Here is a 224849-nt window from a genome sequence, read left to right as displayed (position 1 = left end):
TGGCGACCTATCTCGATGTCGTGCGGAGCAAAGCCAATGCCCGCTGATCTGCATCGGGCCTTCGTCGGCAAAGCGGCCATCGATGTCGGGGCGCTCGAAATGGTCGGCATCGGCAAGCGGTTTCCGGGCGTCGTGGCACTCGAAAATGTCGACCTGACGCTGGCTCCCGGCAAGGTGCATGCGCTGATGGGGGAAAACGGCGCCGGCAAATCGACGCTGATCAAGATCATGGCGGGCGTCCATGCCAAGGATGCCGGAACCATCCGGATGCAGGGCCGTGATGTCGAGATCGGGTCGCCGCGTGACAGCCTGAAGCAAGGCATCAAGGTCGTGTTTCAGGAAATCGCACTGATCCCGGAATTCACGGTGGCCGAAAACATTTTTCTGGAAGGCTACCCGACCGGCAAGACCGGCGCGATCGACTGGAAGAAGATCCGGACCGACGCCGCCGCATTGTTCCAGCGCATCGGCTTTGATGTCGATCCGGCAGCACGCACGGGCTCGCTGCCTGTCAGCCAGCAGCAGATGGTCGAGATTGCCCGTGCGCTGGCGCACGAGGCGCGTGTCGTCGTCATGGACGAGCCGACTTCATCGCTGACACCGAACGAGGTGGCCTTGCTGTTCACGGTCATTCGCCGGCTTGCCGCGCTCGGCATCGCTGTCGTCTATGTCAGCCACAAGCTCGGCGAGGTTTTCGAGATCGCCGACATGGTGACCGTGCTGCGCGACGGCCGGCATGTCTCCACCCGGCCCATCGGCGAGCACAGCAACGACACGCTGATCCAGGACATGATCGGTCGGCGCATCGACAATCTGTTCCCCCGCCAGCGCGGCCCGGCAGGCACGCGCGTTGCGCTGCGCGTCCAAGGTCTGTCGACGGCGCGCAAATTGAAGGATGTCAGCTTCGAGGCGCGCACCGGCGAGGTTCTGGGCTTCTTCGGTCTGATGGGCGCCGGGCGCACCGAGCTGGCAAAGGCGATCGTCGGCTACGATCCGATCACCGCCGGCACGATCACGGTCGACGGCCAGGTGCTGTCGCCGCATGACACCGCCTCGGGCGTCCGCCTGGGCATCGGCCTGTTGACGGAGGACCGCAAGAGCGAAGGTCTGATGGCTGATTTGCCCGTCTACCAGAACGCCAGCCTGGCTGCGCTGAAGCGCTTTGCCACGATGGGTTTCGTCGACGCCGCCAGGGAGCGCGCCGCCGTGCAGGACTATGTCGACCGCTTCCGGGTCAAGACGCCAAGCCTGTTCCAGCAGATCAAGCACCTGTCGGGCGGCAATCAGCAAAAGGTGCTGATCGCCCGCTGGCTCATGCGCGGACTGAAAGTCATCGTTGTCGACGAGCCGACGCGCGGCATCGATGTCGGCGCCAAGTCGGAGATATTTGCACTGCTCGACCGCCTCGCCGGTGAAAGCCTGGCGGTCGTGATGATGACGTCCGAAATGACCGAACTGCTCGGCTTGGCCGACCGTGTCGTGGTCATGGCCGAGGGCCGCATTGCAGCGACTTTTTCACGGGCAGACGCCACGCAGGAAAGGATTCTCGATGCCGCTATCGGTTGAGATGGCCCTGTTTGCGCACGCCGGAATTCCGGTCGAACCCATCGGGTTCGGCCGGTCATTCCGGGCGTGTCGGTTGTGTTTCCACGCCGCGGCACAGGCCGGCATGCCATGACCAGCGCCCCGATGTCTGCCCCTGTGCGGGCGCAACCGTCCTTGCTTGCGCGCCTGTTGCGGCGTCAGGAAATGGCGCTGCTGGTTTGCCTGATCCTGGTCATCGCCTTTTTTTCCGTGGCGGCAGAGAACTTCTTTTCCGTGCGCAATATCAGCAACGTGCTTGGCCAGGCGTCGCTGCCGCTGATTGCCGGCACGGGCTGCGCCATCGTCTTCATTTCCGGCGAAGTGGATATTTCGATCGGCGCGCTGCTGGCGACCATTGCGCTGCCGCTGATCGTCGTCATGAACGATACGCAATCGCTGGCCCTCGGTGTCTCGGCCGCCTTGATGTTCGGGCTGGCGATCGGGGTCGTCAACGGCTGGCTCACCGCCTATGCCGGCATCAACTCGCTGATTGTCACGCTGGGCATGATGTTCGTCATGCGCGGGGGCGTCTACCTCTACACCGGCCAGCGCGCCATCTCCGACGATGCCGCGCTGGACAGCTTCATCGCGCTGTCCGATGGACGGCTGTTCGGCGTCATTCCCTATGCGGCCGTGATCGCCATCATTTTGCTTTCGCTCTTCGCCTACATGATGCGCCATCGTCCTTTCGGGCGGCAGGTCTATGCCGTTGGCGGCAATCCGGAAGTCGCGCGCCTTGCCGGTTACGATGTGCGGCGGGTGAAGTTCCTGTGCATGATCATCAGCTCGTTGCTGGCCACCGTCGCCGGCATCATTTTGGCAGCCCGCGTCGGTTCGGCGCAGCACACGGCGGGGCTCAATTTCGAATTCCAGGTGGTCGCCGCGACCGTGCTTGGCGGGGTCAGTCTCGCCGGCGGCATCGGCAACCTGGGTGGCATGGCGCTCGGTGTGCTGATTCTGCAGTTCCTGTCCAATGGCCTGCGCGGGCTTGGGCTGCCGACCGAATGGCAACTGGTCATCACCGGCATGATCATCATCGCCGCAGTGGCTTTCGACGAAGCCAAGCGCCGGCGCGCAACAGGAGGCTGAAATGGCTCGACTCGAAGGAAAAACCGCCGTCATCACCGGTGCCGCCGACGGCATCGGCCATGCGATCGCGCAGGCGATGGCGCGCGAGGGTGCGCATGTCTTTCTGAGCGACATCAGCGACGCGCAGGGCGAGCGTTGCGCTGCGCAACTGCGCGCGGCAGGCCATCTTGCCGACTATCTGCATTGCGACGTGGCCAAGGCGGACGACATCGCCCGCCTGGTCGACACCGCCGTCCGTCAGACCGGGCATCTCGACGTGATGGTCAACAACGCCGCGATCGCCATCGGCGGCATGCCCGTCCACGAGATGACCGACGAACAATGGCAGCGCCTGATCGAGATCAACCTGACCAGCGTGTTTCGCGGCTGCAAGTGCGCGTTGCCGCACATGATCGCGCAAAAGTCGGGATCGATCATCAACATGGCCTCGGCCCAGGGCCATATCGGTCTCGATGGCTGGACCGCCTATGCCGGCGCCAAGGGTGCGGTGATGGCGATGACGCGCCAGATGGCGGTCGAATTCGGTCCGGTGAACATCCGCGTCAACTCGATCTCGCCGGGCACCATCGACACGCCGATGAATGACCGGCTGGCCCGGCAGATCGGCGGCAACCTCGCCAAGGCGTGGGTGAAGATGCATCCGCTCGGTCGTATCGGCAAGCCTTGCGAAGTGGCCGAGGCCGCCGTCTATCTCGCCTCCGACGCCGCCGGCTTTACGAGCGGCACCGACCTGCGCGTCGATGGCGGGCTGACCGCCGCGCCGCGCTACGTCCCGGAACTGCTTTGACGACATGAAAGAGACATGAAATGAACAAGGCCCTCGAAGGCATCCGCATCCTCGATTTCAGCCATCTGCTACAGGGGCCGTTTGCCACGCAACTGCTCGGGGACATGGGCGCCGACGTCATCAAGATCGAGCGCGCCGGTGCCGGCGACATGTTCCGTGGCATGACCTTTTTTGCCAAATGGGTGGGCGGCTCGGAAAGCCCGAATTTCCTGGCCTGGAACCGCAACAAGCGCTCGATCGCCCTGAATCTGAAGAGCCGCAAGGTGCACGCCATCATCATGGAGATGGCGCAGACCGCCGACGTGGTGGTGCAAAATTTCCGCCCCGGCGTGCTGGCCAGGCTCGGCTATGGCTACGAGGACTTCAAGGCCGTCAATCCGGGCATCATCTATTGCTCGGGTTCCGGCTATGGCGAGGAAGGCCCCTATGTCGAGCGCCCCGGCCAGGACATGCTGATCCAGGGGCTGTGCGGGCTGATTGCCAATACCGGCCGGGGCGACCAGGCGCCGGTTCCCGTTGGCGCCGGCCTGGCGGATCAGATCGGCGCCATGAACATGGTCTACGGCATCCTGTCGGCACTCTACTATCGCGAAAAGACCGGCAAGGGCCAGAAGATCGAGGTCAATCTGCTGGCCGGCCTGCTGGCGCATCTGAACCAGGAATATGTCGCCGTGCTCAACCTCGGCGAGGATTTCGTGCGGCCGAACTCCGGGATCGGCCATCCCGGCATGCAGGCGCCGTTCGGCATCTACGAAACCAGGGACGGTGGCTACATATCGATCGCGATGAGCCCGTTCAAGGCGCTCTACCAAGTGCTGCAAGCACCGCAGCTTGCGGTCTACGACGATCTCAAGACCCTTTTCGACCAGCGTGACGAGGTGTTCGGCAAGGTCAATGCCGAGACCAGAAAGTTCGCCACGCAGGATCTGCTGGCACGGCTGCTGGCCGTCGACATCTGGTGCGCCGAGGTGAAGGATATCCGCCGCGCGGCGGAAGATCCGCAGGTCATGCACATGGGCATGATCACCAGTTACGAGCATCCGCGCGGCGGCAAGGTCAGGGTGGTCGGGCCGGCGGTCAAAATGAGCGAGACGCCCGCAACCATCGAACGGCCGGCCCCGCTGGTCGGCCAGCATGGCCGCGAGATACTGGCCGAGCTCGGCCTGTCCAGCCAGGAGATTGCCGCTCTGGAGGCGTGCGGCGACATGACCGTGGACATGGCCTGACACCATGAGCGCCTGTCAAACCCTCACGGTCGAAACTTCGGGCCGCGTCGCGCTCGTCACCTTCCGGCGCGCCGACCAACTCAATGCCATGAACCGGCTGATGCAAAGCGAGATCACGCAGGCTTTCGAGGCGCTGTCCAGCGATGCGGGCGTCGGTGCGATCGTGGTCACCGGCGAAGGGCGCGGCTTTATGGCCGGTGCCGACATCAAGGAATACGCCGCGCAAACGGCGCCGGAATTCGACGCCTTCCAGGCAGCCGGAGCGCGCATGTACGCGGCCATCGAGAACAACCGCAAACCGGTGATCGCAGCGGTCAACGGCTTCGCGTTGGGCGGCGGCATGGAACTGGTGCTGTGCTGTGACATCGTGATCGCCAACCCATTCGCCAAGCTCGGTCTGCCGGAGATCAAGCTCGGGCTGATCCCTGGCGGTGGCGGCACACAACGCAGCGTCGCCAAGCTCGGGCGCAACCGCGCCAACCTCCTGCTGATGACCGGCGCCATTGTGCCGGCCTGCGAATTCATCGCTGCCGGCCTGGTCAACGAGGTCGTCGATGCCGAAAGGCTGATACCGCGCGCGCTGGAACTGGCCCGGATGATGGCCGCCGAGCCTGCCAGCGCGATCGAAGGCATGAAAGCGTTGACGGCGCATGCCGTGTCGGGAGATCTGGCCGGCGGCCTCGCCATGGAGCGCGATATCCTGGGCCGCCTCTACCGCAGCGAGACCGGCCAGCGGCGGATCGAGGCGTTCGCCGGAAAAAACGCAACACCAACGAAGAAGGAGCCACCATGAAGGACAGCGACAACTACCGCGGACTCGGCTGGGCGCATGGCGCGCTGACCGTCCAGCGGCTCGGCGCGATGCTTGCGCCCGTGACATTCGTGCTTGCGGATGGTCGGCAGATTTCGCCGCTGCACATCGCCCCCTGGTCGCACGAACCGCAGGCGCAAGCGCTGCCGGGCGTTCTGCGCAAGCTGCGCGGCGAATGGCCGTGCGTCCCCTTCGGCTATTCGGTGCCGGCCGACGGATGGCCCGGGGACTGGTCGCGCGTGATGCTTGCGCCGGAGCCTGACGAAGAAGTCCATGGCCATGGATCGAACCATGACTGGGATTGGCGCGCCAGCGAGCGCCAGTCATTGGCCCTGGCGCTTGCCTATCCCACCGCAAGCCCGGTCGAGCGCGTCGAACGGACGGTGGTGCCCGACCCGTCGGCGCCGGCCATCGACATTGAATTGAAAGTCATCGTCCGCCGTGCCTGCCGCCTGCCCATTGGCCTGCATCCTGTCTTCCGGCTGCCGGAAAAGACCGGTGCCGCCACGCTGGAACTCGGCCATTTCGATCATGGCCACACCTATCCACACGAGGTCGAGCCGGGCGCTGCCTTGTTTGCCGATGGCAAAACCTTCACCGATCTGGCCAGCGTTCCGGCACGCTCCGGCGGCATGCTGGACGCCTCACGCTTGCCACTGGCCGCCGTGACGGAGGAACTGCTGCAGGTCCATGGACTCGACGGCACGGTGGCGCTTGCCAACCATGCGGACGGCTACCGGGTCCGACTCTCGTGGCAAAAGGCGCATTTCCCAAGCCTTCTGCTCTGGTACTCCCATCGGGGCCGCAAGGCCGCGCCGTGGAATGGGCGCCATGTCGCCATCGGCATCGAACCGGTCTGCTCGCCCTTCGGCCTCGGCCTGGCGACCGCACTGGCCGACAATCCGCTCGCGCAATCCGGCATTGCGACGGCGCTGGAATTCTCGCCCGAAAGGCCGTTCGTGACCCGCTACCGGATCGAGGCATCCGCGCTGTGAAAGAGCGCGCAGCCATGCCGAACCGGCCTCGGCTCGACGGATGGCGACGGGCTGCCGGGCTGCCGCACGGGTGAAGGGACCTGCGATGGCAAAACCGTTGCTCGAAATGTCGGCCGCGAAAGTTTTCTTCGACGGCATCTTCACCAGCCCGCGCGTCGCGCACCCGGAGGGCGTGGCCGTCCACCGCGACGGATCCATCTGGTGCGGCACCGAAACCGGCGATTTGCTGCGGCTGGCCGCCGATGGTGCTTCGGTCGAGCGCATGGGTGGCACGCAAGGGTTTCTGCTCGGCATTGCCTTCGACGGTGCCGGGAACTGTTTTGCCTGCGATTGGAAGCACTCGGCGATCTTTCGCCGGGATGCCGGGACAGCGCAGATGGAACGCTTTGCTTCGGCGGGCATCCGCGTGCCGAATTACCCGGTCGTCGACGAGCTGAGGGGCTGGCTCTTCGTGTCGGACAGTGTCGGCCAAGACAACCGCTCCGGCATCTTCCGCTACGACCTGAAGACCGGCGACGGCGGCCTGTGGTGCCGCGAGGCCATGTCCTTTGCCAATGGCATGGCCATGGCGCCGGATGGCAACGGCCTGTATGTGGTGGAAAGCAATGCACCGTGCATCAGCTATGTGCCGATCCTCGCCGACGGTGCGCCCGGAGCCCGGCGGGTCGTCGTCGAGGGGGTGCACAACGTTCCGGACGGCGTGGCCTGCGCGCCCGACGGTTCGCTGTTCATTTCATGCTACGAGCCAAGCCGGATTTATCGCTGGCGCAAAGATCGGGGTCTCGAAGTGCTGATGGAGGATCCGACAGCGACCACGCTGGCGCATCCCACCAACATCGCCTTCAAGGGCGACAAACTCTACACGGCAAATCTTGGCCGCTGGCACATCACCGAGATCGATCTGGCCGCCCTTGCCAGCCCGGGCCGCTGACGGTCTGCGGCCCGTTCGGCCCGCCGGATTTGCCACCCCACATCCGCAGGGGGCCGCATCCGCAGGGGAATGGGGCCATGCGCCCGGTCGGCCTTCCCAAGACCCCAAGACGCCCCAAAGCGCCCCAAAGCGCCCCAAGACGCCCGGTGTCGTACCGGCGGCCTTGAACGCGGCGCACGACGGATCGGCCATCGGGCTGTCCGTTGCGTCGAACTACCCGGTCCGGTTCCAGCGGACGAGCGCGGCATGGCTGCAGATTTCCATTTCCAGAAGGGGCGCCGAGGCGCGGTTCATGGTGCGTGTTTCAGCGCCGGCGACAGCGCCTGGCCGCGCTCCGCCCAGGCTTGGTGGTACAGCGCGGTCAGCGCTCGGTGCAGCCGGCGCATGTCGGTCTGACCGCGCAGACAGCGGTTGATTTCGCCGCCGGCGGCTTCCACGAAGGCAACGATGCCGGCGAATCGCGGGCGCACCCAGGCGGCTTCGAGTGTCGTCAGCGTGGCGGCGAAGAAGTCGCGGGCCATGGCGTTGACGCTCCGGTCGCGCCAGGCAGCCAGGTTGCCGGGCTGGCCCCCGGCGCTGGCGTAGAGGCCGCGCTGCACTTTGGCACTGTGCAACCAGGCGAGAAAGGCGGCGGCCGCGCGCGGTGCCACGCTGTGGCTGGAGATCGCCATGCCGGCGCCGCCGAGCAGGGCGCCACACGATGGCTCGGCACCCGGCCCGGCCAGCGGCGCGAACCGCAGCCAGGGCCTGCGCTCTTGGCGCGCGTAGTTGGAGTAGCCAAAGGCCGCAGGGCAATAGACCATGCGCTCGCCGGCCAGCATCGCCTCGTACACGCGGATCGGGTTGTCGACCAGGCAGGACGGCTGCGCATGTTGCACGATCCAGTGCAGGTGCCGCATGACCTGTTCGGTCACATGGGCCGGCAGGAACTCGCCTTCGTTGCGGCCCAGCGGGTGCCCCAGGTTGGCGGCCAGCGTCAGAAAGGTGCAGGCGGCGTCGGTCGGTGTGCCGGCCCAGGACAGCGTCTGCCCGTTTGCGCGTGCGCGCTCGGCCAGCAGCAGCACATCGGCCCAGCGCCTGGGCGGCTCGGGCGCAAGATCGGCGAGCAGGTCTTCGCGGTAGCTGGCGACCTGGGCTGCGGCATCCGTGGGCAGCGCGAAGACCTTGCCGCGCCAGACATAGGCTTGGCCGGACGGGCCTGCGCCCTGTGCCGTCAGCCGCGACAGCACAGGGGCGGCGATCAGTTCACGGAGATCGCGAAAGCAGCCGGTCCGATCGGCCTGCCCGATGAAGGGATGGTCGATCACCAGCAGGTCGAAGCTGCGCGCCAGTTCCTCGTGTCGCGTCACCGATCAGATGTCGTAGGCTGCGCGCAGCCATCGGAGCGCAGCGCAAGGCGCATCGCGCAGCCCATACCGAGCTGTATTGGCAAGCGATGCAACGCCGCGATGCGCTTCGATGGCCAGCGCGGACCGACAGATGATCGGTGATGCGACACTAGATCGGCGCGGCGCCAAAGTCATGCAAGGAGCGCTGGCGCCATTCGATGCGCACATGGCCGCTCAGTTGCGCGTAACGGCTCGCGCAGGCCACGAGCGGGTCGTAGCCGCGTGGATGCGCCCAGGTCAGTCCCTTGAGCGTGATCGGTTCGGTCTTGTCGTTCACTGGGGAACCTTTGCCTTCGGCTACGGTATGGGCGCCTTCGGGCGGCCGCGCGGTGCCCACGGTCCGGGAACCGGGGGCGCCATGGCACAGGCGCTCAATCGGCCCGGATATCGTTGGCCTGCACGACCTGCCTCCAAGTCTCGTAGTACCCGTGGGTCATGCCCATCAGGCGCTCGGGCGTGCCGCCGCCCGGCTCGTCGCCGCGATCGGTGATCGTCTTGACCGTGACCGGATCGGCCATCGATTGGTTCAGCGCTGCGTTGGCCTTCCTGACGATCTCGGGGGACAGGCCGGGCGGGCCGTACAGGCCGATGAACGAGGTGACGATGAAATCCTTCAGGCCGAGTTCGTCCGCCGTCGGAACCTGCGCCAGCGCGGGCACGCGCCTGTCGCTGGTGACCATCAGCGCCCGCAACTGCCCTGACCGGACGAAGGGTGCGATGACCGACACCGCGTCGAACATCAGCTTCACGCGGCCAGCGATCAAGTCGTGCAGCGCCGGCGCGCTGCCCTTGTAGGCGATGTGGGTCATCGCCGGCCGGCCCATGCGCTCGCGCAGCAGTTCCATCGCCGCCTGCGTGAGACTGCCAGGCCCGGAGGAGGCGTAGTCGATGCCGTCCTGCGCCTTGACCCAGGCGAGCAACTCGCTGAAGTTCTTCGCACCCACGTCCGGATGCACTGCGAGCACCAGCGCCGACTGCAGCAGCAGGCCGATCGGCACCAGCCTGCGCGGGTCGACCATCGGTGTGTTGCGGTAGGTGTGGGGGTTCATGGTCATGTTGCCGCCGTTGCCCACCAGCAGGCGGTAGCCGTCGCTCGGGCCCTTGAGCACATGCTCGACGCTGATGTTGCCGCCGGCGCCCGGGCGGTTGTCGATCACGCAAGGCTGGCCCAGCGCGGCCTGCAAGCCGGGTATCTGCACCCGGATCGCAAAGTCGGTCTGACCGCCGGGCGGCGCGCCGACCACCAGCGTCACGGCCTTGCCGGGCCACGCGGCAGGGCCTTGCGCTGCCGCCACCCCTGGCGCCAGAGCGGTGGCAACGAAACCCAGGCCCGTGCCCAGCGCCTGGCGGCGCGAGCAGTCGGCAGCAGCTTTCATTGGTCGTCTCCCATTTTCATCAGAGTCAATCGATTATTGCTGGCAAGAATGGCACCGAGCCAGGGAATAACCCGAGGCAAACCAGGCCTGCAAGTGGCCATGGCGCTGCGCGCCACCGGCGGCGCATGCAACGGGCGCGACCCATGCCAGGGGTGCCGCACTGCGGGCTTTGCCAGGCTGCTGGTGTCACTCGCCTTCGGGGGCTATCAGCGCCAGCGTCAGCGGCAGCGGCAATGGGCCGGCGGAGTTCGGGCGCCAGTTCCTAGTGTCGCGTCACCGATCATCTGTCGGTCTGCGCTGGCCATCGAAGCGCAGCGCGGCGTTGCATCGCTTGCCAATACGCTCGGTATTGGCTGCGCGATGCGCCTTGCGCTGCGCTCCGATGGCTGCGCGCAGCCTACGACATCTGATCGGTGACGCGACACTAGGCGATTTGAAAAAGTACGCCGCGATCGTGAAGGAGGCGAACCTCCGCATCGAATGACCGGATTGCCGAAAAACGGCCGGGGCCACGAATCGGCCAACGACGGCGGGAGCGCAAAAAATGTGATCGCCTGTCGATACCATGCGTGGAGGTTCCAACTTGACGGCGAACTGGCATTTGCCAACAATTGCGCGAACGTTGCAACACAGTTGCAGCGTGCACCGCGCACGATCACCGACACACCAGCAAACTGAAAAATCATCGTTGACAACCCTATGGAATACCATCACCGCCCGCCGGCACATCCGGGTTTTTCCAGTTCCGTCGATTCGCGCCGCTACACGCACACTTTCCATGGCCACGGGACGCTGCCGCATGGTGTCAGCCGCTCGTCAGGCTCGGGCCATCCGTTCGGCAGCATTGCGAAGAACCAGGCGTTCAACGGTTTCCGGGCATGGCTAGTGTCGCGTCACCGATCAGATGTCGTAGGCTGCGCGCAGCCATCGGAGCGCAGCGCAAGGCGCATCGCGCGGCCCATACCGAGCGTATTGGCAAGCGATGCAACGCCGCGATGCGCTTCGATGGCCAGCGCAGACCGACAGATGATCGGTGACGCGACACTAGGTGTGATGTCCAACGCAGTGCCGGGCGGCGCTACCGTGGCCGTGATCTGCGAGTGCCCGGTCGCGGATTTCCACCGGATGATGGGCGGCATCCATCGCAACAGGTCGTCGCAGGCATGTCAATGACAGACATCGGTTGGTTCGACGCCGTGGTGTCCGATACCGCGCCGCTGGCGCGTGCGATCAAGCAGTTCACATTGCGGGTCCGACAGGGCGTCTACCCGCACTTTACGTCCGGCAGTCACCTGCTGGTGCGGATTGCGGATGGGTTTGGCGGCGGCGTCAATGCCTACTCGCTGCTGGACGCGCATGGCGGCGGCGCCACGGTGCGAATCGCGGTCAGGCATGAGCCGCAGTCGCGCGCAGGCTCGGCCTGGATGCATACCCTGCAACCGGGCGATGCGATCCGGATCAGCGCGCCGAGCAACCTGTTCGCGCTCGATCCGAGCGCGCGCCGGCATGTGTTCATCGCCGGCGGCATCGGAATTACGCCGTTCATGGCCCACCTCCAAGCCCTGCGCGCGCAGGATGCGACATGCCACTTGCACTACGCGTTCAGGAGCGCCGCAGACGCCGCGTTCTGCGCTGGTCTCGGTGCGCGCGGGAACGTCAGTTTGTATGACGCCGCGCGGGGGCAGCGTGTCGATTTGCGGCAACTGCTGGCCGCGCTCGATGACGCCGACCATCTGTATGTCTGCGGCCCGCGCCGGATGATCGACGAGATCGAGGCCGCAGGGGGGCGCTTGCGTGCCGAACGGCGGCTGCATGTAGAGCAGTTTGCGCAACCGGCGCCAGCGCCCAGCGCGGCGTTCACTGTGCGGCTCGTCCGCAGCGGTTGCGAGCTCGTGGTGGCCGAGGACGAATCGATCCTCGACGCCATCGAGCGGCGCAGTCCGGTGCAGGTGCAAAGCCTGTGCCGCGAAGGGTATTGCGGGACTTGCGAGACGCGCCTGCTGTCAGGCAGTGCCGAGCATCGCGATCAATACCTGAACGAAGATGAGCGGCGCGCGCAAGACCGGATCATGCTGTGCGTGTCACGGGCCGCATGTGCCACCCTGGAACTGGATTTGTAGCGCCGTCGTCCGGCGGCGACCTGCGGCGCAAGGCGGATTCCGTGTTTTTTCATCTTTGTGCTTAAGGTCCTGTCGGGTGGCGCTACGCACAGTGATGCGGTGGCGCTCGCGCAACCGCTCACCGAGCTTTCGCAAACGCTCGGTGCGTCCGTTCGCTCGGCTGGTTATGCCAAAGGTGCTGAAGGTAAAAGCTAACGAGAGTCCTGCTCGCTCCAGAAGAGTGCGGTAGTAAGGCAGGTTGTAGGTCTGCAGCAGAGTTGGCGGTTTGTCATCGGAAATAGCCGAAGAACACGTGCTGCTCGCCAAAGCGGCTGTTGTAGTCGTGGTGGATCGTCGCGCTGATACGACCCACCACCACGCCAGCTTCGTTGAATGCAACAAAGTGCTCGATGGCCGCCTCGGCAAACAGCGGGTTCTTTTTCGGCGACATCAGCTTGCGGATGTCGGCGCGCAGTGGCGGCACCCAGAGCGGATCGTGACGATAGAGCCGGAAAGGCAGGTCGATGTAAAGGTCGGTCGGGCGGCGGTCGGTGCCGGGAAGAACGTCGATCATGGGATGTTCTCCAACAAGCGGCGCATGTTGCGGTGGCGTGCCTCGAACAGCCGGTTCATGTATCGATTCACGAACAGCTTCTCAACCAGTCGGCCGCCGTAGGCCTCGTAGCTGACGAGGTCGGTGTACAGCGTGCCGCAAGGATCTGGTCTCACGATGTGCTCATGGCGCAAACGCTTCATTGGGCCGCGCAGCATCTGATCGACGAAGGCAGTGCCGGGGTGCACCTGCGCTATGCGTACCCGCCACTTGCACGGGATGCAATACAGCATCCAGTGCAAGAATTCGAACTCGCGGCCGACAGTGATCTTCAACTGAGTTGGGTCGACCTTGCCGATCGGGCGGATCGGCTCTGGGAAGATCAGCGGGAAGTTGGCGCCGTCCAAGCAGAAGTCGAGTACCTCGTCGGGGCTGCGGCCGTGGATCAGAACTGTCTTTTCCATCACTGCGGCCATCACGCGATCTCCTGCTCGACTGCTGTGCTCTGGTTGCTGAATTGGGCGATGTAGCGCGCCCAGTGTTCTGGCTCGAGCGCCTTGTCGAAGCTGCGCAGGCCCGCTAGTGTCGCGTCACCGATCATCTGTCGGTCTGCGCTGGCCATCGAAGCGCATCGCGGCGTTGCATCGCTTGCCAATACAGCTCGGTATGGGCAAGCGATGCGCCTTGCGCTGCGCTCCGATGGCTGCGCGCAGTCTACGACATCTGATCGGTGACGCGACACTGGGCTGGCGTCGCGGTTGACGCCACCAAGCGCCATCATCATCACCTCGGCCATACAAGCCGGCGAGGGTTTTGCCATTCCTCAGCCCGCAATCCCGCAGTTCACCGACAGAAACTGCTTCATCCGGGCCAGCGCCAGTTCCGGATTGGACAGCACACCGCAGGCGTCGGCCAGCTCGAACAGCTTCGCGTAATGGACCGGGCCACGGGCCGATGACAGCCCTGCGGCCATCGAGAAATGCGCTTGGTGGCCGTTGAGCCAGGCCAGAAACACCACGCCGGCTTTGTAGTGGCGGGTGGGTGCGCGGAAGATTTCGCGCGACAGGGCCACCGTGGGGTCCAGCAGTTGGCGAAATTCCCGGGGGCGTCCGGCGGCCAGTTGCGCCAGCGCTACGGCGGCCACCGGGGCGATCGGGTCGAAGATGCCCAGCAGGCCGTGGGAGTGGCCGGCCTCGTCGCCGGCCATCAGTTCGGCGTAGTTGAAGTCGTCGCCGGTGTACATCTTCACGCCCGGGGGCAGGCGGCGGCGCAGTTCCAGCTCCCATCGGGCGTCGAGCAGGGAGACCTTGATGCCTTCGACCTTGGCCGCATTGTCGGCAATCAGCCGGGCCACGGTCTCCAGCGCCGTGGCCAGATCGGCCGAACCCCAGTAGGCCGCCAGTGCCGGGTCGAACATCGGGCCGAGCCAATGCAGGATCACCGGCTGCGAGCAATCGTTCAGGATGCGGCCATACAGTGCGTGGTAGTCATCGGCGCCGTTGGCCGCCCGGGCCAGTGCGCGGCTGGCCATCAGGATGACCCGGCCGCCTTCGGCCTCGACCACGCCGAGTTGCTCGCGGTAGGCGGCCTCGACCTGGGCCAATGAGACCTGCGGCCCCGGGGCCAGTTGGTCGGTGCCGACCCCGCAGGCCAGTTCTCCGCCGACGGCGCGGGCATGGCCGATGCTGCGTTGGATCAGTTCACGCGCCACCGGCCAGTCCAGGCCCATGCCGCGCTGCGCGGTGTCCATGGCCTCGGCGACTTTGAAGCCGAGCCGGTAGAGGTGTTCACGGAAAGCCAGCGTGCTGTCCCAATCGATCACCGGCGCTGCATCCCAGGGGTCGACCGTGGCCCACGGGTCGACGACCACATGCGCAGCGGCGTAGACGCTGCGGTTGAACGGGCCGGGCCGGGCCGCTGGCGCGGGCGCAGGCGCGGGCGCTATGGGGCTGGCTTTGAGGGCGTAGGTCTTGACGGACCCGTCGATCTGCGGAAGACGGATGTGCATGGCGTTCTCCAGGGGCTGGGTCAAAGACGAGCAAGGATGTGGTCGGCGGCTTTTTCGGCCACCATGATGGTCGGCGCGTTGGTGTTGCAGGAGGGCACGAAGGGCATCACCGATGCATCGACGACGCGCAAGCCTTCGATGCCGATGAGCTTCAGGTCTGGCGCCACGACGCTGTGGGCGTCGCTTTCCGGGCCGATCCGGCAGGTTCCGACCGGGTGGTGGTCGGTCTTGGCATGGGCGCAGGCGTAGTCGTACAGGTCTTGGTCGCTTTGTCGCCGGGCGCCGGGCAGTACTTCGGTTTTGACATAGCGCCTGAGCGCCGGCTGCTGCATGATGTCGCGCGCCAGCCGCAGGCCCCCGATGGCCATTGCGCGGTCATGGCTGTCGGCCCAGTAGTTGGGGTCGATCAGTGGTGCGGCGCCAGGGTCGGCGCTGGCCAGCCGCACGCTGCCCCGGGATTGGGGGCGCAGATAGGCGCTGTTCAGGGTCACGCCGGAGTTCTGCATCCTGGCCATGCCGGCCTCGATCCCCGAGCCCAGGCCCAGGTGCAGTTGTATGTCGGGCGAGTGCGCCGGGTGGCTGCGGTCGGCGTACCAAAAGCCGCCGGTCTCGAACAGGCTCGATGCCACCGGCCCGCGCTTGAACAGCAGGTACTGCAAGCCGGCCCAGGCCGCGTGCTGCGGGCGCTCGTATTTGTCGTAGCTGTGATCGCCGGTGCATTCGGCGATCACGAACAGGTCCAGATGGTCTTGCAGGTTTGCGCCCACGCCGGGCAGGTCATGGGCCACGTCCAATCCCAGGCTGCGCAAATGCGCGCCCGGGCCTATGCCTGACAGCATCAGCAATTGGGGCGAGCCGATCGCGCCTGACGAGACGATCACCTCGCGGTGAGCCCGCAGGGTCGCCGGGCTGCGGCTTTTGCCTGTCACCAAGGTGACACCCGCTGCGCGGCGGCTTGCGCGCGGGCCTTCGAGCAGGACTTTCAGCACCCGGGTGTGCAGCTTGATCGTCAAATTCGGCCGCTGTTTGACCGGGTTCAGAAAGGCGGTCGCGCCCGATGAGCGGCGGGCGTTCAACTGCGTCAGTTGGTAGTAGCCCAGGCCATCCTGGGCGGCGCCGTTGAAATCGGCATTGAACGGGATGCCAAGCTCCTGCCCGGCCTGAAAAAAGGCTTCGCAAATGGGCAATGGGCTGACCGGGTTGGACACCCCGAGCGGGCCGCCATAGCTGTGGTGCTCGTTGGCAAAGCGCTGGTTGTTTTCCGAGCGTTTGAAATACGGCAGCACGTCGGCATAGCCCCAGCCGAGCGCGCCCGCGTCCCGCACCCAGGTCTCGTAATCTGCGGCGGCGCCACGGGTGTAGAGCTGGGCATTGATCGATGAGCCGCCTCCGATGACCTTGGCCTGGGTAAAGCGCAGCACCCGGCCTTGCAGGTGCTTTTGCGGCACCGTGCTCCAGCCCCAGGAGGCAATGCCCTTGGTCATCTTGGCAAAGCCGGCAGGCCAGTGGAACAGCGGGTGCCGGTCCGGCCCTCCGGCCTCGATGAGCAACACGCTGACCGACGGGTCAGCGCTCAGCCGGTTGGCCAGTACGCAACCGGCGGAGCCGCCGCCGGCGATGATGTAGTCGTAGTTTTCCATGCGTGATCAGCGTCGTCGATGTCATAAGCGTGCAATGGAGAGCGCGCCGTCCACCGACAGCGCGCTGCCGGTGGCAAAAGCCAACTGCCCGCTGGCCAGTGCCGACACCGCGCGCGCCACATCCTCGGGCTGCCCCCAGCGCTGCATGGGCACCAGCCCTTCGGCGATGCGCTGCCCGTATTGGGCGGCCACCGGCTGCGTCATCGGCGTTTGGATGATGCCGGGCCGGATCTCGAACACGGCGATGCCGGCCGCTGCCAGGCGCAGCGCAAACAGTTTGGTGAGCATGGGCAGCCCGGACTTGGACAGGCAATACTCTGCGCGTTCGATCGAGGCCAGTTCGGCGCTGACCGAGGACAGTGTCACTATCGTGCGCGGGCGTGCCGGATGCGCCGGCGTCGTTTGCAGCATGTGGCGCGCGACGGCCTGGGTCATGAAGAAGGTTCCGCGCAGGTTCACGCCCAGCACCTCGTCGAAGGCGCGGGGCTGCACATCGAGCAGATCGCCACGGCTCGGTGCGGCGATGCCGGCGTTGTTGACCAGCACCTCGACCGGCCCGCCCCAATCGGCGATGGCTTGCACCAGCGCCGGATGGGCCTCGACCCGGGCCAGGTCCGAAGGGAAAAAACGGGCCCGGCCAGCGCGCGACTCGATCGCGTGCAGGGTGTGCGCGGCGCCGGGGTCGGCGGTATCGGCAGGGTCGGCGAGATCGGTCATGGCGACGGCGAATCCATGGGCTGCCAGGTCGATGGCGATGGCGGCCCCGATGCCACGGCGGGCGCCGGTGACGATGGCCAAGGCAGGGCGCGTCACGACAGTTGCTCCCGAAGATGCCGGCCCACGCGCAGCGCCTGCGCGGCCACCGTCAGCGCCGGGTTGACGGCTGCCGAAGAAGGGAAAAAGCCCGCGTCCACCACGTACAGGTTGTCGTGGTCCCAGGCTTTGCACAGCGCATCGAGCGCCGAGGTGCGCTCATCGGCGCCGAAGCGGACGGTTCCGCATTGATGGGACACCACCTCGGTGCCAAAGCCCTTGGCCAACACCAGCGGATAGCCGGTGCCACGCAAAATCTCTTTGCATTGGCTCACCCAGCGCTGGTGCGCCTTCAGGTTGCTGCGCTTCCAGTGCAGGTTGATGGCGCCGTCCTGGCGCAGGGTGACCCGGCTGTCCGGGTCCGGCAGGTCTTCGCTTTGCGCGTACCAGTCCACGCTGTGCTGCGCCAGCAATGCGCGCAGCATCCGGGGCAGATGGCCCAGCGGCCCGCGCAACATCGGTTCGCGAATCTTGCCGAGCAGTTGCAAGCTGCCCAGCGGGTAGCCGTAGCTGGCGGAGCCGAAGTAAAAGTCGTGCAGCGCCAGCGTTTTCGGGAAACGGGTGCGGTTGCGCTTGAGCGGATGCAGCGCCATCAAGGCCGTGGTGTTGTGGGTCATGTAATGGCGCCCGACGACATCGCTGCTGTTGGCCAGACCCCCGGGATGCGCCCGGTTGGCCGAGCGCAGCAGCAGGGCCGCCGAATTGATCGCGCCGGCACTGAGCACGAACAGCTTGCCGCCAATGTGCTTGCGCACGCCATCTTCGAGCACCTGCGCGGCGACGATGCGCCTGCCGCCGGCATCGGTGAGCAAGCGCTCGACCAGCACCCCGGTGCGCAGTTCGACGTTCGGTTGCCGCAGGGCCGGACGGATCAGCTTGATCTCGGCGTCCCCTTTGGCATCGATCCGGCAGGGCAGGGCGTCGCAGTTGCTGCAACGCCGACAGCGGCCAGCGTCGCCCAGGTCGATCGCGCTGGGCATCGGAAAGGGCGACAGACCCTGGGCTTGCAGCCGGTCATGAATCGCCTGCATCACAGGCTCATGCGGCACCGGTGGGTGCGCATAAGCACAGCTCCTGGCCGGCTCGGTCGGGTCGATCCCCGCCTGGCCGCGCACACCGAACAGGCGCTCGGCCAGCGCGTACCAAGGCTCCAGATCGGCGTAGCGGATCGGCCAGGCGGGCGATTCGCCCTCCTCATGCTGCACGCGCTCGAAATCGCGCTCGCGCAAACGGAACATCGCCGTGCCATAGAACTTGGTCAGCCCGCCGACAAAGTAGAACATTCCCGGACGGAAGGCGCGGCCGTCGGCGTACCAGATGTCATCGGTCTTGTAGCGCTGCTTGACGAAGACCTCCTCCAGGTCCCAGTTGTGCGGCTCCCGGGGCAGAAACCGGCCGCGTTCGAGCACCAGCACCTTGGCGCCAGACCCGGCCAGTTGCAAGGCCACGCCGCCGCCGCCGACACCGGAGCCGATGATGACCACATCCGCCGGGTCTTGGTTCATGGTGGCCGGCATGGGTTCAGGCGATCCGCTCTTCGGACTGCGCGTCGAAACAGACCAGCCGGCGCAGGTCGATCAGGAAGTGGGCGCTCTGGAGCGCATCGAGCCGGACATCGGGCTCCAGGCGCACGGTGAACTCCTGCCCGCCAAGATCGAGCAGCGCCAGCGTATCGGCGCCGGTGGGCTCGATCACTTCCACCTGCGCTTGAACGCAGGCTTGCAGCGGGCCTGGCACCGCATCCGGCCCGACCAGCGTGACCGCCTCGGGGCGGATGCCGGCAATGATGGGCCGGCCGATGTAGCCAGACAGCGCGGGCGTCGCCAGCGCCGGCGGCACGGCGATGGCTGCGGCCCCTTGCGCGCCTTGGCCGAGCACGATGGACAGCCCGGTGCCGCTGGCCTGCAAATGCCCTTGCAGCAGATTCATCCGGGGAGCGCCCATGAAACCGGCGACAAAGGCGTTCGCGGGCTGGTGGTAGACCTCGGCCGGGGTTCCCAACTGCTGGAGCCGCCCGCCCTTCATCACCGCAATCCGCGTGGCCAGCGTCATGGCTTCGATCTGGTCATGCGTCACATAGACGATGGTGGCTTTCAGCCGCTGGTGCAGTTTCTTGATTTCGGTGCGCATGCCCACGCGCAACTGGGCGTCGAGATTCGACAGCGGCTCGTCGAACAGATACAACTGCGGCTCGCGCGCCAAGGCCCGGCCGATGGCCACCCGCTGGCGCTGCCCGCCGGAGAGCTGGCGCGGCTTGCGCTCCAGAAGATGCTCGATCTGCAGCATCCGGGCAACCGATTGGACGCGCTCCTGGCGCTGCTCCCTGGCCACCTTGCGCATCCGCAGCGGGAATTCGATGTTCCTGGCGACCGTCATGTTCGGGTACAGCGCATAGGACTGGAACACCATCGAGATGTTGCGGTCCGCCGGGCCCAGATGGGTGATGTCGCGCTGGTCCAGTTTCAGGCTGCCGCCGCTCGGCTCTTCCAGACCGGCAATGATGTTCATCAAGGTGCTCTTGCCGCAGCCCGAAGGGCCGATCAGCACCAGGAATTCACCGTCCTGCAGAGCGATCGAGATGTCATGAAGAATCTTGACCGGGCCGAAACTCTTGTGGATTTGGATCAAATCGAGCGCTGCCATGGGACTGCCTTCAACCTTTTACCGACCCGGCCATCAGGCCGCGAACGAAGTATTTGCCGGACAGCAAATACACCAGCAGCGTAGGAGCCGCAGCAATGAACGCGCCGGCGAAGTGGACGTTGTATTCCTTCACCCCGGTGCTGCTGTTGACCAGGTTGTTCAGCGCCACGGTCAGCGGGTAGGAACTGAAATCGCTGAACGAGGCGCCAAAGAGGAACTCGTTCCAGATGTTGGTGAACTGCCAGATCACCGTCACCACGATGATGGGCGCGCTGTTGGGCAGCAAAATGCGGCCGAAAACACTGAAGAAGCCGGCGCCGTCCATGCGCGCCGAGCGCACCAGTTCCTGGGGAAAGGCGGCGTAGTAGTTGCGGAAAAACAGCGTGGTAAAGCCGATGCCGTAGACCACGTTGACAAAGATCAGGCCCCGGATCGTCCCGGCAAGGCCCAGCATGCCCAGGGTTTTGGCCATCGGGATCAGCACGATCTGGAACGGGATGAACACCGAAAACAGCATCGCCGCAAACAGCAGATGCGCCCAGCGCCAGCGAAACTGGGTCAGGATGTAGCCGTTGATCGCGCCGATCAGCGTCGACAGCAGCACGGCAGGCAGGACCAGCAGGAAGGAGTTGACGAAATAGGGCTTCAGTCCCGTAGGTTGCACGCCGATCTGCGCCTGGCTCCAGGCCGAAAGCCAAGGCGCAATGGTCCAGTGGACCGGCCATGCCAGCAGGTCGCCGTCACGGATTTCGTCCAGCGGCTTGAGGGAGTTGACCAGCATCACGTAGACCGGCAGCAAAAAAACCAGCGCCAGCAGCACCAGCGCCAGGTACAGGGCGATGCGGCCCGGGCCGGGCGCGCCAGCGCGTCGGGGCGCCAAAGCGCGATCAGCCATTTTTCACCTTCTTCATTTCGCTGTAGAGGTACGGCAGCACCACCACCGCAAGCGCCAGCAGCATCAGCACCGAACTGGCCGCACCCACCGCCATTTCGTTGCGCGTGTACGTGTACTGGTACATGAAAACCGATGGCAGCCAGGTCGAGCGCCCCGGGCCGCCATTGGTCAATGCGATCACCAGGTCGTAGGACTTGATCGCCATATGCGCCAGGATCACGAAGGACGACACAAAGACCGGGCCCAACTGCGGGACGATGATGTGCAGATAGATCTGCCAGATCCTGGCGCCGTCGACCCGGGCCGCATTGACCTGCTCGGTGTCCACCCCGCGCAGACCGGCCAGGAACATGGCCATCACGAACCCGGCGGTTTGCCATACCGCAGCGATCACCACGCAGTAGATGGCCATCTGGCTGTCCTTGATCCAGCCGAAGGCAAAGCTCTCCCAGCCCAACCCATGGATGGAGCGCTCCAGCCCGACACCGGGGTCGAGCAGCCATTTCCAGGCCGTGCCCGTGACGATGAAGGACAGCGCCATCGGGTACAGGAAGATCGAGCGCAGCACGCCTTCGCAGCGGATCTTCTGGTCGATCAAAAGCGCCAAACCCAGACCCAACAGCAAAGAAAAGCCCAGGTACAGCGTCGCGAAGACGCCCAGGTTGGCAACCGCCACCCACCAGTTCTCCAGACCCGCCAAGCGCCGGTAGTTGGCCATGCCGACCAGTTCATTGCTCGGCATCATCGTCGAGTTCGTGAACGACAAATAGCAGGTGAACATCATGTAGCCGTAGACGCAGACCAGCACCAGCAAGGCGCTCGGACTGATCAACAGTTTGGGCAGCAGGCCGGCTTTCATCGCGATTTCTCCATGACCCGGTTTCTCATGACACGGTGCGCCGCCCGCGCCGCCCCGTGGAGGGGCCGGCGCCGCAGGTGGCCAAGGGGGTGTGGGTCAATGGTCAATCCTTGGCCGCCGCAGCCATTTCTGCGACCGCCTTCTTGTTGTCGATCTGGCCATTGAAGTGCCGCGTGATGACGTCATAAAAGGCGTTCTTGATCGACGCCGGCACCGCATAGCCATGGCCCATGGAGCCGAGCAGTTGGTTTTTGCTGCTCGCCTCGGCCAGGTCCTTCATGCCCTTTTTGCCGCAGGCATCGAAAGCGGTGTCGGGCACATCGGTGCGGGCCGGAACGGAGCCCTTGACGACGTTGAACGTCGACTGGAATGCCGGTTCCATGATGGCGCTGGCCAGCAAGGACTGGGCCGCGACCTTGTCGGCGCCGACCTTGAACATTGCAAACTGATCGGCGTTGAAGGTCACGCTCCCCTGCGTGCCGGGGGTGCGAAAGCACAGGAAATCCTTGCCGGGCAGTTTCTTGGCGGTGATGAATTCGCCCTTGGCCCAGTCGCCCATCAACTGAAAACCGGCCTTGCCGCTGATCACCATGCCGGAGGCCACATTCCAGTCACGGCCGGAAAAGTCCTTGTCGACCAGTTTGCGCAGTTGCGCCATGCGCTCGAAGACCTTCTCGGTGGTCGGCGAATTCAGCGCCTTGCCGTCGAGTTCGATCAAGGCCCGGCGATAGTAGTCGGCGCCACCGGTGGACAGCGCCACGCCGTCGAATACCGTGGCTTCCTGCCAGGGCTGGCCCCCGTGAGCGATGGCGATGAAGCCGGCTTTTTGCACCTGCTGCGCGGCGGCGATGAAGTCATCCCAAGTCCAGTGGCCGGGGTCGCTGGTGACGCCGGCCTTGGCCAGCACCTCCTTGTTCGCCCAGACCCAGTTGGTCGAGTGTATGTTCACGGGCACCGCAATCCACTTGCCGTTGAACTTCGAGAACTTTTGCAGCGCAGGCGGCACCACCTTGTCCCAGCCCTGTTTGGTGGCCAGTTCGTTGAGGTCGCTCAGAACCCCTTGCCGGCCCCAGTCGAGCAGGTCGAAGCCCATCATTTGCACGGCGGTGGGCGGGTTGCCGGCGGTCACGCGCGCGCGCACCACGGTCATCGCCGCCTCCCCGCCGCCGCCGGCCACCGGCATGTCGTTCCACTTGACGCCTTGCTTTTCCAGGTTGCCCTTGAGAACGTTCAGCGCGGCGGCTTCGCCGCCGGCGGTCCACCAGTGCAGCACCTCGACGCTTTGCTGCGCGGCCGCAGGCAGCGCGCAGGCGGCGGTGATGGCCAGTCCCAGAATGTGTTTTTTCATCAGAATCTCCTCAGTCGAAGGGTTGCAGGGCGGGGCAGGGGAAAGAAATCAGGCCGGGGGCAAATACCAGTCGGTGCGCGCACCAAGATGCAGGTGCACGGTCTTGGTTTCGGTGTAGTCCTCGGCGGCAAACCGTCCCAGTTCGCGGCCGATGCCGCTTTCGCGGTAGCCCCCGAAGGGGAGTTCCGCATGGCCTTCGAGAAAGGTGTTGACCCACACCGTGCCGGCCTCGATGCGGCGCGCCGCCGTGATGCAGGTATTGATGTCCTGGCTCCAGACGGCGGCCGACAGGCCGTACAGCGTGGAGTTGGCCAAGTCGACGGCCTCGTCGAGCGTGCCAAAGCGCAGCATCGACAGCACCGGGCCAAACACCTCTTGCCGGGCAATCGCCATGTCGCGGGTCACGCCGGTGAGCACCGTCGGTTCCATGTACAGGCCCGGGCGGTCCAGGCGCGCGCCGCCCAGCGCCACCGTCGCGCCCGCCTGGCGGGCGCCTTCGACATGCGCGAGGATGGTGTGCAGTTGCCGCTCCGTCGTGATGGCGCCGACCTGGGTGCGCTCGTCGAACGGGTCGCCAACCCGCACCTGCCGGGAGCGCGCGATGACCGCCTCCGCGAACTTGTCGGCCACGGCATCCTGCACTAGGATGCGGCTGCCGCTGTTGCAGCATTGGCCGGCATTGAAGAAGATGCCGTAGACCGCCGCATCGACCGCAGCCTCCCAATCGCAGTCGGCAAAGACGATCTGCGGGTTCTTGCCGCCGAGCTCCAGCGCGACCTTCTTGAGCGTGGCCGCAGACCGGGCAACGGCTTGCTTGCCGACGGCCGTCGAGCCGGTGAACGAGAGCATGTCGACATCCGGATGGCTGACCATCGCCTCGCCCACCACGGCGCCCTGGCCGACCAGGATATTCACCACGCCGGCCGGAATGCCGGCTTCGAGCAGGATCTCGCCCAGCATCACCGTGGTGCCGGAGGTCACCTCGGCAGGCTTGACCACGGCGGTGCAACCCGCGGCCAGCGCAAACGGCAGTTTCTGGCTGACGATCAGGAACGGGAAGTTCCAGGGGGTGATGATGCCCACCACGCCGATCGGCTCGCGCAGCACCAGCGCCAATGTCGCCGCGCCCAGCGTGTTGTAGCTGTCGCCGTGCAGGTTGCGGGCCAGGCTGGCCGCGTACTGCCACAGGTCTGCGGCGCCCTCGATCTCGGCCAGCGATTGGGCCAGCGGCTTGCCATTTTCCAGCGACTCCATGCGGGCCAGCGCATGCCTGCGCGCCAGGATGCCGTCGGCCACATGGCGCAAAATGCGCGCCCGTTCTGCCCCCTTGAGCAGCGGCCACGGGCCTTTGTCGAAAGCCTGCCGGGCGGCGCCGATGGCGCGCTGTGCGTCCGGCACGCCGGCCTCGGCATAGACCGCCACCAGTTGGCCGTGCGCCGGCGATCGGCGCTCGAGCCGGCGCGCGTCGGCGGCATCGCACCACTGGCCATCGATGAGCAGCCGGCCCTGGTAGGGCGGTGGATTCGTTTGCGGGTTCATCGCAGTACGCGGGTCGTATGGGGGGGTCATGGAATCAGTGGCCGCTGGTCAGCGGCCGGTGTAGTGCGGCGGGCGCTTGTCCCGAAAGCTGGACACACCCTCTTTCGCATCGTCGGTGAAAGCGGCCAATGCGCCGGCCATGGCCTCCATGCAAGCGGCGGCATCTTCATCTGCCGCCGCGTTGATCAGCTGCTTGGCCAGTTGCAGCGACACCGGCGCTTGTTCGCACATCTGCTGCGCCAACTGCTGCGCACGCTCCAGGGCGGCCCCTTTCGCTGCCGTCGTCGTCACCTCATGCAGCAAGCCGCAGCGCAGGGCGCCAGCGCTGTCCAGACGCTGCCCGCTCAAAGCCAGGTATTTGGCCGCGCTCGGCCCGATCAGGCGCACCAGGCGTTGCGTGCCCGACCAGCCAGGGCAGGTGGCGATGCGGGCCTCGGGCAGGGCGAATTGGGCAGCCTGGTCGGCAATCCGCAGGTCGCAGGCGATGGCCAATTCCAATCCGCCACCGAAGGCGTGCCCGTTCAGGGCGGCAATCACCGGCTGGCGCAGACGCGCCCACTGGTCGAACACCTGATGACCGCGGCGCACCCAGCGGCGCCACATGTCCAGGGGCTGGAGTGCGGCCCAGGCATGGATGTCGGCGCCGGCGCAAAACGCCCGCTCGCCGGCACCGGTGAGGATCACGACGCGCACATCGCGCTCGGCCTCCAGCCGGCGGGCCGCGTTCTCGAGCGCGTCGAGCATCACCGGCGTCAGCGTGTTGAGCTTGTCGGGACGGTTCAGGGTGACGGTTGCCAGCGCACCGTCGATGGCGGTCTGCACCCATTCATCGGCCACGGCGCACCCCGGCAGGTTTGAGCACCAGTCCCATCGGCGGGGGCTGAAAAATGGCCGCAGCCATCGGCCGCAAGTCGTCGGCAACCCGCAGGGGCGTCTCGGCCTGGTCGAGGACATCTTTTTGCAAGTCGATGCCGGGAGCGATTTCGGTGACCACCAGCGCCCCCTGCTGCAAAACCATGACGCAGCGCTCCGTGACATAGCTGACCTGCTGCTGGCGCTGCTGCCCCACCAAACCGCTGAAACTGATGTGCTCGGCGCTGTGGACGAACTTTTTGGTCTTGCCTTCTTGCAGGATGCTCAGTTTGCCGTCGCCGACTTCGAGCCGGGCGCCGGCAGTGAAAAAGCCGCAAAAGACAATCCGCCGGGCATGGGCGGTGATGTCGACGAAACCACCACAGCCGGCCGTCAGATACGGTTTGGCACCCAGCTTGGAGACATTCACACTGCCATTGGCGTCCACTTGCAGGAACGACAGCAGCGCCACATCGAAGCCGCCACCCTGGAAGTAGGTGAACTGCTGGGGCGATGCCACGATGGCGTCGGCGTTCGCTGCGCAGCCGAAGGCAAAGCCGAGCAGCGGCATCCCGCCGACGGCGCCCTGCTCGATGACCCAGGTCACGGCGCCGTGCAAGCCTTCTTCCAGCAGGATGCGCGGCACGTTGGCCGCAATGCCAAAGCCGAGGTTGACCGCGTTGCCAGCGCCCAATTCCATCGCCGCGCGCCGCGCGATGACCTTCTCGGCCCCCCAGGGCTGCGGCGCAAATTGCGCCAGCGGTTGAAAAATCTCGCCGCTGATCGCCGGGTCGTAGGGCGTCTGGGTGGTCTGCATCTGCTGCGGGTCCAGCACCAGATGGTCCACCAGTTGGCAGGGCACACGCACATCGTGCGGACGCAGCGTGCCATTCAAGACCTGGCGCTTGACCTGGGCAATCACGATGCCGCCGTTGTTGCGCGCGGCCAGCGCCTGCTCCAGCGCGCCCAGAAGGGCGCCTTCATGCTCGTAGGTCAGGTTGCCGCGCTCGTCGGCCGTGGTGGCGCGGATGATGGCCACGTCGGGAACGACGGCAGGAAAGTACAGCCAGTCGCGGCCATCGAAATGCTCTTTGCGCACCACTGGCCGGGCGGCGGCGCTGGCGTTCATCGCGCAGCCTTGCTGCGCGGGGTCGACGAAGGTGCCCAGGCCCACCTGCGTCAAGACGCCAGGGCGCTTGGCCGCCGCATCCCGGTGCATGTCGAACAAGATGCCGCTGGGGATGTTGTAGGCCTGAACCTGATCGTCCACGATCATGCGCCAGATCGCCGGCATCGGCAGGGACGACGGGCCACTGGGGTAAGAGCCCGCCAGAATGCGCTTGAGCAGGCCGGGCTTGGCAAGGTGGTCGATCCCCTCGATGCCATACATATCGCCAGCGGCAATCGGGTTGAGGGTCGTCAGACCCCGGGGCGAACCTTCGCTGTCGAAGCGCGCGCCGATGGCCTGCAGGACTTTGTCGGGGCAGCCCAGGCCACTGGACGCGCTGATGCTGAGCACATCGCCGTCACGGATGAGAGCGGCAGCCTGTGCTGGCGTAATGAGTTTGTTCACGTTGCGCAGTCTCGCGATTCAATCTGCCAAATAACCAAATCAACCCAACCACCCGGGGGCGCCAGGGAGGTCAAGGAATGCCAAGGAATGCCACGGGCAGGTCACGGGGCGATGGCGATGCGTTGCCCGGTCTTGCAGGACTGCAACACGGCCAGCGCCGCCGCCAGGGAACGGACACCATCTGCGCCGCTGGCTGCGGGCTGGCCTTGCCCGCGCAGCGCGGCACAAAACGCGGCGACGCCGCGCACATACAGGTTCTCGTGCTCGACGACCAGCGGGGTTTCGCCGTCGGCATTGCGCAGCACCAGTTCGCCCACCGGGCGCTGCGTCATCACATTGCGGCCGATGATCGAGCCGGTCGCGCCATGGATTTCGATGCCGGTCCCGGCATGTTTGACGGTGAAGGCATCATGAATTTGCGCCAGCACACCGTTGTCGAAACGCAAAACGGCCATCACCCCGTCTTCCAGGCCATGCCTGGCCAGCGACGCTGATTGCGCCAGGCCGACCGCATCGACAGGCTCGGCACCGAGCACGAAGCGCAAGGTGTCCACGTCGTGCACGGTGATGTCCAGAATCACCCCGCCGCCGGCCTCGGGCCTGTCCAGGCGCCAGCCCTGCAGATGCTCGGGCAGGTAGACCGCGTGGAACACGCGGGCGAACAAGGGCTTGCCAATGGCCCCTTGGGCCACCAGTTCCCGAATTTTGCGATGCGTTGCCGCGTTGCGCAGGTGGTGGTTGGTCGCCATCACCACGCCTGCGCCAGCGCAGGCCGCCACCATCTCGCGCGCATCAGCGAGCGTGAGCGCCAACGGCTTTTCGCACAGCACATGCTTGCCGGCGGCGGCGGCGGCAAGCACCTGCGCCTTGTGCAACTCATTGGTGGTGCTGATGTAGACGGCCTGAACCGCCGGGTTCTGCAACAACTCGTCCAGCGACCCGCAAGCCGACGCGATGGCGTTCTTCTCGGCATATTCCCGGCCGCGCCGGGCGTTGCTGCTCATCACGGCGACGACATCGTGGCCGGCTTGGGCGCGGATGGCTCCGAGCATATGTTCAGCGGCAATGGTGCTGGCCCCTATCAGCCCCCAGCCAATGGCCGGGCGGGGAGGGTTGGATGGTGGGTTGGACGGGGGCATGTGCTACCTTGTTGGAACGATCTAACGGCATCGCAAGCATTCATTGGAACGTTCCCATAGGCCGCCGTCAACAGCAAAATCCGAAAACCAGGGTAAACACCGATATGACACCGGCGCGACGGGCGGGCAGGCCGGTCATCCGGACTGCCTGAGCACCAGGGTCGGCTCTTGAATGAAGCGCTGCACCTTCAGGCCGGGTTCCTTGATACGGGCCAGCAGCAGCACTGCCGCTTCGGCCCCCATCTGCTCGGGTTTGATATCGACCGTGCTCAGCGGCGGGTTGGAATGGATCGTGTCCAGGATGTTGTCAAACCCGATGAGATCGAAGTCGACACCGGCGCGCAGGCCGGCGTCCCCCAATGCCGAAAGCGCGCCGAAGGCGGTCAGGTCGTTGTAACAAACGGCTGCTTTGACGCTCTTGCGGGCTTTGAGCAAGCGCACCATTGCGGCGTGCCCGCCCTCGCGCGTGGGCTGCGATGTCACGATCAAGTCCGGGTGGAACCTGATGCGGTGCGCAGTGAACGTCTCTTTGTAACCGTCCAGGCGCTGTTGCAGCACCGGCCCCGTGATTCCGCCCAGAAAGGCAATCCGTCTGTGCCCTTTGCCGATCAGGTGGTCCATGGCCTGGCGAACGCCCAGGCTGTTGTCGGCGCCGGCGAAGTCGTAGCTCGCGCCCCCTCCCAGCGTGCGCACCATCACCACCAGCGGGACGCCCCAGGACTTGACGCTCCGGGGCAGCGAGATCGGCGTTCCGAGCGCCGGACAGATGGCAATGCCGGCAATGCCTTGCTCCCTCAGGATGGTCAGCACCCGTTGCTGTCTTTCGAGGTCTTCATTGGTATGCGCCATGAAGACGGTGTAGCCGGCTTCGGCAAGCCGGCGCTCGAGTCCCACCAGAACTTCGGCAAAGAAGGGGTTGCGCAGGTCGCTGATGACAACCCCGATGGCGTTGGACGACTGCCGTCTGAGCTCTGCTGCGCGCCGGTTGTAGACATAGCCGATTTTGGCCGCCGCCTTGCGCACCCGGTCCGATGTCTCCGTCGGAATCAGGTCGCTGCCGCGCAATACCAGCGATACCGTTGACTTGGAGACATTGGCGACCGACGCGACGTCGAGAATGGTTGCGGCCCGAAAGCCTGGCGTTTTCTTGCTCATGGCCTGGGAGTGATTTCCTGCCTGGATGTGCCGGTTTTATGGCCGGTTTCGTTGGACCGTTCCAACAGTCTAGCCGGAGTCTAGCCGGGCTTGAACGTATTGAACACAGACATCACCCATGGTTCCAGATATGTTACACAAGGTCACGACCATTTTCGTGCGGTGACAGATTCCTTCTGGCCGGCCTGCTGGCCAGTGTCGCGTCACCGATCCTGTCTGTCTGCGCGGGCCATCGAAGCGCATCGCGGTGTTGCAGCGCTTGCCAATACGTTCGGTATTGGCAAGCGATGCGCCTTGCGCTGCGCTCCGGTGGCGGCGCGCAGCCTGCGACATCTGGCCGATGACGCGGCTCTAGTGGTAAACCACTATCGCTATTTTGGTAAGCCGTTTGATAATTGGTCTATCCAATTTTCAGCCATGGCACTCCAACTGATCCACCCACAGGCCGGCCAAGCCCTCGACAACGAGGATCGGCTCAACGACAGGTCGTACCTGCGCCTGGCAAGCAACATCCATCAATTGGTCAGACAGGGGGAATTTCTGCCTGGCCAGCGTTTGCCCTCCGAGCGCGCTCTGGCCGATCGGTTCGGCGTCAGCCGCACTGCGGTGCGGGAGGCCATCATTGCGCTGGAGCTCCAGGGCGTTGTCGAGGTGCGTGGCGGCTCGGGCATTTATGTGTGCCAGACGCAAGACGGCAGCGCGCGCCTGCCGGCGGCCCGGGAGGCCGGGCCGGGCCCGTTTGAACTGCTGCGCGCCCGCTGCCTGATCGAGTCCGAGATCGCGGCCGTGGCCGCCGTCTCGCGCAAGGATGCGGACCTCGACCGCATGTTTGCCGCGCTCAAGACCATGCGCGAGCAGATGCACGACAAGGCCGCCAACGAGGACGCGGATGTGCAGTTCCATCTGCACATCGCCGAGGCCTCGGGCAACAGTGTGCTGCGCCGCACCGTGCAGAGCCTGCGCGAGCAGGAGCGCGGCCCGCTGTGGACCCAGATCGAACAGCATTTCCACTCGCCCGGGCTGCGGCAAAAGTCGCAAGAGGATCACCAGCAGATCTTCGCGGCCATCGTCGCCGCCCAGGCCGATGCCGCCCGGCTCGCGATGCGTTCGCATCTGGAGCGGGTGATTTGCGAATTCGCCCAGAGCTGGCATTGAACGGGCGTCCAACCGGCACTCAAGCGGCGCAGGCAGCGCATCCGAAACCTCTGCAATAAATGTCACCAGGAGATATGAACGTGAAAAAAACCTTGCCCCGATGGGGCCGATCAGACCCATCGAACAGCTTGGGCCGTGCCAGCGCCGCACTGCCTGCCCGTGCCGCCGTTGCCCGCCGCGCGGGCAGGGCCGTGGGTCTCGTGGGTCTGGGCGCGCTGGCGGCCGCTTTGCTCGGCGGCGGCATTTCTGCCTTGGCCCAGACCCCGCCGGCGCCTGGCGTCAGTGCCCGCGTCGACGCGATCCGCAAGGCCGGCGTGCTGCGCGTGGGCGTGGTCAACAACCCGCCCTGGCTGGCGCAAAACACCAGCGGCGCAGGCGAGCCGTGGTCGGGGCCGTCCTGGACCCTGGGCAAGGAATTCGCCCGACTGCTGGGCGTGCAGATTCAGCCCGTCGTCGTGAGCCACGAGACCAAGGTGCCGGCGCTGGTGGCCAACCAGATGGACATCATGATCGGCCCCCTGAACGAGACCGCCGCGCGCGCCAAGGTCATCGATTTCGTCATCTTCTCGAACACCGGCGTGTGCCTGTTCGGCCGTGCCGACAACCCGCGCTTCACCGGCGTGCAAACCCTGGAGGACTTCAACCGGCCCGAGCTCACCATCGCCTATTTCTCGGGCGCGGGTGAAGAGCCCCTGGTGCGCCAGCACTTTGCCAAGGCGAAGTTGCGCGGCGTGGCCAATTCGGGCTCGGTGGCGCCGATCGAGGAGGTGCTGGCGGGCCGCTCGGACATGGCCCCGATCAACCGCATGCTCTGGCCCAGCATCAGCAAAAAACTCAAGGGCCTGGCCGTCTTCCCCAAGGAAAACGATTGCCAGGACAGCAAGATCTTCCAGATCGACACCGGCATGGGGGTGGCCAAGGAGCAGCCGGCCTACCTGGAGTGGCTGCGCGCCGTGGCCCGGCGCATGCAACCGGCCCTGACGGACGAAGAGCGCCGCGCCACGCAAAACCTGAAGTGACCCGGAGCACAGCATGCGCAACTGCGAAATCCATGGCGCGCGCGATCTGCGCATCGCCGACCGGCCTGCCGAGCCGTTGGCCGCGCACCAGGTGCGCGTGGGGGTCAAGGCGGTCGGTATCTGCGGCTCCGACCTGCACTACTACCAGCATGGCCGGGTCGGCGACTTTGTCATCCGCGCGCCGCTGACCCCGGGGCACGAGGCTTCCGGCCAGGTGCTGGAACTGGGCGCGCAGGTGCAGGGCCTGCAACCGGGCCAGCGGGTGGCGCTCAATCCATCGCGCAGTTGCGGTGTCTGCCGTTTCTGCCGCGCCGGCGCGGCCAACCATTGCGAAAACGTCCACTTCTTCGGCAGCGCCAGCAAATGGCCGCATATGCAGGGTGCGATGCGCGAGCAGGTGGTGCTCGATGCCGCGCAGTGCATTGCCGTGCCCGACGCGCTCTCCTACGAGGTCGCGGCTTTTGGCGAGCCGCTGGCGGTGGCGCTGCACGCGGTCAGGCAAGCCGGCTCGTTGCTGGGCAAGAGCGTGATGGTGGTCGGGGCCGGCCCGATCGGCGCTCTGGTGCTGATGGCCGCGCGCCTGGCCGGTGCCAGCGCGCTGATCGCGGCCGATATCGTCGACCAGCCCCTGGCTGTCTGCGCCCGGGTGGGGGCGACGATGAGCATCAACCTGAGCCGCGACGCTGCCGCGTTGCAGGCGCTGACCCAGGGCCGGGGCCAGGTCGATGTCTGTTTCGAGGTCTCGGGCAGCCATGCCGCATTGGCCAACTGCATCCGCGCGACACGCCCGTGCGGCACCGTGGTGCAGGTAGGCTCGCTCGGCGGCAGCAGCGAGGGCTGCCCATTCAACCAGATCATGGTCAAGAGCCTGCACTACATCGGCAGTTTCCGCTTTGTCGACGAGTACGCCTGGGCGGTGGATTACCTCAGCCGCGGCCTGCTCGATGTCGCGCCATTGCTGACGCAGGCGCTGCCGGTGGAGCGGGTGCACGAAGCCTTTGCGCTGGCGGCCGACCGGCACCAGGCCATGAAGGTCATGGTCACGTTCTGAACGCGGCCGTTTTGTCAATCCCTCACGCTGGCGGCCCACCATGGACCTGGATTTTTCTCCCATTGCCGAGAACTGGCGCTTTTTTGCGACGGGCCTGGGCGTCACGGTCGTGCTCAGTGTGATCAGCGCGGTCAGCAGCATCCTGGCCGGCCTGGTGATCACGCTGCTCAGGCTCTACGGCCCGCGGTGGCTGCGGCCGCTGCTGGTGTTCTACATCGACAGCATGCGCGCCATCCCGGTGCTGGTGGTGCTGGTGTGGATTTACTTTGCTTTTCCGATTCTCGTGGGCCTGAACTTTGCGCCGTTCTGGGCGGCGCTGGTGGCGCTGACGCTGCATATCGCCGCCTATGCCGCCGAGGTGATCCGCGCCGGCATCGAGTCCATCCGGCCGGGCCAGACCCGGGCCGCATTGGCGCTGGGCATGTCGCGCGCGCAGATCTTGCGCAAGGTGCTGCTGCCGCAGGCCACGATCCGCATGTTGCCGGCCTTTGGCTCGATCCTGACGATGGCGATCAAGGACACGGCCATCGCCTCCGTGATCGCGGTGCCGGAACTGATGCACAAGGCGGAGACCGTGGCCGGCCAGAGCTACCGCCCGGTGGAGGTGTCCAGTGCCGTGATGCTGGCGTATTTCCTGATCCTGTTTCCGGTCACCCGTGGCGTCGACCGGTTGTACCAGCGCCTGGCGCATCTGGGCCGCTCCTGAGGCCGCGCTGAGCACAGATGAGCCGAGCCGAGATGAGAGGAGGCAGAGCATGACATTCGACTGGTCCGTGATCTGGACACACCGGCAGGCCCTGCTCGAAGGCGCTGCGCTGACCATCGCCCTGACCGTGCTGACCATGCTGCTGGCCGTTCCCGGCGGCATCGTGCTGGCGCTGATGCGCCTGTCGGCGAACCGGCTGCTGCAGCGGATGTCGCTGTGTTTCGTCGAGTTCTTCCGCAACCTGCCGCTGATCCTGGTGATCTACTGGGCGTTCTACGTGATGCCCATGGCCACCGGCCTGCAAATGTCGCCGCTGGCGACCGCCTTGGTGGCGCTGGTGCTGAACATCTCGGCCTACAACGCCGAGACCTTCCGCGCCGGCATCAACTCGATCCGCAAGGGGCAGTTGGAGGCCGCGCTGGCCATGGGTATGTCGCGTCACCAGGCGCTGCGCAAGGTCGTGATCCCGCAGGCGACGCGGCGCATCCTGCCGGTGATTGCCAGCACCTGGGTCGCGCTGTTCAAGGACACCTCGCTGGTCTCGGTCATCGCCGTCGGTGAACTGGCCTACAGCGCCATGCAGATCCGCGCCCAGACCTTTCGCGTGCTGGAACTGCTCACCGCGATGGCGGCCATCTACTGGCTGATGGGCTACCCCCAGGCGAAACTGGTCGACTGGATCCATCGCCACTACGGAGTCAAGGAATGAACCACCAAAGCGCACGCAAGAATGCCGACCAGGCGGCGGTGCTGGTCTACGACAACCTGCGCAAGCTCTACGGCGACTTCGTCGCACTCGACGGCGTATCGCTGCAAGTCAACAAGGGCGAGGTGATGTGCCTGATCGGCCCCTCGGGTTCGGGCAAGTCCACCCTGCTGCGCTGCACCAATGCGCTGGAGACCATAGACGGCGGTTGCGTGCTGCTCGATGGCCAACCCCTGCCGAGCGACGAGCGCCGGATGCGCAAAGTGCGCCAGCGCATGGGCATGGTGTTCCAGAGCTTCGAGCTATTTCCGCATCGGTCGGCGCTGGACAACGTGGCCATGGGCCCGGTCACCGTGCTCGGCATGCCGCAGCAGCAGGCCCGGCAGCGCGCGCGGCGCCTGCTCGACAAGGTGGGCCTGGCCGACAAGGCCGACAGCTTTCCGGCCAACCTGTCGGGCGGCCAGCAGCAGCGCGTGGCGATTGCGCGCGCGCTGGCCATGGAGCCCGAGGTGATGCTGTTCGACGAGCCGACCTCCGCGCTCGACCCCGAGACGGTGGGCGAAGTCCTCGGCGTCATGCAGCAGCTTGCCCACGAGGGCATGACCATGATCGTCGTGACCCACGAGATGGGTTTTGCGCGCCGGGTTGCCGACTGGGTGGTGGTGTTCGAGTCCGGCGCCATCATCGAGCAGGGGCCGCCCGGCCAGATCTTCGATCACCCCACGGTGGAGCGCACCCGCGATTTTCTCGGCCACCTCGGCTGGAATGGTTGAATGCCGCGCCGTGTTTCCTTGTTTCCTTGTCTCTTTGGTTTCCTTCGTTTCCCTTGTTCCGCCCATTGCCCGCGCCATGAAAATCACCAACGCCCGCGTCATCGTCTGCTGCCCTGGCCGCAACTTCGTCACCCTCAAGATCGAGACCGACCAGGGCCTTGCGGGAATCGGCGACGCCACCCTCAACGGCCGCGAGCTGTCGGTCGCCAGCTACCTGAGCGAGCATGTGATCCCCTGCCTGATCGGGCGCGACGCCCACCAGATCGAGGACATCTGGCAGTACCTCTACAAGGGCGCTTACTGGCGCCGAGGCCCGGTCACGATGTCGGCCATCGCCGCCGTGGACACGGCGCTGTGGGACCTCAAGGCCAAGGCTGCGGGCCTGCCGCTGTACCAGTTGCTCGGCGGCAAGAGCCGCACCGGCGTCATGGTCTACGGCCATGCCAACGGCAGCGACATCGAGCAGACGGTCGACGAGGTGCTGCGCTATGTCGAGGCCGGCTACCAGGCGATTCGCGCGCAAAGCGGCGTGCCGGGCCTGGACAAGGTCTACGGCGTCGGCAAGGGCAGGCTGTTCTACGAGCCTGCCGACGCCGACCTGCCGTCCGAGCATGACTGGTCGAGCGAGAAATACCTGCGCCACACGCCCCGGCTGTTCGAGCGCATCCGCGAAAAGATCGGTTTCGAGCCACACCTGCTGCACGACGTGCACCACCGCCTCACGCCGATCGAAGCCGCGCGCCTGGGCAAGGCGCTCGAACCCTGCCAACTGTTCTGGATGGAAGACGCCACGCCGGCCGAGAACCAGCAGGCGTTTCGCCTGATCCGCCAGCACACCACCACACCGCTGGCCGTCGGCGAGGTCTTCAACACCATCTGGGACTGCAAGGAACTGATCGAAAACCAGCTGATCGACTACATCCGCAGCACCGTGGTTCATGCCGGCGGCATCACCCACCTGCGCCGCATCGCCGACCTGGCCGCGCTCTACCAGGTGCGCACCGGCTGCCATGGCGCCACCGACCTGTCGCCGGTGTGCATGGGCGCGGCGCTGCACTTCGACATCTGGGTGCCGAACTTCGGCATCCAGGAGTACATGCACCACACCGAGGAGACCGACGCCGTATTCCCGCACAGCTACCGCTTCGAGCGCGGCATGCTCTACCCCGGCGACAGCGCCGGCCACGGCGTGGAGATCGACGAGGCGCTGGCCGCCAAATACCCCTATCAGCGCGCCTACCTGCCGGTCAACCGCCAGCAGCATGACGGCACGCTGTGGAGTTGGTGAACTGGCCAGAACCGCCGCCATGCAAACCCTGTCACCTTGCACCCTGGCCCGGCTGCCGGCCTCGGTGGCGCGCCCCGGCTACGACCGCGACGCGCTCAAGACCGGCATCGTCCACCTGGGCCTGGGCGCCTTCCCGCGCGCCCATCTGGCGGCCGTCAACGAAGCCGCGCTGCACGCCAGCGGCGACCTGCGCTGGGGCATCGCCGGCGTGTCGCTGCGCAGCCCCGACACCCGCGACGCGCTGGCGCCCCAGGGCGGGCTCTACACCCTGGCGCTGCGGGACATCGACGACAGCGGCACCCCCCGCACGGCACTACAGGTCATAGGCTGCCTGCGCCAGTGCCTGGTCGCAGCCGAAGATCCGGCGGCGGTGATCGCGCTGATCGCCCACCCGGACACCCGCATCCTGAGCCTGACCGTCACCGAAAAAGGCTACTGCCACGACCCTGCCAGCGGCGCGCTGCAGGTGCAGCACCCACAGGTGCAGCACGACCTGGCCGCGCTCGACCGGCCCTGCAGCACCCTGGGCTTCATCGTCGCCGGCCTGCGCCAACGCCGCCGCCTGGGCCTGGCGCCGGTGACGCTGCTGTCGCTGGACAATCTGCCGTCCAACGGCCACTTGCTGCGCGCACTGGTGCTGGACTTCGCCGCCCGCATCGACCCTGCGCTGGCCGACTGGATCGCCGGGCGCTGCAGCTTCCCGTGTTCCATGGTCGATCGCATCGTGCCGCGCACCACCGATGACGACCGCGCCCTGGTGCGCGCGGCGCTGGGCGTCGAGGACGCCTGGCCGGTGGTCGGCGAGCGTTTTCTCGACTGGGTGCTGGAAGACCGATTCGTCGCCGGCCGGCCCGCCTGGGAGCGCAGCGGGGCGCGCTTGGCGCAGGCCGCCCAGCCGTTCGAGACGCTCAAGCTGCGCATGGTCAACGCCAGCCACTCGGCGCTGGCCTACCTGGGGCTGATGGCCGGGTTCCAGACCGTGGACCAAGCCATCGCGCAGCCGGCCCTGCGCCGCTACCTGGAGCGCCTGATGACCGAAGAAATCGCGCCGACGCTGCCCGCGCTTGCCGGCCTGGACCTGCACGCCTACCGCGAACGCCTGCTGGCGCGCTTTGCCAACCCCGCGCTGGCGCACCGCACGGCGCAAATCGCGCTGGACGGCTCGCAAAAACTGCCCCAGCGCCTGCTCGGCACGGTGCGCGACCGGCTGGCCGCAGGGGCCTCGATCGAACTGCTGGCACTGGCCGTGGCCGCCTGGCTGCACCACCTGCGCGGCCGCGACGAGCAGGGCCAGCCCTACCGCATCCACGACCCGCAGGCTGACGCGCTGGCGCAGCAGCATGCGCTGGCCGACGCAGCGGCAGCGTCGGATAGCGCCACCACCCCCGTCCACCAAGCCACATCAGCCTGGGTGCGCACATTCAGCGGCTTGGCACCGGTGTTCGGCACCGACCTGCAGCACAGCCAGCCCTTCGTGCACGCGGTGGCCGCACAGTTGCACGCGCTGCGCACCCGGGGCGTACTGCCCACGCTGGAGGGGTTGGCATGAGCGCCGCCCGGCCGTCCGAAGGCGCTCATACCGCAGCCGAAGGCGAAGGTGCGTCAACGGGCAGCAGCACCGCCGCACTCCCGCTCGATGTGGTCACGATCGGCGAATCAATGGCCCTGCTGGTCGCCGACAGCACGGCCGCCCTGGCCGAAGAGCAGCATTTCAGCAAGCGTCTGGCCGGCGCCGAGACCAATGTGGCGATCGGCCTGGCCCGCCTCGGCCTGCGCGTCGGCTGGATCAGCCGTCTCGGCGCCGACTCCTTCGGCCGCTTCGTGCAGCGCACGGTGGCCGGCGAGGGCGTCGATTGCTCGCGGGTCGTGATCGACCCCACGCGCTCCACCGGCTTCATGCTCAAGGCCCGCAGCCGCAGTGGCGAAGACCCCCAGGTCGAGTACTACCGCAAAGGCTCGGCCGCCAGCGCGATGCAGGTCGCACAACTCGACGAGACCTACCTGCTCTCGGCCCGCCACCTGCATATGACCGGCATCTTTGCCGCGCTCAGCCCCGCCACCCTCGGCTATTGCGAGCACAGCATGCAACTGGCGCGCTCGGCCGGACGCGGCCTGTCGTTCGACCCGAACCTGCGCCCGAGCCTGTGGGCCTCGCAGCAGCATATGCGCGCCAGCATCAACCGCCTGGCGCGCTCGGCGCGCTGGGTCCTGCCCGGCATTGCCGAGGGGCGGCTACTGACCGGGCTTGCCAGCCCCGAAGAAATTGCCGCTTACTACCTGCACCAGGGCGCCGAGGCGGTGGTGCTCAAGCTCGGCGCCGATGGCGCGTACTTCCGGACGCTGGACGGCCAAGCCGGCTACAGCGCCGGCTGCCCCGTCCCCCAAGTGGTCGACACGGTGGGCGCCGGTGACGGCTTCGCCGCCGGACTGATCAGCGCCCGCCTGGAGGGTCTGGCCTGGCCCTTGGCCCTGCAACGCGCCAACTGGGTCGGCGCACAGGCGATTCAGGTGCTGGGCGATATGGAGGGGCTGCCTTACCGGCACCAACTGCCTGCTACACATATGTGAACCCATGATTTGTCGCATGGCTTGCCAAGCACGCTCCTTGAAAACAGGGGCCATATCGAAATCGACCATCCGCTGGCGGACCATCGCGCAGGCACGGCGACGATGCGGACAAGGCGCCAACTCGCAGCAGCGATGGTCGGGAATGCGCTGGAGTACGACGACGTCATCGTCTACGCCTTTCTCGCAACAGACATCGCCAGGCATTTTTTATATGCCGACATTTCTGACCCGGCACGCCGGTCTCACCCCGCAGCAGGCATTGCTCTCGAACTCCGTTGCACCCATCGTGCTGGTGATTACCACACCATATTTTGGCTGGCTCTCCGAGCGCATGGGCAGAAAACCACTTCTTCTGGCCTGCTGCATCGGATTTGCGCGGCGCTCATACCCGGTGTTCAGAATCATTTTGAACGGGCCCTGGCTGCCTGCGATCATGGCGGTCCAGATCATCATGAACCTCTTCATTGCACGGCGTGCGTGAAACTGCGCATGAAGATCTGAACTGAATACAGCAATCATGAATAGAGATATATTGATATGGGGCGCTGGCGCCATTGGCGGCACGGTGGGCGCCTACCTGTGCAGGGCCGGACTCGATGTGACTTTCGTCGACATCGATGCGCAGCATGTTGCTGCCATACGGGATCGCAAGAAGGGCTTGAGCATCTCCGGTCCCATTGACAACTTTACCGTGCACGCGGATTCATTCTTGCCGGAAGAGCTTCGGGGTCAATGGAACCGGATATTCCTCTGCGTCAAGGCACACCATACGCAGCAAGCCTGCGAGGAGCTTCTTCCATATCTCGCTCCGGACGGTTTCGTCGTCTCGCTCCAAAATGGCCTGTGCGAGCGTACCATTGCCGAAATCGCAGGGCGCGAACGGACCATTGGCGCATTCATCAATTTCGGCGCCGACTGGATCGAAGCCGGCGCAATAATGTATGGCAACCGGGCAGCCGTGGTCGTCGGCGAATTGAAGGGCGAGGATACGATGCGCCTCCGGCAACTGCTGGCAGATCTGAAACTGTTCGAACCCAGGGCCGAAGCGACGAGCAATATTTGGGCCTTCCTTTGGGGGAAACTTGCCTACGGCTCTTTGCTGTTCGCGCAAGCACTGGGCCAGGATGGCATCGCAGATTGTCTTGAGCGGCCAGAGTTGCTGCCACTGTGGAGAAAGATGGTCGCTGAAGTACTGGCCGTGGCTGAAGCGGAAGGAGTTGCCCCGTCGGGCTTCAATGGATTCATGCCCGATGCTTTCGCGCCAGCCAAAGGCACGGTGGAGGCTTCCAAAAAATCCGTGGAAAAAATGGCGGCATTCAATCGCCCGAATGCCAAAACCCACTCGGGTATCTGGCGCGACCTTGCGGTCAGAAAGCGAAAAACAGAAGTGGACGCATTCATCGGGCAAGTCGTGGCCATCGGCAAGATCCACCAGATTCAGTGTCCGGTCCTGGAAAATCTCGTGGAAATGATTCACGAGATAGAAAATGGTCGACGCATCCAGTCCAATGCCAATCTGACAGAACTGTGGAGAAAAAATGCAAATTGATTTCAAAAATGAAACCGTTGCCGTGAGCGGCGCTGCCGTCGGTTTTGGCCGATCGATTGCGCTGCGATTTGCGGCACTGGGGGCCAGCGTTTACGCTTGCGATATTCACGATGAAGCAATGGCCGGGTTGCGCGCGCATGGCGTCGTCACTGACAGGGTGGATCTCTGCCACCGCGAGGAGGCGCGCGACTGGATAAAAACCGTGGAAGCGCACGCCGCAGGCGTCTTGTCAGTGCTGGTAAACAATGCCGGTGGCGTCGCCGGTCAGACCAACAAGCCCATCGAAACCGTTGCTGATCCGGATTGGGATCGTGTCATTGCGATCAATCTGGGTGCCACTTTTGCGTTGAGCCAAGCGGCGGCGGCCGGCATGAAAAACGCGCGGGCTGGTGCCATTGTCAATATCAGTTCCGGGGCTGGATTGCGGGCCTCATTGACGGGAGTGCAAGCGTACTGCGCAGCCAAGCACGGTATATTGGGCCTGACGCGCCAATTGGCGCATGAACTGGGGCCTTTCGGGGTTCGAGTCAACGCCGTGGCCCCCGGTTTCGCTCGTACCAACGACGCTTCGGAAGCCCAATGGGTCGCAATGGGCGCAGAGGGCCAGGCGGCCTTGCTGAATCGAATTCACCTTCGAAGGCTGGTCTGTGCCGACGATATTGCCGATGCAACCGTATTTCTTGCAAGCCGGTATTCCAGCATGATAACGGGACAGATCTTGTCCGTTGATGGCGGGTACTGAATAGAAAGCGAAACATGGATCATCAGAAAACCGGGAAAGAATCTCCGTGGGAGTGGTCCGAATCGACGTGGCGCGGTTTGGTCGGGCAAGTCCGTGCCGGCCGGCCTCTGAGGCCAGACAAATGGCCAGGAGATGCACCGTGCGCAATCGCGCTGTCCTTCGATAGCGATCATGAGTCCAATGAACTGCGCGATGGTGGACATTCCATTGGACGCCTGAGCTGGGGGCAATACGGAAATCGGGTCGGGATTCCGCGCATTGAACGATTGCTCAACCAGTATGGCGTCAGATCCTCGTTTTATGTTCCTGCCGTGGTCGCGCTCCTTTACCCGGAGGAGCAGCGCAGACTTTCAGGCGCCGGCCATGAGATTGGATTGCACGGCTGGATTCATGAAATCAACACGGCCCTTCCCGGGGATGTCGAGCGTGAACTGATGTTCCGCGCCGCAGAAACGATTGAAAGCGTTACTGGTGTGCGCCCGACAGGGATGCGGACACCTTCGTGGGACTTCAGCCCCCGGACATTGAAAATTGCCGTGGAATTGGGACTTGCCTATGACTCATCGCTGATGGCAGACGAGGACTGTTATGAACTGCTCCTGAATGGTGCGCCGAGTGGAGTGATCGAGCTTCCTGTCGAATGGATCAGGGATGACGCAGTTTATTTCATGATGAACCGCTTTCAGTCCCTGCGGCCATACACCCCGCCCAAGGATGTATTTGACATTTTTTTGAAGGAGCTCGATTACGCGATCAGCGATGGTGGAATTTTTCAACTGACAATGCACCCGCACATCATTTCTGCCCGCTCCCGTATTTGGATTCTGGAAGAAATCATCAAGCACGGCAAAATCCGGAACGCATGGTTTGCAACGCACGCCGAGATCGTTGCCTACGTGAAAGACCAATGTCCGGGTGCCGAAGGTTCCGGCTGATCGAAAGCGCGGCAACGCGCTGATGCTGCGGTGCCATCGGCCTTCGAGATGCCCAAGAAGAGCAGCACTCTCGCCCTGCTTCGCACTTTGGCCGGTAGCCCGTGCGGCGCGATCGAGCCGTCCCGGACGGTCGCCTTGACGGGATGACCGGGTTCGGTGGTGGTGGGCATGTCGGGATACCAGGATGGTGCGTGGACGGACTGCCCGTGCGCGCCCACACGGCGGGTTTCTATTTCAGGCTCTCCAGGCCATCGACGTAAGCGCAAATCGCACCTGGCGTGGTGAACCACATATCGCCCTTGTCGCGCCCTTGTGCAATGTGTTGCAGCGCGCGGCGCAGGTGGCGCAGGCGATACGGCTGGCCGACCAGATAGGGATGCAGGGCGATGCCCATTACCAGCGGTTGCTTGCGTGACTGTTCGAGCATCTCGTCGAAGTTGTCGATGATGAGTTGGGCAAAGTCCTTGCCGTCCATCTGGCGCGCCACGATCATCGGGATGTCGTTGACTTCCTGCGGATACGGAATCGACCACAGGGCTTGGCCGTTGCGGGTCTTCATGCGCGTCGGCTGGTCATCGTGGCACCAGTTCAGGGTGTAGCGATAGCCGCTTTCCAGCAGCAGATCCGGCGTGGCGAAGCTCTCCGAAATCCATGGCGACAGCCAGCCGGTCGGCGCCTGGCCGCTGTGCGTTTGCATTCGGCTGCGGCAGTGTTGCAGCAGCGCCCGTTCGGCGGCTTCGTCGAGCGTGCCTTGCTGATGGGCATTGCTGTGACCGTGGCCGATCAGTTCGTCGCCGCGCGCGACGAAGGCTGCGATCAGTTCGGGGCAGTGATCATAGAGCGCCGTGTTGGCCAACACGCCGACCGGCAAGCCGAGACTGTCAAACAGCTCCAGGCAGCGCCAGGCACCGACACGGTTGCCGTATTCGCGCCATGCGTAGTTGAGCACGTCAGGCTCCGGGCACACCGGCCCCAGGCGCGCGCCCAGCCCTTGGCCAAAGGCGAAATGCTCGATGTTGAAGCCGAGATAGACGGCCAGCCCGGCACCATGGGGCCAGCGGTAATGTGGGCGCTGTATGATCGCGCAGTAACCGAAGCGGCCATGAACGGGCAGGGCGTCGAACGCAGTCCGATGGATCGACGGCGCTGCGTTTTGCGGCTCGCTGTGCATCTCTTTTCTCTTTCTGCGGGGTGTTGGGTTCAGTGGAAATACTGAAAGAATGCCTCATGTCAGCCAATAATTATAGTCACCACGATGAGCATGTGTGTATGCTCAAACCACAAGTGCAATAAAAGCGATAAAATCCAGACAAATTTTCCGGCTTTGAATCCTGATGACAGAAAACCAGATTGAGCAAGACCTCATTGCCAAGCTACGCGAGCTTAAATACACCTATCGGTCGGAGATTTGTGATAGAGCCTCGCTGGAGGCAAACTTCCGCGAAAAATTTCAAAAACTGAATCGTGTTCAGTTGAGCGACAGCGAATTTGATCGACTGAAGGACGACCTGGTTACGGCAGATGTTTTCGCGGCATCCCGGCGCCTGCGTGAGCCCGACAACTTCGAGCGCGACGATGGCACGCCGCTGTTCTACACCTTGGTCAACACCAAGGACTGGTGCAAAAACACCTTCGAGGTAGTCAATCAGCTCCGCATGAACACCGACAACAGCCACCACCGCTATGATGTGATTCTGCTTATCAATGGCGTGCCGGTAGTGCAAATCGAGTTGAAAGCCCTGGGCATCAGCCCGCGCCGGGCCATGCAACAGATTGTCGATTACAAGAACGACCCAGGCAATGGCTACGGCAAAAGTCTGCTTTGTTTCCTGCAACTGTTCATCGTCAGCAATAGCACCAATACCGGGTACTTTGCCAACAACAACAGTCGCCACTTCAGCTTTAATGCCGACGAGCGCTTTTTACCGTTCTATCAATTTGCTGACAAAAATAACAAGAAAATCACCCATCTGGACCAGTTCGCTGAAACGTTTCTCGCCAAATGCACCTTGGGCCAGATGATCAGTCGCTATATGGTGCTGGTCGCCAGCGAACAGAAGTTGCTGATGATGCGCCCCTACCAGATCTATGCTGTCGAGGCCATTGTGGAATGCATCGACCAGAACAGTGGCAACGGTTACATCTGGCACACCACGGGCAGCGGTAAAACGCTCACCTCCTTCAAGGCATCCACCCTGCTCAAGGACAAGCGGGATATAGACAAATGCCTGTTCGTGGTGGACAGAAAAGACCTCGATCGGCAAACGCGCGAAGAATTCAACAAATTTCAGGAAGGCTGCGTCGAAGAAAACACCAACACCGGAACCCTGGTGCGGCGGCTGCTTTCCGATGACTATGCCGACAAGGTCATCGTCACCACCATTCAAAAACTTGGCTTGGCGCTGGATGACAGCAAAAACTACAAGGAACGGCTGGCACCGCTACGCAACAAGCGTGTCGTATTCATCTTCGACGAATGCCACCGCTCGCAATTCGGCGAGAACCATGAGGCCATCAAGGAATTTTTCCCCAAGGCTCAATTGTTCGGCTTTACCGGAACGCCCATCTTCCGCGACAACGCCATTTACCAGCAAGTTGAAGGCCAGCAGGCATCTTACAAAACCACGAAAGACATCTTTCAGCGGGAATTGCACGCATACACCATCACCCACGCCATCGCCGATTGCAACGTACTTTGCTTCCATATCGACCATTACAAGCCCCAAGGCAAGAACAAGCCCAAGCCGGGCGAGAGTGTGCAGAAAAAGAAAGTCATCGAAACCATTTTGAACAAACACGACGCTGCCACCGCCGGTCGCAAGTTCAATGCCATGTTGGCCACGGCTTCGATCAACGACGCCATTGAATATCATGCCCTGTTCAAAGACATTCAAGCCAAGAAGCAGGCCGCAGACGCCTATTTTCAGCCACTGAATATCGCTTGCGTGTTTTCGCCGCCGGCCGAAGGCAACAAAGACGTGCAGCAGATTCAGGAAGACCTGCCGCAAGAAAAAGCTGACAACGATGAAGCATCGGACCAGAAAAAAGCCGCGCTCAAGGTCATCATTGCAGATTACAACGCAGGCTTTGGCACCAACCACAGCATTGGCGAATTCGATCGTTACTATCAGGATGTGCAAAAGCGCATCAAGGACCAGCAATACCCCAACCAGGACTTGCCCCACAAGCAAAAGATTGACGTGACGATCGTGGTGGATATGCTGCTCACCGGTTTTGATTCCAAATACCTCAACACCCTCTATGTCGACAAGAATCTCAAGTACCATGGGCTGATTCAGGCGTTCTCACGCACCAACCGCATGCTGAACGATACCAAGCCATACGGCAATATCCTGGACTTTCGCCAGCAACGGGAGGCCGTCGATGAGGCTATCATCCTGTTCTCCGGCGAAAGCCTCGACCGCGCCAAAGAAATCTGGCTGGTAGATGCTGCCCCCACCGTGATTGGCAAACTCGATAGCGCTGTCACCGAGTTACAGAAATTTATGCAAAGCCAAGGACTTTCCTACGAGCCGGAGGATGTGAACAATCTCAAGGGCGACGCAGCGCATGTCCAGTTCATCAAGCTGTTCAAAGAAGTGCAGCGCTTAAAAACCCAGCTTGACCAATACACCGATCTGAGCGTCGAGCACAAACAAAGCATCGAAGCCCTGCTGCCCGAAGGCACCTTGCGCGCCTTCAAGGGCATGTATCTGGAAACCGCCCAGCGCCTGAAGAAAAAACAGGGCAGCGATGTGGCCAGTGACGAAGTGCGGCAACTCGATTTTGAGTTCGTGTTGTTTGCCTCTGCGATGATTGACTACGACTACATCATGGGCCTGATTGCCCGCTACTCGCAGCAAACACCGGATAAGCGCGAAATGTCCCGCCCCCAATTGATTGGTCTGATCCAGTCCGATGCCAAATTCATCGACGAGCGTGATGACATCGTTGCCTATATCGACACCCTGCAAGTGGGCAAGGGATTGAGTGAAGAAGACATTCGCCACGGTTTCGAGCGCTTCAAGGCAGAAAAGAGTGCGAGAGAATTGGTCGGGATTGCCGAGAAGAACGGATTGGACAGCACTGCCCTGCAAACCTTTGTGGAAGGCATTCTGCGCCGCATGATTTTCGATGGGGAACAATTGACTGACCTGCTGGCCTCGCTGGAGTTGGGTTGGAAAATCAGGCGGCAAAAAGAACTGGCGTTGATGGAAGACCTGATTCCGTTGTTGCACAAACGCGCTCAAGGGCGGGAGATTTCAGGGTTGGCGGCGTATGAGCAATAGACAATACATTGCCATGAATCCTGGCCTGTTATCTTGGGCACGCGAGCGTGCCGGACTGGATGAACTCGCCTTGGCGCGCCGCTTTCCAAAATTGACCGAATGGGAAGCAGGCAAGGCACAGCCGACACTGCGACAACTGGAAGATTTTGCCCACGCGGTGCATATTCCCATTGGCTACTTGTTCTTGCCCCAACCAGTGCAGGAAGCGCTGCCCATTCCTGATTTCCGCACCTTGGCTGACCACGCCATCACGCGCCCCAGCCCAAATCTGTTGGACATGCTTTACCTATGCCAACAACGGCAGGATTGGTATCGCGACCACGCACTCACTCATGCGTTGCCCGCCCTTGATTTCATTGGCAGTGCCAGCACCGGGGACGACCCGGCGACAGTCGCCCAAGCCCTGAGCAAAACCTTGCAACTTTCTCTGGCGCAGCGCCAGCAATTGTCCAACTGGAGTGAAACCCTGCGCCAATTCATGGTAAGTGCAGAAAAGGCCGGCGTGCTGGTGATGGCCAGCAGCATCGTTGGCAGCAACATTCACCGCAAGCTGGATGTGAGGGAGTTTCGCGGCTTCGCCTTGGTCGACAATCTGGCGCCGCTCATCTTTCTCAATGCGGCAGATAGCAAGGCCGCGCAAATGTTTACCCTGGCCCACGAAATGGCGCACCTGTGGCTGGGTGAAAGCGGTGTTTCTGACACTGAAGCGGGACGCCTGCCCGAACAGGCCATCGAGCGCTGGTGCAATGCCGTCGCTGCTGAATTGCTGATGCCAATGCGCGCCACCCGTGCAGCGTATCAACCCGAACTACCCTTGCCGGAAGAAATTCAGCGCTTGGCGCGGCAGTTCAAAGTCAGCACGTTGGTGGTCTTGCGCCGCTTGTTTGATGCCGGCTTCATCACCGAAGCCGTTCTCTGGCAAAACTACCACGAGCAATTGCAGCGAATCCAAGCGCTTGATGTGCGCAGAGGTGGCGGCGACTTCTACCGAACGCTGGCGGCGCGCACCGGCACACGCTTCGCCCGCGCAGTGCTCGCCAGCACGCTGGAAGGCCAGACATTGTTCCAGGACGCCTTTCGCATGTTGGGGATAAAAAAGAGCGCCACCTTCTACAAGGCGGCGCGCGAACTGGAGGTAATGACATGACCTACCTGCTCGATGCCAATGTCTTTATTCAGGCCAAAAATCTGCACTACGGGCTGGATTTTTGCCCTGCCTTCTGGAACTGGCTCATCGAGAAAAACGCCGCAGGCCAAGTGTTCAGTATTGACAAGGTAGCCGACGAAATTGCCGCAGGTGCCGACGAGTTGACCGACTGGATACGGCAACACAACGGCAAGCTGTTCCGCAAGACCAAACCACATATCGTTGACCAATTCGGCAAAGTCAGCGCCTGGGTTACAGGGCAAGGCTATGAACCGGCGGCCATCAGCACCTTCTTGCAAGTGGCAGATTTCTACCTGATCGCCCATGCATTGGCAGAAGCCCATGTGGTGATTACCCATGAAGTGCCCGCCAACTCCACCCGGCGCATCAAGATTCCCAATGTTTGCACAGGGCTTGGTCTGCATTTTATGACACCTTACGAAATGTTGCGCCGCGAGCAAGCGCGGTTTGTGCTGGGTGGTGTATGAGCAAGGATATGAACAAGGGCTTGGTGCCGAAACTGCGTTTTCCTGAGTTTCGGGATACAGGAAAGTGGAAGGAGAAAAAGCTGGGTGATTTTTCTCAAATTTTACGAGGAAGCTCTCCGCGACCTATTGATGAATATATGACTTCTGATTTTAATGGTTTGAATTGGCTAAAAATTGGTGATGTAGCTCAAGATTCTAAATATGTCGTGCTCACAAAAGAAAGAGTTTTGGCAACCGCATTAAGTAAAACCAGAGAGGTTAATCCTGGAGATTTAATCATGTCAAATTCAATGAGTTTTGGGCGACCTTATATTTTAAAAATAAAAACATGCATACATGATGGTTGGATTGCTGTTGCCAAAATTGATGAACAGGTAAGCAAGGATTATCTTTACTATTTAATTTGTCTCCAACCAGTCAGAAGTATTTTCTAAATAGTGCGGCCGGTAGTGGCGTTCAAAATTTAAATGCCGATATTATAAAGCAACTTCCAATTTTAATCACCAAGTATTCCGAACAACAAAAAATCGCTGACTGCCTTTCTTCCATCGACCAACTGATCGCAGCAGAAGCTCAAAAACTCGATACGCTCAAGGCCCATAAAAAAGGGCTGATGCAGCAGCTTTTCCCGGCTGAAGGCGAGACTTTGCCCAAGCTGCGCTTTCCTGAGTTTAAGGATGCAAGGGTGTGGGCGTCCTGCGATCTTGGCTCCAGAACGATCAAAGTCGGTAGTGGAATCACGCCGAATGGCGGCGATAAAAATTACATCAATGCAGGTAGGCCATTCATTCGTAGCCAGAACATTGATTGGGGTGAATTACTTTTGAATAATGTTGCATTTATTGATGATGAAACTCATGCTTCCTTTGTTTCCACAAAAATAAATGATTCTGACGTTTTTTTGAATATCACCGGAGCATCAATTGGAATAAGTGCCATTGCTGATTCAAGAGTCATCGGCGGCAATGTTAATCAGCATGTCTGCATTATTCGTCTCAAACAAAAAGAGTTGAACCCAACGTTTCTCAATCAGTACTTGCTATCACAATATGGCCAGCGGCAGATTGATAGTTTTCAAGCAGGAGGAAATAGGCAAGGGCTAAATTTTACCCAGGTGCGATCTTTTTCCATTCCGACTCCATCAAAAATGGAAGAGCAAATCAGAATTGCCGATTGCCTATCCAGTATCGACGAATTGATCAACGTGCAAAGTCAAAAATTCGAAGCTCTGAAAATTCATAAAAAGGGCCTGATGCAGCAATTATTTCCCACTGCTGAGGAGGCGATCGCATGAGTGCGACAACTTCGTTTCACAGTGATATAAAAAATACCCTTGAACAGGCGCGTCGCAAGGCATGCTTGGCGGTGAGCGCCGCAATGGTGGAAGTCTGCTGGCTCGTTGGCAAGCGAATTGTGCAAGAAGAACAGCAAGGCCAGCACAAAACCCAATACGGCAAGCGCCTGATTGAAGACCTTTCCCGAGCAAGATATTCTCTACTCAGCGTGTAGAGAATTGAGCCGAAGCAGTCTGCGTTTGATCTCTTGTAGTTTACCAAGCCACCGAATCCGCGCAATAACCCATGCGATAAACTACTTGGAAAATCCAAAATGCTTACCGATATCTTTGCCTACCGCTATTTAGACCAACCAATTTGGTCGAACTACACAGAAATAGAACAACGGTTACTCAATCAAGTGTTTGGTGTCGTTAAGGATGCCTTGCTTCCCTATTCACATGACGGCAATGTGAATGAACGTAAAAATAAATGGAAAATACTTCACGACAAATTGGCGCGCGAGTTAGGAGTTGCCGAGCTTTCCACTCGATATTATTCGGTAACTCAAAGGAACGCCTTTGGGCAAGAGTTTCCTGTCTCCGGTTTGTTTCCTTGGGATCACGTATGCGAGCAATTCGTCAATGCTAGTTATTCTAGACAGTGCGAGGCTGATCGCTTTATCAAGGAGCGAATCAGTTTTATCGAACTGGCGTTAAGACTCAGAGGCGATGATATTGCATCTGCCAACTCGCAGTTAGCTTCAGAAATACGCAAGGCGAAGATAACGGACGCTTGTAGGAGCGGAGGGCCCCTGGGCAATTCAGTGGATTTGATAGTGAATAATAACAAGGTGCTCAATTCAGCCTTTGAAACTCAGATAGACGAATTAAATGAACGCTTTCGCCGTGCAAAAGCACCTCTGACCTATCATAATGGCTTCATCCAACTCGCAATTGATCAACATATCGAGAAAGAAATCAGGAAACCGTTCTGGGATCTTGTGTCTGATCCCCTTTGGAGAAACGTTGACACCGATATGAAGGAAGCTCTTGACCGCAGGGATTCTAATGATAGGGATTCGGTGATTTTCGCCACGAAGGCTCTCGAAAGTGCGATTAAGATAATTTCGGACACCAAAGGATGGACTCGTGGCACGGAAAACGGTGCATTGCAGTATGTAGACAATCTTATAAGTAAGGCAAATGGTAGTTACTTGGCTACTTGGGAAGGTGATATGCTGAAAGACTACTTTCGGAAAGTCCGAAATCCAATTGCTCACGGTTCAGGTTCAGAGTCAATGCCAGAACTAACGCTATTCCAAACGGATTGGGCGATTGAAGCAGCGATGTCTTGGGTGCGGACGTTGATTAGAAGAATGTAATTTGTGATTACCACCTGCGTTTCATAAAAATTGATATTTTTGACAAACCACGGCGCTTTGATTCCAAATGCGGTTTATACTTCAAAAAATTCTGAACGGCTTTCTGAGCCGTTACCCTTTTAACCCCGAACTATTCCCGGAAGCATCCGGGGAAGCACAGGCATCATGACTGAACAAGATCAGAAACAACTGGGAAGTATTCTTTGGAATATTGCCGACCGACTGCGCGGCGCGATGAATGCGGATGACTTCCGTGACTACATGCTGTCCTTCCTCTTCTTGCGTTATTTGTCAGATAACTACGAAGCAGCCACCAGGAAAGAATTGGGGTGCGATTACCCTGCACTGGAAAGTGAAGACCGCCGCGCACCTTTGGCCGTTTGGTATGAACAAAATCCATCTGATACGGATGATTTTGAAAGGCAGATGCGCAGCAAAACGCATTATGTGATTCGACCAAAGTACCTCTGGGGCAGCATTGCGGAAATGGCCCGCACACAGGATAAGGACTTGCTGCGCACCCTGCAAGAAAGTTTCTCTTACATCGAGAATGAATCCTTTGCCAGCACCTTTGACGGTCTATTTTCAGAAATCAATCTGAGTTCGGAAAAATTGGGCAAAAGTTACACCGAACGCAACGCCAAGCTCTGTAGCATCATCCAGGAAATTGCCGATGGCCTGACGAAATTTTCCGTCGATAAAGACACGCTAGGTGATGCCTATGAATACCTCATCGGCCAGTTTGCCGCCGGTTCCGGCAAGAAGGCGGGTGAGTTTTACACGCCACAGCAGATTTCCAGCATTCTTTCCGCCATCGTCGCGCTCGACAGCCAGAATCCAGCCGCCGGTAAGAAAAAGCATCTGAATAGCGTGCTCGATTTTGCCTGCGGTTCTGGCGCACTATTGTTGAACGTGCGCAAGCAGCTTGGCCCCAATGGAATCGGCAGAATCTACGGGCAGGAAAAAAACATCACTACCTACAACCTGGCACGGATGAATATGTTGCTGCACGGGGTGAAGGATTCGGAGTTCGAGATTTTTCACGGTGACACCCTGATCAATGACTGGGACATGCTGCGTGAAAGTAACCCGGCCAAGATGCCGAGATTTGATGCCGTGGTAGCCAACCCGCCCTTCAGCTATCGTTGGGACCCCACCGGGGCGATGGGCGATGATGTGCGCTTCAAGAACCATGGCCTCGCGCCAAAATCTGCTGCCGACTTCGCTTTTCTGCTCCATGGTTTTCATTATCTGAAGCAGGAAGGCGTCATGGCCATCATCCTGCCGCACGGCGTGCTGTTCCGTGGCGGTGCAGAAGAACGCATACGCACCAAGCTGCTGAAAGACGGTCATATCGACACGGTGATTGGTTTGCCGGCAAACCTGTTTTTCTCCACCGGCATACCGGTGTGCATTCTGGTGCTGAAAAAATGCAAGAAGCCCGATGATGTGCTGTTCATCAACGCCGCCGAGCACTTCGAAAAAGGCAAGCGGCAAAATCGCTTGCTGCTTGAACATATCGACAAGATCATCGATACCTATCGGTTCCGCAACGAAGAAGAACGCTATGCACGCTGCGTGTCGATGGAGGAGATCGAGAAAAATGACTATAACCTGAATATCTCCCGCTACATCAGCACGGCACAAGCAGAGGAAGAGGTCGACCTCGCAGCCGTCAATGCCCGCTTAGTGGATATTGAAAAGGAAATCGAGAAGGCGAGAAATGAGCACAACGAATACCTTAAGGAGTTGGGGCTGCCGCTGCTTTCATGATGAGAGTTGCAAGGGTCTTGGCGCAAGGCACTTGGCCCGCTTGCGAGCGGCCCAAGCGCGGCGCACGGGCGATCCAGGTGCCGAGCGATATGAAACGAACGGGCCGCCTTGCCGGCACCCGTTGCCGGGATGACGATGATGCCGGGCCGGGTCATGCGTGCGCCCAATCGCAAGCGATCGACCGCGCTTGGGCTGGCTCGGGCGAACCGTGTGAGCCGTGTGAACCGTGTGAACCGGCCTGGATTCTGATGCCGTTTTTTCGGATCAGATGGCCGAAGTATTCGTGGTCGCGCAAGATGGCTTGTGCAAACTCGGGGGCGTCGAGATAAGCCCAGCCCAGGGTGAGCTTGTTCAAGCCGTCCTTGAACACCGGGTCTGCCGCCACGTTGCGCGCCACCGATCGCATCGTGTCGATCACCGGCGCCGGGGTGCCTCGGGGTGCGGCCAGGCCGCGCCAGGTGCTCGATGCCAGGTCGATCTTTCGTTCCTTGAAGGTCGGCACGTTGCCGAATGCGGCGATGCGTTCGTTGGCCATGATGCCGAGCATCTTGAGTTTGCCGGCTTGCACATGGGGGCCGACTTCCGCCGGGCTTACGTCCAGTGCGTCGATGTGCCCGCCGAGCAATGCCACGACGGCTGGCGCGGCGCCTGCGTAGGGGATGTGGTTGAATGCCACGCCCGCCTTGTCCTCCAGGCCGATGGCCGACAGGTGGTAGACGGAGCCGCTTCCGCCATTGCCGACCTTCATCGCGCCGGCCTGCGTTTTCGCGGCGATGAGGAATTCCTCCACTGTGTTCCATGGCGCGTCTGCGCGCACCGTGATGGCGGCCGGGTCGGCATTCAGGCGCGCGATCGGCTCGAATTTCGTGTGGTCAAACTTGGCAAGGCCGAGGTGGGGCAGTGTCGTCACCTCGGCGGTCAACATGCACAGTTTGTAGCCGTCGGGGCGGCTGCCCAGCACGTCGTTCATACCCACGATGCCGCTGGCGCCCGGCTTGTTGTTCACCACGAAGGACTGTTGGGGCAGGTGCTTCCTGGCGGCTTCGGCGAAGACGCGGGCCAATGCGTCGGTGCCGCCGCCGGCAGAGGCCGGCACGATGATCTCGATCGGGCGGCTCGGAAACCCGTCAGCCGACGCGCGGGCCATGACCCAAGGCAGGGCAGCCATGCCGAGCGATTGCAGGAGTTGTCGCCGGCGCCACACGGCGCGCTTGGCCCCAGCGGCTTTGGCGGATGCATCGGGGTCGCGTTTTCTTGCAGGCATGCTTTTGTCTCGATGGGTTGGATGTCGGGTCTGGCCGTTTCTCAGCCCGGTTGCCGGCTCGGTGGCGCCTATTGGCCTCAGCGCTGGCTGCGCGCGGTCGATCGGGTCACGATCAGCACCAGAGTGGCGCCGAGTGCCAGGCATGCCGCCAGGAAGAACATGGGCGCGATCGTGCTGCCGGTGCGGTCTTTGATCCATGGCACTGCGTTCTGGGCGATGAAGCCTCCCAGGTTGCCGACGGAGTTGATGGCGGCCAATCCGGCCGCTGCGCCGGCGCCTTTGAGAAAGCGCGTCGGCAGGCTCCAGAAAACCGGCACCCCCGAGAAGATGCCGGCCGCTGCCAGACACAGGAACATGAACTGCAGCGCCGGGGTTTGCAACAGCGCCGACAACAGCAGGCAAAGGGCCCCGAAGAATGCCGGTGCGACGATGTAGGGTGTCTTCGAGGCGGCATGCGCGGCCGCCCGGGGAACGGCGTACAGACCGATGGCCACCAGCACCCACGGGATCACATTGAGCAGCCCGTTGTTCGTGTTGCCGACGCCAAAGCCCTTGACCACCGTGGGCAGCCAATAGCTTGTATCTTTAAACCGGCCCAGCGCGGTAGAGTCTGAACGCCGTTGAGGCGGCCAGACGGGCCCGTGCAGTTTGGTAGCGGCTGGGGTGATGGAGCCCGTGACTGAGTACAGAACGCACGGCCGCCGCGCTGGTCTTCGTGAAGCCCGAACGGTTACGCGCGCCAAGCTTGAGCGCGCATGCACAAGCAAGGGATCTGAAGATCATGTCTGTTACCTCAATGACGGTGGGCATCGACGTAGCCAAGGCGCACATCGATGTCTGTGTGCTGGAGCCCAAGAGCGGGGCCCAGCGGTTTACCAACGATGCTGAAGGCCACTCGGCCCTTGCAGCGCTTTTGCAGCCCCTGGATGTGGGCCTGGTGGTAATGGAGGCCACCGGTGGCTACGAGGTGGCGCTGGCGTGTGCCCTGCAGGCCGCAGGCCTGCCCGTGGCGGTGCTCAATCCGCGCCAGGCGCGCGACTTCGCCAAGTCCATGGGCCGGCTGGCCAAGACCGACGCGGTCGATGCACGCATGCTCGCGGAGCTGGCCGCGGTGCTGCTGCGCCGCGAAGACCTGAGCCGCTTCCTGCGCCCCCTGACCGACGAGTGCCAGCAGTGGCTGGCTGCGCTGGTCACACGCAGGCGCCAGCTGCTGACCATGCTTCATTCCGAACGCCAGCGCCTGCAGATCACCCCCGCGAAGCTGCACCCAAGCATCGAGGCCATCGTGGCTGCCATCAAGGCACAGCTCAATGAGCTGGAGACGCAGATGGTGGGCCATGTGCGGGAGCACTTCGGCGATCTGGACCGGCTGCTGCAGTCGGCCGCAGGCGTTGGTCCGGTGGCCAGCGCCACGATGATTGCCGAGTTGCCCGAACTGGGCCGGCTCAACCGGCGCGAGATCGCAGCCCTGGTAGGCGTGGCGCCCATGGCCAACGATTCCGGCAGCAGCAAGGGCCGACGACGGGTGCAAGGAGGACGCTTCGAGGTCCGGCGTGTGCTGTACATGGCAACGCTGACTGCCACTCGCTACAACCCGGCCATCAAGGCCTTCTACGAACGCCTCAAGGCTGCCGGCAAGCTGCCCAAGGTCGCTCTGGTGGCGTGCATGCGCAAACTCCTGACCACGCTCAACGCCATGGTCAGAACCGGCAAACCTTGGGATAAATCGCTGCACGGCACTTGACTCGGAAGACGGTTACTCAGTCCGTAGGCTGACAGCGGGAAGGCAATGAAGCACAGGGACATCAGCAGCACGCGTGGATCCATCAGCGCGCGCAGCGCATGGCCCCCGGCGTCGCCCATCCGGGTTTGTTCGTCGGCGAGTTGCTCGTGCAACCAGCGCTTTTCCTCGGCGCTCAGGAAGCGGACCTCGTCCGGGCTGTCGGGAAGGTAGAAGAGCGTGACCACGCCCATCACGACGGCGGGGATGCCGGTCACGATGAAGATCCATTTCCATCCGGCCAGGCCCTGCAGTCCGTCCAGGTCGAGCAAAATGCCTCCCAGAGGACCGCCGATGGCGTTGGCCAGCGCGCTGAAGATCATGAACAGGCCGACCATGGCTGCGCGGTAAGCGAAGGGATACCAGAGCGTCAGCAGGTACAACACCCCGGGGAAGAAGCCGGCTTCACATGCGCCGAGCAGGAAGCGCAGTATGTAGAACATGGTCGGGCTGTTCGTGAACGCCAGCGCCACCGTCACCAGCCCCCAGGAGACGATGATGCGGGCGAACCACTTGCTGGCGCCGACCTTGGCCAGCACCAGGTTGCTGGGCACCTCGAAGAAAAAGTAGCCGATGAAGAACAGCGAGGCGCCCAGGCCGTAGGCGGATTCGCTCATGCCCAGCGCATCGACCATCTGCAGCTTGGCGAAGCTGACGTTCTGGCGGTCGATGTACGCGATCAGGTAGAGCAGCCCCAGGAAGGGGATCAGGCGCCGCGAGATTTTGCCGATCAGTTGCTTCTCGACGATCATTGGCAGTCCTTGGGTTTGTCTCTTTGTGCTTGTCGCCGGTCGACGCCGCGCGCGGGCTGGCCGGGGTTGGATGCATTCATCGCGGCATCTGCCGGGCGTGGCCGGGGGTTCGTGCCTGACCTGCGGTCACCGGCGCTGACCGCAGGCCGCCGGTGCGTCAGCGCGCATCACCCAAGGCCCCCAGTGCCGCTGCGAAACGCTCGACCATGGCCGCGCCGGCCGGCGTGGCGCGCTGCGCCGGGGCGCGGTCGTGGATGGCGATGCCCGCGCGCGCGCCGAACAGGCGTTTGCCGTAGCACAGCAGGTTTTCCACGCCTTGCATCACGAAGACGACGGCCGGCAGCATCTCGCGGTACTGGCATTCGGCGCGCGCTTCGTCGCCGCTGCGCCAAGCCTCGTAGGCGCTGACTGCGTAGTCGATGCAGTCGGGCGCCAGAATCATCCCGCGGCAACCGGCGCGCAGGTTGTCCACCAGTTCCAGCCCGCCACGGCCGTTGAAGACGGACACGCGGCCTGCGGTGCGTTCCAGCAGCCCGGCAATTTCCACCACCGGCCCTTCGCCCTTGATCAATCGGATGTTCGGCTGTTGCTCGACGAGTTCGCGGATTTCGTCCGCCGACAGACCGCGACCGAGGAAGGCGGGCGCGTTCTGTATCGCCACGGGAAGGGTGGTGGCCTGGGCGACGCGACCAAAGAAGCGGATGTACTCTGCGGCGCTGAACGTGCCAACCGTCGGTGGTTGCAGGATCACCCAATCTGCGCCGGCCTGCTGGGCATGCCGCAGTTGGGCCGTCTGCTCGGCGACCGAGGCGCCGAAGATGGTGAACGCCAGCGGCACCTTGCCCGCAGTGTCTTCGGCCACCCAGTCCATGACCGTGCGGCGCTCGGCTTCGGTGAGCTTGGACACCTCGGTGGCCAGTCCGAGCGCTGCCATGCCGTGGACCCCGCAGGACAAACAAGCCTGCACCTGGCGCCGCATGGCTGCGCGGTCCAGTCGCTCGTCGGCGTCGAACAAGGCGTAGACGATGGCGTGGATGCCGTGCAGGTCTTCGGGCCGGTATTTCTGCATGGCCGCTCTCAATGGCTTTCACGCGGGATGGCATGGCCGCGACAACCGACCAGGAAGTCCAGGTCGGCGCCGCTGTCGGCCTGCATCACGCGCTCGACGTACAGGCCCTGGTAGCCGCCGGACATGGCGGCGGCCGGCGCGCGCCAACGGCTGCGGCGTGCCTGCAACTCGGCCGGCGCGACATCCAGGTGCAGCCGGCGTGCCGGAACATCGAGTTCGATCATGTCGCCGCTGCGCACCAGCGCCAGCGGGCCGCCGACGGCGGCTTCTGGCGCCACATGCAGCACCACGGTGCCGAACGCGGTGCCGGACATGCGGGCATCCGAGATGCGCACCATGTCGCGCAGGCCGCGCCGCAGCAGCTTTTCCGGCAGCGCCATGTTGCCGACCTCGGCCATGCCGGGGTAGCCTTTGGGGCCGCAGTTCTTGAGCACCATGATGCAGTTTTCGTCGATGTCCAGCGCCGGGTCGTCGATGCTGCGCTTGTAGTGGTCGATGTCCTCGAACACGACGGCGCGGCCGCGATGCTGCATCAGCGCGGGCGTGGCGGCAGACGGCTTGATGATGGCGCCGGCGGGCGCCAGGTTGCCGCGCAGCACCGCGATGCCGCCCTGCGGCGTCAGCGCCCGATCGAGAGGGCGGATCACCTCGGGGTTGTGGTTGCAGGCATCGGCGATGTTCTCGCGCACGCTTTTGCCGCTGACCGTCATGGCTTGCAGTTCGAGCAGATGGCTGATTTCCTTCATGACGGCGGGTATGCCGCCGGCGTAGCAGAAGTCCTCCATCAGGAAGCGGCCCGAGGGCATCAGGTCCAGGATGGTCGGCACATCGCGGCCGAGGCGGTCCCAGTCGTCCAGGGTCAGCGGCGTGCCGATGCGCCCGGCAATGGCCAGCAGATGCACCACGGCGTTGGTCGAGCCGCCGATCGCCCCATTGACCCGGATGGCGTTGGCGAAGGCTTGCGGCTGGAGTATCCGGGACAGCCGCAGGTCTTCGTGGACCAGCTCGACGCTGCGCCGGCCGGTCATCCGGGCCAGGCGGTTGCGGTGCGCGTCGACCGCCGGGTAGGCCGCATTGCCCGGCAGGGCGATGCCCAGCGCCTCCACCATCGAGGCCATGGTCGAGGCCGTGCCCATGGTCATGCAGTGACCGGGCGAGCGCGACATGGCGCTTTCGGCAGCGGCGAATGCCTGTGCGCTCATCACGCCGGCGCGCAGGTCTTCGGAGAATTTCCATACGTCGGTGCCCGAGCCGATCGCGCGGCCTTGGAAACGACCGTTGAGCATCGGCCCGCCGGAGATGACGATGGCCGGCAGATCGCACGAGGCCGCGCCCATGACCAGCGCGGGCGTGGTCTTGTCGCAGCCGGCCATCAGCACCACGGCGTCCATCGGGTTGCCGCGAATCGCCTCCTCGACATCCATCGAGGCCAGGTTGCGAAACAGCATGGCCGTCGGGCGCAGGTTGGATTCGCCGCAGGAAAAGACCGGAAACTCCAGCGGCAGGCCGCCGGCTTCGAGCACGCCCGCCTTGATGTGCTCGATGAGGCCGCGAAAATGCGCGTTGCAGGGCGTGAATTCGGAGAAGGTGTTGCAGATGCCGATCACTGGCCGGCCGTCGAAGGCGTCGTCGGGCAGGCCATGGTTTTTCATCCAACTGCGGTGGATGAAGGCGTCTTTGCCCGTGCCACCGAACCAGTGCTGCGATCGTCTTTTCATCGTTGTTGCTCCTTCGGGATGTTCACTTTGGGGGTCGCGCCGGCAATGGCAATGGCGGGACAGAAGTCGCCGGCGACGGGGTGGAAGCCGCAAGCGACGCAACGGAAGCCGCAAGCGACTGGGGGGGCCAGGGCGCCGCGCATCACCGCTTTTGCAGCATCCGGATGATGCTGGAAAAATCCAGCGCGCCGTTGCCCGCCAGGCTGTGCGCGGCGTACAGGTTGCGCGCCAGACTGCCCAGCGGGGTCGCTGCCTGCACGGCGGTTGCGCTGTCTTGCGCCAGGCCCAGGTCCTTGAGCATCAGGTCGGTGCCAAAGCCGCCGGCGTAGCCTTTGGAGGCCGGGGCCGAGGCCATCACGCCGGGCATGGGGTTGTACTTTTCCAGCACCCAGTTGCTGCCCGAACTGCCGCGCATGATGTCGCTGAGCACGCGCGGGTCCAGGCCATTGGCCAGGCCCAGCGCAAGCGCTTCGCTGGTGCCTGCCATCAGGATGCCCAGCAGCATGTTGTTGCAGATTTTGGCCGTCTGGCCCGTGCCCACGCCGCCGGCGTGGAAGATGTTCTGGCCCATTTTTTCCAGCACCGGACGGGCCTGCTCCAGCGCCTGCTCGTCACCGCCGACGATGAAGGTCAGCGTGCCTGCCACGGCGCCCCCGGTGCCGCCCGAGACGGGGGCGTCGATGAACCGCAGGCCGCGCTGCTGCGCCAAGGCCGCGTCTGCCACCTTGCGCGCGCTGCTGGCGGCGATGGTCGAGCAGTCGATCACCAGCGTGTCGGCTGCCAGTTGCGGCAACAGTCCCGCCTGCCCGCCGTGGCCCAGGTACAGCGCCTCGACATGCGCGTTGGCCGGCAGCATGCTGATGACGATATCCGCTCCCTGCACCGACGCGGCGGCATCGGCGGCGATCGGCAAGCCTGCGGCGGCCAGTTGTGCGCGCGCGGCCGGTGACAGGTCAAACCCCTGCACGGCATGGCCCGCCCGTTGCAGGTTCAAGGCCATGGGGCCGCCCATGTGGCCCAGTCCGATGAATGCAATCGACATCTCGACAGTCTCCTGGTGATGAATATGGATAGGGTGCGGGTGGATGTTGCGCAGACGGCTATCGAAACAATGGCCGACTCAGCGCTGGCTGGGTGTGTTCCGGTTCTGGCTGGCGCAGCGTGGTTGCGTGGCTAGCGGATGGTATCGCCGCAGGCGCCATCGAGTATGCGCCGCGCAATGATCAGGCGCATGATTTCGTTGCTGCCTTCCAGTATCTGGTGCACGCGGGTGTCGCGCAGCAGGCGCTCGATCGGGTACTCGCGGATGTAGCCGTAGCCGCCGTGCAGTTGCAGCGCCTCGTTGCAGACGGCAAAGCCGATGTCGGTGGCAAAGCGCTTGGCCATCGCGCAATAGGTGCTGGCGTCGGGCGCGCCGGTGTCGAGCTTGCTGGCCGCCAGGCGCACCATCTGGCGCGCGGCGACCAGTTCGGTGGCCATGTCGGCCAGTTTGAACTGCAACGCCTGAAAGCTGGCCAGCGGCTGGCCGAACTGCCGGCGCTGCTGCATGTACTGCCGGGCTGCCTGCAGCGCGCCTTGCGCTGCGCCGACCGAGCAACTGGCGATGTTGATGCGCCCGCCGTCGAGCCCCTGCATCGCGATCTTGAAGCCCTCGCCGACGCGGCCGAGCAGGTGCTCGGCAGGGATGCGCAACTGCTCCAAGCCAATGCTGCGCGTGGGCTGGCTGTTCCAGCCCAGCTTGCGCTCTTTCTTGCCGTAGCTGATGCCGGGGGTGTCGGCGGGCACGGCAAAGGCGCTGATGCCGCCGGCGCCGGCAGCGCCGGTGCGCGCCATCAACACCAGCATGTCGGTGCTGCCGGCGCCCGAGATGAAGGCTTTGCTGCCGTTGATCACATAGTCGCTGCCGACCCGCTCGGCCCGCGTCGTGAGCGCGGCGGCGTCCGAGCCTGCGCCAGGCTCCGTCAGGCAGTAGGAGGCCAGTTTCTCGCCCCGGGTCAGCAGCGGGCCCCAGTGGTCGCGCACTGCGGGCGTGGCCCAGCGGCCGAGCATCCAGGTCGCCATGTTGTGGATGGAGATGAAGGCGGTGGTCGATGGATCGATGGCCGCCAGTTCCTCGAACACCAGCGTGGCATCGAGCCGGGGCAGGGCCAGGCCGCCGGCGGCCTCGCAGGCATACAGGCCGCAAAAGCCGAGCGCGCCGGCCTTGGCAATCGCCGCTCTGGGGAAGATGGCCTGCTCGTCCCACTGCGCGGCATGGGGCGCAAATTCGGCCCGGGCAAAGTCGTGCGCGCTCTTGGCAAAGGCGCGTTGTTCTTCGGTGAGTTCAAAGTCCATGGGGCGTTTTCGGCACAGGTGCGCAGGGCGTCGGCCATCATATGCGGCATCCATGCACGGCGGCCATAGCCGTTTTCCATGATGCGGCGCGCCATCCGCCGTGGTGCGGTGCCCGACCCACGGCACATGCACCGGGCGCTTTCCCGGCACTTACCGCGCTCCCACACTCCCCGCGCCAGCGCTGTGGCTAAGGGAAAGTACCGCAACGGCAGCCGCAGGCGGTTGCAAATAATCGTACCGGTCGACCAGGGGCTTGCAAGCCCGGGCCTCTGGCGCCGTTGCGCCGCATTTTTTGCCGCATTTTCTGCAACCGGCCAGGCTTTCGGGCCTTGGCCGCTTCCGGGGTTGAAGGTCTGCGCCGCCGGCGCCTGACGAACGAACTGCACGATGAAAAAGCCCAAGCTCTCCCAACAGAGCATCGTCCTGGCGCTGTTTGCGTTGTTGTTCGCAGGCTTGTTGCTGTTCCTGCCGGGCTTCGCGCAGATCGATAACCTGCTCACGCTGGTGCAGAACGTGGCCTTCCTCGGCATCCTGGGTCTGGGCATGGCGATCGTCGTCATCGGGCGCGGCATCGACATTTCGATGATCGCTGCGCTGGCCGTGCCTTCGGGCCTGCTGCTGCAGTTGGTGCAGGACGGGCACAGCCTGCCCTCGGCCTGCGCGCTGGCGCTGGGCCTGACGCTGCTGTTCGGCCTGGTCAACGGCTGGCTGATTGCCTATGCCGAGGTGCCGTCGCTGTTCACCACGCTGGCCTGCGGGCTGTTCCTGGCGGGGCTGGGGCAGGCCTCGCTCTTGCATCTGGAGGTGGTGCAGTGGCCGGCGGCGCTCGATCCGCTGGCCTGGCTCGGGCGCGGCACGCTGGCGGGGCTGCCGATGCCGGTGGTGATGTTCGCCGTGGCGGCAGCGGCCTGCTCATTTTTCCTGCGCCGCCTGCGCGCCGGCGCTTTCATACAGGCCATTGGCGACAACCCCTTCGCCGCGCGCGCCACCGGCCTGCCGACGCGACCGATGGTGCTGCTGGAGTACATGCTGGCCGCGCTGATCGGCCTGTTCGCCGGCGTGGTGATGGCCGCCTCGATCAACAGCATGCCCACGCGCATCTTCAACTCCACGATGATTTACGACGTGGTGCTGGTCGTGGTGCTCGGCGGCATCGGCCTGTCGGGCGGGCGCGGCGGCGTGTTCAACGTGCTCATCGGCACGCTGCTGATCGGCACCATGCTCAACGGCATGACGATCATGGATCTGTCTTATTCGGTGCAGAACATCATCAAGGGCGTGCTGCTGCTGGTGGCGATCCTGATCGACTCGATGCTCAACCCGCGCAACGAAGAGACCGCGCAACAGGGGGATATCTGAAAGCCTCGCCGCCCCAATCACCGCGCCAACCACCGCCGCAATCGCCACCGCAATCGCCACCGCAATCGCCACCGCAATCGCCACCGATTTCCGATGCCCGGGCGCCAGGCACTTTTCGGCGCCATCCCGATACATGTCCAGACCACAGAGCAAAGGAGCACAGCGCAATGAACTTCGCACACAAACTCGCCACCACCGTCGGCACCGTGCTGGCACTGGCCGGCGCGCAGCACGCGGCCGCGCAGGGCAAGGGGCTCGATGAGCCTTTTCGCGACGGCTACAAGAAAGCGCTGGCCGGCAAGACGGTCGGCTTCATCCCGGTCGCGATGGGGTTCGATCTGACCAATGGCTGGTACCTCGGGCTCAAGAAGGAACTGGAGCCCTCGGGCATGAAGGTGGTCTTGCGCGACCCGAACTGGAACACCGGCGCCGGCGCGCAGGCTTTCACCGCGCTGATCGCCGAAAAGCCCGCCGTGATCGTGGTGCACAACCCCGACGTGCAGACCTACGCCAAACTGATCACCAAGGCCGAGGCCGAGGGCATCTACGTGGTGCAGATCAACATGCGCTCGGCACAGCCGTCCACCGTCTTCGTCGGCGCCGACTGGATCGATGTCGGCGAGCGCGGCGCCACGGCGGTGATGCAAGCTTGCCAGGGCAAGTCGAACAAGATCGCCATCGTCCAGGGCGCGCCCACGGCCGCGACCAGCGCCTACACGCTCAAGGGCGTGGAAAATGTGCTGGCGAAGAACCCGCAGCTCAAACTGGTGTCGAACCAGGCCGCCGACTGGGATGCCACCAAGGCCAAGGCGCTGACGCAGACCGTGCTCAAGCAGCACCCCGACCTGTGCGGCATCGTCGGCTTCTGGGACGGCATGGACATCGGCACGGCTGCGGCGATCAAGGAGGCGGGCCTGACCGGCAAGGTGTTCCTGGCCACCTCGGGCGGCGGCGAGCAAAAAAGCGCGTGCGACCAGGTCAAGTCGGGCGCTTTCGACTACCTCGTGAGCTACGACGTGCCGACGCAGGCCAGCAACATGGCGGCCATGATCAAGTGGCTGGTGCAAGGCGGCGTGAAGCCGGGCGCGGCGCGGCAGAACATCTACACCACGCTGCTGCCGATCACCAAGGAAAACGCCGGCGCCGAGGGCACCTGCTGGAAGCTCGCGGCCGCCAGGTAGCCGCCGCGCGCAACGCCGCAACCCCGACAACCCCGACAACCCCGATTGCTGCGCGGTTCATGCCGATCCACCGATGAACGAGACCCTCACCCGTCTGCGCTATCGCTATTGGCCTGACCACTGGGTGGGCGAGCTCCTGTCCAAGCGCTGGACGGAGAGCGCCATTCCGGTGCTGCTGCTGGTCGCCGTGCTGCTGGCCTCGGAGCAGCTGATCCCGAACTTCCATTCGCCGGTGATGCTGGCCGACACGCTGCGCCAGGCCGGCGAGATCGGCCTCATCGTGCTGGGGCTGGCGCTGGTCATGATCGTCGGCGGCATCGACCTGTCGGTAGGCTCGATCTTCGCGCTGACCAACTTCTGCGCGCTGATGTGCATGCATGTGCTCAAGTGGCCGATGGCCGCCTCGGTGCTCGTCACATTGCTCGCCGGCGCGCTGCTGGGCGCGGTCAACGGCCTGCTGATCGGCTACCTGCAGTTGCGCGCCTTTTTGACGACGCTGATCACGCTGATCATCTTTCGCTCGATCTATGAAATCCTGAGCCTGCAATACTCCACCGCCATCGCCGGCGCCGTGCCCGACTCGGCGGCCTGGGACTTTCTGGGCAACGGCACGCTGCTGGGCTTGCCGACCGTGGCCTGGGTCTACGCGGTGGTGGCCATTGGCGGCCATGTGCTGCTCACGCGGCTGCGCATCGGCTGGCACATCATGGCCATTGGCGGCTCGCGCCGATCGGCCTACAACGGCGGCATCGCGGTGCGCCGCACGGTGGCGCTGTGCTACCTGACCTCGGGCCTGCTGTGCGGCGCGGCCGGCTGCTTTTTCGCCTCGCGCCTGGCCACGGCCGGCGCCGACATCGGCGTGGGCATGGAGGTGCTGGTGCTCACCGCCGCCGTGCTGGGCGGCATCAGCCTGGGCGGCGGGCGCGGCTCGGTCACCAAGGCGCTGGTGGGCACGCTGCTGGTGCTGCTGATCACCAACGGGCTGACCTCGCTGTCGGCCCCGGGCGGCGTGACCCGCATGGTGCTGGCGACCATCCTGGTGCTGGCCGCAGTGATCGATGTGCGCTGGCTCAAGAACCGCCAGCGCATCATCGGCAAGGTCTACGTCAGCCCGACCTACCTGGCGTTGCCGCCGGCGCCGCCCTGCACCGCAGAAGGCGCGGGCAGCTACGCGCTCAACGACAAACTGCGCGACGTGACGCCGATCGGGCTCGGGCGCATCGAGGCGCCGGAGGACGTGATCCTCGACCGCGACGACAACCTCTATGCAGGCTCGCGCCACGGCGACGTGATCCGCTTTTTCGCGCCCGACTACGAGCGCATGGAGGTCTACGCCCACATCGGCGGCCAGCCGCTGGGCCTGGCCTTCGACCGCCAGGACAACCTGCATGTGTGCGTCGGCGGCATGGGGCTGTACCGCATCACGCCAGAGCGCGTGGTCGAGCGCGTGAGCGACGAAACCAACCGCAGTTGGGCCTCGATCAACGACGACAGCCGGCTGCGGCTGGCCGACGACCTGGACATCGCCGACGACGGCCGCATCTTCTTCAGCGAAGCGACGGTGCGCTACGAGATGCACGAATGGCCGATCGACGGGCTGGAGGCGCGCGGCAACGGCCGCATCATCTGCCACGACCCGCGCGACGGCTCGACGCGCACCGTGCTGCGCGGCCTGCGTTTTCCGAACGGCATCGCGATCGGCAGCGACGGGCAGTCGATCCTGTTCGCCGAGACCTGGGGCTGCTGCATCAAGCGCTACTGGTTCGACGGGCCCAAGGCCGGCCAGGTGCAGACCGTGATCGGGAACTTGCCGGGCTACCCGGACAACATCAACCAAGCCTCCGACGGTCACTACTGGCTCGCGCTGGTCGGCATGCGCTGCCCGGCCTACGACCTGGCGCTGCGCATGCCGGGCTTTCGCCGGCGCATGGCGCTGCGGGTGCCGCTGGACGAATGGCTGTTTCCGAACATCAACACCGGCTGTGTGCTCAAGTTCAGCGAAGCCGGCCAGGTGCTGGAAACGCTCTGGGACCTGGGCGGGCAGAACCATCCGATGATCACCTCGATGCGCGAGCACCGCGGCTACCTGTACCTCGGCGGCATCTCGAACAACCGCATCGGCCGCTACCAGTTGCCGGGCGCAGACCCGGACTTCGTGCAGTACGAACGACGCTGGAGAAAAGCCTGATGCTGGAGACCTTGCGCGGATTCGCCGACCGGCTCCTCGGACGCGGCGACGCAGCCATCACGGTGCCGGTGATGGACGGGGTGCTCAAGCCCAACCGGGCGCTCGAAGAGGCCGCCGTGGTGGCCACGCTCGAAGGCCTGGACGACCTGGCCTGGGACGGCAGCACGCTGTGGGCGAGCGCCGGGCCGCTGCTGTACCGCATCGAGCGCGCCGACGGCCACCGCGCGCTGCCGGTGCAGCGCTTCGAGCGCGAAATCACGGCGCTGGCCGTGCAGCCCTTCGGCGGCGCTTGCCGCAGCGCCGTGGCGCTGGGTGGAACGCAGTTGCGCCTGCTGTCGCTGGCGGGCGCCGCGCCGCCGGGAGGCAACGCACTGACGCTGGAGGCCGTGGCCGGCCAGCCGCTGCGCAGCGTCAACGCGCTGGCCTTCGACGCCATGGGCCGCCTGCTCATCACCGACGGCTCGGCCGAGCATGATGCCGGGCAGTGGTGCCACGACCTGATGTCGCATGGCGCCACCGGCCGGCTATGCCTTTGGGACCCGTCCGCGCGCCAGGCCGAGGAACTCGCCCGCAACCTGCGCCACGCGCGCGGCGCGCTCGCCTCGTCTGATGGCAGCCTGCTCGTCAGCGAGAGTTGGCGGCACCGGGTGCTGCGCGTGCCGTATCCGAGCGCGCCCGGATCGACCGCGCGCGGCGGCGTGCTTGGCCCGACCGTGCCCGGATCGACCGCGCGCAGCGGCGCGCCCCGGGTCACGCAGGTGGGGGAACTGCCCGGCTACCCTTCGCGCATGGCGCCGGCTGCCGACGGCGGCTTCTGGCTCAGCTGCTTCATCTGCCGCACGCAACTGGTCGAATTCGTGCTGCGCGAGCATGCCTACCGCAAGCGCATGTTGCGCGAGATCGACCCGCGCTACTGGATCGCGCCGGCCCTGTCCAGCGGCGACAGCTTCCTGGAGCCATTGCAGGGCGCCGGGGTCAAGCAGATGGGCCGGCTCAAACCATGGGCGCCGCCACGCTCCTACGGGCTGGTGCTGCGGGTCGACCGGCAGGGGCAGGTGTCGTCATCGCTGCACAGCCCGGCGGGCGGCAAGCACCACGGCATCACGGCCATCGCCGACACCGGCGACGCGCTCTATGCGGTCTCCAAGGGCAGCGGGCGACTGCTGCGCATACCGCTGACCGGCGCAGGAGCCGCAGCATGAGTGCCGAACGGCCGCCCGAAGGCGCTCATACCGCAGCCGAAGGCGAAGGTGCCCCAGTGCGCGCCGCCCGGCCGCCCGACCTGCTCGAACTGCGCCAGGCGACCAAGAAATACATGGGCGTGCCCGCCATCGAGGCCGTCGACTTCACGCTGCGGCAAGGCGAAATCCATGCGCTGCTCGGGGAGAACGGCGCCGGCAAATCGACCCTGACCAAGGTGATGGCGGGTGTGGTCACGCTCAGTTCGGGCCAGATGCTGGTGCAAGGCCGGCCAGTGCAACTGCGCAACCCGCTCGAAGCCCGGCACCAGGGCATCGCGATGGTGTTCCAGGAGACCAGCCTGGTGCCCACGATGACCGTGGCGCAGAACCTGTTCCTGGGCCAGGAGGCATTCTTCAACCGGCTGCGCGGCGTATACATCGCGGCGCAGCAGTTCCTGCAATCGCTCAATTTCGATATCGACCCGACCGCCACGGTCAGCATGCTCGGCGCAGCGAAGAAGCAGATGGTCGAAATCGCCCGCGCCGTGCTGCACAAGGCGCGCATCATCATCTTCGACGAGCCGACCGCCAGCCTGACGCCCGAGGAGAAGAAATACTTCTTCGACCTGGTGTTCGCGCTCAAGGCGCGCGGCGTGTCGGTCATCTTCATCTCGCACGCGCTCGAAGAAGCGCTGCTGCTGGCCGACCGCATCACCGTGCTGCGCGACGGCCGCCATGTGGTGACCGACACCAAGGCCCGCTTCGACCGCGACCGCATCGTGCAGGCCATGGTCGGGCGCGACCTCTCGCAAACCATCTACGGGCAGAAAAAGAACTTCGTGCGGCCGCAGGGCGAATGCCTGCTGTCGGTGCGCAACCTGCGCATGGCGGCGATGGTCAAGAACAACTCGCTGTCGGTCTTCGCGGGCCAGGTCACCGGCCTGTTCGGACTGGTCGGGGCGGGCCGCACCGAAACCTTCAAGGTGGTGGCGGGGTTGATCAAGCGCGACTTCTTCCACGGTGGCCAGGTGCTGGTGCGCGGCCGTCCGGTGCGCTACCGGGTGGCGCGCCAGGCGGTGCGCGACGGCATCGCCTACGTCACCGAAGACCGCAAGCTCGAAGGCTTCTTCGAGATCATGTCGATCGCCCGGAACATCTACCTGGGCCTGCTGGGCAAATTGCCCGGCGCGCATGGCCTGGTCGCACAGGCCCGCATCCGGGAAATCGGCGCGCACTGGAGCCGGCTGCTCAACGTGCGCGCCATCGACAAGGACGTGAAGGTGATCGAACTGTCCGGGGGCAACCAGCAGAAAGTGGTGATTGCCAAATCGCTGGTGCAAGAGCCTGACATCATCATCTTCGACGAACCGACGCGGGGCGTGGATGTGGGCGCCATCGCCGAGATCCATGCCGTGATCAACCGGCTGGCCGATGCCGGCAAGGCGGTGGTGGTGATTTCATCCTACCTGCCGGAGGTGATGGCGCTGTCGGACCGCATCCTCGTGGCCAAGCAAGGCAAAGTGGTCACGGAATTCTCGGCCACCGAAGCCACACAGGAAGCGATCATGTACGCGGCGATTCACTGAAATTCATCGAAGGCTGATGGTGGTGTTCACGCCGCGCGCGCTGCCGCTGGCGTCGAACCAGCGGGCCGTCACGGTCTTGGTCTGGGTGTAGAACATGATGACCTGCCGGCCGTAGGGGCCGAGGTCGCCCAGCTTGGACGCGCGCGAACCGGTGAACGAGAACAGCGGCACTGGCACCGGGATGGGCACGTTGATACCCACCTGGCCGACATCTATCTCCTCCTGGAACTTGCGCGCCGCAGCGCCGCTTTGCGTGAAGATGGCCGTGCCATTGCCATTCGGGTTGTCGTTGATGAACGCAATGGCCGCGTCGAGGTCCGGTGCGGGCACCAGGGCCAGCACCGGGCCAAAGATTTCCTGCTGGTAAATGGCCATGCCGGGCTTGACGTCCGAGAAAATCGTGGGGCCGACGAAATTGCCGCTCTCAAAGCCGGGCACGAGGGGCCTGCGGCCGTCGAGCTCCAGCGTCGCGCCCTCGGCAATGCCGCGTTCGATCAGACCTTCCACGCGCGCGCGGGCGGCGCAGGAGATCAGCGGGCCCAGGTCGGCGCCGCGCTCGGTGCCGGCGCTGAGCCGCAGCGCTCTGGCCTTGGCCACCAGTTCAGGAATCCACTTTTGCGTAGCGCCCACCAGCAGCACCACGGACAGGGCCATGCAGCGCTGGCCGGCGGCGCCGAACGCGGCCCCGACCAGCGCATCGAGCGTCTGCTCCTGGCTCGCGTCGGGCAGGACCACGGCGTGGTTCTTCGCGCCCATCATGCATTGCACGCGCTTGCCGGCCAGCGTGGCGCGCTGGTACACATGGGTGCCGACCTTGGTCGAGCCGACGAACGACACCGCCTTGATGTCCTGGTGGTCGCAGAGCGCGTTGACCGCCATCTCGCCGCCGTGGATCACATTCAGCACGCCGGGCGGAATGCCGGCTGCCAGCGCCAGCTCCGCCAGGCGCATGGTCACCATCGGATCCTGCTCGGAAGGCTTGAGCACGAAGGTGTTGCCCGTGGCAATGGCCATCGGGAACATCCACAGCGGAATCATCGCCGGGAAGTTGAACGGCGTGATGCCCGCGCACACGCCCAGCGGCTGCAGCAGGGTGTAGGTATCCACGCCAGTGGCCACATTGTTGGCCAACTCGCCCAGTTGCAGGTTGCCGATGCCGGCCGCATGTTCGACCACTTCCAGGCCGCGGAACACATCGCCTTCGGCGTCGGCCAGGGTTTTGCCTTGCTCGGCCGTCAGCAGCGCGGCCAGTTCGGCCATGTGCTCACGAATCAACTGCTGGTATTTGAGGAAGATGCGCGCGCGCGTGCCGATGGGCGTCTTCTTCCAGGTCTTGAAAGCCTCTTTGGCCGCCGCCACGGCGGCATCGATCTCCCGGGCCGTGGCAAACGGCACGCGGGCCAGCACCTGCTGCGTCGCGGGGTTGACCACTTCGCGCCATTCGGTGCTTTCCGATTCGAGCAACTGGCCGCCGATCAACAGCTTGACGCTGGGGGCCAGTGCGGCCGCATGGGTGGGTGCGTTCATGGATTCATCTCCTGAAAGAGGGCTGGTGTCCGGGCGGAAATGCCGGCAAGCCCCGCCATCGTAGCGGCGCGCCCGAACGCATGCACCATGCACCGCGCACGGCAAGCCCGCGCCTGGTGTGGTCGTGCAAGAATCGTTGCCCCATGTTCGGCCACGGCGGTCTGCGTGGCCGCCGGACGCTCTCCAGGCGCTCTCCGGGCGCTTGCTAAACTGGCTGCCACCCGGGCGCTCGCCCGTTGCCCGTTGCCCACATATTTCAATCCATCCAGCGCATGAGCATTTTCACCACCCGTCCGGAAATCATCGGCACCTTCGGTGTCGCCGCATCCACCCATTGGCTTGCGGCGCAGACTGCGATGGGGGTGCTCGAGCGCGGCGGCAATGCGTTCGATGCGGCTGTCGCCGGCGGTTTCGTGCTGCAGGTCGTGGAGCCGCACCTGAACGGCCCGGGGGGAGAAGTCCCCATTCTTTTATGGAACGAATCGGAGCGGCAGGCCCAGGCGATCTGCGGACAAGGCGTGGCGCCTGCGGGCGCCAGCACAGCAGCGTTCCAGCGGCTGGGGCTGGAGCAGGTGCCCGGCATCGGTTTGCTGCCGGCCACCGTCCCTGGCGCCTTCGGCGCCTGGCTGACGATGCTGCGCGACCATGGGACATGGTCTCTGGCCGCCGTTCTGGAGCCGGCGCTGCGCTATGCCCGGGAGGGATTCGTGCTGATACCACGGGCGATTCAGGCCATCCTCGCCGTCGAGGATCTGTTTCGTCGCCGCTGGCCCACATCAGCGCATGTCTGGCTGCCCGACAACCAATGCCCGGTGCCCGGGCAGCTTTTTCGTTTGCCGGCACTGGCCGCCACCTACGAAAAAATCATCGCCCAGGCGCAGGACCAAGGCGGTGGCAAGCGCACCGGGGAAATCGAGGCCGCGCTCGCCGGCTGGTACCGGGGATTCGTGGCCCGCGCCATCGACGATTTTTGCCGCACCGGAAAAATACCGGATTCATCCGGGCAGGCGCATTCGGGATTTCTGCGCTACGACGATATGGCGCACTGGCAAGCCGCCGTCGAAAAGCCGCTGCAACTGGATTTTGGGCGCCATACGCTGATGAAATGCGGTTTCTGGAGCCAAGGGCCGGTTTTTTTGCAGCAGGCAGGAATGCTCCGCCATGCCGGTTTGGCGCATTGCGCGCCCGATACCGCAGGGTTTGTGCATGGCATTGCCGAGGCGGCCAAACTCGCGCTGGCCGATCGCCTGGCCTGGTATGGGTGCGCCCCCGATGCCTCGCATGAGGCCCAAATGGCGTTGCTGGCCGATGATTATTTGCAGCAACGCTGGGGGCTGGTCCAGCGCCAGGCCTCCGATATATTGCGCCCCGGCTCTCCCCTGGGCAGAAAACCGCAGCTTCCCGATCTCGATGTGGCCCGGCGCACGCTGTTGACCGCAGACACGCGGTTCGGTGTCGGCGAGCCGACATTTGCCCCTCTGGTTGCGTCAGCGCAATGGCCCGGGCGTGAGGTTTTCGTCGGCGACACATGCCATATCGATGTCATCGACCGCCATGGGAATATGGTGGCGGCCACCCCTTCCGGGGGCTGGTTGTCATCGAGCCCGGCCATTCCTGCGCTGGGCTTTGCGCTCAATACCCGGTTGCAAATGACCTGGCTGGACAAATCGCTGCCGAATACCTTGACGCCGGGCGTGATGCCATGCACCACGCTGTCGCCATCGATGGCTTTCAAGGATGGCGAGCCCTATATGGTGTTTGGCACACCCGGCGGGGATCAGCAGGATCAGTGGTCATGCGCGTTCTTTTTGCGCCACGCGGTGCATGGCATGAATCTCCAGGAGGCGATCGACGCACCGGCTTGGCATGTCGATCATTTTCCCGCGTCCTTTTGGCCGCGCGCAACCCGGCTCAATGAATTGACCCTGGAGTCCCGGTTTGCGCCCGATCAGATCGACGCGCTGAGGCAGCAAGGGCACCAGGTCCATGTCGGGCCGCCGTGGTCCGAAAGCCGCATGTCCGCGTGCTCGCGCTGGCGCGACGCGCAGGGCCGCCTGCTGCTGCGGGCCGCCGCGAATCCGCGCGGAATGCAGGGCTATGCCGTCGGGCGTTGACGTTTTCTCGATCGACCCATCGACCCATCGGCACCCGGACCATGAAACCCCGATTTTTTCGTCCCATTTTTCTGGCGCTGGCGCTGGCCGCGTCCACCTTGGCCCATGCCGCTTATCCCGAAAAACCGGTGACCTTGATCGTTCCGTGGGCTGCGGGAGGCTCCACCGATATCCTGGCCCGGGCGCTTGCCGATCGGCTGGGAAAATCCCTGGGGCAGCCGGTGATTGTCGACAACAAGGCCGGAGCCTCCGGGAATATCGGGTCGGCAGTCGTCGCCAAAGCCCGGCCGGATGGTTATACGCTGCTGGTCGGTTCGATGAGCACGCACGCAATGAATCCGGCGCTGATGCCCCATATGCCTTTCCGAGGGGTCGATGATTTCACGCCGATTGCCCAGTTGGCGAATGTCATCAACACCCTGGCCGTGAATCACTCCGTTCCGGCCAATAACCTGGCAGACTTCATCTCTTATGCCAGGGAAAATCCTGGCAAGCTCAACTATGCCTCGGCGGGCACCGGTTCCACCAACCATTTGAGCGCTGAATGGTTCGCGCGCGCGGCCGGTATTCAAATGACGCATGTGCCCTACAAGGGCGGTGCCCCGGCGGTGATGGATACGGTGGCGGACCAGACGCAGGTGATATTTTCCGCAGCGACCCAGACCTTGCCGCATGTCAAAAACGGCAAGCTGAAATTGCTCGCGGTCACCGAAGCGCAGCGTTCGGCGCTGTTACCCGGGGTTGCGACGGTGGCAGAGACCTTGCCCGGTTACCAACTCGGCGTCTGGTACGGTTTGTTCGGCCCCAAAGGCATGGCCCCGGATTTGGTGCAACGGCTCAACGCCGCTGCAAATGCGGCCTTGGCCGATACCGCAACCCGGCAGCGTATGGCATCGATCGGCGTCGAGGTGGTTCAAAAAACCCCGCAGGAGTTTGCCGCCCTGCTGCGCGCCGATGCCCGGCGCTATGGAAAAATCATCGCGGAACTGGGCATCAAAACTGAGTGACCGGGGCGGTGTCGACCGGCCGGATTGCTTCCGGCGCGGCCGGTGAATCATCGTGCCCGGTGCCAGGCCGCGGCGGGGGTAGCACCGGGGCGGCATCGACGGCATCGAGCATCGGATGGGCGACGGGTTGGATGCCCAGTTGCAGCGCGCGGATGGCGTCGTATCTGTCGGCGGTCAGGATGTCGGAGCTCGCGCTGCTGCGCAACACGGTGGGGCGCAGGAAGATCATCAGGTTGGTTTTGTTTCTGGTGCGCTTTTCGCTGCGGAACAGGTTGCCGAGGACCGGCATGTCGCCCAGCACCGGCACCTTGTCCTGATTGAGTGAGTAACTGTCTTCCAGCAGTCCGCCGATCACGATGATGCTGCCGTCTTCCACCAGCACATTCGATTCGATGGAGCGTTTGCTGGTGGTTGGCCCATTCGGGGAGGTCAGCGTCGAGGCGTCGATCTTGGAGACTTCCTGGTAGACCGACAGCTTGACGGTGCCGTTTTCATTGATTTGCGGGCGCACGCGCAGCATCAGCCCGACATCCTGGCGCTGCACCGTGGTGAACGGGTTGACCGTGCTGTTGCTGCTGCTGTTGGCATAAGAGCCGGTGACGAAGGGCACGTTGTTGCCGATGACGATTTTGGCTTCCTCGTTGTCCAGTGTCATCAGATTGGGCGTGGAGAGCACGTTCGCATCGCCGCTGTTTTGCAAAAAGTTGGCCAGTGCGCCCAGGTAATACTGGCCGTTGATGCGCGGCGCCAGCAGCAGGTTCATGCCCTGACCGAGCGAATTGGCAGCGGTGGCGATGCTGGTGGTGCTGCCGGACGCCAGTGCGGCGGTCAGGCTCGTGATGTTGCCGCCAGATTGGCCGGAGTTGGTGCCGATGGCGCCGAGGAGGCTGGCGCCCTTTTTGCCCAGCAGGCTTTGCCACTGGACGCCGAACTGCGCCAGTTTGTTGGCCGAAATTTCAACGATCAGGCTTTCCACCAGCACCTGCGCGCGGCGCCCGTCGAGTTGCTCGATGACGGCGCGCAATTGGCGGTATTGGGGGTCGGGGGCCGTGATGATCAGCGAGTTGGTCGTCGGGTCGGCCTGGATCTGGCCGCCAGTGGCGGGCTGATTGCTGCTGGCCGCGTTCAGGCTCTGGCCCGGGCTGCTGCCACCGGTCGACGTTGACAGCAGCCCGCCGCCGCTGCCCGTCGTGCTGCCGGACGGCCCCGGCCCTGATGACGCCATGCCGCTGCCGTTGCCACTGATTGCGGCGCGCAAGGTGGCGGCCAGTTTGGTGGCGTCGGCGTTTTTCAGATAGACCACATGGATGTTGCCGCTGGCCGCGCTGCTGCCGGGCGCGGGGGCCCGATCGAGCCGCTCGACCAGGGAGCGCACCAAGGCCACGCGGGCCGGGTTGGCGGCGCGCAGAATCAGCGCGTTGCTGCGCGGCTCGGCGATCAGCGTGGTCTTGAACGAGTTGTCGGCCTGGCCCTGCGCGGCCGCCGGTGTGCCGGCGTTGCCGCCATCGATCAGGCGCACGATCAGCGGTGCCAGGTCGGTGGCAATGGCGTTTTCCAGCGCAATTACTTCCACATCGGTGGCATTGGAGACATCCATCGCTGCCACGATGCGCGCCAGGCGCTGCAGGTTGTCGGCGTAGTCGGTGATCACCAGCGAGTTGTTGCCGGGGTTGACGTTGATGGTGTTGTTCGGGCTGATCAGCGGGCGCAGCACCGGCACCAGGTTGGCGGCGTTCTCGAAGTCGAGTTTGAAGATCTGCGTGACGATCTGCCCGCCCCCGGGCGTGCTGCCGGTGCTGCCCTGCGCCACGCTGACGCTGCCGCCTTGTTGTTTGGCGTCGGCCTCGGGCACCACTTTGTACAGGCCCGCTGCCTCGACCAGCGTGTAGCCCTGTAGCCGCAGCGCCGCCAGAAACTGCTCGAAGGCGGCGGCGGGCGTGACGGCGCGTTCGGTGACCAGGTTGAGCTGGCCCTTGACGCGCGGGTCGACCACCACGTTGCGGCCGGTGATGGTGGCCATGGTGCGTGCCACGGCCTCGATGTCGGCATTGGCAAAGTTCAGCGTGACGGGTTCCCCGGCGCGCACGCTGCTGGTGCCAGTGTCGATCGCCGTTTGGGCCGACATCTGGCCGCTGGCGCAGGCAAACAATGCACTGACAGCGACCGTTTTGATGGCTGAGTGGAGGCGGGGCGAAAGCAGGCAAGTCATAGGTTCAACCCACGGTGATGATGGAGCGTGCGCCGCTGCGCCGTCCGATGATGTTCAAGAGGTTGGACAGCGCCGCTGCGCGTTCGGGGCTGGCACTGGCCTGGCCGGCAAAGCGCAGGCGCTGGCCCACCCAGTGGCCGCTGCCGCTCAGTTGCAAGGCGCCGTCGAGCGTGCTCAGGGTGACGGCGGGCACCTCGCCCCCTTGCAGCACCAGCCGGTAGCTGCCCATCGGGCGCAGCGTGGACAGGCGCGTGGACATGGCCAGCGCATCGAGCCGGGCCTGGCCCGATAGCTGCATGCGGCCGGCCGTCCAGCGCATTTCCAGCGCCCGGGTTTGCAGCGCGAGCTGGCCCTGGGGCTGCAAGGTGTTCCACGGGGTGCCCAGCCCGGCCAGCAGTGCGGCGGGCCATTGGCTTTGGCCATCGGCCACGCGCAGCCGTATGCCGCTCCAGCCGGCATCGACCCGGGCCTGCAACGGCTCGGGGGTGCAGCAACTGGCATGCAGCCTGGCGCGCAGGCCATTGAAACGGGGGCGCAATTGCCAGGTCACCGTGCCGGGCAGCGCGGCGCGGTCTTGGCTGGCGCTGCCGCCGGCCAGCACCAGTTGCGCGGAGCCGTTCCACACCGTGCCGCGCGGCTGGAGCAGCAATAACTGCCCGCTGCTGGCATGGGCGACGCTGTCGGCCAGCCAATGCGCGGGGGCAAAAACCAGCAGGGCAGGCAGCACGCCGGCGCAGGCGCCGGCCAGCGCCCAGCCCCACATCGGGCGGGACGCGGGGCCGGGGGCAGGGCGGGCAGGGTGGACCATGGGGCGATGGGAATGGGTGGAATGGGTTGGGATGGATTGGAACGGGCTTGGGGCCGGGCCGGCGCATCAAGGGGCGGGCGCAGGCAGTACCAGCACCAGGGTGCCGTCCCAACGGGGCATGGCGCTGCCCGGGCGGCATGGTGTGGGCGCGGGGGCCGCAGCGCCGCCGCCGGATGGGGTCGAGACCGTGGCTGTGGCCGTGGCCGCACTGCGCGTCAACCGGGCTTGCAGCGTGTTGGCGTGCGCATTGCTGCGGGCCTGGGCCAGCCATTGGGCCAGCGCATCGGCGCAAGCCCCTTGGAGGGTGACGTTGGCGTGCGCGCCCTGCACGCTCACTTGCGCGCTGCGGCCCAGTTGCTGCGCCAGCGCCGCGCGCAGCGCGCCCACGGTGTCGCCGGGGCTGCTGCGGGGGGCCGCTTGCAGTTGCTGCGCCTCGGCTTGCAGGCGGTGCATGTGTTGCAGTTGCATGTCGAGCGTCGCATGGCGTGCCGGGGCGGTGCGCAGCGTGGCCAAGGCCGGGGCGATGGCCAGCCACCACAGCAGCGCCAGCGTCACCAGGCCGGCTGCGGCCAGCACCAGGCTTCGTTCGCGCGGCGCCAGTGTTTTCCAGTGTTGGCGCAGGGCGGTGCGCAGCGTCGGCGGCGGCATCGGTCGGTTCATGGGCTGGCCTGCGTGCGCAGCCACAGGTTGCCGTCTTCGACGCTGGCCTGGTAGCCCGCTGCCTGCAGACGCCCGGACAGGGCCGATGCTTCGTCGGGCACGAGCGCCAGGCCACGCAGGCGCAGCGCGCCGGGGCTGTATTCGATGGCTGTGGGCAGGCGGCCAGCGGGCAGGGCGGCGTCTGCGGCCGCGAGCATGGGCTCCAGGTCGCTGGCCGAGACGCTGCCTGCGGCCTGGCGCAGCCGGGCCAGTTCGTTTTCCATCTGCACCGGCGCATTCGCCACCACCTGCACCTGCGCAAAGGTTTGGGTGAGCACGGCGTGCACTGCGGCCTGCTTGGCGGCCAGGGTTTGGCGTTCATGCCAGGCCCAGACGTTCAGGCCCGCCAGTTGCGTCAGCGCCAGCAGGCCGGCGCCCCAGCGTGCCGCGCGCCATCGCGGGGCGTAGAGCCAGGCGCTGAGCGTGCTGCCGGCTTTGCGCATGGCCCGCCGGCTGCCGCTGCTGGCCAGGTCGAACTGGGCCAGGTCCCAATGGCTGCGCGCGGCGTCCAGTGCGCGCTGGCTGGCGGTGTACAAGCCCGCGCTCTGGCCCAGCGTGCGTTCGGCCAGCGCCGCCACGGCAGGCTCGGCACGCAGCACCGGGGTCTGGTCGGCGGCGCTGCCGGTTTGCGCCAGTGCCAGTGCCATGCGGCTCAGCGGCAAAACGGCCACCCCCTGGTCGGCGCCCTGGCCGCTGAGGACCAGATAGGCATCCTCGGGCGTGCCCAGCGCGCACAGCTCAGGGCCGGCGCTGGCCGTGGGGCCGGGGGCAAACTCGGGCACCACGCGCGCAACGCGGCGGCCGGCGGCCTCCAGGGCTTGCAGGTTCTCGCGCAGCCAGTCGCGGTCACATACCGCCACCCACAGCGCTTGGCCGACCTGCGCGCCAGGCTCGATGGCAAAGTGCAGTTGGCCGACATCGTCGAGCACCCGGTCTTCGAGCAGACCTTCGAGCGCCGAGCGCAAGCGTGGTGTTTGCTGGCCTGCGCCGAGCGGCAGGCCGGGCGGCAACAGCAGGCGCTGCCAGGACAGCGCCCGCGCCGGCACCACGGCCACCACTTCAGCGCCCGGCCTGGCCGGTTCCGGCAGCAGGGCGGCCGGGGCGCTGGCGTGGCCGGTGGCATGGTGGCCGTCTGCCGTCAGCGTGTAGCTGTACTCGGTGGCCGGCCCTGGGCGGCCGGGCGGCAGGAAAAGGATCAGGGTGCTCATGGAGGACGGATTTTGCGGGCCATTTTAGGCGCTGGCCCGGATGCCCCGCCCCGGCGGCGGCGCCGGGCGCGGGCCATGGCATGCCACAGACATGCCCGGACATGCTCAGCGCCGGGCCTCGGGCGCCGCTCCGGAGGGCTCGCGCGCGAGCGCGCCGCGCTCGCGCCAGATGGTGGTGACCAGACGGCCATCCCTGCGCAGCAGCGAACGCTCGTCGACCACCGTGTCGTTCAGCCGCAGGCGGCCGTGCACCTCGAACCAGGACGAGTTGACGGAGTAGGCGTTGTCGTCGCCGAGGTTGACGCCGCTGCCGGCCAGCAGCTTGCGCACATCGTCGAGCGTGCGGAAATGCTTGGCCTCGCGGGCCTGCACGATCTTCTGGGCGCTGGCGCTGTCCAGGTCGTCGATGGCGGCCAGCAGCACCTCGGTATCGGCGGTGTTGATATTGACCGGCGTGGGCACCGGCAGCAGCGCGACATGCGGCGCCAGCGCGGCCACGGTGGCCGGTGTCAGGCCCAGCCAGCCGAGTTGGGTGACGCCAGGCGGCAGCAGCGGCGCCGTGCCGCCCTCGCCGCCGGCGCCGGCCTGCGCCTCGCGCATGCCGTCCACCAGCAGGTTCAACTGCTGATCGGACAGGCCCAGCCGCGCAAACAAACGGCCAAACTGCCGCTGCGCCAGCGGCTGCACCCGGCCGCCCTGGAACAGATTGCCAATGTTCAGGCGCCCCTGCAGATCAGAGACCGCACCCGAGAGAAAGGCTTCGGTGGTGTCGGTGCTGGCGTCCTGCATCTGCGTCACATTGCGATCGGCGGCCAAAAAAGTAGACAGGCGCGCTTCCTGCAGCGGCACGGCCCAGGGCTCGGCCAGGTGGTCGGTGCCGTCGTCCGAGCGCTTGTCCTCGAACAGGATCAGGCGCGACCAGTCGAGCGCGCCGACCAGTATCCAGGCGGACTGCACGCGGGCGCGCTCGGCCGACTCGATCTCGACCGCGCGCCACTGCTGCCACATCGCGGCAGCGGCAAACGTGGCCACCAGCGTGACGGTGAGCATGGCCAGCAGCAACGCCGCGCCCCGGGCACGCTGGCGCAGGCCGGGGCTGGCGCGCAGGCCGGGGGGCCTCATGAACGCCTCCCGCCGAGCACCGGGTTGACCCAGTCGCGCGTGAGCTGGCCGGCCAGCGCCTGGCTGGCCGGCAAGGTGATTTGCAGGCGCAGGCCGTCGGGGATGGCGGCGGAACTGCTGCCCGAGTCGCTGCTGGACAAGGGGTTGGACCAGGCCCCGCCCCGGTAATAGAAGATCTGCCAACCGTCCAGCGGCAGCAGCGCGACCTCGTAGCGCCGCTCGTCGACACCCGGGGTGCGCGCCCATTGGGCCGCCTGCAGCCAAGCCTGCTGCCACTGCCCGCGTGTGCGCACCGGCGGCGATTGCCAGCGCAGCCACTGGCCCGTGCCGGCGGCGCTGCGGCGGGTCCAGGCCACCACCAGCGCGCCCTCGTCGGGGACGGCGCTGCTGCGGCGCGTCATGCGCAGCACCTGGCCGTCCCAGTCCAGCGCCGTGGTGTTGGCCATCGGCAGCAGCGCGTCCAGGTCGCTGCCCCACTGGCCCAGCGCCGCTTGCAGCACCAGCATTTCATCGGCCCGCTGGCGCGTCGTTTCCTGCGCCCGCACCATGCCGTCCAGCCCGCGCCAACTCAGGACGGCCAGCAGCGCCATCACGCCGATGGCCAGCAGTAGCTCGATGAGCGTGAAGCCCTGCTGGCGGCATGAGCGCCGCGCGGCCGCCCGGAGGCGCTCATACCGCAGCCGCAGGCGGAGGTGCTCCGGTGATCGCCGCGCGGCCGCCCGAAGGCGCTCATACCGCAGCCGAAGGCGGAGGTGCTCCGGTGAGCGCCGCGCGGCCGCCCGGAGGCGCTCATACCGCAGCCGAAGGCGGAGGTGCTCCAGTGATCGCGCGATGGTCCCGGTCATGTCCAGTCGCTCAATAGCGCCCGATGATGGTGGAAATGCGCAAGATCGAACGGTCGCCATCGAACACCTGCGCATCGACGCGCCTGAAGGCCGGGTTGGGCGTGGGGCGCACGATCAGCAGAACCTGCAACTGGCGCCCGGCCTGTTCGCAGACCAGCGAGCTGTCGCCCACACTGGGCATCTGGCTCGACAGACGGGCCTTGACCAGCTCGTTTTCGGCGCACAGTTGGGCCAGCATGATGTCGGCCTGCCGCAATGCGTTGCGCGTCAGCGCGGTGGTGGCCTGCAGGCCCGCCATCAGCGCAATCGCCACGATGGCCAGGGCCACCAGCACTTCCACCAGCGTAAAGCCGCGCTGCCAGGGCTGCATCACGGCACCGACTCGACGGCGAAAGGGCGCACACCATCGGTGACGACGCGCAAGCTGCGCCCGGGGTACGAGGGGTGGCCGATTTGCACCTGCTGCGGGCCAATCAGCGGCTCGGGGCCCAGTTGCAGCACCGTCTGCCCGTGCACCACGGTGCCGGCGTCGAGCCACTGGCTGGGCAACGCGGCCTGCGCGTTGGGGCGCAGGCCCTCGAAACGGAAGTCCTGCCGCAGGCCCCCGGACCGAAAGCCCTGCGGCAGCACGCGCCAGCGCACCGGCACCCCGGCGGCACGCGACTGCGCGCGGGCCGATTCGAGCAGCGCGGCCAGCCTGGCGGCCTCGCGTTCGAGCAGCATCTGCCCGTCGTCGCGCAAGGCCAGCCCCACCCCGGCCGTGGCCAGGGCCATGATGCAGATGACGATCAGCAGTTCCAGCAAAGTAAAGCCGCGCCAGCGTGGGGGTGCATGGCTGCCAGGGCCGCGGGCTGGCATGGCTACTGCCAACTGCCGATGTCTGCATCCTTGCCTTCGCCGCCCGATTGCCCGTCGGCGCCGAACGACATCACATCGACCTCGCCCTTGATGCCCGGATTCAGGTATTGGTACGGGCGTCCCCAGGGATCGTTGGGCAGTTTATCGAGGTACGGCTTCCAGTTGTTCGGCATCGGGCCTGCGCCGGGCTTGACGAGCAGCGCCTGCAAACCCTGCTCGGCCGTGGGGTAGCGCTGGTTGTCCAGGCGGTACAGCTTGAGCGCCTGCATCAGATTGGTGATGTCGGTCCTGGCGGCGGTCATGCGGGCGTCGTCGGCGCGATCGAGCAAATTGGGCACGATGAGAGCGGCCAGCACGCCGATGATGACCAAAACCACCATCAGTTCGAGAAGGGTAAAGCCTCTGGCAAGGCTGCGGCGGGCGCCGCGCAGCGCAAGGGGGAGGAAATGGTTCACTGCAGAGGATCTCCGGGCAGGGGGACAAGCGCCTGAATCATAATCCCCGCATGGTGACCAATTCGCACAGCCCGCACGGCCCGCATAGCCCATGGGGCGCCCGTCTGGGGACTCTGGCGCTGTGGGCCGCAGCCGGCGCCAGCGTGGTTTTTTGGGGGCTGCGCCTGTCCGCGCCCGCAGCCCAAGCCATGCTGCCCGCCGTGCCCGACGCCGTGGCGCCCGACGCCCAGGCCCTGGCGCGCTTGCTGGGCGCGCTGCCTTCTTCGGCGCCCGGCGCGGCAGCGCCGGTGGCTGCGCCGCCGGGCCGGTTCGCGCTGATCGGTGTGCTGTCGGGTCGCCGCAGTGGCGGCGGCGCGGCGCTGATTGCGGTCGATGGCAAACCGGCCCGACCATTTCGCATCGGGGCTGCGGTCGACCAAGGACTGCTGCTGCAAACCCTGGCCCCCCGTCAGGCGCGACTGGGCCCCCATATGGGCGGGCCTGCCACGGTGATTCTGGACATGCCGCCGAGGGATCAGGAATTGCCCCGGCCGTAGAGCAGGAAAACCAAACCATCGGCCCTTCCTCCGGCACGGGCAGCATCCCCCACTTGGCCTTGGTGCAACTGGAATTGGCCGCCGGTGTGGAACTGGCGCACATCCCCTACGACGGCATAACCCCGGTTCTGAACGACCTCTGAACGACCTGCTCGGCGGTCGGGTGGCGGGTGCTTTTGCCGATGTGCCCGCTGTGCTGGCCCATGTTCGGGCTGGCCGCTTGAAGGCGCTGGGCATCGCGGCTGCGAAACGCCATCCGGCGCTTCCCGAGGCCAGGACTTTCCAGGAGCAGGGATTTGCGAATGTGGATGAATGTGGATACGAACAACGAACTGGTTGGTACGCGATGTTCGTTTCCGCCGAGACGCCGGCTGATCGCCGGCTGATATCGTGCAGCCACTGAGCCAGGCTGTGCGCCAGGCGGTTGCGGACCCGACGGCCAACGCAAAGATCGTGCAGTCCGGCGCAGAGCCCAGGAGTTCCTCGCCCGAAGAACTGGCGGCCATTGTCCGGGACGATACGGCCAAGTGAGCCTCACTGATCCGATCGCGCAACATCGAGGTTTTCAGTCCGTACCCGAGCCGGTCTTGAGGGTCACCGGCCATGTGTCGCGCGAGCGGACGTTCACGCTGGACGATCTGCGGCTTTTGCCAGTTCATATTCCGGGATGGCCAGGTTAGAACAACTTGCCTTGCCCATTTGATTTGATGTGTTTGATCTTGTTTTCCATTAATTCTGCAAAGGTGGTCTTGATGCTCTCGATTGGTTGATCCTGCATGAACCTGAACACGGAAGCAGACAGATACTCTTGAAGTTGTTCAAATGCCAGCCAGCGCCTGCCTTCCGATTCGCAAACATGACCCGTGGTGTTTGAGCCGCCGAAGATGTCCACAACCAGGTCGTTGGGTTCTGTCAGATACCTGATGAAAAATTCAGGTAATTTGGCGGGAAATCGCGCAGGGTGAGCTTGAATCCCGACTTCTTTGCACAGCTTCAGATATTGGGAATTTGCTTCAGAGTTGGAAATTTGAAGCAAGTTGGAAGGAATGGATCCTCCGTTGTCCTTGCCAAAAGAAGAACCAATATCATGGCCTGATGGTCGTTTCGCCGGTGAGTAGTAGGCTTCTGGATCTTTGATGAGTTTTTTCATCCGCTCCGAATATTCGGCCAGGACCTTGGAGACATCTGCCTTCGGCCACTCAGTTTTTGACAACCACCAAACGGTGTTAACGGAGTCTTTGGCACGAATTTTCCGCTTGTTGACCCACTCGATCGGGGAGGGCAACTTGGAGGGATTGAACCAGAAGAATTCTTCGGCCAAGTGGAAGCCGATCTCGTCACAGAACCTGATCAGGACACGATAGTTGTAGAGGCTGCGAACGGGTAAGCCCTTCTGATACGCTCCCCCCAAGTCCAGCACAAAAGAACCATCAGGTGTGAGCTTTTGGTAAACGAGCGTGGCGAATTCGGTTAACCAGTCAATGTATTCATGCTGATCCTTGTTTCCGTAGTCCTTCTGACGCTGAAGCGCAAAAGGGGGAGAGGTCATGACCAAGTTGATGCTGTTGTCAGGCAACTGCCGGAGCATGTCGAGCGAATCAGCGACGTAAGCCGCCCCCAAGTCAGTGTGGTAGAGCGGCTGCTGGTTGAAAACGGGCAGATCAGGTGTCATGGCGATGTGGTCAGATTTGTGCAATCCTCAAAGGATGAAACTTATAGTCTGTAGATTCAAAGTTGTCAAGCGGAGATCATTGAGAACTTCATCCATGTGCCATGAGCATGACAGCCCGACTCACTTTTTCTCGCAACCTGCGGAAGGTTCGCACCGGCCAAGGCATCTCGCAAGAGAGGCTTGCTGATCTTTGTGATCTGCATAGAACTTATGTCAGTTCGGTCGAGCGCGGAGAAAGGAACATTACCGTAGACAACATGGAACGGTTGGCTGTGGCTCTTGGTGTTGACATCAGAGTACTTTTGAATCCAGATGACGCAAGCTAATCACTCAGCCGAAGAAACGGATAAGCAAAAATTTGAGCGCCTTTTTCCTTGCATCAGGGAATATCAGGTGCTTGCTTCAAAGTACAAAATCAACGACATTTTTCAAGACAATGGAGGAAAGTACCTTCAGTTGTTGATGATACTTGGTCTCACTACTGACGGCACGAGAGAAGGCAATGATGCCGTCGATTCATTTGGCAACGAGTATGAAATCAAGACTGTAAATCTGGAGTTGCAACACCAGTTTACAACGCACCACCATATGAACCCTGCCATTATCGCAAAATACAGGAAGGTCGATTGGTATTTTGCCGCATTCAAGAACATAGAGCTCCAGGTCATTTATCGCCTCAAACCTGATCACATGGAATCATTTTATGCACGGTGGGAAAAGAAGTGGCATGACGACGGAGGCAAAGACATCAATAATCCAAAAATTCCGCTGGCTCACGTGATGGAGTATGGTGAAATTATATGGCTTCCTGAAGGTTCTGCTGGCTTTGTGCGCCCAAAGCCAGGCCCCAACAGACTTGCCAAAGCGAGAAGGAAGAAGTCACCCTGAGTCGGCATGGAGGGCCGTTCTGCCACTTACCAGTCAGAAAATTCAAGGCCACGGAAATACCAGGCAAATCGTGGTCGCAGGCGCATCGATTCTGCCATCGACATCGACGATACGTCCTTCGGCAATGCAGACGCGGTTGCCGACCTGGATGACATGTCCCTTGGCGCGAAACGGGCCAGTCTTGTCAGTCAGGGCGCGAATCAGATCCCCACCGCGATCGTTTGCATCAGCAGTCGCCAGATCGAACTGGCCGAAGGCTATCGCGGCGTGTCGCTGTTGGACATCCTGGCGTTGACAGACTTGCCGCAGTTGCCGAGACCGGCGCTCAAGGAATGCATGATCATCGCTTGCGGCGACGACGGCTACCGGGCGTTGTTCCGTTGGAGCGAGCTGTACAGCACCGTGACGGGGGCTGGTGTGCTGGTGGTGTACGAGAAGAACGCCTTGCCGCTCGACCGACGCTCGGGGCCGGCCGCAACGCATCGGAATCGGGGCTGCTGCCCCATGTTCAACGGGCGAGCATCTCCATGAGGCGCCTGATGTCGCTGCGGCAAGCGGTGCGCGCAGTGGCCTCGATGTGTCGGTACAGCGCGATCAGTTTCCTGCCTTCATCGGTCAGCAGGCTGCCGCCGCCATGCGGACCACCCTTGGTGGAGTCGACCGCCGGCCGTTTCAACGACCGGTTCGTTTCGTCCAGAAGCAACCAGGCCCGGCGGTACGACATACCCAGGGTTTTGGCTGCGGCAGTGATGGAGCCCGTGGCTTCGATGGCTTCGAGCAGCGCGATTTTGCCCGGGCCGACGGCGATCGCATCACCATGGGTGATCCGTATGCGGAACTTGAGCACCGGACCCGGGGCCGAGCGTGTCCGCGCCGGCGTGGCTTGGTTTTTGCCGGTCGTGGGAGAGGGGGTGTCGGGCATATGTGGTGGGCGTGAACCGGCGCGGGACGACGAATGCGGTGCGCCAAGCATAAGGCAGACCGCGCAGCAAGGCCGCCGCTGGCCGGAACGCCGCTTGCAAGCGCCGTCCTTTGACATATCCGATGGAATACGACGTAGAATGCGGCACCGACCCCGCGCAACCACGAACCTGCGCGGGCACGGTCGGCAAAGCCAGCGGATGAGCGACCGCAGATGTCGCCGCCGCGATCATCGACACATCAGGAGACGCACATGGACATGCTCGAACCGGGCAAATTCGGTACCCCGGTGAACTTCAAGAAGCGCTACGGCAACTACATCGGCGGCGCATGGGTCGCGCCGGTGGAAAACCAGTATTTCGAGAACATTACGCCAGTGACGGGCAAGCCGTTCTGCGATATCCCGCGCTCGACCGCAGCGGACGTGGAGCGCGCGCTGGACGCCGCGCACAAGGCAAAGACCGCGTGGGGCAAGACCTCGCCCACGGAGCGGGCCACCATCCTGAACAAGATGGCCGACCGGATCGAACAGAATCTGCCAATGCTTGCGGCCGCAGAGACTTGGGACAACGGCAAGCCGATCCGCGAAACCACCCTGGCCGACATACCGCTGGCCGTCGACCACTTGCGCTACTTCGCGTCTTGCATCCGCGCGCAGGAAGGCAGCATCAGCCAGATCGACAACGATACCTATGCTTATCACTTGCACGAGCCCATCGGAGTGGTCGGCCAGATCATCCCCTGGAACTTTCCGATCCTGATGGCCATCTGGAAATTGGCGCCTGCGCTGGCGGCGGGCAACTGCGTGGTCATGAAGCCGGCTGAGCAGACCCCGGTGTCCATCCTGGTGCTGATGGAGTTGGTCGGCGATTTGCTGCCGCCGGGTGTGGTCAACATCGTCAACGGCTTCGGCCTGGAGGCCGGCAAGCCGCTCGCGTCGAGCAACCGCATCGGCAAAATCGCCTTCACCGGCGAGACCACCACCGGCCGGCTGATCTCGCAATATGCCAGCCAGAACCTGATTCCGGTGACGCTGGAACTCGGCGGCAAGTCACCGAACATCTTCTTCGCCGACGTGATGGACAAGGACGATGCGTTCTTCGACAAGGCGCTCGAAGGCTTTGCGATGTTCGCGCTGAACCAGGGGGAGGTCTGCACCTGCCCGTCGCGCGTGCTGGTGCAGGAGTCGATCTACGACCGCTTCATCGAGCGCGCCATCGGGCGGGTTGCTGCGATCACGCAGGGCAGCCCGCTGGATATGGCCACGATGATCGGCGCCCAGGCTTCCAGCGAGCAGTTGGAGAAAATCCTGTCCTACTTCGACATCGGCAAGCAGGAAGGCGCACGGGTGCTGATCGGCGGTGAGCGCAACCTGCTCAAGGGCGATCTCGAAGGCGGCTATTACATCAAGCCTACGGTGTTCAAGGGCCACAACAAGATGCGCATCTTCCAGGAGGAGATCTTCGGCCCCGTCGTTTCGGTCACGACCTTCAAGAACGAGGAAGACGCGCTGGAGATCGCCAACGACACGCTGTATGGCCTCGGCGCCGGCGTGTGGAGCCGCGACATGAACACCGCGTTCCGCATGGGCAAGGGCATACAGGCCGGGCGCGTGTGGACCAACTGCTACCACCTCTACCCGGCCCACGCTGCGTTCGGCGGCTACAAGAACTCGGGCATCGGGCGCGAGAACCACAAGATGATGCTCAACCACTACCAGCAGACGAAGAACCTGATGGTGAGCTACAGCGAGAACAAGCTCGGGTTCTTCTGATCGATTCCGATCCATCGTCACACCGCTGACCCGGCCCGCGCGGCCGGGTCTTTTTCGCTGGCCACACATCGGAGGCTCCGATGACAGAAAAAGTCTTGCGCGTCACGGCGACCGAGGCCGCGATTGCGCTGATCGACCAGTTGCGCACGAAGTACGGGCCGCTGATGTTCCACCAGTCCGGGGGCTGCTGTGACGGCAGCGCGCCGATGTGTTACCCGCAGGCCGAGTTCATCGTCGGCGACTACGACCGGCTGCTCGGGCATATCGGCGGTGTGCCGTTCTACATCAGCGGGCCGCAGTTCGAGTACTGGCAGCACACGCATCTGATCATCGACGTGGTGCCGGGCCGTGGCGGCATGTTCTCGCTCGAAGGCCCGACCGGGCAGCGGTTCCTGACGCGCTCGCGCCTGTACAGCGACGAGGAATGGGCCACGCTCGAAGCGGCCGAGCGAACGAGGGTGGCCTGAGGTCGGGGCAGCCGCGCCCAGTGCATCCCGGTGTACATCGCGCGCGGTATATGGCCTGTGTGTCACGCAGGATGGCGTCCGGCGCTGGTCCGACGTTTCGCGGGCGGGCCCGGGTGCGCCTGGAGTGCAACGGACGCCAGGGCATCAGACCACGGGCCATGGCGCTTGGAGGCGTCCGTAGAATCCCCGTTCGACCCCGCGTTGGCACCTTCCCCATGCAGCAGACCCATGCTCGGCCGCAGGTGAACGCGAAGACCTGCGCGCCAGGTCGAGGAACTCGATCTCGAACCGGCGGTGGGTGATCGGCGACGCCTGGCGAATCAACCGGTACAGCCACGGTCCGCTGATCGTGCCCCGTTGCCTTGGTCATCGATGTCGGCGCCATGGTCAGACAAGGGTGGCTTGCCATCGATACGAACGCGAAAGCGAACCGGCCTGCCATCCGCCACCGTTCCTTGCCGCGCCGATCGTCGGCCGTCAGCGGCGGAGAATGGAGCCATTCGACCGCCCCCGATAGCGACGGGAGTCGACCTCGACTGGGCCAGCGCCTGGCCGGATGCGGGGGCGGGCTTGGCGAAGGCGCTCATGGCGCAGCCGCAGGCGAAGGCTCCCCCGTGAGCGCGACGCCGACCAGCAGCGCCATGCCGAGGCCGCGCTGGCTTTTTGTTGCCGGAAGCGGCGCGCTTTGGCATGTTTTTACGCCGGCTCGTGCGCGATCCTGGATTCTGGATCGCACAGGCACGCAATATGTTCGGCAGAATACAGCGTATGGGCCGATTGCCGGCCTTTCCTGCGAGGAGTCCCCTTTGAGCACGATGGATGCAGTCTCTCGCGAAGCCGTCGGTGCCGGCTTTTCCATGCCCGCCATGCTGCGGGCGCGCAGCCTGTCGTTGGCGGCGGTCGAGCGCATCGCGCGGGCGATCCGGCCCGGCATGACGCAGGACCAGGCCACCGGGCTTGCCATGCAGGTGCTGCAGCAAATGGGCATGCAGCGCATCTGGCATCGCACGCTCGTGCGTTTCGGCTGCGACACGCTGAAGATGTTCAACGAGCCGGTCGCGGCAGAGAACATCCTCGGCGCGAACGATATTTTCTTCATCGACATCGGGCCGGTGTGGGACGGGCACGAAGGCGACGCCGGCGACACCTTCGTCGTCGGCGATGACCCCGAAATGGCCGCCTGCGCGCAGGCGGCACACCAGTTGTGGCGCGAAGTCAGCGATCGCTGGCGACGCGATGGCCTCAGCGGCGAGGCGCTGTACCGATACGCCGAAGAACGCGCCCAAGCACTGGGCTGGCGCCTGAACCTGGAGGTCAAGGGGCATCGCGCCTGCGACTTTCCGCATGCCATCTACAAGGCGGGCAGGCTCGGCGACTTCGGCCTGTGCCCGACGACCGGACTTTGGGTTTTGGAGATACAGATCGCGCACCCGCAGCGCCCTTTCGGCGCGTTCTTCGAAGATCTGCTCAGCGCCGATCCATCCTGATGCACGATGAACGGCCTGGCCATGTCGCTGCCCACTGACCGCACGGAGTATCTGTTTTCCTATGGCACGTTGAGGCTGGAGCCGGTCCAGATCGCGACCTTCGGCCGCAAGCTCGACGGTGCCCCGGACCGTTTGCCCGGGCACAGGCTAGTGTCGCGTCACCGATCATCTGTCGGTCTGCGCTGGCCATCGAAGCGCATCGCGGCGTTGCATCGCTTGCCAATACAGCTCGGTATGGGCTGCGCGATGCGCCTTGCGCTGCGCTCCGATGGCGGCGCGCAGCCTACGACATCTGATCCGTGACGCGACACTAGCCCTGCTGGAGATCCGGGACGCAGCCGTCGTCCGGACCAGTGGCATGACGCATCACCCGATGCTCGTGCCTACGGGGCAGCCTCGGGACCTGGTGGACGGAACGGTCTTTGCGATCACGCCCGAGGAACTGCGGCATGCCGATTCCTACGAGGTCGCCGACTATCGGCGCGAGCGCATCACCCTCGCATCCGGCTTGTCGGCCTGGGTGTATGTCGATGCGCGGCCGGCGGCGGGAACGGCATGAACACCGTGGCTGAACCTAGTGTCGCGTCACCGATCATCTGTCGGTCTGCGCTGGCCATCGAAGCGCATCGCGGCGTTGCATCGCTTGCCAATACAGCTCGGTATGGGCTGCGCGATGCGCCTTGCGCTGCGCTCCGATGGCGGCGCGCAGCCTACGACATCTGATCCGTGACGCGACACTAGCGCAGAGGCATTGCGCACCGGGGTGTGCGCAACTGGCAGGCCCGCATCGCATCGCGCCGCGCCGCGCCGCAGATCCCCACTGGCCGCTTGGCGCGCAAGCACTTCAGGCGATTGGCCTGCCGGTGGGTCATTCGGCGACGGGGCCGGCGGCTGTCACCAGCGTGTGTGGGCAGTCGTTGGATATATTCTGTAGAAGGTACTACGATGGCACTTTTTTGGAGCAAGAAGACATGCGTAACTACCTGAAGTTTTACATCGATGGCCACTGGGTCGATCCGGTAACGGCACGGAGCATCGATGTCATCAACCCCGCGACCGAGGCCTCGGCCGGGCGCATCTCGGTGGGCTCGGCCGAGGATGTGGACCGTGCCGTGAAGGCCGCGCGCGCGGCCTTTTCCAGCTTTTCGCAGACCAGTGTCGGCGAGCGTATGGCCCTGCTGGAGCGCATCATTGCCGAGTACAAGAAGCGCTACGCCGACATGGCTGCGGCGATCACCGAAGAGATGGGCGCTCCGGTCGCGCTGGCCAAGGATGCGCAGGCGGCAATAGGCTTGGCGCATCTGCAGACGGCGCTCAGCGTGCTGGGCAAGTACTCGTTCCAGGAACAGCGCGCAACGACGCTGCTGGTCAAGGAGCCGATCGGCGTGTGCGGCTTCATCACGCCGTGGAACTGGCCGATCAATCAGATTGCCTGCAAGGTGACGCCAGCGCTCGCCGTGGGCTGCACGATGGTGTTGAAGCCGTCCGAGATTGCGCCGTTCTCGGCCCAAGTGTGGACCGAGATCATGCACGCGGCCGGCGTCCCGGCAGGGGTCTTCAACCTCGTGAACGGCGACGGTCCGACGGTTGGCGCGGCGATCGCCAGCCATCCGGACATCGACATGGTGTCGTTCACCGGTTCGACGCGCGCGGGCATCGAAGTGGCGCGCAACGCGGCCCAGACCGTCAAGCGCGTGCACCAGGAACTCGGTGGCAAATCGCCGAACATCATCCTCGCCGATGCCGACTTCAAGAGCGCCGTCACGGCGGGCGTGCGCGGCGTCATGGGCAATTCCGGCCAATCGTGCAACGCGCCCACGCGCATGCTGGTACCGAACTCGCGCATGGCCGAGGCGATTGCGATCGCCAAGACTGCGGCCGAGGCCACGACGGTGGGAGACCCGGCCAGCGGCGCGCACATCGGCCCGGTGATCTCGGCCACGCAGTGGGACAGGATCCAGCGGTTGATCAACAAGGGCATCGAAGAGGGCGCCACGGTGGTGGCAGGCGGCCCGGGCAAACCTGCGGGCCTGGAGACCGGCTACTACGTCAAGCCGACGGTCTTGGCCAACGTCAACAACCGGATGACGGTGGCCCGCGAGGAGATCTTCGGCCCGGTGCTGTCGATCCTGGGCTACGACACGGTCGATGAAGCGGTGGCGATCGGCAATGACACGCCCTATGGGCTGGCGGCATATGTGTCGGGCACCGACCCTGAAGCGACGCGCAAGGTTGCCGCACGGCTGCGCGCCGGGCAGGTGAACATCAACAGCGCAGCCATGGATCTGATGGCGCCGTTTGGTGGCTTCAAGCAATCGGGCAATGGCCGCGAGTGGGGCGACCACGCCTTCGGCGAGTTCCTCGAAGTCAAGGCGGTGCTCGGGTTTGCGGCCCAGGCTGCCTGAGGCTCCCGCCGGAGGTTCGTTGATCAAGCGCGCTTGTGGGGCCATGCCCGTCGGCCAAGCGCGTTTGCGGTGCCTTTGCGATGCCTTTGCGGCGCCGTTCCTGCGCCGGTCGCAGCCGGCTGCTACCACCAGCCAGCCCTGCTGCCCGAACCATGCCGGTGCCCTGCCTCGTGGTGGCGGGCCGCGCAGCCCTTCGGAGGAGGCACGCAAGGCACGCAAGATCCTGATGCGCTGCGGTGAATGACGCAGACGGCGCATGCTGCTGGTCGTTGCACGCTGCATGGGGGTGACTTCGCGTCCCTCCTGCGCGCCAGCACGCCTCGATACGCGGCGATGGTCGCGCAGGGGCGCAACTTGGCTGATACGGCGCTCCCGATTCGATCCTTGAGTGCGCTGACGCTTTTGTTGACGGGCACGCCGGTTTGCGCCACTGCTTCGTGGATCGCCGGAGGTAGCCTTCGGCTGTGGCCCCGGTTTTCGAAAGCACGCGCCTTGGCGTGTTCCGTCCGGATGGACGCCTCGGGCTCCGTCCCACGGGTCGCTCCGGTTCGGTGACGACCGATGATGGGTCCGACGGCAGCGCAGGCGCGATGGATTCGTCCTGCCAATGCATCGGTCTCATCGGTTTCATCGGTGGGCCCGATCCGCTTTCACTGCCGATCATCCCCCACGGGCCGCGTACTCATTTGGGCAACGCACACGGCGAAAAGTCATGCTTGCCGGGCGGACCTTCGTCGCCCATGATCCATCCGGATCGGCCATGCTGGCGCGCAGCAAACGCTCCCGCAAGCGGATGCGGTCAACATGCCCACCCTCCATCTCCCGCAAGATCGGAACTTGTCATGTCGAACTTCGATGCGCAACGCCGGCAAATGCTCGATGCGTCGCTGCTGGCCGGCGGACTGGCAGCCACAAGCGGTGTCATCCCGATCGATGCGTTTGCCGCAGACAAGGCGAACGTCAGCCTGCAACTGGGCTGGCTCATCGGTGGCAACCAGATCGGCGAGGTGGTGGCCAAGCGTCTGGGTTACTACGAACAGGAGGGCGTGAACCTGACGATCCAGCCCGGCGGGCCGAACATCGATGGCGTGGCGGTCGTCGCGTCCGGTCGCAACGAGGTGGGCCAGGTGTCGTCCAGCCCGTCGATCATGCTGGCGACCTCCCAGGGGATTCCTGTCAAGTGCTTCGCCGTCGGCGCCCAGCGCCACCCGTACTGCTTTTTCTCGCTGCAGAAAAACCCGGTGCGCAAACCCGCCGACATGGCAGGCAAGAGGGTCGGCATCCAGGCCACCGGCATGGTGCTGCTGCGCGCCTTGCTGGTGCAAAACAAGATCGCCGAGAAGGATGTCGACATCATCCCGATCGGCAGCGACATGACGCCGCTGATGAGCGGACAGGTCGATGTCGTGACCGGCTGGCTCACGAACACCACCGCGCTGAAGGTGCTGGGCAAGGAGCGCGTCGAATTGAGCCTGTGGGATTCCGGCGTGCACCTGTATGCGCTGCCGTACTACGCGACGACCAAGACGCTGCGGCGCCAGCCGCAGGTGCTCGCCGCGTTCCTGCGCGCCACCGCGCGCGGCTGGAGTTATGCCAACGCGAATCGCGATGCAGCGGTCGATCTGCTGATCAAGGAATACCCGAACCTGAACCACGGCGATGAGCGGGTCGCGCTCGACGTGATGCTGCGCTACAGCTTCAGCGAACTGACCAGGAGGCAGGGCTGGGGCGCAATGGACCCGGACGGCTGGCAGGCGCAGATTTCGCTGTACGCACGGCTCGGCCAGTTCAGCGCCAAGACCCCTGAACTCGACGACGTGATGACACTCGACGTGCTGAAGGCGACAAGTGCCGCGCGGCTGAGAGCCTGAGCCGATGGACGCGACCGTGGCTGGCGTCGAACCCGCGATCCGCGCGCGCAATGTCGGCGTCCGCTTCTTCACCGGGCGCGGCAACGTCACCGCGATCCAGGGCTTGGACATCGATGTCGCGGCCGGCGAATTCCTGACGCTGCTCGGTCCGTCGGGCTGCGGCAAGTCGACCTTCCTGCGTGTCATCGCCGACCTGATCGCGCCCAGCAGCGGCCAGGTCGATGTTCTCTCGACGACACCGCAGGCGGCGCGCCAGCGGCGCGATATCGGCTTCGTGTTTCAGGATGCGGCGTTGCTGCCGTGGCGCACTGCGCTGCAGAATGTCCAATTGCCGCTGCAGGTCGGCGGCGGTGCGGCGCGCCAGAGTTGCCGCGGGCCACTCGAACTGCTCGACATGGTGGGTCTGAAGGAGCGCGCGAACGCCTGGCCGCACGAGCTTTCGGGCGGCCAGTGCCAGCGCGTGTCGATCGCCCGCGCGCTGGTCAGCGACCCGAAGATCCTGCTGCTGGACGAACCTTTCGGCGCCCTCGACGAAATCACCCGCGACCGCCTCAATGAAGAGTTGCGCCGGGTCTGGAAGGAAACCGGCCTGACGATCCTGTTCGTTACGCACAGCATCCACGAGGCCGCCTATCTCGGCCAGCGCGTGCTGATGCTGGCCGCGAACCCGGGACGGGTGCGCGAGATCGTGCCGGTCGAACTGCCCGGGGAGCGCACGCTCGCGGTGCGTGAGACCCCCGAGTTCGTTCGCCTGACCGCTCATCTGCGGCATGTGCTCGCGACCTGCTGAAGGGAGCTGCCATGGCCATCCGTCCGATCGAAACGCAAGCCCCTGGTGCGCTTGCCCGAAGCGATGACGCAGAGCGCGCGGCATGGGCTGCGGCACGCCACCGGCGCCTCTGGCGCCGCCGCGTACTGCCGACGCTCGGCATCGTCGGGCTGCTGCTGATGTGGTGGGCGGTCGTCGCCTGGTTCGGCGTCGAGCCCTTCATCGCGCCGTCGCCGGTGCTGGTGTTGCAGACGCTGTACGCGAAGCGCGACATGCTGCTGTCCAACCTGATTCCGACCGCCATCGAGGCCGCCGGCGGCTTCGCGATCGGCAACCTTGCGGCGATCCTGGTGGCGACGGTGTTCGTGCACCACAAGACGCTGCAAGACATCTTCTTTCCGGTCGTGCTGATGTTCAACGCGATCCCGATCGTCGCCAAGGCGCCGATCCTGGTGCTGATGATGGGCAACGGTATCGCGCCCAAGATCACGATCGCGGCCCTGGTGTGCTTCTTCCCGACGCTGGTCAATGTGGTGCGCGGGCTGGAGTCGGTGAACCCGCAGGCGATGGAACTGATGCGCATGCTGTCGGCCAGCAAGGTCGAGATATTTTTTCGGCTGCGGCTGTTCAACGCGCTGCCGCATCTGTTCTCGGCGCTGCGCATCGCGGCCTCGATGTGCGTGATCGGTGCGGTGGTCGGCGAATGGGTCGGCGCCAACGCCGGGGTCGGCGCGATGATCATCCAGGCCACCTTCAACTTCGACTCGGCGCTGCTGTACGCGGCGATCGTGATGAGCGCGACCCTGTCGGGAACTTTCTTCCTGCTGGTCACGCTGGCCGAGCGCTGGCTGATCCGCTGGCAGCCCGAAGACATGCGCTGAGCCCGCAGCCTGCGGTGCGCGCGAATCAACGAGGAGAATGCAATGAGCCAAATCGGAGACTGGATCAAAGAGCCGGCGAGCGATGTGCGCGTCGCTGCCGAGGCCGACGTGGTCGTGGTGGGCGGCGGTCCGGCCGGCCTGTCGGCCGCGTTTGCTGCAGCCCGCAACGGCGCGCGGGTCACGCTGCTCGAACGCTACAACCACCTCGGCGGCCTGGCCTCCGGTGGCATGGTGCTGGTGCTCGACGACATGTGGGACAGCCACCTGCAAGAGATCTCGGTGCGCGGCACCTGCATGGAGATGATCGACCGCATGGCCGCGCTCGGCCTCGCGGCGTTCCCCAGGCAGGACGAGTGGGGGAGCGCGCCGGCTTCGGTGGCGCGTTGGGCGCGCTGGGGTACGTTCGACTTGCACAGCAAGGACAAGTCGCCCCCGATCTGCTTTGCCGCAGCGTTCGACCCGGATGCCTGGAAGCGCGTCTCGATGGAGATGGTCAAGAAGCTCGGCATCGAGTTGCGCCTGCATTCGTGGTTCTCGCGCACGTTGCTCGAAGGCAAGCAGGCCAGGGGCGTGATCTGCGACACCAAGAGCGGCCGCGAAGCGCTCCTTGGCAAGGTGGTGATCGACACCACGGGCGACCTCGACGTCGCTGCGTCGGCCGGTGCGCCGCATGTCGGTGGCGGCTACATCGTCACGACCGTGTTCCGCCTCGGCGGCGTCGATACCGACGAGGCCGAGTGCTTCGAGCGCGAGGAGCCGGAAGCCTTCGAGGCGCTCGATCGCGAGGTCAAACGGGTCCTCGGCGGCAGTTGGGCCTACTGGTGGCTCAAGACACCGCTGCCTGGCGTGGTCTGGTGCAATTGCCCGCACATGCAGGGGCTCGATCCGCTCAAGGTGGCCGACCTGACGCGCGCCGAGGTCGAAGGCCGGCGCATCGTCCACGAGGCCATCGGGCTGGTGCGCGCGAAGATGCCGGGCTTCGGCCGCTGTTTTCTGGTGGACATGGCGCCGCAGACTGGCGTGCGCCAGACCCGCCTTCTGGAAGGCGAGCATGTGATGAGCAAGGCAGACGTGATGCAGCGCACCCGGTTTGCCGACAGCGTGGCGCGTGGCCGCGATTACTACTACCCGTACCGCGTGCTGCTGCCGCGCAGCGTCGAGAACCTGCTGGTGGCCGGGCGGCATTATTCGTCGACAGCGGCGGCGCAGAAGATCTCGCGCGAGATCCCGCCGTGCATGGCCATGGGCGAGGCGGCGGGCGTTGCCGCAGCGCTTGCGCTCGATGCCGGCGTCAGCGTGCGCAATGTCGATGTCGGCGCGGTGCAGCGCCTGCTGCGTGCGCAAGGCGCCGATCCCGGCGAGCAGACCGGCGCGAATCCGGACGTGCCTGCGCTGGCGCGCATCCAGGCCGAAACCGGGGTGGCCGCATGAACGCCGCAGCCGCAGCCGCAGCCGCAGCCGCCACCATCACCAGCGGACTGCCGCTCGACGGCGTGCGCGTGATCGACTTCACCCAGGTCATGATGGGGCCGGTGTGCACGCAGATGCTCGCCGATCATGGTGCCGACGTGATCAAGATCGAACGCCAGGGCGCGGGCGACCTGAGCCGCTCGACCTTCGGGCCGGTTGCGGGCCAGGACAACCCGATCTTCTGTAGCCTGAACCGCAACAAGCGCAGCGTCGAGATCGATCTGCGCGACGCTGCGCAGATGGCGCTGGTCAAGGCCCTGATCGCCGACGCCGACGTGGTGGCCAACAATTTCCGCGCCGGCGTGATGGAGCGGCTCGGCCTCGGCTACGAAGACTGCCGGCGCATCAACCCGCGCATCATCTACGCGGTCGGCACCGGCTTCGGCGAGACCGGCCCCTATGCGCACAAGGGCGGTCAGGACGTTCTGGCCCAGGCGCTGAGCGGCGTGATGGCGCGCCGCGCCGACGCCGAGTTGCCGCTGTCGATCTACCCGACCGCGCTGGCCGACTACGCTGCGGGCATGCACATGGTGCAGGGCATCTTGTTCGCGCTGCTGCAACGCGGGCGCACCGGCGTCGGCCAGAAGGTCAGCGTGTCGCTGTACAACTCGATGCTGGCGATGCAGATGCAGGAGGCAGCCATGATCATGATGGCCGACTCGGAGGTCAACTGGGCGGCGATGCCGCTGTCGGGCGTGTTCGAGACCAAGACCGGCGCGCTGGTGCTGGTCGGCGCGTTCAAGACCCATCCGCTGCGCGACATCTGCACCGCGCTCGGCCTGCCCGATCTATCGCTCGATGCCCGCTTCGATTCGCTCGCGCAGCAGTTCGAGCACAAGGCCGAACTGCACCGGCTGCTGCGCGAGCGCTTCGCCAGCGACACGCGCGAGCACTGGCTGGCCCGGCTTGAGGAGCAGGACCTGCTTTCGGCGCCGGTGCGTGATATGCGCGAGGCGTTGGCCGACCCGCAGACGCTGCACAACGACATGATCATCGAGGGCCGCGATGCGGGCGGGCGGGCGCTGCGCTTCGTCGCCAGCCCGATCGGGCTGTCGGGGGTGCAGGCCGGCTTGCGCTGCGGGCCGCCGCGCCTGGGGCAGCACACCGCCGAGGTGCTGGCCCAGGCGCGCCGCCTCGTTCAAGGAGTCGCGTCGTGAGCGCGCGTCTGGAACTCGCCGGGCATGTCGCCACCGTCACGATCGATCGCCCGCAGGTGATGAACGCGATCGACCTTGCGACCGAGGCCGAGTTGCAGCGCATCTGGAGCGCACTGGAAGCCGACGACGGCGTGCGCCTGGTGGTGCTCACCGGCGCCGGCGAGCGTGCGTTCTGCGTTGGCGCAGACCTGAAGAACCCCTCGGTCAAGGGCCTCGACTACTGGGCCACGGCGCGCCCCGGCGGCTTTGGCGGCATTGCGTTGCGCGAGACGCTGAACGTGCCGGTGATCGCCCGTGTCAACGGCTTGGCGCTCGGCGGCGGCTTCGAGATGGTGCTTGGCTGCGACATCGCCGTGGCCTGCGAGGAGGCGAGCTTCGGCTTGCCCGAGGCACTGCTCGGGCGCATGCCACTCGATGGCGGCATGACGCTGTTGCAGCGCCAGATTCCGTTTCGCCAGGCGATGGGAATGATGTTCACCGGACAACGCATCAACGCGCAGCGCGCGCTCGAACTCGGCCTGGTCAACGAGGTCGTGCCGCGCGCCGGACTCGACGCTGCGGTCGGGCGCTGGAGCGCGGCGATCCTGGCCTGTGCCCCGCTGTCGCTGAAGGCGATCAAGCAGGTCGTGCGGCAGACGGCCACGTTGTCGCCGGCGCAGGCCCAGGCGGTGCGCCTGCCCGCGCTGGTGGCAGCCCTGCAATCGCAGGACGCCGACGAGGGCGTGCTCGCGTTCCAGCAAAAGCGCAAGCCGCAGTGGCAAGGGCGCTGAGGAGCGCGTCGTGGCCTACGTCATCACCACTGGCTGCATCGATGTCAAGGACGGCGCCTGCGTGCAGTGCTGTCCGGTCGATTGCATCTACACCGGCGGGCGCACGCTGTATATCCACCCGGACGAGTGCATCGACTGTGGGGTCTGCGAGCCGGCCTGTCCGACCCAGGCCATTTACGAGGATCACCGCTTGCCGGCGCCGCTGCGGCCGTTCCTGGCGATCAACCGTGAGTTCTTCGGGGCGCAAGTCAGTGCCCTGGGCTCGCCGGGCGGTGCCGCCGACGTGGGCGCCGTAACCTGCGATCATCCGGTCGTTGCTGCCTGGCCGGCGCAAGGTGCATCCGGCGGGTGAGCGTTACCCGAGCACCGGATCGTCCTGCCCATGCACGCCAGCGTCCTGAAATACTTCGTCGAGGTGGCCCGTTGCGGCTCGGTGCGCAAGGCGTCCGAGAACCTGTACGTCGCCGCGAGTGCGGTCAACCGGCAGATCCTGAAGATCGAGGACGAACTCGGCGGCGAACTGTTCGATCGGATGCCGAACGGCATGCGCCTGAACGCTGCGGGCGAGCGGCTGCTCAGGCATGTGCAATCGACCCTGCATGATTTTCAGGTCATGCGCAGCGAACTCGATGCGCTCAAGGGCGAGCGCACCGGTCATGTGAAGCTCGCGTCGATGGATTCGCTCTTCGTGGACTTTCTGCCGGCATCGATCGAGGAGTTCTCGCAGGTCTACCCGGCGGTGACGTACACGGTCGCCTCGTTCGGCCCGATGGAAGTGCTGCCGCAGTTGCAGTCCGGACGCTTCGATATCGGGATGACCTTTGTCGGCCGGCTGCCGGCCGGCATCGAAACGGTGGCCCTGGCAGCGCTGCCGACCGGCGTGGTGATGGCGGCCGGTCACCCGCTGGCGGCAAAGGCTGCGGTCAGCCTGGCCGACTGCGCGCGGCAACCGTTCCTGCGCTCGCTCGGCCAGCCGCCGATCGACAGATCGATGTCACGCGAGTTCGCCCAGTTCTGGGACGAACTGGAGCCGGTCGTGACCTGCAATTGGACGACGATGGTCAAGCGGCTGATCATCGCCGGCAAGGGCATCTCGTTCTTCTCGAAGATCGCCTTCATCGAAGAACTGCGGCGCGGTGATGTCGTCTGGCGACCGTTCGACATCGCGGAACTGAACGCGCTGCAGGTCGGCATTTTGCTGCCGAGCCACCGCGCCCTGCCGCACGTCGCCCAGACCTTCGTCGCGCGGCTGGTTCGTCAACTCAAGCAACTGGAAGCCGTGGCCGCGACCCTGTGAGCCGCAGCCGGCCACTTCATCCCTGAACGATCTGCGGCGGGGATTTCCCGGGGCTTGGCGGAATGTGCTTGGCGGAGAGGGCGGGATTCGAACCCGCGGTGGGGATTAGCCCACACACGCTTTCCAGGCGTGCGACTTAAACCGCTCATCCACCTCTCCGAAGCCCGCCATTGTAGCCACAGGGCAAGAGTCCGTCCGGGCAGGTTTGGGTCATTCAAGCCGGAAAAACCCCCGGTTTTCTGTGGCCCGTCGCCTACCCGGCCTTGGTCGTCGTGGCCTGGAGCATCTTCATCGCCGAGCCTATCAGTGCCGATACCTCGGTCATGTTGCTCGGCACGATCAGGGTGGTGTTGGCATCCGATGCCACCTGGCTGTAGGCGGCGACGGCCTTTTCGGCCACCTTGAGTTGGACTGCCTGTTCGCCGCCTGGCAGGCGTATCGCGCTGGCTACACGTTCGATGCCCTGTGCCGTGGCTTCGGCGACGGCTTTGATGAATTCGGCTTCGCCTTGCGCCTTGTTGATGACGGCCTGTTTCTCGCCTTCGGAGCGGGCGATGAATGCCTCGCGCTCGCCTGTGGCGATGTTGATTTGCTCCTGGCGGCGGCCTTCGGATGCGGCAATCAGCGCGCGCTTTTCGCGCTCGGCGGTGATTTGCTGCTGCATCGCGTGCAGGATTTCCTTCGGCGGGGTCAGGTCCTTGATTTCGTAGCGCAGCACCTTCACGCCCCAGTTCAGCGCCGCCTCGTCGATGGCTTGCACCACCTGGGCGTTGATGATGTCGCGTTCTTCAAAGGTCTTGTCCAGTTCCAGCTTGCCGATGACCGAGCGCAGCGAGGTTTGCGCCAACTGGGTCACGGCCATGATGTAGTTGGACGAGCCGTAACTGGCGCGCATCGGGTCGGTGACCTGGAAGTACAAGATGCCATCGACCTGCAACTGGGTGTTGTCGCGTGTGATGCAGACTTGGCTGGGCACATCGAGCGGGATTTCCTTGAGGCTGTGTCTGTAGGCTACCTTGTCGATGAAGGGCACCAGGAAGTTCAGGCCCGGCGTGAGGGTGCCGGCGTATTTGCCCAGGCGTTCCCTGACCCAGGCGTTTTGTTGGGGAACGACCTTGACGGAACGGGCGATGAAGATCGCGGCAATGATCAGGATGACGATGGCGACTTCCATGGGTGGTCTCTCTTTCAGGGTGAGTGATTACAGTGGGTCCACCAGCAGGCGGTTGCCCACCAGTTCCGCGACGCGGTGCGTTCCGGCGCATGGCGTGACACCGGGGCGATGGATGGCGGTCCATTGGGCGCCACGGTACTTGACGGTGGCGGTGCCATCGGCGCCCCAGCGGTCGATCAGGATGGTCTCGCCGATATCCAGGTTCACACTGCAGTCGGCGTGCGCTGAGGGGTCGCCCGGGCGTTTTTTCTTCAGGTAGTAGCAGGCAAACACGGCGCCGCCGCCGACGCTGGCCGCCGTGACCATTTGCAGCGCCACCGGCAGGCCCAGGTGCGCGGCAATGGCGGCAGCGACCAGACCCAGGGTCATCATCAGCAGATAGAACGTGCCCGTGAGCAGTTCGGCCACGATCGCAGCCCCTGCTACAAGCCACCAGATGGAGGAGTCCTGCATGACGCTTTTCCTGTTTGTCGGTGCGCGGGTTGGGTGGCTGTGTTGGGCACACCACATCCCGGCGCAAAAGGATTGCAGTTTACAGGCCGGTCGGCGTTATTTCCTTACACTTCGCGGCTATTTGCGGTTTTTGCCGGGCAGGGCACGGTTGCACAAAGGCGGCGCATGAAATTTCGCTTTCCCATCATCATCATCGATGAAGACTACCGTTCCGAGAATACCTCGGGCCTGGGCATCCGTGCGCTGGCACAGGCCATAGAGGCCGAGGGCTTCGAGGTGGTCGGGGTCACCAGCTATGGTGATCTGTCGCAGTTTGCGCAGCAGCAAAGCCGCGCCAGCGCTTTCATCTTGTCGATCGACGATGAGGAGTTCACGCTGGGCGGGGGGCTTGACCCGATCGTGCTGAGCCTGCGCAACTTCATCGGTGAGGTGCGCCGCAAGAACGCCGAGGTTCCGATTTATGTGCACGGCGAGACCAAGACCAGTCGCCATCTGCCCAACGATATCCTGCGCGAGTTGCACGGCTTCATCCACATGTTCGAGGACACGCCCGAGTTCGTTGCGCGCCACATCATCCGCGAGGCCAAGAGCTATCTGGAGAGCGTGCAGCCGCCGTTTTTCAAGGCGCTGCTGGATTACGCCGAAGACGGCTCGTACAGTTGGCATTGCCCGGGTCATTCCGGCGGCGTGGCTTTCCTCAAAAGCCCTGTGGGCCAGATGTACCACCAGTTCTACGGCGAGAACATGCTGCGCGCCGATGTCTGCAACGCGGTGGAAGAACTCGGCCAACTGCTCGATCACAACGGCGCCATTGGCGCGAGCGAGCGCAACGCGGCGCGCATCTTCAATGCCGACCACTGCTTTTTCGTGACCAATGGCACGTCCACCAGCAACAAGATGGTCTGGCACCATACCGTGGCGCCCGGTGATGTGGTGGTGGTCGATCGCAACTGCCACAAGTCGATCTTGCATTGCATCATCATGACCGGCGCGGTGCCGGTGTTCATGAAGCCCACGCGCAACCACTTTGGCATCATCGGCCCGATTCCGAAAAGCGAGTTCGAGCCGGCGACGATTCAGGCCAAGATCGAGGCCAACCCGCTGCTCCAGGGGGTGGACGCCGGCAAGGTCAAGCCGCGCGTGCTGACGCTCACACAGTCGACCTACGACGGCGTGCTCTACAACACCGAGGCCATCAAGGGCATGCTCGATGGCTATGTCGACAACCTGCATTTCGACGAAGCCTGGCTGCCGCACGCCGCATTCCATCCGTTTTATGGCAGCTACCACGCGATGGGCAAGAAGCGCATGCGCCCCCGGTATTCGGTGACCTATGCCACCCAATCGATCCACAAGCTGCTGGCCGGGATCAGCCAGGCCAGCCATGTGCTGGTGCAGGATTCGCAGACCGCCAAGCTCGACCGCCACCTGTTCAACGAAGCCTATCTGATGCACACCAGCACCAGTCCGCAATACAGCATCATTGCCAGTTGCGATGTGGCCGCCGCGATGATGGAGCCGCCCGGCGGCACTGCGCTGGTGGAAGAGAGCATCCTCGAAGCGCTGGACTTTCGCCGCGCGATGCGCCAGGTGGCAGAGGAGTTCGGCAAGAACGACTGGTGGTTCAAGGTCTGGGGGCCGGACAAACTGGTCGAGGAAGGCATAGGCCGGGCCGATGACTGGATCATCCGCAGCGACAGCAAGAGCCGCAAGACCGGCAGCAAGTGGCATGGCTTTGGCCAGTTGGCCGACGGCTTCAACATGCTTGACCCGATCAAATCGACCATCGTCACGCCGGGCCTGCGCCTCGATGGCAAGTTCGACCAGACCGGCATTCCGGCCTCCATCGTCACCAAGTACTTGGCCGAGCATGGCGTGGTGGTGGAAAAGACCGGGCTGTACAGCTTTTTCATCATGTTCACCATCGGCATCACCAAGGGCCGCTGGAACACGCTGCTGACGGCATTGCAGCAGTTCAAGGACGACTACGGCAAGAACCAGCCGATGTGGCGCATCCTGCCCGAGTTCTGCCAGCAGCACCGGCGCTACGAGCGCATGGGCTTGAAGGACTTGTGCCAGCATGTGCACGAGATGTACGCCAGGTACGACATCGCGCGGCTGACGACCGAGATGTATCTGTCGGACCTCCGGCCCGCGCTGAAGCCCTCGGACGCCTACGCGCACATTGCGCACCGCAGGACCGAGCGCGTGGAGATCGACCAGCTCGAAGGCCGCATCACCGTGGGCCTGGTCACACCGTACCCACCGGGCATCCCGCTGCTGATCCCGGGCGAGGTGTTCAACAAAAAGATCGTCGACTACCTCAAGTTCGCCCGCGAATTCGCCAATCTGTGCCCAGGCTTCGAGACCGACATCCACGGCCTGGTGGAGGTGGAAGACGACAATGGCCGGATACGCTACTACGCCGACTGCGTGGCCAATGGTGTGGACGCACGACGCGCTGGCGGGCCGCGCCACCCATAGACACTGACACTGCGGCGCCGGCCCCACGGTCACCGGGCATCCCGTGCAGCGGCTGCCCGCAAGGCGTCCTGATCAGCGGTCGGGCGGCATGTCTTCCCGCACTCGCACAAAGCTGGCAAAGCGCGGCAGGCCGCTTTCATGCAGGCCGCGAAACCGGTAGGTGACCCAACTGCCCACCGGTGGCGGATCGGCCCGCTGCGCATCGCTGAAACCCGACCCCAGCTTGAAGCGCTGGCCCGAGGGCATGGCCACCAGCAGCGCCCCCAGGCGCCCGGCATGGCGGCCCTTGCCAGGCAGGTGGGCGAGCACGCGGGCCTCGGCGTCTTCATGCGTCTTGAGCTTGAGCAGATCATCGTTGCGGCCTGATTGGTACAGCGAAGCGCCCCGGTGCAGCATCAGGCCCTCGCCGCCGGCGCGCACCGTGCGTTGCAGCAATGCCTGCAGCGCGGCATCGGTGGCGACGCGCTGTTGCGGCACGGCCTGCACCCAGGGCTGCCCGATGCTTGCGACCAGGGCCTTGAGCGCCGGGAGCCTCTGATCGAACCTGCCCCCATGCCGGGGCAGGTCAAACACCATGAACCGCATGGAGCGCCATGCGTTGTCATCGGCCTGCTGCTGCCGCGTGGTCGACTGCGCATGGCCAAACCGTCCGCGCCCGGCCCACAGTTCGCCATCCAGCGCCGTGCCGGGCCAACCGGCCGTGAACCAGGCAGGTGCCGCCACGGTTTCACCGCTGCGGGTGCGCAGCGCGCGACCGTCCCAGTAGCCGCGCACGCCGTCATACTTTTCGCTCACCCAGTAGTCGGCCAGCGGCAGGCCGGGCCGGTACACATTGGCCAGCAGCAGGGCCGGGGCATCGGCCGCCCGAACGGGCAGCGCGGCGAGCGCCCACCAGGCCAGGAACTTTCTGCGCTCCATGATGATGCTATTGAATATGTAGCAAACTGTACTTGAATACCATGCGCTGACGGCCTGTTCTATCACAGCCGGCAGCGGCTTGGAAGACGGGCCACCGCCCCGCAAGGACAGATGCGCGCCACCACCGGGGTTATCCCGCGTCGCCAAGTGGACGGCGCTGGTTAACATCGAACCAGACCGGCCGCTCGACCCCCACGCCCGATGAATGGATGAAAAATGCGCAACGAGGCGTAGCGTGCGGATTTCTACAGGGGACAGAAAGATGGAAGAACCACACCGAATGCGCCTGTTGGCGCCGTTGGCTCTGCTGGCGCCGTGGCTCATCAGTGGGCCTGCCAGGGCGCAGGATGCGTGGCCTGCGCATCCGATCCACATGGTGGTGCCTTATCCTCCCGGCGGCTCTTCCGACATCCTGGGCCGGCTCGTGGCCGACCGCCTGGTCAAGGCGTTGGGCGGGAATGCGTCGATCATCGTCGACAACAAGCCCGGGGCGACCACGCAGATCGGCACCGAGTTTGTCGCCAAGGCGGCGCCTGACGGCTACACGCTGTTGTTCGGTGCTGCTTCGAGCTTCACACTGCTGCCCAATATCCGCAAGCTCGGCTACTCGGCGGACAGTTTCGATTTCATAGGTGGCGTGGCCGAGTACCTGGCCGTCATCGCAGTGCGCGAATCTTTGCCTGTCAAGAACTTGGCGCAGTTCGTCGAGCACGCAAAAAAGAACCCGGGAAAGCTGTCCTTCGGCTCCGCCGGCGAGGCGTCGGCAGGGCATGTGTATGGCGCGACGCTGGCGCTGGACACCGGCATCTCGGTGCTGCATGTGCCCTTTCGTGGTTCCATGGACGCGGTCAATGCGCTGGTGGCCGGCGCGATCGACTTCATCATCGACGGCGCCGTCACCCCGATGGCCAAGGCCGGTCGCGTAGTGCCGCTGGCCACCATCTACCGCCAACGCCATCCGGAGTTGCCGAATGTCCCGACGCTGGCCGAGACCGGTTTCAGCGTCACCATTCCGGCAGGTTCAGGCTGGGGATTGCTTGCCCCCAAGGGCACGCCAAAGGATGTGCTGGCGCGGCTTTCTGCCGCGCTGCGCACGGCCCTGCAACACAAGGGCATCCAGGAAGTCTTCGTGCGCGCCAACGCCTTTGCATCCTGGCAGGCACCCGATGAATTTCGCGCCAGCCTCGCGGCCAACCAGAAGATGTACAGCCAGTTGCTGCCCGTCATCGGCGTGGGCGGGCAGTGATGCGAATGAACGAAGAGGAAGTCATGAACCTTCACGCCGGCACGGCATCCCGTCTCCATCTGGCACCCCGGCAAACGGTGCGCCAGATCCTGCACCCGACCTCGGTGGCCATCGTCGGCGCGTCCGACAGCCAAGACAAATGGGGTGGGCGCCTGCTGCGCTACATGCTCAGGCACCACCATGGCGGTGCCCTTTACCCGATCAACGCGCGCGCCACCGAACTCATGGGGCTGCCAGCCTACCGCACACTGCCGGATTGCCCCGCTGCGGTGGACCTGGCCATCCTGCTCGTCCCCAGGGAGCATGTGTACGCCGCCATCGAAGACTGTGTCGAAAAAGAGGTCGGGTGTGCCCTTTGCATCACTGCCGGTTTCGCGGAAACAGGCCCGAAAGGGTGCGCTGACGAGCAAGCGCTGGTCGCACTCGCGCGCGCCGGCGGGGTGCGGCTGATCGGCCCCAACTGCATGGGGCTGATGAATACCCACCACCGTCTGTGCGCCACCACGGCAGTGGTCATGGGCGGCATCGACACATTGCCTGCGGGCGGGATCGGCCTGGCCAGCCAGAGCGGTGCGCTGATGGGGGCCATGATCTCGCGCGGCGTGGACATCGGCACAGGTTTTTCGAGCACGATTTCGGTAGGCAACCAGAGCGATCTGGACCTCAATGACTTTTTTGAATACCTGATCGACGATCCGATGACGGATGTCGTCTGCCTCTACATGGAAGCGGTCAAGGACGCCCCACGCTTTACGGCGTTGCTGGCCCGGGCCGCAGCGGTCCGCAAGCCAGTGTGCATCGTCAAGTCCGGACGCAGCGAAGCGGGCGCGCGTGCCGCCGCCTCGCATACGGCCAGTTTGGCGGGCGCCTGGCCCGCTTTCGAGGCCATCTGCCGACGCTGGGGGGTCTACCTTTTCGAGACCATCTACGACCTGTTGCAAGGCGCCCAACTGCTGCAGCGGGGCAAGCGGGTCGAATCGCGCGGCGTGGCCGTGACGTCCGGCTCGGGCGGCGCAGGTGCGCTGCTGGCCGACGCGCTGGAGGCCCATGGCCTGGAGTTGCCGATCCTGTCCGATGCCACGCAGCTTGCCGTGCAAAGCGTCCTGCCCGCATCGCACCGACAGTTGCCGTTCGACTTCGGCATGCTCAACCACCTGTCGCCCCCGGATCCCGAGGTCGGCGGCGGCTCGGTCGGGATTGCGCTCGACCGTGTGATGGCGGACCCCGCAATAGGCGCCGGCATCGTGTTGCTCACCACGCAACCTCAGCAAGAGCGCGTGGCCACCGCCGCCATTTTGGTCGCCGACCGCAGCAGCAAACCCCTGCTGTTCGTGCAAGGGGCAGGCAACCACGGCGACATCGCGCGCCAGATGCTGCGCGCAGCCGGACACGGCTATTTCGATAGCCCGCACGACGCGCTGAAAGTGCTGGCGGCGCTGGCCAGCAGAACCGAGCCGGCAGTTGCCGCCGGGTTGCTGCCCGACGGCGGCATTCCAGCCGATCTGCCCTCGGGCTTTCTGACCGAGCCCGACGCACGTCGCCTGCTGGAGGCCAACGGCATTCCCACCACGCGCTGGCAATTTGCCGCCGACCCTGAAGGCGCAGTGCGGGCAGCGCGCGGCATCGGTACTTTGGTCGCCATCAAGGCCGTGAGCGCAAAGATCGTCCACAAGAGCGACATCGGTGGCGTGCGCCTGAGCGTACAGGGCGACGAAGCCGTGCGCGCCGCTTGCACCGCCATTGCCGAGGCCGCGCGCAGGGCGGGCGTTCAGGCGCTGGACGGCTACCTCGTCACCGAAATGTGGCGTGCCGACTTCGAGCTGATTCTTGGAATCCGGCATGACCCGGATTTTGGCGCGCTGGTGATGGTCGGCGCGGGCGGCCTGTTGGTGGAACTGATGAAGGACGTTCAGCTCGCGCCCGCGCCACTCTCGCAGGCCGCCGCTTTGCAGATGCTCGGGGCGCTCAAGAGCCGCGCGCTGCTGGCCGGTTACAGAGGCCGGCCGGCCGCCGATGTGGACGCCATTGCGGACATGCTGGTGCGGCTGGGTTCGCTGGCCGCATCTTCGCGGGGCCGATTGCGCGAACTGGACATCAACCCGCTGCTCGTCAATGGCGCCCGGATTGCCGCCGCCGACGCGCGCGCGACGCTGGGCTGATCCTCCGGCCATTCCCATCCATTCTCATCTGCGGAGACGCTTTTCATGACCGCCATCACCTATGAATCGAGCGAAAACATCGCCCTCATCACCATCAGGCGCCCCGAAGCCCGCAACTGCATCGACAACGCCGTCGTCCAGGGTTTGCATGAAGCATGGAAGCGCTTCGCCTGCGGGGACGATCGCGTTGCCGTGCTGACAGCACAGGGGGAGCAAGCCTTCAGCGCCGGCGCTGACCTCAAGGACCTGCCGAAAAACGTGTGGTTGTGCATGCCCAACCTCCTCGTGCCCTGCGACAAACCCATCATCTGCGCAGTCAATGGCTTTGCCGTGGGCGCCGGTGCCACCATGGTCATGCTGGCAGACATGGCCGTGGCCGAGGAGCAGGCCCAATTCATCTATCCCGAGGCGAAGATTGGTGCCTTTGCCGGCGTGATGGCGGGTTTTCCGCCGCGCATGCAATACAAGGCCGGACTCGAATGGCTGATGACGGGCGATGCGATGGGCGCCCAGCGCGCTTACGAGATCGGATTGGTCAACCGCGTGGTGCCCAAAGGGCAGGCCCTGGCGTCAGCGCTCGAAACTGCGGCGAAGATCGCTCGCAATGCCCCGCTGGTAGTGCAAGCGATGAAGTCGATCGCCCGCAGCACGATGCCCAAATCCTCCACCGAACTGTATCTGCCCCAGCGCATCATGCTCGACGCGATCGCCCAAAGCGCGGACCTGCAGGAAGGAGTGGCCTCGTTTCGTGAGAAACGCGCCCCCTGCTTCACCGGGCGTTGAGCCTCGCGTCACTTGCCGAACCATGAGAACGCAGCCATGCACCTGCATCGACGCCGTTTCTGCATAGCCGCTTCGGTGGGCGCGTCCTTGCTCAGCCATCGTGCCTGGAGCCAGGGCGCGCGCGGCTGGCCCCACAAACCAATCCACTTCGTTACGCCTTACCCTCCGGCCGGGCTGTCAGACCAGATCACGCGGTTTGCCGCCGAGCGCATTGCCAAGGCGCTCGGGCAATCCATCATCGTCGACAACAAGCCCGGTGCCGGCGCCACCCTGGGCACTGAATATGCAGCCCGCGCAGCGCCGGACGGCTACACCTTCCTGGTCGCGCCGACCGCCGCCGTCGCGATCGCGCCATGGCTGCGACAGGTCAATTTCTCGGCGCAGGACTTCATCCCCGTGGCCAAGCTCGCTTGCGGATACGGCCTGATCACAGGGCGCAAAAACGAGGCTTTCGACGACTACAGAAAATTCGTCGCCGCCGCCAAGGCCGCGCCGGGCAAATACACCTTCGCCTCCAATGGAGTCGGGACCATCGTGCACCTGACCGGAGTGCTCTTGCACAAGCAGGCCGGTATCGACGTATTGCATGTGCCTTACAAGGGCTCGATGGAATCGATGATGGACCTTCTCGGCGGGCGCATCGACATCATGTATGACCCGGTGACACTGCCGCGCGTGAAAAGTGGCGATCTGGTGGGCCTGGCAACCAGCAGTGCCGAGAGACACCCCGAAATTCCCGATGTCCCCACGCTGGCGGAACTCGGCTTCAACCTCGACACACGCAGTTGGTTCGGCATTTTTGCCCCAAAGGGAACACCCGCAGAGATCGTGGCGCGCATGGAGGAAGAAGCGGGCAAGGCGTTGCGCGCACCTGATGTGCGCCAGCAACTGCTGATGGCATCCATGTACCCGGACTTCGAAGGCCCGACAGCATTCGCAACCCGGGTCCGGAAGGACAGCGCGTTCTTCAAGGCCCTGATCTTCAGGGAGGGCATCAAGGCCGACTGAGCAAGGGCGGCTGGAAGTCTGCTCTGGGTGACCCGCAAAGGCGCCATTCGCGCCCGCGAAGGCGACTTGGGCATCGTGCCGGGCAGCATGGGGCGCGCAGTTACACATTACACATCGTCCGTGGCAAGGGCAATCCCGAGCGCTTCTGCTCCAGCGCCCACGGCGCTGGAGCCGCATGCGCAGAACCGATGCCGAGAAGCACGTCACCCAAGCCGACCTGGAGGCTCAGACCGCCGGCATCCTCTGCCGCAAGGACAAAGGCGTGATCGATGAGATTCCAGGCGCGGACAAGGACATCGACCAGGTGATGGCAAACCAGCGCGGTCCGACCGAGACCCTGCACACCCTCGAGCAAGTCGTGCGCGTGAAGGGCTGAATCAGGCGGCGGTTTCCGGCAAATGCCTCGGCTGAACCGGGAACCGGGAAACGGAGCCAGGGCCGCGCCGACAAGATGGCAGGCCCTGGTCTGCCGGGCACAGCGCGAACCTGTTGTGGTCATCTCTGATCGACGCGCTTGTCAAACAGCTCGATCCGCCGCAACCCGGATCAACTGCTCAAACGGCAGCGCCTGCTTGACCAGGAGCACCGTGCAGGGCGCATCGCGCGCCACGCGCATGGGCACGGTGGCCATGAAGCGCTGCATCTGCAGGCCGTGGGTGGCGGCGCCGAGGATCATCATGCTCACATGGTTGCTGCTTGCGTAGCGCACCAGCGCCTGGGCCACGTCGCCCGATTCGAGCACATGGTAGCTCACGGGGTGCGCGCCGAGCTCAAGCGCCTGGGCCCATTGCTGCAAGCGCGCCATATGCTGTCGGTGCAGGGCGGTTTCGCTGCGTTCGCTGTCGCTGGCACTGCTGGCCGACGGCGACAGCACCGTCACGCAGGCCAGCCGCGCGCCGGGCCTGATGCCGAGCGAGCGGGACACGGCCTGGCGCAGCGAGTACAGCGTGGCGTCCGTCACGTCCGCATGTGGCACGGCCACCATCAGGATGGGGGTGTCCTCGATCTGCTGTGCGGGCCGGGGGCTGGGCTGGTAGTGCATGCCGGCGGCGCGGATCCAGCGCTTGAAATGGCTGCGCAGCGACAGGCCCCGGGTGCGCTGGCCGCGTTCGGTGATCGATATCTGCCCCGGGTTGGACAGGTCAAAGGCCAGATGGGCGGCCGATGGGTAGCGGTTGGCGGCCTCGGGCTCCAGGCAGCGCAGGATGACCTCTTGCAACCAGGGCGGGATGTCGGCGCGGTGCTGGCGCGGTGGTGCCGGCGTCATCCACAGGCGCTGCCTCATGCCGCTGCGGGTGCCGGGGGCGCCAAAAGGCAGTTCGCCGGTGGCCAGCTCGTACAGCATGACGCCGATGGCAAAGATGTCGCTGCGCGGGTCGCCGCGCACGCCCACGACCTGCTCGGGCGCGATCCACGCGGGCGAGCCGACGGCCTGGCGCATCTCTTCGGCCAGCAGGTCGGGGTAATGCGCGTGGCACGAGAGGCCGAAATCGAGCAGCACGGCGCTGCCGTCATCCCGGATGAGCACGTTGGCGGGCTTCAGATCCAGGTGGCATACGTTCTGCTGGTGCAGGCTGTGGGCGGCATGCGCGACGGCCGTGCCCAGGCGCGCAATGGTGCTGCTGTCGCTGCGCTCGGGGGCATCGATCCAGTGCTGCAGCGTCTGCCCCGGTATGTATTCCATCACCAGGTAGGGCAGGCGCAGCAGATCGCCGGCGGCGACGAAACGCGGCACATGCGGGCCGGTGAGCACGGGCAGTATCTGCAGCTCGACCTCGAAGCTGACAATGTTCTCTGCGCCGTCACCGGCCGTCATGCGCGGGATCTTCATCGCCATGGCAAAGCCGGGGCTGCGTCCGGCCTGGGCGTAGTCCACCGTGTAGATATGCGCCATGCCGCCTGCGTGCAGGCATTCGCGCACGCGAAAACCGTCCATCTCGGCGCCGGCTTCCAGGCGCTTCATCGGCCGCTCGCCAGCCGTTCGGCGTAGAAGGCAGGCAGTCCCGCCGCACGGATGGCGGCCGCCGCAGCCAGGTGGTCATAGGGCAGGCGGTGGAAGGTCAACTGCGCAGCCACATCGTCGAACAGCGCGTACATGGCGCGGGCGTCGCGATCGCGCGGCTGCCCCACCGAGCCGACGATGCCCAGCCACTGGCGGTGCGCCAGCACGGGCACACGCACCCCGGGCACGGGGGCAAAGCGCATCAGTTTGGCCGTGGAACTGAGGAAATACAGCGTCTGCACATGCACATGGCCGCAAAACACATAGCGGATGGCCGGGTCCATGGCCAAGGCGGCGCTCAGGCTGCGCTCGGCGGCGTCGGAGTCTTCGACATAGCGCCATTGCTCAGGCGCATCGGCACTGGCGTGCACCAGCAAAACGCTGCCCCAGCGCGCGGTGAGCGGCAGCGACTGCAGAAAGGCCCGGTGCTCCGCGCCCAACTGCGCGTGTGTCCACTGCGCGCCCAATTCGCCATGCTTGCGTGGCGTGGCCGGCGGTGACAGCGCCATCGCGTCGTGGTTGCCTTGCACCAGCAACGCACCCTGGTGCGCCAGTTCCATGGCCTGCTCGACCACGGCAACGGGGTCGGCGCCATAGCCCACGAGGTCGCCCAGCAGGGCAAACTGCTGCGCACCTTGCGCGCGGGCGTGCTCGATGCAGGCGTGCAGGGCCTGGCGGTTGGAATGGATGTCTGACAGCAGTGCCAGTTTCATCGGTGCCTCATCTCCTGGCGCGCAACATGCGCTGGCAAGCGCAGGCTTGCAAGGCGACGCCAAAGCAAAGCGCCCCGGCGCCGAAACCCGTATAGCTTACACGCCAGCACAACCTCCAGCATTCAGGCATTGGATGCCTGCGTATCAATCTGCGAGCGAATCCGGCCAGAAGATACGCCGGCATTTAGAATCGACGACGATCTGAATCCGTTTCCACCCTCTTTTTCGCCGTCTGCGCCGCCCGATCGGCAAATTCCGGGCCACGCCATGCCTTCAAAAGCCGACACTTGATGGAACTCATCGACAACATCACCCACCTGCTCGGCGACGACCTGAAGCGGACCCTCCAACCCGGCGCCCGCCTGAAGATTGCCGCATCCTGCTTTTCGATGTACGCATTTGAAGCGCTCAAGGCAGAGTTGGAAAAAATCGACGAACTGCGCTTCATCTTCACCGCGCCCACCTTCGTCGCCAACCAAGTCACGGACAAGATTCGCAAGGAGCGCAAGGAATTCCACATCCCCAAACTCGATCGGGAACGCAGTCTGCACGGCAGCGAATTCGAGATTCAGTTGCGCAACCAACTCAATCAGCGCGCCATTGCCAAAGAGTGCGCCGACTGGATACGCCGCAAGGCCAGCTTCAAAAGCAATCGCCACCAAGCCCCCATGCAGCAATTCGCCTGCGTGCAGAGTGCCGCCACGGACACCACCTACATGCCCCTGCACGGCTTTACCGCCGTCGATATTGTCTACCAGCCGGGCAACGCCATCTCCAACTTCGTCAACAAAATGGACGAACCGGGCTTCACCGCAAGCTACCTCAGCCTGTTCGATCAAATCTGGCAAGACAGCGAGAAGCTCGAAGATGTGACGGTGCAGATTTTCGAACATATCGCCTCGGTGTACCAGGAGAACTCACCCGAAAACATCTACTTCCTGATGCTCCATCATATCTTCAATGAGTTTTTGAACGACCTCGACGAAGATGTCCTGCCGAACGACCGCACGGGTTATCAGGACACGCTCATCTGGAAAAAACTCTTCAACTACCAAAAGGATGCCGCCACCGGCATCATCAACAAACTCGAAACCTACAGCGGCTGCATCCTGGCCGACAGCGTTGGCCTGGGCAAAACCTTCACTGCCCTGGCCGTGGTCAAATATTACGAATTGCGCAATCGCTCGGTGCTGGTGCTCTGCCCCAAAAAACTGGCCGACAACTGGCTCAACTACAACCGCAACCTCACCACCAATATCTTCGCCCGCGACCGCTTCAATTATGACGTGCTCTGCCACACCGACCTTGGCCGCACCAGTGGCGCATCGTCCGGCACGCCGCTCAACCGCGTCAACTGGGGCAACTACGACCTCGTTGTCATCGACGAATCGCATAATTTCCGCAACAACGACGCCTTCAAGGAGCGCGAGACCCGCTACCAGAAACTGATGAACCAAGTCATCAAGGCAGGGGTGAAAACCAAGGTGCTGATGCTCTCCGCCACCCCGGTCAACAACCGCTTCAACGACCTGCGCAATCAATTGGCGCTGGCCTACGAAGGCGACTCCGGCCAACTCAGCAAAAAGCTGCGCACCGGCAAAACGGTGGAAGACATTTTCCGCACCGCGCAGGCCCGCTTCAACGACTGGGCCAAACGCCCGCCAGCGGAGCGCACCGCGCGCGCCATTCTGGAGGCTTTGGATTTCGACTTCTTTGAATTACTCGATAGCGTCACCATTGCGCGCTCGCGCAAGCACATCCAGACCTTTTACGACACCAAGGACATCGGCCCCTTCCCCGAACGCCGCAAGCCCTTGTCGCTGCGCTGCCCCCTGGTGGTCAATGCCCGCAGCGAGGTGATGAGCTTCAACCAGATATTCGAGCAACTGTCCCGCCTCAAACTCGCCGTGTACGCCCCTGTCAGCCACATCCTGCCGAGCCGGCTCAAAAAATACGAAGAGCAATACGACACGCAAGTCGCAGGCAAAGGCAGATTCAAACAAACCGACCGCGAAAAAAGCCTGCAAGCCTTGATGACGATCAACCTGCTCAAGCGCCTGGAAAGCTCGGTCGCATCCTTCCGCCTGACGCTACAGTCACTGCGCGACAAGCACACCAACATGCTCGACACGATCAGCGCCTTTCACCAGACCGGCAACGCCGCCAGCATCCAGACTGAGCAGTTGGAAAACCTCGACGAAGATGATCTGCCATGGGACAGCGACAGCGACGATCCTTCATCCCTTGACGCCACCATCGGTGACAAAATCAAAATCAAACTCGCCGATATAGACCTCCCCTCCTGGGAGCACGAACTCAAGGGCGATCTGGAAATCATCGACGCCCTGTTGTCACCATCCACTGAAGTTAAATGTATTTGATGAGGCACTCATGAACGAAATAACGGGTAACAGTAATTCTCAGGTTTTGATCGATCCAGATGATTGCCTAAAAAATGGAAATAGCGATATGAAAATAAGATCAGCATATACCAATCAGTCATGGCTTTCGCCCAAAACTAGTAATGGGCAGCAGTCAGCAGATAAGAAACCTGAACGAAATAAAGCAACCGACCAGATTCGGCGTTCGCTGTCGGAGGTAATTCGCTGTCAGAATCTGGTTGTATTGTCTGGCCTTGGGACTTCACTTTGCGTGCTGGACGACTCAGATCCCTCGAAGTGCAAGGCCCCGACTATGCAAGACCTTTGGCAACGAGTGGAAACCGCATATACTTCAAAGAATAAAGCACTGTGGACAAAGCTCCTTGCCAGCGTAAGACACCCGGCTGGTAATAAGAATATTGAAGAACTACTATCTGCGTGCAAGGTCGCTGAAAATTTCCTGCGTAACGGTGAATTGAAACGCCTTGAAAAATTCAAATCATTGGCGGAAAAAGAAATTCGTGCCGCTGTTGACTTCTTAAAAAGTACAGATCCGCTGCCTATACATCGCACATTCCTTCAACGAATCGCACGTCGTTCATCGGGCAAGGGTAGGACAAAGATATTTACAACCAACTATGATCTTTGCTTTGAGCACGCGGCCAAAAGCGGGCGCTTTGTTGTAATCGATGGGTTTTCTCCCACGTTACCACCAACATTCGATCCTGTTTATTTCACCTACGACATAGTACGTCGCGGCACTGATGGTAACGCATCGGCATTCATACCGAATGTGTTTCATCTTTACAAATTGCACGGTTCAATTGATTGGGAGCGATGTGAAAGTGATATTGAAAAGAAACACAATACCGATAAACCATTGCTGATTTATCCGCGTAGCAGCAAGTACGAACAAGCATTCTCACAACCTTATCTTGAAATGATGGCCGCACTCCAAGCAGCCTTACGTGAACCTAATACGGGGTTAGTGATTGTTGGATTTGGATTTAATGATAACCACATTGCCGAACCTGTTTTGTCTGCCATCCGATCAAATCTTGGTTTGAAGGTTGTGGTCGTTGATCCATATTTGGAATCCAATTTGAAAAAGGAAAATGCAAATAAATATCTAAAAGTCATCATGCAGATGATGGATCAAGGCGATGCCAGGTTGACATTTTTGAATGGTACATTTGAAGATATCGCCAGAGAAATACCTGATATGGTGGCGGAAACTGATCTCGAAAAGCACATGGTACGAATGCGCGGCATTGAAGGAGATACAGCATGAGTAGATTTCCAGTAGCGCCATTTGATCCGGCTCGTTACATTGGCACCGTCTGTCAGATTGATCCGAGTATGGTCAGGGTAAATCTTCCTCACGCAGCTTCGCCCGTGTCAGGCCACCATGCGGGTTATGCTATGCCTGCCGGACAAGTTGGCGAGTTTGTTCTGATTGAGGGCGAAGAATACGCAATTGTTGGTCGGATTACAGAAGTAAAACTTCCTGAGCGCGACAGATTGACGGTAGAACCCACCGCAGACACTGACAGCGTTGCCAATCCGATAGGACTGGTTCAGCTACTTACCTCACTCGAACTTGCATCAGGAAAAGCCGTTCGTGGAATACCAGCGCTCCCACGCATTGCACAACACGTATTTTCGGCCCATCCCTCATTGATAAAATACGCTATAGAGCAAGGGTACGAAACTGATCGAAGCATCCGCTTGGCTTCACTGTCACATTCATTGAACACAGTAGTGTCGCTGACTCCCGAAGCTCTTTTTGGTCGTCACTGTGCAGTTTTGGGAACGACAGGCGGCGGGAAGAGTTGGACGGTTGCGCGTCTTGTCGAAGAAATAGTTCGACTGAATGGGAAAGTAATTCTGTTCGATGCGACAGGTGAATTCAAGGCATTGAATACTGGCGTCAGGCACGTTTATTTAGGGGGACAAAAGGAAAATGACGAGGACAAGCGGGAATTCGTCGGCTATCCTTTCTATCAATTGAGTGAGTCAGATATATTTGTGCTTTTCAATCCTACCGGAGCGTCTCAGGCACCGAAGTTACGTGAGGCTCTGCGAAGCCTCAAACTTGCGCACCTTTGCAAAGATCTGGCACCTGAAGGTTACATCCCAAAAATTAATAGGACCAAAGAAATAGTTCAGCAACAGTTGATTCAAAATACCGCATTGCTTGATCAAGACGGTGCTTTCTATGACATACAGTTTTTGGCGAAACAAATTCAGGAAGAATGCGCTTATCCTTCCGCAAATTTCGGTAAAGATCATACCAAGTGGGGGGATGCGGGCAACGAGCTGACCTATTGCACCAGTCTTATTGCGCGTATCGAAACCACCCTCAAATCCCCGTTCATGGCATGCATCTTTAAACCAGATGGCTTGATCCCACTGCCACAAATGGTAGAGGATTTTATGAAATCAAATCATTCAGCTCTCCGAATTTCTATGGAGTACCTTCCGTTTGAACACAATACCCGTGAATTGGTTACAAATGCAGTCGGTCGCTATCTGTTGAAGTTGGCTCGTACTGGCTCGTTTCGCACCAATCCAACTGTAGTTGTACTTGATGAAGCTCATCAGTTTTTGGATAAATCTTTGGGGGACGAATACAGCAGGGTGTCCCTGGAGTCATTTGGTGTGATTGCAAAAGAGGGGCGCAAGTACGGATTAACTACAGTGCTGGCAACTCAACGACCAAGGGATATTCCTGAAGATGTACTCAGTCAGATGGGGATGTTTATTGTTCATCGTCTAATCAATGAGAAAGACAGGCAAGTTGTAGAGAGGGCTTGCGGAAACATGGATGCTTCTGCTGCTGCATTTTTGCCCACGTTAGGCCAAGGCGAGGCAATCCTTGTTGGAGTCGATTCGCCGATGCCATTGCCAGTACATATTATACCGCCACAGGCAACACCTCAATCTGAAGGGCCGCAATATTCATCCCATTGGAAAGCGGCTGCCTCGACGAATAACGGATGTACCAAATGAAACTCAAATTCAAAACCCAACCCTACCAAACAGCAGCCGTGCAAGCCGTACTCGACTGCTTCAAAGGCCAGCCCCCTGCCTCGGCGCCAGCCACCCGCTATCGCATCGACCCGGGCCGAGCCAAGACGGGTAGCACCGAAACCATCTTTGCGCAAGACATGCAAGACGGATTCAAAAACGCCGATCTGATGCTCACAGACGACGGCTTGCTGAAGAACATCATCCAGGTTCAGCGCCAGCAGAACCTGCCGCAGTCCGACGAGTTGATCAAAACCAAGGTCAGTCGGCTCAATCTCGACATCGAGATGGAAACCGGCACCGGCAAGACCTATTGCTACATCAAGACCATTTTCGAGCTGAACAGGCAATATGGCTGGAGCAAGTTCATCATCGTTGTGCCCAGCATCGCCATCCGTGAAGGTGTGGCGAAGTCGTTGGCGATGACGGCGGAGCATTTTCAGGAGACCTACAACAGAAAGGCGCGCTTTTTCATTTACAACTCCAGGCAATTGCATCATCTGGAGAGTTTTTCTTCAGATGCCGGCATCAATGTGATGGTGATCAATGTGCAGGCGTTTGCTGCACGCGGGGCGGATAACCGGCGTATCTATGAAGAGTTGGACGATTTCCAGTCCCGCAAGCCGATTGATGTGATCAGCGCCAACCGCCCCATCCTGATTCTGGACGAGCCGCAGAAAATGGAAGGTGCGCAGACCCAGGAGTCTCTGCAGGCATTCAAGGCGTTGATGGCCTTGCGTTATTCGGCCACCCACAAGACCACGCACAATAAAATCCATCGCCTGGACGCACTGGATGCCTATAACCAGAAACTGGTCAAGAAGATCGCCGTGCGTGGCATTGCGGTGAAGGGTTTGGCGGGAACCAATGCCTATCTGTATTTGCAGTCCATCGAAACTTCCACCAAGAAACCGCCCGAGGCGCGTGTCGAATTCGAGTGCAAGCTCAAGAGTGGCGAGATCAGGCGCATCGTGCGCAAGCTCTCCAGGGGCGATAATCTGTTCGACCTTTCGGATGAACTTGGTCAGTACCATGATGGCTATGTGGTGTCGGATATCAACGCCAATACCGATACCTTGGGTTTCACCAATGGCGTGGAACTCTGCGCTGGCGAGGTTCTTGGGGATGTGGACGAGGCGGCGCTGCGCCGCATTCAGATTCGCGAGGCGATCAAGGCGCACGTCGATAAGGAACGGGCGCTGTTCCAGCAAGGCATCAAGGTGCTGACCTTGTTCTTTATCGATGAAGTGGCCAAGTACCGCGATTATTCTGCAGCCGATGAGAAGGGCGATTATGCGCGGATTTTCGAGGAGGAATATCGCCAGTATCTGAACGAGGTGCTGAGTCTGGATGAAATGCCCTCCCAGTGTCCCTATATCCAGTACCTGAAGGGCATGGATGCCGCAGCAACGCATAGCGGTTATTTTGCCATCGACAAAAAAACCAAGCGGCTTGCCGATCCCGATATGGACAAGCGCGGCGAGAATGCGGGTTTGTCCAATGACGTGGATGCCTATGATCTGATTTTGAGGGACAAGGAGCGCTTGCTATCCTTCGCCGAGCCGGTGCGCTTCATCTTTTCGCACTCCGCCCTGCGTGAGGGTTGGGATAATCCGAATGTGTTCGTGATCTGTGCGCTCAAGCACAGCGACAATACCGTGTCGCGGCGCCAGGAGGTGGGGCGCGGTCTGCGCTTGTCTGTCAACCAGAGCGGTGACCGGATGGATGATCCCGCTACCGTGCATGAGGTGAATGTGCTGACGGTGGTGGCCAGCGAGAGTTACAAGGATTTTGTGGCGGCGCTGCAGAAGGATATCAGCGAATCCTTGTCGGCGCGGCCCAGGGTGGCTGATGAAGCCTGGTTCACCGGCAAACTGCTCAAGACCGCAAGCGGCGATGTCGAGGTCACGCCGCAGTTGGCCAGGCAGATTTACAAGTACCTGCTCAAGAACGGTTACAGGGGCAATGCGAATCACATCACGGAGGCTTATCACCAGGCCAGAAAGGACGGCACCCCGGCAATGCTGCCACCGGAATTGCAAGCCCATGCCGATCAGGTGTACCAGTTGATCGATAGCGTCTTTGATGACAGCCAGTTGCCCAAGATCGGCGATGGTCGCCGTTCAAAGACAAATCCGCTCAATGACAACTTCGACAAGCAGGAGTTCAAGGAACTATGGAACCGGATCAATCGCAAGGCGTTTTACAGCGTTGATTTTGATTCCGCCGAATTGGTCGACAAGGCCATCGCCGAACTGGACAAGAATCTGCGCGTGCCGCCCCTGCATTATCTGATTCAAACCGGCGAGCAGGCCGACCATGTGGGCCATGACGAACTGGATAACCGCAGGGTCTTCGTGCTCAGCAGCAGCAAGACCGAAAAGAGTGCGCATTCGATTCATTCAAAGGTGAAGTACGACCTGATCGGCAAAATCGCCGACGGCACCCAACTGACCCGACGCACGACGGCAGAGATTCTCAAGGGGATCGATGCCGCCGCATTCGCGCAGTTCTGCACCAACCCGGAGAGTTTCATCACCGAGGCCATACGGCTGATCAACGAGCAGAAGGGGACGATGCTCATCGAGCACCTGGCCTATGATCTGGCCGAGGACAGGTTTGATCTGGATATTTTCACGGTGGCGCAATCCGGGCAAGATTTCAGCAAGGCCGGGGACAAGCTCCGGCGGCATATCTACGATTACGTGGTCACCGATTCCGGCATCGAGCGGGATTTTGCGAAAGAATTGGACACCTGCGCCGAAGTCGTCGTCTACGCCAAATTGCCACGCGGCTTCCATATCCCCACCCCCGTGGGCAACTACACCCCCGACTGGGCCATTTCGTTCAAGGAGGGGATGGTCAAGCATGTGTATTTCGTTGCCGAGACCAAAGGGGATATTTCATCCATGGTGCTCAATAAAATTGAAGAAACCAAGACCGAGTGCGCGCGCAAGTTCTTCAATGGGATCAACTCTGCGAATGTGAGGTATGACGTGGTGGACAGTTTTGGGAAGTTGATGGCGTTGGTGCAGTAGTTGTCATAGTCGTTGTCATAGTCGTTGTCATAGTCGTTGTCATGGGGCGGGGCAATGGCATCAAATATCCTTATGTCCCACCAAGTGAGCGGGATGGCGCAGGCTTCATCCTGCTCGATACGGTGGCTTCCGTGAGTCCATGCAGCAGCGCATCGATCAGGGCCTGCTTGGGATTGCCGGGGGTTTGCGCCAGGCCGATGTTGCGCGTCAACGGCGGTTTGCCGAGCGCGACCTCGCGCAGCCCGTAGAGCTTGGACAGCGGCGGGTCGCTCTCCGGAACGATGGACACGCCAAGCCCGTGGCGCACCATCAGCGCGATGGCTTCGCGCGAGTCGGCTTGCATGATCTGTTGCGGCACGATGCCGCGTTCGGCCAGATGGGCGGCGATGGTGTCGGCCACCCAGAACCGTTGGCCGAAGCGGATGTAGGGATATTCGGCCAGCAGTGATTCATCGTTGCGCCCTTTGGCTCCGGGCGGGGCAATCACCGTCACCGGTTCTTGCGCGAACTGCGTCCATTGGGTGTTGCCCATCGAGACCGGGGGCTGGCTGATGATCAGCGCATCGATCTGGCCATGCTGCAAATCTTTCAGGAGGTTCCAGGCGCGGCCGTATTGCATACGGATCTGGATGCGGGGATGGGCGCTGCGCAATGCCACCAGTGTTTTCGGAATCACGGTGGTCAAGACGGTGGGCGAGGCGCCGACCGCCAGCACACCGGCCAGGTCGGCTGTGTTGGCCACGGTTTCGTAGAACTGCCGGTATGAATTCAACACGGCGCGTGCACGCTCGCACAGCAGCGTGCCGGCCGGGTTCAGGCGCGCCGGCTTGTACCTCCTGTCCAGCATGGGTGTGCCCAGCGCCGCTTCCAGGCTGGCAATTTGCGCGCTGACCGCCGGCACGCTGAGAAACAGTCGCTCCGCTGCCGCCGTGATGCTGCCGCTGTCAGCGATCGCGACCAGGCTTTCGAGTTCGCGAATCGACATGACTTCAGAAAAATGAAAGTTGAAATTCCAAAAATACAGAAATACTTATTTTGTTGCGATGTTAGCCTCATCGCATTCCTTTTGTATCGGCCCATGACACAAGCTCAACCCCTTCTCCTGTCGAAGTCCCGTGACGACGGCTCCGCGTCCCCGCTTGCCCGGCGCCGGGTGAGCGCCATCGAACTACAGCGGTTGCTGTCCGACGGCGCAGAACTGGCGCTGCTGGATGTGCGTGACGGCGGCCAGTTTTCCGCCGGGCATATCTTTGCGGCGGTCTCGCTGCCGCTGAACCGGATGGAATGGCTCGTCGACGCGCTGGTGCCGCGGCGCGACACGCGGATGGTGCTGGTCGACGACTGCGACGCGCAGGACGGCATGGCGGCGATCGCTGCCGGCCGGCTGGCCGCTTGGGGCTACTCGAACCTGAGCCTGCTCGGCGGTGGGCTGAGCGCATGGAAGGCGGCCGGGTTGCAGGTTTTCTCGGGGGTCTACGTGCCGAGCAAGGCTTTCGGGGAGTATGTCGAGCACGCGTGCGCGACGCCTTGCATCTCTGCGGCCACGTTGCGCGATTGGATGCGATCGGGCAAGGACATGTTGCTGCTCGACAGCCGTCCTTATGAGGAGTTCCACCGCTACAGCCTGCCGGGCGGCATCGCCTGCCCGGGCGCCGAGTTGGTTCATCGCGTGTTCGGTTTGGTCGACAACGATCAGACGACGATCGTCGTCAACTGTGCCGGACGCACCCGTGGAATCATCGGCGCACAGGCGCTGATCAACGCCGGCATTGCCAACCCCGTCGTCGTCGTCGAGAACGGCACCGCCGGATGGCATCTGAGCGGCGGCACGCTGGTGCATGCTCGGACCGAAGTGGCGCCGCCGCCCACGCCACGAGCGCTGCACAAGGCCATCGCGGCATCGCAGCGCATTGCGCGGCGCTTCGGCGTGAGCGAAATCGATGCCGGGCAGTTGGCCGCGCTGCGGCAGCGCAGCGGGCGCAATCTCTACCTGCTCGATGTCAGAACGCCCGAGGAATACCAGGCCGGCCATCTGCCCGGCTCGCGCAGTGCTCCGGGCGGGCAATTGGTCCAGTCCACCGACGATTACGTGGGTGTGCGCAACGCTTGCCTGGTGCTGGTCGACGACAACGGCGTGCGCGCGCGGGTGACCGCCTCGTGGCTGCTGCAAATGGGCTGCAAGGATGTGCATGTGCTGCGCGATGGGCTGCATTCCGCAGGCGCGGCGCTCCGCCGTGGCTGGCAAGGGCCGAGGATTCTCGGCGGCGAGCACCTGGCGCAGGTCGACTGGCTCCCGGTCTTCGAGCTCAAGGCATGGCTGGAGCAGCCAGGCCAGGCGCTGGTCGTCGATCTGGACGACAGCCTGACCTATGCCGCAGGCCATATCCCCGGCGCCTGGTTTGCGGTCCGGTCACGCCTGCGCCAAAGCCTGGGCCGGCTGCCGGAGCACCGCCTGCTGGTGCTCGCTTCGCGCGATGGGCAGTTCGCCGCGCTGGCCGCTGCCGATGCGCAAGCTGCCAGCCGCGTGCCGGTTCGGGTGCTGCGTGGCGGCACGCAGGCTTGGCGCACGGCGGGACTGCCTTGCGCGACCGGCTTCCAGCACATGGCTGACCGCAACGACGACATCTGGTACAGCCCCTACGACCATGACGATCGCAGCGCCGCGATGACGGCCTACCTGCAGTGGGAGGTCGATCTGCTCGGGCAAATCAGCAAGGAAAGCGGCGTCGATTTCAACTGCGCTGCCGCAGCGCAGGACAATTTTTTGCAACCCCAGGAGAATGTGCGATGAATGAGCTGTCCCTGCCACAGCGCCGCGATGCGGCTGCCAAGGCGCTGATGCAGGCGGTACGCCGGCATCTCGAAAGCGAAGGAACGACGCGCGCGGCATTGTCCAAGGTCGGCGCCGAACTGCGCAAACTGGTGACAGAGCACGCAGCGCTGTTTCCGGCAACGAGCTTTCCACCGCCGGGTGCGCAGGACGCGGGCAGCGTGCGCTATCTTGTCCATACCGATCCGCAGACCGATTTCTCGCTCTACCTGAACGTGCTCAACCCGGGCAAGAGCACATTGGCGCACAACCACATGACCTGGGCAGTGATCGAGGCGCTGGAGGGCGAGGAGCTCAACCGGATCTACCAGCGGCTCGATGACGGCTCGGACGCGACCCGCGCGCAGATCAGGCTCGAGAGGGAATTCACGGTGCGCCGTGGTGCCGGCATTCAGTTTCTGGCGCAAGACATACACAGCATTCACATCCAGGGCGACGGCGGCACGCGGCACTTTCACCTGTATGGCAGGCCGCTGGAAGCGCTGGACGAGCGCCAGGGGTTTGACCTGCAAACCGGCGCGGTGACGCGCTTCAATCTGAAAAATCTCGCCCCGTCGAGGCTGGCGACCGATGCCCGCGCATGACGCGCATTCTTGCAGGAGCCATGAACCCATGAAAAACGCCATCACCTCGTGCGCGGCAGCAGCCTTGCTGGTGCTCGCGGCAAGCCTGGCCGGCACGGCCAGCGCAGACGAAATCGACACCATCAAGGCGCGCGGAACGCTGATTTGCGGCGTGGGCAGCAATACCGTTCCCTTTTCCTACATCGAAGACCCGCAAACCCGCAAGAACGTGGGCTATGACATCGATCTGTGCGAGGCCGTTGCCAAGACCCTGGGGGTGAAGCCGGAACTGAAATTCGTCACCACGGCCACCCGGATTCCCGAAGTGCAGCAGGGCCGGGTCGATCTGGCGCTGGCCTCGGTCACGATCACCCCCGAGCGCCAGGAACTGATCAGTTTCAGCCACCCCCACCTGGTCACCGGCACCGCGATCATCACGCCGGCGAGCCGTCCGATGAAGGCTTTGTCGGACATGGAGAACAAGCGGGTGTCGGTGATCGAGGGGGGGCTCACCGGTCCGGCCGTGAGCCAGAAGATACCGGGCGCCAAGCCGATCGGCTTCGTGACGCCGGCCACGGCCTTTCTGGCGCTGGAACAAGGCAAGGTGCAAGCCATGGCCGCCGACGAGACGACGCTGCTCGGCCTGATGCGCTCGACCCCGGGCAAATACGCGATGTTCAATGAATATCTGGTGCTCGAAAAGCTGGGTATCGGCGTGCACAAGGAGCGGCCCAAACTGCTGGCCGCCGTCAACCAGACCATGCTCGACATGGAAAAATCGGGCCAGGCCCAGGTCAGCTACGACCGCTGGTTCGGCGCCAACTCACCGCTCAAGCGCAAGCGCAACTTCACCTTCTCTGCCGACACGCAATGACCGCAGGCGTCGGCGCGGCCAGTGTCGCGTCACCGCTCAGATGTCGCAGGCTGCGCTCCGCCCATACCGAGCGACCGAGCGTATCGGCAAGCGATGCAACGCCGCGATGCGCTTCGATGGCCCGCGCAGACCGACAGATGCGTCGGTGACGCGACACCCAACAGGAACACCCCCATGACATGGAACGCGACGGTCGTGCTCTGGGCGCAATACGGCGCCTCGCTGCTCGCCGGCCTGGCGACCACGCTGGAGCTTGCCGCGATTGCGATCGCCGGCAGTTTGTTGCTCGGCACCCTGGTGTCGCTGGCCAGTCTGTCGCGCTGGCGGCCGATCCGCGCCATCGCCGCCGCCTATGTCGACTTCGTTCGCTGCGTGCCGCTGCTGGTGCACGCGATGTTCTGGTACTTCGGCGCCACCGAACTCTTGCCGCTGGCGGTCAAGGAGTGGATTTACGAGCAGGACCTGAGCATGATCGCGGGGGCCACCGCGCTGATCGTGTATTCGGCGTCCTTCGTCGCCGAGGACATCCGCAGCGGCATCCGCTCGATCTCCGGCGGACAGATCGAAGCCGCGCGCGCCCTCGGGTTCGGCTTCCTGCGCAGTTTCCGGTGGGTGATTTTTCCGCAGGCCATCGAGGCCGTGATTCCGCCGTTGATCGGCCAGGCCATGGTCATCACGAAGAACACCAGCGTCACGCTGATGATAGGCGTCGTCGAGTTGATCAACGCCACGCGGCGGGTCCAGGACGCCACTTTCAGAATCGTCGAGCCGTATGCGTTCGCCACCTTGTCCTATCTGATCGTCTGCTCGCTATTGACTTTGCTGGCCATGCGCTACGAGCGCTGGGCCAAAGGAGGCGCAGTTGCTTGAGATCGTGCACGGGTATTGGTTGCAGATCCTGATCGGCCACTACCCGAACGGACCGCTGGGCGGCGTGGTGCTGACGCTGCTGCTGGCGCTCGCCGGGCTGGTGCTGGCCTTGCCCGCCGGGGTGATCCTGGCACTGGGCCTGACATCGACCTGGCCAGCGGTGGCAGCGGCCTCGACCGGACTGGTCTTTTACATGCGCAGCGTGCCGCTGTTGATGCATCTGCTGTGGATCCATTACCTGGTCTTGCCATGGCTGATGGGCCATGGGCTGTCGGGATTCACCTCGGTGCTGGTGACGTTGGTGATCTTCAACGGCGCCTATCTGTCGCAGACGATCCGCGCCGGCATGCAGGCCCTGCACCGGGGCCAGTACGAGGCCGCGCGCGCGATGGGCTTTGGCCACCTGGCCGCTTTGCGGCGCGTCGTCGGGCCACAGGCCATGCGCAACGTGACGCCCAGCATCGTCGGCCAGCTCGTGATCCTGATCAAGGAAACATCGCTAGGCTCACTCATAGGCTTGGCCGAGACCACCCAGCAGTTTCTCGACCTGAACGATCGCCTGGGCAACCGATCGCTGCAGGTCTTTGCGTTGCTGTCACTGACGTTCTTCGCGCTGTGCTACCCGTTGACCCTGATCGGCCGCTGGCTCGAAAAGCGCTATACCCAAAGCCCTGCGGCGCCACCCATGGCCACAGCGCCCGCGCCCATGGCCACAGCGCCGGCGCCGGAAGGGAAAGCATGATCGACTTCTCGCATGTCCACAAACACTACGGCAGCCTGCATGTGCTCAAGGACATCAACCTGGTCTTCAAGCGCGGTGAAGTGGTCGTGATCTGCGGGCCTTCGGGCTCCGGCAAGTCAACCTTGCTGCGCACCATCAACCGCCTGGAAAAGATCGACGCGGGCCTGATATCGGTCAATGGCCGGCCGCTGCCCACGCGCGAGCGGGACATCAATCGATACCGGCAAGGGGTCGGCTTCGTGTTCCAGAGCTTCAATCTTTTTCCGCACCTGAGCGCGCTGGAAAACGTCACGCTGGCGCTGCGCCGCCTGCAGGGCCAGTCCGTGCAAGAGGCACAGGCCAGCGGCATCCGTCTGCTCGGGCGCGTGGGTCTGCAGGACAAGGCCCATGTCCGCCCGGACCATCTGTCGGGTGGCCAGCAGCAGCGCGTGGCGATCGCGCGTGCGCTGGCGATGAAACCACCGCTGATCCTGTTTGACGAACCCACGAGCGCGCTCGACCCGGAGATGGTGGGCGAGGTGCTGGCCGTGATGCGCGAATTGGTCAGCGACGGAATGACCATGGTGTGCGTGACGCACGAGATGGGTTTCGCGCGCGAGGTGGCCGACCGCGTGATCTTCATGGCCGATGGCGCCATCGTCGAGGATGCGCCGCCGGAGCCATTTTTTACCCACCCCGGCAATCCGCGTTTGCGGACTTTCCTGGCCGATGTGCGCCGTGCCTGAGCATCCCCTTTTTTGAAGAGTTCGCCCCATGCCACTTCATCTCGATACCCGCCTGGCCCATTGCGGCCGCCCCGCGCTGAACGCTGAAAGTGGCCCGGTCAACACACCCGTGGTCCGAACCAGCACCGTGCGTTTCCAGAGCATTGCGGCGATGCAGGCGCAGGTCGGCAAGCGTGCCAGCGGCCAGCCCGTCAGCACCTACGGCCGGCATGGCATGGACACGCAGCGCGCGCTGGAGCAGGCGCTATGCGAACTCGAAGGCGGGACGCGGGCCTGGCTGACACCGTCCGGGCTGGCGGCAATCTCGCTGTCACTGCTGGCGCTCACGGCCCCGGGAGACCATGTGCTGGTCACCGACAGCGTCTACCAACCGGTGCGCAAGCTCGATGCCGGCCATTTGGCCCGCATGGGCGTGCAAGTGGGTTATTTCGATCCGTCGACGCAGCCGATAGAAGACTGCTTGCAGCCCCATACCCGGGTGGTCTATGTCGAGACGCCCGGCTCGCTGCTGTTCGAGATGATCGATTTGGTGCCCATCGTGGCCATCTGCAACGCGCGCGGCATCAGCGTGGTGGCGGACAACACCTGGGCCTCGGGCTATTGGTTCAATCCGTTGGCGCTGGGGGCCGACATCTCGCTGATGGCCGGGACCAAATACATCGGCGGCCACTCCGACCTGATGCAGGGCGTGATCGTCACCCAGGACGCCGCCCATGCGGCGCAACTGACAAAAACCTACGATGCGCTGGGCCTGGCCGTCAGCCCCGATGAAGCCTACCTGGCGCTGCGCGGACTGCGCACGCTGGCCGTGCGCATGCAGCAGCATCAGCACAATGCGCTGGCCGTCGCACAGTGGTTGGCCGCGCATCCGAAGGTCGAGCGGGTCTACTGCCCGGCGCTGGCGACCGACCCCGGCAATGCGCTGTGGCGGCGCGATTTCCGGGGGGCCAACGGCTTGCTGTCGGTGCAATTTCGTGACTGCAGCGAGGCGCGCCTGTTTGCCATCGCCGATGCGCTGGTGCTTTTCGACATAGGCGCCTCATGGGGTGGCTACGAGAGCCTGGTGTTGCCGGCAACCTGCGAAAAACTCTCGGCGCATCGCAGTTGGCATGGGGCGGCCGGCGTTTTGCGATTGCATGTCGGCCTGGAAAATTGCGCGGATCTGATCGCCGATCTGGAGCAGGCGATTGCGGGTGTGCTCGGGCCATGAGGGGTGAGAGGGCGCCCGGCAGGAATGGATGATGCAGCAGAGATACCGGCCCCTTGGGGCGTCTGCAAGCAGCCGGGAATCTTCTGCCGGGCCTTCGGATTTTCACCCCGCCCGCACGCGGCGCTGCGGCAGGTAGCAGGCCACTGCGCCATCGGTCATGGAGCGCCGGAGACAGCCGATGCGCCAGATACGCCACATGCGCCATCGCCTCGATCGCCGTCATCGCGCAGCCGCCCACGCTGAGCGGCGCCCGTTTGGGTACCATCGCCATGCCATCGCTCGGGTGCATGCATGTGGCAGCGGCTGCACCACCGCTCGCATGGGTGGCATCGGTGGTTTTTCGTTCTTGGCTGCGTTGCCTGTTTTTTGGAGTTTTCCCCGCATGAACAAAGTATCCCTGGGTCACAGCGGCCTGCTCGTCACCCCGATCTGCCTGGGCAGCATGACTTTCGGCGAGCAGGTGGGCGAGGCCGATGCGCATGCCATCTTGAGCCACTCGCTGGCGCGTGGCGTGAATTTCATCGACACCGCCGAGATGTACTCGGTGCCCGTCAGGGCCGAGACCTATGGCGCCACCGAGACCATCATTGGCCGCTGGCTGGCCAAAAATCCGGGCGCGCGCCAGCAACTGGTGCTGGCCACCAAGGTGGCAGGTCCGTCGCGTGGCACGTCCTGGGTGCGCACTGGCAAGGGCATGACGGCCGCCGACATCGTGGCCTCGTGCGAGGGCAGCCTGCGCCGCTTGCAGACCGATGTGATCGACCTGTACCAGATCCACTGGCCCGAGCGCCATGTGCCCGCATTCGGCAATCTCTACTACGACCCTGTCCGGGAGACCTCGGCCACGCCCATCCGCGAGCAACTCGACACGCTCGCCGGGCTGGTCAAGGCAGGCAAGGTGCGCGCGATCGGCCTGTCCAACGAGACGCCCTATGGCGTGCACGAATTCGTGCGCCTGGCCGAGCAGCATGGTCTGCCACGGGTGGCGACGGTGCAGAACCCGTACTGCCTGATCAACCGCACCTGGGAAAACGGGCTGGACGAAACCTGCCACCGGCTCGGGGTCTCTCTGCTGGCCTACTCGCCGCTGGGTTTCGGTCTGCTGACGGGCAAGTACGACCAGGGCGGCGCCACAGGCCCGTCCGCGCCCCGGGGCGCGCGCATCACCGTTTACGAGTCGATGCGCAAGCAGCGCTGGGGGCGGGCCGAAGCGCTGCTCGCTGCGCGGCGCTACAACGCGCTGGCCCGCGCCAACGGCCTCACGCCGACGCAGATGGCGCTGGCGTTTTGCTACACCAAGTGGCAGGTGAGCAGCACCATCATTGGCGTGACCTCGGTGGCACAGCTCGACGAAAACCTGAATGCCTGGGGCACGACCTTGTCGCCCGAGGTGTTGCAGGGCATCGATGCGATCCGGTGGGAGATACGCGATCCGGCCTTGTGAGCAGCCGCCGCAGGATGCGATTCGGGGCTGGTGGGCAGTCGCAGGGCACGGTCCGCGCCCCTATACGCCCCTGTACGCCCCTATACGCCCTTGCGCGCCCGCAGCAAAGGGGTGCCGGTGGCAGGCAGTTTTGATATCACATAATATAAAATGGTATCATCGATAGCGTTACCTACGGAGGACTGCCAAATGGCAAACGTACATGTAAGAAACCTGCCTGATGCCGTGCACCGTGCGCTTCGCGTGCGTGCCGCACATCATGGCCGCAGCACAGAGGCGGAAATCCGCGACATTCTGGAAATCGCCACCCGGCCGCCCGAGCGCGTCAAGCTGGGTTCCTTGTTGGCATCCATCGCCCGCGAGGCGGGCGGCCTGACAGATGAAGAACACGCCCTGTTTGAGAGCGTGCGTGACAGGACGCCGGCCGAGCCGATGAGGTTTGAATGATCGTCCTCGATACCAACGTCATTTCCGAGTTGTGGAAGGTTAACCCGGATTCCAACGTGCTGGCGTGGATCGATGCTCAGGCTATTGAAACGCTCTATCTGTCTGCCGTTACGGTCGCAGAGCTGCGCTATGGCCTTGCGACGATGCCCGAGGGCAAGCGCCGCACGATCTACCAACAACGGCTAGAGGATGAGGTTTTGCCGAACTTCGCCGGCCGCGTGCTGGCCTTCGACCTGGACATGTCCAAGACCTATGCCGAGCTGATGGCGCGGGCCAGGGCAGGGGGCAAAGCCATCGCCAAGGCAGACGGCTACATCGCGGCCACGGCCGCCGCGCACGGCCTGATAGTGGCGACACGCGACACCAGCCCATTTGAGGCCGGAGGGCTTCAGGTCATCGACCCTTGGGAGGCTTTGCCGTGAAACAGCAGCGCCGAGACGCTTACACCCGTTGGCTGGCCGCCGAGATTCAGGCGGCCATCGACGACCCCCGGCCAAGCATCTCGCATGAGGAAGTCATGGCCCGGATGGATGCCCAGCTTGCCCGCTTGGGAGAGGGCAGGCCGACAGAACACGCGGCGCGGAAAGCGCCGTGACGATGTGGTGACAAACGAATCTCGCCGGCGAGATCTACTTGTCACCAATACCAACCCGGCGCGCTAACGCCGGTTTTTTCAGGAGCTGCAGAGATGAACACGAACCAAGAATTGGGCGTATCGACCGAACAGGCAGAGACGATGGCAAACGCTTTTTTTGAGCAGATCGAACCGAAGGTAAGGAAGGGCAGGGCGTGGACGTTCCACCGCCTGAATGCCGCTTGCGACACCCCGAACGCGGAGCGCGTGTAGGCCGTGCTTTACCCCGACGACGGCCAAGGCTTCGCCTTGTATGCCCGTCAGGGACAGACCTTGCACGCCATCACCCACGAAGGCCGCCCGGTGCGCTTTCGGACGTTTGAAAAGGCGCTCACGACGCTGGCGAGCTATACCTCAGCCTGACATGCTGGAATCAAACAACCAACTCTACCCGGACCCGCTTTCCCAAAGCGGCAGCGGCGCTGGCCAGCGTTGTCAGGGTCAGGCTGGTATCAGTGGCATCGAGCAACCGATTCAGCGCCGCACGGCTGGTATGCATCTTGGTGGCCATGGCCGTCTTGGAAAGCTTCTGTGCTTTCATTTCCTGCTCAATCTGCCAGGCAATGACCCGCTTCATAGCCGTCGCCATCGCGTCTTCCAATAAAGCTTCCTCGGCCAGAAAATCGTCGAAATTGCTGCCGATGTGTTTGTTTTCCATGGTCTTCACTCCTTGACTTGTTTTAGTCGGTTTTTCGCGAGCGCGAGGTCATCCGCCGGGGTGCTGCTGGATTTTTTGATGAACCCATGGAGCAGCACCATGGTGTTCCCGTTGACGGTGAATAAAACACGGGCAATTCGAGTCTGAAGGTGGATACGCACTTCCCAAAGATCCTTGCCCATTTTGCGCACCAAAGGCATTCCCAATGGCCAGCCGAATTGCACGGTTTTGATATCTTCGCCGATAGCCTTCCGCTCGATGGCTGGCAAATTTTTCAGCCAGTCTCGCACTGGCTCATTGCCCGACTCGTATTTGAAAAAGAAAACAAGGAGGATAGGAGGAGTTGGGCTAAGCATGATGCAATCGTACCAACATTGGTACGATTGTGCAAGTGGGTGATTTGCAAATAATGTGAGCTGGCGGTGATGCAATGCAAGCTGGCCGGATCGAATGCGAGTTCAGGCGAGGCCGGCATGGCTTCAGTTTGGGACTATGACATAGTGCTGATGGCAATTTCTCATCTGACCGACGCCATGAACCGCTACCGCGAAGGGCGTGGCGAGAAGCCGAGCCGCATCTTTCGACCGCATATGTCGGAAATTCTCAAGTTCTGCCGCCGCTCCGATGGTGGCCGCCAGTACGAGGAAATCGAAGGGGCGTTGAAGCGCCTTGGCACCACGTTCGTGGAGATGGTGACGCAGGCCAAGGGCAAGCGGGCTTTGCGCACGGCCAAGGGGGTAGGACTGATTAACGCTACGAGACGGTTTCCTATGCCGACAATGGCCGGCTTACGAGCGTTTCTATCGAGGTGCCGCAGTGGCTCTATAGCGAGGTGGTCGAGGTGAAATCCCCGGCCGTCTTGACCGTCCATCCCGAGTATTTTCTGATCGAGCCGGGCATAGGCCGGTTCCTGTATCGGCTTGCCCGCCGCGCTGCTGGCAAGGCCCGTGCGGCCAGCGTGCCGGCGTCACCAGTCCAGCGGCCAGCGCATCGAGCAAGGCGCGTCATCGCGCCGGTTCCTGATAGACGCAGAGATGGCGACAGGGCGGCCACCTGGTCGGGGGATTTTGTCGCCAACGGTTCCTAATCGACGGAGCCGGCCTGTTTCGAGCGTCCAGCTTGTGGATAGCCCGTCCATCAGGAACCGGGCACCCATGCAAGTCATTGATTTGTAACGATTTTTCGGTGGTTTTTCGCTCTAAAACTCTTAAAACATATATAAAACCTTAAAACCTTGGCCGTTGTGGATAACTCGACCACCTGCGCAAAACGAAACGCCGTTGGCGGCCTGCGGCCATGACTCTTTGTTGAGGCGCGGCAAGACAGTGCTGGCAAAATAGGCCGCCGTGGCCGCTCGGGCCATGCCGCGTGCAAGCGGGCCTGGCGCGCAACACCCGCAAGCCCGACAAGCCCGACAAGCCCGACAAGCCCGACAAAACCGCCATGAATTCCCAAGGAGTCGTTTTGACCGCCCTGTATCCCGTACTTGCCACCGTGGCCGCCTACCTGCTGGGCTCGCTGTCGTTCGCGGTCATCGTGACGCGGCTCATGGGTCTGAGCGATCCGCGCACCTATGGCAGCAAGAACCCCGGCGCGACCAATGTACTGCGCTCCGGCAGCCCGGTTGCGGCGGTCGTGACGCTGCTGCTCGACGCGCTCAAAGGCTGGTTGCCGGTGGCGCTGGTGCTGGAGTTCGGGCGCCCCCATGGTCTGGAAGATGGCTGCGCGGCCAGCGTGGGGCTGGCGGCATTCGTGGGGCATCTGTGGCCGGTGTTCTTCCGCTTTGCCGGTGGCAAGGGCGCGGCCACGGCGCTGGGTGTGCTGCTCGGCATCAGCGGCTGGTTGGGGCTGGCCACGGCCGTGGCCTGGCTCGTCGTGGCCCTGGTTTCGCGCTATTCGTCGCTGGCCTCGCTGGTGGCTGCGGCGTTTGCGCCGGTCTGCTACCTGCTGATGGGGGGCGCGGCACCGATGGCGGCGGCGATGGGGGCGATGGCGCTGCTGCTGGCCTGGCGGCACAGGGACAATATCCGGCGGCTGATCGCGGGCAAGGAGGCGCGCCTGGGGGGGCGCAAAGCCGTTCGGTGACCCATCCGGTCATTCGTCGACACAGGCCTGCGCTGCATACAAGCCCAGGCGCACCATGGTGCGGTGGTCGAGTTCCAGGCTCACGGCAGAGCGTGCCAGCGCGAACTGTATGCGGGGTTTTCCGCTCGCGGTCTGGTACAGGCTGGGCCGGGAATACGGGCTGCCGTTGCGTTCGAGCAGGCTGGCCACCAGCGGATGGTTGGGCTTGTCGCTGCGGCGCAGCACGAGGGCCGTATCGCCGTTGTCCAGCTTGACGAAGGTGCCCGGAGGGCATAGTCCGATGCAGCGCACCAGCGCATGGCTGAGTTCGTCGCGCTGATCGACTTGCTGTCCCACGATGGCGCGCACCGAGTCGGTGGCGCTGCGCCCGGCGCGTGATTTTCGCGGGCTGATCATCGCCGCGTAGCGGTCTATGGTGCCCAGGATGCGCGCCAGCCGCGCTGGCGCTGTCTGCGTGGCCAGCGGCACGCGCTGCGCGCTGCTGGCGTGGTGCTGTCCGACGACCGCCAGCCACAGCGCGTCGGTGATGTGCAGCCGCTCGAGCAGGGCCTGGCCCGCAGCGGGATGCTTGTCGATCGCCTGCTGCTGCATGGCGCTGGGGCGTTCGCGTTGTTCGGCCAGTTCGTTTTGCAGCGCGGTCATGCCGATGTTCATCGTCAGCGCGGCCCGCACCAGGCTGTCGCGCTCTGGCCGGGGCAGTTGCAGCTCATGCGCCATGATGTGGCACAGCGTGCCGCAAACCAGTGCGTGCGAAGCGCTGTAGCCGACGGTGGAGGTCGACGCCAACTGAAACATCAGGTACAGCGCGGCATCGATGTCGTGCGCCACCAGGTCCTGCAACCAGGCATCGAACTGCCGCAGCTTTTGCGCAAAGTCCTGCGCCTGCAATGGCCAGGACAGCAGCGCGGACAGCCCCGATTCCAGATCGGACCACAGGCCCAGCAGGTCTTCGTACTCGCCCTCGGGGTCCGGGTTGCCGGCGGTGTTGGGGGAGGCAGACATGGCGGCCCTCACTGGCGTTTTTCCAGCACCAACCGGTCGTTGATGCGGGTCATTTGAAACTCGGTCAGAAAGCTGTTGCCCAGCAGCACATAGGGCATGGGTTGCTCGGTGATGACCGCATCCACGTCAAACACCTCGACATCACCGATGCGCACCGAGTCGAGCTTCATCCACCAGCCTTGGCCGATGCCATTGGCGGTGTTCATGCGCATCGGCTGGCCGTTTTTGTATTTCAGCCCCATCCGGTCGGCGTCCGTGCGCCCGACGGCGACGGTGGAGGCTCCGGTATCTATCATGAACTGCATCACCTGCCCATTGATGGTGCCGCTGTTCACGAAATGGCCACGGCTGTCGGCGATCAGCGTGATGCGCTTGCCGCTGCCGCTGCGCCCGCCGACGCTCACCGGCGCACCCAGCCGCAGGGTGTTGCGCACGCCCCGGATTTCGACGGTCGCCTCTTCCCTGGTGGTCGCGATCACTTTCACCCCCTGGTATTGCTCCCCCACGCCCACGGCACGCGGCGGGTTGGCATCCACCACCAGCAAGGCTTTGCTGCCGAGCATGCCGGCCAGGGTGACCGACTGGGCATGGCCCGCCGAGGGCAGCAGCCAGAGCGCGCCGCACAGGGCCGCCAAGGCGCGCCGGGCGGTTGGCTGCTGGCGCAATGTCCGTGGCTCGGTCATGGTCGATGGATGGTGGGGGGGAGGACGACGCTGCGCCGGCTCAATCGCGGAAGTTGTCGAACGACAGCGGCACATCGGTCACCTCCTTGCGGATCAGGGCCATCGCGGCCTGCAAGTCGTCGCGCTTGGCGCCGGTCACGCGCACCTTGTCTTCCTGGATCGCGCCCTGGACCTTGAGCTTGCTGTCCTTGAGCAGCTTCTGGATCTTCCTGGCCAGTTCGCTTTCGATGCCGCTGCGCACCTTGAGCAACTGTTTGACCTTGTCGCCGCCGATCTTGCGCACCTCGCCGATGTCGAGAAAGCGCACATCGACGCTGCGCTTGGTCAACTTGTTGCGCAGCACGTCTTCGATCTGGGTGAGTTGGAAGTCGGCGTCGCCGATGAGCGTGATCTCGCGCTCCTGGATCGTTATGCTGGCCGCAGTGCCTTTGAAGTCGAAACGGGTGGCGATTTCCTTGGCGGTGTTCTCGACCGCGTTCCTGACGTCAACCAGGTTGGCTTCGCAAACAGTGTCAAAAGATGGCATGGTGGCTCTCGGTCTCGGAAAACACGGGGCATGGCGCAGACGGCCCAATGCGACAATCGGGCCAATGGTAGTCGAGAACAACGTCTCTTTGCAGCCTTGGAACACCTTTGGCATCGCCGCGCGCGCCCAGGCCCTGGTGCGCGTGCGCTCTGTGGCTGATTTGCAAGCCGTAGCCGCCGATGCCGAACTGGCCCCGTTGCCGAAACTGGTGCTGGGCGGCGGCAGCAACATCGTCCTGACGGGCGATGTCAAGCCGGTGGTGCTCAAGATGGAGATCATGGGGCTGCGTGTGCTGGCAGCAGGCCCCAAAGCCTGGATCATCGAGGCCGCTGCGGGCCAGAACTGGCACGACTTCGTGACCTGGACGCTGGCGCAGGGGCTTCCGGGGCTGGAGAACCTGGCCCTGATCCCGGGCACGGTGGGTGCGTCGCCGGTGCAAAACATCGGCGCCTATGGGGTCGAGTTGCAAGACCGCTTCGAGTCGCTGGACGCCATCGATCTGGCCACGGGCCAGGCTTTCACGCTGGATGCAGCCGGCTGCGGCTTCGCTTACCGGGATTCCGTTTTCCGGCATGCCGCCGCTGCCGACCCTGGTGCGCAGACCGGCAGCGGCTTGCCCCGTGGCATGGGCCTGGCGGGCAGGGCCGTGATCACCCATGTGCGGTTTCGGCTGCCCCGGCCCTGGAAGCCCGTGCTGGGCTATCTCGACCTGGAGCGTCGCTGCGTCGAGACCGGTGTCGCGCACCCCGATGCCAGACAAATCTTCGACTGGGTCTGCGACATCCGCCGCGCCAAGCTGCCGGACCCGGCGGTGCTCGGCAACGTCGGCTGCTTCTTCAAAAACCCCACGGTGTCGCCCGACCAATGCGCCGACATCATCGCGCGCGACCCCAGGGTTGTGCATTACCCCATGCTCGACGGCAGCTTCAAACTGGCCGCCGGCTGGCTGATCGAGGTCTGCGGCTGGAAGGGCAAAACGATCGGCAAGGCCGGCGTGTATGAAAAGCAGGCCCTGGTGCTGGTGAACCGGGGCAGCAACGGTGACAGCGTGACCGGCGGCGAGGTCATGACGCTGGCCAAAGCCATACAAACCAGTGTCTACGAGCGCTTCGGCATCCGGCTCGAACCCGAGCCGGTGGTGGTGTAGGGCGGGGCGGGATGGGGTTGGCCGCAGGGCTGCGGGGCGCCGGGCCGGTCGATATCAGGTGCTGGTCCGGCCGGACTTCAGACAGGAGCCGGGCAGGGTATGCTCGCAGACGCCGGCCATTGGCCTAGTGTCGCGTCACCGATCAGATGTTGTAGGCTGCGCGCAGCCATCGGAGCGCAGCGCAAGGCGCATCGCGCAGCCAATACCGAGCGTATTGGCAAGCGATGCAACGCCGCGATGCGCTTCGATGGCCAGCGCGGACCGACAGATGATCGGTGACGCGACACTAGAGTCCTCGGCGGGCGAAAATTCGGCGTGCCCGGCAATGTGCATGCCCAACGTCCGCCCGACATTCGCATGACCGAGGCCGCCCGGTAGCGCATCTGCCAGCATCTGCCATTTCGACCGACCGCATTCCCAAGATCGCAACGGACACTCTTTTCTTATTTACTCATGGCCACCATTCTCCAAAACCTGCCCACCGGCCAGAAAGTCGGTATCGCTTTCTCCGGCGGCCTGGACACCAGCGCCGCCTTGCTCTGGATGAAGCGCAAGGGCGCCAAGCCCTACGCCTACACCGCCCATCTGGGCCAGCCTGACGAGCCCGACTACGACGCCATACCGCGCAAAGCGCTCGAATACGGCGCCGAAAAGGCCCGCCTGATCGACTGCCGCACGCAACTGGCCCATGAAGGCATTGCCGCCCTGCAGGCCGGCGCCTTCCACATTTGCACTGCCGGCCTGGCCTACTTCAACACCACGCCTCTGGGCCGTGCCGTCACCGGCACCATGCTGGTGGCCGCGATGAAGCAAGACGAGGTCGACATCTGGGGCGACGGCTCGACCTTCAAGGGCAATGACATCGAGCGCTTTTACCGCTACGGCCTGCTGACCAACCCGGCGCTGAAGATCTACAAGCCCTGGCTCGACCCGCTCTTCATCGACGAGTTGGGCGGCCGCGCGGAAATGTCGGCGTTTATGGCGCAGGCCGGTTTCGGCTACAGGATGAGCGCCGAAAAAGCCTACAGCACTGACAGCAACCTGCTCGGCGCTACGCACGAAGCCAAGGATCTGGAACTGCTTTGCCGCAGCATCCGCATCGTCCATCCGATCATGGGGGTGGCGTTCTGGAAAGACGAGGTCGAGATCCGGCGCGAAGAAGTGTCGGTGCGCTTCGAAGAAGGCCGGCCCGTGGCACTCAATGGTGTGTCGTTCAGCGACCCGGTGGAACTGATCCTGGAGGCCAACCGCATCGGCGGCCGCCATGGTCTGGGCATGAGCGACCAGATCGAAAACCGCATCATCGAGGCCAAGAGTCGCGGCATCTACGAGGCCCCGGGGCTGGCGCTGCTGCACATCGCCTACGAGCGCCTGGTGACCGGCATCCACAACGAAGACACCATCGAGCAATACCGCATGAATGGCCTCAAGCTCGGCCGTCTGCTCTACCAAGGCCGCTGGTTCGACCCGCAGGCGATCATGCTGCGCGAAACCGCCCAACGCTGGGTGGCGCGGGCCGTCACCGGCACCGTGACGCTGGAACTGCGCCGTGGCAACGACTACTCGCTGCTCGACACCGAAAGCCCCCACCTGAGCTACGCGCCCGAGCGCCTGTCGATGGAGAAGGTGCAAGACGCGCCGTTCTCGCCGCTGGACCGCATTGGCCAACTGACCATGCGCAACCTGGACATCGCGGACACCCGCGACAAACTCGGCGTGTACGCGCGCGCCGGCCTGTTGTCGCTCGGCGGCAATGCGGCGCTGGCCCAACTGGACAACGACCGCCCGCAAGGCTTGGCGCCGGCGGCTGACTGAGCGACCGAGCCATCGGCAGCGGCGGTATCTTGCCGCCACCCCGGCAAGCGCTCCGGCTCCGGCGCACAGTGTTTACTCCAGCAGCAACGGCACGATCGCGCCCGGCGACGGATTGGCCAAGACCATCGATGTGCACCGGGCCTTGCCCGGCGCCGGCGCCAACGGCCATGCGGAGCAGGCGATCGAGGCGTCCGACGAACCCATGGGCTTCGTTGACGCAATGTTCGATGCGCCCTTGGGCTTGCGCACCCGTGCCGTGGCGGCGAATGGGTCGCTGCGTTACGCCAGATCGATGCCGGAATCGAGGATGCGCGCAATGTCACCGTGGGTTTCGTCGAGTTGCACAAGCGTCGCTTGGCGCGCGGCGAGCGGGTCACGGTTCACCAGCGCGGTGAGAATCGCCTTGTGGCGGGGCAGGGACAATGCGTGTGTGTTCGGGTGCTTGCTGCTGAGTTTGATGGACTCGCTCAACGCAAGCGACAGCATGTTTGCAATGTAGGCGACCAGGTCGTTGCCGGTGGCCTGGGCGATGCTCCGGTGGAACGCCAGGTCGGGCTCGAGCAGCTCTTGGGGCGTGCTGGCCGCTTCCATCCCGGCGAATGCCTGTGCGATTTTCTCCAGCGCTTGCGCGGAAGCTACCTTTGCCGCAAGCGCCGCCGTGGCCGGCTCAAAGATTCGCCGCATCGTCATCAGCGTCTCGACGAACTCTTGCGCCGGTCTGGACTGGATCATCCAGTACAAGACATCGGGATCGAGCAAGTGCCAGTCGATCCGCTCCCTGACGATTGCGCCAGCGCCTTGCCGGGATATCACCAGGCCCTTGGCGACGAGCACGCGCATGACTTCGCGCAGGACGGGCCTGCTGACCGAGTAAGTTGCGCAAAGCCGCGCCTCCTGCGGCAGTTTCTCCCCGGGCTTGTAGTCCCCCGCCACGATTCGAATGCCGAGTTCGTGCACGATGCGCGAATGCCTGCTTTTGCGTTCCGGTGGGCAACGGTACCCGAGGTCAGATTGGTGCAGTCCCATGGTGGTGGCTCGAAGAAAAGATTGGCGTGCCCATCCTGCCGGAATTCATGCGTGCGCGCTGGCCGGTTTGATGACGGCGCAGCCATGCGCCGCGCGCCTGAGCGCACCGGTGCCATGTACGCGATCGGTCCGTCGTTCGACACCGACGGGAACGCCTTCGATGTCCGCCCCGTCTGCCGACGAAGGCATGAGGCCAAACTCCTGCACCTCCACGCCACATGGCGCGGGCAGCGCGCGGCCGGGCGCAGTGTCCCGAATGACGTGGCGGTTGGCATCGCGTGTGCCGGTGCGGGCGCCGGCGATCACCGTTCCTCCTGCGCGAGCGAACGCCTCGATTGCCTGAGTCCACGCATCCTTGCAGATGACCCCCATTGACCCCCATTGACCCCCATGCGCGATGAAGAAAACCGTCAGGCGCAAGAGATCGTCCTGCGGGGGCACGAAGCCGCAAGGAATGCCATCGTGGTGGCCAGCGCGAGCGCCAGACCCATGGCAGGCGCGCGCATGGACACCAGCACCCGGATGACATTGTTCGTCAACGACCGGCAGCACTGCGGGTCGTCGAGTCATTCCCGGTAGTCATCCGAACCGACCCAGGTCTTTGCGCCGATGCCGTCCCGGTCGTGCAAGCCGATCCACACGCTCTGCACCGCAGAAGCGGCGATGATCGTGCCAAAGAGCGCGATGCCGGGCAAAAGAAACCGCACCGGGTAACCGGGTAGAGCCAATGGGCCAATGGAGCCCACTGCGGTTGCTGCGCCAAAAGCCCATGGCCATCTTGTTGAAACGTTCATGGTTCGTGAATCAGGATGGCTTGCCGTTCGTGGTCACGATCACATTCCATGAACCCGGCTTGAATGTGGCCGTCACCAGATGGCCACTGATCTCGACCCGCGAGTTGGGCCGTGGGGAAACCGTGTCCGGAGCCGCCACCGTATTGACCGCCTTCATGTCCGCGTGGTGCAGTTCGGAGGCCGCGACCAGACGCTGCTGGTCGCCCAGGCCGCGCAGTTCGATGGTGATTTCCTGCTCTTGGCTCAAGTGGCGGTTCAGCGCGAAGATGGCGGTCTGGCCGGTGGCGTCGTCATGCACGACGCAGGCGCACAGGTAGGGCACTTCCGGGAAGGTCTTCGATTCATAGCCGGGCGAGCGAATCACCGGTCGCAGCACCCTGCCGTGGGCAAAGCGGGAGGCTTGTGCAAACGGATGGAAGATGGTCTGGCGCCATGCCGCACCTCCCGGCTCGGTCATGATGGGGCCGATCACATTGACCAGTTGCGCCATGCAGGCCGTTTTCACGCGGTCGGCATTGTTCATCATCACGATCAGCGCGCCGCCGACGGCCAGCGCGTCCTCGTGGTTGTAGACCTCTTCGATCAGCCGTGGCGCCTGCGGCCAGCCTGGCTTGCGGCGATCGTCCAGGGTGCGCGCCTTGTACCAGACGTTCCATTCGTCGAACGACAGCATGATGCGCTTGTGCGAGTGCTTGCGCGCCGCCACGCTGTCGGCCACGGCAACCGTGTCCTCGATGAAGCGATTCATCTGGTCGATGTTGGCGAGGAACTCGGCGCTCGAATGGTGCGGGTTCTCGAAATAGGTGTGCAGCGAAATGAAGTCCACCTCGTCGAAGCAATGCTCCAGCACCGTGTCCTCCCATTGCCCGAACGTCGGCATGCCATGATTGGAGGAGCCACAGGCCGCCAGCACGACGCCCGGATCGACCAGGCGCATCAGTTTGGCGGTCTCTTGTGCGATGCGGCCATACTCCTGGGCCGTCTTGGCGCAGATTTGCCAAGGGCCGTCGAGCTCGTTGCCCAGGCACCAGAACTTGATGCCATGCGGCGCTTCGTAGCCATGCGAGCGGCGCAGGTCGGACAGCGCGGTGCCGCCCGGATGGTTGCAGTACTCCAGGAAATGCCTGGCCTGGTCAGGCCCCCGGGTGCCAAGGTTGACGGCAAACATCGGTTCGACACCGACGGCGCGGCACCAGTCCATAAACTCGTTGGTGCCAAACTGGTTGGTTTCGGTCGATAACCAGGCCAGGTCCAGCCGCGTCGGTCGGGCCTCCTGCGGGCCGACGCCATCTTCCCAGTGGTAGCCCGACAGGAAGTTCCCGCCGGGATAGCGCACGATGGTCGGCCCAAGCTCGCGCGTCAAGGCCATGACATCGCCGCGAAAGCCGTGCGCATCGGCGCTGGGATGGCCGGGTTCATAAATGCCCGTGTAGACGCAGCGGCCCATGTGCTCGACAAAAGCACCGAACACGCGGCGATCGAGCGCGGAGATGACGAAGTCGCTATCGACGACCAGGCGGGTGGAGATCATGTCTTGTCCTTGATGGATGAAAGGGGGGATGGAGGGCGGGCATCAGCGCACCGAATCGAGCAGTTTGTTGACGCGCGTCTCGGCGGCGTTCTGCATGTCCTTCAAGGACTTCTTGCTGGTCAGCATGTTGCCTATCTCTTGGTCTACCGCGATTTGTATCGCCCGCTGGCGCGGAATGGACAGCGGTATGCCGCGGCCGCTGGCGGATATCTCGGCGATGTTGCTGCGCATCGGCAAGGCTTTGAACCCCGGGCTGGACAGTGTCAGCTTGCTGATCGGCAGGTGGCCGGTGCGCGCCCATTCCACGTCGTTGTCCCAGATGAACTTCAGAAAGGCGAGCGCGGCCTTGCGGCTGGCCTCGTCCTTGGCCCCGCCCTTGAGCATCACCCAACTGTGGCCGTCGGCGCACACCGCTTTCTGGTCGAACAACTGCGGGAAGGGATAGACCGCATAGCCTTTTGCCAAGGGGGTGTCGGCTTTCTCGGCTTGCGCCACGAAGTCGTCGATCTTCCAGGTGCCCACGACGACAACGCCGACCTCGCCATTGACAAAGGCCTGGTTGGAGGGGCCGTAGTCGAGGCCGGTCATGACCAGACCTTCGCTGTAGATCTGGTTCATCAGCTTCAGCGCCTTGGTCGCCTGCGGCGACTTCATGTCGATGCGCGGCTTGGCGCCATCCGTAAACAGCTTGGCGCCGTTCTGCTGATAGAGCAGCGTGAGAAACGTGCGCATGTAGGACGCCGACGAGTTGACCGTTTGCCACGCGAAGTAGGGCTTGCCCGTGGCCTGTTTGAACTGCCTGGCCTGGGCGAACAGTTCTTCCGGCGAGCCTGGAATGACGGGGCTGCCGTCCGGTTTGGTCAGGCCCGCCTTCTTCATGAGGTTCAGGTTGAAATGCCAGAGCCAGGCGTGGGTGTCGAAAGGCAGCGCGTAGGTTTTGCCGGAGAAACTGGTCCCGGCCCGGGCCTGATCGCTGAACTGCGCCGTGTCGATGCCCACCGACTTGAAACTGTCGTCCATCGGCTCGATCAGTTTGCGATGGACGAAGTCGCCCAGCGATGATTCGTGCATGACCGCGATGGTCGGCACATCGCGCGCCACGATGCGCGCCGTGAGTTGGTCGTAGTACGGGCCCCACTCCACGATCTGCGGCTTGACGACGATGTTGTCCTTGTTGGTCGCATTGAATTTGTTGACCAGCGTCGTGATGATGCCGCACTCGCCACGCGCTGCTTTCACGTCGATCGATTTGCCGTAGTCGGCCTCGCAAGAGCCGAAAAAGCGCGCCAGCGTGATCTCCGTTCTGGCCTGGGCCAGCGCACTGCCCGCAGCGCAGGCGAGCAGGCCAATGGCGGCCAGGTGCGATGTCATCTTCATGCGTGTCTCCTTATCGGTCATTGATGGGTCATCGATGGGTCATCACTTCACGGTCGTGCCGGACACCGCCGCAATGATGTATTTCTGGAAAAACAGGTAGAGGATGAACACCGGCAGCCCTGCGAACACCGCTTGCGACATCAGGTAGCCGATGCCTTCGGACTGGCCGAAGTTGGACTGGGTGGACGCCAGCCCCAGGGTGAGCGTGTACATCTCCGGTTTGGACGCCGAAATCAGCGGCCACAGATAATCGTTCCACGCATGCAGGAAGGTGAAGATGCCCAGGGTCGCCTGCGCGGGGATCGATAGCGGCAGGATCACCCGGAAAAAAATCTTCAGGCGCGAGGCATTGTCGAGCAGCGCTGCTTCCTCGATATCGCGCGGAATCGCCTTGAAGTACTGCGTCATCAAGTACACGCCAAAGGGCATTGCCAGCCGGGGCAGGATCAGCGCCGTGTAGGTGTTGTGCATCTCGAGGTCGGCAAACATCAGGTGCAAGGGCACGATGATGGCCTGCTCCGGCACGGCCAGCCCGGCCAGCACCAGAACGAACAGCACATTCTTGCCGGGGAACTCGGTGCGGGCGAAGCCGTAGCCCGCCAGCGAGGCCAGCACCAGCATGGCCAGGGTTTGCGATAGCGCGACGATGATGCTGTTGACGATCCACCGGAACACCGCCGAGGTGCCGATGATGTCGATGTAGTTCTTGAGGGTGAACGGGCCGGAGAAGATCACATCGGTGCGCTGCGTGAGAAACTCGTTCGGCTTGAACGAGAGCGCGAACACCCACATGAGCGGCGCCACCCACACGATGGCCAGCGCAATGACCGCCGCAAGCACCAGGCGGTCGGCCAGATTGTTGCCGACGATGTTCATGTCAGAACGCCTCCTTGCGGCCGGACACCCACATCTGGAGCGCCATGGCGACCAGCATGATGCCCAGCAGCACCTGCGAGGCAGCGGCGGCATTGCCCAGTGTCCAGTGCGTGAAGCCGGATTCGTAGATGAACTGCACGACGGGCCGCGAACTATTGTTCGGGCCGCCCTGGGTCAGCAGTTGCGCCTGCCCGAATACCTGGAACTGGAGAATGACCTCGATCACGGCCACCAGCACCACCGTGCGGCGAATGGCCGGCAGGGTGATGTGCACCAGCGTGCGCCAGCGGCTCGAGTTGTCGAGCGCGGCGGCTTCATAGACCTCGCCCGGCACCTGTTGCAGCGCGGCCAGAAACAGCATCATCGGCAAACCGATGATCCACCACACCGTGACGGCGGCAATCGTCGGCAAGGCCCAGGCTTCGCTCGTCAGCGGCGAGAACCCGGGCAGGCCGGCGGCGTTCGCAAGGTTCGCCAGCAGCCCGTGGTGCGGCATCAGCACCAGTTTCCACACCAGCGTGACGATCGTCACCGACAGCACCGACGAGCCAAAGAAGATGGCGCGCAACACCGCGCCGGTGCGGCCCGGCCGGTTCAGCGCCAACGCCAGCGCCAGGCCCAGCACCACGAACACCGGCGTTGACATCAGCACGAAACAGAAGGTGTTGCGCACTGAACCCATGAAAATCTCGTCGCCCCAAAGGTCCGCGAAATTCTTCAGGCCGACGAACTCGGAGGTCTGCGACAGCATGTCCAGATCCTGCAGGCTGGTCCACATGCCGCGCACCAGCGGCGCCACCAGCAGCGCGAGGTAGACCGCCAGGAAGGGCGCGATGAAGAGGGCATTCGACCAGCGCGCGCCATGCACACGCCCATGCCCATGGTCCGCCACCGCCTTCATGCCGCACCCCGTGGTTGGCGCGGCAGGGCATGGTATGCGGTCCCCGCTTCGTCAAACAGATGGACGGCTGCGGCATCGAGGCGCAGCCCCACCGTTGCGCCTGCCGCGATCTCACTGTCGCGATGGGCGTGGGCGACCACGGAACTGCCGCAACCCAGCACGACATGGACATGGGTCTGGTCGCCGAGCCGCTCGACCAATTCCACCCGGCCAGCAATCAGGCCGGCTTGCCCGGAATGGTCGATCACCAGCGCTTCCGGCCGAACGCCGAGCGTGTAATGAGCACTGCGGCCACCACGACCACCACCGGGCAAACCCGCAGCAGCCACCGTGGTTTGCACCACCGAGCCATCGGGCAGCCGCACCGCAACCGCGCCGACGCGCTCAGCCGCCAGTTCCACCGCGATGAAATTCATGGCGGGCGAACCAATGAAGCCGGCCACGAAGCGCGAAGCGGGCTGGCGGTAGATATCCATCGGGCGCCCGACCTGCTCGATCTTGCCCTCGTTCATCACGACGATGCGGGTGGCCAAGGTCATGGCTTCCACCTGGTCGTGCGTGACGAAAATCATGGTCGACTGCAAACGCTGGTGCAGCCGCGCAAGCTCGACCCGGGTGCGGGAGCGCAGGGCGGCATCGAGGTTGGACAGCGGCTCGTCAAAGAGGAAGGCGTAGGGGTCCTTCACAATGGCGCGACCGATTGCCACACGCTGGCGCTGCCCGCCCGACATCTGCGCCGGCCGGCGCTGCAACAGCGGCGCCAGTTCCAGCATGCGGGCGGCCTCCTGCACGCGCCGGTCGATCTCGGCGGCAGGCAGGCGCACATTGCGCAGGCCGAACGCCATGTTCTCGTAGACCGTCATGTGCGAGTACAGCGCGTAGTGCTGAAACACCATGGCCACGCCGCGCGCACCGGGCGCCAGTTGCGTGACATCACGTCCGGCAATATGAATCTGCCCGGCCGACACCGAGTCGAGACCGGCGATCATGCGCAGCAAGGTCGATTTGCCGCAACCGGACGGACCAAGGAACACGAAGAACTCGCCGCGCCCGATCTCGAGGTTGAAGTTCCTGATGACCTCGACCGCGCCATAGCGCTTGTCGAGTCCGGTGATCTGGATGCCGTCCATGGTGCGCGTCTCCTGAAATCGTTTGGGCTGTAGTCGATGCAAATGCCGTGGCACAGCCGCGCCGCGCCGGCCGGCAAGACGATCGGAGCCGCAGCCTGCGCCGGCCTGCCGCACATGCGCGGCATACAGCGTGCGGTAACCGCCGCTGTCGGTTGAAACGGCAGCGCATCGACCCGTTCTTGTCGGCGCTTCCGAAGCATTCGGCGAACCCGGGCTTGACGGACGACGGCGACATGAAAACCTTCGTGACCTTCGTGAATGCGAGCGCCACGAATTCAGGATGGGCAGACCCGTTTGCGCGTGGCCTCCAGCCGCTGTCGAATCTGCTCTCGGCGCTCGGGTGCCGCCATGAATTCCTGAAAGCCGTTCAGACCGGCCTGTGCCATGTCAGCGCTTGCAGCCACGGCAGCCAGCACGGCGCCGCCGAGTGGGACGATCTCGCGACGCCTGGTCGCCATTGCGTTGATCACGTTGACTCCCGGTTGACTGACCCCTGACCCGCTCGAAGAACTTGCAGCGATGGAATGCGTGGCGAAACGATGATAGGCAGACTTTCTTTGCCGTAATTACCGGAAAAACCCTGACGAAGCATCGATTCAGAACAGATAGTATGACTATCATTCTTGACATGCTGGGTGTCGAGCAGCGCCAACCCGCGCCGGTATGGCGGTGCAGGCCAGGCCACCTGCCACCTTTCTTCCTCTTTCCTCCTTGCGAGCAGCGAGCGCTTGCAGCACGGATGAATCTCGTGGAAACCCCGCTTGTTTTTCTGAAATACCAGGACATGCTGTGCATTCCGTGTGCATTTCGATGACCCAGGAGACCCCCCCGTGCATTCCCTCAGCATCCCGTCCCGTCGCCGTATCCTGAGGGGGAGCGGCGTTGCCGTTGCTGCCGCGCTGCTCGCCGGCCATCGGGTGCTCCGGGCGCAAGACAAGGCGAGGCTGAGTTTTGCGGCCGTCACGTTCAGCGAGGCTGGTCGGGGCGAACGCCTGAAGGCCTGGGTCGGGAAGTTCAACCAGAGCCAGACTGCTGCCGAAATCCAGCCCATCGCCATTCCCTTCGGGAGCTTTGCCAAGACGGTGTTCACGCAGATGGGCGGCGGCGCGGGGCCTGATCTGGTGCGCATGGACTTGATCGACTACTACGCGGCGGTACAAGCCAGGCGCGTCTTGGCGCTCGATGACTTGCTCAAGGCCGAGGACTACCGGTTCACGGCCTCGGACAGGCACATGATCATCGGCGGCAAGCGCTACGGCGTGCCTTTCGAGATCAGCCATTACGTGCTGCTGTACAACCCGGCGCTGCTCAAGGGCGGCAGGCCACCGGCCGATTTCGACGAATTCCTGGCCAGCGCCAAGGCTGCCACCGGCAACGGCGTCTACGGCTTTGCGTACCGCGCCACGATGGCCGAGGGTTCGGGCTTTTGGCAAGACCTGTGCAGTTTCGTCTACGGCTTTGGCGGCCGCTGGAGCGATGCGCAGGGTCGCCTGACGCTGAACGACCCGAAGGTGATCGAGGGTGTGGCCGCTTACAAGAAAGTCTACGACGCCGGCGTGATTCCCAAGGGGGCGGATGCTGCCACCTATCGGCGCATGTTCTGGGAGCGCAAACTGGCGATGGAGATCGACAACGGCGGCGTGGCCGGCATCTTCAGCCAGCAGGCGCCGCAGTTGTCGTTTGCGGCCGCGCCGGCGCCATTTCCGACCCGGGCGCAGGGCATGGTGCTGACCGCGCTCACGATCAATGCCAACACCAAACACAAGGCGGCCGCGCAAGCCTTCGTCAAGTGGGCGCTGCAACCCGGGAACCAAAAGCAATTGCAAGAGCTTCTGGGCGCCAGCAGCGTGGCCACCGTGGTCGATCGCAGCCCGGAGGATCTGGCCAGCAAGCCCTGGCTGAAGGTGTATGACGAGCAGGCTCCGCATGGCATTCCGCAGGTGGTTGCGGGCCTGGAGGCCAAGACGCCGGAGATCCAGCAGATCGTGCTCGAGCAGGTGCTCAAGGTCTTGCAGGGCGGCATGGCGCCGAAGAAGGCGCTGGACGATGCCCAGCGTTTGGTCTTGGCGCGCGTGCTGCGCAAGTAAACCCGTGCCTGCGCCGCCGGCTCGCCCGATTCACCCGATGCGCCCCCATGCCGCGCCATCTCCGGTCGCCGCCATGCCGGCGCGGCCGGGCCGTGACTGGACGCCATACTGGTTCGCCGCGCCCGTGGCCCTTTATTTGCTGCTGTTCCAGGGCTATCCGCTGGTGCAGGAGCTTTATCTGAGCTTCACCTCGACCGCGTTGCTGACGCCCGACCAGCATGTGTTTGTCGGGTTGCAGAACTACATCGATCTGGTGACGCAGGAGGACTTCCGCCAGGTTTTGCTGATCACCGCCATCTACACGGTGGTTTGCGTGGTGGCGGCGATTGCGCTGGGCCTGGGTGCGGCGCTGCTGCTGGATGCGCCGTTTCGCGGACGGGGCCTGGCGCGGGCGTTGGTGACGATTCCCTGGGCCGCGCCGCCGGTGGCCGTGGCGCTGATCTTCGTCTGGATCTACAACGGCCAGTACGGCATCTTCAACCATCTGCTGGGCGCGCTCGGCGGGTCGGCCCGGCTCGAGAGCTGGCTCGACAGCCCGGCGCTGGCCTTGCCTGCGGTGTTGCTGACGACCATCTGGCAGATTTTTCCGTTTGCCGCCGTCGTCATCCTGGCCGCGCTGCAAGGCGTCTCCTCTGAGCTGCGCGAGGCTGCGGTGATCGACGGCGCGCACCGGCTGAGCGTATTTCGCGCCGTGGTCTGGCCGAGCATACAGCCCTCGGTGGCACTGCTCGCGCTGTTCCTGAGCATTTGGTCCCTGCGCCGCTTCGACCTGATCTGGCTGATGACGCAGGGCGGCCCGATCGGCTCGACCAACACCCTGGTGATCGAGCTGTACCGGCGGGCCTTTGTCTACCGCGATCTGGGGCAGGGTGCGGCTGTCGGCATGGTGGGCTTGTCGATTGCGCTGCTCATCACCGTGGTCTATTTCCGCCATATGCAGCGCGCCGGGCACGGCAAGACCGTGGCGCGCCGAGCGCCCGGGGAACGGCAGCGATGAGTTGGCAGCACGCGCTGCGCATGATGCTGGTGTTGGCGCTGCTGGGCGTGGCCGCGTTCCCGCTGTACTGGATGCTGGTCACCTCGCTGACCGCGTCGCCGAACCTGTTCGCGGCCAGGCCGCAACTGCTGCCGGACTGGTCGCAATGGCCGGTCTACGGCCATGCGTTCAGCGCCACGGCCGTTGCCGTCTGGCTCAGGAACAGCGCCATCGTCGCCTTCGGCACGGCGGCGCTGAGCATCGCGCTGGCGCTCTTTCCGGCCTATGTGCTGTCGCGCTACCGCAGCCGGGCGCTCGCCATCCTGGGGGTCGCGCTGTTTGTCACGCAGATGCTGCCCGAGGCCATGCTGGTGGTTCCGTTGTACGCGATCTTCGGCCAACTGGGCCTGCTCGACAGCCTGACGGGCCTGATCCTGGCCAATACGGCGTTCACGGTGCCGGTGATCACGCTGATCCTCAAGGGGGCGGTTGACGGCGTGCCGATCGACATCGAGGAGGCTGCCGGCATCGACGGCTGCTCGCGCCTGGGGCTGGTGCTGACCGTGGTGCTGCCGCTGGTGGCGCCCACCCTGGCGGCCGCTGCCGTGATCGCTTTCTTCCACGGCTGGAACGAATATGTGTTCGCCCAGACGCTGATCAGCGACCAGGGCTTGCAGACCGCTTCGGTCGGCCTGGCCGGATTCGTCGGGGAACTGAGCACCCCCGTGCATACCGTGATGTCCGTCGGGCTGATGTACACGCTGCCCGCCGTCATCTTCTACCTTTTCGTGCAGCGCTATGTCGTCTCCGGCATGACCGCCGGCAGCGTCAAGGGCTGAGCCTTTTGCGGACACATCCATCATGGCAGCCATCTCCCTGCGGGGCGTGAGCAAGAGCTTCGGTGGCAAGAAGGTCGCCGATCAGATCACGTTCGATGTCGCCGACCGCGAATTCCTGGTGCTGCTCGGGCCTTCGGGCTGCGGCAAATCGACCTTGCTGCGCATGCTGGCGGGTCTGGAGCAAGTCGGCAGCGGCGAAATCCATGTCGGTGCGCGGCGCGTCGATACCTTGCCGCCCAGCGCGCGCGACATGGCCTTCGTGTTCCAGTCCTATGCGCTGTACCCGCATATGACGGTGCGGCGCAACATCACTTTCCCGCTGATCATGCGCGCGCACCGCTGGTGGTTCCATCTGCCGCTGATCGGCGGCCTGGCCAAGCGGCGCATCGAGCAGACGCCGGCGGTGCGCGCCCTGGTCGAGCGCACGGCCAGGACGCTGGCACTGACCGACATGCTCGATCAGTACCCGCGAACGCTATCGGGCGGGCAGCGCCAGCGTGTGGCGCTCGGGCGCGCGCTGGTGCGCCAGCCCGAGGTGTTCCTGATGGACGAGCCGCTGTCCAACCTCGACGCCAAGCTGCGCAGTTCGATGCGCGCCGAGATCATCAAACTGCACCGCGAAGTGGGCAGCACCTTCGTCTATGTGACGCATGACCAGATCGAAGCCATGACCATGGGCACGCGCATCGCGCTGATGCGCGACGGCGTGGTGCAGCAGTTCGGCACGCCGCGCGACATCTACACCGACCCGGCCAACAGCTTCGTGGCCCGCTTCATCGGCACGCCGCCGATGAACCTGATCGAAGCGCGCATCGTGCCGCAGCGCGGCCTGGCCATTGGCCCGGTGCTGCTGCCGCTGCCCGGGCACCTGGCCGCATTGGAGCAGCCGACGGCGCGCGATGTCCTGCTCGGCATCCGCCCGCATGCGCTGCGTCCGGGCCGGGGCAAAGACCTGCTGGCCGGCCAGGTGGTGCTCGTCGAGCATGCCGGGGCCGAGTCCATCGTCAGCATCAGGCTCGACCATGCCCACACCGCCCACCACGAGGACGGCACCAGTGCCGCCGAGGTCATGCTCGTGCTCCAGGGTTACAGCGACTTGTGCGCCGGCCAGCCGGTGCAGTTGTCGCCCGATCTGGGCGAAGCCGTCGTGTTCGATCGCGCCGGCCAGCGCATCCGCGTTCCGGCGCATGACCGCCGGCATTGATTCCTCTGACCCGGGGCCAGCCATGCACACCATCAAAATCGCATTTCACGGCACGAACGCCGCCAATTTCCGCCAGGGTTTCGAGACCCTGATCGGGCACCTGCGGCACCCGTTCGAGATCGTCGATCTGAGCGACACGCTGGCCGCCCCCGGCGAGCGCGCGCATTACGCGAGCGCCGAGGTCATCGTCAGTATCCGGCTCGATCGCGAGCTCCCCGGACCTGCGCGGGTGCGCCTGTTCCACGCGCCGTCTGCGGGCACCGATGCCATCGACCAGGCGCTGCTGCCGCCGGGCGCCATGCTGTGCAACTGCTTCGGCCATGAGCAGGCGATTGCCGAATATGTGCTGGCGGCGCTGCTGCAACGCCATGTCCCGCTGGCGCAGGCCGACGCCGATCTGCGCCGGCAGCGCTGGACCTACTGGGCCGGCAGGCCGAACGCGCTGCACAGCGAACTGGGGGCGCAGACGCTGGGGTTGCTGGGTTTTGGGCATATCGCGCAGGCCATCCTGGCAAGGGCCAAGGCTTTCGGCATGCGGGTCACGGTCGCCAACCGCAGTCACGTTCACGACCAGCGCGCAGACCAGGTGTTCACGCTGGAACAGTTGCCCGCATTCATGGCCTCGGCCGACGCCATCGTGGTCTCGCTGCCGTTGACGCCGCAGACCACGGGCCTGGTCGGTGCCCAGGCCCTGGCCGCGATGCGGCCCGAGGCATTGATCCTGAACGTCGGGCGAGGCCCGGTGATCGATGAGCAGGCGCTGTTCGATGCGCTGTCCCGGCGCCGCATCGGCGGCGCCATCATTGACACTTGGTACCGCTACCCGAGCGCGCACCAGCCCGAATGCAAGCCCGCGCACCTGGATTTCGAGTCGCTGCCGAACCTGCTGATGACCCCGCATATGTCGGGCTGGACCGCCGGCACCGTGCGCCGGCGCCAGGAAACCATGGCCGACAATATCCGGCGCTGGATGGATGGCGCAGAGCCGATCAACCTGGTTTGGCGCAGCCCCATCGGCGCTTCATCCTGATGCAGGCCGGTGCCATGAGCGAACACAATCCGGCGCCGGCCTTGCACGCGCCCACCGGCCTGCGCCGGGACGAAAGAGAAGAAGCGCGCGCGGCAGCCTGGCCTGGCCTCCACTGACCTGTTGATTTTTTCGACCATGAACCACGATCGACATCCTCGTCCCCCACCGCTTGGCAGCAGCGCCTTGGCGGTTGTCACCAGCCTGGTCGCGGCGCGGCGCAGTGGACGGCCGGCATCGGCCCTGGCGCAAGCGGTGTGCAGCGACGACGAGGCCTACGCCATCCAGGATGCCGTGGCCAGCGCGCTGGGCTGGTTTGGCGACAGCCCGCCCAAGTACTGGAAATCGGGTGGCGCAGCGCGGGACATGGCGCTGACCCACGCGGCCCTGCCACCTGCCGGCGTGCGCACGGCGGGGCAATCGCTGGCCGACCTGCGCTGGCAGCAGCCGGCCGTCGAGGCCGAGATCGCGCTGCGCCTGGCCCGGGAGGTGACACCCGAACAGGCGCAGCGGCTGAGCCACGCCGATGGCCCGGGCCTGGTGGACGCCATGGCCGTCGCGATCGAGATCGCCGACTCGCGCTGGCAAGAGGGCTTGCAGGCACCGGCCGCCCTGCGGCTGGCCGATCAGGGCTCGCATGGGGCCTTGGTTCTGGGCCCGTGGATGCGCTGCCGAGCGCAAGACTGGGCGCGCCAGCGCTGCGAACTGCGCTTTGGCGCGGCGCCGCCAGTGAGCGCCAACACCGGCGCTTACTCCCTGGGCGATCCGCTGTGGCTGCTGCCGATCTGGCTGCGCCACGCCACGCGCGGCGGCCGCACCGTGGCCGCGCACAGCGTGGTCACCACCGGTTCCTGGGTAGGCGCCATCCCGATGCCGGCAAACGCCGAGGTGCTGGTTCGCTTCCCCGGGCTTGGCCAAGTCGGCCTGCGCGCAGGCAGGGTCGAAGCCGCGCTGTATGAACCCGATTGAACGGCCTCAAAATCCCAGCGTGCGTCCATCCGGATTGCGCGGGTCTGAATAGCCGTAGAAAGCGCCATCCTTGATCTGTATGGTTTGGGTGCGCCCCATGGCAGGCTGCACGCTGATGGTTTGCCCCTTGTTTTGCAAAATCCTGAGCGTATCGGCGCTGATGCCTTTTTCGATACGCAACTGATCTGGCGCCCATTGGTGGTGGATGCGCGGCGTGACCGCTGCTTCGGCAACGTTCATGTCGTGGTCGATCACGTTCAGGATGGTTTGCATCGTGGTGGTGATGATGCGGCTGCCGCCCGGGCTGCCAGTGGCCAGGAATGGCTTGCCATCCTTGAGCACAAAGGTCGGCGACATGGAGCTCAGCGGGCGTTTGCCGGGGCCGACGGCGTTGGCGTCACCACCCACCAGGCCGAAGGCGTTTGGCACGCCGGGCTTGGCCGAGAAGTCATCCATCTCATTGTTGAGCATGATGCCGGTGCCGGCGGCGACGATGCCGCTGCCGAAATTCAGATTCAGCGTATAAGTGGCGGCGACCAGATTGCCTTTCTCGTCGGCAACGGAAAAGTGCGTGGTTTGATCGCTTTCATGAGGCAGCGGTTTGCCGGGCTTGATGTCTGAGGAGGGAGTGGCGCGCTCTGGATCGATTTTCTGCGCCAACTCATCGGCATAGGCGCGCGATGTCAGCCCCTTGACCGGCACCTTGGTGAAATCCGGATCGCCCAGATATTCGGCGCGATCGGCATAAGCCCGTTTCATCGCTTCGGCCTTCAGATGGATGGTTTGTGCGCTGTTGGCGCCGTATTGCTGCAAGGGATAGCGTTCGAGGATATTCATCATCTGGATGATGTGAACACCGCCTGAGCTTGGCGGCGGCATCGACACCACCTGATAGCCACGATAATTGCCAACCACCGGCTCGCGTTCGATCACCTTGTAATTCTTCAGATCGGCGCTGGTGATCAAGCCCTGGTGCTGCGCCATTTCAGCGACGATTTTCTGGCCGATCTCGCCTTCATAGAAGGCAGCCGGGCCTTGCTTGCCGATCAGTTCGAGCGACCTGGCCAGGTCTTTTTGCACCAGCCGTTCACCGGCTTGCAGCGGACGGCCGTCCTTGAAGAAAATCGCCTTGCTCGATTCCCATTGACCGAGGTGCGCGCGTTCTTCGGCCAGAATCAGCGCCAGACCCGGGCTGACAGGGTAGCCTGTTTCAGCCAGCTCGACCGCCGGCGCAATCACGTCGGAGAGTTTCATCGTGCCGTATTTTTGCAGCGCGTGGGCCAGGCCCGCGACCGTGCCGGGCACGCCGACGGCGAGGTGGGTATGGAGCGAGCGTCCGGGCACGACATTGCCCTGCCCATCCAGATACATGTCGCGGCTGGCTTTGGCCGGCGCCATTTCACGGAAATCGAGGGCGACGTTTTTGCCGGTCTTTGCATCGTGAATCATCATGAAACCGCCACCGCCGATATTGCCGGCATTCGGCAGCACGACCGCCAAGGCAAAGCCGACCGCAACGGCAGCATCGACGGCATTGCCGCCACGCTGGAGGATGTCGAGACCGACTTGCGAGGCCAGCGCCTGCTCGGAAGCGACCATGCCATTTCTGCCCATCACCGGGCTGATGATGTCGTAGGTCAGGTCATACCGGGGGGCCTGCGCCGCAGTTTGTGCCTGGGCAAATGCGCAGAAAGTGTAGAGGGGCAGTAATGCAATACAGGTTGATTTGATGAAGCCTTTGATTTTCCACATGGGAGATCTCCTGGACAGTGACATTCTCGGGATTGTAGCCTTGGAAAACGCACTGCCCATAAAATGATGGATGAATTTTTGGAGGAAGGCACACCGCCGTCAAGCACTTGCACAGGCACGGATTGCGCGGGGCCGTTGCATCGTGTGTTTTTTGTTGTGCAGGCGTTCACGCCAGCCAGGGTCTGTTGGCATGTGCTTGGTGGTGTTTGCTTCAGGCAGAAAATTCGTTGTCATTGGTCATGGTTTCATCCCGTGGTTGTTGTCGCTTGAATTGCTTGGCATGAAATCGGCCCGCATGGCGGCAACGACGATTGCGGCCTGTTCCAGCATATCCTGCGCATCGCTCGGTTCAACAGAGTCGCCTTCGTCGTCGGCCACGTAGCGGAACATCTCTGCGTGTTTCAAGAGACGCCCCATGTACTTCGGTAGAGGGCCGTTCTTGACGAGCCGATCACTGCCAGGCCACCCAGCTATCCAGTGCTGGTTATCCGAACCGCTACACCGCCAAGGCGGGCAATATGTTGCCAATACTCGCCAATGGCACACCAGACCACGACGACATGAGCATCATCGGCGATGGCTACGTGATGCCCGCAGGCTGGAAAGGCCACATCATCCTGCACCGGGACAGAATCGCCGCTGGCCCTGCCGATCAGGTGCTCACCATCGAAGTCCGGGAACTGTCCTGAACGGCTGCGCAACTGGAGGGCCGCATGAGCGCGTCCGGCACCAAGGCGCTGGCCCGGGCCTGGGCATGCATCGCGCAGGAGAGCAGCAAAAAACAGGCGTCAATCTCACCCTTCGAGACTGCACATTGACGGCTTTCAGGGCGAAACCGACAGTCGCGGCATTGCTTGTTGCGACCGATCGACGCCATGGAACATGCCACTGAACTGCAAGCCGCGCTGCATACCATTCACCTGCGCTCGCCCGATCCGCTGGCCATGGCGCGCTTTTACAGCCGTGCTTATGGCATGTCGCTGGACGCGGTGGCAGGCGGATATGCCTGCTGCGGCCCGGGTCGCTCGGTGCAGATCAGCCGTGGCCCGGCCAAGCAACTGGGGTTTGCGCAGTTCATGCTGCACTCCGATGCGGCCTGGCAGGCCCTGCGCCAACGGGTCCGGGTGCCGGCCCAGGCCCCATTGCCTGCCCACTGTGCAGAAGGCGGGGCAGGCGGGGCAGGCGCTGCCGTCGCCTGGCGCGACCCGGATGGCAATCTGATCGTCTTTACCGCGCCCGGTGGCGGTGCCGCTCCCGGCCCGGATGCGGGCCTGCCGGCGGCCATGTTGCAGCACTTTGCGCTGCGCACGCCGCAGTTGCCGCAGATGCTGGCCTTCTACACCGGGCAGTTGGGTCTGGTGCTGTCGGACTTGGTGCGCGACCCCGAAGGCCGTCTGCGCGCCTGCTTTTTGCGCAGCGACCCGCTGCACCATGCGCTGGCGCTGTTTCTGGCGCCGATGGCCTGCTTCGACCACCTGTCTTTCGAGGTGCCCGACTGGGCTTGCATGAAGACCTGGGGCGACCATATGGCGCGGCTGCGCGAGCCTATCGTCTGGGGTCTGGGGCGCCATGGGCCGGGCAACGATGTGTTCTTCATGGTGCGCGACCCGGATGGCAATCTGGTCGAGATTTCGTCGGAGATCGAGCACTGCGAACCTGGCCGTGCCGTCGGCGAATGGCCCCATGAGGAGCGCACGCTCAATCGCTGGGGTCCGGCCATTTCGAGAGGTTGAGCGCATCATGCCGGGCACCAACCGCATGTTGCGCATCCTGGGCCTGTTCGCTCTGGAGCGCCCGGTGATCACGCCCGAGCAGTTGATCGACGAATTCGGCGTGTCGCGCGCCAGCGTGTACCGCGACCTTGGCCAACTGACCCGCGCCGGCATGCTCGAGCGTGTGGCCGACAGGGGTTATGTGCTCGGGCCGATGGTGGTCGAACTCGACCGGCAGGTTCGCCTGGCCGACCCGCTGCTACAGGCGGCGCAGGAGCTCCCCGCCAAGTTGGCCGATGAGACGGGCGGCGCCGTCTTGCTGTGCCGCTTTCACGGCAGCAAGGTGCTGTGCATCCACCAGGTCAGCGGGCGCAACCCGGCGCTGTCGGTCAGCTATCAGCGCGGCCGCGCGATGCCGCTGTACCGAGGGGCCACGTCCAAGATCATCCTGGCCTATCTGCCGCCAGCCCAACTCGAACGACTGTGGGCCAGTGAACGCCAGACCGCAGTGGCCGCCGGTCTGCCCGACGATTACGCCGAACTGACCCGGGTGCTCGGCGCGTTGCGCCAGAGCGGCCACTGCGTGACCGCAGGCGAGATCGACCCCGACGCCGTGGGCCTGGCGGTAGCGCTGCGCGACGCGGAGCATCTGCTCGGCAGCCTGAGCGTGGTGCTGCCCGCCGCCACGCTGACGGCTGCGCTGCGCCAATGGGTGCTCAGTCGCCTGCAAAGTGTGGCTGGCCGCATCGAAGGCCGGTTGCAAGACCAGCGCGACAAGGCCCGCGCGATACGCAAAAGGGAGATGCCATGAATCGCGCATTGCCTGTGTCCGAACCGCCGCCATGCAGGGCCGACCAGGCCCACGATCCGGCCCATGATCAGACCCATGATCAGGCCCATTTCCCGGTGGTCATCGTCGGCGCCGGCCCTACCGGGCTGATGCTGGCCAATCTGCTGGGCCAACAGGGGGTGCGCACGCTGGTGATCGAGCGCAACCGCAGCACCGTGGCCGAGTCGCGCGCCGTCACCATCGACGACGAAAGTCTGCGCACGGTGCAGGCCAGCGGCCTGATGGGGCAGGTGCTGCCGCAGGTGGTGCTGGGCTACGGCGTGCGCTACTACTCGTGGCGCGGCAAGGAGTTCGCGCGCATAGAGCCGCAGGGCCAGGAATATGGTTTTCCCAAGCGCAATGCGTTTCACCAGCCGCTGCTGCTGGAGCAGTTGCGCGCTGGCCTGCAGCGTTTTGCACACAGCGCCATCTGGTTCGGCCACGAACTGCTGCAGTTCCGCGACGAAGGTGAAAACGGCCAGGTGGTGCACCTGCAGCTTGGCCACGACGGTGCGACCAAACACCTGCGCTGCCAATGGCTGGTGGCCTGCGACGGTGGCCGCAGCATGGTGCGCGAGCGGCTCGGGATCGCGCTGGTCGGCAGCAGCTACGACGAGAAATGGCTGATCGTCGACCTGCTCGGGCGCAGTTCGGCCTTGCGCCACGCCCGCACCTGGTGCGACCCGGCGCGGCCTGCGATCCGGCTGCCAGGGCCGCAGGGCACGCTGCGTTACGAGTTCATGCTGCACGCCGGCGAAGACCCCGAGCAGGTGTTGCAGGAAGAAAATGTGCGCCGCTGGATCCACGCGCGCCATCCGGCCGATGCGCGGCTGGCCATCACCCGCAAGGTGGTCTATGCCTTCCATGCCCGTGTTGCCGAGCGCTGGCAATCGGGCCGGGTGTTGCTGGCCGGCGACGCGGCCCATCTGACGCCGCCGTTCGCCGGCCAGGGCATGAACAGCGGCGTGCGCGACGCCGCCAATCTGGCCTGGAAACTCGCTGCCGTGGTGCGCGGCGAGATGGCGCCCGGCCTGCTGGCCACCTATGCGCAGGAGCGCAAGCCGCATGCCTGGTCGTTGATCGGGATGGCCGTGCGCATCGGCCGTTTCATGCAACCCAAGTCGGTCTGGGCGGCGCTGCTGGCACAGGGCGCGCTCAGGCTGTGCAGCCTGTATCCGCCGGTGCGCGAGCATGTGCTGCAGCTCAGGTTCAAGCCCAGACCGAGGTTCCATGAAGGCTTCTTCCTGCCCGGCGAGAGTGCTGCAGCGCTGGTGCCCGCAGGCCAGTTGCTGCCGCAGCCGCAGGTGGAGTTGCCCGGCGGCGCCCGGGTGGCGCTCGACGACATGCTGGGCCCCGGCTTTGCCTGGCTGGGCTTGGCCGATGCGGCCGTGCCGCCCGACTTTGGCCTGCCCTGCCGCCACCTGCGGGTGGTGGCGCAGCAGGACGATTTTCTGCCCGTGCAGCCCGTGCAGCCTGCACAGGCGGCGCAGTGCGCAGTGCTGCGCGATGTGGATGGCACGCTCGAAAGACTGCTGCGCAGCGCCGGTGCCAACGCCGTGCTGCTGCGCCCCGACCGGTATGTGCTTGCCTACCTCGGCTGCGCTGGCGCGCCGGACGCTGCCCGCTTGCAGCCACTGGCCGCATGGTGCGCGCCGCCGCGCAAAACGCTGGACGCACAGAGCGCGCGCCCGCACCGCGACGAGGGCTGCGCTTTCGCACTTTCCACCCCCGCAGCAACCATCTCGAATGACCAAGTCAAACCGCTTCAGCCATCGAGGCTGGCAACCACGCCTTGACCACTGAAGTTTGAATGATCTGAAAGATATGAGGAGACAACGATGCCCCCCTTCATCACCCAGGCCCTGGCCAGCGCCATGCTGGCCATGCAGACCCTGGCGCTACAGCCAGCGCAGGCCCAAACCTTTCCCGCCAAACCGGTCAGGGTGGTCACGCCGTTTCCGGCCGGTAGCGGCCCGGAGGTGGCCTTGCGCCTGGTCGCAGACCGGCTCGGCAAGCGCTGGGGCCAGCCGGTGATCGTCGACAACCGCCCCGGCGCCAGCGGCTTCATCGCCATCGAGGCGGTCAAGCGCGCCACGCCCGACGGCCATGAACTGCTGCAGATGGACAACGCACAGATGGCGGCCCAGCCCTTTTTGTTCAAGAAATTGCCCTACGACCTGCTGCGCGACTTCGAGCCGGTGACGCCGCTGCTGCGCAACTACTTCTTCGTGAACGTGCCCGCCGGCAGCCGCCACAAGACCATGGCCGATCTGCTGGCCAGCGCCAAGGCGGCGCCCCACCAGGTGAACTACGGTTCGTGGTTTGTCGGCAGCCCGGGCCATATCGGCGCGGTGATGCTGGAGATGGCCAGCGCCACCCGCATGACCCATGTGCCGTACAAGGATATGTCGCAGCTCTACGTGGCCGTGGGCAACCGGGAACTCGACTGGGCTTTCGGCAGCGCCGCCAGTGCCGGCGGCATGCAGCGCGCGGGCAAGACGCGCTATCTGGCGGTCGCGGCGCCGCAGCGGGTGGCGGGCTTTCCCGATGTGCCGACGGTGGCCGAATCCGGCGGCCCGGCCGGCTTCGAGCTCAGCGCCTGGACTGCGCTGCTCGCGCCCAAGGGCACCGCGCAGGCCGTGGTCGAGAAGATCCGCAAGGACGTGGCGGCCGTGCTGGCCGAGCCCGGGGTGAGGGACAAATACGCCAGCATGTTCTACGAGCCTTATGCGCTCGACGGCGCGCAATTTCTGCAGCAACTGCGCAGCGACACGCAGCGCTATGGCCAGACCATCCAACGGCTCGGCATCACGCTCGATTGAAAGCAACCCATGAAACTGGTCAGCTACCAACACCTGGACCAACCCGGCTGGGGCCTGGTCACCGACGCCGGCCTGGTGCCGCTGCACAGCGCAAGCTACCCGACGCTGCTCAGCGCGTTGCAGGCCGGCCAGCTCGATGCCATTGCCGCGCAGGCCCGCGCACCGGCCTTGCCGCTGGCCGGGATACGGTTCCTGCCGGTGATTCCCGCGCCGGGCAAGATTTTCTGCGTGGGCCACAACTACGAGGAACACCGCATCGAGACCGCGCGCGACGAGACCCGGCATCCGTTGCTGTTCCTGCGTGTGGCCGAGTCGCAGACGGCGCATTTGCAGCCGATCCGGCGCCCGGCCGAATCCACCGAACTCGACTACGAGGGCGAAATCGCGGTCGTCATCGGCAAGGCCGGACGGCGCATCAGGGCAGAGGATGCGTGGGCGCATGTGGCCGGCTACAGCGCCTACAACGATGGCTCGATCCGCGACTGGCAACGCCACAGCATGCAGTTCACCGCTGGCAAGAACTTCAGCGGCACCGGCGCCTTCGGCCCCTGGCTGGTCACCCGTGGCGAGATCGCCGATGGCTGCGAGCTGACGCTGCAAACCCGGCTCAATGGCCAGGTGATGCAGCACAGCAGCACGGCGGCGATGATCTTTCCGATCCCGGTGCTGATGGCCTACATCTCCACTTTCACCACGTTGCAGCCTGGCGACGTGATCGTCACCGGAACACCCGGCGGCGTGGGCGCCAAGCGCCATCCTGCGGTGTGGATGAAGCCGGGGGATCTGGTCGAGGTGGAGGTCAGCCAGGTGGGGGTGCTGGCCAACACCATTGCAGCGGAGTGTGTCTGACGGTGCTCGGACAGTGCCCATGTGCAGTGCGCCGGGCACGGGATGGGCCTGCTCTTCGGAAGTGGCGCCCGGCACGATCACCCGGCGGCATGCGCACGCACTGTGCACGGCGCGGCCGAAGGCTTCGGGCGTGCCGCTGCCCTGCGGCGCGCGCCACACCCTCCACGGCCCGACCACCGCCGCCAGCGCGCAGCGGGGCTTGCCTTGGCAGGGGGGCCGACGCCGGGCACGAGGCAGCAGGCAGCAGGCGGCAGGCGGCAGGCGCTGAAGACGCCGCACGCGCTGCGCGGGATGTTTCATTGCAACAGCGCCTGCAACTCGTGCTTTTTGACCTTGCCGGTGGCCGTCATCGGCAGCGCGCTGACCAAGCGGATCTGCGGCACCTTGTAGCCGGCCATGTTGTCGCGGCACCAGGCGGCGAGGTCGGCTTCGGTCAGCGCGCTGGCGTCGCGCAGGCGCACGAAGGCGATCGGGATCTCGCCCTTTTCGGCGTCGGCCTGACCCACCACGCCGCAGCCCAGCACCTCGGGATGCCGGCCCAGCAGCGCCTCGACTTCGGACGGGAACACGCTCATGCCCTTGACCTTGAGCATCTCCTTGGCACGGCCGAGAAAGTGCAGGCAGCCGCGCGCGTCGAACACGCCGATGTCGCCGGTGTGCAGCCAACCGCCGCGCAGCGATTCGGTGGTGGCTTCGGCCTTGTTCCAGTAGGCTTTGAGCAGCGAGGGGCTGCGCACCACGATCTCGCCCTCTTGCCCGATCGGCAGGGTGGCGCCGGTCTGGAAACTGCAAATTTTGATGACGGTGCCGGGCACCGGCAGACCGACGAACACCGGCTGGCCGCGCAGGTCCAGGTCATCGTCTTGCTGGCCGGCGGTGAAGGTGTCGCAGGTGTGCGTCTCGGTCATGCCCCAGGCGGCCTCGATCATCACCGTGCCGGTGAGTTGGCACCAGCGCCGGCGGTATTCCGGGTTGAGCTTTTTCACGAACGAGGACACGCGCACCACCTTGAGCGAGCGCAGGTCGTAAGCGCCTGCTTGCGGGTGCTCCATGATCTCGACCGCGTTGTCGAGCACCATGCCGGCGCGCGTGATGCCGTAGCGCTCGATGGCCGCCATCGCGCCCACCGGGTCCCAGCGCGCCAGAAGCACGACGGTGCTGCCGGAGAAGATCGGGAAGATCATCCCGGCGTTTTCGCCTGCGATCCAGAACAGCGCCATGTAGTTGAGCGTGATGTCGTCCGGCCCGATCTGGTGGGCCACGCTGCAGGTGGTGGCGGCCGTGTAGATCATGTCGCGCTGCGTGTGCACACAGCCCTTGGGCATGCCCGTGGTGCCGCCCGTGTAGTTCAATGCCGCAGGCGCATCGAGTTCGGGCGTCCGCCGTGTCCATTGCGGCGGTTGCGACGGTTGCGGTGCTTGCTGTGTGCTGGCGTGCAGTGCAGGCATCAGGTCCAGCATGCCGGCCGGTGCGATGCGTGGCCCGAGGATGCTCGGCGGCACCGGCAGCGTGGGTGCAGCCGGCAGCATGTCGTGCATGCTGGTAAAAAAGCCCGTCGTGACCGAGGTCCGGGGCAGCACCCGGCCTGCCATTTCGGCCAACTGGTCCAGCACGACCAGTGTCTTGGCGCCACTGTCGTTGAGTTCGTAGAGCAGTTCCTGCGCCTTGAACAGCGGGTTCACCGGCACATGCACCGCACCGAGCTTGAGGATCGCGAAGAACACGATGTGGTACTGCGGGCAGTTCGGGAGCATGACCGCCACGCGCTCGCCGGCCTGCACGCCATGGCTGGCCAGCAGCGCGGCGCAGCGCTCGCTCAAGGCGTCGAGCTGCGCGTAGGTGATGGTCTGGCCGTAGAAGATCACGGCCGCCTTTTGCGGCTGTAGCGCGGCCCAGCGGCGCAGGTACTCGCTCAGCGCAAGCTCGCCGAACGGATAGGCGGGTTTGCGCGCGATGGCGGCGGGCCAGTGCCGCTGCTGCAGTTCGGCGAGTTCGCGCAGCAGGGGGTCTTGCGCGAGAGGGTCGTCGTGTGGGTTCATGCCGGGCCGTCCTTCAGGCCGCCGCGCTGCCCAACTCTTGCAGCAGTTGCTGTTTGAGCTTGTATTTTTCGATTTTGTTGGTGGCCGTGACGGGCAGCGCATCGACCAGGCGGATGTAGCGCGGCTGCATGAAGCCTGGCATCGACGCCTGCGCATGGCGGCGCACTGCGGCCTCGTCGAGCGTCGCGCCGCTCGTCACCTCGATGAAGACGGCGATCTCGTCTTCATCGCCCACCTGCGCCGGTATCGGCACGGCAGCGACCGCGCGCACGCCGGGCTGCCTGGCCAGCAATGCCTCGACATCGAAGGACGATACGTTCTCGCCGCGCACACGGCACAAGCCGCCCATGCGGTCGACGAAGGCGTAGGTGTCGGGAGCCTCGGCGATCTGGCGGCAGGCGTCGCCGGTGTGGAACCAGCAGTTGCGTTGCGCCTTGACGGTGACTTGCGGCTTGCGCAGGTACTCCTGGAGCAGCAAACCCGGAAAGCGCGGCCGAAAGGCGAGCTGGCCGACGGCGCCGGGCGGCACATGGTTGTCGTCCTCATCGAGGATCGCGACCTCGAGCACCGGATTGGCGCGCCCCATGAAGCCCTTGGGCAGCGGCTGGTTGCCATCGACCAGCAGCCGCCCGGAGGCTTGGCAACTGGCGCGGTACTCGGCCTTCGAGCGCCCCTTCCACAGTGCTGCCGGGGTTCCCGTCTGGTCGCCGAGTTCATCGATGACGCAAGCGAAGCCCGAGCCGGATTCGGTTTGTCCGAAGCCGCAACTGACGAAGTCGATGCCAAAGCGGCGCGCCACTTCGTTGTGGTTGACCGGCAGCGGCTGCATGTGCACCTTGTTGAGCGTGTTGGCGCGGTCGCCGGGGCGCGGCGCGGCGTTCATCAGCCACGGGATCATCACGTCGAGCAAGATGCAACTGCTCGCGCCGCAGTCCTCGATGCGCTCCCAAAACCGTGTCGGGCTGAAGCGGTCCCACAGGCCGACGGTGTTGCCCTGCCACAGCGCCCGCGCGACGAGCGCAAAGGCGCCCCCGACATGGTATAGCGGCAGGTCGCAATAGAGCACGTCGGCGCTGGTGGTCGTTGCGCGCAGCGGGTACGTGTAGTGGTTCATCCAGCGAAAAGGCTGCAGCACACCTTTGGACGGCCCGGTCGTGCCCGAGGTGTAGACGATGTTGGCGATATCCAGGGGGCCGCGCGGCACATGGGGCACCGGGCCGCTGTGTCCGCGCAGCGCCGCGAAGTCGCTGAGCGCGAACCGTGGATCGAAATCGGGCACCGGCCCGGCGCTGAAGTCGTGATCGCCGGCGCCCGGCCGGTGCACGAGCAGCCGCCTGAGTTCGATCTCGGCGGCAATCTCCGACAGCGCCGCTGCAAACGAGCTGTCGGTGATCAACGCGAACGGCGCGGTGTCGTTGAGCTGGTAGGACAGCAGCGCGCCGCGAAAACCGAAATTGACGGGCGCGAAGACACCCCCGGCGCGCCAGATCGCATACATCGCGAGCGTGCCCACGAGCGAATTGCGGGTCAGCACGCTCACCGGCTGGCCTGGCGGCAGGCCCATTGCCGCCAGCGCGGCAGCGATGCGGTCGGTTTGCGCCTTGACCTCGGAAAAGCGCATGCGGATGTTGTCTTCACCGTAGTGCAGGTACACCTTGTCGGGCATCTGCGCGGCGCATTCGTCGAGCTTGTCGAGCACCATGTCGCCTTGCGCGCGCATGTCGTCAAAAACCTGTTGCGGGGTCAGCCGGGTCATTGGGGTCAGCGGGGTCATGTCGTTCCTTCGGGAAGGTCACTGGTTCGGCACTGCGGCCGGGATCAAAGTCGCTGGTGCGTGGGGTCGAGCGCCACGCGCAGCGACTCGCCGAGCGTGTTGAACGCGATGGCGGTCGAGAGGATCGCCAGGCCCGGCGCATACATCTGCTCCGGCGCGATTTCCATGTTCTGGTAGGCGCGGGCGAGCATGGCGCCCCAACTGGCGTTGGGCGGCTGTATGCCCAGGCCCAGGAAGCTCAGGCTGGCTTCGGCCAGCAAGGCGCCGGCCAACAGCAGCGTGATCTGCACGATCACCGGCTGTATCGTGTTCGGCAGCACATGGCGCCACAGGATGCTGCGCGTGGACGCGCCAAAGCAGCGCGCGGCATCCACATACAGTTCCTGCTTGACCACCAGCGTGCGCGCCCGCACGATGCGCGCCAGTTGTGGCGCGAACACGATGCCGACCGAGATCATCGCGTTGGTCAGGCCAATGCCCAGGGCGCCGGTCACGGCGATGGCCAGCACGATGGCCGGAAACGACAGCAGCGTGTCGATCAGCCGGCCGACCACTTCGTCGAGCCAGCCGCCGAGGTAGCCCGCCAGCAGGCCGATCGGCAGGCCCAGCACGATCGCCACGCCGACCGCCAGCAAGCTCGCGTAGAGGGTGACTGGCGCGCCGTGGATCATGCGGCTCAGAATGTCGCGGCCCAGGTCGTCGGTGCCCAGCCAATGCGCGCCGGAGATCGGTTGCAGCGTGGCATCGAGATTTTGCGCGCTCGGTGCGTGCGGGGCGATCCATGGCGCCGTGACCGACAGCAGCAGCAAGAGCACCAGAAAAGCCAGGCTGAGCGCCGCCCGCAGATCGCTGCGCAGCCAGCGCAGCACCCGGATACTGCGTGCTTCATTCATTTTTACCGGGTCCATGTGAAATACCGTGGGCAAGAAAACGTCGGCTCATTGCATTACGAGAAATGGACCATATGGCATATGGCATATGGATATGGCTGTCGATGGTTACAAGTCCGCGAGAACGGCGTTTGGCGGGTGGAATCAAACACCTGCATCGATGAGCTTGCGATCCAGAAATTCTTTTGCGCGCGGCACATCGCTCTCGTCCAGATGCTCGATGATGATGGGAATGTTGGGGTGCTGCCTGGCCAGGCGTTTGAGGTACAGTATGTAGTTCAGGGAACCCAGTCCGGGGGCTGGCAGTTCAATCGCGCCAACCCCGCGAAACTGGTGCGCCTCGGAGGCATCGATGGCGGCGAATTTCTCACCCTTGTCATCACTGCTGCTGCGCTTGACATCCTTGGCATGGGCAATTTTTATTTTGTCGGACAGGACATCAAACATCTGGTTGAGCACCTGGTCCATCCGGTCGATATTGTGCGCCTCGAAATAGTTGGTCGGATCCATCAGCAGCCCCAGGCCCGGATGGTCGACGTCGGCAAACAAGCGCGAAGTTTCCTCGATCGAACCAATGATGTTGTTGACGTATGTCTCGACCAAAAACATTGCGCCATGATCGTAAGCCTCTTGCGCAATCTCCCGAACGATTTTCACGCAATCCTCATAGGCGCGCTCGCTTTTGTTGTCCGGGTGGCTGGACCAATCACTGTCAGGGTTCACCGTTCCGGTCTCACTGATGACGTAAGGACTGCCACAATCGCGGGCATGGCGAAGTATGGCCTTCAGATATGCGTTACGTTTGCGCCGCTCACCAGGATCAGGGTGGACGATGTTGGTATACGCCGAGACGCAACTCACCGGTAAATCGTGCCTGCGAAAGGTGTCACGCACATGCCGGCATTTGTCGCTGGTGATGGAATCAGGGGTCTGGAAATCCATGTCCTTGAATGCCAGGTCCAACTGAACGGTGTTGAATCCCTGCGCCCTGATCCGCTGGGCGGATTCCTCCAGTGAATAAGGAAAATAGCCGGTGAAGATTCCTGTTTGAATCATGGTAAATTCCTCCTGCCGGGTTACACGAAACCGCTATCCAACTCATACCTCAAATTCAGCAAGCAAGACGGTGCGCCGCTCTGCCATCGAACGATAGCCGGCCTCGACCAGAGCCATCGTCCTGAGATTGTCATCTACGCCCAACATGGGCGGCTGATTGCTTTTCAAGGCCCATTGCAGTTGCTCCATCACACCGGCAAATGCCTGGGGAAACCAGCATGTGCCCCAGGTCGGCTCGATCCAGCGACCGTCGGTCGTTCTGCGCGAACAGTATCGCAGTGTGCTGGGACTGCCTGCGGGGTAATCAGGCCAGCCGATACTGCCCTGCGCCAGACCCTCAGTGCCTTCTACACGCCATTTGATATAGGTATCCGATGCAAAGTTTGCCTCGCGCGGCCCGCTCCACACATCCTCCAGACTGACGGCCATCAGTCCGTTCTGAAAGCGGAGCGTGGAGCAAACGATGCCGTCGGTGTGCGCAAACTCGGTGCGGGGGTCCGGGCGCGCGGCGCTGAAGATGTCGATGGGCTCACCGAAGAGAAAGCGCAACACATCCAGGTGATGGATGCTCATATTCAGCAAGGTCAGCCGTCCATACTGTTTCAGGAAGCCCTGCCAATGCGGAATCGCCCGCATTTCTATCGTAGCCAGGACGGGGAGACCCAACTCACCGTTGTCGAGAATCTGTTTGAGTACCCGCATCGATTGATCGAAGCGCATATTCTGGTTGACCGACACCCGCTTTCCCGACGTCCTGCACTCCCTGGCCGGTTCGCGTGCCGTCACAAAATCGAGCGCCAGCGGCTTTTGCGCCAAGATGCCCTTGATATGTGGCTGCTGGAGCGCCAAGCGTATCAGGCCGGGTTGCATGTCCGGGGGGAACGCGATATCGACAATCTCGACCCGGGGGTCGCGGATGAGGTCTTCGGGGGTATCGTGAACGGTGAGAATTCCGTAACGCTTTGCGGCCGCCTCGGCCTTGGAGCGCGTGCGCGATGCAATGGCAAGCACGCTGAAGTTGGCTTCGCGGTATGCCTCCAGTTGCACTTCACTCATGATGAACCCGGCACCGATAGCGCCGATGCGGAACTCTCTGCAGCGGATGGGCACGTCAGGCTGCGGTAGTATCTTCATGTTTGTCTCCGATATTTTGTCGATGCAGCGGTGGTCCACCGGCAAGCGTGGTGCACCCTAGTGTCGCGTCACCGATCATCTGTCGGTCCGCGCTGGCCATCGAAGCGCATCGCGGCGTTGCATCGCTTGCCAATACGCTCGGTATTGGCAAGCGATGCGCCTTGCGCTGCGCTCCGATGGCTGCGCGCAGCCTACGACATCTGATCGGTGACGCGACACTAGCCCCCATTTCCCCCGGTTTGAAAGTCCGAGCCGTTGCGGAAAGATGGCAGTTCAGGAGGTTTCAGCAGATCGTACCACTCCTTCAGTGATCAGCATCTCCGTGCGTATCAGATCGGTTTCCGAACGCGGCAAATCCGAGATGATGGTTCCCTGCCGCATGATGATGACGCGGTCTGCCACTTCGAAAACATGGTGCAGGCTATGTGTGATGTAAATGCAGGAGTGACCCGAGGCGCGGGCTTCCCTGATGAATCGGAGGACGGCGCGTGTTTCGTCGACACCGAGATTGTTGGTTGGCTCATCCAGAATGATCAGGTCAGAGGAAAAGAACATGGCACGGGCAATGGCGATGGACTGGCGCTCACCACCGGACAGTCCCTTGATTTTGGTATGCGGGTCCAGGTTTTTTGAAATCCCTGCCTTGCGCAGCAACTCACGGGTACGTGATTCCACATAGGCACGATCGATCGGGGAGAAGGCGCCCATCCAGGCGTATCGCATCGGTTCGCGGCCCAGGAAAAGATTATTGGCAATCGAAAGGTCTGGAGCCAGGGATGAATCCTGGTGGATGGTTTCTATGCCAAGGTCGATGGCATCGCGTGCGCTACGAATCGACGCATGCTTGCCTTTGAAGAAGATGGCGCCCTTATCGATCGGATAGACGCCGGACAGGGCTTTGATCAGTGTCGACTTTCCCGCTCCATTATCTCCCAACAAGGCAACTATTTCGCCGGAATCGATTTTGAGATCGATATCCTTCAACGCCTGCACATTGCCGAACGACTTGTTGATGCCTTCGAGGCGGATAAGTTCGGTAGTCATATGATCAACGCAGTTTGATGTGTTTTTCGAGGCGGGAGTTGATGATCAGCATGGCAAGGATGATGACCCCGACGAAAATATTGTAAGCAAGCCCTGGCACGCCGGCCATGATGATTCCATTGCGGATGATCCGCAGCAGCATGACACCAATCACGGTTCCAATGATCGTACCCAAACCACCCGTCAGCGCCGTTCCGCCGACCACCACCATGGCAATGACCTCAAGTTCGTACCCGGTACCCGCTATGGGAGAGGCGGACGAGATTCGCAGGGCACTCAGAATGCCGGCGAAGCCGGCAAACAGGGAGGTCAAGGCAAACAGGCCGGTTTTGACTTTTGCCGTCGGCACGCCACGGGCGATTGCCGCAGGGCCGTTGCTGCCCGTAGCCAAAATCCAGTTTCCCAACTTCGATCGGCGCAAGAGGTAATGGCACATCACGCTAAGCGCGATAAACCACAACAGCGAGGCATGGATGGTGAATTCTCCGATGTCAACGCCGCCAGAGAGCATCCAGCGCAACCAGGATTCATCCTCCAATGGTTTCTGCGGGAAGCCGTTGGTGATGAAAAGCGCCACGCCGCGAACGATCAGCAACATGGAGAGCGTCACGAGAAAAGAGGTGATCGCCATCCCGGTGACCAGCCAGCCGTTGAGGCAGCCGATCGCAGCCGACACCGCAAGGGCCAGCGCAAGCGCCACCGGAAGCGGCACGCCCGACTGAACCATCAGCAGCAGGAGAATCGGCGCCAGCGCGAATACGGCACCCACGGAAAGGTCGAACTCGCCGGTGGTCAGCAGCAAAGTCATCGCCAAGGCGATGATTCCCAGTTCCGGGAGGATGGACAACAGATTCGTCAAATTCAAAGCCGAGAAAAAACTGGCGTTGCCCATTGAAAAGGCGATGCATAACGCGACCAGGATGATCAGTGGGCTGAGTTCACGGTGTTGCGCCAATAGCCTCAGAAACGAGAGCTTCAATCGGTTCGTCATGCCAGCCTCTGTGGTCGCTGCATTGCGGGTGCCTGTCGCCATTCGTTCTACCCCGGTGAGTGAGTTGCGGATTATTTTTTCTGCGCTGCCATCATGGTTTTGAGGAAGGTCTGGACATTCGATTTGTCGTACAGGTCCAGCGTGGTGATGTCATATCCTTTGCCGCCTGCCTTGGCAAGACCATCCACGATCATGACGGGCAGGTAGCCCAGGTCGTAGGGGAATTGCCACAGACCGGCCATGGCATATCCTTCCATGACAGCCTCTGCGGTATCTTTGCTATAGCCCCAGCCCACCACCGGAATCTGTCCGGGCTTGGCGCCAATGTTTTTCAGTGCTGCCCGTGAGTGGGCAGTCACCAGATCGCCAAGCCCGATGATGGCTTTGACATCACGGTTTGCGGTCAGGTATTCGGTCATCCGCGTGATCAGGCTGGCGGGTTCAGAGCCTACTTCGAGCACGCTGTATTTGATGCCCAATGGGTCAAACACGCTGGCCACCCCCTTGGTTTCCAGCACCTGGTAGGTCGCCCCGGCGGCTTCGACCGGCAGGAAAACCTTGTCTCCCGCTTTCACGACTTTGTTGTCGACGAGGTATTTTGCCCAGATCACACCGGCCTGAAAGAGGTCTGCCCCGACATAGGAGTAACGGCCTGCGGCAGGGTCATCGGAATTGAAGAACACCACAGGAATGCCGGCTTTGGTGGCCGCAGCGACTTCCTTGTTCCAGATTTTTGGCTCGGCGCTGGTCGTTGCTATGCCATCCGCTCTTGCGGCAATCGCTGAATTGAAGGCCTCCTTTTGGGACGAGACATTGTTCGAGTGGAATGAGATATGGCACTTGGCATGGATTTTTGCGCAGGCTGCGATGGCACCACGATTCCATTCTATCCACATCGGATCGGCGTCACTGCCATGGGTCATCAGGTAAATTTTCCTGGTTTTGGATTGGGCCGTGGCAACGGTCGAGCAGGCTGAGAATATAAAAATGCCGAGAAGCAAAGCAGTCAAGCGTGAAATCATGATGGTCTCCTGATGGTGTGTTGTGGAATGCCGTGGGCAAGAAAACGCCAGTCTAGCACACAAGAAATGGATCATGTCGATGGGGGTGTTGCTGTTTCCAAATTTGCGGGCACGGTATTTGGCGCGTTGGATTTTACTGTCGCTGTTCTCCGATATTGCGTTGGTGGTGTTCGATTCCACACCGTGGATGCTTTCCGCGCAGTGTGCTCTGACTTTGTGCTCGCGCCCGTGGCGCATCGACGGTTCTGGCTTTGCCTGCCATGGTCGTGATGCGCGAGACTTTTTACTTGACCCTCGGATCGATCACGCCATATAGCAAATCGGCACCCAGGTTGATCGTGATCACGATCAGCACCATCGTGAACACCACGCCCTGCACCACGGGGAAGTCGCGCGACAGCGCGCCCTGCACGATCAGCCCGCCCATGCCCGGGATCGCGAACACCGCCTCGATCACCACCGTGGCGGCCAGCATCCGGTTGGCCAGCAGGGTGACCACCGTCAGCAAGTTCACGCCGACATTCTTCAGGCCATGCTTGCAAAGGATGGCCGCAGGCGACAGGCCCTTGGCGTGCAGCGTGCGCACCTGCTGCGACGACAGCAGGTCGACCAGCGAACTGCGCAGTTGCCGCGACACCTCGGCGATGCCGCCGGCGGCCAGCGCCAGCGCCGGCAGCAAGGCATGGCGCAGCGCCTCGACAGGCTCGGCGCCGAGCGAGGCCGAGCCTGTCGCCGGCAGCCAGTTCAGTTGCAAGGCGAACCAGGCGATCAGCACCATCGCGAGCCAGAAGTTCGGCACGGCGACACCGAGCGAGGCCAGCGTCATCACCCAGCCATCGACCCAGGTGCCGCACTTTGCGGCGGCCCACATGCCCAGCGGGATGCCGACCGCCAGCGCGATCAGCAGTGCCAGGCCGACGATCAGCGCGGTTTTCGGCAGGCAGCGCGCGATCGACACGGTCACCGCTTCGCCGGACATCAGCGACTGGGACAGGTCGCCCTGCAGCGCCTGCCACAGCCAGTGGCCGTATTGCACCAGAAAGGGCTGGTCCAGCCCGTAGAGCGCCCGGATCTCGGCCAGGCGCGCGTCGCTGGCGTTGTCCCCGGCCAGCGCCACGGCGATGTCGCCCGGCACGAGTTTGAGCAAGCCGAAGACGACGAAGGTGGCAAACAGCAGCACCGGCAAAGCCTGCATCAGCCGGCGCGCGAGCAGGTGGTGGCGCAGGCGGCACAGGCGGCGCAACGCGCTGCCGTCGGCCGCCGTGGTCTTGTCTGCGGACATCAGCCGGACAAGGACAGGTTGTTGAATTTCGGCTTGCCCAGCAGATTCGGAACGAAGCCCTGCACCGCGTTGGACAAGGCGTCGATCTCGAATTGAAAGGCCAGCGGCGCCACCAGCGCGTTTTCCATCACCATGCGCTGGATTTTGGCGAACACGCTTTTGCGCCACTGGATATCTTCCCTGGCGCGGCTTTCCTGCAGCAGTGCCGAGAGTTCCGGCGAGAACTCGCTGCGCCCGGCGTTGTAGTAGGCGCCCTTGGCGTACATCAGCGAGTAGCTCATGCTCGGGTCGGGGCGGCCAGTCCAGGCCGACAGCAGCATGTCGAACTTCTTTTCTGTGCCGAAGAACTGGCCGCTGATCTCGGGGATCGTGCCGTTCGTGAACTTCAGGCGGATGCCGATCTTGCCGAGTTGATCCATCACGATTTCGCCGCGGCGCACTGCGTCCTGGTCGGTGTAGCCGCCGATCGTCAGATCGATGCCGGCGGCCAGCCCGGCGTCGGCCATCAGTTGCCTGGCCTTTGCCACGTCATGCGGATACAGGCCGGCCACGCTCTTGTCGTAGGCCCAGTGGGTGCTCGGCAGGTTCATATGCGCGGGCTCGCCAACACCGTCCATCGTGGCCTTGACGAAAGCCTCGCGGTTCAGCGCGAAGTTGATCGCCTGCCGCAGCTTCGGGTTGTCCAGCGGCGCCCGCGCGTAATTCATGTACAGCTGTATGCAGTAGAGCGTGGGGCCTGTCACCAGCCGGAGCGCCTTCTCGCGCGTAATGATCGGGCGGTAGCGCGCCGATAGCTGGTAGGCCAGATCGTTCTGCCGGGACACCACCGAGCGCAGGCCGGTGGCCAGTTCGGGAATGATCGAAAACTCGATGCCGTCGAGGTACGGCAGGCCGGTGCGCCAGTACTGCGCGTGGCGCGTGACGATCACCTTTTGGTTGTCGGCCCAACTGACAAACCGCCACGGCCCTGCGCCCACCGGATTGCGGCCGAAAGCCTTGCCCGCCGCCTTCTGGGCCGTGGGCGAAACCATCATGCCCGCACGGTCGGAAAAGACGGCGGGGAGCGCCGCGTCGGGTTGGTCGAGCATGAGCTTGACCTGCGTCGGGCTGACGACGGCGCTGGCCTCGATGCTCGACAGGTCGGCCTTCAGGTTCGAGGCCGCATCGCCGCGATTGCGCTCGATGTTCCAGCGCACGGCCTCGGCGTCGCACGGCGTGCCGTCATGAAACGAGATGCCCGGCTTGATGCGCAGCAGCATGGTCTTCGGGTCCGGAAAGATCCATTCGGCCATGCCGGGCTTGGGCTTGAGTGTGGCGTAGTCCCATTCGACCAGCGTGTCGTACATCGTCCACAAGATGGCATGGTCGGAGCCGGCGCCACCCACCGCCGGGTCGAGACTCGAAGGATTGGCCGGACTCGCGATCCTCAGCACGCCACCCTTCTTCGGCGCGGTCTGCGCGAACACGGGCCAGCCCAGGCCCAGGCCCGCCAGACCCAAGCCCGCCAGGCCCAAAGCGTCGCGGCGCTGCAAGGCGCTCGAAGGAAGCCGTGAAACCCTGTCATCTCGACGCTGACTCATGCTGTCTCCCATGCGGTGTGAACGATGCCGTGGTCGGTGGTGCCGGGGCGATGGCAACCGGCGGCCGCGCCGCCGTTGCCTGCGGGCGGCCCTGCCGCCGTTGCCCAATGGCAGGCCACCCAGTGCTGTGGCCGCAGCTCGCGCAACGCCGGCGCCTCGGCGGCGCAGCGCGCGGATGCCCAGGGGCAGCGCGTGCGCAGGCGGCAACCCGAGGGCGGATCGATAGGGCTTGGCATCTCGCCCTCCAGGGTGATGCGGCGCGGGCGCAGCGCGCGCAGATGCGCCGGCAGCGCCACCGGTTCGGCCGACAGCAGCGCCGCCGTGTACGGGTGCATGGGCTGTCGGGTCAGGCTTTGGTTCGGGCCCAGTTCCATGAAGCGCCCGAGGTACATCACCGCGATACGGTCGCTGATATGCGCGACCACCGACAGGTCATGGGTGATGAACACATAGGTCAGACCGAACTCGCGCTGCAGGTCGGCGAACAGGTTCAGGATCGCGCCACGGATCGAGACATCGAGCGCCGCCACCACTTCGTCGCAGACGATGACCTTGGGCCGCAGCGTGAGCACACGCGCAATGTTGGCCCGCTGCTTTTGGCCGCCCGAGAGCTGGTGCGGATAGCGCTGCGCCATTTCTTCGGACAGGCCGACACGCGCCAACGCATCGAGCGCGGCGCGGCGCCGGGCCGGGCGGTCTTTGCCGCCCGAGGCTTGCAGCGGCTCCAGCGTCGAATCGATGATGCGCAGCCGTGGATCGAGCGCCGAGTGCGGGTCCTGGAACACGATCTGGTAGTCGCGGCGCCGCGTTTGCAACGCGGCGCGCGCAAGCTGCCAGGGGTCGATCCCGCCGTGCAGCACGACGCCTTCGGTCGGTGCCACGAGTGCGACGAGCGCGCGGCCCAGGGTGGTCTTGCCGGAGCCTGATTCGCCAATGATGCCGAAGGTCTCGCCGGCGCGCACATCGAAGCTCACGCCGTCGACGGCCTTGACGGTCTGCGAACGGTCGCGCGTCGGAAACAGCACGCGCAGTTGGCGCACTTCGATGACGGGCGGGGCGCCCACTGGGGTACCTTCGCCTTCGGCTACGGTATGAGTGCCTTCGGGCGGCCGGGCGGCACTCATGGACTGACGGCGCCTGCGAGTTCGAGCTCTTGCGCGCGCACGCAGCGCGCCCAGTGCGGTGCGACGGGTGCGCCGCCGATTTGCAGCAGGCCCTGCTCGGCGCTGCAGGCCGGCGCGGCGAAGGTGCAGCGTGCGCGGTAACGGCAGCCGGCAGGCATGGCGCCCGGCGCCGGCACACGCCCGGGAATGGAGCCGAGTCTGGCGCGCCATGGCGTCAGCCGGGGCAGCGAGCGCAGCAAGCCGGATGTGTAAGGGTGGCGCGGGCGCATCAGCGCCGCGTCGGTTGCGGCATCTTCGACCACTTCGCCGGCGTACATCGTCAACATCCGGGTGCAGGTCTCGGCCACCACGCCCAGGTCGTGCGTGATGAAGAGCAGCGCCATGCCGGTGCGCTCGCTCAGGTCGCGCAGCAAGGTGATGATCTGCGCCTGCACCGTCACGTCGAGCGCGGTGGTGGGTTCGTCGGCGATCAACAGCCGGGGCGCACAGATGATGGCCATGGCAATCATCACGCGCTGGCGCATGCCGCCCGACAGATGGTGCGGGTATTCGCCGTAGCGGCGCGCCGGCTGCGCAATGCCGACCTGCGCCAGCGCCTCGATCGCGCGCAGCCTGGCCTGCGCCGGGTGCCCGGGGTGGTGCGCGAGCCAGGCTTCGCTGATCTGGGTGCCGACGGTGAACACCGGATCGAGTGCGCTCATCGGCTCCTGGAAAATCATCGCGATGTCGCGGCCGCGCACTGCGCGCATCTCGCGCTCGGGCAGTTGCGCCAGATCCCGGCCCCCGAAGTCGATGCGGCCAGCGATACGCGCCACCTGCGGCGGCAGCAAACGCATGACCGCCAGGCCGGTCACGGTCTTGCCGCAGCCGCTTTCGCCGACCAGGCCGACGCGCTCGCCACGGGCGATGTCGAACGCGACCTTGCGCGTCACCGGCAGTTCACCGTGCGCGGTGTGGAACGCAACCGTCACGTCGCGCAACGACAGCAAAGGCTGGTTCAGCGCCATGGGGCCAGTCGCCAAGGGCCGGTGCTGCACGCGCGCGGGTTCGCGGCCCGTTGGCGCCCGGCTTTCTCCGGGCTTGCGCTGCGTGCCGCCAACGCATGTCTGTCGATGGTTCGATTCGTCAACTCGTCAACACCTGCATGCCAAGACATGGATGCAGCCTACAAGCGCGGTCAGGCGCGCACAACCGGGGTTATCCCGCGTCGCCCTGGTCGGCAGCGCTGGTCTGCACAGGCTTGGAGGCGGCTTTCGCACCCGCATGGCGCCGGCGGCGGTGCCCCGGTCAGTTCTCCACCTGCACCGATTCGGCAAACACCACTTCGCACGCATGGGCGCCGGTGTCCGTGCGGCTCAGGGAACTGGTCCAGCGCCAACCGTTCCGGGACGTGACTTCCACCAGTTTGCCGGTGATGCGCACGTAGACGCCTTTGCGGATTTTTTGCAGCGCACGCTCGATCATCGGGTTGGCCGCAATCATGTGCATGTTGGCGGACGACTCGATGATCTCCTGCGCCGGGATGGGCGGCAGGTCGTTCCATTCGAAGTAAAGCCAGCGCCAGCCCTGGGTGATGTGCATCGACTCGTACACCGCCGGATCGGCCATGCGCCTCCAGCCCACCGCCAGATCGACGCGCGACAGCCCGGCCCCCCTGTCGAAGTAATAGTTCTCGCGCGAAAGCACCCGTGCACGCAGCGCAAACGCCGCCAGCGGCCTGATCCGGTAGCCATGCAGCATAAAGGGCGGGTCGCTGGTGGCCGTTTGCACGGGGCTGTCGGCAAATACCTGCCCGGTGGCGTAGCTTTGCAGACGCCGGTCGGCCCGGTGCTCGCGCAATTTTTCGACCACAGAGAACACCAGCAGCAAAGCCAGGGCAAATGTGGCGACGGTGGAAAGCTTCATGGAGCACCCGGGGCTGCCGTCGATTCTACGGACGGCACGCGCTGGCGCGAACGATGCCGGGCGCGGCATGGGGCGATGCGGGCACGGTGTGCAACTACGCAACGGACGCGCTCCCCATGCCGACGCACGCACCGAGGGCTGTTGCCGCTTGGGCGCATTGCCAGCCCTCATCTCCTTGCGAGGTGGGTGCATCTGCGCATCCAGAGGCGCTCCGCCGCGCAGCAACTGCCACCATGGTGCGGCGCGCGCGGCGCTTCGGATCACCGGGTGTTTACCGGGTGGTGTTCGATGCCACGCAATTCGTCATGCGCGCGCGAGACAGACATCGAAGCAATCCAGGTCGGCTCACGGCCCCGGCCCGTCATTCGTCATGCGCGCGCGACATCGAAGGGCAGCACATGCCGGAAAACCGGCCCGTCGCCGAGGCGCGGTTTCATGGCCTGCCCGGCGCGCCCGAAGCAGCCGCGCAGGCTGTCGCCCGCGTTGCTGTGCCGGCCTCGGCCGCAGCGCGGATGCAGTCGAGCAGCACGGCCTGGTCGCCGCACTGGTTGGCCAGCAACAGCACCAGGCGGGCATCGAGGTCGGCGCTGCGGGCCTCGTCGAGGCCCTCGTGGGCGCTGAGCCAGGCGGCGTAGAAGCCGTCGGGATCGGGGATGCGGGGTTCGGTGATCATGGGCGGTCTCCTTCCCGGGCCAGGGCGGTGCGCAGCGTGGTGGCGATGGCGGCCGGTGTGGCGTTGGCCAGCACGGCGGCGCGGTAAGCGTCGGGGCGCACCAGCACGAAGCTGCCCGGTGCGCCGGCGCCGAGCTGGCGGCTGAGGGTTTCGTCGGCCTGCAATGTGGGCAGGGTGCCGTCGCCGCCGACGGCCAGCAGGCGCAGCGGCCGCGCCGCCAGGGTATCGAGCGCGGCGCGCGCCTGCTCCGGGGACGGTGCGAACCACAGGCCCAGGCATTGCGTGCCCTCGGCCAGCAGTTGCATCAGCGTCGTTGCCGTGCCATCGGCCCGGCGCAGCGGCAGGTTCTGCACGCTGCGGCCGCCTTCGGGCAGGTGTGGCGCCGCCGGGTAATCATTGGCCACCGACATGCGGCCGGTGTTGACGAGGGCGCGCGCGAACGGATGGCGCGCCGCCAATGCGACCACGGCGCGGCGCAGCCTGTGCTCGGCCGGCGAGCGCGGCGCCAGAAAGCGCGCCGAGCGGCTCGTCACCTCGAGGTTCTGCACGGCTGCGGCGCGGCGTTCGGCATCGTAGGTGTCCAGCAGCGCGTCGCCGGCGTGGCCCTGCAGCACCAGGGCGAGCTTCCAGCCGAGGTTGCCGGCGTCCTGGATGCCGGTATTGCCACCGCGCGCGCCGAAGGGGCTGACCACATGGGCAGAGTCGCCGATGAAGAACAGGCGCCCGTGCCGGAAGCGTTCCAGCAGGTGGTCGCGGTAGCCGTAGGGGCCGATCCAGACGAATTCGAATTCGACATCGGGGCCGAGCTGCTCGCGCAGACGCGCGCCCGCCACCTCCGGGCGGCTGATCTGCCGGGTGTCGCAGTCCTCGGGCATCTGGTAGTCGATGCGCCACACACCGTCGGCCATCAGGTGCTGCCAGACGGCGCGACCGTCGTTGAAGGGCGCATCCACCCAGGTCCAGCGCTCCACCGGGAGCGGCTTCTTGAAGCGCACGTCGCTGATGCACCAGCGGTCGGTGCTGCGCGAGGCGTGCGCCTCGAGGCCGAGCTGTGTGCGAATCGGGCTGCTCGCGCCGGTGGCGTCGATGAGGTAGTCCGTTTCCATCGTGTAGGCGCCGGCCGGGGTTTCGATCTCCAGGCGCACGCCGTCGGCCAGGGGTTCCACATGCGTTGCGCGGTTCTTCCAGCGCACATCGGTGAGGCCGAGTTCGAGGATGCGGTCGACCAGGAACCACTCGATGTAGAACTGCTGCAGGTTGATGAAGGGCGGCTGCGCCGAGACGCTGCCGGTCTGCAGGTTGAAGCTGTAGACCTCGGTCTCCCCCGAGAAGGTGCGGCCGAAGGACCAGGTGATGCCCTTGTCCGCGACGCGCCGGTACAGGCCCAGACGCTCGAAGATCTCCAGGCTCTTTTGCGCGTAGCAAATGCCGCGCGAGGAGGCGCCGCGCACGCCCACGGTGTCGTCCTCGTCGAGCAGCACCGCCCGCACGCCGCGCTGCGCGAGATCGCAGGCCAGCGTGAGGCCGGCCAGGCCCGCGCCGACGATCACGATCGGGTGGCGTCGAATGGCGCTGCCACCGAGTTCGGGCGGCGACTCGAAGGGCCAGCTCGGCAGCTCATAGGCCGGGGCAAAGGTATCGGTTTCCATCCAATTTGTCTCCAAGGTTCGGGTTTTCGGGGATTCGGTGGCGCTCAGAGCGCGCGCATCCACGCGGCCATGGCATCGGCAGTTCGTTGTTCCACCCACCGAGCCTTGGCGGCGCGCAACTCGGCGAGCGCCGAGTCCACGCGCAGGGCGATGCGGTTCACCCAGGCCGGCGTGTTGGGCGAGGGCAGGGCTGCCGCACCATCGCCGAGGCCGAACAAGGCGATGTGCGAGCCGCCGCGCATCTGAAAAAAGAGGTGCATGCCGGGGCCGTACTCCCCCGTGCCCGGCACATGGCCGCCCTCCATCCGATGCACCAGCGGCAGGCCCGGCAGGTCTTCGTGGAAACGCCGGGTTTCCTCGCTGTCTTCCTCGCTGTCGCGGCAGCGCCAGGCAAAGTGGCGCACGCCATGGATGGGTACGAAATGGGGGACGGCGGCGGGTGTCATGGGCGGGTTCCTGTGCTGGGGAAGCCCGCATTACAAAGCCACTGGTGAAGGCCTGCGGGCTGCTCATTCTGGCGCTTCAGGTGCCGATTTTTTACCGCGAATTGGTCGGTGTACAGCCAGTCCTGCCAGTGTCGCGTCACCGATCAGATGTCGTAGGCTGCGCGCAGCCATCGGAGCGCAGCGCAAGGCGCATCGCGCAGCCCATACCGAGCTGTATTGGCAAGCGATGCAACGCCGCGATGCGCTTCGATGGCCAGCGCAGACCGACATCTGATCCGTGACGCGACACTGGTGTCGCGTCACGGATCAGATGTCGTAGGCTGCGCGCAGCCATCGGAGCGCAGCGCAAGGCGCATCGCGCAGCCAATACCGAGCGTATTGGCAAGCGATGCAACGCCGCGATGTGCTTCGATGGCCAGCGCAGACCGACAGATGATCGGTGACGCGACACCAGGCGCTTTCGCCTGCGACCACCCGCTTTGTGGAATGTCTCCAGGCCGTGGTCAAAAGCTCTCTGGCCACCGTCTGCAAATACGCAACGGATGCGCTTGCCGGCGGATGCACCGGGGGCGCTTGGGGCTGTGGTGTTCTTTGCGGCAGCGCCGTCGCCTTGCGCCATGCGCTCGCCCAGTGCCGCGCTCAGTGCGCTCAGTGCGCTCAGTATTAACCCCGACGGCATCTTGCTTGACGCGATGGCTGTTCACGCCGACACTTTCGATTGGAAAGAGATGTCTTTCCAATCGAAAGACCGGAGATATGCAAGACCATGGCAGTAGCCCGCTCAAACGCAGGCTTCAGATCGTTGATCTCGCGCGCAAATCCGACGCGGTGAAGGTCGAAGCGCTCAGCGCGCTGTTCGGGGTTTCCACGGTCACCATCCGCAACGACCTGAACTACCTTGAGCAGCAGGGCTATGTGGTGCGCACATTCGGGCGCGCGCGCTACAACCCGGCGCTGCTCAACGCCGTGCCACAGCCGCAGGAGAGCCGGGCAACGCCCGCCGCTCCGCTGCTGAGCTTGGTCGCTGGCGCCGCGCTGCACTGGATCGCCGACGGGATGGCGCTGTTTCTCGGTGGCGGGGCCTTGGTGCACCGGCTGCTGCCGCAGTTGGTGGGCAAGCCGGGCCTGGCGCTGACGCTGCACGACCTGTCGATGGTCGCCACGGCCCGGCAGTTTCTGAGCTGCGAGATCCATGTGACGGGCGGCGCGCACAGCGATGACGAGCCGGGTCTGATCGGGCCGGCTGCCGAACTGGGGTTGCGCTCACACCCGGTGGATTTGTGTGTGATCGAAGTCAGCGGCATCGACGCGCGCGGCCGCATCCTGTCGCAGTTTGCCGGTGCGGCGCGCCTGTACGCAGCGGCGGTCGGTCACTGCTCGAAGGCGATCAGCCTGGCGCGCGGGCTCGATGCCGGTGCGGGCTTCGGGCACCCGGTGTGCGGCGTGGGCGAGCTCGATGCGTTCGTCGTCCACCACGACATCGAAGCGGGCGTCTTCGATCTGTTGGCCGAGCATCAGCTGCGGGTCGATCGAAAGGCTGGCGGTGTGCTCGAATTTCGCAAAGCCTGATTTTTCCATCCACCCAGAACGGAGACAAGCATGAACAGAAATGCCTTTTTCAAGTGCCTGGCCGCAAGCTGCCTGTGCTGCGCAGGTTTTGCCGTGCCAGCCCAGACTGCCGGGAAATACACCGTGGGCGCGTCGCTGCTGACGCAGCAGCATCCTTTCTACATCGAACTGGCCGACGCGATGAAGAAACAGGCGGCCAAGGATGGCGTCAGGCTCGACCTGAGCATTGCCAATCAAGACCTGAACAAGCAGCTTTCGGATGTCGAGGACTTCATCAGCAAGAAGGTCGACGCCATCATCTTGTCGCCGGTGGACTCCAAAGGGGTCAAGGCCGCCGTGCTCAAGGCCGGCGCCGCCGGCATTCCCGTGATCACCGTCGACATTGCAGCCAGTGGCGTAGCGGTGGTGGCCCATGTGGCCACCGACAACTACGCCGGCGGCGTGAAGGCGGGCGAGTTGATGGCGCAGGCGACCGCCGGCAAGGGCCGGATTGGCGTTCTCCACTACCCCACGGTGCAGTCCGTGGTGGACCGTGTCGAAGGGTTCAAAAAGGCCCTGTCGGCCCATCCGCAGATGAAGATCGTGTCGATCCAGCCGGGCATCACGCGCGCCGAAGCCTTGACGGCAGCGCAGAACATGTTGCAGGCCCACCCGGACCTGGCGGGCATCTTCGGCTTCGGCGATGACGCTGCGCTGGCCGCGCTGGCGAGCATCAAGGCGGCCAACAAGCTCGGCCAGGTCAAGGTGGTCGGCTTCGACGGAATGGCTGAGGCGCGTGCCGCCGTGGACAAGGAGCCGGCGTTCGTCGGGGTGATCCGTCAATACCCCGACCAGATGGGCGCGCGGGCGATCGGGTTGGCCGTTGCCGTGCTGGCTGGCAAGAAGGTCGACAAACTCAATCCCGTGGTGCCCGGCGTCTATACGGCGGCGCACCAATGAAGGCCCCGGGCGCCGGGACAGACGGCACGCGCCGTGGGCTTCGATGGGGTGAGCCAATGATGTCGGCAATGCACTGGCCCGACCCGGCGTCTGACGCCTCGGCCGCCCCGGGCCGGGTGGTGCTCGAAGTGCGCGCCATCACGAAGTCCTTTGGGGCGGCCCTGGCGTTGAAAGACATGTCGCTGCGCTTGCGTGCGGGGTCGGTCCACAGCTTGCTGGGCGAGAACGGCGCCGGCAAGTCGACCTTGATGAAGATACTGGCAGGGGTGCTCCAGCCCAGCCGTGGGCAAATGCTGATCGACGGGCAGGAGGTCCGCCTGAGCGGGCCGGGTGACGCCAGGCGCCGTGGCATCGCGATCATTTGTCAGGAACTGAGCCTGGCCGGAAATTTGAGCGTTGCCGACAACCTGTTTGCCAATCACCCGCCGGGCCTGGCCGGGCTGATCGACGACCGGCAGATGCTGCGCAAAAGCCGCGCCCTGCTGGCCGCATTGGGCATTGCCATCGATCCGTCCACCCTGGTCGCGCAATTGTCGATCGCCGAGCGCCAACTGGTCGAAATCGCCAAGGCGCTGAACCAGCCGTCGCGCGTCGTCATCATGGATGAGCCTACCTCGTCGCTGGGCGCCAGCGAGGCCAGGATGGTGTTCGGGATCATCGAAGGACTGAAGGCCCGGGGCAAGGCCATCGTCTACATCTCGCATCGTATCGACGAGATCATGCAGATTTCCGACGAGATCTCGGTCATGCGCGATGGTCGATGCATGGACACCAAGGTGCGTGGCCAGACCAGTATCGAGGCATTGATCGCGTTGATGGTTGGCCGACCGCTGAGCGCCATCTACCCGCCAGGGCCGCCCCATCCACCGGCCCCGCCTGGTTCGCCAGCGCTGCCTGGCACGCGCCAGGCATTGCTGCGCGTGCAGGGGTTTGGCTGTACCGGCAGGTTTTACGACCTCGACTTCGAGGTCCATGCCGGCGAGATCGTCGGCTTTTTCGGTCTGGTGGGGGCAGGGCGCTCGGATGTGCTGGCGGCCCTGTTCGGGATGCACCGCGCCAGCGGTCGCATCACGCTCGATGGCCAGCCGGTTCGGTTGCGCTCGCCGGCCGAGGCCATTGCGCATGGCATCGCCTTCGTGACCGAAAACCGCAAGGAGCAAGGGCTGGTCCTGGACCAATCGGTGCTGCACAACATCACGATGGCCCATGTGCACTGCCGACGCCAAGGCGCGTGGTGGATCGACGAGCGCGAGGAATGGCGCCTGGCGCAGGGCTATGTGCAGCGGCTGGGCATCAAGATCGCCAGCCTGCACCAGCCCGTGCGCGAGCTCTCGGGTGGCAACCAGCAAAAGCTGGTGTTCGCCAAATGGCTGGCGCTGCGGCCACGGGTGCTGCTCCTCGATGAGCCGACCCGTGGTGTCGATGCAGGCGCCAAGTTCGAGATCTACCGCATCATCCGGGAACTGGCCACCGCAGGCACGGCCGTGATTCTGGTCTCGTCCGAACTGCCGGAGGTGCTGGCAATGAGCGACCGTTTGATGGTCATGCGCGCCAAGCGCCTGGTCAAGACTTTCGAGCGCCGAAACCTGTCGCAGGAAACGGTGATGGCCTACGCCACCGCAGCCGCAGCACCATGAGCGTCAGCACGTACTGGGGGCGCATCGCCCGGCGCTACGGCGGCATTTTGCTCGGTCTGATCGCGCTGGTGCTGCTGTTTGCGCTGCTGTCGCCGGCCTTTCTGACGACCGGGAATCTGCTCAATATCGTGCTGCAGGTGTCGATCATCGCCATCGTCGCGTTCGGTATCACCTATGTGTTGCTGCTCGGCGAGATCGATCTGTCCGTGGGCGCGATCATCGCGCTGTGCGGCAGCGTTGCCGGTCTGCTGCTGGCCCGGGAAATGCCGCTCCTGTGGGTCGTCGGTGCCACGCTGGCCTGCGGGCTGGTGCTGGGCGCCGTCAACGGAGCCTTGTCGGCGCTGCTCGGCATTCCGTCGTTCATCGTGACGGTGGCGACGATGGGCATCTTTCGCGGGCTGGCTTTCATTGCCTCGGACGGCATGCCGGTGCCGGTCGACGACGAAGCCTTCATCCGGATCGGCAACGGCCACATGCTCGGTCTGCCGGTGCCGATCTGGATCTTGGCAGCGCTGCTGGCGCTGAACCACTGCGTGCTGTCCAAGACCGTCTTTGGCCGCAAGGCGTATCTTGCCGGCGGCAACGCAGAGGCGGCGGTCTATGCGGGCATTCGCGTCAAGCGTCTGAAAATCGCCATCTTCACGCTCTCGGGGTTGATGGCCGCAGTGGGCGGCATGGTGCTGACGGCGCGGCTGTACTCCGCGCAGCCGAACGCAGCGCTCGGCTGGGAGCTCGACGCGATTGCGGCAGCCGTTCTGGGCGGCACCAGTTTGGCCGGCGGCTACGGAACCATGGTCGGCACGCTGATCGGTGCGTTGATCATCGGCGTCATCAACAACGGCATGAACCTGATGAGCGTGCCGTACTTCTACCAACTCATCGTCAAGGGCGCCGTCATCCTCGTGGCGGTCTGCATCGATGTGCAAAACAAAAAGCGCCGCGGGTAGCCCGGGCGCAAATGTCAAAGGATCGGGATGGAAAAGATCATGACCATGGGCGAGATTCTGGTGGAGATCATGGCCACCCGGCGCGGCCAGAGTCTGCGCGCGCCTGGCAGCCTGGCCGGGCCCTATGCCAGCGGTGCGCCGGCGATTTTCATCGACCAGGTGGCCCGCCTGGGCCATCCGGCCGCGATCATTGGCTGCGTGGGCGATGACGACTTCGGCTGGCTGAACATCGAGCGGCTGCAGCGCGATGGCGTGGACACGAGCGCGATCAGCGTATTGAAGACCGCCGTCACCGGCAGCGCCTTCGTGACCTATCGCCTGGACGGCGAGCGCGATTTCATCTTCAACATCACCAATAGCGCTTCGGCGCAGTTGCAGCCCGCCCATGTCAGTGCGGCGGCGCTGAAAGATTGCTCGCACTTTCATGTGATGGGCTCGTCGTTGTTCTCCTTCCGGATCATCGATGCGATGAAGAAGGCGATCGAAATCGTCAAAGGGCAGGGGGGCATGGTCTCCTTCGACCCCAACATCCGCAAGGAAATGCTGCGCATCTGCGAGATGCGCGAAGCACTGGGCTACATCCTGGAGTTCACCGACATCCTCTTGCCCAGCGGCCACGAGGTCAGCCTGCTGACCGACGCTGCGGATGAGGCGGGCGCCATTGACGAGCTGTTCGCCAAAGGGGTCAAAGAGATCGTCGTCAAGCGCGGCCCGCAGGGCTGCAGCTACTTCGCCCGTGGCGCCCGGTTGGAGGTGGCGGCGCTTGCGGTCGAGGAGTTGGACCCGACCGGGGCCGGCGATTGCTTCGGTGCCACGTTCGTGACCTGCAGGCACCTGGGCAAAGGGCCCGAGGAGGCATTGCGCTATGCCAATGCCAGCGGCGCCCTGGCCGTGCGGGTCAAGGGCCCGATGGAGGGAACCTCCGACTTCGAGCAACTCGATGCGCTGCTGGCGCGGCCATGAATGCCGGGCCTGCCGAGCCAGCCCGGGCCGGCGCGAGCCATTGGGCGGCGCGGCGAACCCGCATGGCCCGGCGCTGCATCGGATGCGCTGCGCGCCGGCAAACCTTACGCGCTCGCCTGCCGGGTCAGGGCGACACGGGCAGGGTGGCGGCGCCAGCCTGAACGGCACCGCATCGGCTTTGATCGGCCGATCGGTCTCGACCCCATCAACCAACCTATGGAGATTACCCGATGATGTATCGCAAGACCCGGATCGCACTGTGCTTTGCGCTGTGCACGGCAGGCGCAGCGCAGGCTGCCAGCACGACCGAACTGGTCATCGCCACGGTCAACAACCGGCAGATGATAGAGATGCAAAAGCTCACGCCGCAGTTCGAAAAGAGCCATCCCGACATCAAGCTCAAGTGGGTGACGCTGGAGGAGGGCGCGCTGCGCCAGCGCGTCACGACGGACATTGCGACGCAGGGCGGGCAGTTCGACGTGATGACCATCGGCATGTACGAGACGCCGATCTGGGGCAAGAAAGGCTGGCTCAAGGAGTTCAAGCCGGACGCCGGGTACGACGTCGACGATCTGCTGGCCCCCATCCGTGCCGGTCTGTCGGCCAACGGCAAGCTGTATGCGGCCCCGTTCTATGGCGAGAGCTCGTTCACGATGTACCGCGCCGACCTGGCGCAGGCGGTCGGCGCGAGCCTGCCCGAGCAGCCCACCTGGGAGCAGATTCGCGCTTTCGCCGCCAAGGTCCACAACCCCGGCAAGGGCCTGTATGGCGTGTGCCTGCGCGGCAAGCCTGGCTGGGGCGACAACATGGCGCTGCTGTCGACCATGGTCAACACCTTTGGTGGCCAATGGTTCGACATGGGCTGGAAGCCCCAGGTGGACAGCAAGGCGTGGCACGACGCGATCTCGTTTTATCTGGACCTGATGAAAAAGTACGGCCCGCCAGGTGCGAGCGCCAACAGCTTCAACGAAAACCTGGCGCTCTTTGCTGAAGGCAAATGCGGGGTCTGGGTGGATGCCACCAGCGCCGGGACCTCGGTGGCAGACCCGAAGTTCAGCAAGGTGGCCGACAAAGTGGCCTTCGCCAAGGCGCCGATCGCCGTCACGCCCAAGGGCGCGAGCTGGCTGTGGGCTTGGGCGCTGGCGATTCCGGGCGCCACGAAGAAGGAAGAGCAGGCGCAAAGGTTCATCAACTGGGCGACATCCAGGGATTACGTGCAACTGGTGGCCAAGGAGTCGGGCTGGATCGCCGTGCCCACCGGCAACCGCGCTTCGACCTATGACCGCGCCGAGTACCAGCAGGTCTCCAGGTTTGGCCAGATGGAGCGCAAAGCCATCTTGGCGGCCAATCCCGATGATCAGACGCTGCCCAAGTCCCCGTACACCGGGGTCCAGTTTGCCGCCATTGCCGAGTTTCAGGCGATAGGCTTGGCCGTGGGCCAACAGTTGGGCGCCGCGCTGGCGGGCAAGGTCAGTGTGGCGCAGGCGCTCAAGACCGGGCAGACCGCCGCAGACCGGGAGATGCGCAAGGGGGGTTATTACAAATAGCACACATAGCGGCAAATGGCGGCGCAGGATGAGCGCAGCGCGCCACGTTGCGCAGACCATAGGCCGGTGATGGCGGCGCTCAAGGGAGCGCAGACTAGTGTCGCGTCACCGGTCAGATGATCGGTGACGCGACACTAGGCGCGTTGGCGCAGGGCCTCGTACAGGCATATGCCGCTGGCCACCGAGACGTTCAGGCTCTCCACCGCGCCCTGCATCGGGATGCGCGCCAGTTCGTCGCAGGTCTTGCGGGTGCGCTGGCGCATGCCGCTGCCCTCGGCGCCCAGCACCAGTGCCACGGGGCCTTTGAGGTCGAGTTGGTACAAGGTGCCGGGCGCGTCGTCGCAGGTGCCTATGCACCAGATGCTGCGCTCCTTGAGTTCATCGAGCGTGCGCGCGAGGTTGGTCACCATGAAGTACGGCATGGTCTCGGCCGCCCCGCTGGCCACCTTGGCCACGGTGGCGTTGATGCCCACGGCATGGTCCTTGGGCGCAATCACGGCATGCGCCCCGGCCCCGTCGGCCACACGCAGGCAGGCCCCGAGGTTGTGCGGGTCGGTCACGCCGTCGAGCACCAGCAGCAAGGGCGGTCCGCTGCCTGCGGCCTGGAGCTTTTCCAGCAGTTCGTCGAGCGAACTGATCGGCGCCACGGGCTGCACGCGCGCGGCCACGCCCTGGTGGCCATGGCTGCCGGCCAGCTTGGCGATGCGCATGCCGTCAGCCTCGATCAGGCGGGCGCCGGCCGCGCGGGCGCGTTCGAGAAACTGGCGCATGCGCGCGTCGCGCCGCGTGGCCTCGTGGTAGATCTCGATGACCGATTCGGGCGCGGTCTTCAGACGCACGCCCACGGCGTGAAAGCCGAACAGGACTTTGGGGCTGGACATCGGGCGATTATCCGCTGGCGGCCGATGGCAGCGTCATGTTGCTACCGAAAACATAGCTTCCGATGAATGATCTGCTTGCATCATGGGCCAAGCGCAGCGCCGATCACAGCACGCGGCCGGCGTCGATGGTGATGCGCCGCTGGCACCGGTCGGCAATGCTGCGGTCATGCGTGACCAGCACCAGCGTCGTGCCCTGCTCGCGGTTGAGCGCGAACATCAGTTGCATGATGGTCTCGCCCGTCGCAAAGTCCAGGCTGCCGGTAGGCTCGTCGGCCAGCAGCACGGCCGGCTGCACGACAAAGGCCCGCGCCAGCGCCACGCGCTGTTGTTCGCCGCCCGACAGCACCCTGGGGTAATGCCTGAGGCGCTGGCTCAGGCCCACGCGGGCCAGCATCTCGGTGGCGGCCTGGCGCGCGTCGCGGCGATTGGCCAGTTCCAGCGGCAGCATCACGTTCTCCAGCGCCGTGAGGTGGCCCATCAGTTGGAAGCTCTGGAACACGAAGCCCAGTTGCTGTGCCCGCAGGGCGGCGCGCGCGTCCTCGTCGATGGCAAACAGGTCATGGCCACCGAGCCGCACCGTGCCGCGCGTGGGGCAATCGAGCCCGGCGATGATGGCCAGCAGGCTGCTCTTGCCCGAGCCCGAGGCGCCGACGATGGCCACCGTTTCCCGGGCCGCCAGACGGAAATCGATATCCCGCAGAATATCGAGGGTTCCGGTGGAATCCGTCACCGATTTGAAAACATGTTCCACGGCAATCATCGCTGTGGCGGCAACGGCCTGGGGTGATGCGGGTGGCGGTGTGGAGGGTTCGGACATGAAAGGCTCAATGGTGATTTGCAATTGGCATCGGCGTGACTTTATCGTGTGCGCTGCGGCCGGCCTGCTGGCCGCCGCCGCGATGGCCCAGGCCCCGGCGTCCCGCCCGGCGCTGGTGCTGGTGCTGGGCGACTCGCTCAGCGCCGAATACGGCCTGGCACGCGGCACGGGTTGGGTGGCACTGCTGGAGCAGCAATTGCGGCAGGAGCGACCCCAGGTCACCGTGCTCAACGCCAGCGTCAGCGGCGAGACCACATCGGGCGGACGCTCACGCCTTGCGGCCTTGCTGGCGCAGCACCAGCCCAGCCATGTGGTGATCGAGCTCGGCGGCAATGATGCGCTGCGCGGACTGCCTTTGAAAAGCATCGAAGAGAACCTGGACTGGATGACCCGGACGGCGCAGCAGGCCGGCGCAAAAGTCCTGCTGCTGGGCATGCAGGTGCCGCCCAACTATGGCGCCGCTTACGCCGACCGGTTTGCGGCCTTGTTCACCACGGTAGCGCAGGCCCGCAAGGCCGCAGTGGTGCCTTTTTTGCTCAAAGGGGTGGCCGACGGGCCGGACCCGACCCGCCTGTTCCAGCCAGACCGCATCCACCCGCGCGCCGAAGCGCAGCCGCAGTTGCTGGCCAATGTGTGGCCGGAACTGAAAAAACTGTTGCAGTGAGCGCCAACGCGCCTGCGGCGCCTTGGCGCCGAGAGGGGACGCCGAGGATCAGGCCCCCGCCAACCGGGGGCGCGGGCTCTGCGGCATCCGCTGGCTTGGGTCTCGATGCAGGGCGTGCAGTCGTGCAGTCGCCGCCGGCAGGGCATGTGCAGCAATGGCCGCCGGCAGGGTCAGGTGCCGGGCGCAGCGCCCGACGACGGCTGATCCGGCGCCCCCGCCGCATCGCCGATGGACTGGCTGTCCGCCGGCGGGCCGCTGCCCTGCGGGTCGTTCGGTTTGCGCTGTGTTTTGGCCCGGAGCTTGTCTTGCTTTTTTTGCTTTTTGGCGAGTTCGCGCTGGCGTTTCTCGTAGCCGTAGTTGGGTGTTGCCAAGGTAATTACTTCCTGAAGTGAAGCCTCACTGTAACAGCATGGTCCCGGGGTTTCGGGTTCATGCGGCAGCGGACCGGGTGGGAGAGACGGCTGCGCGGTAAGCGTGCCAACTGGCATGGCCCAGCACCGGCCCTGCCAGCAGCAGCCCTGCGCCCCAGAACCAGAGCGACAGCGCGACGATGGCCGTGATCAGCGCCCCCCAGAGCAGCATCACGGCCTGGTTGTCGAGCACCACCCGCAGGCTGGTAATGCCGGCGGTGAGCGCATCGGTGTCGCGGTCGAGAATCATCGGGATCGACACCACGCAACTGGCAAACACCAGCCCGGCAAACACCCCGCCGACTGCGGTGTACACCGCGACGAACCCCCAGTTTTGCGGGCTGAACAGCGCTTGCAGCACACCGCTGGTCGACGGCATGCCGGTGTCGAAGAACACCGCGAACACCACCAGCGAGGCTCGGCCCCACAACAGCTCCAGCACCACCAGCAACAACACCAGCATGCCCATGCTGCCCAGGCGACTGTCCCAGCAGGTGAGCGACTCGCCCAGTCCGGGCGCAAGCCCCGCCTCGAGGCGGCGGCTGGTGTCGTACAGCCCCATCGCCAGAAACGGGCCGAGCAGCAGGCAGCCGCTGACCAGCGACATCACATACTCCGCCCGGGTGCGGAACACCCAGCCCAGCACCAGCGCCATGCCCCAAAAACACATGCCGTAGAACGAGGCAATGCCGGGGGCGGCGCGCATATCCTGCAGACCCTTGAGCAGCCAGCGCAAGGGATCGGCCAAGCGCAGCCGTTGCAGCGTGACAGGCTGCGCCGCTGGGGGCGGGGGTGCCGGTGGATCGGCGGCCGGCTCCGGAGCCGGGTTGGGCGGTGTGGCGGTCATGCAGGCAGGCGGTCGATGGTGTGGCGTATGGGCTGGCGTGAAACCGATGCCTGCACGGTAAGCCAGCCACAGCCGCTGCGCCACTGAGGAAACTACCACCCCGGGCCGGAACCCCTGCGGGGCTAGTGTCGCGTCACCGATCATCTGTCGGTCTGCGCTGGCCATCGAAGCGCATCGCGGCGTTGCATCGCTTGCCAATACGCTCGGTATTGGCCGCGCTATGCGCCTTGCGCTGCGCTCCGATGGCTGCGCGCAGCCTACGACATCTGATCAGTGACACGACACTAGGGTCCATCCGCCGCGAAGGCGCGCTCGAGCGCCTGCTGCAAATCCTGCTGCAGATCCGGCACCGCTTCCAGCCCGATGAAAAACCGCACCAACGTGCCCGGCTTCAGATGCGGGGCAGGGCGCAGGCGCATGCTGGCAAGGTGGTAGGGCACCACCAGGCTCATCGGCCCGCCCCAGCTGTAGCCGATTTTGAACAGGCGCAAGCCATCGCAGAAGGCGTCCACCTGCGACTGCGTGTAGCGCGCATCGATGATCACGCTGAACAAGCCCGCCGCAGCGCCCCGGGTAGCCGTATCGGCGCCGCATGGCGCTTCAGTGACACCGGCGCCGCACAGCGCCTGCCAGTGCGCGTGGCCGGGCGAACCGGCCAGCGCCGGATGCAGCACCTGCGCGATCGCCGGCTGCTGCTGCAGCCACAGCGCCAACTGGCGCGCGGCCGCGTCGTGGGCACGGTAACGCAGACCGATGCTGGGCAGCGCGCGCAGCACCGCCTCGGCGTCATTGCCCGCCACACCCAGGCCCAGCCGCATATGGGTGAGCTTGATCTTCATGTGCAGTTCGGGGTCGCGCGTGATCACGCTACCCATCAGCACATCGCCGTTGCCGCTCGGGAATTTGGTCAGCGCATGGGCCGAAATGTCGACCCCGAGGCTGCGGCTGCCGTCGCCGGTGAGGTCAAACGGCGCAAATGCCAAACCGGCGCCCCAGGTATTGTCCAGGGCCGTGATCACACCCCGCGCACGGCAGATGCGCACCTGCCCGCACAGATCGGGAAACTCCATGGTCACCGAACCCGGCGCCTCCAGCCACACCAGCCGCGTGGCAGGCGTGATGCGCGCGGCCAAATCGGCCTTGTCCAGCGGATCGTACAAGCCATGGCGGATGCCGAAACGGGCCAGTTCACCATTGGCCAGTGCCAGGCTCGGGCCGTAGACATTGTCGGGAAGCAGCACCTCATCGCCGGTTTCGAGCAGCGCCAGCGCCACATTGGCGATCGCCGCCAAACCACTGGGCTGCAGCACGCATTGCAGGCCGCCCTCCAACATGCACAACCGCTCTTCGAGCGTGAACGTGGTGGGCGTGCCATGCAGCCCGTAGGTGTAACTGCTCTTGTCCTTCCACTCACGGGTGCGCATTGCCGCCACGTTCGGGAAGATCACGGTGGAAGCCTTGTAAACCCCGGGCTGCAAGGCCGCAAATCCCGCTGGCGGGATGTAGTCGTGGTGGACGATGCGGGTGCTGAGATCGTCGGCGTCTGTATGGTTCATGCCTGCCATGGTAGCGCGCCGGCGGAAATGTCCCGGCGCGTGGTCGACGAAAAGCAGCTTGAGATGCACTTCTTTTGAACGATCGTCATTCGAGACATACGATGTATATTATGTTAAATATATGATTGGATTCGATTGGATTCGGGTCGATCCAATCGATGCGCTCGATGCGCTGCCAGCCATGTCCTGGTGTTGGCACACGCCGGCCTCAACCATCAAAGTCAACCTCAGCCCTCAACCCAGCGCCTCGATCACCTCGGCGGGCGCCTGCACCAGTTCGATCAATACGCCCTCGCCGGCAATCGGGAACTCGTCGTTGCTTTTCGGGTGCAAAAAGGTAATGTCATGGCCTGCAGCGCCCTTGCGGATGCCGCCCGGGGCAAAGCGCACGCCCCGGGCGCTGAGCCATTGCACGGCCCGGGGCAAGTCGTCGATCCACAGGCCGATGTGGTTCAGCGGCGGGCTGTGCACGGCGGGTTTTTTGCTGATGTCCAGCGGTTGCATCAGGTCGACCTCGACCTGGTGCGCATTGCGGCCCATGGACAGGATGTCTTCATCGACGTTTTCACGCTCGCTTTGGAAACTGCCCCTGGGGGTCAGGCCCAGCATGTCGACCCACAGGGCTTTCATGCGCTGCTTGTCGGTGCCGCCGATGGCGACTTGCTGTATGCCCAGAACCTTGAACGGTCGGGTGGCTGTCATCGGATTCTCCGCTTTCGAGATGTTCGCCATGTTTTTAATATCAGTCTGCGCAAGTGAATCGGCTCAGTCGGCCATCGCACCGGATTTCTTGACCAGTTCGGCCCAGCGCGGGATTTCTTTGGCCGTATGCTCGCGCAGTTCCTGCGGTGTGCTGCCAACGATCTCCATGGCCAATTGGTTCGAGAGCCTGGCCTGCACGTCGGGCTGGCGCAGCGCCTTCACGATCTCGGCGTTCAGGCGCTGCACGATGGCTTCGGGCGTGCCCTTGGGCGCGTACACCGCCTGCCACGACGATATTTCGAAGTCGGCGATGCCCGATTCGATCATGGTCGGCAACTCGGGCAGCAACGCGATGCGTTGGCCTGTGGTCACGGCGAGCAGTTTGAGTTTGCCGCTTCTGACCAACGGCAATGCGGCTGTCACCTGGTCGAACAACAGTGACACCTGCCCTGCGGCGACATCGTTGAAGGCCGGGACGCTGCCCTTGTACGGCACATGGGTGAGTTTGACGCCGATGGCGTTGGCGAACATTTGGCCGGCCATGTGGTTGGTGGTGCCGGCACCGGGAGAGGCGAAATTGCGCTTGCTTTCATCCCTTTTCAGCAGCGCCACCAGTTCGGCCACTGAGCCCACGCCAAGCTGGCTGTTGACGACGAGCACGTTGGGCAGGCGTCCGACCAGCGTGACGGGTTCGAAGTCCTTTATCGGATCGTAGGGCAGCTTCTTGTAGATGCTGGCGTTGATGGCGTGCGTGCTGATGGTGCCGCCGAGCAGCGTATAGCCGTCGGCTGCGGCCCGGGCGACATAGGCGGCGCCGATGCCGCCGGCCTGGCCGGGCTTGTTCTCGACCACCACGGTCTGGTGCAGACTCTCGCCGAGCTTTTGCGCCAATGTGCGGCCTATGGTGTCGACCGTGCCGCCGGGGGTGAAAGGCACGATGTAGACGATGCTCTTGGCGCCCGGCCATTCGACGGCTTGGGCCCAGGTGGCGACCGGGCTGAGCAGGGCCAGCAATAACGGGATGCAGCGCATGGATGGGTCTCCTCGGTCTTTCCTCAATCGGCCATCGCGCCTGATTTTTGGACCAGTTCAGCCCAGCGCGGAATTTCCTTGGCCATGTACTCGCGCAGTTCCTGCGGGGTGCTGCCAACGATCTCCATGGCCAACTGGTTCGAGAACTTGGCCTGCACATCGGGCTGTTGCAGCGCCTTCACGATCTCGGCGTTCAGGCGCTGCACGATGGCTTCGGGCGTGCCCTTGGGCGCGTATACCGCCTGCCACGATGACATCTCGAAGCCGGTGACGCCCGATTCGATCATGGTCGGCAACTCGGGCAGCAACGCGATGCGCTGGCCTGTGGTCACGGCGAGCAGTTTGAGTTTGCCGCTTCTGACCAGTGGCAGCGCGGCGGTCACCTGGTCGAACATCATCGGCACCCGCCCTGCGGCCACGTCGTTCAGGGCCGGGGGGCTGCCTTTGTACGGGATGTGCGTGAGTTTGACGCCGACGAAGTTGGCGAACATTTCGCCCGCCAGGTGGGAGGACGCGCCGGCACCGGAGGAGGCGAAACTGCGCTTGCTCTCGTCCTTTTTCAGCAGCGCGACCAGGTCGGCCACCGAGTTCAGGCCAAGCTGGCTGTTGACGAGGAGCACGTTGGGCAGGCGCCCGACCAGCGCGACGGGCTCGAAGTCTTTCATCGGGTCGTAGGGCAGCTTCTTGTACAGGCTGGCGTTGATGGCGTGCGTGCTGATGGTGCCGCCGAACAGCGTGTAGCCGTCGGCTGCGGCCCGGGCGACGTAGGCGGCGCCGATGCCGCCGGCCTGGCCGGGCCTGTTTTCGATCACTACCGTCTGGCGCAGGCTCTCGCCGAGCTTGTGCGCCAATGTGCGGCCTATGGTGTCGGTCGTGCCGCCGGCGGTAAAAGGCACGATGTAGACGATGCTCTTGGCGCCCGGCCATTCGATGGCCTGGGCCCCGGCGGCTATCGGGCTGAGCAGGGCTATCAACAGCGGGATGCAGCGCATGATGGTGTCGTCTCCTCGAAATGGATCGAGATGGATCGGGCCGGAACGGGCCTGGGCAGGCTCTCGCGGGGCCTCAGCGGCCCCTGGCCTGGCGCCAGGCGGCAAAGTCGGCGCGGCTTTTTTCGTCGGTGGGCGGGTACAGGCCGAGGATGGAACGGCCCTGGAGCACCATTTCTTGCACGAAGTCTTCGAAGACCGTCATCTCGGTGGCTTCGGCGGCGAGTTCGTCGGCCCAATGGGCCGGAAGGACGACCACGCCTTCCGCGTCGCCGACGATCACGTCGCCGGGAAACACCGGCGCATCGCCGCAGCCTATGGGCCGGTTGATGTCTATGGCCTGGTGCAGCGTCAGATTGGTTGGCGCGCTCGGGCGCTGGTGGTAGGCCGGGAAGGCCAGCCGGGCGATGTCGGGGCTGTCGCGCAAACCGCCGTCGGTCACCACCCCGGCGGCGCCGCGCTGCATCAGCCGCGTGACCAGGATGGCGCCGGCCGAGGCGGCGCGCGCGTCCTTGCGGCTGTCGATCACCAGCACCGCGCCGGCGGGGCATTGCTCGATCGCCTGGCGCTGCGGGTGGTTGCGTTCGAGAAAGACGCTGATCGGGTTCAGGTCCTCGCGCGCCGGCATGTAGCGCAGCGTGAAGGCCGGGCCCACCATGTTCGGCAGACCGGGGTTCAGCGGCCGCAGGTCCTGGATGAACTGGTTGCGCAGACCGCGCTTGAACAGGGCTGTGCACAGGGTGGCGGTGCTGACCTTCAGCAACTGCTCGCGGGTGGCGGGATGCACTGCGCGTCTCCTTCAGAAGATTTCAGAAGATGTCGGGCTCGGGCACCGGCTTGCCGAAGCTGGTTTCCAGGAAGTCGAAGTCGCAGCCTTCGTTGGCCTGCCGGATATGGCGATCGAACAGCCAGCCATAGCCGCGTTCGTAGCGCGCCGGCGGCGGCGTCCATAGTGCCTTGCGGCGGGCCAGTTCCGCGTCGCCGATGTCCAGATGGATGCGCCGCGCGGGCACGTCGACGCTGATGCGGTCACCGGTCTCGACCAGCGCCAGCGGCCCGCCGATGGCCGCCTCGGGCGCGCAGTGCAGCAGGCAGCCGCCGTAGCTGGTGCCGCTCATGCGCGCGTCGGACAGGCGCAGCATGTCCGTGACGCCTTGCTTGAGCAGCTTGGTCGGGATCGGCAGCATGCCCCACTCGGGCATGCCGGCGCCGCGCGGTCCGGCGTTGCGCAGCACCAGGATGTCGTCGCCGGTCACGTCGAGATCGGGGTCTTCCGACGCTTTCTTGAGCGCCGGGTAGTCGTCGAACACCAATGCCCGGCCACTGTGCTGCAGCAGTCGTGGCGCGCAGGCGCTGGGCTTGATCACCACGCCGTCGGGGGCCAGGTTGCCGCGCAGCACGGCCAGCGCTCCTTCGGCATAAATCGGTTTGTCCAGCGGCCGGATGACATCGTCGTCGTAGACCTGGGCGCCGGCGATGTTCTGGCCGAGCGTGCGGCCGTTGACGGTGCGCGCGTCGGTGCGCAGATGGCAGCGGATGCGCTCGAGCAGCGCCGGCAGTCCGCCGGCGTAGAAGAAGTCCTCCATCAGGTAGCGCTGGCCACTGGGCCGGATGTTGGCGATCACGGGCACGCGGCGGCTGAAGGCGTCGAAGTCGTCCAGGCTCAGCGCGTGGCCGGCGCGGCGCGACAGTGCGATCAGGTGCACCACGGCATTGGTGCTGCAGCCCATGGCCATCGCGCAGGCGATGCCGTTGTCGAAGTTGGCGCGCGTGAGCAGTTGCGTGGGCCGCAGGTCTTCCCACACCATCTCGACGATGCGCCGGCCGCAGTCGGCGCTCATGCGGATGTGGTTGGCGTCGGCGGCCGGAATGCTGGAAGCGCCCGGCAAGCTCAGGCCCAGCGCTTCGGCGATGCCCATCATCGTGGCGGCCGTGCCCATGGTCATGCAGGTGCCGTGGCTGCGCGCAATGCCGGCCTCCATCTCGGTCCAGGCTTGCTCGTCCAGCCGCCCGGCACGGCGCTCGTCCCAGTATTTGAAGGCGTCGGAGCCCGAACCCAGCACCTGCCCTCTCCAATTGCCGCGCAGCATCGGGCCGGCCGGCAGGTAGATGAAGGGCAGGTCCATGCTGAGCGCGCCCATCGTCAGGCCCGGCGTGGTCTTGTCGCAGCCGCCCATCAGCACTGCGCCGTCGACCGGGTGGCTGCGCAGCAGTTCTTCGGTTTCCATCGCCAGGAAGTTGCGATAGAGCATGGTGGTGGGCTTGACCAGGCTTTCCGACAGCGAGATCGCCGGCAGTTCGAGCGGGAAGCCGCCGGCTTGCAGGATGCCGCGCTTGACATCCTCCACCCGGTGCTTGAAGTGCGCATGGCACTGGTTGGCGTCGCTCCAGGTGTTGACGATGGCGATCACCGGCTTGCCCATCCAGTCGGCATGGCCGTAGCCCATTTGCAGCATGCGCGAGCGGTGACCAAAGGAGCGCAGGTCGTCGGGCGCGAACCAGCGGGCGCTACGCAGGGATTCGTAGGGGCGTCGTTGCATGGGGCTTGTCTCCGCTTGTCTCCGGGGCGTTTGCATTATGCGCGTGCAGCCTGGGCACAAGCCAAAAGAATGGTGCACGCGGATTGCGCCGAGCCCGTGCCGGGCAGGCGCTGCGCCCATCCCGGGGGACCCGAAGAAAACCCGAAGAAACCCCGAGACCCGGGCAGAAGATATCCGGGTCGCCGCCCCGGGCGCAGACCCATTGCACCGGCACCGGCACCGGGATGGCATCCGCCGGCCACGGACCGGGCGCTACCGAATCCCTCACTGAAACTGCAAGATGACCTGATCCACCGCCAGCGATTCGCCCTTGCCGGCGACGATTTTGTCCACCACCGCGTCCTGCGCGGCAAAGAGGATGTTTTCCATCTTCATGGCCTCGATCACGGCCAGTTTTTCACCGGCCTGCACCTTCTGGCCGGGCTGCACGGCCACATCGACCAACAGGCCGGGCATGGGCGACAGCAGGAACCGGGAGAGGTCGGGCGCGGCCTTGAAGGGCATCAGTTGGTGCAGGCGCGCGCCCAGCGGCGACAGCACCAGGGCGTCGATCTGCGCGCCGTTGTGCGCAATGCGCAGCGCCAGCGGGTTCTTGCCCACGCCGCGCTCGACCTGGGCGGTAAAGTCCAGGCCATTGCACTGGCCTTGCACGCGGATCTGGCCCAGCGTGGCCTGGCTGCTGATCTGGTAGCTTTTGTCGGCCACCGCTACGGCGCTGGAGCCCGACTTGTCTTCAAAGTCGGTCACCGTCACCGGGTGCTGCCGGTGCTGTCCTTGCGCGTCCAGGACGACCACCACGAAGGCTTCGCCGACCTTCACCTCGTGGCCGGCGAGTTGGCCGCTGATGCCCGAGGCGCGCGCGCGGTAGCGGCGGTTCATGTAGGCGGCCAGCGCCACCAGGAACAGCGGGGCCTCGTGCGGCACCGCCTGGGCGTCGAAGCCCTGGCCGTAGTGCTCGGCAATGAAGCCGGTGTTGAAGTCCCCGGCCACGAATTTCGGGTGGGCCAGCACTGCGGCCTGGAACGGGATATTGCTGCGGATGCCCCGGATCACGAAGCCATCGAGCGCAGCGCGCATCCTGGCGATGGCATCGCTGCGGTCGCTGCCGTGCACGATGAGCTTGGCGATCATCGAGTCGTAGTGCATCGGTATCTCGCCGCCCTCGTACACGCCGGTGTCGACGCGCAGGCCCAGCCTGCGGCTGGTATCGGACTGGAACAGGCTTGGCTCCGGCGGCAAAAAGCGCACCAGGCGTCCGGTCGATGGCAGGAAGTTGCGCCCGGGGTCTTCGGCGTTGATGCGGCACTCGATGGCCCAACCGTCGCGCCTGACCTCGGCCTGCGTCAACGGCAGTTTCTCGCCAGCGGCCACGCGGATCATCAGTTCCACCAAGTCCAGGCCGGTGATGCATTCGGTCACCGGGTGCTCCACCTGCAGGCGGGTGTTCATTTCCAGAAAGTAAAAGTCCTGCTCCTTGCCGACCACGAATTCCACCGTGCCCGCGCTCTGGTATTGCACGGCCTTGGCCAGTTGCACGGCCTGCGCGCCCATGGCCTGGCGCGTGGCGTCGCTGATGAACGGCGATGGCGCCTCCTCGATCACCTTCTGGTGGCGCCGCTGTAGCGAGCATTCGCGCTCGTTCAGATAGATCAGGTTGCCGTGGCTGTCGCCGAGCACCTGGATCTCGATGTGGCGCGGCTGCTGCACGAATTTTTCGATGAAGACGCGCTCGTCGCCAAAGCTGTTGCGCGCTTCGCTGCGGCAACTGGCAAAGCCCTCGACCACCTCCTGGTCGTTGCCGGCCACGCGCAGGCCCTTGCCGCCGCCGCCGGCGCTGGCCTTGATCATCACCGGGTAGCCGATGCTGCGGGCGATCTCCCGCGCCTGCTCGGGGCTGCCGATGGCCTCGTTGTGGCCGGGGATGGTGTGGACCCCGGCGGCCTGCGCCAGTTTCCTGGACGCAATCTTGTCGCCCATGGCCGCGATCGAGTGCGCCTTCGGGCCGATGAAGACGATGCCCTCCTCCTCGCAGCGCCGGGCAAAGTCCGGGTTCTCCGAAAGAAAGCCGTAGCCGGGGTGCACGGCCTGCGCGCCGGTCTGCCGGCAGGCGGCAATGATCCGCTCGGCCAGCAGGTAGGACGCGCGCGCCGGGGCCGGACCGATGTGCACGGCCTCGTCGGCCAGTGTGGTGTGGCGGGCCTGTTTGTCGGCATCGGAGTAAACCGCCACACTCCGGATTCCCATCTTGCGGGCGGTGGCGATGATCCGGCAGGCGATTTCGCCGCGGTTGGCAATCAGGATTTTGTTGAACATGACATGGTGGGTGCAGCGTGGAAACTTCGGGGGCGTCGCCATTCAGCGCCGGAACAGTTGCCGGTATTTGTAGGCGCAGTACAGGCCGCCGATCAGTATCGGCCCGCCAAAGCTCAGCCACAGGGGCAGATCGAAGCTGAAGTACGAAACGGCAAAGACGGCCAGCGCCGCCACTGCCACCAGTGGCATCACCCACCAGGTGAGCACGGCCATGTCCAGCGCGTCTTCACTCACCGCATGCGCGGGCCGCCCCCTGGCCGCACGGATTTTGCGCAGCAGAAACACATCCGCACAAAACACCAGGCCGATGCCGATCCATTCGGCGAGGAATTCAAACATGGCATGCCTTTCGATGGCGGCCTGCAGGGGGCGCCTTACAGCGGGATGTTGCCATGCTTGCGCCAAGGATTTTGCAGCTTTTTGTCACGCAGCATCAGCAGGCTGCGACAGATGCGTTTGCGCGTCTCGTGCGGCATGATCACGTCGTCGATGAAGCCACGGGCACCGGCCACGAACGGGTTGGCAAAGCGCTCCTTGTAGCCGGCTTCGCGGGCGGCGAGCTTGACCGGGTCGTTCTTGTCTTCGCGAAAGATGATTTCCACCGCCCCCTTGGCGCCCATGACGGCAATTTCGGCGCTCGGCCAGGCCAGGTTCACGTCGCCGCGCAGGTGCTTGGAGCTCATCACATCGTAGGCCCCGCCATAGGCTTTGCGGGTGATGACGGTGATCTTGGGCACCGTGCACTCGGCATAGGCGTACAGCAGCTTGGCGCCATGCTTGATGATGCCGCCGTATTCTTGGCCGGTGCCGGGCATGAAGCCGGGCACATCGACAAAGGTGACGACGGGAATGTTGAACGCATCGCAAAAGCGCACGAAGCGCGCGGCCTTGATGCTGCTTTTGATGTCCAGGCAGCCGGCCAGCACCAGCGGCTGGTTGGCCACGATGCCGACGGTCTGGCCGTCCATGCGGGCAAAGCCGATCAGGATGTTCTTGGCGTACTCGGGCTGCAACTCGAAGAAGTCGCCATCGTCGACGGTTTTGACGATCAACTCCTGCATGTCGTATGGCTTGTTCGGGTGCTCGGGCACCAGGGTGTCCAGGCTTGGCTCCTGCCGCTCTATCGGGTCGCCGCTTTGGCGCACCGGCGCTTTCTCGCGGTTGCTCAGCGGCAGGTAGTTGTACAGGCGGCGCAGCATCAGCAGCGCTTGCACATCGTTGTCGAAGGCCAGATCGGCCACGCCGCTCTTGGTGGAGTGGGTGATGGCGCCGCCCAGTTCTTCGGCGCTGACTTCTTCATGCGTCACGGTTTTGACCACTTCGGGGCCGGTGACGAACATGTAGCTGGAATCCTTGACCATGAAGATGAAGTCGGTCATGGCCGGGCTGTATACCGCGCCACCGGCGCTCGGTCCCATGATCATGCTGATCTGCGGAATCACGCCGCTGGCCAGCACGTTGCGCTGGAACACATCGGCATAGCCGCCCAGGGACGCCACGCCCTCCTGTATGCGCGCACCGCCCGAGTCGTTCAGGCCGATGACGGGGGCGCCGACCTTCATGGCCTGGTCCATCACCTTGCAAATCTTCTCGGCGTGCGCCTCCGACAGCGCGCCGCCAAACACGGTGAAGTCCTGGCTGAACACGAACACCAGGCGGCCATTGATCATGCCGTAGCCGGTGACCACGCCGTCGCCGGGCACTTTCTGCTCCTGCATGCCAAAGTCCACGCAGCGGTGCTCGACAAACATGTCCCACTCTTCAAACGTGCCATCGTCGAGCAACAGTTCCAGGCGCTCACGCGCCGTGAGCTTGCCTTTTGCGTGCTGGGTGGCGATGCGTTTCTCGCCACCGCCCTGGCGCGCGCGTTCGCGCTTGATTTCGAGCTGCGCAAGGATGTCGTGCATGGTTTCTTTCTCCGCGGTTCGATCTTTTCGGCTCAATCCGTTGGGACCTCGCCGACGGCCGCCGCAAGCAGATGGCGCGCAGCCGTGCTGGCCGCGATCTGCCCGGACTGCACTGCGGCGCTGAGTTGCGGCAGTTGCTGGCGCACGGCCGGGTGGTTTTTGAAAGACTGCTTCAGCCCGGCGTCGATGCGCTGCCACATCCACGCCAGCGCCTGGCTCTGGCGCCTCGTGTGGAACGCGCCATTGGCCATTTGCAGCGTTTGAAATTCGCGCACAGCCGCCCACAAGGTGTCAATGCCCTGGCCATGCAATGCGCTCGATGTGATGACCCGGGGCTGCCAGTGCGCCGCGCGTTGCGCGCCCGCCGCCGCCTGCGGCTGCGGGTGCGCGCTGGCGTGTCCGTGTATTTCCGTCAACTGCAGGCCGGAACTGATCTGCGCTTGGGCCCGTGTGGCGGCATCGGCATCGATGTCGGCCTTGTTGATGAGCACCAGATCGGCCAGTTCCAGCACGCCTTTCTTGATGGCCTGCAGGTCATCGCCGGCGTTGGGCAACTGCATCAGCACCAGCATGTCCGTCATGCCCGCCACCGCCACCTCGCTTTGGCCCACGCCCACGGTTTCGACGATGACGATGTCGTAGCCCGCCGCTTCGCACACCAGCATGGCCTCGCGGGTCTTTTCGGCCACGCCGCCCAGCGTGCCGCTGCTCGGGCTGGGGCGGATAAACGCCTGCTCGTGCATGGACAGCTTTTCCATGCGCGTCTTGTCGCCCAGGATGGAGCCACCCGATACGGAACTCGACGGGTCGATGGTGAGCACCGCCACGCGCCGGCCCTGGTCGATCAGGTACAGCCCCAGCGCCTCGATCAAGGTGGATTTGCCCACCCCCGGCACGCCGCTGAACCCCAGGCGCAAAGACTTGCCGGTGTATGGCAACAGCGCCGTCAGCAGCGCATCGCCCTGCGCGCGATGCTGCGCCCGCGTGGATTCCAGCAGGGTAATGGCTTTGGCGATGGCGCGGCGCTGGACGGATGCGTCGCCATGCAATATCGCATCACGCATCCAGCGACTCCGGGTAGCGCAGCTTTTCCTGGTCTTCAGACACGGACACATATGCTCGCCCTATCAAACCATTGACCACTGTTTCGATTTGAGAGTCATCCAGTTGATTGGCAAACACGGAGTGATTCTCCAAGTCCACTAGTGTCGCGTCACCGATCATTTGTCGGTCTGCGCCGGCCATCGGAGCGCATCGCGGCGTTGCATCGCTTGCCAATACGCTCGGTATGGGCTGCGCGCTGCGCCTTGCGCTGCGCTCCGATGGCTGCGCGCAGCCTACGACATCTGATCGGTGACGCGACACCAGGATGATTTGCGTTTTCATGGGCAGGTGCTTTTTACTTGCCCGTCGCCGCGAGCGTCTTTTCGATCTGGCGCAGTACGTCGCGTGCGCTGACCGGAATCGGCGTGCCCGGGCCGTAGATGCCATGCACACCGGCGGCGTACAGAAAATCGTAGTCCTGGCGCGGAATCACCCCGCCGACGAACACGATGATGTCGTCGGCCCCCTGCGCCTTGAGCGCGGCAATGATGGCCGGCACCAGCGTTTTGTGGCCGGCGGCCAGTGTGGACACGCCCACGGCGTGCACGTCGTTTTCGATCGCCTGGCGTGCGCATTCCTCGGGCGTCTGGAACAGCGGGCCGATGTCCACGTCAAAGCCCAGGTCGGCAAAGGCCGTGGCCACGACCTTGGCGCCACGGTCGTGGCCATCCTGGCCCAGTTTGCTGACCATGACGCGCGGGCGGCGCCCCTGTTTGTCGGCAAAGGCGGCAATGTCGGCCTTCAGCGCATTCCAGTATTCCATGGTGTCCGCCTGCGCGCTGTCGTAGGCCGCCGCGTATACGCCCGAGACCTTGTTGCTGTCTGCGCGGTGCCGGCCAAAGGCTTTTTCCAGCGCGTCGCTCACTTCCCCCACGGTGGCCCGCAAGCGCATCGCCTGAATGCTCAGTTCCAGCAGGTTCCCCGAGCCGTTCTGCGCCGCAAGCGTGATGGCGTCCAGTGCCGCGTGCACGCCGGCGGTGTCGCGCCCCGCTTTCATTTTTTGCAGACGGGCAATTTGCCCGTGGCGCACCGCCACGTTGTCGATGTCGCGCACCTCGATGACATCCTCGGTCCCGGGCTGGTATTTGTTCACGCCCACGATCACGTCCTGGCCGCTATCGATGCGGGCCTGTTTTTGCGCGGCAGCGGCTTCGATCTTCAGCTTGGCCCAGCCGCTGTCCACCGCCCGGGTCATGCCGCCCATGGCCTCGACTTCTTCGATGATGGCCCACGCCGCATCGGCCATATCCTGCGTGAGTTTTTCCATCATGTACGAGCCGGCCCAGGGGTCGATCACCTTGGCGATGTGGGTCTCCTCCTGGAGGATGAGCTGCGTATTGCGCGCAATGCGGGCGCTGAACTCGGTGGGCAGCGCGATGGCTTCATCGAATGCGTTGGTGTGCAAGCTCTGCGTGCCGCCAAACACCGCCGCCATGGCCTCGATGGTGGTGCGCACCACGTTGTTGTAAGGGTCCTGCTCGGTCAGCGACCAGCCCGAGGTCTGGCAATGCGTGCGCAGCATCAGGCTCTTGGGATTTCTGGCCCCGGTCTGCTTCATGATGCGGCACCACAGCAGGCGTGCCGCGCGCATCTTGGCCACCTCCAGATAGAAATTCATGCCTACGGCCCAGAAGAACGACAGGCGCCCGGCGAACTCATCGACATCCATGCCCCGGGCCAGCGCAGTCTTCACATACTCCTTGCCATCGGCCAGCGTGAAGGCCAACTCCAGCGCCTGGTTGGCTCCGGCCTCTTGCATGTGGTAGCCCGAGATCGAGATCGAGTTGAACCGGGGCATGTGGCTGGCCGTGTAGCCGATGATGTCGCCAATGATCCGCATCGACGGCTTGGGCGGATAGATATAGGTATTGCGCACCATGAACTCTTTCAGGATATCGTTCTGAATCGTCCCGGAGAGCTGCTCCTGGCGCACGCCCTGCTCCTCGGCCGCCACCACATAGCCGGCCAGCACGGGCAGCACCGCGCCGTTCATGGTCATCGAGACCGACACCTGGTCCAGCGGAATCTGGTCGAACAAAATCTTCATGTCCTCGACCGAGTCGATCGCCACACCGGCCTTGCCCACATCCCCCGTCACCCGGGGATGGTCGCTGTCATAGCCACGGTGCGTGGCCAGGTCGAACGCCACCGACACCCCCTGCCCTCCCGCCGCCAGCGCCTTGCGGTAGAAGGCGTTGGACTCCTCGGCGGTCGAGAACCCTGCGTACTGGCGGATGGTCCAGGGGCGCACCGCATACATCGTGGCCTGCGGGCCGCGCAGATAAGGCTCAAAGCCGGGCAGCGTGTCGGCGTAGCGCAGCCCGGCCGTGTCCGCAGCGGTGTACAGCGGCTTGACGGTAATGCCATCGGGCGTGACCCAGTTCAGAGCGCCGACAGCGCCACCAGGCGCCGACTTGGCAGCGGCTTTGGCCCAGGCTTCGAGCGAAGCAGCGGCGAACTCGGGGGCGGTGCTGTGGGGCTTGTCACTCATGGTGAAGGCTTCTCCGAAGAAGGCGGGTGGCGTCCAGGCCCGCGATGGCATTCGGGCATGGGGCCGCGGCGTGCAACGGCGTACAGGGGCATGGAACAACGTGCAAAGGCATGCAGGCGAACCCCGATGCGGCGCAGAGTTTACCTCTTTCGTAATTATTCATTCAAAATATTCGGCCCGTCTTACAATCGGGCCCATGCCTGCCCTGAAGCCCCGCGCACTGTATGAAGAAGTGGCCGAGCAACTGCGCCAGCGCATCTTCCGCCGCGCACTGCAGCCCGGCCATTGGATCGACGAATTGAAGATCGCTGAAGAATTCGGCATCAGCCGCACGCCGCTGCGCGAGGCGCTGAAAGTTCTGGCAACCGAAGGACTGGTCACCATGAAACTGCGCCGCGGCGCCTATGTGACCGAGGTGTCCGAACGGGACCTGCGCGATGTCTACCACCTGCTGGGCCTGCTCGAAAGCGACGCGGCCGCTGTCGTCGCCAGCACCGCGACGGCAGCCCAGTTGCAGGCGCTGCAAGACCTGCACGCTGACCTGGAGGCCGCAGCCGACGAACGCGAGCGCTTTTTTGCGCTGAACGAGCGCTTTCACATGCGGCTGCTGGAACTGGCCAACAACCGCTGGCGCAGCCAGATGGTGGCCGATTTGCGCAAGGTGATGAAGCTCAACCGCCACCACTCGCTGTTCAAGCAGGGGCGGATCGACGACTCGCTGCATGAGCACCGCGCCATCCTTGCCGCCCTGCTGGCACGCGACGCCCGGGCCACGGAGCAGGCCATGCGGGCGCATTTCGCCCAGGGTTTGGAAGCGGCAAGCCCGGATTGATACGGCTCAGGAGCGCCTTAGCGTGCCATTCGGGACCTCGCCGGGCTGCCTTGTCGGAACCGGGTTGAACTTTTCCGATAATGGCTTATCAGTAAGCCGAGACGCTGGCGCCCTGCCAGGGTCGAACCTTCAGCCCACCAAGGAGTTCCGATGGATCGTCCTCCGCGCCATTTCCGGCGCGCCCACTGCGCGGCCCTCGCTCTATCGATCTGGGCTGCGGCGGCCAGCGCTGACGAACATGCCCATACGCACGGTCGTCTGGAACTGGACGTGGCGATCGATGCCCGGTCCATCACCCTGGAAATCGAATCCCCGCTGGACAGTTTTCTCGGGTTCGAACATGCCCCCCGCACCGATGCGCAGAAAAAGCGTGTGGCGGACATGGTGGCGCGACTGAATGCAGCGGATCGACTCTTTCGGCCCGATCCTGCGGCCGAATGCAAGCTGTCCAGGGTGGCGCTGAGCTCGCAGGCGCTGGGCCTTGGAGACGCCGAAGAGGAATCTGAACACGGGCCGGAACCGGCGACCAGGAAGAAGCCGGCGGCCGGCCAGCAAGACGAGCATGCCGACATCGACATGACGGTTGTGTTTTCTTGCGCCAAGGCGAGCGCCGCGCGCTACATCGACATCCAGTTGTTCAACGCATTCGAGGGCATCCGCACCATCGATGCGCAGGTGGCCGCACCCCAGGGCCAGTTCAAACGCCGACTGAGCGCCCCATCGCCCAGGTTGGGCTGGGGCCGCTGAGGTGTCAGTAGTGCCTGGCGCCTGCGTGATGGAGTTGGCAAATCTGCGTTTCGCCTGGCCGCGCAGCCAGGGGGACTGCCTGAACATCGCGGCACTGCGGATCGCTGCCGGGGAACGGGTATTCCTGCACGGCCCGAGCGGCTGCGGCAAGAGCAGCCTGCTGTCGCTGATGGCGGGTGTGCTGCTGCCGCAGGAAGGCCATGCCTCGTTGCTGGGGCAAAGCTGGCGCGACATGCGGGTCGCCGCGCGTGATCGGTACCGGGTGGATCATGTGGGCTACATCTTTCAGCAGTTCAATCTGCTGCCGTATCTGAGCGTGATGGACAACGTTCTGGCGCCCTGCCGCTTCTCGGCCCTGCGCCGCATGGCGGCAGCCCGGCAATCGGGCTCGATCACCTGCGACGCGCAGACCTGGCTGGACGCCATGGGGCTGGAACGCGCGCTGTGGAGCCGGCCCGCGCGCGATCTCTCGGTCGGCCAGCAACAGCGGGTGGCGGCAGCGCGCGCGCTGATCGGTCGCCCGGCCGTGGTCATCGCCGATGAACCGACATCCGCACTGGACGAGGACCGGCGCGCAGCGTTCCTCCAATGGCTGCTGTCCGCCTGCGACGAGGCCGGCAGCACATTGGTGTTCGTGAGCCACGACAGGCGCATCGCGGAACATTTCCCGCGCCAGATTCTGCTGCCCTCGATCAACGAGGCCGTAGCGGCAGAGGCAGCGCCGGCATGACCGGATTTCTCCTTGGCCTGGCATGGCGCAGCGCCTGGAACCGGCGCTTCACGCTCGTGCTCACCGTGTGCTCCATCGCGTTGTCGACCTTCATGCTGATCGGCGTGGAACGCATCCGCACCGATCTGCGCGACAGCTTTACCAGCGCCGTCTCGGGCACGGACCTGATCGTCGGCGCGCGGACGGGCTCCATACAGTTGCTGCTCTACGCGGTTTTCCACATTGGCGCCGCCACCAACGATATCCGCTGGAGCAGCGTGCAGGCACTCGGACAGCAACGCGGCGTTGCCTGGGTGGTGCCGCTTTCGCTGGGGGACTCGCACCGCGGATTTCCGGTACTGGGGACATCGGCGGGCTATTTCGAGCACTTGCGCTACGGCGACCAGCAATCGCTGCGCCTGGAGCAAGGCAGCGTCTTCGCGGACCTGTTCGACGCCGTGATCGGCGCCGAGGTCGCGGACCGGCTGGGCTACCGCTTGGGGCAGCGCATCACCTTGGCCCATGGCAGCGGCGATTTGCATCTTTCCGATCATGCCGACAAGCCGTTCAGGATCACGGGCATCCTGGCGCGCACCGGAACGCCCGTGGACCGCACCGTGCACATCAGCCTCGAAGCGATGCAAGCCTTGCATGTGGATTGGTTTGCCGGCGCGCCCATCCCCGGCGGTCACATCGACCCCGATCGAGTGCGCAGCATGAACCTGCAGCCCAAGGCCGTCACCGCCGCCCTCGTGGGGCTGAAGAATCGCGCTGCCGTATTTTCCGTGCAGCGGCAGGTCAACCAATTTGCCGCCGAGCCGCTGATGTCCATTTTGCCGGGGGTGGCCCTGGATGAGCTGTGGGATGTCATCGGCACCGGCGAGCAGGCGCTGCTGCTCATGTCCGCCTTGGTGGCCGCCGTCAGCATGGCCGCTCTGGTCTCGGTGGTGCTTGCCGGGCTGAACGAAAGGCGCCGGGAATTGGCGGTTCTTCGGGCCGTCGGCGCCAGTCCCCATCATGTGCTGCTGCTCCTGGCCCTGGAGGGGTCGATGGTCACCATCTCCGGCATCACCGTGGGCATTGTCGCCATGGTCGGGGCCTTGGTCGCTGCCGGCCCATGGCTACAGTCGGCCTATGGCCTGACCTTGCACGCGGCGCAACCCACAAACTTGCAATGGGCGCTGCTGGCGGGCCTGCTGCTCGCTGGCTCTCTGGCGGGCCTGCTGCCCGGCTGGCGCGCATACCGGCTGGCGCTGGCCGACGGGCTGGCGCCAAGAATCTGAGGCCATCACATGACGACTACCCGCCGCCTGGCCACGCGCCGCCACCTCTTGGTTGCCGCCCTTGCGGCGCTCGCCATTCCGGCCTACGCCATCGACTATCGGGAGATCAGTTGGGACGATCTCGTCCCGAAGGATTGGGATCCGATGAAGTCGTTTCGTGACCTCCAGAATCTGGATGCGCTGCCAGACACTGATCCGCGCATTCAAAAGCTCTATGACCGGATGCGCCAAGTGTGGGACAGCGCGCCGACCGTGCCCGCCATGCAGGGCAAGGAAGGCAGGATTGCCGGGTATCTGGTGCCGCTCGAAGAAGGCAAGCAGGGGATTCGCGAGTTCTTGCTGGTGCCCTACTTCGGCGCCTGCATTCATCTGCCGCCGCCGCCCGCGAATCAGATCGTTCATGTCCGGGCCTCGACGCCAGTCCGGGGCCTGAGGTCGATGGATGCGGTGTGGGTGAGCGGTCGATTCGGACTACAGCGCTCCGACTCCACGCTGGGCGTCAGCGGCTACACCATGACCGCAGACAGCGTGACGAAACACCAAGGGCCAGGCGGAAAGCCTTAGATGCTGCGGCACTTCGCCTAGTGTCGCGTCACCGATCATCTGTCGGTCTGCGCTGGCCATCGAAGCGCATCGCGGCGTTGCATCGCTTGCCAATACAGCTCGGTATGGGCTGCGCGATGCGCCTTGCGCTGCGCTCCGATGGCTGCGCGCAGCCTACGACATCTGACCGGTGACGCGACACTAGGGTGTGCGTTGCGCCGCCGCCGCCAATGCGCTGGCGAGCGTGGCGGTGTTGCCCTGCATCAAAAGGAGATAGGTTGCCGCAGGCCCATCGGGGGGAGACAGCGCATCGGAGTACAGCTTTCCGCCAACGGTGGCGCCCGTCTCGCGCGCCAGTTGCTCGACGAGCCGGGGATCCGAGATGTTCTCGATGAACATGGCAGGAATACGCTGCGCACGCACTTGGTCGACCAGGCGTGCGATGTCGCTTGCCGATGGCTCGGCCTGCGTGGAAAAACCGCGCGCAGGCACAATGCGCAGCCCATAGGCTTGCGCGTAGTACCCGAATGCGTCATGGGTCGTCACCAAGACACGGCGCTCGGGGGGCAGCGCGGCAAAGGTTCGTCGAATCTGCGCGTCCAGCGCCAGCAAACGCTCGCTGTACGCCGCAGCGCGCGCCCGATAGGCGGCGGCATGCGCCGGGTCCTTCTTGGCAAACCCTTTGGCAATGTTGTTGGCATAGATCACAGCGTTGGCCACGTTCTGCCAGGCATGCGGATCGCGCGGCGCATGGTGGTGGCGGTCACCCTTGCCGCCGCTGTCGTGGGCCTGCGCCGAGGCATCGAACGTCCGGACTTTGACGCCTTCGGAGGCAATCGATTCAAGCCCTTTGAACCCGGCAGATTTTTTCAAGCGCGCCATCCAGCCCTCGAAGCCCAATCCATTGGACACCAGGACCGACGCTCGTTGCAGTGTTCGCGCATGCTGCGGGGTCGGCTCGAACATGTGGGCGTCGCCATCAGGCCCTACCAGTGCGGTCACACTGACATCCGGCCCGCCCACTTCGCGGGCGATATCGGCCAGGATGGAAAAACTCGCCACGACATTCAGTCCGGGTTCGGCGGCCCAGCCTGGAGACGAAACGGCCAGCGCCATCAGCAGCAAGGCGCGGCGGGAGTTTTTCAAGAACGGGCGAGGGATCATCTGGATTCTCCTGCGGTGACAGACATATTTCGTTGCCGGCGGGGTGGACGCCGGGCCCACAAGCCGCCATCAGGCCCGACGGTCAGCGACACGGCATACAGCACGCCCAGGCACAGCGTGATCGCGGATGACGCCGCGATGCCGAGGCGAAAAGAAAGCCACAGCCCTGCCCCACTTCCCGCCAGGCCGCACAGCACGGCCAATGCCATCTGCGCGCCGAGTGACCTGACCCAGAACCTGGCTGCTGCGGCTGGCAATATCAGGAAGGCCACGGCCATCAAAGTCCCGAGCGAATGAAAGCCGCCCACCAGATTGAGTACCAGCAGCAGCATGAACACGGCATGGGCCAGCACCCCTTGCCGGCCCATGCCGCGCAAGAACCCGGGATCGAAACACTCGACCGCCAGAGGCCGGTAGATGAGCGCCAGCGCAAAAACCGAGACCGTGGCGATCGAGGCGCCCAACAGCAAGGTCGGATCGTCGAGTGCCAGCACCGAGCCGAACAACACATGCAGCAGGTCAACGTTCGAGCCTCTGAGCGAGACCAGCAGCACCCCCAACGCCAGCGAGATCAGATAGAAGCTCGCAAAACTCGCGTCTTCGCGCAGCGTGGTCAACCGGGACACCATGCCCGCCAAGGCCACCACCAGGAGTCCGGCCAGCAACCCGCCCGCAGTCATCGCCGGCAACGACAGGCCAAAGAAAAAATACCCCAGGGCAGCGCCTGGAAGAATCGCATGCGCCATGGCATCGCCGACCAAGCTCATGCGACGCAACAGCAAGATGACCCCGAGCGGACTGGCGCCCACGCTCAGGCAAACGCAGCCCGCCAACGCGCGGCGCATGAATTCGTAGTCGGCAAAAGGCCCCCAGACAGTCGTCATGGCGCCCATCACGCCCATCACGCTCATCACGATCTTCCTGCTGCTGGCGCGGCCGATGGCGCGCCGGCACGCCCGAACGCCGCGAGGGCATTCAGGCTTTCGGGCGTCTCGCCCCACGAAAGGCCCTGGCCGGCCAGGGCCAGGGTTCTGGGAAAGTGCGCGCGCACCAGTTCGAGGTCATGCACGACCGTGACGACCGTTTTCGCCTCCGCGTGCCAGCGTGCGATGAGCCGCAGAAGGTCTTCCACGGTCGGCGTGTCGATCCCCGCAAAAGGCTCGTCGAGCAACACGACGGGCGCATCTTGCACCAGGACGCGCGCGAAGCGAACGCGCTGGAACTGACCTCCGGACAGACCACTGATCCAGGTATGCTCGAAACCCTGCAGTCCCACCGCAGCGATCGCATCGGCGATGCACTGCCTGAACGGACGCCCGACGGCGCGCAGGCTCCCGACGCGGTTCCATAGCCCCAGCGCCACGAAATCGGACACGGTGATCGGAAAGCCCCGATCGACCTCGTTGGTTTGGGAAAGGTACGCCATCGCGCGTGCAGGCCACCGGCATTCCACCCACCCCTGGGTCGGCCGGACCAGCCCCAGCAAGCCCTTGAGCAGCGTCGTCTTGCCGGCCCCATTCGGGCCTACGATGGCCGTCAGGGAACCCTGCGCAAACCTTCCGCTCAGCCCGGAGATGGCAACGGCGTTTCGGTAACCCAACGCAACGCCATGCAAAACGATGTCCGTTGACGGCCCACCCGCGCCGTCGCCCGAAAAGGGCAAGGCGCAAGATGAAGAATGGTTCCACCAACTCACCACCAACCCCATGCCCAACCCACCGACGCCCACAGGCCCGCAGCAATGCAGGCGGCCATTGCGCAACGGATAGTCACGGAGGTCTGGAGCAAACTGGGGCCCCACCAAGGTTCAAGCCGCACGGCGATCTGGTTTTTCATGGGCCAGATGATAGTGCATACTCATTATCGAATCTACCCCGGAGTGCCCAGAGCACTCTTGCACGAGACCACCGACATCCGGAGCCACCGATGGAACGTTCAACCCGACAACGCAGTTCAATCAGAACGGTGATGGAAGCCGCCGGGCGCCCACTGTTGCCGGGCGAGATCCTCGTCGCGGCGCAGCGCGATGTGCCCAACATCGGGCTGGCCACCGTTTACCGCAACCTCAAACAGCTCATGGATGCCGGCGAGATCCAGATGGTCGAACTCCCCGGGGAGGCGCCCCGCTATGAATTGTCCGGGCACAAGCACCACCATCATTTCAGTTGCAAGCTGTGCCATCGCGTATTCGATGTGCATGAGTGCCCCGGGAACATGATGCAGCTTGCGCCGCAGGGGTTTGTCGTGGAGGGCCACGAACTGACCCTGTACGGCCGGTGCAACGACTGCCGATCGGGCGCCGCGTCACAGCGGCCCGGTGCCGCACCGCATGTCGCCGCTCCCGGAGCGGGCAAGATGCGCTGATGGAACGCCGTTCGTGGCGCTCGTGGTGTTTCTCACACTTCGTCGCCCCGGATGGCCCGTCGAGACCGGCCGGCGATCACCTGCGCCACGCGCATGCCGACGCGCACCCAGCGAGCTGGCCAGGTGGGTTGGCCCGATCGGTGGCTCCGGCGCCATCGCCGGCGATGCCGCCGGGCCTGGTGCTCAGGCCTTTCCCTTTCCCTTTCCCTTTCCCTTTCCCTTTCCTTTGGGCAACTCGATGCCGGGGAAGATCTTGATCACCGCGCTGTCGTCTTCGTTGGCGAAGCCGGCGGACGACGCCTGCATGAACATCTGGTGCGCGGTGGACGCGAGCGGCAGCGGAAACTTGCTCGCACGCGCGGCATCGAGCACCAAGCCCAGGTCCTTGACGAAGATGTCGACCGCCGACAGCGGCGTGTAATCGCCCGCCAGCACATGGGCCATGCGGTTCTCGAACATCCAGCTATTGCCCGCACTGTGCGTGATCACCTCGTAGAGCGCGTCCAGTGCCACGCCCTCGCGCAGGCCCAGCGCCATCGCCTCGGCCGCCGCCGCGATGTGCACGCCGGCCAGCAACTGGTTGATGATCTTGACCTTGCTGCCCGCGCCCGCGCGGTCGCCCAGGCGATACACCTTGCCGGCCATCGCGTCGAGCACCGCACCCGCCTGCGCATAGGCTTGCGGCTTGGCGGACGACATCACCGTCATCTGCCCGCTCGCGGCCTTGGCCGCGCCGCCGGAGATCGGCGCGTCGATGTAATGAATGCCGGCCTGGCCCAACCGATCTTCGAGTGCGGCCGACCAGTGCGGATCGACGGTGGAACACATGACGAAGGTGCTGCCGGGCTTCATGGCTGCGGCTGCGCCACCTGCGCCGAACAGCACGGCCTCGGTCTGCGCCGCGTTGACCACGACGCTCACCACCACCGCGCAAGCCGCCGCGACTTCGGCGGGGTTGTTGCAGGCGACGCCGCCCTGCGCAGCGAAGGCCGTCGCCACGCCCGGCCGCAGATCGCACACATGCACTTCATAGCCGTTGGCACGCAGCGTCTGTGCGATGCCTGCGCCCATGGCGCCCAAGCCGACGATTCCTGCTTTTCTCATGGGGCTGGCTGCCTTTCCGGAGGAGGTTCCAAAAGACTCGTTGGCTCACCTCGTCGGCTTGCCGCATCCCGGGGCGCCGACTGACACGATGAAATCACTAGTGTCGCGTCACGGATCAGATGTCGTAGGCTGCGCGCAGCCATCGGAGCGCAGCGCAAGGCGCATCGCGCAGCCCATACCGAGCGTATTGGCAAGCGATGCAACGCCGCGATGCGCTTCGATGGCCAGCGCAGACCGACAGATGATCGGTGACGCGACACCAGCATTGGCGCTGCGTTGCTTTTCTTGGCGCACTCGGGGCCATCGCCATGCCGTTGCAGATACGGCATCAGTACGCCGTCGGTCGGGTCGAAGGGCCGGCCAGCGCGAGTTCTGCCGCATCGAAGGTGAGCTCGATCTTGAGCCCCACGGGGTCCCGCAGGAAGATCTGGTGCAGCGCAATGCCCGGCACCTGCGCCTCCTGCCAGTCGATGCCCTGTGCCTGGAGGTGCTCGCGTGTGCTCTTCAGTCCATGAGTGCGCAGCGAGACATGATCGAATTTCCCCGTGGGCAAGAAATCCGTTGTCGCAGGCTCACCGCCGGGCGCATTTCCAACCAGGTGCACGAGCGCCTGATCGCCAGCGTACAGCCAGTACCCGGGAAACGAAAACGCGGGTCGGGCACCCGCGCGCAGTTGCAGAACGCGCGAGTAGAAGTCCAGCAAAACGGGGAGCATGTCCTGGGCGACCCGCAAAGTGAAATGGTCGATCTGAGCGACTCTCATGTGTCCATGCTTTCAGAATGAATCGGGACTGTCATCATACGAACTTCAAAAGCCCTCCGTATGCTGGCTTCCACCAGCGCGCTGACGGAGTTTGGCAAGGCAAGCCGCGCGTCAGGGCATGCACGACGCGATCGCTTGGCGCGACGCGGCAATCGCGCCGGAGATGACCCGCCATCCGCTCGATCTGCTCGAGCAGCGACCCATACGTGATGGCCGTGCCGAAGTACTGGATCGCCGTCTTGTCCGGATCGCAGCGCGCCGCACTTGCGACGTTTCATTGATACGGGTCTCGATAACGGCCTCGCCGAGCGGTTCAACCGGACAATGAAGGAGCAAGCGATTCATGGGCGCATCTTCAAAAACCTGGAGGAGCTTCGTGCTGCCACCATCGCGTTCAGGGATCGATACAATCGCGACCGGCGGCTTGGGGAACTGGGCTTCAAATCATCCTCTTGAAGCCCGTCAGGAACGGCTGATGAAACTGGCCGCCCGAGCTGCAAAAGCGTGTCCAAACAACCGGAGCCGGTACATGCAGCGCTGGCCGTACCATTCGCAGCAGACGACGCACAGCGGCGGAGCATGCAGGTGAACGACCCGGCCTCTCACCCGGGGGCCGTCGGCGTCGGCATCACGCCGAATGTCGTCGCATCCAAATTGATGCCGCCGGCCAGTGCGGATACGAATCTCGCGCGGCCGCATCTCGTCGACGGCATGCGCGCCGCGCATGCCGCGCGCCTCGTGCTGATCCGGGCCCCCGCCGGCTTCGGAAAAACGACGCTGATGCAGCAGTACGCCGCGTCGTGCGACAGGCAGCGGCGCGTGACCATCTGGCTACGCGTCGACCAGGCGGACAACGACTTGCCGCGCTTTGTCGGCCATCTCGGCGTCGGCCTGCGCACGCTCACCCCCGACGACAATTTGCGCACCGTGTTCGGCGAACGGCTCGCCGCCAGCGTGATCGAAACCGTCGCGTCGTTCCGTATGCCTTTCGCGATCCTGCTGGACGATTTCGAGTCGATCCAGAGCGCGTCGGTGCTGAACTTCGTCCAGCATCTGATCGATGCGCTGCCGCCCAACGGCACGCTCGTGATCGCATCGCGCACCACGCCGGCACTCGGCCTCGGACGGATTCGCGCACGCGGGCAGCTACTGGAGATCGATTCCGCCGAACTGCGTTTCAGCCTTCCGGAAGCAACCGCGTTCATCCGCGACAAGTGCGCGCTGCCGTTGCGCGACAAGGACATCGCGACGCTGCATCGCTGCACCGAAGGATGGGCGGCCGCCATCTTCCTCGCGACGCTGTCACTGCGGCAGCGCACCGACTACGGCCGTTTCGTCGCGTCGTTTTCCGGCACGAACACACAGCTCGCCGTCTATCTCACCGAAGACATCCTCGGCCAGCAGAGCGAATCGTGTCGCACGTTCCTGATCGAGACCAGCGTCCTGACGCAGTTGTCCGCCCCGCTGTGTGACGCGATCACGGGCCGGCACGACAGCGGGGCGATGCTCGACCATCTCGAACGGTCGAACCTGTTCCTGTTTCCGCTCGACAGCGAACGCAATGAATACCGCTATCACAGCTTGTTCGCGAGCTTCCTCCAGCATCGTCTGCGCGCACTGCATCCCGGGCGCGAGGCGGAACTGCACGCGGCTGCCGCGCACTGGTTTCTCGATGCCGAGCGCCCGGTTCCCGCCATCGACCATCTGTTGCAGGCCGGCATGAAGGCGCAGGCGATCGCACAGCTCGGTCGGCACGCGGGCACGCTGCTCAACGACGGGCGCGTGCGCCTGCTCGGGCGCTGGTTCGATCAGATACGCGACGCGCTGCCCCGGGCCGATCCGCGCGTGCGCATCAGTGACGCGTGGGTGCTGCTGTTCAATCGGCACTTCGACGAGGCGACGGCCGCAGTCCAGCGGATCGTCGACGACCACGCAGCGGACGATTCGTGCGACACGCTGCTGCTGCAAGCCGAGACGCTGCGCTGCACGCTGTACGCGATGTCCGGCCAGTTGGACGCCTGCTTGCGCGCGGGCCTTCCGCATCTCGATCGGCTATCGCCCGACGAAACGTTCCAGTACTGCATGCTCGCGATCTCCCTGTCCTACTGCCTCATGGCTGCGCAACGCTATGACGAAGCGCGCGCGGTACTCGCGCGCGCCTCGTCCAACGGACGCAGCGACGGCTCCGTCGTCCTGCGCAGCGTCGCCGATTGCATCGACAGCGTCATCGATCTGGTGCATGGCCGGCTCGGCAGCGGGCGCGCGCGCCTGAAGCACGCGGAGCACCACTGGAACGAGTGCCATGGCGAGGTGACTGGCGGCCGCGCGTCGGCCGGCATCGCACTGGCAATGGTGCTGTACGAAGCCGACGAGCTCGAAGAGACCGGTCGGCTCATTGCCGCCAACCTCCCATACGCGAAGATGAACGGCCCCGTCGATTCGATGACGATATGTCATGTGCTCAGCGCGCGCGTCGCGCTCATACACGGCGACCGTGATCTCTGGCAAAGGCGGCTCGTCGAACTGGAAGAACTCGGCCGCCAGGTCGGCTTGCAGAGAGTGATCTGCTCGGCGTGGCTCGAACGCGCCCGGGTGTCAACGCTCGATGGCGCGTTCGACGCCGCAGATCAGGCGTTGAATATCGCTGATCTACACGGCGCGTGGGAAAGGGATGATCTCATCGGCTACGCGAATGAAGTGGATTTGCCATCGATCGCACGCTGGCGTCTGCAAATCGCACGCGGCAACGACCGCGCAGTCTGTGCGGCATTGGCCGACGTCATCGTTGATGCGACCGCACGGCAACGCTATTGGCGTGCGATCAAGCTGCATCTGTTGCGCGCGATGGCGCTCGATCGCGTCAGCGAGCACGATGCCGCATTCGACGAGCTCACCGACGCGCTGCGCTTGGCGAGTCACGAAGGATTTTTCCGGACCTTTCTCGACGAAGGCGAACGGCTTTCCGCGTTGTTGCAGCGCTGGGCCACGCGCCATCGGGCCGCCGCCGCATCGCTTGGCATCGCGCAGCAGTTCCTGTCCGCGCTGCTCGAACGCATCGATGCGGCAGCACGCAACGCTCAGCCGTCGCATGCGGCGGCGCCGTCAGCCAAGCATGCGGCCGACGCGGAAGCACTCACGCCGCGTGAACTCGATGTGCTGCGGATGCTCGCGATGGGGCATCGCAATCGTGTGCTCGCGGAAAAACTCTTCGTGTCGGAATTCACCGTGAAATCGCACCTGCGACGCATCAGCGCGAAACTTGACGCGCAAAGCCGTACCGAGGCCGTCGCGATCGGCCGCGCGCGCGGTCTGATCGAATGAGGTCACGGCGTCGCCGTGACAAAGCGAGCGGGCGTGTTCCGACCTCCGTGTCCGCACCATCGATCGAGTCCCGCGCGCAGCGATCTGAATCCGGTCGCCGCTTGACCCGTTGGCGTCCACCCGTTCCGATCGGCGTCAGTATGCGGTGGAAGCGGCACGGCTGGCCTGTGCTCAAAAAAAGCCCGGCGAGAGGGCCGCAGCATGGTCTTCATCGACGAATCCGGCTTGAGCGAACGGCCTGGCGTTGCGCGCACCCTGGAGTCTGCGCGGACGACACGCCGCTTCTCCAGCACCGCTTTACCTGGAAGAAACTCTCGGCCATTGCTGCACTGTCCACCTGCGCTGTGTCGTAGTTCGTTCGGACTATTTGCACCCGGCGCGCAAATTACTTCCTTCGAGGCACGACAGCACCATGCGTCCGTCCTAAAGTGGCAAGGTAGAACGATTCGCCGGCTGGAGAGCCGACAAAACGACGGAGGCGACGAATGTGCCTGACGCAAGGACTGCATCGTTGTATGCAGCGAACACCGGCGTAGCGCGCGACGATGTTCAGTGGCCGCTCGCGTACTTTCCGTGAACGTGCAACAACATATTCTGCGTGGCACGGTCATTGAATTTGCACAAACACAAGGGGCGATTCGAATGAAGATATCCACAAATGGCATGCCGCAGGGTGCTGACCGCGACATGCCAGCGATTTTCCGAGACATGCCGGAACTGACTTTCCTTGGTAAACCGATTACACAGGGAAGAGTTCCATCGGCTCTCAGCCTGTCACCTTTTTTTCTGGGTGATTGCGGATCTCGAATCCGCGATGAATTGCCCTCTGCTGCAACGAACCCTTTCCTGACAACGGGAGGCGAGATTGTTTGATTGGTCTATCGTCGAGCGAAGTCAGGATGCTTTGATTAGCGGGTTTTTCCTTAGCATCCGTCTGACCATCATCGCGGGAGTCGCCAGTCTTTTGGGAGGGCTGGTGTTAGGCATCGCCCGCATAAAGGCGCGAGGATATGTCAGGTTTCTGCTGACAGCCTACGTAGAAGTGATGCGCAATACGCCTTTGTTGGTCACACTCTATCTTGTTTACTTCGGACTTCCCATGCTTGGAATAGACATTCCAACCTTCCCCTGCGTCGTTGTGGTGCTCGTCATGCAGCACACAGTGTTCGTCTCGGAGGTGCTGCGCGGCGGATTTCTCTCGGTGTCAATTTCTCAGATCGAAGCCGGGCGAGCCTTGGGAATGCGTCCACTGGCAATTTTTCGTATCGTGCAGTTTCCACAGGCTTGGTCCGCTTCAGTCCCCGCCCTGATCAACGCCTTGATCATTTTGGTGCACGACACATCGCTGGGAGCAGCTGTGTCCCTGGGTGATTTGACGATGGCCGCCAATGTGATTTCGCAGCGCACGGCATCGAGCTTCGAGCCATTCCTTGCGATTGCAGTGTGCTATTCGGCTCTGTCCTGGTCATTGAGCCGGGCAGGAAGTTTTCTTGAACGACGCAGCAAGATTGCACGGTAGAAAACCATGGAATTCGACATGCTCGTCAATGCGGCTCCATTGCTCACGAAAGCGCTCGGGCAGACGTTGCTCTTTTCACTCATTTCGATGTGCATTGCTTTCGTATTGGGTTTTCTCCTTGCGGAGGTCAGCATACTTGGCGGTCGCGTGATCGCTTTCGTCACACGCTGCCTGATCGAGGGCGTTCGCGGCGTTCCGCTGCTCGTTTTCGTCTTTCTTACGTATTACTCTCTTCCCAAGCTGGGTATACGCCTGGACGCGATGTACTCCGGATGCATTGCACTCGCCGTCTTCTTTTCCATGTACGTGGCAGAGATTTTTCGCGGAGCGTTCCGCACAATACCCAAGGTGCAAACCGAGGCTGGCATGGCACTTGGCATGAGCCATTGGAAGATTCAGATCATCGTTCTTCTGCCGCAAGCTCTTCGGATTGCCCTGCCGTCGTTGATGAATATTGCCGCCATCGTAATCAAGGCGACCTCGGTGATGTCGATCATTGGTGTTTGGGAACTGACATTGGCAACGAACGAACTGGTCATGCGAACCCTTGCGCCGTTCACCTTCTTCGTCGCTGCGTTGGTTCTGTATTTCGTGCTGTGCTACAGCATGGTGCGCAGTGCGACATATCTGTCCAATCGTTTGAACAAGTCGCAGCGTTTTTAAAAAGGGCTACCCGAAATGATCTCTGTTCAAAGCCTGTCGAAGTCGTTTGGCAGCCACATGGTACTCAAAGACTTCTCATTCGAAGTTGCGCAGGGGAAGACCGCCGTTTTGCTCGGCAAAAGCGGGTCGGGGAAAAGCACCATGCTGCGCTGCCTCAACCTGCTCGAGCATTGGGATCGGGGCAACATTGAGATTGCGGGATTGCCACTGGGACGCACCTGCAAGCCTGATGGGCAATGGCGCCGCTGGAACACACGCGAAGAAGCCGAGGCGCGCCAGCGGATCGGCATGGTTTTTCAGCAATTCAATCTGTTTCCACATATGACAGTCCTGCAAAACGTCATGTGCGGACCGAAGCGGATTCTTGGACAAGATGAAACTACTGCTCGCAAACTGGCACTGGAATTGCTCGATCAGGTCGGGCTGGTTCAGAAGCAGAGTGCGTATCCTTCATTTCTCTCGGGAGGGCAGCAGCAGCGCGTCGCCATCGCACGAGCGCTCGCGATGCGTCCATCCGTGCTGCTGCTCGACGAAATCACGTCCGCCCTCGATCCAGAGCTCGTTGGTGAGGTGCTTGAGGTAATCCGTGACCTGAAGCAAAGAGGGCTAACGATGGTGTGCGTGACCCATGAAATCCACTTTGCACAGGACGTGGCCGACCACGTGATTTTTATGGAAGAAGGTCAATTGGTGGAAGAAGGAAGGCCGGACGCGCTATTGGCGCAACCGAATACGGAACGCTTACGCAAGTTTCTTTCCCGCTTTCATGCTCGCAGTGGAGGTGAAAAAATGGCAAGTTAAAGAACCCGCTCAAGCCATGAGCACCGTGAAATAAATCAACTGTTCGAGGTTCATCATGAAATTCAAGGCAATCTGCCAGTGCTTGGTAGCCGTTCTGACGCTGTTGGGCATGTGTTTTACTTCGCTGGCACATGCGGACAAGCTGGCAGACGTATTGAAACGCGGTTATTTGATTGTGGGTACCACAGGTTCCAGTCCACCTTTTGGCTTCAAGGATGAGAAAGGCGAACTGCAGGGCTTCGATGTCGATATGAGCCGCCTGATCGCGAAAGCACTGTTTGGTGACCCGCAGAAGGTGAAATTTGTCCTGTTGGGCAACGAGGCACGCTGGACCGCGCTGCAGACTGATCAGGTTGACATGGTGGCACAATTTGCCACCATCACGCCTGAACGCTTGGTGCGTGTGGGCTTCACGCCCCGTTACTTTGACACGGGAATGACAGTGGTGGTTCGCAAGGATTCGAAGATCAAGTCGTTTGCCGACCTTGATAGTGCGGACGTGACCATCGCGACCCTGACTGTCCCTGAGCAGATCGATCTGGTCAAGCGCATGGCACCGAACGCCCGCGTTGCAAGTTTCGCAACAGTCGATCAGCAATTCCTGGCATTGCGTTCGGGACGTGTACAGGCGTTTCTCGTTGATCTACCCATTGGCATGTGGTACGGAGCGACCAGTCCTGATGCAAGGGTCATTCCAGGTGTGTACGATGGATTTCAAAACTACGGAATTGCTTATAAACTGGGCGAACTGAGCTGGAAGCAGTTCTTGGACGGATTTGTAACCGATCTCACCACCGGCTATTCCTACGTCCAATACACGGTGCTCTACAGGAAGTATTTCAAGATCAATCCTCCCCCACAGCGGGACTACAAGGTCATGGGTGCGATGTGATGATCCCGTGACTTCGGGGAGCAACGACGATCGCTACCCGAAGTCGTATACGCAAACCGAGACACAAGGAATTTCGCGGCAGGCTCAGCGCGCCACATGTAGCGTTTCATTGCAGACTACCATGTACCGTTCGACAACAATCACACCACGCTTGACTGCCGCTGGATAGTTACCATGAAAGGTTATATATGAATTTTGTTCCAGCACGGATAGGTGACGCCGTAACGGAAATCGACACCCCCGCTCTGATCGTAGATCTGGATGCGTTCGAGCGAAATATGAAAAAAATGGCCGCATTCGCAGACCTGGCGGGAATTCGATTGCGACCGCACGCCAAAACACATCGATGTGCCGCTATCGCCCTAAAGCAGATACAGATGGGTGCGGTCGGTCAGTGTTGCCAGAAGGTCGGTGAAGCAGAGGCACTCGTGCAAGGCGGAGTACGGGATATTTTCGTCAGCAACGAGGTACTGGACATTCGCAAGCTTCGCCGGTTGGCTGCGCTGGCGAAAAGCACCACCATTTCCCTTTGTTTCGATGCGCTCGAACAAGTGGATGCCGCCTCGAAAGCTGCGCAGGAGTTTGACGTCGAGCTTGGAGCACTGGTGGAAATCGACCTGGGAATGCGGCGCTGCGGTGTCGTGCCGGGAGACGCTGCGGCGGCGTTGGCCAAATATATCGAAGCGGCCCCCGGCCTGAAATTTCTTGGCTTGCAGGCATACCAAGGCAAAGCGCAACATGTGAGGGAATACGCGGATCGCGAGAAAGCGATCGAAGCCGCCGCAACCGCAGTCCGCCTGAGTATCGACGCAATCAAGCGGGAAGGCTTGCGGTGCCAGGTCATTACCGGTGGTGGCACCGGCACCTACATGTTCGAGGGACTGTCGCGCCTATGGACTGAGTTGCAGTGTGGATCCTATATCTTCATGGATGGTGAGTACTCGGCTATAGAGGGCAGCGACGGGGAACCATACGCTGAGTTTGAGCAAAGTCTGTTCATACTGACGACGGTCATGAGCACCGCTGTCTCAGGGCGCGCGATTGTAGATGCGGGCCTCAAATCCTATACTCTGGAAAAAGGCCTCCCCGCAGTCCACTCACACAACGACATGCGTTTGGTTGCGGCGTCTGACGAGCATGGAGTCATTGCCCTCGATGGCGGGGTCGTCCTGCCATTGGGAACCACGATCAAGCTGGCTCCATCGCATTGCGATCCGACAGTCAATCTGCACGATTTCTATATATGCGTTCGTAACGGGCGGGTCGAAGCCTTATGGCCCATATCAGCACGTGGCGCAAGTAGTTGAAACGTGATACGCCGGAGTTCGTCAAACGCTGGAATCGTTTTGCCACCCCAACGGGGCGGCCATGGCGTGTCGACGAGACCTATTGGCGGAAGATTCGCGGCAAATGGGTTTATTTACCGGGCGGTGGATCGGTCTGGACAGACGGTGGACTTCATGCTCAGGGCAAAGCGCGATGCGGCCGCAACGTCGCCGTATATCGATCAGCGGCCGGCTCAGCGCCAGTAGGGGTTGCGGTGGTGCGGGTAGTCG

General features: G+C 64.0%; 231 protein-coding genes, 1 tRNA gene and 5 pseudogenes (2 of these 237 cut by a window edge). 132 read left to right on the top strand and 105 right to left on the bottom strand.

Annotated elements, in window-relative coordinates; all coding sequences use genetic code 11:
• The 8 genes from VEIS_RS17420 to VEIS_RS17385 all read left to right on the top strand — a co-directional run.
• Window positions 1–47, top strand: the end of a protein-coding gene (locus VEIS_RS17420) for an ABC transporter permease (RefSeq protein ID WP_232287958.1). It extends 733 nt beyond the left edge of the window; 47 of the gene's 780 nt are visible here — the last part of the coding sequence; its start codon lies beyond the left edge, outside the window; its stop codon occupies window positions 45–47.
• Window positions 37–1566 carry a sugar ABC transporter ATP-binding protein gene (locus VEIS_RS17415; RefSeq protein ID WP_011811305.1) on the top strand — a complete coding sequence of 510 codons (1530 nt, stop codon included), beginning with the start codon at window positions 37–39 and terminating at the stop codon, window positions 1564–1566. Before VEIS_RS17420 ends, VEIS_RS17415 begins: the two co-directional genes overlap by 11 nt.
• Window positions 1567–1719: 153 nt before the next feature.
• A complete protein-coding gene (locus VEIS_RS17410) occupies window positions 1720–2673 on the top strand; it encodes an ABC transporter permease (RefSeq protein WP_232287735.1) in 954 nt (317 codons plus the stop codon).
• A 1-nt stretch (window position 2674) separates the two neighbouring features.
• Window positions 2675–3460 carry an SDR family NAD(P)-dependent oxidoreductase gene (locus VEIS_RS17405; RefSeq protein ID WP_011811303.1) on the top strand — a complete coding sequence of 262 codons (786 nt, stop codon included), beginning with the start codon at window positions 2675–2677 and terminating at the stop codon, window positions 3458–3460.
• Between the two features lie 20 nt (window positions 3461–3480).
• Window positions 3481–4686: a CaiB/BaiF CoA transferase family protein gene (locus tag VEIS_RS17400; protein WP_011811302.1), complete on the top strand. Its 1206-nt coding sequence runs from the start codon at window positions 3481–3483 to the stop codon at window positions 4684–4686.
• A 4-nt stretch (window positions 4687–4690) separates the two neighbouring features.
• A complete protein-coding gene (locus VEIS_RS17395; RefSeq protein WP_011811301.1) occupies window positions 4691–5479 on the top strand; it encodes an enoyl-CoA hydratase/isomerase family protein in 789 nt (262 codons plus the stop codon).
• Window positions 5476–6492 carry a hypothetical protein gene (locus VEIS_RS17390; RefSeq protein WP_011811300.1) on the top strand — a complete coding sequence of 339 codons (1017 nt, stop codon included), beginning with the start codon at window positions 5476–5478 and terminating at the stop codon, window positions 6490–6492. Before VEIS_RS17395 ends, VEIS_RS17390 begins: the two co-directional genes overlap by 4 nt.
• 85 nt (window positions 6493–6577) lie before the next feature.
• Window positions 6578–7423 (top strand): SMP-30/gluconolactonase/LRE family protein, encoded by an 846-nt coding sequence (locus VEIS_RS17385; protein ID WP_011811299.1) that lies wholly within the window; start codon window positions 6578–6580, stop codon window positions 7421–7423.
• A gap of 290 nt (window positions 7424–7713) precedes the next feature.
• On the opposite strand, the gene VEIS_RS17380 is transcribed toward VEIS_RS17385, so the two are convergent.
• Genes VEIS_RS17380 through VEIS_RS17370 form a run of 4 tightly spaced genes read right to left on the bottom strand, consistent with a single transcriptional unit; the run spans window position 7714 to window position 10187 of the window.
• The gene (locus VEIS_RS17380; protein WP_011811298.1) at window positions 7714–8772 is read right to left on the bottom strand and encodes an extracellular solute-binding protein; all 1059 of its coding nucleotides are present in this window, start codon (window positions 8770–8772) and stop codon (window positions 7714–7716) included.
• On the bottom strand, window positions 8769–8921 hold the full coding sequence (locus VEIS_RS29005; protein WP_157048566.1) for a hypothetical protein: 153 nt from the start codon (window positions 8919–8921) through the stop codon (window positions 8769–8771). The genes VEIS_RS17380 and VEIS_RS29005 overlap by 4 nt, the downstream gene beginning before the upstream one ends.
• Complete coding sequence (locus VEIS_RS17375; protein WP_011811297.1) at window positions 8921–9148, bottom strand: hypothetical protein; 228 nt, start codon at window positions 9146–9148, stop codon at window positions 8921–8923. Before VEIS_RS17375 ends, VEIS_RS29005 begins: the two co-directional genes overlap by 1 nt.
• 34 nt (window positions 9149–9182) lie before the next feature.
• A complete protein-coding gene (locus tag VEIS_RS17370; RefSeq protein ID WP_011811296.1) occupies window positions 9183–10187 on the bottom strand; it encodes a Bug family tripartite tricarboxylate transporter substrate binding protein in 1005 nt (334 codons plus the stop codon).
• Between the two features lie 265 nt (window positions 10188–10452).
• Between VEIS_RS17370 and VEIS_RS29000 the strand changes: the two genes are divergently transcribed.
• Both VEIS_RS29000 and VEIS_RS30705 read left to right on the top strand, forming a co-directional pair.
• A complete protein-coding gene (locus VEIS_RS29000) occupies window positions 10453–10671 on the top strand; it encodes a hypothetical protein (protein WP_157048564.1) in 219 nt (72 codons plus the stop codon).
• Window positions 10668–10865, top strand: a complete 198-nt coding sequence (locus tag VEIS_RS30705) for a Rieske 2Fe-2S domain-containing protein (protein WP_232287734.1) — start codon at window positions 10668–10670, stop codon at window positions 10863–10865. The genes VEIS_RS29000 and VEIS_RS30705 overlap by 4 nt, the downstream gene beginning before the upstream one ends.
• A gap of 184 nt (window positions 10866–11049) precedes the next feature.
• Here VEIS_RS30705 and VEIS_RS28990 read toward each other — a convergent pair whose 3' ends face one another.
• Window positions 11050–11232 carry a hypothetical protein gene (locus VEIS_RS28990; protein WP_232287733.1) on the bottom strand — a complete coding sequence of 61 codons (183 nt, stop codon included), beginning with the start codon at window positions 11230–11232 and terminating at the stop codon, window positions 11050–11052.
• 124 nt (window positions 11233–11356) lie between these two features.
• Here VEIS_RS28990 and VEIS_RS17365 point away from each other — a divergent pair, with 124 nt between their 5' ends.
• Entirely contained in the window at window positions 11357–12307 is a 951-nt protein-coding gene (locus VEIS_RS17365) for a PDR/VanB family oxidoreductase (protein WP_041950132.1), read from the top strand.
• A 268-nt stretch (window positions 12308–12575) separates the two neighbouring features.
• On the opposite strand, the gene VEIS_RS17360 is transcribed toward VEIS_RS17365, so the two are convergent.
• From VEIS_RS17360 to VEIS_RS31215, 3 genes are read right to left on the bottom strand one after another with little or no spacing between them, the layout of a single operon-like run.
• The gene (locus VEIS_RS17360) at window positions 12576–12860 is read right to left on the bottom strand and encodes a hypothetical protein (RefSeq protein ID WP_011811292.1); all 285 of its coding nucleotides are present in this window, start codon (window positions 12858–12860) and stop codon (window positions 12576–12578) included.
• On the bottom strand, window positions 12857–13315 hold the full coding sequence (locus VEIS_RS17355) for an SRPBCC family protein (RefSeq protein WP_011811291.1): 459 nt from the start codon (window positions 13313–13315) through the stop codon (window positions 12857–12859). Before VEIS_RS17355 ends, VEIS_RS17360 begins: the two co-directional genes overlap by 4 nt.
• Window positions 13315–13440, bottom strand: a complete 126-nt coding sequence (locus VEIS_RS31215; protein WP_265259691.1) for a hypothetical protein — start codon at window positions 13438–13440, stop codon at window positions 13315–13317. The genes VEIS_RS17355 and VEIS_RS31215 overlap by 1 nt, the downstream gene beginning before the upstream one ends.
• Here VEIS_RS31215 and VEIS_RS28985 point away from each other — a divergent pair.
• Complete coding sequence (locus VEIS_RS28985) at window positions 13422–13601, top strand: hypothetical protein (RefSeq protein ID WP_157048563.1); 180 nt, start codon at window positions 13422–13424, stop codon at window positions 13599–13601. The two genes, VEIS_RS31215 and VEIS_RS28985, sit on opposite strands and share 19 nt — an antisense overlap.
• A gap of 61 nt (window positions 13602–13662) precedes the next feature.
• Here VEIS_RS28985 and VEIS_RS17350 read toward each other — a convergent pair whose 3' ends face one another.
• The 13 genes from VEIS_RS17350 to VEIS_RS17290 all read right to left on the bottom strand — a co-directional run bounded on the left by VEIS_RS17350 (window position 13663) and on the right by VEIS_RS17290 (window position 29303).
• Window positions 13663–14847, bottom strand: coding sequence for a dihydrodipicolinate synthase family protein (locus VEIS_RS17350; protein WP_011811289.1), 1185 nt, complete (start codon window positions 14845–14847; stop codon window positions 13663–13665).
• A gap of 20 nt (window positions 14848–14867) precedes the next feature.
• A complete protein-coding gene (locus VEIS_RS17345; RefSeq protein WP_011811288.1) occupies window positions 14868–16487 on the bottom strand; it encodes a GMC family oxidoreductase in 1620 nt (539 codons plus the stop codon).
• Window positions 16488–16508: 21 nt separating this feature from the next.
• Entirely contained in the window at window positions 16509–17300 is a 792-nt protein-coding gene (locus tag VEIS_RS17340) for a 3-ketoacyl-ACP reductase (protein ID WP_011811287.1), read from the bottom strand.
• Window positions 17297–18805: a GMC oxidoreductase gene (locus VEIS_RS17335; RefSeq protein WP_232287732.1), complete on the bottom strand. Its 1509-nt coding sequence runs from the start codon at window positions 18803–18805 to the stop codon at window positions 17297–17299. Before VEIS_RS17335 ends, VEIS_RS17340 begins: the two co-directional genes overlap by 4 nt.
• A gap of 16 nt (window positions 18806–18821) precedes the next feature.
• Entirely contained in the window at window positions 18822–19943 is a 1122-nt protein-coding gene (locus tag VEIS_RS17330) for an ABC transporter ATP-binding protein (RefSeq protein WP_011811285.1), read from the bottom strand.
• Window positions 19944–19953: 10 nt separating this feature from the next.
• Window positions 19954–20838 carry a carbohydrate ABC transporter permease gene (locus VEIS_RS17325; protein ID WP_011811284.1) on the bottom strand — a complete coding sequence of 295 codons (885 nt, stop codon included), beginning with the start codon at window positions 20836–20838 and terminating at the stop codon, window positions 19954–19956.
• The gene (locus VEIS_RS17320) at window positions 20831–21697 is read right to left on the bottom strand and encodes a carbohydrate ABC transporter permease (RefSeq protein WP_011811283.1); all 867 of its coding nucleotides are present in this window, start codon (window positions 21695–21697) and stop codon (window positions 20831–20833) included. The genes VEIS_RS17325 and VEIS_RS17320 overlap by 8 nt, the downstream gene beginning before the upstream one ends.
• 103 nt (window positions 21698–21800) lie before the next feature.
• The gene (locus VEIS_RS17315; protein ID WP_011811282.1) at window positions 21801–23045 is read right to left on the bottom strand and encodes an ABC transporter substrate-binding protein; all 1245 of its coding nucleotides are present in this window, start codon (window positions 23043–23045) and stop codon (window positions 21801–21803) included.
• Window positions 23046–23093: 48 nt separating this feature from the next.
• On the bottom strand, window positions 23094–24584 hold the full coding sequence (locus VEIS_RS17310; RefSeq protein ID WP_041950131.1) for an aldehyde dehydrogenase family protein: 1491 nt from the start codon (window positions 24582–24584) through the stop codon (window positions 23094–23096).
• Window positions 24585–24632: 48 nt separating this feature from the next.
• Window positions 24633–25421, bottom strand: coding sequence for an enoyl-CoA hydratase/isomerase family protein (locus VEIS_RS17305; RefSeq protein ID WP_011811280.1), 789 nt, complete (start codon window positions 25419–25421; stop codon window positions 24633–24635).
• Window positions 25411–27009, bottom strand: coding sequence for an acyl CoA:acetate/3-ketoacid CoA transferase (locus tag VEIS_RS17300; RefSeq protein ID WP_011811279.1), 1599 nt, complete (start codon window positions 27007–27009; stop codon window positions 25411–25413). Before VEIS_RS17300 ends, VEIS_RS17305 begins: the two co-directional genes overlap by 11 nt.
• Before the next feature lie 101 nt (window positions 27010–27110).
• Window positions 27111–28148, bottom strand: coding sequence for a Gfo/Idh/MocA family protein (locus tag VEIS_RS17295; protein ID WP_011811278.1), 1038 nt, complete (start codon window positions 28146–28148; stop codon window positions 27111–27113).
• A 135-nt stretch (window positions 28149–28283) separates the two neighbouring features.
• The gene (locus VEIS_RS17290; protein WP_011811277.1) at window positions 28284–29303 is read right to left on the bottom strand and encodes a LacI family DNA-binding transcriptional regulator; all 1020 of its coding nucleotides are present in this window, start codon (window positions 29301–29303) and stop codon (window positions 28284–28286) included.
• A gap of 417 nt (window positions 29304–29720) precedes the next feature.
• Between VEIS_RS17290 and VEIS_RS17285 the strand changes: the two genes are divergently transcribed.
• From VEIS_RS17285 to VEIS_RS17225, 13 genes are all read left to right on the top strand, one after another.
• Window positions 29721–30458 (top strand): FadR/GntR family transcriptional regulator, encoded by a 738-nt coding sequence (locus tag VEIS_RS17285; RefSeq protein WP_011811276.1) that lies wholly within the window; start codon window positions 29721–29723, stop codon window positions 30456–30458.
• Between the two features lie 191 nt (window positions 30459–30649).
• A complete protein-coding gene (locus tag VEIS_RS17280; RefSeq protein WP_041950979.1) occupies window positions 30650–31477 on the top strand; it encodes a substrate-binding periplasmic protein in 828 nt (275 codons plus the stop codon).
• Window positions 31478–31490: 13 nt separating this feature from the next.
• Complete coding sequence (locus VEIS_RS17275) at window positions 31491–32528, top strand: L-idonate 5-dehydrogenase (protein ID WP_011811274.1); 1038 nt, start codon at window positions 31491–31493, stop codon at window positions 32526–32528.
• A 40-nt stretch (window positions 32529–32568) separates the two neighbouring features.
• Window positions 32569–33234 (top strand): amino acid ABC transporter permease, encoded by a 666-nt coding sequence (locus VEIS_RS17270; protein ID WP_011811273.1) that lies wholly within the window; start codon window positions 32569–32571, stop codon window positions 33232–33234.
• A gap of 49 nt (window positions 33235–33283) precedes the next feature.
• The gene (locus VEIS_RS17265; RefSeq protein ID WP_011811272.1) at window positions 33284–33943 is read left to right on the top strand and encodes an amino acid ABC transporter permease; all 660 of its coding nucleotides are present in this window, start codon (window positions 33284–33286) and stop codon (window positions 33941–33943) included.
• Entirely contained in the window at window positions 33940–34713 is a 774-nt protein-coding gene (locus VEIS_RS17260) for an amino acid ABC transporter ATP-binding protein (RefSeq protein WP_011811271.1), read from the top strand. Before VEIS_RS17265 ends, VEIS_RS17260 begins: the two co-directional genes overlap by 4 nt.
• Window positions 34714–34789: 76 nt before the next feature.
• Window positions 34790–36001, top strand: coding sequence for a D-mannonate dehydratase ManD (gene manD / locus VEIS_RS17255; RefSeq protein ID WP_041950130.1), 1212 nt, complete (start codon window positions 34790–34792; stop codon window positions 35999–36001).
• A 19-nt stretch (window positions 36002–36020) separates the two neighbouring features.
• Window positions 36021–37550 carry a mannitol dehydrogenase family protein gene (locus VEIS_RS17250; protein ID WP_011811269.1) on the top strand — a complete coding sequence of 510 codons (1530 nt, stop codon included), beginning with the start codon at window positions 36021–36023 and terminating at the stop codon, window positions 37548–37550.
• Window positions 37547–38569 (top strand): sugar kinase, encoded by a 1023-nt coding sequence (locus VEIS_RS17245; protein WP_011811268.1) that lies wholly within the window; start codon window positions 37547–37549, stop codon window positions 38567–38569. Before VEIS_RS17250 ends, VEIS_RS17245 begins: the two co-directional genes overlap by 4 nt.
• 4 nt (window positions 38570–38573) lie before the next feature.
• Window positions 38574–39050: an MFS transporter gene (locus tag VEIS_RS28980; protein WP_157048562.1), complete on the top strand. Its 477-nt coding sequence runs from the start codon at window positions 38574–38576 to the stop codon at window positions 39048–39050.
• Window positions 39051–39086: 36 nt separating this feature from the next.
• On the top strand, window positions 39087–40118 hold the full coding sequence (locus tag VEIS_RS17235) for a ketopantoate reductase family protein (RefSeq protein WP_011811266.1): 1032 nt from the start codon (window positions 39087–39089) through the stop codon (window positions 40116–40118).
• Window positions 40108–40860: an SDR family NAD(P)-dependent oxidoreductase gene (locus VEIS_RS17230; RefSeq protein ID WP_011811265.1), complete on the top strand. Its 753-nt coding sequence runs from the start codon at window positions 40108–40110 to the stop codon at window positions 40858–40860. Before VEIS_RS17235 ends, VEIS_RS17230 begins: the two co-directional genes overlap by 11 nt.
• Before the next feature lie 14 nt (window positions 40861–40874).
• Window positions 40875–41795 (top strand): polysaccharide deacetylase family protein, encoded by a 921-nt coding sequence (locus VEIS_RS17225; RefSeq protein WP_011811264.1) that lies wholly within the window; start codon window positions 40875–40877, stop codon window positions 41793–41795.
• Between the two features lie 229 nt (window positions 41796–42024).
• On the opposite strand, the gene VEIS_RS17220 is transcribed toward VEIS_RS17225, so the two are convergent.
• Complete coding sequence (locus tag VEIS_RS17220; RefSeq protein ID WP_011811263.1) at window positions 42025–42966, bottom strand: polysaccharide deacetylase family protein; 942 nt, start codon at window positions 42964–42966, stop codon at window positions 42025–42027.
• 163 nt (window positions 42967–43129) lie between these two features.
• Here VEIS_RS17220 and VEIS_RS17215 point away from each other — a divergent pair, with 163 nt between their 5' ends.
• The 8 genes from VEIS_RS17215 (at window position 43130) to VEIS_RS17195 (ending at window position 52150) form a co-directional block, all read left to right on the top strand.
• Window positions 43130–46084 (top strand): type I restriction endonuclease subunit R, encoded by a 2955-nt coding sequence (locus VEIS_RS17215; RefSeq protein WP_011811262.1) that lies wholly within the window; start codon window positions 43130–43132, stop codon window positions 46082–46084.
• On the top strand, window positions 46074–47231 hold the full coding sequence (locus VEIS_RS17210) for an ImmA/IrrE family metallo-endopeptidase (protein WP_011811261.1): 1158 nt from the start codon (window positions 46074–46076) through the stop codon (window positions 47229–47231). Before VEIS_RS17215 ends, VEIS_RS17210 begins: the two co-directional genes overlap by 11 nt.
• On the top strand, window positions 47228–47719 hold the full coding sequence (locus VEIS_RS17205; RefSeq protein WP_011811260.1) for a DUF4411 family protein: 492 nt from the start codon (window positions 47228–47230) through the stop codon (window positions 47717–47719). The genes VEIS_RS17210 and VEIS_RS17205 overlap by 4 nt, the downstream gene beginning before the upstream one ends.
• Window positions 47720–47727: 8 nt before the next feature.
• Window positions 47728–48153, top strand: coding sequence for a restriction endonuclease subunit S domain-containing protein (locus VEIS_RS28975; protein WP_157048561.1), 426 nt, complete (start codon window positions 47728–47730; stop codon window positions 48151–48153).
• On the top strand, window positions 48123–49013 hold the full coding sequence (locus VEIS_RS17200; protein ID WP_011811259.1) for a restriction endonuclease subunit S: 891 nt from the start codon (window positions 48123–48125) through the stop codon (window positions 49011–49013). Before VEIS_RS28975 ends, VEIS_RS17200 begins: the two co-directional genes overlap by 31 nt.
• Window positions 49010–49228: a DUF1016 N-terminal domain-containing protein gene (locus VEIS_RS29860; RefSeq protein ID WP_011811258.1), complete on the top strand. Its 219-nt coding sequence runs from the start codon at window positions 49010–49012 to the stop codon at window positions 49226–49228. The genes VEIS_RS17200 and VEIS_RS29860 overlap by 4 nt, the downstream gene beginning before the upstream one ends.
• A gap of 99 nt (window positions 49229–49327) precedes the next feature.
• On the top strand, window positions 49328–50377 hold the full coding sequence (locus VEIS_RS26705) for an AbiJ-NTD4 domain-containing protein (protein WP_011811257.1): 1050 nt from the start codon (window positions 49328–49330) through the stop codon (window positions 50375–50377).
• A gap of 165 nt (window positions 50378–50542) precedes the next feature.
• Entirely contained in the window at window positions 50543–52150 is a 1608-nt protein-coding gene (locus VEIS_RS17195; RefSeq protein WP_011811256.1) for a type I restriction-modification system subunit M, read from the top strand.
• 151 nt (window positions 52151–52301) lie between these two features.
• On the opposite strand, the gene VEIS_RS17190 is transcribed toward VEIS_RS17195, so the two are convergent.
• Window positions 52302–53414 carry a Bug family tripartite tricarboxylate transporter substrate binding protein gene (locus VEIS_RS17190; protein WP_157048560.1) on the bottom strand — a complete coding sequence of 371 codons (1113 nt, stop codon included), beginning with the start codon at window positions 53412–53414 and terminating at the stop codon, window positions 52302–52304.
• Window positions 53415–53491: 77 nt separating this feature from the next.
• Window positions 53492–53974 carry an MFS transporter gene (locus VEIS_RS17185; RefSeq protein WP_198137885.1) on the bottom strand — a complete coding sequence of 161 codons (483 nt, stop codon included), beginning with the start codon at window positions 53972–53974 and terminating at the stop codon, window positions 53492–53494.
• Window positions 53975–54195: 221 nt separating this feature from the next.
• Here VEIS_RS17185 and VEIS_RS26700 point away from each other — a divergent pair, with 221 nt between their 5' ends.
• Window positions 54196–55158, top strand: coding sequence for an IS110 family RNA-guided transposase (locus VEIS_RS26700; RefSeq protein WP_011808318.1), 963 nt, complete (start codon window positions 54196–54198; stop codon window positions 55156–55158).
• A gap of 11 nt (window positions 55159–55169) precedes the next feature.
• On the opposite strand, the pseudogene VEIS_RS30700 reads toward VEIS_RS26700, so the two are convergent.
• From VEIS_RS30700 to VEIS_RS17155, 5 genes and pseudogenes are all read right to left on the bottom strand, one after another.
• Window positions 55170–55946, bottom strand: a pseudogene (locus tag VEIS_RS30700) (MFS transporter); the annotation flags it as partial.
• A gap of 157 nt (window positions 55947–56103) precedes the next feature.
• Window positions 56104–57015, bottom strand: a complete 912-nt coding sequence (locus VEIS_RS17170) for a dihydrodipicolinate synthase family protein (RefSeq protein ID WP_011811252.1) — start codon at window positions 57013–57015, stop codon at window positions 56104–56106.
• Window positions 57016–57023: 8 nt separating this feature from the next.
• Entirely contained in the window at window positions 57024–58733 is a 1710-nt protein-coding gene (locus tag VEIS_RS17165) for an IlvD/Edd family dehydratase (protein WP_011811251.1), read from the bottom strand.
• 142 nt (window positions 58734–58875) lie between these two features.
• The gene (gene mmsB / locus VEIS_RS17160; RefSeq protein WP_011811250.1) at window positions 58876–59775 is read right to left on the bottom strand and encodes a 3-hydroxyisobutyrate dehydrogenase; all 900 of its coding nucleotides are present in this window, start codon (window positions 59773–59775) and stop codon (window positions 58876–58878) included.
• A gap of 131 nt (window positions 59776–59906) precedes the next feature.
• On the bottom strand, window positions 59907–61067 hold the full coding sequence (locus VEIS_RS17155) for an acyl-CoA dehydrogenase family protein (protein WP_011811249.1): 1161 nt from the start codon (window positions 61065–61067) through the stop codon (window positions 59907–59909).
• A 387-nt stretch (window positions 61068–61454) separates the two neighbouring features.
• Here VEIS_RS17155 and VEIS_RS17150 point away from each other — a divergent pair, with 387 nt between their 5' ends.
• The 5 genes from VEIS_RS17150 to VEIS_RS17130 all read left to right on the top strand — a co-directional run bounded on the left by VEIS_RS17150 (window position 61455) and on the right by VEIS_RS17130 (window position 68562).
• Complete coding sequence (locus tag VEIS_RS17150; RefSeq protein ID WP_011811248.1) at window positions 61455–62426, top strand: ABC transporter permease; 972 nt, start codon at window positions 61455–61457, stop codon at window positions 62424–62426.
• A 167-nt stretch (window positions 62427–62593) separates the two neighbouring features.
• On the top strand, window positions 62594–63607 hold the full coding sequence (locus VEIS_RS17145) for a sugar ABC transporter substrate-binding protein (RefSeq protein ID WP_011811247.1): 1014 nt from the start codon (window positions 62594–62596) through the stop codon (window positions 63605–63607).
• A 73-nt stretch (window positions 63608–63680) separates the two neighbouring features.
• The gene (locus VEIS_RS17140) at window positions 63681–65795 is read left to right on the top strand and encodes an ABC transporter permease (RefSeq protein WP_011811246.1); all 2115 of its coding nucleotides are present in this window, start codon (window positions 63681–63683) and stop codon (window positions 65793–65795) included.
• Window positions 65795–66997, top strand: a complete 1203-nt coding sequence (locus tag VEIS_RS17135) for a strictosidine synthase (RefSeq protein WP_011811245.1) — start codon at window positions 65795–65797, stop codon at window positions 66995–66997. The genes VEIS_RS17140 and VEIS_RS17135 overlap by 1 nt, the downstream gene beginning before the upstream one ends.
• Window positions 66994–68562: a sugar ABC transporter ATP-binding protein gene (locus VEIS_RS17130; RefSeq protein WP_011811244.1), complete on the top strand. Its 1569-nt coding sequence runs from the start codon at window positions 66994–66996 to the stop codon at window positions 68560–68562. Before VEIS_RS17135 ends, VEIS_RS17130 begins: the two co-directional genes overlap by 4 nt.
• Window positions 68563–68565: 3 nt before the next feature.
• On the opposite strand, the gene VEIS_RS17125 is transcribed toward VEIS_RS17130, so the two are convergent.
• The gene (locus tag VEIS_RS17125; protein ID WP_011811243.1) at window positions 68566–70089 is read right to left on the bottom strand and encodes a CoA-acylating methylmalonate-semialdehyde dehydrogenase; all 1524 of its coding nucleotides are present in this window, start codon (window positions 70087–70089) and stop codon (window positions 68566–68568) included.
• A gap of 272 nt (window positions 70090–70361) precedes the next feature.
• Between VEIS_RS17125 and VEIS_RS17120 the strand changes: the two genes are divergently transcribed.
• Window positions 70362–72203 (top strand): gamma-glutamyltransferase family protein, encoded by a 1842-nt coding sequence (locus tag VEIS_RS17120; protein ID WP_011811242.1) that lies wholly within the window; start codon window positions 70362–70364, stop codon window positions 72201–72203.
• A gap of 41 nt (window positions 72204–72244) precedes the next feature.
• Window positions 72245–73210, top strand: a complete 966-nt coding sequence (locus VEIS_RS17115; RefSeq protein ID WP_011811241.1) for a Bug family tripartite tricarboxylate transporter substrate binding protein — start codon at window positions 72245–72247, stop codon at window positions 73208–73210.
• Here the strand turns inward: VEIS_RS17115 and gspD are convergent.
• From gspD to VEIS_RS17085, 6 genes are all read right to left on the bottom strand, one after another.
• A complete protein-coding gene (gene gspD, locus VEIS_RS17110; protein ID WP_011811240.1) occupies window positions 73197–75419 on the bottom strand; it encodes a type II secretion system secretin GspD in 2223 nt (740 codons plus the stop codon). The two genes, VEIS_RS17115 and gspD, sit on opposite strands and share 14 nt — an antisense overlap.
• A 4-nt stretch (window positions 75420–75423) precedes the next feature.
• Window positions 75424–76227, bottom strand: a complete 804-nt coding sequence (gspN, locus tag VEIS_RS17105; protein ID WP_011811239.1) for a type II secretion system protein N — start codon at window positions 76225–76227, stop codon at window positions 75424–75426.
• A 66-nt stretch (window positions 76228–76293) separates the two neighbouring features.
• The gene (gspM, locus tag VEIS_RS17100) at window positions 76294–76887 is read right to left on the bottom strand and encodes a type II secretion system protein GspM (protein WP_011811238.1); all 594 of its coding nucleotides are present in this window, start codon (window positions 76885–76887) and stop codon (window positions 76294–76296) included.
• On the bottom strand, window positions 76884–78134 hold the full coding sequence (gene gspL, locus VEIS_RS17095; RefSeq protein WP_011811237.1) for a type II secretion system protein GspL: 1251 nt from the start codon (window positions 78132–78134) through the stop codon (window positions 76884–76886). The genes gspM and gspL overlap by 4 nt, the downstream gene beginning before the upstream one ends.
• A 105-nt stretch (window positions 78135–78239) precedes the next feature.
• On the bottom strand, window positions 78240–79256 hold the full coding sequence (gene gspK, locus VEIS_RS17090) for a type II secretion system minor pseudopilin GspK (protein ID WP_011811236.1): 1017 nt from the start codon (window positions 79254–79256) through the stop codon (window positions 78240–78242).
• Window positions 79253–79864, bottom strand: a complete 612-nt coding sequence (locus tag VEIS_RS17085; RefSeq protein WP_407831845.1) for a PulJ/GspJ family protein — start codon at window positions 79862–79864, stop codon at window positions 79253–79255. The genes gspK and VEIS_RS17085 overlap by 4 nt, the downstream gene beginning before the upstream one ends.
• A gap of 32 nt (window positions 79865–79896) precedes the next feature.
• Between VEIS_RS17085 and VEIS_RS29855 the strand changes: the two genes are divergently transcribed.
• Entirely contained in the window at window positions 79897–80118 is a 222-nt protein-coding gene (locus VEIS_RS29855; protein WP_198138084.1) for a hypothetical protein, read from the top strand.
• On the opposite strand, the gene gspI is transcribed toward VEIS_RS29855, so the two are convergent.
• Genes gspI through gspG form a run of 3 tightly spaced genes read right to left on the bottom strand, consistent with a single transcriptional unit; the run spans window position 80112 to window position 81414 of the window.
• A complete protein-coding gene (gene gspI, locus VEIS_RS17080) occupies window positions 80112–80471 on the bottom strand; it encodes a type II secretion system minor pseudopilin GspI (protein WP_011811234.1) in 360 nt (119 codons plus the stop codon). The genes VEIS_RS29855 and gspI overlap by 7 nt on opposite strands.
• Window positions 80471–80959, bottom strand: coding sequence for a prepilin-type N-terminal cleavage/methylation domain-containing protein (locus tag VEIS_RS17075; RefSeq protein ID WP_011811233.1), 489 nt, complete (start codon window positions 80957–80959; stop codon window positions 80471–80473). Before VEIS_RS17075 ends, gspI begins: the two co-directional genes overlap by 1 nt.
• A 2-nt stretch (window positions 80960–80961) precedes the next feature.
• Entirely contained in the window at window positions 80962–81414 is a 453-nt protein-coding gene (gene gspG / locus VEIS_RS17070; protein ID WP_041950126.1) for a type II secretion system major pseudopilin GspG, read from the bottom strand.
• Between the two features lie 50 nt (window positions 81415–81464).
• On the opposite strand from gspG, the gene VEIS_RS17065 reads away from it, so the two are divergent.
• From VEIS_RS17065 to VEIS_RS28970, 3 genes are all read left to right on the top strand, one after another.
• Window positions 81465–81950 (top strand): hypothetical protein, encoded by a 486-nt coding sequence (locus tag VEIS_RS17065; protein WP_041950125.1) that lies wholly within the window; start codon window positions 81465–81467, stop codon window positions 81948–81950.
• Between the two features lie 163 nt (window positions 81951–82113).
• The gene (locus VEIS_RS31700; protein WP_198137884.1) at window positions 82114–82353 is read left to right on the top strand and encodes a tripartite tricarboxylate transporter substrate-binding protein; all 240 of its coding nucleotides are present in this window, start codon (window positions 82114–82116) and stop codon (window positions 82351–82353) included.
• On the top strand, window positions 82341–82481 hold the full coding sequence (locus VEIS_RS28970; RefSeq protein ID WP_157048559.1) for a hypothetical protein: 141 nt from the start codon (window positions 82341–82343) through the stop codon (window positions 82479–82481). The genes VEIS_RS31700 and VEIS_RS28970 overlap by 13 nt, the downstream gene beginning before the upstream one ends.
• Before the next feature lie 145 nt (window positions 82482–82626).
• Here VEIS_RS28970 and VEIS_RS17055 read toward each other — a convergent pair whose 3' ends face one another.
• Window positions 82627–83622, bottom strand: a complete 996-nt coding sequence (locus VEIS_RS17055) for a DNA-methyltransferase (RefSeq protein ID WP_011811230.1) — start codon at window positions 83620–83622, stop codon at window positions 82627–82629.
• A 101-nt stretch (window positions 83623–83723) separates the two neighbouring features.
• On the opposite strand from VEIS_RS17055, the gene VEIS_RS29845 reads away from it, so the two are divergent.
• The 3 genes from VEIS_RS29845 to VEIS_RS28965 are packed head-to-tail and all read left to right on the top strand — an operon-like array spanning window position 83724 to window position 85041.
• Window positions 83724–83948 carry a helix-turn-helix domain-containing protein gene (locus VEIS_RS29845; RefSeq protein WP_198137883.1) on the top strand — a complete coding sequence of 75 codons (225 nt, stop codon included), beginning with the start codon at window positions 83724–83726 and terminating at the stop codon, window positions 83946–83948.
• Window positions 83935–84510 carry a type II restriction endonuclease PvuII gene (locus VEIS_RS26690; protein WP_011811229.1) on the top strand — a complete coding sequence of 192 codons (576 nt, stop codon included), beginning with the start codon at window positions 83935–83937 and terminating at the stop codon, window positions 84508–84510. Before VEIS_RS29845 ends, VEIS_RS26690 begins: the two co-directional genes overlap by 14 nt.
• Window positions 84511–84516: 6 nt before the next feature.
• Window positions 84517–85041, top strand: a complete 525-nt coding sequence (locus tag VEIS_RS28965) for a hypothetical protein (protein ID WP_011811228.1) — start codon at window positions 84517–84519, stop codon at window positions 85039–85041.
• On the opposite strand, the gene VEIS_RS17040 is transcribed toward VEIS_RS28965, so the two are convergent.
• Complete coding sequence (locus VEIS_RS17040) at window positions 85019–85432, bottom strand: winged helix-turn-helix domain-containing protein (protein ID WP_157048558.1); 414 nt, start codon at window positions 85430–85432, stop codon at window positions 85019–85021. The genes VEIS_RS28965 and VEIS_RS17040 overlap by 23 nt on opposite strands.
• 252 nt (window positions 85433–85684) lie before the next feature.
• Here VEIS_RS17040 and adh point away from each other — a divergent pair, with 252 nt between their 5' ends.
• From adh to VEIS_RS16975, 15 genes are all read left to right on the top strand, one after another.
• Window positions 85685–87205 carry an aldehyde dehydrogenase gene (gene adh, locus VEIS_RS17035; protein WP_011811226.1) on the top strand — a complete coding sequence of 507 codons (1521 nt, stop codon included), beginning with the start codon at window positions 85685–85687 and terminating at the stop codon, window positions 87203–87205.
• A gap of 80 nt (window positions 87206–87285) precedes the next feature.
• Entirely contained in the window at window positions 87286–87672 is a 387-nt protein-coding gene (locus VEIS_RS17030; protein ID WP_011811225.1) for a DUF779 domain-containing protein, read from the top strand.
• 362 nt (window positions 87673–88034) lie between these two features.
• Entirely contained in the window at window positions 88035–89159 is a 1125-nt protein-coding gene (locus VEIS_RS30695) for a M24 family metallopeptidase (RefSeq protein ID WP_232287730.1), read from the top strand.
• 21 nt (window positions 89160–89180) lie between these two features.
• The gene (locus VEIS_RS29840) at window positions 89181–89462 is read left to right on the top strand and encodes a gamma-glutamylcyclotransferase family protein (protein ID WP_198137882.1); all 282 of its coding nucleotides are present in this window, start codon (window positions 89181–89183) and stop codon (window positions 89460–89462) included.
• Window positions 89428–89718 (top strand): gamma-glutamylcyclotransferase family protein, encoded by a 291-nt coding sequence (locus VEIS_RS26675; RefSeq protein WP_011811222.1) that lies wholly within the window; start codon window positions 89428–89430, stop codon window positions 89716–89718. Before VEIS_RS29840 ends, VEIS_RS26675 begins: the two co-directional genes overlap by 35 nt.
• Window positions 89719–89736: 18 nt before the next feature.
• Window positions 89737–89889 (top strand): hypothetical protein, encoded by a 153-nt coding sequence (locus VEIS_RS28955; protein WP_157048557.1) that lies wholly within the window; start codon window positions 89737–89739, stop codon window positions 89887–89889.
• A gap of 241 nt (window positions 89890–90130) precedes the next feature.
• On the top strand, window positions 90131–91564 hold the full coding sequence (locus tag VEIS_RS17015; protein WP_011811221.1) for an aldehyde dehydrogenase family protein: 1434 nt from the start codon (window positions 90131–90133) through the stop codon (window positions 91562–91564).
• An 842-nt stretch (window positions 91565–92406) separates the two neighbouring features.
• Window positions 92407–93435 carry an ABC transporter substrate-binding protein gene (locus tag VEIS_RS17010; RefSeq protein WP_011811220.1) on the top strand — a complete coding sequence of 343 codons (1029 nt, stop codon included), beginning with the start codon at window positions 92407–92409 and terminating at the stop codon, window positions 93433–93435.
• A 4-nt stretch (window positions 93436–93439) separates the two neighbouring features.
• Entirely contained in the window at window positions 93440–94225 is a 786-nt protein-coding gene (locus VEIS_RS17005) for an ABC transporter ATP-binding protein (protein WP_011811219.1), read from the top strand.
• Between the two features lie 11 nt (window positions 94226–94236).
• A complete protein-coding gene (locus tag VEIS_RS17000; protein ID WP_011811218.1) occupies window positions 94237–95085 on the top strand; it encodes an ABC transporter permease in 849 nt (282 codons plus the stop codon).
• A gap of 42 nt (window positions 95086–95127) precedes the next feature.
• Entirely contained in the window at window positions 95128–96516 is a 1389-nt protein-coding gene (locus VEIS_RS16995; protein ID WP_011811217.1) for an FAD-dependent oxidoreductase, read from the top strand.
• Entirely contained in the window at window positions 96513–97712 is a 1200-nt protein-coding gene (locus VEIS_RS16990) for a CaiB/BaiF CoA transferase family protein (RefSeq protein ID WP_011811216.1), read from the top strand. Before VEIS_RS16995 ends, VEIS_RS16990 begins: the two co-directional genes overlap by 4 nt.
• Window positions 97709–98482 (top strand): enoyl-CoA hydratase-related protein, encoded by a 774-nt coding sequence (locus tag VEIS_RS16985; protein ID WP_011811215.1) that lies wholly within the window; start codon window positions 97709–97711, stop codon window positions 98480–98482. Before VEIS_RS16990 ends, VEIS_RS16985 begins: the two co-directional genes overlap by 4 nt.
• A 10-nt stretch (window positions 98483–98492) precedes the next feature.
• A complete protein-coding gene (gene fdxA, locus VEIS_RS16980) occupies window positions 98493–98834 on the top strand; it encodes a ferredoxin (RefSeq protein WP_011811214.1) in 342 nt (113 codons plus the stop codon).
• A 30-nt stretch (window positions 98835–98864) separates the two neighbouring features.
• Entirely contained in the window at window positions 98865–99779 is a 915-nt protein-coding gene (locus VEIS_RS16975; protein ID WP_011811213.1) for a LysR family transcriptional regulator, read from the top strand.
• A 69-nt stretch (window positions 99780–99848) separates the two neighbouring features.
• Here VEIS_RS16975 and VEIS_RS16970 read toward each other — a convergent pair.
• The 3 genes from VEIS_RS16970 to VEIS_RS16960 all read right to left on the bottom strand — a co-directional run bounded on the left by VEIS_RS16970 (window position 99849) and on the right by VEIS_RS16960 (window position 101406).
• Window positions 99849–99938, bottom strand: a tRNA-Ser gene (locus tag VEIS_RS16970).
• Between the two features lie 94 nt (window positions 99939–100032).
• Window positions 100033–100953, bottom strand: a complete 921-nt coding sequence (locus tag VEIS_RS16965; RefSeq protein ID WP_011811212.1) for an SPFH domain-containing protein — start codon at window positions 100951–100953, stop codon at window positions 100033–100035.
• A 27-nt stretch (window positions 100954–100980) separates the two neighbouring features.
• Window positions 100981–101406, bottom strand: coding sequence for an NfeD family protein (locus tag VEIS_RS16960; RefSeq protein WP_011811211.1), 426 nt, complete (start codon window positions 101404–101406; stop codon window positions 100981–100983).
• A gap of 165 nt (window positions 101407–101571) precedes the next feature.
• Here VEIS_RS16960 and VEIS_RS16955 point away from each other — a divergent pair, with 165 nt between their 5' ends.
• Window positions 101572–103890, top strand: a complete 2319-nt coding sequence (locus VEIS_RS16955; RefSeq protein ID WP_011811210.1) for an arginine/lysine/ornithine decarboxylase — start codon at window positions 101572–101574, stop codon at window positions 103888–103890.
• Between the two features lie 72 nt (window positions 103891–103962).
• Here VEIS_RS16955 and VEIS_RS16950 read toward each other — a convergent pair whose 3' ends face one another.
• Window positions 103963–104808, bottom strand: coding sequence for a DNA ligase (locus VEIS_RS16950; protein WP_041950124.1), 846 nt, complete (start codon window positions 104806–104808; stop codon window positions 103963–103965).
• A gap of 262 nt (window positions 104809–105070) precedes the next feature.
• On the opposite strand from VEIS_RS16950, the gene VEIS_RS16945 reads away from it, so the two are divergent.
• The 5 genes and pseudogenes from VEIS_RS16945 to VEIS_RS16925 all read left to right on the top strand — a co-directional run.
• On the top strand, window positions 105071–106054 hold the full coding sequence (locus tag VEIS_RS16945) for a Bug family tripartite tricarboxylate transporter substrate binding protein (protein WP_011811208.1): 984 nt from the start codon (window positions 105071–105073) through the stop codon (window positions 106052–106054).
• A gap of 23 nt (window positions 106055–106077) precedes the next feature.
• Window positions 106078–108213: an acetate--CoA ligase family protein gene (locus VEIS_RS16940; RefSeq protein WP_011811207.1), complete on the top strand. Its 2136-nt coding sequence runs from the start codon at window positions 106078–106080 to the stop codon at window positions 108211–108213.
• Window positions 108214–108258: 45 nt separating this feature from the next.
• Window positions 108259–108996 (top strand): enoyl-CoA hydratase/isomerase family protein, encoded by a 738-nt coding sequence (locus VEIS_RS16935; RefSeq protein WP_011811206.1) that lies wholly within the window; start codon window positions 108259–108261, stop codon window positions 108994–108996.
• A 36-nt stretch (window positions 108997–109032) separates the two neighbouring features.
• Window positions 109033–110004, top strand: coding sequence for a tripartite tricarboxylate transporter substrate binding protein (locus VEIS_RS16930; RefSeq protein ID WP_011811205.1), 972 nt, complete (start codon window positions 109033–109035; stop codon window positions 110002–110004).
• 12 nt (window positions 110005–110016) lie between these two features.
• Window positions 110017–110380, top strand: a pseudogene (locus tag VEIS_RS16925) (RtcB family protein); the annotation flags it as partial.
• A gap of 141 nt (window positions 110381–110521) precedes the next feature.
• Here VEIS_RS16925 and VEIS_RS16920 read toward each other — a convergent pair.
• On the bottom strand, window positions 110522–111967 hold the full coding sequence (locus tag VEIS_RS16920) for a bifunctional serine/threonine-protein kinase/universal stress protein (protein ID WP_011811204.1): 1446 nt from the start codon (window positions 111965–111967) through the stop codon (window positions 110522–110524).
• Complete coding sequence (locus VEIS_RS16915; protein ID WP_011811203.1) at window positions 111964–112719, bottom strand: metallophosphoesterase family protein; 756 nt, start codon at window positions 112717–112719, stop codon at window positions 111964–111966. Before VEIS_RS16915 ends, VEIS_RS16920 begins: the two co-directional genes overlap by 4 nt.
• A gap of 290 nt (window positions 112720–113009) precedes the next feature.
• On the opposite strand from VEIS_RS16915, the gene VEIS_RS16910 reads away from it, so the two are divergent.
• Genes VEIS_RS16910 through VEIS_RS16900 form a run of 4 tightly spaced genes read left to right on the top strand, consistent with a single transcriptional unit; the run spans window position 113010 to window position 121168 of the window.
• A complete protein-coding gene (locus tag VEIS_RS16910) occupies window positions 113010–115100 on the top strand; it encodes an SNF2-related protein (RefSeq protein WP_011811201.1) in 2091 nt (696 codons plus the stop codon).
• Window positions 115101–115110: 10 nt separating this feature from the next.
• Window positions 115111–116391: an SIR2 family protein gene (locus VEIS_RS27820; protein ID WP_011811200.1), complete on the top strand. Its 1281-nt coding sequence runs from the start codon at window positions 115111–115113 to the stop codon at window positions 116389–116391.
• On the top strand, window positions 116388–118112 hold the full coding sequence (locus tag VEIS_RS26665) for an ATP-binding protein (protein ID WP_011811199.1): 1725 nt from the start codon (window positions 116388–116390) through the stop codon (window positions 118110–118112). Before VEIS_RS27820 ends, VEIS_RS26665 begins: the two co-directional genes overlap by 4 nt.
• The gene (locus VEIS_RS16900; protein ID WP_011811198.1) at window positions 118109–121168 is read left to right on the top strand and encodes a type III restriction-modification system endonuclease; all 3060 of its coding nucleotides are present in this window, start codon (window positions 118109–118111) and stop codon (window positions 121166–121168) included. Before VEIS_RS26665 ends, VEIS_RS16900 begins: the two co-directional genes overlap by 4 nt.
• 70 nt (window positions 121169–121238) lie before the next feature.
• Here the strand turns inward: VEIS_RS16900 and VEIS_RS16895 are convergent, their stop codons facing one another.
• Window positions 121239–122153: a LysR family transcriptional regulator gene (locus tag VEIS_RS16895; protein ID WP_011811197.1), complete on the bottom strand. Its 915-nt coding sequence runs from the start codon at window positions 122151–122153 to the stop codon at window positions 121239–121241.
• Window positions 122154–122165: 12 nt separating this feature from the next.
• On the opposite strand from VEIS_RS16895, the gene VEIS_RS16890 reads away from it, so the two are divergent.
• Genes VEIS_RS16890 through VEIS_RS16880 form a run of 3 tightly spaced genes read left to right on the top strand, consistent with a single transcriptional unit; the run spans window position 122166 to window position 125435 of the window.
• Window positions 122166–123959, top strand: a complete 1794-nt coding sequence (locus tag VEIS_RS16890; protein WP_083758655.1) for a rhodanese-like domain-containing protein — start codon at window positions 122166–122168, stop codon at window positions 123957–123959.
• Window positions 123956–124582 (top strand): cysteine dioxygenase family protein, encoded by a 627-nt coding sequence (locus VEIS_RS16885; RefSeq protein WP_011811195.1) that lies wholly within the window; start codon window positions 123956–123958, stop codon window positions 124580–124582. The genes VEIS_RS16890 and VEIS_RS16885 overlap by 4 nt, the downstream gene beginning before the upstream one ends.
• 28 nt (window positions 124583–124610) lie before the next feature.
• Window positions 124611–125435, top strand: coding sequence for an ABC transporter substrate-binding protein (locus VEIS_RS16880; protein WP_011811194.1), 825 nt, complete (start codon window positions 124611–124613; stop codon window positions 125433–125435).
• Here the strand turns inward: VEIS_RS16880 and VEIS_RS28950 are convergent.
• Entirely contained in the window at window positions 125410–125592 is a 183-nt protein-coding gene (locus tag VEIS_RS28950) for a hypothetical protein (RefSeq protein WP_157048556.1), read from the bottom strand. The genes VEIS_RS16880 and VEIS_RS28950 overlap by 26 nt on opposite strands.
• A 17-nt stretch (window positions 125593–125609) precedes the next feature.
• Here VEIS_RS28950 and VEIS_RS16875 point away from each other — a divergent pair, with 17 nt between their 5' ends.
• The 10 genes from VEIS_RS16875 to VEIS_RS28940 all read left to right on the top strand — a co-directional run bounded on the left by VEIS_RS16875 (window position 125610) and on the right by VEIS_RS28940 (window position 131870).
• The gene (locus tag VEIS_RS16875; protein WP_011811193.1) at window positions 125610–126305 is read left to right on the top strand and encodes an amino acid ABC transporter permease; all 696 of its coding nucleotides are present in this window, start codon (window positions 125610–125612) and stop codon (window positions 126303–126305) included.
• Window positions 126298–127047: an amino acid ABC transporter permease gene (locus tag VEIS_RS16870; protein ID WP_011811192.1), complete on the top strand. Its 750-nt coding sequence runs from the start codon at window positions 126298–126300 to the stop codon at window positions 127045–127047. The genes VEIS_RS16875 and VEIS_RS16870 overlap by 8 nt, the downstream gene beginning before the upstream one ends.
• A complete protein-coding gene (locus tag VEIS_RS16865) occupies window positions 127044–127772 on the top strand; it encodes an amino acid ABC transporter ATP-binding protein (protein ID WP_011811191.1) in 729 nt (242 codons plus the stop codon). The genes VEIS_RS16870 and VEIS_RS16865 overlap by 4 nt, the downstream gene beginning before the upstream one ends.
• Before the next feature lie 28 nt (window positions 127773–127800).
• Complete coding sequence (gene metC / locus VEIS_RS16860) at window positions 127801–128982, top strand: cystathionine beta-lyase (protein WP_011811190.1); 1182 nt, start codon at window positions 127801–127803, stop codon at window positions 128980–128982.
• A gap of 382 nt (window positions 128983–129364) precedes the next feature.
• Window positions 129365–130426, top strand: coding sequence for an aldo/keto reductase (locus VEIS_RS16855; RefSeq protein ID WP_011811189.1), 1062 nt, complete (start codon window positions 129365–129367; stop codon window positions 130424–130426).
• 189 nt (window positions 130427–130615) lie between these two features.
• A complete protein-coding gene (locus VEIS_RS16850; protein ID WP_011811188.1) occupies window positions 130616–130873 on the top strand; it encodes a FitA-like ribbon-helix-helix domain-containing protein in 258 nt (85 codons plus the stop codon).
• Entirely contained in the window at window positions 130870–131295 is a 426-nt protein-coding gene (locus VEIS_RS16845) for a type II toxin-antitoxin system VapC family toxin (RefSeq protein WP_011811187.1), read from the top strand. Before VEIS_RS16850 ends, VEIS_RS16845 begins: the two co-directional genes overlap by 4 nt.
• Window positions 131292–131468: a type II toxin-antitoxin system RelB family antitoxin gene (gene relB / locus VEIS_RS16840; RefSeq protein WP_011811186.1), complete on the top strand. Its 177-nt coding sequence runs from the start codon at window positions 131292–131294 to the stop codon at window positions 131466–131468. Before VEIS_RS16845 ends, relB begins: the two co-directional genes overlap by 4 nt.
• 93 nt (window positions 131469–131561) lie before the next feature.
• Window positions 131562–131720, top strand: coding sequence for a hypothetical protein (locus VEIS_RS28945; RefSeq protein ID WP_157048555.1), 159 nt, complete (start codon window positions 131562–131564; stop codon window positions 131718–131720).
• Between the two features lie 3 nt (window positions 131721–131723).
• Window positions 131724–131870, top strand: a complete 147-nt coding sequence (locus tag VEIS_RS28940) for a hypothetical protein (RefSeq protein ID WP_157048554.1) — start codon at window positions 131724–131726, stop codon at window positions 131868–131870.
• Window positions 131871–131880: 10 nt separating this feature from the next.
• On the opposite strand, the gene VEIS_RS16835 is transcribed toward VEIS_RS28940, so the two are convergent.
• Together VEIS_RS16835 and VEIS_RS16830 are read right to left on the bottom strand one after the other, a co-directional pair.
• A complete protein-coding gene (locus VEIS_RS16835; RefSeq protein ID WP_011811184.1) occupies window positions 131881–132165 on the bottom strand; it encodes an XRE family transcriptional regulator in 285 nt (94 codons plus the stop codon).
• A 5-nt stretch (window positions 132166–132170) separates the two neighbouring features.
• Entirely contained in the window at window positions 132171–132521 is a 351-nt protein-coding gene (locus VEIS_RS16830; RefSeq protein ID WP_011811183.1) for a type II toxin-antitoxin system RelE/ParE family toxin, read from the bottom strand.
• Between the two features lie 69 nt (window positions 132522–132590).
• On the opposite strand from VEIS_RS16830, the gene VEIS_RS29835 reads away from it, so the two are divergent.
• The 3 genes from VEIS_RS29835 (at window position 132591) to plsY (ending at window position 134250) form a co-directional block, all read left to right on the top strand.
• On the top strand, window positions 132591–133010 hold the full coding sequence (locus VEIS_RS29835) for a replication initiator protein A (protein WP_011811182.1): 420 nt from the start codon (window positions 132591–132593) through the stop codon (window positions 133008–133010).
• Window positions 132974–133252: a replication initiator protein A gene (locus VEIS_RS31695; protein WP_198137881.1), complete on the top strand. Its 279-nt coding sequence runs from the start codon at window positions 132974–132976 to the stop codon at window positions 133250–133252. The genes VEIS_RS29835 and VEIS_RS31695 overlap by 37 nt, the downstream gene beginning before the upstream one ends.
• Before the next feature lie 377 nt (window positions 133253–133629).
• Window positions 133630–134250 (top strand): glycerol-3-phosphate 1-O-acyltransferase PlsY, encoded by a 621-nt coding sequence (gene plsY, locus VEIS_RS16820; RefSeq protein ID WP_041950963.1) that lies wholly within the window; start codon window positions 133630–133632, stop codon window positions 134248–134250.
• Window positions 134251–134259: 9 nt separating this feature from the next.
• On the opposite strand, the gene VEIS_RS16815 is transcribed toward plsY, so the two are convergent.
• The 3 genes from VEIS_RS16815 to VEIS_RS16805 are packed head-to-tail and all read right to left on the bottom strand — an operon-like array spanning window position 134260 to window position 136461.
• Window positions 134260–135252 carry an HD-GYP domain-containing protein gene (locus VEIS_RS16815; protein WP_011811179.1) on the bottom strand — a complete coding sequence of 331 codons (993 nt, stop codon included), beginning with the start codon at window positions 135250–135252 and terminating at the stop codon, window positions 134260–134262.
• 8 nt (window positions 135253–135260) lie between these two features.
• Window positions 135261–135935, bottom strand: a complete 675-nt coding sequence (locus tag VEIS_RS16810) for a retropepsin-like aspartic protease family protein (RefSeq protein WP_049773948.1) — start codon at window positions 135933–135935, stop codon at window positions 135261–135263.
• Between the two features lie 40 nt (window positions 135936–135975).
• The gene (locus tag VEIS_RS16805; RefSeq protein ID WP_011811177.1) at window positions 135976–136461 is read right to left on the bottom strand and encodes a YajQ family cyclic di-GMP-binding protein; all 486 of its coding nucleotides are present in this window, start codon (window positions 136459–136461) and stop codon (window positions 135976–135978) included.
• 64 nt (window positions 136462–136525) lie between these two features.
• Here VEIS_RS16805 and murB point away from each other — a divergent pair, with 64 nt between their 5' ends.
• Window positions 136526–137608 (top strand): UDP-N-acetylmuramate dehydrogenase, encoded by a 1083-nt coding sequence (gene murB, locus VEIS_RS16800; RefSeq protein WP_011811176.1) that lies wholly within the window; start codon window positions 136526–136528, stop codon window positions 137606–137608.
• A 77-nt stretch (window positions 137609–137685) separates the two neighbouring features.
• On the opposite strand, the gene VEIS_RS27815 is transcribed toward murB, so the two are convergent.
• Complete coding sequence (locus VEIS_RS27815) at window positions 137686–137895, bottom strand: hypothetical protein (protein ID WP_157048553.1); 210 nt, start codon at window positions 137893–137895, stop codon at window positions 137686–137688.
• A 166-nt stretch (window positions 137896–138061) separates the two neighbouring features.
• Between VEIS_RS27815 and argG the strand changes: the two genes are divergently transcribed.
• Window positions 138062–139423 (top strand): argininosuccinate synthase, encoded by a 1362-nt coding sequence (argG, locus tag VEIS_RS16795; RefSeq protein WP_011811174.1) that lies wholly within the window; start codon window positions 138062–138064, stop codon window positions 139421–139423.
• Between the two features lie 279 nt (window positions 139424–139702).
• On the opposite strand, the gene VEIS_RS16790 is transcribed toward argG, so the two are convergent.
• Window positions 139703–140449, bottom strand: coding sequence for a FadR/GntR family transcriptional regulator (locus tag VEIS_RS16790; RefSeq protein WP_011811173.1), 747 nt, complete (start codon window positions 140447–140449; stop codon window positions 139703–139705).
• A 45-nt stretch (window positions 140450–140494) separates the two neighbouring features.
• Complete coding sequence (locus VEIS_RS29825; protein WP_041950118.1) at window positions 140495–140821, bottom strand: beta-galactosidase trimerization domain-containing protein; 327 nt, start codon at window positions 140819–140821, stop codon at window positions 140495–140497.
• An 18-nt stretch (window positions 140822–140839) separates the two neighbouring features.
• On the opposite strand from VEIS_RS29825, the gene VEIS_RS29820 reads away from it, so the two are divergent.
• Entirely contained in the window at window positions 140840–141028 is a 189-nt protein-coding gene (locus VEIS_RS29820) for a hypothetical protein (protein ID WP_041950117.1), read from the top strand.
• On the opposite strand, the gene VEIS_RS28935 is transcribed toward VEIS_RS29820, so the two are convergent.
• Genes VEIS_RS28935 through VEIS_RS16755 form a run of 6 tightly spaced genes read right to left on the bottom strand, consistent with a single transcriptional unit; the run spans window position 141016 to window position 147058 of the window.
• Window positions 141016–141195 (bottom strand): hypothetical protein, encoded by a 180-nt coding sequence (locus VEIS_RS28935; RefSeq protein WP_157048552.1) that lies wholly within the window; start codon window positions 141193–141195, stop codon window positions 141016–141018. The two genes, VEIS_RS29820 and VEIS_RS28935, sit on opposite strands and share 13 nt — an antisense overlap.
• A gap of 58 nt (window positions 141196–141253) precedes the next feature.
• Window positions 141254–142774 (bottom strand): arabinosylfuranosidase ArfA, encoded by a 1521-nt coding sequence (gene arfA / locus VEIS_RS16775; protein WP_011811170.1) that lies wholly within the window; start codon window positions 142772–142774, stop codon window positions 141254–141256.
• Between the two features lie 42 nt (window positions 142775–142816).
• Window positions 142817–144151 carry an extracellular solute-binding protein gene (locus VEIS_RS16770; RefSeq protein ID WP_011811169.1) on the bottom strand — a complete coding sequence of 445 codons (1335 nt, stop codon included), beginning with the start codon at window positions 144149–144151 and terminating at the stop codon, window positions 142817–142819.
• 42 nt (window positions 144152–144193) lie between these two features.
• The gene (locus VEIS_RS16765) at window positions 144194–145027 is read right to left on the bottom strand and encodes a carbohydrate ABC transporter permease (RefSeq protein ID WP_011811168.1); all 834 of its coding nucleotides are present in this window, start codon (window positions 145025–145027) and stop codon (window positions 144194–144196) included.
• A 1-nt stretch (window position 145028) separates the two neighbouring features.
• A complete protein-coding gene (locus VEIS_RS16760; protein WP_011811167.1) occupies window positions 145029–145928 on the bottom strand; it encodes a carbohydrate ABC transporter permease in 900 nt (299 codons plus the stop codon).
• A complete protein-coding gene (locus tag VEIS_RS16755) occupies window positions 145925–147058 on the bottom strand; it encodes an ABC transporter ATP-binding protein (protein WP_011811166.1) in 1134 nt (377 codons plus the stop codon). Before VEIS_RS16755 ends, VEIS_RS16760 begins: the two co-directional genes overlap by 4 nt.
• A gap of 233 nt (window positions 147059–147291) precedes the next feature.
• Between VEIS_RS16755 and VEIS_RS29815 the strand changes: the two genes are divergently transcribed.
• From VEIS_RS29815 to VEIS_RS16720, 7 genes are all read left to right on the top strand, one after another.
• Complete coding sequence (locus tag VEIS_RS29815; protein WP_198137880.1) at window positions 147292–147555, top strand: hypothetical protein; 264 nt, start codon at window positions 147292–147294, stop codon at window positions 147553–147555.
• 333 nt (window positions 147556–147888) lie between these two features.
• A complete protein-coding gene (locus VEIS_RS16745; RefSeq protein WP_011811164.1) occupies window positions 147889–149145 on the top strand; it encodes an ABC transporter substrate-binding protein in 1257 nt (418 codons plus the stop codon).
• A gap of 124 nt (window positions 149146–149269) precedes the next feature.
• Entirely contained in the window at window positions 149270–150142 is an 873-nt protein-coding gene (locus VEIS_RS16740) for a carbohydrate ABC transporter permease (RefSeq protein ID WP_232287727.1), read from the top strand.
• Window positions 150139–150960, top strand: coding sequence for a carbohydrate ABC transporter permease (locus VEIS_RS16735; protein WP_011811162.1), 822 nt, complete (start codon window positions 150139–150141; stop codon window positions 150958–150960). Before VEIS_RS16740 ends, VEIS_RS16735 begins: the two co-directional genes overlap by 4 nt.
• A 22-nt stretch (window positions 150961–150982) precedes the next feature.
• Window positions 150983–152164, top strand: coding sequence for an ABC transporter ATP-binding protein (locus tag VEIS_RS16730; RefSeq protein WP_011811161.1), 1182 nt, complete (start codon window positions 150983–150985; stop codon window positions 152162–152164).
• A gap of 22 nt (window positions 152165–152186) precedes the next feature.
• On the top strand, window positions 152187–153194 hold the full coding sequence (locus VEIS_RS16725; RefSeq protein ID WP_011811160.1) for a 2-hydroxyacid dehydrogenase: 1008 nt from the start codon (window positions 152187–152189) through the stop codon (window positions 153192–153194).
• A 135-nt stretch (window positions 153195–153329) separates the two neighbouring features.
• Window positions 153330–154160, top strand: coding sequence for a fumarylacetoacetate hydrolase family protein (locus VEIS_RS16720; protein WP_011811159.1), 831 nt, complete (start codon window positions 153330–153332; stop codon window positions 154158–154160).
• Between the two features lie 6 nt (window positions 154161–154166).
• Here VEIS_RS16720 and ggt read toward each other — a convergent pair whose 3' ends face one another.
• On the bottom strand, window positions 154167–155912 hold the full coding sequence (gene ggt, locus VEIS_RS16715; RefSeq protein WP_011811158.1) for a gamma-glutamyltransferase: 1746 nt from the start codon (window positions 155910–155912) through the stop codon (window positions 154167–154169).
• 237 nt (window positions 155913–156149) lie between these two features.
• On the bottom strand, window positions 156150–156317 hold the full coding sequence (locus VEIS_RS28930) for a hypothetical protein (RefSeq protein ID WP_157048551.1): 168 nt from the start codon (window positions 156315–156317) through the stop codon (window positions 156150–156152).
• Between the two features lie 113 nt (window positions 156318–156430).
• On the opposite strand from VEIS_RS28930, the gene VEIS_RS28925 reads away from it, so the two are divergent.
• The 6 genes from VEIS_RS28925 (at window position 156431) to VEIS_RS16680 (ending at window position 162124) form a co-directional block, all read left to right on the top strand.
• Complete coding sequence (locus VEIS_RS28925) at window positions 156431–156601, top strand: hypothetical protein (RefSeq protein ID WP_011811156.1); 171 nt, start codon at window positions 156431–156433, stop codon at window positions 156599–156601.
• Between the two features lie 186 nt (window positions 156602–156787).
• Window positions 156788–157645, top strand: coding sequence for a VOC family protein (locus tag VEIS_RS16700; RefSeq protein ID WP_011811155.1), 858 nt, complete (start codon window positions 156788–156790; stop codon window positions 157643–157645).
• Between the two features lie 7 nt (window positions 157646–157652).
• Entirely contained in the window at window positions 157653–158435 is a 783-nt protein-coding gene (locus VEIS_RS16695) for an IclR family transcriptional regulator (RefSeq protein WP_011811154.1), read from the top strand.
• A complete protein-coding gene (locus tag VEIS_RS16690) occupies window positions 158333–160249 on the top strand; it encodes a bifunctional 3-(3-hydroxy-phenyl)propionate/3-hydroxycinnamic acid hydroxylase (RefSeq protein ID WP_407831825.1) in 1917 nt (638 codons plus the stop codon). The genes VEIS_RS16695 and VEIS_RS16690 overlap by 103 nt, the downstream gene beginning before the upstream one ends.
• A gap of 42 nt (window positions 160250–160291) precedes the next feature.
• The gene (locus tag VEIS_RS16685; protein ID WP_011811152.1) at window positions 160292–161275 is read left to right on the top strand and encodes a Bug family tripartite tricarboxylate transporter substrate binding protein; all 984 of its coding nucleotides are present in this window, start codon (window positions 160292–160294) and stop codon (window positions 161273–161275) included.
• Window positions 161276–161284: 9 nt separating this feature from the next.
• Window positions 161285–162124 (top strand): fumarylacetoacetate hydrolase family protein, encoded by an 840-nt coding sequence (locus VEIS_RS16680; RefSeq protein ID WP_011811151.1) that lies wholly within the window; start codon window positions 161285–161287, stop codon window positions 162122–162124.
• A gap of 296 nt (window positions 162125–162420) precedes the next feature.
• Here VEIS_RS16680 and VEIS_RS16675 read toward each other — a convergent pair whose 3' ends face one another.
• From VEIS_RS16675 to VEIS_RS16655, 5 genes are all read right to left on the bottom strand, one after another.
• Window positions 162421–164163: an AMP-binding protein gene (locus VEIS_RS16675; RefSeq protein WP_011811150.1), complete on the bottom strand. Its 1743-nt coding sequence runs from the start codon at window positions 164161–164163 to the stop codon at window positions 162421–162423.
• A 13-nt stretch (window positions 164164–164176) separates the two neighbouring features.
• A complete protein-coding gene (locus VEIS_RS16670) occupies window positions 164177–165937 on the bottom strand; it encodes an AMP-binding protein (RefSeq protein WP_011811149.1) in 1761 nt (586 codons plus the stop codon).
• 44 nt (window positions 165938–165981) lie between these two features.
• Entirely contained in the window at window positions 165982–166830 is an 849-nt protein-coding gene (locus VEIS_RS16665) for an ABC transporter permease (protein ID WP_041950115.1), read from the bottom strand.
• 141 nt (window positions 166831–166971) lie between these two features.
• Window positions 166972–167883, bottom strand: a complete 912-nt coding sequence (locus VEIS_RS16660; RefSeq protein WP_011811147.1) for a sugar phosphate isomerase/epimerase family protein — start codon at window positions 167881–167883, stop codon at window positions 166972–166974.
• Window positions 167884–167925: 42 nt separating this feature from the next.
• On the bottom strand, window positions 167926–169017 hold the full coding sequence (locus VEIS_RS16655) for a Gfo/Idh/MocA family protein (protein ID WP_011811146.1): 1092 nt from the start codon (window positions 169015–169017) through the stop codon (window positions 167926–167928).
• A gap of 60 nt (window positions 169018–169077) precedes the next feature.
• Here VEIS_RS16655 and VEIS_RS28920 point away from each other — a divergent pair, with 60 nt between their 5' ends.
• Window positions 169078–169221, top strand: a complete 144-nt coding sequence (locus tag VEIS_RS28920; RefSeq protein WP_157048550.1) for a hypothetical protein — start codon at window positions 169078–169080, stop codon at window positions 169219–169221.
• A 69-nt stretch (window positions 169222–169290) separates the two neighbouring features.
• On the opposite strand, the gene VEIS_RS16650 is transcribed toward VEIS_RS28920, so the two are convergent.
• From VEIS_RS16650 to VEIS_RS30690, 12 genes and pseudogenes are all read right to left on the bottom strand, one after another.
• Entirely contained in the window at window positions 169291–170061 is a 771-nt protein-coding gene (locus tag VEIS_RS16650; RefSeq protein ID WP_011811145.1) for an ATP-binding cassette domain-containing protein, read from the bottom strand.
• A 4-nt stretch (window positions 170062–170065) separates the two neighbouring features.
• Window positions 170066–171052 carry an ABC transporter permease gene (locus VEIS_RS16645; RefSeq protein ID WP_041950114.1) on the bottom strand — a complete coding sequence of 329 codons (987 nt, stop codon included), beginning with the start codon at window positions 171050–171052 and terminating at the stop codon, window positions 170066–170068.
• A 71-nt stretch (window positions 171053–171123) separates the two neighbouring features.
• Window positions 171124–172254 (bottom strand): sugar ABC transporter substrate-binding protein, encoded by a 1131-nt coding sequence (locus VEIS_RS16640; RefSeq protein WP_198137878.1) that lies wholly within the window; start codon window positions 172252–172254, stop codon window positions 171124–171126.
• Window positions 172255–172357: 103 nt separating this feature from the next.
• Window positions 172358–173356, bottom strand: coding sequence for an ABC transporter permease (locus VEIS_RS16635; RefSeq protein WP_011811141.1), 999 nt, complete (start codon window positions 173354–173356; stop codon window positions 172358–172360).
• On the bottom strand, window positions 173356–174936 hold the full coding sequence (locus VEIS_RS16630) for an ABC transporter substrate-binding protein (protein WP_011811140.1): 1581 nt from the start codon (window positions 174934–174936) through the stop codon (window positions 173356–173358). Before VEIS_RS16630 ends, VEIS_RS16635 begins: the two co-directional genes overlap by 1 nt.
• Window positions 174933–176060 carry an ABC transporter ATP-binding protein gene (locus VEIS_RS16625; protein ID WP_011811139.1) on the bottom strand — a complete coding sequence of 376 codons (1128 nt, stop codon included), beginning with the start codon at window positions 176058–176060 and terminating at the stop codon, window positions 174933–174935. Before VEIS_RS16625 ends, VEIS_RS16630 begins: the two co-directional genes overlap by 4 nt.
• Window positions 176057–177082 carry an ABC transporter ATP-binding protein gene (locus tag VEIS_RS16620; RefSeq protein ID WP_041950112.1) on the bottom strand — a complete coding sequence of 342 codons (1026 nt, stop codon included), beginning with the start codon at window positions 177080–177082 and terminating at the stop codon, window positions 176057–176059. Before VEIS_RS16620 ends, VEIS_RS16625 begins: the two co-directional genes overlap by 4 nt.
• Window positions 177083–177347: 265 nt before the next feature.
• Window positions 177348–177965, bottom strand: coding sequence for a hypothetical protein (locus VEIS_RS16615; protein ID WP_011811137.1), 618 nt, complete (start codon window positions 177963–177965; stop codon window positions 177348–177350).
• Window positions 177966–178398: 433 nt separating this feature from the next.
• Window positions 178399–178638 (bottom strand): DUF2783 domain-containing protein, encoded by a 240-nt coding sequence (locus VEIS_RS16610; RefSeq protein ID WP_011811136.1) that lies wholly within the window; start codon window positions 178636–178638, stop codon window positions 178399–178401.
• Window positions 178635–180287: an FAD-dependent oxidoreductase gene (locus tag VEIS_RS16605; RefSeq protein ID WP_011811135.1), complete on the bottom strand. Its 1653-nt coding sequence runs from the start codon at window positions 180285–180287 to the stop codon at window positions 178635–178637. The genes VEIS_RS16610 and VEIS_RS16605 overlap by 4 nt, the downstream gene beginning before the upstream one ends.
• Window positions 180288–180385: 98 nt before the next feature.
• Window positions 180386–180733 (bottom strand): annotated as a pseudogene (locus tag VEIS_RS16600) (VOC family protein); the annotation flags it as partial.
• Window positions 180734–180869: 136 nt separating this feature from the next.
• On the bottom strand, window positions 180870–181184 hold the full coding sequence (locus VEIS_RS30690; protein ID WP_232287726.1) for a hypothetical protein: 315 nt from the start codon (window positions 181182–181184) through the stop codon (window positions 180870–180872).
• Between the two features lie 305 nt (window positions 181185–181489).
• Here VEIS_RS30690 and VEIS_RS16595 point away from each other — a divergent pair, with 305 nt between their 5' ends.
• The 6 genes from VEIS_RS16595 (at window position 181490) to VEIS_RS16570 (ending at window position 188335) form a co-directional block, all read left to right on the top strand.
• A complete protein-coding gene (locus VEIS_RS16595) occupies window positions 181490–182302 on the top strand; it encodes a DeoR/GlpR family DNA-binding transcription regulator (protein WP_041950111.1) in 813 nt (270 codons plus the stop codon).
• 30 nt (window positions 182303–182332) lie between these two features.
• On the top strand, window positions 182333–183241 hold the full coding sequence (locus tag VEIS_RS16590; protein WP_011811132.1) for a substrate-binding domain-containing protein: 909 nt from the start codon (window positions 182333–182335) through the stop codon (window positions 183239–183241).
• Window positions 183242–183309: 68 nt separating this feature from the next.
• Entirely contained in the window at window positions 183310–184878 is a 1569-nt protein-coding gene (locus VEIS_RS16585; RefSeq protein WP_041950110.1) for a sugar ABC transporter ATP-binding protein, read from the top strand.
• Window positions 184875–185825 (top strand): ABC transporter permease, encoded by a 951-nt coding sequence (locus VEIS_RS16580; RefSeq protein WP_011811130.1) that lies wholly within the window; start codon window positions 184875–184877, stop codon window positions 185823–185825. Before VEIS_RS16585 ends, VEIS_RS16580 begins: the two co-directional genes overlap by 4 nt.
• 27 nt (window positions 185826–185852) lie before the next feature.
• On the top strand, window positions 185853–186788 hold the full coding sequence (locus VEIS_RS16575; protein WP_011811129.1) for a tagatose kinase: 936 nt from the start codon (window positions 185853–185855) through the stop codon (window positions 186786–186788).
• A 233-nt stretch (window positions 186789–187021) separates the two neighbouring features.
• The gene (locus VEIS_RS16570) at window positions 187022–188335 is read left to right on the top strand and encodes an ABC transporter substrate-binding protein (protein ID WP_041950950.1); all 1314 of its coding nucleotides are present in this window, start codon (window positions 187022–187024) and stop codon (window positions 188333–188335) included.
• Between the two features lie 134 nt (window positions 188336–188469).
• On the opposite strand, the gene rlmB is transcribed toward VEIS_RS16570, so the two are convergent.
• Window positions 188470–189216, bottom strand: coding sequence for a 23S rRNA (guanosine(2251)-2'-O)-methyltransferase RlmB (gene rlmB / locus VEIS_RS16565; protein ID WP_011811127.1), 747 nt, complete (start codon window positions 189214–189216; stop codon window positions 188470–188472).
• Window positions 189217–189319: 103 nt separating this feature from the next.
• A complete protein-coding gene (locus tag VEIS_RS16560) occupies window positions 189320–190033 on the bottom strand; it encodes an ABC transporter ATP-binding protein (RefSeq protein WP_011811126.1) in 714 nt (237 codons plus the stop codon).
• Here VEIS_RS16560 and VEIS_RS16555 point away from each other — a divergent pair.
• Window positions 190032–190697 carry an arylesterase gene (locus VEIS_RS16555; protein WP_086014368.1) on the top strand — a complete coding sequence of 222 codons (666 nt, stop codon included), beginning with the start codon at window positions 190032–190034 and terminating at the stop codon, window positions 190695–190697. The two genes, VEIS_RS16560 and VEIS_RS16555, sit on opposite strands and share 2 nt — an antisense overlap.
• Before the next feature lie 170 nt (window positions 190698–190867).
• Here VEIS_RS16555 and VEIS_RS16550 read toward each other — a convergent pair whose 3' ends face one another.
• The 13 genes from VEIS_RS16550 to VEIS_RS31210 all read right to left on the bottom strand — a co-directional run bounded on the left by VEIS_RS16550 (window position 190868) and on the right by VEIS_RS31210 (window position 204175).
• On the bottom strand, window positions 190868–191068 hold the full coding sequence (locus VEIS_RS16550) for a hypothetical protein (RefSeq protein ID WP_011811124.1): 201 nt from the start codon (window positions 191066–191068) through the stop codon (window positions 190868–190870).
• Window positions 191069–191126: 58 nt separating this feature from the next.
• Window positions 191127–191954 carry a DUF2189 domain-containing protein gene (locus VEIS_RS16545; protein WP_041950109.1) on the bottom strand — a complete coding sequence of 276 codons (828 nt, stop codon included), beginning with the start codon at window positions 191952–191954 and terminating at the stop codon, window positions 191127–191129.
• 284 nt (window positions 191955–192238) lie between these two features.
• A complete protein-coding gene (locus VEIS_RS16540) occupies window positions 192239–193519 on the bottom strand; it encodes a PLP-dependent transferase (RefSeq protein ID WP_011811122.1) in 1281 nt (426 codons plus the stop codon).
• A gap of 225 nt (window positions 193520–193744) precedes the next feature.
• Window positions 193745–194212 carry a VOC family protein gene (locus tag VEIS_RS16535; RefSeq protein ID WP_011811121.1) on the bottom strand — a complete coding sequence of 156 codons (468 nt, stop codon included), beginning with the start codon at window positions 194210–194212 and terminating at the stop codon, window positions 193745–193747.
• A 63-nt stretch (window positions 194213–194275) separates the two neighbouring features.
• Window positions 194276–195244: a Bug family tripartite tricarboxylate transporter substrate binding protein gene (locus VEIS_RS16530; RefSeq protein ID WP_011811120.1), complete on the bottom strand. Its 969-nt coding sequence runs from the start codon at window positions 195242–195244 to the stop codon at window positions 194276–194278.
• Window positions 195245–195267: 23 nt separating this feature from the next.
• Window positions 195268–196236: a Bug family tripartite tricarboxylate transporter substrate binding protein gene (locus VEIS_RS16525; protein WP_011811119.1), complete on the bottom strand. Its 969-nt coding sequence runs from the start codon at window positions 196234–196236 to the stop codon at window positions 195268–195270.
• Window positions 196237–196309: 73 nt separating this feature from the next.
• Window positions 196310–197020, bottom strand: a complete 711-nt coding sequence (locus tag VEIS_RS16520; RefSeq protein WP_011811118.1) for a ribonuclease activity regulator RraA — start codon at window positions 197018–197020, stop codon at window positions 196310–196312.
• Between the two features lie 22 nt (window positions 197021–197042).
• Window positions 197043–198773, bottom strand: coding sequence for an L-arabinonate dehydratase (gene araD, locus VEIS_RS16515; RefSeq protein ID WP_011811117.1), 1731 nt, complete (start codon window positions 198771–198773; stop codon window positions 197043–197045).
• Between the two features lie 264 nt (window positions 198774–199037).
• Entirely contained in the window at window positions 199038–201086 is a 2049-nt protein-coding gene (locus tag VEIS_RS16510; protein WP_041950108.1) for an acetyl-CoA carboxylase biotin carboxylase subunit, read from the bottom strand.
• A 42-nt stretch (window positions 201087–201128) separates the two neighbouring features.
• Window positions 201129–201425 carry a hypothetical protein gene (locus VEIS_RS16505; protein WP_011811115.1) on the bottom strand — a complete coding sequence of 99 codons (297 nt, stop codon included), beginning with the start codon at window positions 201423–201425 and terminating at the stop codon, window positions 201129–201131.
• Window positions 201426–201460: 35 nt separating this feature from the next.
• Entirely contained in the window at window positions 201461–202993 is a 1533-nt protein-coding gene (locus VEIS_RS16500; RefSeq protein WP_011811114.1) for an acyl-CoA carboxylase subunit beta, read from the bottom strand.
• 32 nt (window positions 202994–203025) lie between these two features.
• A complete protein-coding gene (meaB, locus tag VEIS_RS16495) occupies window positions 203026–204057 on the bottom strand; it encodes a methylmalonyl Co-A mutase-associated GTPase MeaB (protein ID WP_011811113.1) in 1032 nt (343 codons plus the stop codon).
• Window positions 204050–204175: a hypothetical protein gene (locus tag VEIS_RS31210; RefSeq protein WP_265259682.1), complete on the bottom strand. Its 126-nt coding sequence runs from the start codon at window positions 204173–204175 to the stop codon at window positions 204050–204052. The genes meaB and VEIS_RS31210 overlap by 8 nt, the downstream gene beginning before the upstream one ends.
• Before the next feature lie 23 nt (window positions 204176–204198).
• Here VEIS_RS31210 and VEIS_RS28915 point away from each other — a divergent pair, with 23 nt between their 5' ends.
• Window positions 204199–204366 carry a hypothetical protein gene (locus VEIS_RS28915; RefSeq protein ID WP_232287725.1) on the top strand — a complete coding sequence of 56 codons (168 nt, stop codon included), beginning with the start codon at window positions 204199–204201 and terminating at the stop codon, window positions 204364–204366.
• A 26-nt stretch (window positions 204367–204392) separates the two neighbouring features.
• Here VEIS_RS28915 and scpA read toward each other — a convergent pair whose 3' ends face one another.
• Complete coding sequence (scpA, locus tag VEIS_RS16490; protein ID WP_011811111.1) at window positions 204393–206588, bottom strand: methylmalonyl-CoA mutase; 2196 nt, start codon at window positions 206586–206588, stop codon at window positions 204393–204395.
• A gap of 196 nt (window positions 206589–206784) precedes the next feature.
• On the opposite strand from scpA, the gene VEIS_RS16485 reads away from it, so the two are divergent.
• The 6 genes from VEIS_RS16485 (at window position 206785) to VEIS_RS26625 (ending at window position 210896) form a co-directional block, all read left to right on the top strand.
• On the top strand, window positions 206785–207420 hold the full coding sequence (locus VEIS_RS16485; protein ID WP_011811110.1) for a GntR family transcriptional regulator: 636 nt from the start codon (window positions 206785–206787) through the stop codon (window positions 207418–207420).
• Window positions 207421–207570: 150 nt separating this feature from the next.
• Window positions 207571–208167: a DUF2796 domain-containing protein gene (locus tag VEIS_RS16480; RefSeq protein ID WP_011811109.1), complete on the top strand. Its 597-nt coding sequence runs from the start codon at window positions 207571–207573 to the stop codon at window positions 208165–208167.
• A 28-nt stretch (window positions 208168–208195) separates the two neighbouring features.
• Entirely contained in the window at window positions 208196–208897 is a 702-nt protein-coding gene (locus tag VEIS_RS16475; RefSeq protein ID WP_049774081.1) for an ABC transporter ATP-binding protein, read from the top strand.
• Window positions 208894–210159 (top strand): ABC transporter permease, encoded by a 1266-nt coding sequence (locus VEIS_RS16470; protein WP_011811107.1) that lies wholly within the window; start codon window positions 208894–208896, stop codon window positions 210157–210159. Before VEIS_RS16475 ends, VEIS_RS16470 begins: the two co-directional genes overlap by 4 nt.
• A gap of 9 nt (window positions 210160–210168) precedes the next feature.
• Window positions 210169–210723 carry a DUF3299 domain-containing protein gene (locus VEIS_RS16465; protein WP_011811106.1) on the top strand — a complete coding sequence of 185 codons (555 nt, stop codon included), beginning with the start codon at window positions 210169–210171 and terminating at the stop codon, window positions 210721–210723.
• A 20-nt stretch (window positions 210724–210743) separates the two neighbouring features.
• The gene (locus VEIS_RS26625; protein ID WP_157048417.1) at window positions 210744–210896 is read left to right on the top strand and encodes a hypothetical protein; all 153 of its coding nucleotides are present in this window, start codon (window positions 210744–210746) and stop codon (window positions 210894–210896) included.
• A 7-nt stretch (window positions 210897–210903) separates the two neighbouring features.
• Here VEIS_RS26625 and VEIS_RS16460 read toward each other — a convergent pair whose 3' ends face one another.
• Genes VEIS_RS16460 through VEIS_RS16450 form a run of 3 tightly spaced genes read right to left on the bottom strand, consistent with a single transcriptional unit; the run spans window position 210904 to window position 213529 of the window.
• Window positions 210904–211866 carry a metal ABC transporter solute-binding protein, Zn/Mn family gene (locus VEIS_RS16460; RefSeq protein WP_011811105.1) on the bottom strand — a complete coding sequence of 321 codons (963 nt, stop codon included), beginning with the start codon at window positions 211864–211866 and terminating at the stop codon, window positions 210904–210906.
• On the bottom strand, window positions 211863–212777 hold the full coding sequence (locus tag VEIS_RS16455; RefSeq protein WP_011811104.1) for a metal ABC transporter permease: 915 nt from the start codon (window positions 212775–212777) through the stop codon (window positions 211863–211865). Before VEIS_RS16455 ends, VEIS_RS16460 begins: the two co-directional genes overlap by 4 nt.
• Window positions 212777–213529, bottom strand: coding sequence for a metal ABC transporter ATP-binding protein (locus VEIS_RS16450; RefSeq protein ID WP_232287724.1), 753 nt, complete (start codon window positions 213527–213529; stop codon window positions 212777–212779). Before VEIS_RS16450 ends, VEIS_RS16455 begins: the two co-directional genes overlap by 1 nt.
• A 263-nt stretch (window positions 213530–213792) precedes the next feature.
• On the opposite strand from VEIS_RS16450, the gene VEIS_RS16445 reads away from it, so the two are divergent.
• Window positions 213793–214230: a Fur family transcriptional regulator gene (locus VEIS_RS16445; protein ID WP_011811102.1), complete on the top strand. Its 438-nt coding sequence runs from the start codon at window positions 213793–213795 to the stop codon at window positions 214228–214230.
• Window positions 214231–214413: 183 nt separating this feature from the next.
• Here VEIS_RS16445 and ltnD read toward each other — a convergent pair whose 3' ends face one another.
• From ltnD to VEIS_RS24895, 3 genes are read right to left on the bottom strand one after another with little or no spacing between them, the layout of a single operon-like run.
• Window positions 214414–215334 carry an L-threonate dehydrogenase gene (ltnD, locus tag VEIS_RS16440; RefSeq protein ID WP_011811101.1) on the bottom strand — a complete coding sequence of 307 codons (921 nt, stop codon included), beginning with the start codon at window positions 215332–215334 and terminating at the stop codon, window positions 214414–214416.
• Window positions 215331–215663: a hypothetical protein gene (locus tag VEIS_RS30685; protein ID WP_232287723.1), complete on the bottom strand. Its 333-nt coding sequence runs from the start codon at window positions 215661–215663 to the stop codon at window positions 215331–215333. The genes ltnD and VEIS_RS30685 overlap by 4 nt, the downstream gene beginning before the upstream one ends.
• The gene (locus VEIS_RS24895) at window positions 215663–216097 is read right to left on the bottom strand and encodes a VOC family protein (RefSeq protein ID WP_049773947.1); all 435 of its coding nucleotides are present in this window, start codon (window positions 216095–216097) and stop codon (window positions 215663–215665) included. The genes VEIS_RS30685 and VEIS_RS24895 overlap by 1 nt, the downstream gene beginning before the upstream one ends.
• Window positions 216098–216215: 118 nt before the next feature.
• Here VEIS_RS24895 and VEIS_RS29810 point away from each other — a divergent pair, with 118 nt between their 5' ends.
• From VEIS_RS29810 to VEIS_RS30680, 11 genes and pseudogenes are all read left to right on the top strand, one after another.
• Window positions 216216–216425, top strand: coding sequence for a hypothetical protein (locus tag VEIS_RS29810; RefSeq protein ID WP_198138083.1), 210 nt, complete (start codon window positions 216216–216218; stop codon window positions 216423–216425).
• Window positions 216422–216553 carry a hypothetical protein gene (locus tag VEIS_RS31690; protein WP_407831844.1) on the top strand — a complete coding sequence of 44 codons (132 nt, stop codon included), beginning with the start codon at window positions 216422–216424 and terminating at the stop codon, window positions 216551–216553. The genes VEIS_RS29810 and VEIS_RS31690 overlap by 4 nt, the downstream gene beginning before the upstream one ends.
• Window positions 216554–216676: 123 nt before the next feature.
• Window positions 216677–219418 carry a LuxR C-terminal-related transcriptional regulator gene (locus VEIS_RS16425; RefSeq protein WP_011811098.1) on the top strand — a complete coding sequence of 914 codons (2742 nt, stop codon included), beginning with the start codon at window positions 216677–216679 and terminating at the stop codon, window positions 219416–219418.
• A gap of 146 nt (window positions 219419–219564) precedes the next feature.
• Window positions 219565–219753, top strand: a pseudogene (locus VEIS_RS31685) (IS630-like element ISCARN39 family transposase); the annotation flags it as partial.
• Between the two features lie 238 nt (window positions 219754–219991).
• The gene (locus VEIS_RS28905; protein ID WP_157048548.1) at window positions 219992–220291 is read left to right on the top strand and encodes a hypothetical protein; all 300 of its coding nucleotides are present in this window, start codon (window positions 219992–219994) and stop codon (window positions 220289–220291) included.
• A complete protein-coding gene (locus tag VEIS_RS16420) occupies window positions 220284–220937 on the top strand; it encodes an amino acid ABC transporter permease (RefSeq protein WP_011811096.1) in 654 nt (217 codons plus the stop codon). Before VEIS_RS28905 ends, VEIS_RS16420 begins: the two co-directional genes overlap by 8 nt.
• A 6-nt stretch (window positions 220938–220943) precedes the next feature.
• Window positions 220944–221600 (top strand): amino acid ABC transporter permease, encoded by a 657-nt coding sequence (locus VEIS_RS16415; RefSeq protein WP_011811095.1) that lies wholly within the window; start codon window positions 220944–220946, stop codon window positions 221598–221600.
• A 15-nt stretch (window positions 221601–221615) separates the two neighbouring features.
• Entirely contained in the window at window positions 221616–222401 is a 786-nt protein-coding gene (locus VEIS_RS16410; RefSeq protein WP_011811094.1) for an amino acid ABC transporter ATP-binding protein, read from the top strand.
• 55 nt (window positions 222402–222456) lie between these two features.
• Window positions 222457–223293, top strand: coding sequence for a transporter substrate-binding domain-containing protein (locus tag VEIS_RS16405; protein ID WP_011811093.1), 837 nt, complete (start codon window positions 222457–222459; stop codon window positions 223291–223293).
• 188 nt (window positions 223294–223481) lie between these two features.
• Entirely contained in the window at window positions 223482–224600 is a 1119-nt protein-coding gene (locus VEIS_RS16400) for a DSD1 family PLP-dependent enzyme (RefSeq protein WP_011811092.1), read from the top strand.
• 53 nt (window positions 224601–224653) lie between these two features.
• Window positions 224654–224783, top strand: a pseudogene (locus VEIS_RS30680) (DDE-type integrase/transposase/recombinase); the annotation flags it as partial.
• Between the two features lie 29 nt (window positions 224784–224812).
• Here VEIS_RS30680 and VEIS_RS16395 read toward each other — a convergent pair.
• Window positions 224813–224849 carry the 3' end of a glycine zipper 2TM domain-containing protein gene (locus VEIS_RS16395; protein WP_011811091.1) on the bottom strand. The gene runs 608 nt beyond the window's last position, so 37 of the gene's 645 nt are visible here — the last part of the coding sequence; its start codon lies beyond the right edge, outside the window — the gene reads right to left on this strand; it ends in the stop codon at window positions 224813–224815.

It is taken from the genome of Verminephrobacter eiseniae EF01-2 (genome assembly GCF_000015565.1).
GTDB classification, from domain to species: Bacteria; Pseudomonadota; Gammaproteobacteria; order Burkholderiales; family Burkholderiaceae_C; genus Acidovorax; species Acidovorax eiseniae.
This window is presented reverse-complemented; position numbering and strand designations above follow the sequence as displayed.

Bases quoted from the DNA above. Each gene is read 5' to 3' on its own strand.
- VEIS_RS16815 (WP_011811179.1), bottom strand. From the start codon at position 135,252: ATGTCTGCCTCCCCCAACACCGCCGGCAACCCGGACCCCGAGGGCGAG.
- VEIS_RS16465 (WP_011811106.1), top strand. From the start codon at position 210,169: ATGACGACTACCCGCCGCCTGGCCACGCGCCGCCACCTCTTGGTTGCC.
- VEIS_RS16730 (WP_011811161.1), top strand. From the start codon at position 150,983: ATGGCAGCCATCTCCCTGCGGGGCGTGAGCAAGAGCTTCGGTGGCAAG.
- VEIS_RS16405 (WP_011811093.1), top strand. From the start codon at position 222,457: ATGAAATTCAAGGCAATCTGCCAGTGCTTGGTAGCCGTTCTGACGCTG.
- VEIS_RS29815 (WP_198137880.1), top strand. From the start codon at position 147,292: ATGAAAACCTTCGTGACCTTCGTGAATGCGAGCGCCACGAATTCAGGA.
- VEIS_RS17295 (WP_011811278.1), bottom strand. From the start codon at position 28,148: ATGCCCCCGTCCAACCCACCATCCAACCCTCCCCGCCCGGCCATTGGC.
- gspM (WP_011811238.1), bottom strand. From the start codon at position 76,887: ATGAACCGACCGATGCCGCCGCCGACGCTGCGCACCGCCCTGCGCCAA.
- VEIS_RS16920 (WP_011811204.1), bottom strand. From the start codon at position 111,967: ATGAAGCGCCTGGAAGCCGGCGCCGAGATGGACGGTTTTCGCGTGCGC.
- VEIS_RS27820 (WP_011811200.1), top strand. From the start codon at position 115,111: ATGAACGAAATAACGGGTAACAGTAATTCTCAGGTTTTGATCGATCCA.
- adh (WP_011811226.1), top strand. From the start codon at position 85,685: ATGGACATGCTCGAACCGGGCAAATTCGGTACCCCGGTGAACTTCAAG.
- VEIS_RS29860 (WP_011811258.1), top strand. From the start codon at position 49,010: ATGAGTGCGACAACTTCGTTTCACAGTGATATAAAAAATACCCTTGAA.
- VEIS_RS16900 (WP_011811198.1), top strand. From the start codon at position 118,109: ATGAAACTCAAATTCAAAACCCAACCCTACCAAACAGCAGCCGTGCAA.
- manD (WP_041950130.1), top strand. From the start codon at position 34,790: ATGAAAATCACCAACGCCCGCGTCATCGTCTGCTGCCCTGGCCGCAAC.
- VEIS_RS17390 (WP_011811300.1), top strand. From the start codon at position 5,476: ATGAAGGACAGCGACAACTACCGCGGACTCGGCTGGGCGCATGGCGCG.
- VEIS_RS17335 (WP_232287732.1), bottom strand. From the start codon at position 18,805: ATGAACCAAGACCCGGCGGATGTGGTCATCATCGGCTCCGGTGTCGGC.
- VEIS_RS16605 (WP_011811135.1), bottom strand. From the start codon at position 180,287: ATGGAAACCGATACCTTTGCCCCGGCCTATGAGCTGCCGAGCTGGCCC.
- VEIS_RS17285 (WP_011811276.1), top strand. From the start codon at position 29,721: ATGGCACTCCAACTGATCCACCCACAGGCCGGCCAAGCCCTCGACAAC.
- gspN (WP_011811239.1), bottom strand. From the start codon at position 76,227: ATGGTCCACCCTGCCCGCCCTGCCCCCGGCCCCGCGTCCCGCCCGATG.
- VEIS_RS16530 (WP_011811120.1), bottom strand. From the start codon at position 195,244: ATGCGCTGCATCCCGTTATTGCTGGCCCTGCTCAGCCCGGTCGCCACC.
- VEIS_RS16635 (WP_011811141.1), bottom strand. From the start codon at position 173,356: ATGTCCGCAGACAAGACCACGGCGGCCGACGGCAGCGCGTTGCGCCGC.
- VEIS_RS16890 (WP_083758655.1), top strand. From the start codon at position 122,166: ATGAAAGTTGAAATTCCAAAAATACAGAAATACTTATTTTGTTGCGAT.
- VEIS_RS17125 (WP_011811243.1), bottom strand. From the start codon at position 70,089: ATGAACGCACCCACCCATGCGGCCGCACTGGCCCCCAGCGTCAAGCTG.
- VEIS_RS16480 (WP_011811109.1), top strand. From the start codon at position 207,571: ATGGATCGTCCTCCGCGCCATTTCCGGCGCGCCCACTGCGCGGCCCTC.
- VEIS_RS17145 (WP_011811247.1), top strand. From the start codon at position 62,594: ATGAACTTCGCACACAAACTCGCCACCACCGTCGGCACCGTGCTGGCA.
- VEIS_RS16765 (WP_011811168.1), bottom strand. From the start codon at position 145,027: ATGAACATCGTCGGCAACAATCTGGCCGACCGCCTGGTGCTTGCGGCG.
- VEIS_RS16720 (WP_011811159.1), top strand. From the start codon at position 153,330: ATGAACCACGATCGACATCCTCGTCCCCCACCGCTTGGCAGCAGCGCC.
- VEIS_RS17170 (WP_011811252.1), bottom strand. From the start codon at position 57,015: ATGCAGAAATACCGGCCCGAAGACCTGCACGGCATCCACGCCATCGTC.
- VEIS_RS16470 (WP_011811107.1), top strand. From the start codon at position 208,894: ATGACCGGATTTCTCCTTGGCCTGGCATGGCGCAGCGCCTGGAACCGG.
- VEIS_RS16865 (WP_011811191.1), top strand. From the start codon at position 127,044: ATGATCGACTTCTCGCATGTCCACAAACACTACGGCAGCCTGCATGTG.
- VEIS_RS16425 (WP_011811098.1), top strand. From the start codon at position 216,677: ATGCAGGTGAACGACCCGGCCTCTCACCCGGGGGCCGTCGGCGTCGGC.
- VEIS_RS16700 (WP_011811155.1), top strand. From the start codon at position 156,788: ATGGAACATGCCACTGAACTGCAAGCCGCGCTGCATACCATTCACCTG.
- VEIS_RS29845 (WP_198137883.1), top strand. From the start codon at position 83,724: ATGAGCATGACAGCCCGACTCACTTTTTCTCGCAACCTGCGGAAGGTT.
- VEIS_RS17290 (WP_011811277.1), bottom strand. From the start codon at position 29,303: ATGAGCAAGAAAACGCCAGGCTTTCGGGCCGCAACCATTCTCGACGTC.
- VEIS_RS16570 (WP_041950950.1), top strand. From the start codon at position 187,022: ATGTATCGCAAGACCCGGATCGCACTGTGCTTTGCGCTGTGCACGGCA.
- VEIS_RS16875 (WP_011811193.1), top strand. From the start codon at position 125,610: ATGACATGGAACGCGACGGTCGTGCTCTGGGCGCAATACGGCGCCTCG.
- gspL (WP_011811237.1), bottom strand. From the start codon at position 78,134: ATGAGCACCCTGATCCTTTTCCTGCCGCCCGGCCGCCCAGGGCCGGCC.
- VEIS_RS16805 (WP_011811177.1), bottom strand. From the start codon at position 136,461: ATGCCATCTTTTGACACTGTTTGCGAAGCCAACCTGGTTGACGTCAGG.
- VEIS_RS16545 (WP_041950109.1), bottom strand. From the start codon at position 191,954: ATGACCGCCACACCGCCCAACCCGGCTCCGGAGCCGGCCGCCGATCCA.
- VEIS_RS29840 (WP_198137882.1), top strand. From the start codon at position 89,181: ATGTCGCTGCCCACTGACCGCACGGAGTATCTGTTTTCCTATGGCACG.
- VEIS_RS16500 (WP_011811114.1), bottom strand. From the start codon at position 202,993: ATGCACGACATCCTTGCGCAGCTCGAAATCAAGCGCGAACGCGCGCGC.
- VEIS_RS17310 (WP_041950131.1), bottom strand. From the start codon at position 24,584: ATGAACCCGCAAACGAATCCACCGCCCTACCAGGGCCGGCTGCTCATC.
- VEIS_RS16760 (WP_011811167.1), bottom strand. From the start codon at position 145,928: ATGAAGGCGGTGGCGGACCATGGGCATGGGCGTGTGCATGGCGCGCGC.
- VEIS_RS16555 (WP_086014368.1), top strand. From the start codon at position 190,032: ATGAAAGGCTCAATGGTGATTTGCAATTGGCATCGGCGTGACTTTATC.
- VEIS_RS17040 (WP_157048558.1), bottom strand. From the start codon at position 85,432: ATGCCCGACACCCCCTCTCCCACGACCGGCAAAAACCAAGCCACGCCG.
- VEIS_RS16660 (WP_011811147.1), bottom strand. From the start codon at position 167,883: ATGATTCAAACAGGAATCTTCACCGGCTATTTTCCTTATTCACTGGAG.
- VEIS_RS16945 (WP_011811208.1), top strand. From the start codon at position 105,071: ATGGAAGAACCACACCGAATGCGCCTGTTGGCGCCGTTGGCTCTGCTG.
- VEIS_RS17330 (WP_011811285.1), bottom strand. From the start codon at position 19,943: ATGGCAGCGCTCGATTTGATCCAAATCCACAAGAGTTTCGGCCCGGTC.
- VEIS_RS16410 (WP_011811094.1), top strand. From the start codon at position 221,616: ATGATCTCTGTTCAAAGCCTGTCGAAGTCGTTTGGCAGCCACATGGTA.
- gspD (WP_011811240.1), bottom strand. From the start codon at position 75,419: ATGACTTGCCTGCTTTCGCCCCGCCTCCACTCAGCCATCAAAACGGTC.
- VEIS_RS17395 (WP_011811301.1), top strand. From the start codon at position 4,691: ATGAGCGCCTGTCAAACCCTCACGGTCGAAACTTCGGGCCGCGTCGCG.
- VEIS_RS26665 (WP_011811199.1), top strand. From the start codon at position 116,388: ATGAGTAGATTTCCAGTAGCGCCATTTGATCCGGCTCGTTACATTGGC.
- VEIS_RS16680 (WP_011811151.1), top strand. From the start codon at position 161,285: ATGAAACTGGTCAGCTACCAACACCTGGACCAACCCGGCTGGGGCCTG.
- VEIS_RS17325 (WP_011811284.1), bottom strand. From the start codon at position 20,838: ATGGCTGATCGCGCTTTGGCGCCCCGACGCGCTGGCGCGCCCGGCCCG.
- VEIS_RS16950 (WP_041950124.1), bottom strand. From the start codon at position 104,808: ATGGAGCGCAGAAAGTTCCTGGCCTGGTGGGCGCTCGCCGCGCTGCCC.
- VEIS_RS28975 (WP_157048561.1), top strand. From the start codon at position 47,728: ATGAACAAGGGCTTGGTGCCGAAACTGCGTTTTCCTGAGTTTCGGGAT.
- VEIS_RS17250 (WP_011811269.1), top strand. From the start codon at position 36,021: ATGCAAACCCTGTCACCTTGCACCCTGGCCCGGCTGCCGGCCTCGGTG.
- VEIS_RS16965 (WP_011811212.1), bottom strand. From the start codon at position 100,953: ATGGAAGTCGCCATCGTCATCCTGATCATTGCCGCGATCTTCATCGCC.
- VEIS_RS16930 (WP_011811205.1), top strand. From the start codon at position 109,033: ATGCACCTGCATCGACGCCGTTTCTGCATAGCCGCTTCGGTGGGCGCG.
- VEIS_RS17230 (WP_011811265.1), top strand. From the start codon at position 40,108: ATGCAAATTGATTTCAAAAATGAAACCGTTGCCGTGAGCGGCGCTGCC.
- arfA (WP_011811170.1), bottom strand. From the start codon at position 142,774: ATGATCTCCACCCGCCTGGTCGTCGATAGCGACTTCGTCATCTCCGCG.
- VEIS_RS29825 (WP_041950118.1), bottom strand. From the start codon at position 140,821: ATGGGGGTCATCTGCAAGGATGCGTGGACTCAGGCAATCGAGGCGTTC.
- VEIS_RS17260 (WP_011811271.1), top strand. From the start codon at position 33,940: ATGAACCACCAAAGCGCACGCAAGAATGCCGACCAGGCGGCGGTGCTG.
- VEIS_RS16880 (WP_011811194.1), top strand. From the start codon at position 124,611: ATGAAAAACGCCATCACCTCGTGCGCGGCAGCAGCCTTGCTGGTGCTC.
- VEIS_RS16935 (WP_011811206.1), top strand. From the start codon at position 108,259: ATGACCGCCATCACCTATGAATCGAGCGAAAACATCGCCCTCATCACC.
- VEIS_RS16845 (WP_011811187.1), top strand. From the start codon at position 130,870: ATGATCGTCCTCGATACCAACGTCATTTCCGAGTTGTGGAAGGTTAAC.
- araD (WP_011811117.1), bottom strand. From the start codon at position 198,773: ATGCAACGACGCCCCTACGAATCCCTGCGTAGCGCCCGCTGGTTCGCG.
- VEIS_RS16580 (WP_011811130.1), top strand. From the start codon at position 184,875: ATGAGCGTCAGCACGTACTGGGGGCGCATCGCCCGGCGCTACGGCGGC.
- VEIS_RS16955 (WP_011811210.1), top strand. From the start codon at position 101,572: ATGAAATTTCGCTTTCCCATCATCATCATCGATGAAGACTACCGTTCC.
- scpA (WP_011811111.1), bottom strand. From the start codon at position 206,588: ATGAGTGACAAGCCCCACAGCACCGCCCCCGAGTTCGCCGCTGCTTCG.
- VEIS_RS16595 (WP_041950111.1), top strand. From the start codon at position 181,490: ATGCAAGACCATGGCAGTAGCCCGCTCAAACGCAGGCTTCAGATCGTT.
- VEIS_RS16675 (WP_011811150.1), bottom strand. From the start codon at position 164,163: ATGAACCCACACGACGACCCTCTCGCGCAAGACCCCCTGCTGCGCGAA.
- VEIS_RS16610 (WP_011811136.1), bottom strand. From the start codon at position 178,638: ATGATCACCGAACCCCGCATCCCCGATCCCGACGGCTTCTACGCCGCC.
- VEIS_RS17215 (WP_011811262.1), top strand. From the start codon at position 43,130: ATGACAGAAAACCAGATTGAGCAAGACCTCATTGCCAAGCTACGCGAG.
- VEIS_RS16755 (WP_011811166.1), bottom strand. From the start codon at position 147,058: ATGGACGGCATCCAGATCACCGGACTCGACAAGCGCTATGGCGCGGTC.
- ggt (WP_011811158.1), bottom strand. From the start codon at position 155,912: ATGTGGAAAATCAAAGGCTTCATCAAATCAACCTGTATTGCATTACTG.
- VEIS_RS16910 (WP_011811201.1), top strand. From the start codon at position 113,010: ATGGAACTCATCGACAACATCACCCACCTGCTCGGCGACGACCTGAAG.
- metC (WP_011811190.1), top strand. From the start codon at position 127,801: ATGCCACTTCATCTCGATACCCGCCTGGCCCATTGCGGCCGCCCCGCG.
- VEIS_RS16575 (WP_011811129.1), top strand. From the start codon at position 185,853: ATGGAAAAGATCATGACCATGGGCGAGATTCTGGTGGAGATCATGGCC.
- VEIS_RS16585 (WP_041950110.1), top strand. From the start codon at position 183,310: ATGCACTGGCCCGACCCGGCGTCTGACGCCTCGGCCGCCCCGGGCCGG.
- VEIS_RS28965 (WP_011811228.1), top strand. From the start codon at position 84,517: ATGGAGGGCCGTTCTGCCACTTACCAGTCAGAAAATTCAAGGCCACGG.
- VEIS_RS17350 (WP_011811289.1), bottom strand. From the start codon at position 14,847: ATGCACATCCGTCTTCCGCAGATCGACGGGTCCGTCAAGACCTACGCC.
- VEIS_RS16835 (WP_011811184.1), bottom strand. From the start codon at position 132,165: ATGGAAAACAAACACATCGGCAGCAATTTCGACGATTTTCTGGCCGAG.
- VEIS_RS17220 (WP_011811263.1), bottom strand. From the start codon at position 42,966: ATGCACAGCGAGCCGCAAAACGCAGCGCCGTCGATCCATCGGACTGCG.
- VEIS_RS16455 (WP_011811104.1), bottom strand. From the start codon at position 212,777: ATGAGCGTGATGGGCGTGATGGGCGCCATGACGACTGTCTGGGGGCCT.
- VEIS_RS16855 (WP_011811189.1), top strand. From the start codon at position 129,365: ATGAACAAAGTATCCCTGGGTCACAGCGGCCTGCTCGTCACCCCGATC.
- VEIS_RS30685 (WP_232287723.1), bottom strand. From the start codon at position 215,663: ATGCCGTATCTGCAACGGCATGGCGATGGCCCCGAGTGCGCCAAGAAA.
- VEIS_RS17030 (WP_011811225.1), top strand. From the start codon at position 87,286: ATGACAGAAAAAGTCTTGCGCGTCACGGCGACCGAGGCCGCGATTGCG.
- VEIS_RS28925 (WP_011811156.1), top strand. From the start codon at position 156,431: ATGTTGCCAATACTCGCCAATGGCACACCAGACCACGACGACATGAGC.
- VEIS_RS17130 (WP_011811244.1), top strand. From the start codon at position 66,994: ATGAGTGCCGAACGGCCGCCCGAAGGCGCTCATACCGCAGCCGAAGGC.
- VEIS_RS16885 (WP_011811195.1), top strand. From the start codon at position 123,956: ATGAATGAGCTGTCCCTGCCACAGCGCCGCGATGCGGCTGCCAAGGCG.
- VEIS_RS29820 (WP_041950117.1), top strand. From the start codon at position 140,840: ATGCGCGATGAAGAAAACCGTCAGGCGCAAGAGATCGTCCTGCGGGGG.
- VEIS_RS17075 (WP_011811233.1), bottom strand. From the start codon at position 80,959: ATGCCAGCCCGCGGCCCTGGCAGCCATGCACCCCCACGCTGGCGCGGC.
- VEIS_RS17150 (WP_011811248.1), top strand. From the start codon at position 61,455: ATGAAAAAGCCCAAGCTCTCCCAACAGAGCATCGTCCTGGCGCTGTTT.
- VEIS_RS26675 (WP_011811222.1), top strand. From the start codon at position 89,428: ATGGCGGCGCGCAGCCTACGACATCTGATCCGTGACGCGACACTAGCC.
- VEIS_RS17400 (WP_011811302.1), top strand. From the start codon at position 3,481: ATGAACAAGGCCCTCGAAGGCATCCGCATCCTCGATTTCAGCCATCTG.
- VEIS_RS17360 (WP_011811292.1), bottom strand. From the start codon at position 12,860: ATGATCGACGTTCTTCCCGGCACCGACCGCCGCCCGACCGACCTTTAC.
- VEIS_RS17120 (WP_011811242.1), top strand. From the start codon at position 70,362: ATGAGCATTTTCACCACCCGTCCGGAAATCATCGGCACCTTCGGTGTC.
- VEIS_RS16850 (WP_011811188.1), top strand. From the start codon at position 130,616: ATGGCAAACGTACATGTAAGAAACCTGCCTGATGCCGTGCACCGTGCG.
- VEIS_RS16770 (WP_011811169.1), bottom strand. From the start codon at position 144,151: ATGAAGATGACATCGCACCTGGCCGCCATTGGCCTGCTCGCCTGCGCT.
- VEIS_RS16535 (WP_011811121.1), bottom strand. From the start codon at position 194,212: ATGACAGCCACCCGACCGTTCAAGGTTCTGGGCATACAGCAAGTCGCC.
- VEIS_RS16725 (WP_011811160.1), top strand. From the start codon at position 152,187: ATGCACACCATCAAAATCGCATTTCACGGCACGAACGCCGCCAATTTC.
- VEIS_RS16655 (WP_011811146.1), bottom strand. From the start codon at position 169,017: ATGAAGATACTACCGCAGCCTGACGTGCCCATCCGCTGCAGAGAGTTC.
- VEIS_RS16540 (WP_011811122.1), bottom strand. From the start codon at position 193,519: ATGGCAGGCATGAACCATACAGACGCCGACGATCTCAGCACCCGCATC.
- VEIS_RS29810 (WP_198138083.1), top strand. From the start codon at position 216,216: ATGCACGACGCGATCGCTTGGCGCGACGCGGCAATCGCGCCGGAGATG.
- VEIS_RS16830 (WP_011811183.1), bottom strand. From the start codon at position 132,521: ATGCTTAGCCCAACTCCTCCTATCCTCCTTGTTTTCTTTTTCAAATAC.
- VEIS_RS17065 (WP_041950125.1), top strand. From the start codon at position 81,465: ATGGTGACCAATTCGCACAGCCCGCACGGCCCGCATAGCCCATGGGGC.
- VEIS_RS16650 (WP_011811145.1), bottom strand. From the start codon at position 170,061: ATGACTACCGAACTTATCCGCCTCGAAGGCATCAACAAGTCGTTCGGC.
- VEIS_RS29855 (WP_198138084.1), top strand. From the start codon at position 79,897: ATGAGCGCCGCGCGGCCGCCCGGAGGCGCTCATACCGCAGCCGCAGGC.
- VEIS_RS16630 (WP_011811140.1), bottom strand. From the start codon at position 174,936: ATGAGTCAGCGTCGAGATGACAGGGTTTCACGGCTTCCTTCGAGCGCC.
- VEIS_RS16810 (WP_049773948.1), bottom strand. From the start codon at position 135,935: ATGACCGAGCCACGGACATTGCGCCAGCAGCCAACCGCCCGGCGCGCC.
- VEIS_RS28980 (WP_157048562.1), top strand. From the start codon at position 38,574: ATGATTTGTCGCATGGCTTGCCAAGCACGCTCCTTGAAAACAGGGGCC.
- VEIS_RS16415 (WP_011811095.1), top strand. From the start codon at position 220,944: ATGGAATTCGACATGCTCGTCAATGCGGCTCCATTGCTCACGAAAGCG.
- VEIS_RS17190 (WP_157048560.1), bottom strand. From the start codon at position 53,414: ATGCCTGCAAGAAAACGCGACCCCGATGCATCCGCCAAAGCCGCTGGG.
- VEIS_RS26705 (WP_011811257.1), top strand. From the start codon at position 49,328: ATGCTTACCGATATCTTTGCCTACCGCTATTTAGACCAACCAATTTGG.
- VEIS_RS17010 (WP_011811220.1), top strand. From the start codon at position 92,407: ATGTCGAACTTCGATGCGCAACGCCGGCAAATGCTCGATGCGTCGCTG.
- VEIS_RS17355 (WP_011811291.1), bottom strand. From the start codon at position 13,315: ATGGCCGCAGTGATGGAAAAGACAGTTCTGATCCACGGCCGCAGCCCC.
- VEIS_RS16400 (WP_011811092.1), top strand. From the start codon at position 223,482: ATGAATTTTGTTCCAGCACGGATAGGTGACGCCGTAACGGAAATCGAC.
- VEIS_RS17005 (WP_011811219.1), top strand. From the start codon at position 93,440: ATGGACGCGACCGTGGCTGGCGTCGAACCCGCGATCCGCGCGCGCAAT.
- VEIS_RS16685 (WP_011811152.1), top strand. From the start codon at position 160,292: ATGCCCCCCTTCATCACCCAGGCCCTGGCCAGCGCCATGCTGGCCATG.
- VEIS_RS17055 (WP_011811230.1), bottom strand. From the start codon at position 83,622: ATGACACCTGATCTGCCCGTTTTCAACCAGCAGCCGCTCTACCACACT.
- VEIS_RS16445 (WP_011811102.1), top strand. From the start codon at position 213,793: ATGGAACGTTCAACCCGACAACGCAGTTCAATCAGAACGGTGATGGAA.
- VEIS_RS17245 (WP_011811268.1), top strand. From the start codon at position 37,547: ATGAGCGCCGCCCGGCCGTCCGAAGGCGCTCATACCGCAGCCGAAGGC.
- VEIS_RS16915 (WP_011811203.1), bottom strand. From the start codon at position 112,719: ATGAAACTGGCACTGCTGTCAGACATCCATTCCAACCGCCAGGCCCTG.
- VEIS_RS16670 (WP_011811149.1), bottom strand. From the start codon at position 165,937: ATGACCCCGCTGACCCCAATGACCCGGCTGACCCCGCAACAGGTTTTT.
- VEIS_RS16695 (WP_011811154.1), top strand. From the start codon at position 157,653: ATGCCGGGCACCAACCGCATGTTGCGCATCCTGGGCCTGTTCGCTCTG.
- VEIS_RS17365 (WP_041950132.1), top strand. From the start codon at position 11,357: ATGACAGACATCGGTTGGTTCGACGCCGTGGTGTCCGATACCGCGCCG.
- VEIS_RS16995 (WP_011811217.1), top strand. From the start codon at position 95,128: ATGAGCCAAATCGGAGACTGGATCAAAGAGCCGGCGAGCGATGTGCGC.
- VEIS_RS16485 (WP_011811110.1), top strand. From the start codon at position 206,785: ATGCCTGCCCTGAAGCCCCGCGCACTGTATGAAGAAGTGGCCGAGCAA.
- VEIS_RS17115 (WP_011811241.1), top strand. From the start codon at position 72,245: ATGAAACCCCGATTTTTTCGTCCCATTTTTCTGGCGCTGGCGCTGGCC.
- VEIS_RS29835 (WP_011811182.1), top strand. From the start codon at position 132,591: ATGCAATGCAAGCTGGCCGGATCGAATGCGAGTTCAGGCGAGGCCGGC.
- VEIS_RS26700 (WP_011808318.1), top strand. From the start codon at position 54,196: ATGTCTGTTACCTCAATGACGGTGGGCATCGACGTAGCCAAGGCGCAC.
- VEIS_RS17370 (WP_011811296.1), bottom strand. From the start codon at position 10,187: ATGAAAGCTGCTGCCGACTGCTCGCGCCGCCAGGCGCTGGGCACGGGC.
- VEIS_RS16665 (WP_041950115.1), bottom strand. From the start codon at position 166,830: ATGAATGAAGCACGCAGTATCCGGGTGCTGCGCTGGCTGCGCAGCGAT.
- VEIS_RS16560 (WP_011811126.1), bottom strand. From the start codon at position 190,033: ATGTCCGAACCCTCCACACCGCCACCCGCATCACCCCAGGCCGTTGCC.
- VEIS_RS24895 (WP_049773947.1), bottom strand. From the start codon at position 216,097: ATGAGAGTCGCTCAGATCGACCATTTCACTTTGCGGGTCGCCCAGGAC.
- VEIS_RS16615 (WP_011811137.1), bottom strand. From the start codon at position 177,965: ATGAAGCTTTCCACCGTCGCCACATTTGCCCTGGCTTTGCTGCTGGTG.
- murB (WP_011811176.1), top strand. From the start codon at position 136,526: ATGGTAGTCGAGAACAACGTCTCTTTGCAGCCTTGGAACACCTTTGGC.
- VEIS_RS17235 (WP_011811266.1), top strand. From the start codon at position 39,087: ATGAATAGAGATATATTGATATGGGGCGCTGGCGCCATTGGCGGCACG.
- gspK (WP_011811236.1), bottom strand. From the start codon at position 79,256: ATGAGGCCCCCCGGCCTGCGCGCCAGCCCCGGCCTGCGCCAGCGTGCC.
- VEIS_RS16690 (WP_407831825.1), top strand. From the start codon at position 158,333: ATGGGTGCTCAGTCGCCTGCAAAGTGTGGCTGGCCGCATCGAAGGCCG.
- VEIS_RS17315 (WP_011811282.1), bottom strand. From the start codon at position 23,045: ATGAAAAAACACATTCTGGGACTGGCCATCACCGCCGCCTGCGCGCTG.
- VEIS_RS16735 (WP_011811162.1), top strand. From the start codon at position 150,139: ATGAGTTGGCAGCACGCGCTGCGCATGATGCTGGTGTTGGCGCTGCTG.
- argG (WP_011811174.1), top strand. From the start codon at position 138,062: ATGGCCACCATTCTCCAAAACCTGCCCACCGGCCAGAAAGTCGGTATC.
- VEIS_RS17165 (WP_011811251.1), bottom strand. From the start codon at position 58,733: ATGAAAAGACGATCGCAGCACTGGTTCGGTGGCACGGGCAAAGACGCC.
- gspI (WP_011811234.1), bottom strand. From the start codon at position 80,471: ATGCAGCCCTGGCAGCGCGGCTTTACGCTGGTGGAAGTGCTGGTGGCC.
- VEIS_RS31690 (WP_407831844.1), top strand. From the start codon at position 216,422: ATGAAGGAGCAAGCGATTCATGGGCGCATCTTCAAAAACCTGGAGGAG.
- VEIS_RS31215 (WP_265259691.1), bottom strand. From the start codon at position 13,440: ATGATCGGTGACGCGACACTAGCGGGCCTGCGCAGCTTCGACAAGGCG.
- VEIS_RS17265 (WP_011811272.1), top strand. From the start codon at position 33,284: ATGACATTCGACTGGTCCGTGATCTGGACACACCGGCAGGCCCTGCTC.
- VEIS_RS16990 (WP_011811216.1), top strand. From the start codon at position 96,513: ATGAACGCCGCAGCCGCAGCCGCAGCCGCAGCCGCCACCATCACCAGC.
- VEIS_RS16625 (WP_011811139.1), bottom strand. From the start codon at position 176,060: ATGAGTGCCGCCCGGCCGCCCGAAGGCACTCATACCGTAGCCGAAGGC.
- VEIS_RS16960 (WP_011811211.1), bottom strand. From the start codon at position 101,406: ATGCAGGACTCCTCCATCTGGTGGCTTGTAGCAGGGGCTGCGATCGTG.
- VEIS_RS16505 (WP_011811115.1), bottom strand. From the start codon at position 201,425: ATGTTTGAATTCCTCGCCGAATGGATCGGCATCGGCCTGGTGTTTTGT.
- VEIS_RS17000 (WP_011811218.1), top strand. From the start codon at position 94,237: ATGGCCATCCGTCCGATCGAAACGCAAGCCCCTGGTGCGCTTGCCCGA.
- VEIS_RS17140 (WP_011811246.1), top strand. From the start codon at position 63,681: ATGAACGAGACCCTCACCCGTCTGCGCTATCGCTATTGGCCTGACCAC.
- VEIS_RS17405 (WP_011811303.1), top strand. From the start codon at position 2,675: ATGGCTCGACTCGAAGGAAAAACCGCCGTCATCACCGGTGCCGCCGAC.
- VEIS_RS17135 (WP_011811245.1), top strand. From the start codon at position 65,795: ATGCTGGAGACCTTGCGCGGATTCGCCGACCGGCTCCTCGGACGCGGC.
- VEIS_RS17155 (WP_011811249.1), bottom strand. From the start codon at position 61,067: ATGGACTTTGAACTCACCGAAGAACAACGCGCCTTTGCCAAGAGCGCG.
- VEIS_RS30705 (WP_232287734.1), top strand. From the start codon at position 10,668: ATGACCGGATTGCCGAAAAACGGCCGGGGCCACGAATCGGCCAACGAC.
- VEIS_RS16525 (WP_011811119.1), bottom strand. From the start codon at position 196,236: ATGCGCTGCATCCCGCTGTTGATAGCCCTGCTCAGCCCGATAGCCGCC.
- VEIS_RS16975 (WP_011811213.1), top strand. From the start codon at position 98,865: ATGCACGCCAGCGTCCTGAAATACTTCGTCGAGGTGGCCCGTTGCGGC.
- VEIS_RS17195 (WP_011811256.1), top strand. From the start codon at position 50,543: ATGACTGAACAAGATCAGAAACAACTGGGAAGTATTCTTTGGAATATT.
- VEIS_RS17385 (WP_011811299.1), top strand. From the start codon at position 6,578: ATGGCAAAACCGTTGCTCGAAATGTCGGCCGCGAAAGTTTTCTTCGAC.
- VEIS_RS17205 (WP_011811260.1), top strand. From the start codon at position 47,228: ATGACCTACCTGCTCGATGCCAATGTCTTTATTCAGGCCAAAAATCTG.
- VEIS_RS16475 (WP_049774081.1), top strand. From the start codon at position 208,196: ATGGAGTTGGCAAATCTGCGTTTCGCCTGGCCGCGCAGCCAGGGGGAC.
- VEIS_RS16510 (WP_041950108.1), bottom strand. From the start codon at position 201,086: ATGTTCAACAAAATCCTGATTGCCAACCGCGGCGAAATCGCCTGCCGG.
- VEIS_RS16590 (WP_011811132.1), top strand. From the start codon at position 182,333: ATGAACAGAAATGCCTTTTTCAAGTGCCTGGCCGCAAGCTGCCTGTGC.
- VEIS_RS17210 (WP_011811261.1), top strand. From the start codon at position 46,074: ATGAGCAATAGACAATACATTGCCATGAATCCTGGCCTGTTATCTTGG.
- ltnD (WP_011811101.1), bottom strand. From the start codon at position 215,334: ATGAGAAAAGCAGGAATCGTCGGCTTGGGCGCCATGGGCGCAGGCATC.
- VEIS_RS17270 (WP_011811273.1), top strand. From the start codon at position 32,569: ATGGACCTGGATTTTTCTCCCATTGCCGAGAACTGGCGCTTTTTTGCG.
- VEIS_RS16645 (WP_041950114.1), bottom strand. From the start codon at position 171,052: ATGACGAACCGATTGAAGCTCTCGTTTCTGAGGCTATTGGCGCAACAC.
- rlmB (WP_011811127.1), bottom strand. From the start codon at position 189,216: ATGTCCAGCCCCAAAGTCCTGTTCGGCTTTCACGCCGTGGGCGTGCGT.
- VEIS_RS17275 (WP_011811274.1), top strand. From the start codon at position 31,491: ATGCGCAACTGCGAAATCCATGGCGCGCGCGATCTGCGCATCGCCGAC.
- meaB (WP_011811113.1), bottom strand. From the start codon at position 204,057: ATGCGTGATGCGATATTGCATGGCGACGCATCCGTCCAGCGCCGCGCC.
- VEIS_RS17345 (WP_011811288.1), bottom strand. From the start codon at position 16,487: ATGGAAAACTACGACTACATCATCGCCGGCGGCGGCTCCGCCGGTTGC.
- VEIS_RS16790 (WP_011811173.1), bottom strand. From the start codon at position 140,449: ATGGGACTGCACCAATCTGACCTCGGGTACCGTTGCCCACCGGAACGC.
- VEIS_RS17015 (WP_011811221.1), top strand. From the start codon at position 90,131: ATGCGTAACTACCTGAAGTTTTACATCGATGGCCACTGGGTCGATCCG.
- VEIS_RS26690 (WP_011811229.1), top strand. From the start codon at position 83,935: ATGACGCAAGCTAATCACTCAGCCGAAGAAACGGATAAGCAAAAATTT.
- VEIS_RS16940 (WP_011811207.1), top strand. From the start codon at position 106,078: ATGAACCTTCACGCCGGCACGGCATCCCGTCTCCATCTGGCACCCCGG.
- VEIS_RS17320 (WP_011811283.1), bottom strand. From the start codon at position 21,697: ATGAAAGCCGGCCTGCTGCCCAAACTGTTGATCAGTCCGAGCGCCTTG.
- VEIS_RS16895 (WP_011811197.1), bottom strand. From the start codon at position 122,153: ATGTCGATTCGCGAACTCGAAAGCCTGGTCGCGATCGCTGACAGCGGC.
- VEIS_RS17225 (WP_011811264.1), top strand. From the start codon at position 40,875: ATGGATCATCAGAAAACCGGGAAAGAATCTCCGTGGGAGTGGTCCGAA.
- VEIS_RS28945 (WP_157048555.1), top strand. From the start codon at position 131,562: ATGAACACGAACCAAGAATTGGGCGTATCGACCGAACAGGCAGAGACG.
- mmsB (WP_011811250.1), bottom strand. From the start codon at position 59,775: ATGTCGATTGCATTCATCGGACTGGGCCACATGGGCGGCCCCATGGCC.
- VEIS_RS16460 (WP_011811105.1), bottom strand. From the start codon at position 211,866: ATGATCCCTCGCCCGTTCTTGAAAAACTCCCGCCGCGCCTTGCTGCTG.
- VEIS_RS17415 (WP_011811305.1), top strand. From the start codon at position 37: ATGCCCGCTGATCTGCATCGGGCCTTCGTCGGCAAAGCGGCCATCGAT.